The following is a 221165-nucleotide window of genomic DNA, read 5'->3' as shown; positions in this document are numbered from 1 at the left end:
CCAGATGCCCGCGCAAGCCGCGCGCCGACAGGCGCGACACGGCGGCCTGGATAGTGTCCAGCGGCGACAGCAGGTCACCCATCAGCACGACCTGGGCATGGCGGGGCAGCTCCACCGCCGTCGGCGGCAGGCCGGTCCCTTCATGGAAATAGATCTGCCCGGTCAGCCAGTCGGCCAGACGCGGCAGGATGGACCGGGCCGCGGAGGGCGGCACGTCGCTGCCGGCCAGTTGCACCCGCTCACCCCCGCGCAGCAGCAAGGCGGACAGGGCCAGGGCCAGCAGGTCGGCGCGATCACGCTTGGTGGAAAGCTCGCGCACGGAACGCCAGTTCATCGACGGGCTGTCGTCGCGCCAGATCCAGACGGTCTGCGCCGCCTCCCACTCATTCTCGCGCACGAAGACGTGGGCCGACTTGCCCGTCTGGCGCCAGTCGATGCGGTTATGCGCGTCGCCCTGCTGATAGCGGCGGAACTGCCAGAAGGTCTCGCCCGTGCCCACGCGGCGCCGGCCATGCGCACCCTGCGCCACCGTGGCCGCAATACGCTCCGCCGCGACCAGCAGCGGCGGCAGGCGGCTGGCCAGATCGTCGGCCCGGTGCTGGGCGCGGATGGAGGCGGGCTGGTGACGGGCATCCATGCCGGGTTACGCCAGCGGGGCGCAAAGCTGGTCGATAAGGGCATCCAGCGTGATGCCATCGGCGCGTGCCGCGAAATTCAGCGCCATGCGGTGGCGCAGCACCGGCTTGGCCAGGGCCACGACATCATCCAGCGACGGGGTCAGGCGCCCATCCAGCAGGGCCCGGGCGCGGGCGGCCAGCATCAGGGCCTGGGATGCGCGGGGACCGGGCCCCCAGGCCACATGCCGGCGCACAGCGTCCAGCGGGCTGCTGTCGGGTCGGGCGTTGCGCACCAGATCCAGGATGCCATCCACGACACTGTCGCCCACCGGCACGCGGCGGACCAGGGCCTGGGCGGCGATCAGATCCTGCGGTGTCAGCACGGGTGCCACCCCGCCGGCATCGGCACCGGTGGTGGCGATCATCATGCGGCGTTCGGCGTCGCGGTCGGGATAATCCACATCCACCTGCAACAAAAACCGGTCCAGCTGCGCCTCGGGCAGCGGATAGGTGCCTTCCTGTTCCAGCGGGTTCTGCGTGGCCAGCACATGGAAGGGGCGGGGCAGCGGATGGTAATGGCCGGCCACCGACACGCGGCCTTCCTGCATGGCCTGCAACAGCGCCGACTGGGTGCGCGGGCTGGCGCGGTTGATCTCGTCAGCCATCAGCAGCTGGGCGAAGACCGGGCCGGGGATGAAGCGGAAGGCGCGGCGTCCATCGTCACGTTCCTCCAGCACCTCAGAGCCCAGGATGTCGGCGGGCATCAGGTCGGGCGTACATTGCACCCGGCGGTCATCCAGGCCCATGACGGTGCCCAGCGTTTCCACCAGCCGCGTCTTGGCCAGGCCCGGCACGCCGATCAGCAGCAGATGGCCCCCCGCCAGCAGCGTGACCAGCGACAGGTCGATGACCTCCTGCTGGCCGAAGATGACGCGGCCGATGGCCTGGCGCGCGGCGGTCAGCTTGGCCCCCAGCGCCTCCACATCGCGCAGCAGGGCGTGGGTATCGGTGCCGCGCCCGACCTCCAGTGAGTTCATCACCATCATCTTCCCTTCAAACCTCGCCACCCTCTTAAGATAGGTCGGCACGCTCTGGGTACCAGAAGCTTGTCATCACGACTATGTTATCAGTGCGACGGCAACGCCGCGCCCACGCAAAAGGGATGGTCCGTTCCACCATGACGGAAAGCAAGCACATTAGGGATGCCAATGCACCGCCCCCCGATGGGGCCACCAGCGCCGATGCCGCGCTGAAGGCCCTGGGTGGCGGGCCCGCCCGCGCCCCCAACGCAGAGGATGAGGCCTATCCCATCGACATCCGCGCCGACGGCACCTGGTTCTATCACGGCAGCCCCATCGGCCGGCTGCCGCTGGTCAAGCTGTTCGCCACGGTGCTGAAGCGCGACGCAGCCGGCGATTACTGGCTGATCACCCCGGCGGAGCGCGGGCGGATCAGCGTGGAGGATGCGCCCTTCGTGGCCGTGGGCCTGGCGGTGGACGGCAGCGGCCCGGACCAGCGCCTGCGCTTCACCACCAATCTGGAGGCTGAGGTGACGGCCGGTCCCGACCATCCGATCCGTGTCGTCACCGACCCCGCCACAGGGGAGCCGCGCCCCTATATCCGCGTCAAGGGTGCGGCGGATGCGCCGTTGGAAGCGCGGATAAACCGTGCCATCTTCTATGATCTTGTCGAACGGGCCGATACCGGTGAAGCCGGCGAGATCGGGGTGTGGAGCCAGGGGATGTTCTTCCCCCTGGGCAAAGTCAGCGAGGACTGAAAGCAAGGTGTTCCAGGCAGAGGCGATGGCGGCCAGTCCCGCCATGGAGGCGATCCGGACCCTGTTCCAGCGGCTGGAACGGCCATCGGGCCGACGCGGCGACCTGGATGGCAATCCGGGACTGCCGATGGTGTCCGTCCCCCTGCGCGACGCCGCCGTGCTGGTGCCCCTGATCGACCGCCCGGAAGGGCCCACCATCCTGTTCACCCAGCGCACGGCGCATCTGGCCGCCCATGCCGGCCAAATCAGCTTTCCCGGCGGCGGGGTGGAAGCCCATGACAGCGACGCCGTCGCCACCGCGCTGCGCGAGACGGAGGAGGAGATTGGGCTGGCCCGTGCGCATGTCGAGGTGCTGGGCCATCTGGACACCTACATCACCCGCACCGGCTTCAGCGTCGTGCCCATTGTCGCCCGCGTGGCCCCGCCCTTCACGCTGGTGCCCGACCCGAACGAGGTGGATGCGGTGTTCGAGGTGCCGCTGTCCTTCATCCTGGACCCGGCCAGCCGGGTACGGGAGAGCCGGGAATATGCCGGTGCGCTTCGCCATTTCTGGGCCTTCCCGTTCGGGGAGCGCTATATCTGGGGCGCAACGGCGGGGATGCTGATCAATCTGTGCGACGTGCTGGGGGCGTTGGATTGAAGATTGCGGCGCTGCTGACAGCCTTGGCCCTGTCCCTGCCCGTGGCGGCGCAGGAGATCATCCTGGTCCGGCATGCGGAGAAGGGCATGGAACCCGCCGGCGACGCGGCCCTGTCCGCCACCGGGGCTGTCCGCGCCAAGGCCCTGGCCGACCTGCTGGCCCCAGCCCCGCCGGTGATGATCCTGACCAGCCCCGCCCGGCGCACGAATGAGACGGCGGCGCCCATCGCGGAGTTGGCCGGCGTGCCGGCGGAAGCCGTACCCATCCCGCCTGGAGACCTGCCGGCCCATGTGCGGGCGACGGCGGCGAAGCTGGCTTTGCTGCAGCCGGGACAGGTGGCGCTGGTGGTCGGCCATAGCAATACCGTGCCGGCCGTCATCAAGGCAATGGGCGGCCCCCCACTGCCCGACCTGCCGGAATGCGCCTATGATCGGCTGCATCGCTGGGACGTGGCGGAGAAATCACTGAGAATTGAGCGGTATGGCGTGGAGAGCCTGTGCCCGTTGGTCGATTAGAGTCTGTCAGGTTCAGATAGAACCGCTCCCCTCGTCATCCCGGCGAAAGCCGGGACCCAGGGGCCCCAGGATCAAACCTCTACGCGGCTTAGATCAAAGCTGCCGATAGGTCGGGCGCTCGGCCCCTGGGTCCCGGCTTTCGCCGGGATGACGAAGGAAGGGGTGGCGCAGGAAGCCTCTAAAAACAAAGACGCCCGCCGCCGGTTTCCCGGGGCGGGCTTTCACGACAAAGAGGCTTACTCAGCCGTCGTCGTGACTTTCGGCTTGGGCAGGTCCAGCTTGATATGCAGTTCCTTCAGCCGGTCCGGTGTGGTGGCGTTGGGGGCCTGCATCAGCAGATCCTCGGCGCGCTGGTTCAGCGGGAAGACGATGACCTCGCGGATGTTCGGCTCGTCGGCCAGCAGCATGACCATGCGGTCAATACCGGGGGCCGAGCCGCCGTGCGGCGGGGCGCCCAGCTTGAAGGCCGACAGCATGCCGCCGAACTTGGCTTCCAGAACCTCCGGCGGATATCCCGCGATCTCGAACGCCTTGTACATGATTTCCGGCTTGTGGTTCCGGATGGCGCCGGACGACAGTTCCACGCCGTTGCAGACGATGTCGTACTGATAGGCGTTGATGGTCAGCGGGTCCTGGTTCAAGAGCGCGTCCAGGCCACCCTGCGGCATGGAGAACGGGTTGTGCGAGAAGTCGACCTTCTTGCGCTCCTCGTCATATTCGAACATCGGGAAATCGACGATCCAGCAGAACTTGTAAGTGTCCTTCTCAATCAGGCCCAGTTCCTCACCGATACGCGTGCGGGCCAGGCCCGCCAGCTTGGCGGCGGGGCCGGCCTGGTCGCAGACGAAGAACACCGCGTCGCCGTCCTGCAGACCCACCACCTCGCGCAGGGCGGCCTGGGCGGCTTCCGGCACGAACTTGGCGATGGGGCCCTTGCCGCCGGCGGCCTCGAACAGGATATAGCCCAGGCCGGGCGCGCCCAGGCCGCGGGCCCAGTCGTTCAGCTTGTCGAAGAAGCTGCGCGGCTTGTCGGCAACCGACGGCGCGCGGATGGCGCGGACCACACCACCCTTGTCGATCACGCCTTTGAACGCCTTGAACTCCACATCGTCGCGCTTGAACACGGACGTGACGTCGGTGATCACCAGCGGGTTGCGCAGGTCCGGCTTGTCGTTGCCATATTTCAGCATCGATTCAGCATAGGGGATGCGCACGAACGGGTAGGAGGACACGCTGCGCTTGGTGCCCGTGAAGCCGCTGAATTCCTCGAAGATGCCGTGGATGACGGGTTCGATGGCGGCGAACACATCCTCCTGCGTCACGAAGCTCATCTCGAAATCGAGCTGGTAGAACTCGCCCGGGCTGCGGTCGGCGCGGCTATCCTCATCGCGGAAGCAGGGCGCGATCTGGAAATAGCGGTCGAAGCCAGAGACCATCAGCAACTGCTTGAACTGCTGCGGCGCCTGCGGCAGGGCGTAGAACTTGCCGGGATGGTTGCGGCTCGGCACCAGGAAGTCGCGGGCCCCTTCCGGGCTGCTGGCCGTCAGGATCGGGGTCTGGAATTCCACGAAGCCCTGTTCGATCATGCGGCGGCGGGCCGAGGCGATGACATGGCTGCGCAGCAGAATGTTCTTCTGCATCTTCTCCCGGCGCAGGTCCAGGAAGCGGTAACGCAGGCGCAGTTCCTCGCCAGCATCCTGCTCGCTGTTGACCTGCAGCGGCAGCGGGTCGGCCGACGACTGCACCGACAGGTCGCGCACCTTCACCTCGACATGGCCCGTGGGCAGCTTGTCGTTGACGGTCTCGGCCGTGCGGTTGATGACCTCACCGGTGATGGTCACCACCGATTCCAGGCGCAGCCCGTCCAGCGCCTGGAAATGCGGGGACGAGGTATCGACCACGCATTGGGTGATGCCGAAATGGTCGCGCAGGTCGACGAACAACAGCTGCCCATGGTCGCGCTTGCGGTTGATCCAGCCGGACAGGCGGACGGTCTGGCCGGCATGGTCCGGACGGAGTTGGCCACAATTATGCGTGCGATAGGCGTGCATGGCGGATCGACCCTAAGATGGCGAATGGACGGTGCGGAAGGGCAACAGAAAGGGGACGCCGGCAACGAGGCTGCCGACATGGATGCGCACACCACACCGGACGGGCCTTGCTTGTCAAGCGACGCAAAGCGATGTGCTGCTACCCGGTCTCCCGCCACCGCGCGATGATGGCGGCAATCGACCCGTCTTGCCGCAGAGCGGTCAACGCCGCGTTCAACCGAGCGGCCTTGTCCGACCGGTTGAAGGGCAGGCCGATAAAATGCGGCGATATGGCCAGCGGCGTCTGGAGCAACCGGATCTGACCGGCCACGCCGACATGGCGCGCTTTCCATTCCAGGGCGAAACGGTCCCCCACCACCATATCGACGCGCCCCGCTACCAGCTTCAGCAGGGAAAGCTCGTCATTGCGCGCCGGATCGCGGGTAAAATGGGTCGCCCGGTCGAAATCGGCGCCATAGGAATTTCGCAGCGCCGTGCCGATGGTCAGGCCCGTCAGGTCGTCCAGACTGCTGTAGGTAAGGGTGCTGCCGGTACGTACCGCAAAGGCGATCTCACCGTCACGGAATGATCCGACCAGATGATAGTCACGCCGGCGTTCGGGCGTCGATACAAGGCCGAACAGCAGATCGCACCGTGCCTGCTCAAGCCCCGCAAGCGCCCGCGACCATGCCATCTGCTCGATAACAAAGGGGGCTCCCGTCCGTTGCAGAAGGGCGCGGACGATGTCCACATCCATGCCCATGGCACCCTGGACAGGGTCCGCCCAGCAATAGGGCGGAAAATCATCGGTGCAGAAAACCCGCCAAGGCGGTTCCGCGGCGTGAGCAGCGCCAATAGCAGCCAAGCCGGCGGCCCAGCCGAGAACGTCACGTCGGCTGAAAACCGTCGTGGGATGCGCGCGTCTGTCGCCTGATCCCAGCCTGTTCACGATGACCGCCTTACGCTGCGCAGCCGTGAACGGCATAATATACCGTGGGCTCGGTTATGGGTACCTATCCGCATGCCGGCTTGCCGGATATCGGTATTCGACAGCGGCGGCGCGCTCATGTATCAAGTTGCGCCATGAGCCTGATCACCACCACCGAAGCCCTCGCGTCCTTCATCGACCGTATCCGTGGCGCCGATTACGTCACCGTCGATACGGAATTCATGCGGGAAAAGACCTATTGGCCGGAACTCTGCCTGGTGCAGGTGGCCGGCCCTGACGAGGCGGCGGCCATCGACCCGCTGGCACCCGGCATCGACCTGTCGTCGCTGTACGATCTGCTGGCCGACCCGAAGGTGCTGAAGGTCTTCCACGCGGCCCGCCAGGACCTGGAAATCTTCGTCAACCTGACGGGCAAGGTGCCGGCGCCGCTGTTCGACACACAGGTGGCCGCCATGGTCTGCGGCTTCGGCGATTCGGTCGGGTACGAGACGCTGATCACCAAGCTGACCCCGGCCCGCATCGACAAGTCCAGCCGCTTCACCGACTGGTCGCACCGGCCGCTGACCGACCGGCAGCTGCATTATGCGCTGTCGGACGTCACCCATCTGCGCCCGGCATACGAGAAGATCCGCGCCAAGCTGACCCGCACGGGGCGGGAGGCTTGGCTGGAAGACGAGATGGCCATCCTGACCGATCCAGCCACATACCGGACGGAGCCGGAAGACGCCTGGAAGCGCCTGAAGGTCCGCACGGAGAAGCCGCGCTTCCTGGCCATCCTGAAAGAGGTCGCCGCCTGGCGTGAGCGCGAAGCGCAGCGCAAGAACCTGCCGCGCAACCGCGTCCTGCGGGACGAGGCGTTGATGGAGATCGCTGCGCACGCCCCCACCAATGTTGATGATCTGGGCCGCACCCGCGGCCTGGGCGCCGGCATGGCGCAGGGCCGCTATGGCTCCGAAATCCTGGCCGCCATCAGTACGGCCCTGGCCATCCCCGACAGCGCCCTGCCACGCGCCGAACCGCGCGTGGAACCGGCCCCCGGCATCGCCCCCATCGTGGAGCTGCTGCGCGTGCTGCTGAAGATGGTCTGCGACGATAATGACGTGGCCAGCCGTCTGGTCGCCAACGCCGCCGACCTGGAAGCCATCGCCGGCGACGACAAAGCCAATGTCGAGGCGCTGCGGGGCTGGCGCCGCGAGCTGTTCGGCGAGGCCGCCCTGCGCCTGAAGCAGGGCAAGCTGGCCCTGGCCATCGCCGGCAAGAAGGTGAAGATCGTCGATCTGGGGTGATGAGGGGTGCCGTAGGTCGGGGTAAGGCGCAGCCGAACCCCGACATTTGACGGGCGCGTCGCTCAGAACGCCGCGTAGACCTTGTCCAGGTCGGCGTCGCTGAAGCTGTAGGTGGCGTTGCAGAACTCGCATGTCACGGCAACGGCACCGTCCACGCGCATTTCATCCAGCCCGTCGCGCTCCAGGCTGCGCAGCACGTCACTGACCCGCTCGCGCGAGCAGCGGCAGCCGGGGCGCAGTTCCTTGCGCTCGAACACCATCGGCACTTCCTCGTTGAACAGGCGATAGATCAGCGCGTTCACCGACAGGGCCGGGTCCAGCATCTCATGCGCCGTCACCGTTTCCAGCAGGGCGCCGGCACGGTTCCAGTCCTCTTCGCGCACACCGGCCTGATGCTCGGTGAACGATCCGGCATTCTCCGGCGGCAGGGCCTGGAGCATGATGGCCCCGCCCACCCACTTGCCATCCGCATCCTTGGATACGAAGCTCTTGATGCTGGCTGCCAGCTGTTCGCTCTGCCGGAAATAATGGCGCACGGCATCGGTCAGCGTGGCACCGCGCAGTTCCACGATGCCCTGGTAACGTTCCGTATGCTCGCCCTGATCGACCGTGAAGGCGAGATAGCCGGCACCCAGCAGCGATCCCAGATCGGCCTGGAATCCCTTATGCGACTTCTGTTTGGCCAGACGCTCTTCATCGACGCGGGCATAGCCGCGCAAATCACCGACCGAGGTGATGTCGGCCACCGTATAGGCGACAGGGCCGTCGCCCTTGGTCTGCAAAGTGAAGATGCCGTCATATTTCAACGACGAGGCCAGTGTGGCCGCCATCAGGATGGTGTCCGCCAGCAGCGGCGCCAGCTCGTCGGGGTAATTATGGCGGGTGATGATCTCATCCAAGGCCGGGCCCAGCCGGATCAGCCGCCCGCGGAAGGAGCTGCTGTCCAGCTGGAACGGCTGGCAGATATCGAATTCGGCCGTGACTTTATCGGTATCGTGGCGGGGATGGCCCGCCACGGGGGGAACGGATTTCATCGGTTCAGGCACCAGGTCAGAATGCCCTTCTGGGCGTGCATGCGGTTTTCCGCCTCGTCCCACACCGCCGACTGGGGTCCGTCGATGACGCTGGACGTCACCTCCTCCTCTCGGTGTGCGGGCAGGCAGTGCATGAATATGGCGTCTTTTTTCGCCAGACCCATGATCCTGTCGTTTACCTGATAGGACTTCAGCAGATTGTGGCGGCGATGCGCGTCCTTGTTATGCATCGACACCCAGGTGTCGGTGACCAGGGCATCGGCACCCGCCGCCGCCTCTTCCACGTCGCGATGGACGGTGACGCGGCCCTTGTTGGCCTTGATCCATTCCAGCGTCTGGTGAGAGGGCGACAGCTCCGGCGGGCAGGCGATGCGCAGCTCGAAATCGAACGCCACGGAAGCGTGGATGAAGCTTTCGCAGACATTGTTGGCGTCGCCGGTCCAGCAGAAGACGGCATCCTTGATGGGGCCCTTGCGTTCCTCGTACGTCAGGATGTCGGCCATGATCTGCACAGGGTGCGAGCTGTCGGTCAGGCCGTTGATGACGGGGACGGTCGCCGCCTCCGCCATCTCCTGCAACTTCGCCTCATGGTCGGTGCGCAGCATGATGATGTCGACATAGCGCGACAGGACGCGGGCCGTGTCGCCGATGGTCTCGCCATGGCCCAGCTGGATCTCCTTGCCGGTCAGGCAGATGACTTCGCCGCCCAGCTGGCGCATGCCCACCTCGAACGACACGCGGGTGCGCGTGCTGGGCTTTTCGAAGATCAGGGCCAGCGTCTTGCCCAGCAGCGGCTTTTCCGCTCCCTGACCGCGCTTCATCATCGCGGCGCGGCCCAGCATGTCGCGCAGTTCGGCGACGCTATGGTCATGGATATCCAGGAAATGGCGGGGTGTCTTGTTATTGTTGGTCATTGCGCCAGCTCCTGGCAGGTCTTGTCGATGATGGCGGCCGCTTCGGCGATTTCCGTATCGCCAATGGTCAGCGGCGGCAGGATGCGGATGACATTCTCGGCGGCAGGCACGGTCAGCAGGCCGTTGGCCCGCAGGCGGGTCACCACATCCCCATTCGGCTGCACGCATTTCAGGCCCAGCATCAGGCCCTTGCCGCGCACTTCCGACAGCACGGTCGGATGGCGGGCCACCAGATCGGCCAATGCGGCCTGCAGCTTCTCACCGGTCGCCGTCACCTGCTCCAGGAAGCCCGGTGCCGTGACGACGTCCAGCACGGCATTGGCAACGGCCATGGCCAGCGGGTTGCCGCCGAAGGTGGACCCGTGCGTGCCGGGCACCATGCCCTTGGCCGCCTTCTCGCTGACCAGGCAGGCACCGACGGGGAATCCGCCGCCGATGCCCTTGGCGATGGTCATCACGTCGGGTTCCACGCCGGCCCATTCATGAGCGAACAGCTTGCCGGTACGCCCGACACCCGTCTGGATCTCGTCGAACACCAGCAGCAGGCCGAACTCGTCCGCCGTCGCGCGCAGGGCCTTCAGATAATCGTCACTGCCGACCACGATACCGCCCTCGCCCAGAATCGGCTCCACGACGATGGCGGCTGTTTCCGGGGTGATCGCGGCACGCAGCTCGTTCATGTTGCCGAACGGCACCTGGTCGAACGCGTCCAGCAGGGGACCGAATCCGCCCACCATCTTTTCCGACCTGGCGGCGGCGATGGCGGTGGTGGAGCGGCCATGGAAGGCCCCGCCCACCACGATGAAGCGGGTCTTTTCCGGATGCCCGGTATCATGCTGGTACTTGCGCACCGTCTTGACCGCGCATTCGAACGCCTCCACGCCGGAATTGGTGAAGAACATCGTGTCGGCGAAGGTCAGGTCGCACAGCCGCCTGGCCAGCTGTTCCTGTCCGGCAACCCGGAAAAGGTTGGAGCAGTGCCAGAGCTTGCCCGCCTGCTCGGTCAGCTTTCCCACCAGATAGGGGTGTGCGTGACCCAGGGCGTTCACCGCGATGCCGGCGGTGAAATCAAGGAATCGTCGGCCGGTCGTATCCCAGATGTAAGCGCCTTCGCCCCGCTCGAACACGATGTCGATGCGGGAATAGGTGGGCATCACGGCAGGGATCACGGCTGCAACTCCATTGAGCCTTGGGTCCGTTACGTATCGGGCCGGATGCCCGAACGCTGGAACCGGCGACTATTGGGTGGCAAGCCCCCCCTGTCAACGCACCCCCATGCATCCCTAACGTGACATAGGCAAGAAGCGTTGCGGATTTAACCCTTTCAGCTTATGAATGAAACCGAAATGACGGGCCGTTTTCCTGGCCGTCAATCCCAAGTAATGCCGACCGTCCCCCGGTCCACCCTGGCGGAGTTGTTCAACCGATGCCCAACGATATCCTGGACCCTCGCAGTTTCCAGCGTCCCGGCCTGCATGGCATTGCCGAAGCGGCGGTTGAAAGCGGGCCCGTCACCGGGGGCATCACCACGATTTCGGCCGAGGCGCGCATAGAGGGGGCGAAAATCTCCCATTGCCACACGCTGCATGTGGCCGGTCGCCTGGTCGATGTGACCTTGAACGAGATCAAGATCCTGGAGATCGCCGAGGGCGGGCATTTCGAGGGCGTGGCCAAGGTGGAGCAGATGCGCGTCAATGGCCGCGCCACCGGCAACCTGGAAGTGACGGGCATCCTGTCGGTGGGTGAGACGGGGCAAGTGGACGGCACCATCCGCTATGGCCGCATCAACATCGCCGACGGCGGCAGCGTCACGGGTACGCTCCAGACCGGCAAGGCGCCGTAAGGGCTGTTTCCAAACTGACGTTGAGCGGGTTCGTCTGCGTTCCGCACAAAAAACCTGCTTTCCCCGCTTTCGCGGGGGCGGCACAAATCCAGCACAGTCGCCCCTAAAACCTCATCCCCGCTTCACCGCGAATTCCGGCCATTCCCTGGCCACGATCTCCCCATCCGTCGCCCAGACATGGCAGGTGTTCAGCATGGGCGGACGCAAGCGGGGCGGCGGGGTTTCACCCTTTTCCACCATCGCCTTGCGCGTCTTCCTGTCCATATCCTCCAGATAGGGGGCGATGGTCTGGAAGGCCGTGGTCGCTATGGGCCCCAGCAGTTCCACCAGATGGGTGCAGCCCTCCACCCCGCCCAGCCGCTCCTTCACCGCCGCCGTCCAGCCGCTGACGATGGACAGGCCGACCAGACGCTGGAAATTCTCGGTGATCGACGGGCACAGACGATAGGGTGCGGCATCGGTGACGGCCGCCACAGCCTGCACTTTCAGCCGGTTATCCAAGGTCAGACGTATCCACATCTCATGGATGGGCTCACCGACCGGCACCGTGCGCCCGTCGCGGTCAAACGGGTAGGACTTGGTGTCCTTGATATGACCTTCGATATCCCACAGCCCGTCGGCCCGGCGATAGCCGTTGCAGGTCACAGCACGGGTATGGATCGGCTGCCGGTCGGCATCCGGGGGCGGAAGGGGCATGGCCGGGGGCTCCATGGCTTGGATAATAGGTCGCATCTTGACGCCCCGTCCGGCATCGGGTCAAGGTTTCCGGCTTACGTTTTCGTAAGCCCTGGTAACGCAGGGCATGGAAGGGCTGCCGCAACGGCCCTTCGCGGCCGACCCGATCCGCGTTAAACCTGCCGCCATATTCCATGAAGGAGCTTCAGAGCCATGCGTCCCACCGACCGCGTTTTCGTCGCCCTGGACATGCAGGACATTGCGGGCGCCAAGGATATGGCAGCCCGCGTGGCCGGCCTGGTGGGGGGCGTGAAGCTGGGTCTGGAATTCTTCATGGCCCAGGGCCCGGCTGGCATCCGCGACGTTGTGGCGGCTGGCGACCTGCCGCTGTTCTTGGACCTGAAGCTGCATGACATTCCCAACACGGTGGCGGGTGCGGTACGTTCCGTCGCCCCGCTGGCGCCGACATTCCTGACCATCCATGCCGGCGGCGGTCCCGCCATGATCCGCGCGGCGGCCGACGCCGCCAAGGAAGAGGCCGAGCGGTTGGGCGTGGCCCGCATGCGCATCCTGGCCGTCACCGTCCTGACCAGCCTGTCCGACGAAGATCTGACAGCCGTGGGCCAGGCCGTACCCGCCGCGACCCAGGTCCGCCGCCTGGCCGGGGTGGCCCAGGCCAATGGGGCCGACGGCGTGGTCTGCTCGCCCGCCGAGGTGGCGTTGCTGCGCCGGGACCTGCCGGCCGATTTCACCTTGATGGTGCCCGGCATCCGCCCGAGCTGGGCCGCCGCCAATGACCAGAAGCGGGTGATGGGCCCGGCCGCCGCCGTGGCCGCCGGTGCCGACCATCTGGTGATCGGCCGCCCCATCACCGCCGATACCGACCCCGCCGCCGCCGCCCGGCGCATCGCCGAGGAACTGGGCGCATGAGCGGCGTGAAGGCCAAGATCTGCGGCATCAGCACGCCGGAAGCCATGCAGGCGGCCCTGGATGGCGGGGCGCGCTATGTCGGATTGGTGTTCTTTCCCAAATCACCGCGCAATGTCTCCATCGCCACGGCGGCGGAACTGTCGCGCATGGTGGGTACGGGTACACGCGTCATCGGCCTGTTCGTGGACCCGGCCGATGAGTTGCTGGATGATGTGCTGGGCCAGGTGCCGCTGGACCTGATCCAGTTGCATGGAAGCGAGACGCCGGAACGCGTGGCCGCCATCAAATCCCGCTTCAGCCTGCCCGTCATGAAGGCCGTGAAGGTGGCCGACGCCGCCGACCTGGACGCCGCCAAGACCTATGAGGGCGCGGCCGACATCCTGCTGTTCGACGCCAAGCCACCCAAGGGGGCGGTTTTGCCCGGCGGCAATGGTGTGGCCTTCGACTGGTCGCTGCTGGCCGGCCGCACTTGGGCCCGGCCCTGGATGCTGTCGGGCGGGCTGGACCCGGCCAATGTCGCCGACGCCATCCGGGCCACCGGCGCCGACGCGGTGGATGTGTCATCAGGCGTGGAAGAGGCGCCGGGCATCAAGAACCCGGAGCGGATCAAGGCGTTCCTGTCAGCGGTGGCCGCATCGTAGGTCGGATCGAGCAAAGCGAGCCCCGACAAGCGACGGTGCCAGTAAATGTCGGGGCTCGCCTTTGGCTCGACCCGACCTTGCTACGGCGGAAAATCAGATGGGGAGCAATCGATGACCGGTCTCGCCTTCACCCCGCCGCCGGGCGGCACCCCGGCCCTGTTCGGCCCGCCCGGCCTGTGGCTGCGCGCGCGGCGGGTGGAGGATGCGGAAGCCATGTGCGCCATGGCCTCGCTGCCCAAGTTCCGCCACGGCACCCTGCGCCCGCCCTTCCCCAGTGTGGAGGGGACGCGCGCCTGGCTGGAAAAGGGCGGGTCGGACGATCTGCACATCGTAGCGGTGCTGGAAGATCGGCTGGTCGGGTCAGCCAGCCTGATGCGCCAGGCCGGACGGCGACGGCATGTGGCGGATGTCGCCATCGGCGTTCATGATGAGGCGCAGGGCAAGGGCGTGGGCAAGTCGCTGATCCACGCCCTGGTCGATGCCGCCGACCGCTGGCTGGACCTGCACCGGCTGGAACTGACAGTGTTCGCCGATAATGACGGCGCCATCGGCCTGTACCGGCAGTTCGGCTTCGTTGAGGAAGGGCGCCTGCGCGACTATGCCTTCCGCGACGGCACCTATGTGGACGCGCTGTGCATGGGACGCATCCGGTCGCTTGGCACATAAAAAAACCCGCCGGAAATCCGGCGGGTTTTTCATTCTATGACCGCGTGGGCTGACGATTACTCGTCCTCGCCCTCTTCGGCATCGGCTTCGATCTGGTCGGCCAGATCGCGCAGCATGTCGGCCACATCCTCGTGGCTGGTCTCTTCCACGGCCTGGTTGACGGCGGCTTCGATCATGGCGATGGCCACATAGCCGGACAGGGCGCCGCCTTCCTTCATGGCCGCTTCAAGATGCTTCTCGGCCAGGTCGAGGGCCTTCTCGAAAAGCTGCTCGGCGGCGCTGGTGTTGGGCTCGGACATGGGTAGGCTCCCTTCCGGGTGTCAAAGTGTTTGGTGCCCACCTTCTAGCATCCTTTTTCGCGGACTTCTTGCCAAAATCGCACGCCCCGCCTATGCCGGAGTCAGGGTTGATCCCGCCTTGGGAAGCCCCCATGCGATCATTTGTTTTAATATCGAAATAAAACCGTCTCCAAGACACCGTTCCGGAACCGTACCAATGCCCCCCCGCAAGCCGCCCCCCCGCCGTCCCGCCCAGCGCCCCGATCCCGAACCGCCGACCCACGGACCCGTGGAGGTGGTGATCACCCGCGTGGGTGGGCGCGGCGACGGTCTGGCGGAATGGCAGGGCCACCGTCTCTATGTACCGCAGACGCTGGTCGGCGACCGGCTGATGGTCAAGTTCGGTGCCCATCGCGGCGATGGATGGGAGGGGGTGCCCGTCACCCTGCTGGCGGAAGGCAAGGGCCGGGCCGAACCGCCCTGCCCGCATTTCGGCACCTGCGGCGGCTGCGTGGCCCAGCATATGGACGAGGCCACCTATGATGCGTGGAAGCTGGAGGCGCTGACCACTGTCCTGTCGCGCTGCGGGTTGCTGGGCGAGGACGTGACGCTGCATCCCGTGGCCCGCACCCCGGCCGGCAGCCGCCGGCGCGCCGTGCTGTGCGCCGCGCGCCGGGGCAAACGGGTCTGGCTGGGCTTCAACGAGGCGCATTCCCACCGGCTGGTCGATCTGTCGGCCTGCACCGTGCTGGCCCCGCCGCTGGTGGCCTTGATCGCCCCGCTGCGTGAGGCGCTGGCCCCGCTGCTGGCCGATGGGCAGTCGATCGATGTGGCGCTGACCCTGCTGGATGACGGGGTGGATATGGTGCTGGAGGGGCTGAACCCGCCCGACCTGCGCGCCCTGGAGCATCTGGCGGATTTCGCGACGGCACAGGATCTGGCCCGCCTGTCCTGGCGGGCGCGCGACGGGCAGCCGGCCAACCCCATCGCCATGCGCCGCACCGGCATGCTGGGCTTCGGTCTGGTCAATGTCTCCCCCGCCCCCGGCGCCTTTCTGCAGGCCAGCCGGGAGGGCGAATCGGCCCTGGTCGCCGCCACCTTGGCCGGCGTGGGCGCGGCCGAAACCGTCGCCGACCTGTTCGCCGGCAGCGGTACCTTCAGCTTCCCGCTGTCCGCGAAGGCCAAGGTGCATGCGGTGGAAGGCGATCCGACCGCCTTCGCCAGCTTGGTGGGCGGGGCGCGACAGACGGTGGGCAAGGTGACGGCGGAAAGGCGCGACCTGTTCCGCGATCCGCTGCCCCCCTACGACCTGAACCGCTTCCAGGCCGTGGTCTTCGATCCGCCGCGCGCCGGCGCCCAGGCCCAGGCCGCCCAGATTGCCGACAGCGCCGTGCCCACCGTGGTGGGCGTGTCCTGCAACCCGGTCAGCTTCGCCCGCGACGCGGAACTGCTGGTCAAGGGGGGCTATCGCCTGACCGACATCTGGCCGGTGGACCAGTTCCTCTGGTCCGCGCATATCGAACTGGTGGGCTGGTTCCGGCGCTGATGGCCAACAGCCACAGCCCGGTCCCGTCATCTGGGCCGGGCTGTGGCGTCAGGCGGAGGCAAGTCGGGGGACCTTACGCCGCCTTGTGGCTGCCACCCTGGGTGCCCAGGGTGAAGATGCGGTCAGTGGACAGAACGGTCGTCGGATCGACCTCCGCCATGGTTTTCAGACGCGCATAGATCGGTGTGAAATCCACCGACGTGGCGTCCATCAGCTGTTGATAGCTGTCCAGCACGAAATAGGTCTGCTGGTAATCGTCGATCCGGTACTTGGTGCGCATCACCCGTTCCAGGTCGAAACCGACGCGGTGGGGGGACGGGCTGTCGATGCAGAACTGCGTCTCCCCGCGCGAGGACAACATGCCGGCCCCATAGGCCCGCAAACCGTCCTTCGTGTTGATCAGCCCGAATTCCACCATATACCAGTAAAGCCGGGTCAGCTGTTCCTGGGCATTTAGCGCAATGGCTTTGACCCCGCCGATGCCATAGGCCTGCATATAATCGGCGAAGACCGGATGGGCCAGCAGCGGCACATGGCCGAAGAAATCATGGAACACGTCCGGTTCCACCAGATAATCCATCTCGTCGGGCTTGCGGATCCAGTTGGTCACCGGAAAGCGGCGAGCGGCCAGATGTTCGAAGAATTCCCGCTCCGGGATCAGACCCGGCACAGCCACCAGCACCCAGCCCGTGGCCTTGTCCAGCATCTCGCTGGCCCGGCGGAAATCCGGGATGGCGTCGCGCACGTCCAGCTGCTTCAGCCCCTGGATGAATTCCGGTGCGGCATAGCGGTCCAGCAAGGCCGACTGCCGGTCATAAAGCGTGCGCCACATGGCATGGTCGGCATCCGTATACCGGTCCCAACCCTGGTCGATCGTGAAGTCCTGGTTGACGGTGCTGTAGTCACCGCGCAGGGCGGTGTCGGTCTTGCCGCTGTCGGTGACACGGGATGCAAAGTCGCCGGTGACGGCGTTCTGGCTGTTCATGGCTTCCTCCCCAAACGATGTGGGAACTGTTGAAACCATGATAGCGCTGGGGCGGGGGCATTTCCTTGCGGATATGCCCCGGTAGTGGGGTAAGTGCGCAATTCATTGTACATAGTGGCGGATGGTTACGCCATTTCCTGCTTCGATCATGTCGGTTTCGGCAATGGCAGTGCTGTGGAATGCTTCACCACATCCAGCACGAAGCTGGACCGCACCTCCTTCACCCCCTTGATGGCCAGCAGCTTGCGCATGGACAGGTCGGCAAAACTGTCCAGATCCTCCACCACCACCTGCAGCAGGTAATCCATGGTGCCGGTCATCACGAAGCAGGACACCACCTCCGGCAGCAGCAGGATGCCGCGGCGGAAATCGGCGTCACCCTCGGCATTCTGGTCGATCTTCACCTCCACGAAGGCGACGACGCCCATGCCCAGCTTACGCCGGTCCAGGATGGCGGCATAGAACTGGATATAGCCTTCCTCCTCCAGATCGCGGACCCGGCGCAGGCAGGGGCTTGGCGACAAGCCCACCTGGTCGGCCAGATCGACATTGGACAGGCGGCCATTGCGCTGCAATGCAGCAAGTATGCGGATATCTGCCGCGTCCAAACCCCTGCCGCTCATCTTCTGCCCCCAAATCCTGGACTAACGCAATTTCTCACCAGAGACTGCCAGAATCCGGACACAGTTCGCAAGGACATGCCCTGGCCGCCGGCGTTATCCTGCCAACAATTCCCCAACCGACAGATTTGCGTGAGGAGAGTGACATGGCGGACGGCAGCACGGCCCGGGTCGAGAATGGCCAGATCGTGGGCGACCTGTGGGACAACCCCATGGGCACCGACGGGTTCGAATTCGTCGAATACACGGCCGAGGATACGGCCGCCCTCGACACGCTGTTCACCATCCTGGGCTTCACCAAGGTGGCCCGCCACCGGTCGAAGAATGTCACCCTCTACCGCCAGGGCCAGATCAATTTCATCGTCAATGGCGAGGGCGACAGCCTGGCCCAGCAATTCGCCCGCGACCATGGGCCCAGCGCCTGCGCCATGGCTTTCCGGGTCAAGGACGCAGCCTTTGCCCACAAGCGCGCCCTGGAACTGGGCGCCAAGGATGTGAAGGGCGCCATCGGCCCGATGGAGCTGAACATCCCCGCGATTGAGGGGATCGGCGGCAGCCTGATCTATCTGGTGGACCGGTACACGTCCCCGGCCTCGATCTATGACATCGATTTCGTGCCGGTAGAGGGGGCCGACCAGAACCCCGTGGGCTGCGGCCTGGTGGAGGTCGACCACCTGACCCATAATGTCCATCGCGGCCGCATGGATCATTGGTACGATTTCTATGCCAAGCTGTTCGCCTTCCGCCAGATCCGCTATTTCGACATCGAGGGCAAGCTGACCGGCCTGAAGAGCCGGGCGCTGACCGCACCCTGCGGCAAGATCCGCATCCCGATCAATGAAAGTGCCGGCGTCGAAGGCCGCGTCGATCAGATCGAGGAATATCTGCGCGAATACAAGGGCGAAGGCATCCAGCACATCGCCCTTTCCACCACCGACATCATCGCGACCTATGATGCGCTGAAGGAAAACGGTGTGGTGTTCATGACCCCGCCGCCGGCAACCTATTACGACATGCTGGAAGGCCGCCTGCCCGGCCATGGCCAGCCGACCGAGGAACTGCGCAAGCGCGGTATCCTGCTGGACGGTGCGCCGGGTGGTGGTCTGCTGCTGCAGATCTTCACCAGCACCGTGATCGGCCCGATCTTCTTTGAGATCATCCAACGCAAGGGCGATGACGGTTTCGGCGAAGGCAATTTCCGCGCCCTGTTCGAAAGCATCGAACGCGACCAGGTGGAACGCGGCGTGCTGTCGGCCGATTGATCACCGGCAAAAACGGGTAAGGCGGGGGGGGGCGGATCGGGGTGACCTGATCCGCCCCTTTTCATTTTGGTTCGCATCCGCGCTACAGTGCCCGCCCTCATACCTATCCGTGGCGAAGGTTCCCCCATGTCCGATCAATTGCTCCTGTCCGGTGGTCTGGTGTTTGACGGGCTGTCGGCCCCGAAACCCGGCCTGGGCGTGCTGGTCAGTGACGGGCGCATCGCGTCAGTGGCGCCCGTGGCGGACTTCGCGGGCTATGGGGGCCTGCGCCATGATACGACCGGCGCCACCCTGATGCCGGGGCTGGTCGATGCGCATGTGCATCTGGCGCTGGAAGCCGTGGGCGATGTCGTCACCACCCTGCGCCAGCGGCCCATGGGTGACCTGACCCTGCGGTTGCTGGAGAATGCCCAGGCCACGCTGACCGGCGGGGTGACCGCCATCCGCGACCTGGGCGGGGTGGAATGGCTGGAAATCTCCGTCCGCGATGCCATCCGGGCCGGGCGGCATCAGGGCCCCGCCATGCGCTGTGCCGGCAAGGCCCTGACCATCACCGGCGGGCACGGGGCCTGGATCGGCATCGAATGCGACGGGCCGAACGACTGGCTGCGCGGGGTGCGCACCAACGTCAAGCATGGGGCCGACTGTATCAAGCTGATCGCCACGGGCGGCGTGCTGACGGGCGGGGTCGACCCGCTGGCCCCGCATCCGGCGGAAGCGGAACTGGCCGCCGCCGTCACCATGGCCCATGATTTCGGCCTGAAGATCACCGCCCATGCCCAAGGGGCCCGCGGCATCGCCCGCGCCGTATCGGCCGGCGTCGATTCGGTGGAACATGGGTTCGAACTGACCGACGACCAGATCGCCATCATGATCGACCGGGGCGTGCGGCTGGTGCCAACCCTGGCCGCCATGATGGCGCTGCTGGAGATGAAGGAAAGGCTGCCGGCCTTCGTGCGGGCCAAGGCCGAACGGTTCTCCACCATGCATTTCGACAGTTTCCGCCGCTTCGTGGCCGCCGGGGGCGTGGTGGCCATGGGCACGGATGCCGGCACACCCGGCAACCGCCACGGGGACAATGCCCAGGAACTGCGGCACATGGTGGCGCTGGGCATGAACCCGTTGGCGGCCCTGAAATCCGGAACATCGGTGGCTGCCGACCTGCTGGACTTCCCCGACCGGGGACGCATCGTCAAGGGGGCGGCCGCCGATCTGCTGCTGGTGCCCGGCGACGTGACGGTGGATATCAATGCTGCGGCCGATGCGTCGCGCCATTTGGCCCTGTGGAAGGATGGGGTGCCCGTGATGCTGTCGCGGACGCCGGTGCCCCAGGGTTTCGCACCGGCCTCGGCGGCCGGCTTCTGACGCAACGCGCCCCTGTGGCAAAACCGGTTTCCCGTCGCCTATGCCGCTTGCTAGGGTCGCCGCCTGTTTTCCGGCTTTGGTGATGGGGGATGGTGATGGTGACGGCGACGGGCGGGGCGGCTTTGACGATCATGCCGCCGACCCACCCCCTGACGGGCCGCGTCGTGCCGCCGGGTTCCAAGTCCATCACCAACCGCGCCCTGCTGCTGGCGGCATTGGCCCAGGGCACCAGCCGCCTGACCGGTGCGCTGAAAAGCGATGATACGCGGCACATGGCCAATGCCTTGCGCCAGATGGGCGTGACCATCGATGAACCCGACGCCACCAGCTTCATCGTCACCAGCAGCGGTCGGCTGACCGCCCCCGCCGGCCCGCTGTTCCTGGGCAATGCCGGCACCGCCACCCGCTTCCTGACCGCCGCCGTCGCCACCGTCGATGGCACCGTCGTGGTCGATGGCGATGAACATATGCGCAAGCGGCCCATCGCCCCGCTGGTCAAGGCCTTGACCGCGTTGGGCGTGGATCTGACGGCGCCGACCGGCTGCCCCCCCGTCACCGTGCGCGGCAAGGGTGCCCTGGCGGGGGGCCGGGTGGAGATCGATGCCGGCCTGTCCAGCCAGTATGTCAGCGCCATCCTGATGGCGGCGACCTGTTCCAGCGGCCCCATCGATGTCGCACTCACGGGATCGGAGATCGGGGCACGCGGTTATATCGACCTCACCGTCGCCGCCATGCGGGCCTTCGGCGCGACGGTGGAGCAGAAGGACGCGGCCACCTGGCGCGTGCTGCCCACCGGATACCGGGCGGCCGACTACGTCATCGAACCGGATGCGTCGGCAGCCACATATCTATGGGCGGCGGAGGTGCTGACGGGGGGGCGCATCGACCTGGGTGTGCCGGCCGATGCCTTCACCCAGCCCGACGCCTGCGCCCAGGCGGTGATCGCGCAATTCCCCGATATGCCCGCCGTGATCGACGGGTCGCAGATGCAGGATGCGGTGCCGACGCTGGCCGTGCTGGCCGCCTTCAACAACCATCCCGTCCGCTTCGTGGGGATCGCCAATCTGCGGGTCAAGGAATGCGACCGTACCCGTGCCTTGTCCACCGAACTGGCCAAGATCCGCCCTGGCCTGGCCTGGGAGGAAGGCGACGATCTGATCGTGGCCGCCGACCCGTCCCTGGCGGGACAGACCCTGCCCACCGACATCCACACCTATGCCGATCATCGCATCGCCATGTCGTTTGCGCTGGCCGGCCTGAAGATCAACGGCATCACAATCCTGGACCCAGCCTGCGTGGCCAAGACCTATCCCGGTTACTGGGATGCGCTGCGGTCGTTGGGCGTCGATCTGGTGGATCGCGGCTGACGCCCGCCCCTCTCCATGCCATGGTTGCTGTAACCATGGGGAGGGCCATCATGATCAAGCTCTACTGTTATCCGCGCACCCGGTCGCTGCGTGCCTTGTGGATGCTGGAGGAGACGGGGCTGGCTTACGAGCGGGCCGTGATCGACATCCGCAACGGGGAGCAGGATACGGATGCCTTCCGCGCCATCAACCCGATGGGCAAGGTGCCGGCCCTGGCCGATGGCGAGACCTTGATGGCCGAATCGGGCGCCATCTGCGCCTATCTGGCCGACAAGGTGCCGGAAAAGGCGCTGGCCCCGGCCCAGGATGACCCGCTGCGTGGCCGCTATCTGCAATGGCTGTTCTTTGCCGCCGGCTGCAACGAGCCAGCCATCGCCCAGCGTTTCCTGAACTTCCCCACAGAGCCGCGCGCCATCGGCTGGGGCGGCGCCGACAAGGTGTTCGCGGTGCTGGATCAGGCCCTGTCAACAGGTCCCTGGATCCTGGGCGAGAAGTTCAGCGCCGCCGACGTGATGATCGGGTCCGATCTGATCTTTGCGGTGGAGCGGTTCAAGGTGCAGCCGCCGACGCCGGCCTTCACTACCTATCTGGAACGCTGCCACGCCCGCCCCGCCTTGCAGCGGGCCATCGCTGTGGATGCCGGGGAAGGCTGAGCCCTATTCCTTAAACCGGGTCCAATCACTCACCGTGTTTACCGCGACATCGGCGGGCGCCCCCTGGTCACCGGCCGGTATCTCCGTGTCCAGTGCCTTCACGGCAAAGGGCAGTGCCCGCTCCGCCGCCACACGGCGCAGAAATACCCGCACCGCATCCGATACGGTTAGCCCCATGGCCGCCAATGCCGCCGTGGCCTGATCCTTCGTCTCCATATCAATGCGGACATGAAGCATGGTACTGGGCATGCGCATCCTCGTCACAGGAAGTGTGAGATACATTGTATCTCAATCGATATCATTTGGATACGGATTGCGTTCCCATGGTGGCGTGCCGTGGAAGGCATCGGCCAGAAAATCCACCATCATCCGCACCTTGGCACTGAGATGCCGGCGCGATGGATAGACGGCCAGCACATCGATATCGGGCAGAGCATATCCCGGCAGCAGCGACACCAGCCGCCCGGCGCGCAGATCATCACCGATCAAGAAAGTCGGTTGCCAGGTGATGACCGCACCGTCCAGGGCCGCCGCCCGCGCCGTGTCACCATTATTGGTCAGCATCACGCCATTGACCCGCACAGCATGTTCGCGACCATCGGCACCGGTCAGCCGCCACTCCTCCGCCATCGCGGCCTGGGTATAGATGACGCAGCGGTGCTGGGCGGTTCCGAGGTCTGCCGGACTTTGCGGATGCCCATGCCGGGCCAGATAGGTGGGCGAGGCGCAGACGATGTTGCGCGACACCGCCAGCCGACGGGCCACATGGCTTTGCGATCCGGCCCGCGAGATGCGGATGGCCAGATCGTAGCCTTCCTCCACGATGTCCACAACCCGGTCGATCAGCGATATGTCCAGTGTCACGTCGGGATACAGCGCCATGAAGCGGGGCCAGAGCGGGGCCATGTGGGTGATGCCGAAGCTGACTGGCACATTGATGCGCAGCCGCCCGCGCGGCTTTACCGCCGCTGCCCCGGCCAGCGCCTCCAGTTCCGCCACCTCGTCCAGGATGGCCCGGCCCCGGTCGAACAGGGCCTGTCCCGCCTCCGTCAGCGATATGCGCCGCGAGGTCCGGTTCAACAGCCGCGTACCCAGATATCCCTCCAACTCCGCCACATAGCGGGTGACATTGGCGGGCGAGGTGTTGAGCGCGGCGGCCGCCCTGGCAAAGCCGCCCTTTCCCACCACCGCCACGAAAACCTCGAACGCCCGCAGCCGGTCCATGGGGATGCCATTTCATTCAGGAAAACTGAATGATCAAACCATTTTAACGCCATCGATGAAAGTATTCATCGGGCGTAGGGTCCAATCATCAACGGCGCCGCTGCGGCGCCCATCCAACCCGGAGGACCCAACCATGAACCGCTTGCAGAACAAAGTCGCCATCATCACCGGCGCCAGCGCCGGTATCGGCCGCGCCACCGCCCGCCTGTTCGCCGCCGAGGGCGCGAAGCTGATCGTCGCCGCCCGCCGTCAGGCCGAGTTGGACAGCCTGGTCGCCGAAATCCAGGCCGCCGGCGGTGAGGCCGTGGCCTTGGCCGGCGACGTGCAGCAGGAGGCCTTTGCCAAGGCCCTGGTCGATCTGGCCATCAGTCGCTATGGCAAGCTGGACATCGCCTTCAACAATGCCGGCACGCTGGGCGCCATGGGCCCGACCGACAATATCGAGGCCGATGCCTGGAACCAGACCCTGGCCGTCAACCTGACCAGCGCCTTCCTGGGCGCCAAGTACCAGATCCCGGCCATGCAGGCCGGCGGATCGGTGATCTTCACCTCCACCTTCGTGGGCTATAGCGGGGCTTTCCCCGGCATGGCCGCCTATGCCGCCAGCAAGGCCGGCCTGATCGGCCTGACCCAGGCGCTGGCCACCGAATATGGGCCCCGGGGCGTGCGGGTGAACGCCGTGCTGCCGGGTGCGGTGGAGACGGAGATGTACCACACCGCCAACGACACGGCCGACAAGCAGGGCTTCATCAACAACATGCACGCCCTGAAGCGGGCCGGGCAGCCCGAGGAACTGGCCAAGGCCGTGCTGTTCCTGGCATCGGACGACAGCAGCTTCGTCACCGGCACCGCCAGCCTGGTCGATGGCGGCCTGTCCGCCGCCCGCGCCTGATCGGCATATCGCGCAAGAAGCCCGGCCGTGCTATCACGGCCGGGCCTTCTCCGTTCCAGAGCCTGTTCCATGCCCGAATTGCCCGAGGTGGAAACCGTCCGACGCGGCCTTGCCCTGAAGCTGGAAGGGCGGCGGCTGGCGCGGGTGGATCAGCACCGACCCGACCTGCGCTTTCCCCTGCCGAAGGATTTCGCCAGGCGGCTGACCGGGCGGCAAGTCCTGTCGCTGGACCGCCGGGCCAAATACATCCTGATCCACGTGGAAGGCGGCCTGGTCTGGATGATCCATCTGGGCATGTCGGGCAGCATGGTGGTGAAACCCGGCCCGGCCCCGGCCCCCACCGCGCATGACCATCTGGTCTTCCATACCGATGATGGCTGGGTCGTCACCTATAATGACACCCGCCGCTTCGGCTTCATGGATCTGTTCGATGAGGGGGGGATGCAGGACCATCCCATGCTGGCCGCATTGGGGCCGGAGCCGTTGGGCAACGGATTTCATGCCGACGGCCTGTCGGCCCGGCTGCGCGGGCGGGCTGCCCCCATCAAATCCATGCTGCTGGACCAGAAGGTGGTGGCGGGCCTGGGCAATATATATGTGTGCGAAGCCTTGTTCCGCGCCGGCATTGCCCCGACCCGCAGCGGCGATAGCGTGGCGGGGGCCGATGCCGAACGGCTGGTCCCCATCATCCGCAACGTGCTGAACGACGCCATCGCCGCCGGCGGTTCGACCCTGCGTGACTTCGTGCAGTCGGACGGGGAACTGGGTTATTTCCAGCATCGCTTCCAGGTCTATGGCCGGGAGGGAGAGGCTTGCGGACGCTGCGGCAGCGATCCGTTGACCACGGGCGGCATCCAGCGCATCACCCAGGCCGGCCGCTCCACCTTTTTCTGTCCACAGTGCCAGCACTGAATTGCGGTGTTCCGGTCACGCTCGTTTGGGCGTGAAACATGCATTGAAATGCGATATCGAGGGGGAATGATGCCGCACCTGTTCCGGGGACTGCGCGCCCCGCTCTCCGCCGTCCTGATTGCGCTGGCCGTCTCCATAGCGCCGGCCGCGACGCCGGCCGCCTTCGTACCGGGGACGGAGGACGTGCCGCTGGCCCCCGGCCTGGCGGCGGTGGCCGACGACGCGCTGGTCTTCGACAATCCCACCGGCCGCATCGTGCAGGCCGTGGCCACAGGCACCAGCGACGCCGATGCCGTGACCCGCTTCTATGCGGAGGCATTGCCGCAACTGGGTTGGGCACGGGGATCTGATGGGCGCTGGACACGGGCCGGGGAGGTATTGGACATCGCCATCGCGATGGACGCCGCCAGCCGCCGCCTCACCGTGCGCTTCCAGCTGTCACCGCGCGATCCGAACTGACGCAACCCAGACCGAACAAGGGATGGGGTATCCAAATCAAGCCATACCCCATATACATATCATTACTGCCTGTCCTCTTGGGACCCATGGTCCGACGACTCGGGCAGGACTCTGGCGGACCCCACCGGGAGATTGCCAGACAAGCAAGTTTCGTATGGGCGCCTTGCCCGCACCCGCTTGACGGGGCGATGGGGTGCTTGTATAAGCGCCGCTTCCTACGGCACATCCATGTCCCGCGTAAAGGTTTCCTATGGCCAATCACAAGTCCGCTGAGAAGCGCATCCGTCAGACCGCCACCCGGACTGAGGTCAATCGCGCCCGCGTCAGCCGCATCCGTACCTTCCTGAAGAAGGTCGAGAACGCTATCTCTTCCGGCAACAAGACCGCCGCTGGCGAGGCTTTCAAGGAAGCCCAGCCGGAGCTGATGCGCGGCGTGAGCAAGGGCGTGCTGCACGCCAACACCGTTTCGCGCAAGCTGTCGCGCCTGTCGAGCCGCATCAAGGCTCTGGCCTGATCCCTGGCTTGCCGTAAGGAACCCGCGCGGTGCGTCTCGCCCGCGCGGTTTTCTTTGCCGCCATGGGATCCAGGGTCGCCGAGGCCTGTCGTCCGCCGGTTTTGACATAAGCCGCGAACGATTTTTGCTTTTTTCGGCGTTCCCTTTTCGGTCCCGTTGCGACTCTTCCGCAGCCCCTCTAGCATCCCTCATCCGCCGTTCGGCGTGACAAATGGAAGTGATGCCGACGGGTGTAGTCGCACTTGGATTGCAATCCAAGTTGGCGTGCGGATAATGGATGCCAAGAAGCATCCCAGTTCCGGCCCCCGCCGGTTGGCTGCCATTTCTTAAAATGAGACCTGTACGAAGGGGGTATCCCGCAAGGGAACGTCCACTGTTAAGGTTTTGTGTTCCCGCAACCATTCCCATTACCCACTATAGGGGTGAACTGAAAGGGGAATGGGCGGGTCGGGTGCCGGGTGGGGACGGTGCCAATGGCGACATTGGCCCATGACATGGGGAGGGGGCTGTCTGATCGGTTGACACCGGTGGGATGGTTGGTGGCCGTGGATCGGACGGATCCGCGGATGGGGTGGCGTTGCCACCGGTCACGGTTGAATCATGTTGCGGAAGACGCGCCACCGCACATGCGGGGCGTAGTGCTGCGAAGTTGGGCCTTGGGGCGGGGAGCAACGGACGAATGTCGGTGCAGGGTTCGCTGGATCAGCAGTGGGCGCGCGTGCGGGGCCGCTTGAAGGACGAGGTAGGGGAGACCGCCTATCGCTCCTGGCTGAAGCCGCTGACCGTCGGCACGCTGGATGGCGGGCAGCTGCGCATCCTGGTGCCCACGCGCTTCATGCGCGACTGGATTCGCACCCATTATGCCGACCGTATCCGCGCCCTGTTCTCCGGTGAGAATCCCGGCGTGCAGTCGGTGGAGATCGTGGTGGCCAGCGCCGCCAAGCCGGAACTTTCGTCCGCCACGACCAATGGCACGCCCAGTGCGCCGGCCGTCCTGACGGCGACCCGCGCACCGGAACCCGTGACCGAGCTGGTGATCGAGCCCACCCCGACCCTGACGGTGGTGGAGGACCGCACCGACGAGATGTCGGCCCCGCTGGACCCGCGCTTCACGTTCGAGAATTTCGTGGTGGGCAAGCCCAACGAGTTGGCCTTCGCCGCCGCCCGCCGCGTGGCCGATGCGCAGGCCGTGCCCTTCAACCCGCTGTTCCTTTATGGCGGCGTCGGCCTGGGCAAGACCCACCTGATGCATTCCATTGCCTGGGCCATCCGCAAGAAGGACCCGGCGCGCCGGGTGATCTATCTCTCGGCTGAAAAATTCATGTACCAGTTCATCCGGGCGCTGCGCTTCAAGGACACGATGGCCTTCAAGGAACAGTTCCGGTCGGTCGACGTGCTGATGATCGACGATGTGCAGTTCATCTCCGGCAAGGACAGCACCCAGGAGGAATTCTTTCATACCTTCAATGCTCTGGTAGATCAGAACCGCCAGGTGATCATCAGCGCCGACAAGAGCCCGTCGGACCTGGAAGGCATGGAGGAGCGGCTGCGCTCGCGCCTGGGCTGGGGCCTGGTGGCCGATATCCATCCCACGACCTATGAGCTGCGCCTGGGCATCCTGGGCCAGAAGGCCGACCGCATCGGCGCCAAGGTGCCGCCCAAGGTCCTGGAATTCCTGGCCCACAAGATCACCAGCAATGTGCGTGAGCTGGAAGGGGCGCTGAACCGCATCGTCGCCCATGCCGAGCTGGTGGGCCGCGCCATCACCCTGGAATCGGCCCAGGACGTGCTGCACGACCTGCTGCGCGCCAGCAACCGGCGCGTGACGATCGAGGAGATCCAGAAGAAGGTCGCGGAGCATTTCAATATCCGGCTGGCCGACATGAGCAGCGCACGCCGCGCCCGCGCCGTGGCCCGCCCGCGTCAGGTGGCCATGTATCTGGCCAAGCAGCTGACCCAGCGGTCCTTGCCTGAGATCGGCCGCAAGTTCGGCGACCGCGACCACACTACCGTCATGCATGCCGTCCGCAAGGTGGACGAGCTGTGCGGCACCGACCCGGCCTTCGCCGAGGATGTCGAGCTGCTGCGCCGCATGCTGGAAGGGTGATGTCACCTCGTCGCCGCCTTGTGCCCCCTTGCCATCTCCCATCGGCAATGTTTCCCTCATGGAATCGCCAGTAGGGAATCGCCGGGAGTGCGCGTGATGCTGGGACGCCTGTCCCGTTGGATGGCGATCGTATGGCTGGCCCTGTTGCCGGCCCTTGCCGTTTCGGGTGCGGAGCCCGAGGTGGTGCGCGTCTCCGACTGGCGCGGACCGGGGGAGGAGGGGGAGCGGCCCGACTATTTCCACGACCTTTTCCGCCGCCTGATGGTGGAGACCGCACCCCGCTATGGCGCGGTGCGGGTGGAGACGGTGAATGACCGCTTCTCCCAAGGTCGCCTGCTCGCCGAACTGAAGGCAGGGCGCATCGACGTCACCTGGACCGGCACCAATATCGAGCGGGAGAAGCAGGGTCATCCCGTCCGCATTCCCATCGATATGGGCCTGATCGGCCAGCGCGTGCCCATTATCCGCGCCGCCGACGCCGCCGCCTTCGCGCAGGTGCGCAACGTGCAGGATCTCAAACGTTTCACCGCCTGCCAGGGCGCGCAATGGCCCGACGCCGACGTGCTGGCCGCCGCTGGCCTGCCGCAAGTGACCAACGTCTATTTCGACCAGCTTTACGCCATGCTGCGCGCCGGGCGCTGCGATTATTTCGCACGCGGGTTGGCGGAGGTGGCGGGGGAGCATGAGCTTTACGGCGGCACCGATCTGATGATCTTCGACAAGCTGGTCATCGCCTACCCAATGCCGGTCTATTTCTACGTGGCGCCGGGCCTGGACAATTTGGCGCGCCGGCTGGAGGAAGGGTTGCGCGCCATGCTGGCCAGCGGGGAATTGCGGCGCATGCTGTCCACCCACCCGTCCACGCGCGGCGCCTTCCCCCTGGAACGGTTCAACGACGCCACCATCATCCGCCTGCCCAATCCCAGCCTGCCGCCCGCCACGCCCCTGTCGGACCCGACCCTGTGGCTGAGTGTGGGCCGCACGGGCCAAGGCCCATCCTGATGGTGCTTGCGTCCGTCCGGACCCTGAACGATTATCGAACATCCGGAACCTGATCGCCCCCAGAACCCGCCTTGTCCCCCGTCCTGACCCCGCCAGTCGCGCGAAAGCGGCCCCCGGCCAGCGCCCCCGATCCGGGCGCGTCGCTGCTGGCTGCCGTCACGGCCTTCTCCGCCCAGCACCGGCGGCAAGAGGCGGCACTGGTGCAGCAGGTGGTCCGTGCCTGGTGGCAGGCGCTGGAGACCGGCCTGGACCTGACGCCCCCACCCGCCCAGCGCGGCCAAGCAGGCTTGGATGAAGGCGTGGCGGCATCGGCCCGCGACTATGGGGAAAGCCTGGCCCCCCTGCCCGTGGCAGAGGTGGCCGACCGTATCGGCGCCCTGCATGCCGGCCTGATGCCGGGGGAGGAGCGGGCGCGCCACGGCGTCTATTACACGCCCCCGGCCCTGGCCGCCCGGCTGGTCGATCTGGCCGAAGAGGGAAAGGTCGATTGGGCCACGGCGCGCGTGCTGGACCCCGCCGCCGGCTGCGGTGCTTTCCTGGTGCCGGTGGCCCTGCGCATGGCCAGGGCGATGAAGAGCGTGGAACCGGCGCTGGCCCTGCGCTCCATCGCCACCCGCCTGCGCGGGCTGGAACTGGACCCGATGGCCGCCTGGATATCGGGCGTGATGGTGGAGGCGGCATTGCTGCCCCTTATCCGCGCTGGCGGCCAGCGTCTGGCCCCTTGCCGGGCTGGCGATGCGCTGACCGCGCCGGCCGCCTCGGAATTCGACCTGGTGATCGGCAACCCGCCCTATGGCCGCCTGACCCTGGCCCCGGAGGTACGGGCCCGTTTTGCGCGCAGCCTGTATGGCCATGCCAATCTCTATGGCATGTTCATGGATCTGGCCGTGCGCTGGACCGTGCCGGGCGGGCTGATCGCCTTCCTCACCCCGTCCTCCTTCCTGGCCGGGGATTATTTCAAGCATCTGCGCCGCACCCTGTCGGACATGGCCCCGCCGGTGACGCTGGATTTCGTCGATGAACGCAAGGGCGTGTTCGACAATGTGCTGCAGGAGACGGTGCTGGCGACATACCGCCGGACCGGTGGACGCCGGAAGCGCCCGGAACGCGCCCTGGTCAACATGATCCGCGCAGGGGACGGCAATGGCGGGCTGACCATCGTCGGTTCCGGTTCCTTCACCTTGCCGGACGAACCGACGGCCCCCTGGATCCTGCCCCGCCATGCCAGCGAGACGGGGTTGGCCACCCGCCTGCGCACCCTCGACAGCCGGCTGGCCGACTGGGGCTACCGTGTCGCCACGGGGCCGCTGGTCTGGAACCGCTACAAGCCGCAGATCGCCGACAAGGCCGGCAAAGGGGCCGTGCCCCTGGTCTGGGCGGAGAGCGTGACGCCCGATGGACGCTTCGCCTATCGCTGCGAAAAGGTCAATCACAAGCCCTGGTTCCACCCGGCCACCAAGGGCGATGAATGGTTGTTGACCCGCCGTGCTTGCGTGCTGCTGCAGCGGACGACGGCCAAGGAACAGGCCCGCCGTCTGATCGCCGCCGAAATGCCGGAAAGCTTCCTGGCCAGGCATCCGCGCGGCGTGACGGTGGAAAACCACCTGAACATGCTGCTGCCGCTGGACGAGCGCACACCGCAGGTCCCCCCCGCCGTGCTCGCCGCCTTCCTGAACAGCCGGGCCGCCGACCGCGCCTTCCGCTGCATCTCCGGCTCTGTCGCCGTGTCGGCCTATGAGCTGGAGGCCATGCCCCTGCCCAACCCGGCGGCGCTGAAGGAACTGGGGGCGCTGGTCGCCGCCGGGGCCACGCGCGACCGTCTGGACGAGGCCGCCAACCGGCTGTACGGGATCGGCTGTTGACCGGCCTGCCCGCACTTCTGGACCGGGCGGAGGTGGCCCGCCGCCTGCGCCAGATCTTCCCGGAAGGCACGCCGGAAAGGGATAAATGCGTGCGAGACGCCGCCGCCGCGACGGTGGCCGCCTTTCTCTATATCGGTGCCGTGGAAGGGGCGGATATCTGGCTGAACCCCGTGCATGTGGTACGGCTGGGCGATACGCGCATGCTGTTCTCGTCCGACCCCGTGTCACGCGCCGATTATGCCAAGGCGCCCCGCGCGACAGGGGAGCGCTGGTACCAGGATAACAGCCGCGAGCAGGTGCGCGACGAGGTCATCCGCCAGGGCCTGATCCCCAATGGCGCCGTGCTTGAACGGCCGGGCGTGCCCACCACCTCGTCCAAGCCGCGCTACGCCCTGGCCGCCCCCTTCGCCGCCTTGTTCAACCCGGCACTGCAAGGGGAAGCGTTGGCGGTGGCGGCCAGGGCATGGGCCGACGCCACCCTGAACCCCATGGCCCTGGCCCGTATCGTCAGCCTGCGCGGGGCCGCCGACCGTGACGGGGCCGACGTGCTGGTGCGCTTTCCCAATGGGGAGACGCGGTTATTGGCCCCCGGCCCGTCCAGCCGCATCGCCCAAGCGGTGGTGGAGCTTTTCGCCCCCCGTTTCCTGACCGATCCCGTGGTCCTGTGGCTGTCGGAAAGTGCCGCCAAGGTGGCGGCAAGGGACGAGGGCTGGATCAAAAAACTCCGCCTGCGCATCACGCCGGACCGCACCCTGCCCGACATCATCCTGCTGGACCGGGGGAAGACTGCGGCCGACCTGATGCTGGTGTTCGTGGAAGTGGTGGCGACCGACGGCCCCGTCACCGAACAGCGGGCCCGCGCCTTCTTGGAGATCGCGGCAGAGGGCGGGTTCGATGCGTCGCGCGTCGCCTGCATCACCGCCTTCCTGGACCGCGACCGGGCGGAGGTGAAGAAGGCCCTGCCCTCATTGGCCTGGGGCGGCCATGTCTGGTTCGCCTCTGAACCCGACCGGCTGGTCCGCCTGCTGCCGCAAGCGGGGAAGCTGGCGGGGATGGTGTAGGTCAGGTCGAGGGCAAAGCCCGAGCCCTGACAGGGAAGGACCTTCAGCCATGCTGCCAGGGCTCGCCGGTGGCTCGACCTGACCTACGGTTGGAAGCCCGGTCGTTTGCGCCTATCTTGCCCCATCACCACCACCGGACCCAAGCCATGATGCTTTCCATCCCCCGCCTGATCGGCCATCGCGGTGCCGCCCGCCACGCGCCGGAGAACACGCTGGCCGGTATCCGGGAGGGGGCGCTGCAGGGTGCCTTATGGGTGGAGCTGGATGTGAAGCTGACGCGCGACGGCGTGCCCATCCTGATGCATGACGATGACCTGGACCGCACGACCAATGGCCACGGCCCTGCTGCGACGATGGATTTCGAGACGATCCGACGCCTGGATGCCGGATCCTGGTTCGGGGCGGAATTTCGGGGCGAGCGCGTGCCGACCCTGGCGGAAGCCATCCAGGCGGCGCAGTTGCTGGACATCAACCTGAACCTGGAGATCAAGCCCTGTCCGGGGCGGGACGAGCAGACGGCCGGCATCGCCCTGTCGCTCGCCCTGACCCTGTGGCCCGCCGGCCGGCCGCCGCCGCTGGTCTCCAGCTTCTCGGTCGAAGCGCTGGAGATGGCCAAGGTGGTGGCTCCGCACTGGCCGCGCGGATATCTGATGGATGAAGAACCGACGGACTGGGCCGCCATCGCCGACCGGCTGGAAGCCAGCACCATCAATGTCAATGCCCGCCGGCAGAGTGCAGACAGCATCAAGGCCTTGCGCACCAGCGGCCGGCCCGTCCTGGCCTATACAGTGAACGAGGCCGAACAGGCCCGCCAGCTGTTCCAATGGGGGGTGGCCGGTGTCTTCACCGACACGCCCAAGGGGCTCTATCAAGGGCTGACGGGCAAGGGCTGAAAAGAAAACGCCGCGGCTGGCGGCCGCGGCGTCTTGCTTCATCCAGGTCAAGCGGATCGGATCAGGCGTTGCCCTGGGCGTCGCCGATCTCGCCCTGCTGGGCCAGGACCTGGCGACGATACAGATCGACGAAATCCAGCGGCTGCAGCAGCAGCGGCGGGAAGCCGCCCTGGGCCGTGACATCGGCGATGATCTGGCGGGCGAACGGGAACAGCAGGCGCGGCCCCTCGATCAGCAGCACGGCGCGCTGGGTGTCAGCCGGCAGCGGCGGCAAGGTGAAGACACCGGCATAGACCAGCTCGGCGATGAAAGCCGTGGCCTCACCCACCGTGGCTTCGGCGCGCAGGCGGATCTGCACCTCGGCGACATTGTCGGCCAGGCCCTGGGCCTGGAGATCGACCTGCAGGTCGATCTTGGGCTGTTCGGTGACGCCGGTCAGGATGCGGGGCGCGTTCGGGTTTTCGAACGACAAATCCTTCACATACTGCATATTGACGACCAGCGGCGGCACCGGGCCTGCGGACTGGGCTTCGGCGGCGTCTTCGGCCTGGTTGATCGTCTCGTCGGACATCTGGAACTCCGGAAAAGGCATGAAGGGGTTTGGGGCGGGACCTAGCACGGATCGGCGCGGCCGGCAACGCCCCCTCGCGCCCCCTATTTCCGTCCCATGGTGAAGATCGGCTGGAACCCGCCCAGGATCAGGCGCCTTGCATCGAAGGGGATGCCTTCCGGCGCCACCTCCATCCGGGGGTCCAGATGCATCTTCGCCTCTGCCGCATCCAGGGTGGCCTTGTCGGGCCAGACCTGCCAGCAGAAGACGATCCTCTCCCCCTCCTTGGCGTCCACGGCGCGGCGGAAATCGGTGTGCTGGCCCGACGGCACATTATCCTCCCAGGCATCGACCGTTTCCAGGCAGCCATATTCCTTGAAGAAGGCCGCACTGCGTTCCGCCCAGCGCCGATACGCCTCCATCTTCCCCTCCGGCACGGGGATCACGAGCCCACAGACATACATGGAGCCCCCTTTCAAACGTTCTGCGGGCGCAGGATGCGCGCCATGGCCAGCCCCGCCAGGGCCCAGCCCGTCACGTCGAAGGCGGCATAATAAAGAAAGAAGCCCCAGGGCATCTGGTACCAGATCGGCTCGCTGAGCCGCCCGGCGAACGCGATCAGCAGCCCTGCCCCCACCACGAAGGCCCAGCGGTCACGAAAGCCCGGCAGCGGCCCGCCGGCCCGCAGATAGAGCCAGCCGATCAGCAGGGCGGAGATGAAGAAATGTACGAAGCCCATGCCCATAACGCCGGGGTCCATGAAAGCCACGCCACCATCACGGTAATGGATCATGGCCACCGGCCCCGCCGCGTAATCGGCGATGGTGCGGGCCGTGATCTCCGGCGTGCTGTCATCATAGGCTGGTGACATATAGGTGCCCGATGGCAGCCCAGACGCCTTGAGGGCGGCGACACCCGCCGCCGCCGTATCGGGCAGCGATTGCAGCGACTGTTTGGCCAGCGGTGACAGGCCGAACCAGAAGAAACCCCAGAAGAACAGGATGAAGGCGGCCGCCAGTGCCGCGAGCCCCAGGCGCTTGATCATGTGGATACCCCCTGTCTGGACGATATTTATGGTTAATGATTGTCCCGCCAGCCTAAGGCCGATCATGGGCGGCGTCCAAGGGGGTGCACGGCCGGCCATCCCATTGTCTCCATGCAATGGCATGGCTTGACAAGTGCCGGCCGGCGGGATTTAACGATCCCGCGTGGTGATTTGGTGACCGGATTGCAGGCCACGTCTTAAAGAAGCTGCTAAAAGGTCGAAGCCATGGAATGGACGCCGGAGAGGGCGCTGCCAGGGCCTCGATCGAACCGGTCGAGGCTTGTGAAGGACCATGGCGATGAGCGACCTGCCCGATGATCTGAATTCCGCCACCTTGCTGGTGCATGGCGGCACCCGCCGCTCCCAGTTCGAGGAGACGAGCGAGGCCATTTTCATGACCTCCGGCTTCGTCTATGGCAGTGCCGAGGCGGCAGAGGCCGCCTTTGCCAATGACGGCTCGCGCTTCGTCTATTCCCGCTTCCGCAACCCCACCGTCGCCATGTTCGAGGATCGGCTGGCACAGTATGAGGGCTTCCCCCGCTGCTTTGCCACGGCGTCCGGCATGGCCGCCGTGCATGCCGCCGTCTTCGGCCTGCTGAAGGCCGGCGACCGGCTGGTGGCCAGCCGCGCCCTGTTCGGCTCCTGCCTCTATATCGTCAGCGACCTGGCCCGGCGCTTCGGCATCGACAGCGTCATCATCGACGGCACGAAGCCGGAAGAGTGGGAAAAGGCCCTGTCGGTTCCCACCAATCTGGTCTTCCTGGAAACGCCCAGCAATCCCTGCCTGGAGGTGGTGGATCTGGAACATGTGGTACCTCTGGCCCACAAGGCCGGGGCCCGCGTCGTGGTCGATAATGTCTTTGCCACGCCCGTGCTGCAGAAGCCGAAGAAGTACGGCGTCGATATCGTCGTCTATTCGGCCACCAAGCATATTGACGGCCAGGGTCGCTGCCTGGGCGGTGCGGTGCTGTGCGATGACGAGGTGGCGGGCATCCTGGCCCCCTTCCTGCGCCATACCGGCCCGGCACTCAGCCCCTTCAATGCCTGGACCCTGCTGAAGGGTCTGGAGACGCTGGAACTGCGCGTCAAGGCGCAGTCGGCTTCGGCGCTGAAAGTCGCCACCTTCCTGGAAAGCCATCCGGCGGTGGAGCGCGTGCTTTATGCCGGGCTGGACAGCCATCCGCAGCGCGCCTTGCTGAAGAAGCAGATGAGCAGCGGCAGCAACCTGATCTGCTTCCACCTGAAACCGGTGAACGGCGATGCCAAGGCCGCCGCCTTCGCCACCCTGAACGGGCTGCGGATCGTCAAGATCTCCAACAATCTGGGCGATTCGAAGAGCCTGGCCACCCACCCCGCCACCACCACCCACCAGCGTCTGACGCCCGAAGAAAAGGCAACGTTGGGCATCGGTCCCGGCACCATCCGCCTGTCGGTGGGGCTGGAGGATGCCGACGACATCATCGCCGACCTGAAGCGCGGGCTGGACAGCCTCATATCGTAAAGTCCCGTTCACGCCGCTGCAGGCCGGCGACCGCCGGCCCGCCGCACGTGCGGCGTGAGCCAAGCCGCCGGATGGCGGCGCCCGGCGCCTGAGGGCGCATGAACAAGCGCGGAGTGGTTACCCCGCGCCGCCCCCATTTAAGCACCCGTGACCGCCAATCGACCCGTGTGGCGGGCCGCTTCATGTGGTAGGGATACCCGTCCGGCCGCCCATATCCAGGGGGCCGGGCCTGGTGCTTCGCGGATGGAACTGGTCAGGCCATGACGATGATGAGCGGCACCCCGGCCTTGTTGCCGGAGGTGGGACGGAGCCCGGATCCCGTGGCCGGCGCACGGCGCCTGCTGGCGCGGCTGCGCGACGTCATGGCCGGCAGCGGGTCAGCCCAGGACCGTCTCGACAAGATCGTCATGACCATCGCCCATGAAATGGCGGCGGACGTCTGCTCCTGCTACGTCATGCGCGCGGGCGAGGTGCTGGAACTGTTCGCCACCATCGGTCTGAACCAAGACGCCGTGCATAAGACCCGCATGCGGGTGGGCGAGGGCCTGATCGGCGATGTGGCCGCCCATTCACGGCCCATCGCGCTGGCCAACGCCCCCAGCCATCCCAACTTCGCCTATCGCCCGGAAACCGGCGAGGACCCGTTCAACGGCTTCCTGGCCGTGCCCATCCTGCGCGGGGGTCGCGTGCGCGGTGTGCTGGCCATCCAGCACAAAGACCGCCGCGACTATGACGAGCAGGAGGTGGAGACGCTGCAGACCATCGCCATGATCGTGGCGGAGCTGGTGGTCGTGGGCGAACTGGTCGACAGCCGCGAATTGTCGGTGGTCAACGATCTGGTGCTGCTGCCGTCGCGCGTGGAGGGCACCAGCCTGAACCGCGGCGTCGGCATGGGTGTCGCCGTGCTGCACCGGCCGCAATTGACCATCCGGCAGATGGTGGCCGATGATCCGGACACCGAACTGGCGCGGCTGAAGGAAGCCGTGACCAGCATGCATTCGGCCATCGACCAGATGCTGATCGCGGTGGGCGAAAGCGACAGCGAACATGCCGAGATCATGCAGACCTATCGCATGGTCGCCGCCGACCGTGGCTGGCTGAACCGCATCCGCGAGGCCATCCGGTCGGGCCTGACGGCAGAAGCCGCGGTTCAGCGTGTGCAGGACGATAATTCCACCCGCATGGCGCAGGTGGCCGATCCCTATATCCGCGACCGGCTGCTGGACCTTAACGACATCACCAACCGCCTGTTGCAGCATCTGGCCGGCAAGCCGGTGGCAACCACGGGCGGCACCCTGCCGGATGAATTCGTGCTGGTGGCCCGCAACCTGGGCCCGGCCGAGCTGCTGGATTATGACCGCCGTCGGCTGCGCGGGCTGGTGCTGGAGGAGGGCTCCGCCTATTCCCACGTCGCCATCGTGGCCCGCGCCCTGGACATCCCCGTCGTGGGTCAGGCGGCCGACATCCTGCGCCGGGTGGAACCGCTGGATTTCCTGATCGTCGATGGCGATAACGGCCAGATCTTCGTGCGCCCGGCCGACGATATCCAGGCCGTCTTCGTTGCCAGCCTGGCCGCCCGCCAGCGCCGGCAGGCCGAATATGCCAAGCTGCGCGACCTGCCCGCTATCACCCGCGACGGGCAGGAAGTGAAGCTGATGCTGAATTGCGGTCTGTTGATCGATCTGCCGCATCTGGCCAGTACCGGGGCAGACGGGGTCGGGCTGTACCGCACCGAAATCCCTTTCATGGTCCGCCCCTCATACCCCGACGTGGCAACCCAGCTGGACAATTACACCAAGGTTCTGGATGAGGCCGGCGACCTGCCGGTCAATTTCCGCACCCTGGATGTGGGCGGCGACAAGGCCCTGCCCTATTTCCCGGAACTGGGGGAAGAGAACCCGGCGCTTGGTTGGCGTGCCATCCGCATCGGGCTGGACCGTCCCTCCATGCTGCGCAAGCAGCTGCGCGCCATGCTGCTGGCGGGGGCCGGCCGCGACCTGCGCATCATGTTCCCCATGGTGGCGACCGTGGCGGAGTTCGTGCAGGCCCGCCGCATCCTGGATCTGGAGGTCAAGCGCCTGGGCACGAATGGCCAGCCGGGCCCGCGCGACCTGAAGGTCGGCGTGATGATGGAGGTGCCGGCCCTGCTGTTCCAGCTGGACGCCCTGCTGCCGCTGATCGATTTCATGTCGGTCGGATCGAACGACATGCTGCAATATCTGTTCGCCAGTGATCGCGGCAATCCCATGCTGAACAACCGCTACGACCTGTTGTCGCCGGCCCTGCTGCGTGTGCTGAAGATGCTGGTGGAGAAGTGCGGGGAGGCTGGCGTCACCCTGTCGCTGTGTGGGGAGATGGCCAGCAAACCGCTGGAGGCCATGGCCCTGCTGGGCGTGGGCATGCGCCACCTGTCCATGTCCGCCCCTGCCTTTTTCGAGGTGAAAGGCATGCTGCGTACCGTGCATGTCGGTGAGGTTGCCGCCTATATGAACCGGCTTTATCATCTGCCGGTACGCAGCCTGCGCCCCTATCTGCGCGCCTATGCCGCCGACCATGGCGTGCTTCTGGGGTAATCCCTTTCCCTGGCCGGGCAGGTTGCACGACCGGCGGACGGTTGCTAAGACAATGCCTTGCCGTGGAGACAAGGCCGACGGGGAACCATGGGCGATCAACGACAGCAAGACATGCGCGATCTGCGCCACGGCGCGGGTTCCACGATGGCACCGGAACCCGACGCGCATGCCGCCAGCCAGGCCGGCCCCCGCCATGTGGGCGAGGCGCTGAAGGCGCGGCGCGAGGCGCTGGGCTACACACTGCCCGACCTGGCGGCCAACCTGCGCATCCGCCTGAACTTCCTGGAAGCCATTGAGGATGGGCGCTGGGCCGATCTGCCTGGCCATGCCTATTCCACGGGCTTCCTGCGTTCCTATGCCCAGACGGTGGGGTTGGACCCCGGTGCCGTGCTGCTGCGCTTCAAGCAGGATGCGGCGGGGCATGAGCCGACGCCCGAGCTGTATTTCCCCGAGCCGGTGAATGAGAGCCGGGTGCCCGGCGGGGCCATACTGCTGATCGCGGCCTTGCTGGCGGTCGGCGTCTATGGCGGCTGGTACGTGCTGTCGGCATCCGACCGGTCGGTGGGCGATCTGGTGCCGGCATTGCCGGAACGGCTGTCCAAGCTGATCTATGGCGACGGCACCATCGTGGAGCCCCCGCCCGCGCCGACACAGGTGCTCAATCCCGGCCAGGTGGAAGCGCTGGTGGACGGATCATCCCCGTCGGCACCGGAGGTGGGATCGACCAGCACCACCCTGCCCGCCACGCCTGTCCCGGCACCGGCCGCGACCGGCGCGCCCCTGCCCGCCACCGACACCACGCCCGTGGCCCGGGGCCCGGCGACGGAGGAGGATAGCGAGGTGCCGCAGCTGCCCGATCTCGGGCAGGCCCCCGCCCCCGCTCCGGCCGCCGAACCCGCAACGCCGGACGTGGAACCGGTGGCCGCCGGGGAAGCACCGGTTGCCGCCGCCGGCCCCGCCGCCAACGCCCAGCCGGCGCCGGTTGACACAGTGGTGCCCACCGGCCGCGTCTTCGGCCAGACCGACGGCAAGGTGCGCGTCACCATCCGCGCCGTGGAGGATAGCTGGATCGAGGTGCGCGACGCCAAGGGCACGCTGTGGGCCTCCCGCGTGCTGCGCCGCGGCGACCTGTTCAAGGCCCCCGACGTGCCGGGCATGGTGCTGAACACCGGCAATGCCGGCGGTCTGGTGGTCAGCCTTGACGGCCGCGACCTTGCCCCGCTCGGTGCCAAGTCCCAGGTTATGCGCAGTGTGCCCCTGGCGCCGGAATCGCTGGCCGGACGCTGACCCTTCCCCCAAGGTCCTATCCGATCATGAGCAACCACGATCCCGCCGCCCATCGCCCCTGGCGCCAGATCCTGCGCCGCAAGTCCCGTCAGGTGCGGGTCGGGTCCGTGCTGGTGGGCGGTGATGCGCCCATCACCGTGCAGACCATGACCAACACGGTCACGGCCGATGCCAAGGCGACCATCGAGCAGATCCGGCGGATCGAGGAGGCCGGATGCGACATCGTCCGCGTCTCCTGCCCCGATGAGGAAAGCACCGCGGCGATGCCGGAGATCGTGCGGGCATCGACGATCCCCATCGTCGCGGACATCCATTTCCATTACCGCCGCGCCATTGAGGCGGCGAAGGCCGGGGTGGCCTGCCTGCGCATCAATCCCGGCAATATCGGATCGGCGGAACGTGTGCGCGAAGTGGTGCAGGCGGCCCGTGACCATGGCTGTTCCATGCGCATCGGCGTCAATGCCGGCAGCCTGGAGCGCGAGTTGCTGGAACGCTATGGCGAGCCCTGCCCAGACGCGTTGGTGGAAAGTGCCCTGACCCACGCCAAGATCCTGGAAGACCACGACTTCCGGGATTTCAAGATCTCAGTGAAGGCGTCCGACGTGTTCATGGCGGTGGCCGCCTATCAGGGGCTGGCGGAGGCCTGCGACTACCCGCTGCATATCGGCATCACCGAGGCCGGCGGATTGCGATCCGGCACCGTGAAATCCTCCATCGGCCTGGGCATGCTGCTCTGGTCGGGCATCGGCGACACGATCCGCGTGTCCCTGTCCGCCGATCCGGTGGAGGAGGTGAAGGTCGGGTACGAGATGCTGAAGAGCCTGGGCCTGCGCCGCCGGGGTGTCACCGTCATCTCCTGCCCATCCTGTGCCCGCCAGCAGTTCGACGTCATCAAGACGGTGGAGGTGCTGGAGGAGCGGCTGGCCCATATCACCACGCCGCTGACCGTCAGCGTCATCGGCTGCATTGTCAACGGGCCGGGCGAGGCCACCATGACCGATATCGGCTTCACCGGCGGCGGCAAGGGCACGCATCAGGTCTATCTGGGCGGCCTGCCGGCCCACCGGCTGAAGGACCAGGGCATCGTCGACCATCTGGTGAAACTGGTCGAGGCCAAGGCGGCGGAGATTGAGGCGGCGAAGGTTTGACCCGTCACGCCGCTTCCTGCTGCTTGGCCCACAGCGCGGCATAGGCCCCGCCCGTGGCCAGCAGGGCCGCGTGGCTGCCGCGTTCGGCGATGCGGCCGGCATCCAGCACGATGATCTCGTCGGCATCCACCACCGTGGACAGGCGGTGGGCGATGACCAGCGTGGTGCGCCCGCGCGCGGCATCGCCCAGCGCCGCCTGAATCTCCCGCTCCGTATGTGTGTCCAGCGCCGACGTCGCCTCGTCCAGGATCAGGATGGGCGGGTCCTTCAGCAGCGTGCGGGCGATGGCGACGCGCTGCTTCTCCCCGCCCGACAGTTTCAGGCCGCGCTCGCCCACCATCGTGTCCCAGCCATCGGGCAGGGCCTTGATGAAAGCCAGGATCTGGGCGGCATCGGCCACGCGCTCCAGGTCCGCCTGGTCCGCCCCCGGCCTGCCATAGGCGATGTTGTAGCGGATGGTGTCGTTGAACAGCACCGTGTCCTGCGGGACGATGCCGATGGCACCGCGCAAGGACTCCTGCGTCACCGACCGTACATCCTGCCCGTCGATCAGGATGCGGCCGGCCGTCGTGTCGTAGAAGCGATAGAGCAGACGCGACAGGGTGGACTTGCCCGCCCCCGTCGGCCCCACCACCGCCACGGTGTGCCCGGCCTGGATGGTGAAATCCAGGCTCTTCAGGATGGGCCGGCGGGCATCATAGGCGAATTCCACACCGTCGAACCGCACCTCCCCGCCGTGGGTGACCAGAACCGGCGCGCCGGGTGCGTCCTGCACCTCCCGGTTCACCGACAGCAGTTCGAACATCCGCTCCATCTCGTTCAAGGATTCCTTGATACCGCGATAGACGAAGCCGAAAATGTTCAGCGGCTGGTAAAGCTGGAGCAGATAGGTGTTCACCAGCACGAAATCGCCGATGGTGAGATGGCCCTGGATGATGCCATCGGCCGCCATCCACATGACGCTGACCACGCCGGCCGCGATGATGATCCCCTGCCCGACATTCAGCAGCGACAGCGACGATTGCGTGCGCACCGCCGCATCTTCATAGGCCCGCAGCGCCTTGTCATAGCGCCGCGCCTCGAACGCCTCGTTCCCGAAATATTTGACCGTCTCATAATTCAGCAGGCTGTCGATGGCCCGCGCGCTGGCGCGGGTGTCCGCATCCAGCATGTCGCGGCGGATGCGGGTGCGCCAGTTGGTGACGGCGATCGTGTACCAGATATAGCCGGCCACGGTGCCGAAGGTGACGACGGCGAAGCGGATATCGAACAGGTGCCAGAGGATGCCGGTGACCAGCAATATCTCCAGCAGGGTCGGCAGCACATTGAACAGCGAGGTGCCCAGCAGACTGTCGATGGCCTTGGTCCCGCGCTCCACCACCCGGCTGAGGCCCCCCGTCTGCCGTTCCAAATGGAAGCGCAGCGACAGTGCGTGCAGGTGCCGGAAGACGTTCAGGGCGGCCACGCGCATGGCCCGCTGGCTGACCCGTTCGAAGATGGCGTCGCGCAACTCCCCGAAGGCCAGCGACAGGACGCGGGCCATGCCATAGGCCAGGATGAAGCCGACCGGAATGGCAACGGCCGGGTTGGTCGCCACACCGCCGCCCGCGGTCAGCATATCGACCGCACCCTTGTACCAGACGGGAATGGAGACGTTGGCCGCCTTGGCCGCCGCCAGGAACAGCAGCGCCACCACCACCCGCACCTTGATCCCCGTCTCCCCCGCAGGCCAGAGATAGGGCAGCAACTGGCGCAGCACCTGCCCGTCGGACAGGCGCTGGGTCTTGGCAAGGGAAGGGTCCTGATTGCCGGAGGGGCGGTCGTGACGGCGCATGATGATCCGGGGTCGGGTCGCGGGGATGCGATGATATGGCGGGAGCCTGGACGAATGACAGCGCGGTACCTCGTCATGGCTGCCATCCGACCTTGAGCGCGCTTTATTCCGTCATCGCTTCTCCCGTATCCTGAATCCCCTTTCATGGAGGTCGCCCGCGCATGCCGCCCTTGCCCGACCGTGCCACCGCCTTCTGGACGCTCGCCCCCGGCCGGGGGGCCTTGTGTGAACAGGAATTGCCGGAGCCGCTGGCGGGCGATGTGCTGATCCGAACGCTGGTCAGCGGCATCAGCCGGGGCACCGAGTCGCTGGTATTCCGCGGCGGGGTGCCGGCAGAGCTGCAGCCCATCATGCGCTGTCCCTTCCAGGACGGGGATTTCCCCGGTCCGGTGAAGTATGGCTATGCCCTGGTCGGTATCGCCGAGTACGGGCCCGCCAATCTGGCCGGACGCCGCGTCTTCTCGCTGCATCCGCACCAGGACGTGGCGGTGGTGCCGGTGGAGGGGTGCCGGCCTGTGCCCGACAATGTCCCCACCGAACGCGCCGTGCTGGCTGCCAATATGGAAACGGCGCTGAACATCCTGTGGGATGGCGGGGCCGCACCCGGCCAGCGCATCGCCGTGGTAGGCGGTGGCATTGTCGGCGGGCTGGCAGCCTATCTGGCCGCCCGCATGCCGGGGGCGGAGGTCACCCTGGTCGATATCGATCCGGCCCGCGCCGACATGGCCCAGGCCTTCGGCGCCCGCTTCGCAACCCCCGATCAGGCCGATGGCGGTGATTGCGACCTGGTGGTCCATGCCAGCGCGACCGGCGAAGGCCTGTCGACAGCCCTGCAGCTGGCGGGGCAGGAAGCCACCGTGGTGGAGGCGTCCTGGTATGGCGACCGGCCTGTCACCCTGTCGCTGGGCGGAACCTTCCATCCGGGGCGGCTGCGCATCGTATCCTCGCAGGTCGGCAAAGTGTCGCCCGCCTTCCGTCCACGCTGGAGCCTGTCGCGCCGCCTGGACAAGGCCCTGTCGCTGCTGGCCGATCCGGTGCTGGACCTCGCCCTGGGGCCCCGCATCGATTTCGTGGACTTGGCCCAAGCCATGGCGGAACTTTCCAGCCTGCCCTTCGGTTGTCCCGTCGTCCGCTACCAGCGCTCCGTTCCCTGAAAGGACAGCCATGTACCTGTTGTCGGTGCGAGAGCACATCATGATCGCGCATAGTTTCGTGGGCGCCATTTTCGGGCCGGCCCAGGGGCTGCACGGCGCCACCTTCGTGGTGGATGCCGAATTCCGCCGCCGACAGCTGTCGCCGGAAGGGCTGGTGGTCGATATCGGGGCGGCGTCGGTACTGCTGAAGCAGGTGCTGGCCCCGCTGAATTACCAGAATCTGGACGAGCTGCCGGAATACAAGGGCCGCAACACCACCACCGAATTCCTGGCCGGTGACATCCATCGCAAGCTGGCCGCCAGCATCCGCGACGGAGCCTTGGGCGCCGACGGGCCGGCGCTGGACAGTTTGCGCATCACCCTGTCAGAAAGCCATGTCGCCTGGGGTGCCTATGACGCGCCGTTGAACGAGGCGGCCCGATGACGGGCCGAACGCTGCATATCATCTGTCCCGGCGATATCAACCAGTTGACCGGCGGCTATGGTTATCTGCGTCGGCTGGTATCGGGCCTGCGCGACCTGGGCGTGCCGATCAAATTGCACGAACTGCCGGGACCGCACCCGTTCGTGGATGAAGCGTCGCGTGCCGGCGCCGACGCCATCCTGGCCGGCATCCCCGACGCACAGCCCGTGCTGATCGATGGCCTGGCCCTGCCCGTGGCGGCGCATGCCGTCTGGGTAGACCGCTATCGCCTGCGCTTCGCGGCCCTGGTGCATCACCCGCTGCATCTGGAGAACGGGTTGACACCGGAACAGGCCGACACTCTGTTCCGCATCGAACGCGACGCCCTGTCCCATATGCGCCATGTCATCGTGCCCTCGTGCACCACGCAACAGGGCGTCATCGACTTGTCGGTACCGGCCGATCGCATCACCATCGCCAATCCCGGCACCGACCCGGCCGAACCGGCCACCGGCGGGGGGGATGGCATCCCCACCATCCTCTGCGTCGCCACCCTGACCCCGCGCAAGGGGCATCTGGTGCTGATCGAGGCGCTGGCCCGGGTACAGCACCTGCCCTGGCGCCTAGTGCTGGTGGGCAGCGACGCCCGCCATCCGGGACAGGCGGCGGCCATCATCGATACCGTGGCGACACAGGGGCTGGGCGACCGGGTGCGGATGACGGGGGAATTGTCGGGTGACGCGCTGGAAGCGCAATGGCGGGCCGCCGATCTGTTCACCCTGCCCAGCTTCCATGAAGGCTATGGCATGGTGGCGGCCGACGCGTTGAAGCGTGGGCTGCCCTGTATCGTCACCGACGCCGGTGGCCTGGCCGAGGTGGTGCCGCCGGACGCCGGCGCCGTCGTCCCGCCGGGGGACGTGGCAGCACTGGCGGCTGCCTTCGAGAAACTGCTGTCCGATCCGGCCGCCCTGGCGGCGGCACGCGCGGCGGCGGCGCGGGCGGGCGGGGAGTTGCCCAGCTGGCAACAGTCTGTGACGTTGATACGCTCGGCACTCTCCGGCATGCTGGTTTCCAGGGAAGATGATCGGACGTCGGCATGAATCTCGATTTCGAACCCGAATGGCTCCGCCTGCGCGAACCGCTGGACGAGGCGGCGCGCGCCGTGGGCCTGGCTTGGTCTTTCGGCCGGGTCCTGCCGCAGCATCCGATGATCATCGATCTGGGTGCCGGCACCGGCAGCAATGTCCGCCAGCTGGCCATGAAGCTGGGCCGCGGCGAGCAGGACTGGACCCTGATCGAGAAGGACCGCAAGCTTCTGGCCAAGGCGCCGGGAGAGATCGGCCGCTGGGCCGACCGCAATGGCTGGGAACACACCGAACAGCGCCGCGCCTATATGATCACCTGCGACGACATGGCCGTGCGGGTGGAGATGCGCAGCTTCGACCTAGCCCAGGACCCGGCAGACCTGGGCCTGAACCAGTATGACGGCGTCACCGCCAAGGCCCTGTTCGACCTGGTGTCGCAACCCTGGCTGGACCGGTTCGTCAAGGAACTGGCCAGCTGCGGCTTCCCGCCGCTGCTGGGCACGCTGACCGTGGATGGACGCGTGGAATTCTCCATCATGGACGAGGATGACGGGTTCGTGATCGGCCTGTTCCACACCCATATGGGCCGGGCCAAGGGGCTGGGCGGTGCCGCCCTGGGGCCGGCGGCGCCCAAGGCGCTGGTCACCGCCCTGGCGGATGCCGGCTACAAGGTGGAAACCGCCCTGGCCGACTGGAAGATCGGGCCCAAGCAGATTGCCGCCCATCTGGCCATGATCGCCGGCTATGAGAAGGCGGCAGCCGAACAGGACCCCGGCAGCACCCCCCGCATCCGCGCCTGGGCCGAACGCCGCCGCGCACTGGCCAGTGAGCAGGGCGCGCGGCTGGTGGTTGGGCATCAGGACGTGCTGGCGCGGCGGTGATCACCCCGCGACCAGCCCGTGCCGGGCATCACGCAGCACGCCCGTCAGCCGCTCCAGCCAGGGATCGTCCATCGCATCGGCCGCCGGCAATTGCCGGCGGCGCCGGGACAGCGCCAGACGGGCGGCGACCCCCTCTGCCAGCAGCCGGTCGCGTCGCGCCAGCCGTACCGCCCTGATCAGGACAGAATCCCCAGCCGTCAGGGCGGCAAGCCGCTGGCCACGCGGGGGACGCCCGTCATATCGGGCGTGCAGATCATCCAGAAGGGCACCTGCATCGGGCCCGGAAGGGGGATGGAAGGATGGCATGGGCGCGACTCCGGCGGGAAAAGGGCTTCCTCGCAGGATATATCGGCCGAAACTGCCATTTCAATGATTAAAATCCTAGGACCGGAAATCCAGGAAATCCGACTCCCGGCCTGTCCTGCGACTCGAGTCGCCATAGGCCCGCCTCGGATGAGATCACCACAAGCGCTTGGGGGTCGTCAGTTGGACAGCCGCTACTGGCTGGCCCATATGATGCGGGCGATCCAGGACACGTCGCTCATGGCTAGCGACCGGTCGGGATGGGCCCGGTTCAGCGAGGTCAGCTCCAGACGGTTGGCCGTCTGCCGCGCCAGTTGCTTGGCCATCACCTCGCCTTCACGCGTGCGGACCACGACGCGGTCCCCCCGGCGCAGCGATGCGGCGGGGGAAACGATGATGACATCGCCATCGCGATAGACCGGCTCCATGCTCTCGCCCGACACTTCCAGCGCATAGGCATGGTCATCGGCGACATGGGGGAATTCCAGCTCGTCCCAGCCATTGCCGGCGGGATATCCGGCATCATCGAAATAGCCGTCATTACCGGCTTGGGCATAGCCGATGACCGGCACGCGGCGCAGCGCCACGGCGGCCACGGCGACCGGTGCCTCACCCACCGCGTCGCCCGTCATGCCGACGAAATCGGTAAAGCTGCTGCCCGTCGCTTCCAGCACCTTGGCGATGCTTTCGGTCGACGGCCAACGCAGCTTGCCGTCCGGCGTCATGCGCTTGGACTTGTTGAAGGTGGTCGGGTCCAAACCGCCGCGCTTGGCCAAACCGGAGGCGGAGAGGCCATGTCGCTGCGCCAGCCGATCGATGGCCCGCCATATGTCTGCATGCTTGAGCATGGGAGTCTTATCCCAGAATCCTTCTGCCCTGTCCCTAGGATAATTTTCACTACGCACTTGACTTAGGAATTTAAACATGTCGTTTTAAGGGAAATTTACCCAAGCCGTGGCGCGCGGCCAGCAGAAGGACCCTGGAATGACCCTGCAGAGACCCATCCCCGGCCCGCGTCCGCGGGCCCTGCCGCCGATCCCGCCCATCAAGGCCACACCGTTCGACAGTGTGGAGGAGGCCTGGTTCTGGTTCGTCCCCGCGCATGAGGCCAAGCTGGCCGGTGCGCGGGTACGGGCCGGCCAGGGGTTGGTGGCCCGCCCGTGTGAGCCTGGCGACATCCTGCGCGCAGTGGACCGGCTCTATCGTCAGCGCCGGCTGCTGCGCGACCATCTGCTGGTGATGGCCCATTATGGCCGCCGCCAGATGGCGCCGGACCCCGACCGCCGGCGCGAGATGCGCGACCATGGGCTGTGGGCAGAGGCCTTGTCCGCCCTGGACCCGGCGCTGCGCGAAAAAGGCATCGTGAAATGAGGGGGCCGGCGCTGCTGGTCTTCTGCCACGAGACGGAGATCGCCTGGCTGCGCTGGCTGAAGCCCGGCTTCCGGCATGTCTTCCTGGCCCTGCCCGTGTCCGGCGGCTGGATCACGCTCGACCCGCTCTCCATCCGGCTGGAGGTGGAGTTCCATCCGCTGCCCGCCGATGCCGACCTGGCCGCCTGGTTCCGGGCGCGGGGACATCGCGTGCTGGTCACCGCCATCCATCCGCCCCTGCCCGCGCAATGGCCGTTCGCCCCCTTCACCTGCGTGACATTGGTCAAGCGGGTGCTGGGCATCCGGGCAGCCCATGTCCAGACCCCCTGGCAACTCTATCGCCATCTGGGCGGCGACCCGCCCATTCCGCAGAAGCAGAAGGAGTGCGCAACCTTGGCCCGCCTCGTCTCCTCCCCCAAACCCCGCGCGACGACGGCCCCCGCGGCCGCGGCACCGGCCGTCGTGGCGGCACCTGCCTCGGCCCCGGCCGCACCCGTCGTCACCGCCCCCGACCTGCCCACGGCGGGGGAGCAAAGCCTGCTGCGCCGCACCGCCGGCCGGGCCGGCACGGTCCTGACCGGATGGCGGGGGGTGCTGGCCCCCGGCACCCTGGCGCCCACCCGCAAAACACTGCTGGGGGAATAGAGCGATGCAGACCCCGACCCATTCCCCGACAACAGCCGATCCTCTGGCCGCGTCCCTGCTGGAGCGCCATGCCCGCGCCGCCGCCCGCCGTGCCGTCTGGGAACCGCTCTGGCGCGAATGCTATGAACATGCCCTGCCCCAGCATGCTGGTTTCGAGGCCGGTGCCATGCCGGGCGCGCGCCGCGGCGACCGGCTTTATGACGCCACGGCCGCCGATGCCGTGGACCAGCTGGCGGCGGCACTGCTGGCCCAACTGACCCCGCCCTGGTCGCGATGGATGGGGCTGACCCCCGGCCCGGCGCTGGAGCCGGACCTGGCCGACCGCCTGTCACCGCTGCTGCTGGCGGCAGCGGACACGTTCCATGCCCAGATCGACCGGTCCAACTTCGCGGTGGAGGCGCATCAGGCATTCCTGGATGTGGTCACCGGCGGCACCGGCTGCCTGCTGGTGGAGGAGGCGGCCCCCGGTGCCCCATCGGCCCTGCGCTTCACCGCCGTGCCCCTGTCGGATCTGGTGCTGGAAGAGGGGGAGGAGGGCCGTCTGGACCATCTCTACCGTCGCCAGCGCCTGACGCTGGGCGAACTGGCCGCCCGCGTGCCGGTGGACCATATCCCAGAGCCGGTGAAGTGCCTGGGCGGCGCCGATCCCGCCTACCGCTTCGCCATCATCGAATCGGTGATGCCCGAGGGGACGGCCTGGCGCTGGCGCGTGGTGCTGGAGGAGGAAGCCCCCACCTTGCTGGCCGACGGGCGTTTTGCCGACATGCCCTTCATCGCCTTTCGCTGGCTGAAGGCACCCGGCGAAACCTATGGTCGCAGCCCGGTGATGAAAGCCCTGCCCGACATCAAGACCGCCAACAAGGTGGTCGAACTGGTCCTGAAGAACGCCTCCATCGCCGTTACCGGCATCTGGCAGGCGGATGATGACGGGGTACTGAACCCCGGCACCGTCCGCCTGGTGCCCGGCACCATCATTCCCAAGGCCGTGGGGTCGGCGGGGTTGACGCCGCTGGCCAGCCCCGGACGGTTCGATGTCAGCCAGCTGGTGCTGGACGATCTGCGCCGGCGCATCCGCCACGCCCTGCTGGCCGACCGGCTGGCACCGGTGGACGGACCGCGCATGACGGCAACGGAGGTGCTGGAGCGCGGGGCGGAGATGGCGCGGCTGCTGGGCGCCACTTTCGGGCGGCTGCAATCGGAGCTGCTGGTGCCGCTGGTGCGGCGCTGCCTGTCCATCCTGCGCCGGCGCGGGCTGATCCCCGACATCGCTGCCGACGGAAGGCAGGTGCAGGTCCGCATCCTGTCGCCGCTGGCCCGCGCCCAGGCGCAGCGCGATGCGGAGACCACGCTGCGCTGGCTGGAAAGCGTGGCGGCCCTGGGCCCGGACGCGCTGTCCGTCGTCGATCTGCCGGCCTGCGCCCGGTTCCTGGCCGACGCGGCGGGTGTGCCGCCCACGCTGGTCCGCCCCCTGCCGCCGGCGGGCGGGACGGAGGGTGTGGATGGCTGATCCCGGCTGGCCCTGGGCCGACCCCGCCGCCGATCCGGTGCCCGAGGATCAGTTGGCCGCCGCCTGTGCCCGGCTGTTCGCCGGGGCCGACGGTGCCCTGCTGCTGTCGCACCTGACCCGCGTGACCCTGGCCACCACGCCCGGCCCCGACGTCACGGAGGCGCGGCTGCGTCATCTGGAGGGACAGCGTTCCCTGGTCCTCACCCTTCGCCACCTCGCCGCGCGCGGCGGCCTGTCCCCCCTTTGCCCCATCCTTTAACGGAGATCGCCATGGACGCGACCAATATCGAGACCCGCAACGCCACCATTGCCCCCCGCCCCGACCATGTGCCCGTGAAATTCTGGGACCCCGATGCCGGTGCCATCCGGATCGACGCGCTGCTGAAATCCTATCAGGAACTGGAGCGCAAGCTGTCCACCCCGCCCGACCCGGCAACGGAGAAGGCCAAGGCGCTGGCCCTGCTGGGCGTGCCGGCCAAGGCGGAGGATTACTGCATCCGCTGCGACCATGGCCTGTTCGAACCGGATGGGGAGATCAACAGCCGCCTGTTCGGCGCCGGCTACACGCCCGAACAGGCCCAGCTGCTCTATGACCTGGCGGCGGAGCGGCTGTTGCCGCTGTTGCAGGAGATGGCCGCCGGCTTCCAGGCGGAGGCGGAGCTGGGAAAGCTGGTCGGCCATTTCGGCGGAGAGGAGAAATGGCGCGACCTGTCGGGCCAGATCCTGGCCTGGGGCAGCCGCAACCTGCCGGCCCCGCTGCTGGATGCCCTGTCGGGCACGGCCGACGGGGTGCTGGCGTTGCACCGGCTGATGCAGGATGGTGGCGGGGAACCCCGGCCGCTGCGGCCAGGCGCGGCGGGCGATGCGGCCGGCCAGACGGCGGACCTGAACCGCATGATCGCCGACCCGCGCTATTGGCGCGACCGCGACCCGGCCTTCATCGCCAAGGTGACGGACGGGTTCCGCCGGGCCTATGGCGGATGACCTCCCTTATACCGTGCCCACACTGACATAGGAGGAGACGCCCCTGATATGCTCGTCCACCGAAAGCCGGTGGGAGAGCGGCGGGAAGGCGCGCTGGGTGCAGTCCAGGCGCGGGCAGATGCGGCAATTGACGCCGATGGGCGTGGCCGCATCCTGGTTCGACAGATCCAAGCCATCGGCATAGACCAGTTGCCCAGCATGGGCCAGATCGCTGCCGATGGCCACGGCGAACTGCCGTGCCGGCTGCTTCCAGCCGCCGCCCGGCTTCTCCACCGTGCGCACGATGGAGAAATAGGAGGTCCCGTCCGGCATGCGGGCCAGCTGGGTCTGGATCACGCCGGGCCGGCGGAAGGCGTCATGCACATGCCAGCGCGGACAGGCCCCGCCGAACCGGGCGAAATGAAAGCCCGACGCGGCGCTGAACCGCTTGGACATGTTGCCCGCCGGATCGACGCGGGCGAAGAAGAAGGGCACACCCTTGGCGCCGGGCCGCTGCAGGGAGGTCAGGCGGTGGCAGACCTGCTCATAACTGGCCACGAAGCGCCGGGACAGGATTTCGATATCGTAACGAACCTCCTTGGCGGCTGTCAGAAATCGGCCATAAGGCATCATGATTGCGGAAGCGAAATAATTGGCCAGACCCACGCGGGCCAGCCGCCGCGCCTCTTCATGGCTGAAATTGCCGCGTGCCACCGCGGCATCGATCAACTCCGCCTGGCAGATCAGCGCCGCCTGGCTGGCCAGCTGGAAGGTGCGGCCGGCCGGGTCGAGCATTTCGGAGATCAGCACGCGTCTTGAATGCCGGTCATAACGGCAGATGGCGCCGCCCATCACCTCCGTCGGCATCAGCCGCACGCGCACGCCATGCTTTTTCAGAAGATAGGCGGACAGGGTGCCGTACAGGTTGCCGCTATCCAGGTCGCCCTCAATCCACAGCGTCTCCGCAGCGATCTCCAGGTCGGGGAAATGGTTCTGCTCGGCTTGGAAGAATTCCGACACCTCCTCCTGCGGGAAGGCCTGGGCGCCCATGACCTGAAGCTTGTCGCGGTCCGCCACCTTCTCCGCCAAGGCGCCTAGATCCTCCCGCGCCTCGCGGAAGGCGCGATAGAGTGCCACCACCGCATGGCCCAGATTGGGGGCGGCGGCAGCCACCTCCTTCATGTCCTGGCCCTTGATGTCGCCAGTATCGAACAGGGGGTCGGCGAACACCTCCCGCAGGCTGGCCACCAGCCGCGTCTCGTCATCTTCGGCAAAGCTGGCCATGTCGATGCCGTAGACCGACGCGATCTTCAGCAGCAGCGGCACCGTCAGGGGGCGCTGGTTGGCCTCGATCAGGTTGAGATAGGAGGGGGAAATCCCGATCTCCTCCGCCATCTGCGCCTGGGTCATCTTCAGGTCGCGGCGCAGGCGGCGGACCTTGTGGCCCAGCATGGCCTTCTTCTCAGACATGGGTCAGCCTTCCTTGCGCGTGATCTTCGGCACCTCGTCGCGGTAACGGAAACGCAGGGCCGACCAGTCATCATCCAGCGCAATCTGGGTGACGGGTATCAGGCCTTGCCTGGTCAGCCGCTCCCATCCCGCATCGCGGGAAAGATCGCTTTTGATGGCCCCGCTTTTCTTGGGATGCGCCACCCAGAAAGCTCCGCCGCGTCTGTAAAGCGGCAGCAGGCGATCAGCCAGGGGTCCCAGGGCCGCGACATCCACCGCAAAACCCAGTAGCAGGTCGACCTCCCCGTCGGGCAGTTCGACCGGCAAACCGATCATTTCCTGAAGATCTTCAGGTGCATCCAGCATCCAGGCACGCTTGCCCGGCTTGAACCCCAACTTGTCGGCGACGCTCTTCATGGCAGGATCCTCCGCTGCGTCACCCCATCAAATTACAAAATTTACAACATGACAGCAATCGGCATTACAGATTGTGACAGCAATACTCTTTTACGAAATTCACCGTATTGATCATTTTATGTCGCGGCATCATGTTCATCTCAACGGCGCTGCACTGCACACCAACCCCGATAACGGGCCAAAGGTGGCAAAACAACAAGCGGCCCGCACGAGACATCAGAGAGCCCCACCAGGCCAGGAGTTGAGAGCATGTCCCCGTTGGACCAGACCCAGAGCATCGACCTCGCCGCCATCCACGCCAAGCGTTTTGACGGCATCAAGCGCGACTTCACGGCCGAGGATGTGCGCCGCCTGTCGGGCTCGGTGAAGATCGAGTACACGCTGGCCGAAATGGGTGCGCGGCGCCTGTGGGAACTGCTGCACACCCGTCCCTATGTCCACACGCTGGGCGCCTTCACGGGTAACCAGGCCCTGCAGCACGTCAAGGCCGGCCTGGAAGCCATCTATCTGTCGGGCTGGCAGGTCGCGGCCGACGCCAATCTGGCCGGCCAGATGTATCCCGACCAGTCGCTGTACCCCGCCAACTCCGTCCCGGCCGTCGTGAAGCGCATCAACAATGCCTTCCAGCGCGCCGACCAGATCCAGACGGCCGAGGGCAAGGGCGATACCTACTGGTTCGCGCCGATCATCGCCGATGCCGAGGCCGGCTTTGGCGGTCCGCTGAACGCGTTCGAGCTGATGAAGGGCATGATCGAGGCCGGTGCCGCCGCCGTGCATTTCGAGGACCAGCTGGCTTCGGAGAAGAAGTGCGGCCATCTGGGCGGCAAGGTGCTGATCCCGATCCAGCAGTTCATCCGCACCCTGAATGCCGGCCGCCTGGCCGCCGATGTCTGCGGCACCTCCACCCTGGTCGTGGCCCGCACGGACGCCGAGTCGGCGCAACTGATCACCAGCGATGTGGATGAGCGCGACCATCCCTTCATCGACCGCAACGACCGCACGCCGGAAGGCTTCTTCCGCATCAAGAAGGGGGTTGGCGTCGATTACTGCATCGCCCGCGCCCTGGAATATGCCCCCTATTCCGACCTGATGTGGTGGGAGACGTCGAAGCCGAACCTGGACGATGCCCGCCGCTTCGCCGAGGCCGTGCACAAGAAGTTCCCCGGCAAGATGCTGGCCTATAATTGCTCGCCCTCCTTCAACTGGAAGGCCAACCTGGACGACGCGACCATCGCCAAGTACCAGGCCGAGCTGGGGGCCATGGGCTACAAGTACCAGTTCGTGACGCTGGCGGGCTTCCACTCGCTCAATCTGGCCACGTTCGAGCTGGCCAAGGGCTACAAGGAGCGCGGCATGGCCGCTTACTCCGAGATGCAGCAGCGTGAGTTCGCCGCCGCCGACCAGGGCTTCACCGCCGTGAAGCACCAGCGCGAGGTGGGTACCGGTTACTTCGACGCGGTGGCCGTGGCCATCTCCGGCGGCACGTCGTCGACGACCGCTATGAAGGACAGCACCGAGACCGACCAGTTCCATTGATCGGTTCAGCGCTTCTGAGATCGATCTGCTTCTGTTCCTGAACAGGGGAGCAGGTCCGCCGGGAGAGGGGGCTGCATCCCTCACCCAGGCTCTTGGCCCCCCAGGCTGTAACCTTTCCGCCTCCCTCCGCGCTGGATGGGAGGGGGCGGCGGAAAGCCGGCGGACGGCGCGATGGATCGCCGACCCCGCCGGATCGTGACAGCCAGGGGCCCTTTCAGACCGGGGTCAACGGCAGCGCTCTTGCCCTTGACCCTTCCGGGGTCCGGTTCGCCGGACCCCGGGCTCGATCCCAGGATGATGACGGCACCGTTCGCCCCGCGACAGGGGGTGGGCGGTGCCGTCTTCGTCTCGGCACCCGGAGAAGCCCCGCCATGGATGGCTATGTCTGCCTGATCGCGCAACCGGTGGAACGGTTGGAAACGCCGGCTTCCTTGCCAAGGGCGGAAGGGGAATGGGTGGCGGTCAGTGCCGGCGATCATGTCATGCTGGTGCGGTTCACACGAACAGCAGCTGGTCCCCCGGTCGCACGCGGCCCAGCAGGCTGACCATGCCGGTGGTTTCCACCGCCAGGTCCGGCCGCAGGTCCGGCTCCCGGATGCCCAGCGCCCGCCAGCCCATCTCGCAGGCCAGGAAGGCCACGCCCAGTTCAGCGCAGCCGGTCAGCAATTCCACGAACGTGCCGACACCGCGATGGGCCAGGGTGGCGTCGCGTGCCTCCGGGCTGGTGCCATCGTCGGAGAAATCCAGCCGTTTCCAGCCCTCGCGGTCCAGCAGGGCCGGCAGGGCCCGGCCGGTGAAGAACAGGGTGACGGGCCTTCCTGTGGCCACGGCCGCAGCGGCCGTCACCAGGGCGTAATGCACACGGTCGAAGCCACCGGACTGGATCACCAGCGCCAAGCCCCATTTGCCGTCAGACATCGAACGCTCCCAGATCGTTTCAGAACGGATGGTGCGAAAGGTCGGTATAGGTCGGATTTGTGCCGCAGGTGGGGCAGTCGGGATCGCGGCGGATCTTTACGGTACGGAAACTGGTCTCCAGGGCGGAATACATCAGCAGCCGGCCGGACAGGCTGTCGCCAATGCAAAGCAATTCCTTCAACACCTCGACGGCCTGAAGGCTGCCCATCGATCCCGCCAAGGCACCCAGCACCCCGCCTTCGGAGCACGACGGGATCATGCCGGGCGGCGGCGGTTCGCGGAAGATGCAGCGATAGCAGGGGTGCGGGTCACCCAGATGCGCCTTGAAGGTCGACAATTGCCCGTCGAAGCGCAGCATGGCGGCACTGACCAGCGTCTTGCCCGCCAAATAGCAAGCATCATTCAACAGAAAGCGCGTGGCGAAATTGTCGGTGCCGTCGGCCACGACATCATAGTTCCCGACGATGTCCAGCACATTGGACCGGTTCAGGCGGGTCTTGTGGATATCGACCTTCACGTCCGGGTTGATGGCGGCGATTCGCGCGGCGGCACTGTCCACCTTGGGCACACCGATGCCGCCCGTATCGTGGATCACCTGGCGCTGCAGGTTGGACAGATCCACCACATCATTATCGACAATACCGATTCGCCCCACCCCGGCCGCCGCCAGATAGAGCAGCAGGGGAGCCCCCAACCCGCCGGCGCCGACGATCAGGGCGGAGGAGGAGAGCAGCTTGGACTGCCCCTCGCCGCCGACCTCGCGCAGCATGATGTGGCGGGCATAGCGGTCGATCTGGCTGTCGGTCAGGTCCAGCATGGGCGGTCCTCAGGCGGCGAACAGGTCGCGGACGAAAACATATAGGGGGTGGTCGGGCTGCGCCACCAATCGGATGGTCATACCCAGACAGACAATGACCAGCAGCGGGCGGACCAGTCTGGCACCAAACCGGATGGCGGCATGGCTGCCGGCCCAGGCGCCCACCACCTGCGCCAGGGCCATGATCAGCCCCGCCTTCCACACGATCTGTCCGCCCAGCGCGAACACGCCCAGACTGACAACATTGCTGGTGAAGTTCAAAAGCTTGGTGTTGGCCGTGGCCCGGCGCATGTTCATGCCCAGCAGCGCCACGCAGCCCAGCGCGAAAAAACTGCCCGTTCCCGGCCCGAAGAAGCCGTCATAGAAGCCGATGGCGAACCCCAATGTCAGGCTGAAGGCCGGCAACGACATCCGCGCCCGCACCTCCACATCGCCCACGCGCGGGCTGAGCAGGAAATAGAGCGCGATGGCGACCAGCAGCACGGGGATCACGGTGACCAGGAACTCCGTCCCCGTCACCTGCACCGCCAAGGTCCCCACCGCCGATCCGGCAAAGACGCAGGCCACGGCGAAGGCCATCTTCTTCAACTCGATCTGCCCCGCCCGCCAGAAGGTGACGGTGGCCATGGCCGTGCCGAAGCTGCCCTGCAGCTTGTTGGTGGCCAAGGCCGCGGCCGGCGGAATGCCGGTGGACAGCAATGCCGGAATGGTGATCAACCCGCCGCCACCCGCGATGGCATCGACGAAGCCGGCCAGCAGGGCGGCACAGGCCAGGAAGACCAGGATGTCGGTGGACAGCAGTTCGGGCAAGATGGGGCCTGTCACGGGAGGGGAACCGGTGACAGTGATAGGGGGTGATGCGGCCGGGGGGAAGGGGGCGCGTCAGGCCGCCTCTCCGGCCTGCACATGGATGCTGAGCCCGGCGGATGCTGCCATGGCCAGCAGTTCCTCAATGCTGAATTCATCGATCCGGCCCCGCTGAAAAGCGGCGAAGCGTTCAGACGGGACGCCCAAACGCCCCGCGGCCAGGGCGGGGGACCAGCCCTGCCGGGCCAGATGCGCCTGGATCACATCCATCAGTTCCGACCGCAGCTTCAAGCCGGCCCGGATGGCGGGATCATCCTCAATGGCGTCCCAGACGCTGCCAAAAGCCTGCTCGGTCATGCCAATCCCCTGATCAGGTCGCGATAGCGGCGGGTTGCGAGATCAATGTCGCTTTGGGCTGTCTTCTGGCTCTTCTTCTCAAAACAATGCAACACATGCACGCCATCGGCAAACTTCGCGACATAGATGACCCTGAAGGCGCCCGTCGGATCGTGCAGACGGATTTCCCTGGCACCGGTGCCGATGCCCGGCATCGGCTTCCAATCTGCCGGTTCCTGCCCGCGTTGCACCATATCCAGTTGCCGACCTGCCTCTCTGCGCGGGCCATCAGGAAAGCGCCGCAGGTCATCCAATGCGCTGCCATGAAACAATATACGCTTCATCGTGCCCCCCGCATACTGACTGTCCCGGGAGCGGGGAAAACCCCCATAGATTGAAAACATGAACGGAAAAACCATTCATGACAACAACCTCTCATCCCCGCCCCACCGATTACCCTCGCCCCCCGCTTCCGCGTTTGCTAAGAAGATTGTTCCACTCGATCGCGGGGGCTGAGGGGATGGCCGGGATGCCGGAACATGGGATGGATGGGCGGTGGGATGTTTCCCGCCCTGGCGCCTGATCCCCTCTGTTGGTGATCATGGTCCAGATACATGCAAGCTGTGTCGCCATCGACGGTCTGGCCCTGCTGCTGCGGGGCCCGTCGGGGGCGGGTAAGTCCGATCTGGCCTTGCGCCTTGTCGATGACGGGGCGCGGCTGGTGGCCGACGACCGTGTCGACCTGATGGCGGACGGCCGGGGCGGATTGTTGGCCCGTTGCCCGCAGGTCCTTTGCGGCCTGATGGAGGTGCGCGGCCTGGGTGTACTGCCCGTGCCCTTTGTGGAAAGCGCCCCCCTGGCCCTGATCGTCGATCTGGGGGAGGAGGTGGAACGCCTGCCCCATCCGGGGGTCGAGATCATTGCCGGTGTCGCCCTGCCCCGCATCATTTTGAACCCCTTCCACACCTCCACACCCCCCAAGCTGCGTCTGGCCATGGCCGCCCTGGCGCGCGGCTGGCCGCTGGTGCCGGGCGAGGATGCATGGGGCCGTATGGTTGCGACCGTCACCGGAGGGCGGGCATGAGCGCGCTTGATCCTGCCCTGGGGCCCGATGGCCGCCTGCCCGTCGTCGTCGCCACGGGCATGTCGGGCAGTGGCCTGTCCACGGCCATGAAAAGCCTGGAGGATCTGGGTTACGAGGCGGTGGACAATCTGCGCCTCTCGCTGTTGCAGCCTCTGGTCAGCCAGCCGCATGACCGACCGCTGGTCATCGGCATCGACAGCCGCACCCGCGATTTCAATGCCCAGATCCTGCTGGCGGAGATCGCACGGCTGCGTGAACGGCCGGATCTGCGCGTGCGGCTGCTGTTCATGGATGCCCATGCCGACGCCCTGCAGCGCCGCTATACGGAAACGCGCCGGCCGCATCCGCTGGCCGCCGACCGGCCGGTGCTGGATGGCATCGCCACAGAGCGCGTGCTGACGCAGCCGCTGCGCGACGCGGCGGACGAGGTGGTGGACACCACCAACTTCTCTGTCCATGACACGCGACGTCATCTGGCCGGCCTGTTCCGGCTGGAGGGTGGGCCCGGCCTCTCCATCTTCTGCACCAGCTTCGCCTATCGCCATGGCGTCCCGCGTGAGGCCGATCTGGTCTTCGATGTCCGGTTCCTGGACAATCCGCATTGGGACGCGCAGCTGCGGCCCATGACGGGCCTGGACCAAGCCGTGGCGGATTACATCACCCGCGACCCGGACTATACGGAATTCTTCGGCAACCTGACGCGGTTGCTGGAACCCTTGCTGCCCCGCTATGTGCGGGAGGGCAAGCATTACCTGACCATCGCCATCGGCTGTTCCGGCGGCCGCCATCGATCGGTCTTCATCACCCGCAATCTGGCCCTCTGGCTTCGGGAGCGGGGATACAAAGTGGGAGAGGCGCATCGCGACCTCGACCGCAAGGAGCAGGCCCCGCCCGTGCCCGAAGACCGGGCGGCCGCCGGCACGAACCTGAGGGAAAGCGCATGATCGGCTTGGTCCTTGTCACCCACGGCAATCTCGCCGTGGAGTTCATCGCCGCCATGGAACATGTGGTGGGTCCGCAGAGCCAGGTCTGCGCGGTCTGCATCGGGCCGGAAGACGACATGGAGCAGCGCCGCAACGACATCCTGGCCGATGTCGCCAAGTGCGACACGGGCGACGGGGTGGTGGTGCTGACCGACATGTTCGGCGGCACCCCGTCCAACCTGGCCATTTCCATCATGGATCGCGCCAAGGTGGAGGTGATCGCCGGCATGAACCTCCCCATGCTGATCAAGCTGGCGTCGGTGCGCAAGACCGGCGCCGACCTGAAGGCCGCCGTGGCGGCCGCACAGGAGGCGGGCCGCAAATATATCAACGTCGCCTCCGCCCTGCTGTCGGACGGCTGATCTTCTGCAACCCTTGTTCCCGGTCCCTTGAATGAGCGAAAGCATCCTGCCCCCCGGCGCCCTGGCGCGCACGGTCACCATCCGCAACAAGCGCGGCCTGCATGCCCGTGCGGCGGCGAAGTTCGTGCGGCTGGCCGGCGACTTCGATGCGCAGGTGGAGGTGGAGCGCGCTGACAATATCGTGTCGGGCGTATCGATCATGGGGCTGATGATGCTGGCGGCCAGCATCGACACCACCATCGACATCCGGGCCGGCGGCCCCCAGGCCCGCGAGGCGCTGGACGCGCTGACCGCCCTGGTCGATGACAAATTTGGCGAAGACTAAAAAATAAATCTGGGGAGTGCCCGCCATGACGCTGCGACAGCACCCGCCCCGCATTGGTGCGGGAGAAACGGCCACGGCCGAACGCATGCTGCGCGGCCTGGGCGTGTCGCCCGGCATTGCCATCGGCCCCGCCCATGTCATGGAGGCGGGCGCCATCCAGGTGCCGGAATATTCCGTGGCCGACAGCGCCGTGGATGAGGAGGTGGCGCGCTTCCATACGGCGGCGGACAAGGCGCGACGCCAGCTGGGCAAGCTGAAATCCAAGGCGGGCACCCTGCCGGCCGACGCCGCCGCCGACGTCGCCACGCTGCTGGAGGCGCACCAGGCCATGCTGTCGGGATCGCGCCTGATCCGCGGTGTGGAAAAGCGCATCCGGGCGGAGCGCCTGAACGCCGAATCGGCGGTGCAGCAAGAGATCGCGGTCCTGGCGCAGAGCTTCGCCGCCATGGACGATGCCTATCTTTCGGCCCGAGTCGATGATGTGCGGGAGGTGGGGCGCCGTCTGATCCGCAACCTGATGGAAACGCCCTATCAGGCCTTCTCCCGCCTGCCCGACGGCGCCATCATCCTGGCGGAGGAACTGTCGCCGGCCGACACGGCCCTGCTGGATCCGCGCCGCATCGGCGGTTTCGCCACCGTGCTGGGCGGGGCAGAGGGGCATACGGCCATTATGGCCCGGTCGCTGGGCCTGCCGGCCGTGCTGGGGTCCGCCGGGCTGCTGCAGGGGGTGGAGACGGGCGACATCGTCGTGGTCGATGGGCGCGCCGGCCGCGTGCTGATCAACCCGTCCGACGATGTGCTGGCCGATTACCGCCAGCGCCAGGCCCTGTGGCGGGCGGAGCGGGAGCAGCTGAAGGCCTTGGCCGGGCTGCCCGCCATCACCCGCGACGGCACCGACATCACGCTCTGCGCCAACCTGGAACTGCCGCGCGAGCTGGATGGTGCGCGCGACGCGGGGGCGGCCGGCGTCGGCCTGCTGCGGACCGAGTTCATGTATATGAACCGCGACGATCTGCCCGGGGAGGAGGAGCAGTATCAGGTGCTGCGCGACCTGGTCATTGCCATGGATGGCAAACCGGTCACCGCCCGCACCCTGGATGTAGGCGGGGAGAAGCTGGCCGGTGCGCTGGCCGACCGGTTCGCCACCCCGGCCAACCCCGCCCTGGGTCTGCGCGCCATCCGCCTGGGTCTGAAAGAACCCAAGCTGCTGGAGACGCAGTTGGCCGCCATGCTGCGGGCCGGCGCCCATGGGCCGTTGCGCATCCTGGTGCCGATGATCAGCAACCCGTCGGAAATGCGCAAGGTGCGCGAGCTGATGCGCGCCGTGGCCCGCCGCCTGCTGCGCCGCGGCCACGCCATCGCCGACCCGTTGCCGCCCCTGGGGGCGATGATCGAGATCCCCGGTGCGGCCCTGGCGGCCGATGCCCTGTCGGCCGTGTCCGACTTCTTTGCCATCGGCACCAACGACCTGATCCAATACACGCTGGCCATCGATCGCGGCGATGAACAGGTGGCCTATCTCTACGACCCGCTGCACCCGGCCGTGCTGCGGCTGGTGCAGTTCACGGTGGAGGCGGCGGGCCGGACCGGCATCCCCGTGTCGGTCTGCGGCGAGATGGCGGGCGACCCACGCTATGCCGCCGTGCTGCTGGGGCTGGGCGTGCGGGAATTGTCCATGGCACCCGGCAACCTGCCCCTGGTCAAGCGCCGCGTGCGCGGCATGGATCTGGTGGAGGCCAAGCGTCGGGCCGCCATGATCATGAGCCAGACCGATGGCGGCCGCATCGCCGCCCTGCTGGATGATTTCAACGAAGCGTTGGGGTAAAAGGGGGATATCCCATCCCTGGGAGGTACCCATGCTGCGCAATGCCCTGATCCTGTCCAGCCTGCTGCTGGCCGCCCCGCCCACCCTGGCCCTGGCGGCGGAGCCGGAAACGGTGCGCGAGGAACAGCGCCTGACCCTGGAGGGGCGGGAGGAGGTCTGGCAGCTGGTCTGGACGGGCCCCGTCCGTGACTTCTGCGAGGCGGTCAGCCCGGAAATGGCCATGACGGCGCCCTGCGCCCGCCTCACCGACCGGGAGACGGGCCGGCTGTCCGTGCGCCGGTTGCGCGATGGTCAGGAGATCGACCGTTTCGATCCCGGCCCCGCTTTCGAGATGGCCACGGCATCGCTGGCGGGCAGGTCGGTGCTGCCACGCCGTGCGGCGCCCGGCAATGAATATGAACGTTGGCTAGAGGATGAAGGGCGGTTCGTATCGGCAGAAGAGCAGCGCCCGCCATTGCCCCTGATGCGCTTTGCCGACTATGACCGCGATGGGCGGGCGGCTGAGTTCCTGTTGCAGACCGGTACCGAGCCGCAGGGCAAACCGCTCTATGCCGCCATCGGCCTTCCCGCCGGGAGTGACCTGCTAGGCTTCCTGCGATCCGCCGGCCGGCCGGACCGGACGTTGGTGATGGGTGCACGCGCCTGGATCACCCTGCGGGACCAGCGGGGACCGGCAATCGTGACGCGCCGGACCTGTGGTGAGCAGGGAGCGCGGACGAAATCGGATTATCTGGTGTCGGCGACCGATGGGCGCATCGATGTGACACTGCGTGACAGCGCCTGCCCCAACGGCCCGGTGATCGAGGAAACGGCGTGGTGAATCCTCACGATATTGGCGGGGTTATACCCTTGGGCAGCAAGAGCCAGTAGCGCCCGCTGCTTTTCATCAGACCCGCCCGCTGTTCCGCTTCCGGCCCATGGCCCCAGAACACGTCCCCGCGCACGGGGCCGCGGATGGCCCCGCCCGTATCCTGGGCCACCAGCAGACGGCGGATGCGGGTCTGGGCTTGCACCGGGTCTTCCGCGTCCAGCCACAAGGGCACGCCATAGGCAATGAAGGTGCGGTCCACGGCCAGCGACCGACCGGGCGTCAGCGCCACGCCCTGGGCACCCAGCGGCCCCTCCCCCTCCAGCCGGCGGAAGAACACGAAGGACGGGTTCACATTCATCACGTCGGCCGCCTTGGCCGGATTGGCCTCCAGCCAGGCGCGGATGGACTGCATCGACACGTCTTCCTTGGCCAGCGCGCCACGCGCCACCAGTTCGCGCCCGATGGCGAAATAGGGCTGGCCGTTCTGCCCGTCATAGCCGACACGCACCTGGGACCCGTCCGGCAGGGTGACGCGGCCCGACCCCTGGATCTGCAGGAAGAAGGCATCGACCGGATCATCGACATAGAGCAGTTCCAGGCCCTTGCCGTTCAACGCCCCGGCCTCGATCGCCTTGCGGTCGGCATAGGGCTTCAGTTGCCCGTCGACGACGCGGCCGGCGATACGCTCCCCCTTCAAATTGGGGCGGAATTCCCCCAACTCCACCATCACCAGATCGGCGGGCCGTTTATAGAGCGGGGTCTGGTACTTGCCCTGGCGTTTGAATGACCCGCGCAGCGCACTCTCGTAATAGCCAGTGAACAGGCCGTTCTCATTGCCATTGTCGCCAGCGGCCCAAGGCTGGAACAGGCTTTCGATGGCGCGGCGCAACGCGACATGGTCACCGGCCGGCAGCTTGGTAATCACCGCGCACGGCGCCGTCCAGTCGCCGATGCGGCCCAGCAGGCCGTCGGGACCCAGCGTCCGGTCCGCCGGCTGCCTGGCCAGCCGTTCGCAGGATTTCAGCAGTGCCGGCAGCGCATCCGCCTGCCGGTCCACACCCCATCCCGGCAGCTCGGCAAAGCTGGCGGGGCGCAGGGTCAGGCGGGCGACGGGCTTTTCCACTGCGGGAGCCGTGGCCAAGGGCGGCTTTGCCCCTTGCTGGGCGCAGCCGGCCAGCAGGCCGAGGGCGAGAAGGGCGGCGAGGCGGGCGATCTTGCTGCGGCGCATGGGGCGTTCCACATGTCGGACATGAAAAGGGCGCCCGGCAAGGGGCGCCCCAATGAAAAGGCCGGAGACAGGCGACATCAGCCGCTGCGCGTTTCGGACAGGTGCCAGTTGGGATCGCTGGCGCGGGTATTGCGGCTGAAGGTCCAGATATCCGTCACCTCCTCCGGCTTGCCCTCGTCGCCATCAATGACAGCGCCCTGGGCGTCGCGGGTGACATGGGTCTGGCGGGTGGTGAAGGTGACGGTGCAGTACGCGGTGCGGCCATCCATGCGGGCGGCCGACAGATCGACCGATTCGAAGCCATGGATACGGCTTTCCAGCGTCTCCCCCGCCGCCTGGCGCTCGCGGATGGCAGCAGCGAACCGGTCATAGACATCGTCGGCCAGCAGCGGGCGCAGCGTGGGCGTATCGCCCTCGGCAAAGGCCTTGACGATCATCTCGAACGCGGCCTTGGCACCTTGCAGGAACGTGCGCTCGTTGAAATTGGCATCGGCGGCGCGGATCAGGCGCAGACCGTCTTCCAGCGACACAGGCCCAGTGGCTTCCGGCAGGTCGGGCAGGTCCGCAGCGGGACCACGCGATGGCAACGGAATGACATTGTCGCTGTCGGGCCCCGACGCAGTCGGGCCGGTGGCGCCATTATTGTCGCGCTGCGCAAAGGGGTTGGGGCGTTCCTGCTCCTCCCCATGCTTGCGGCCCAGCACATTGCGAAGACGGTAGACGAAGAAGGCCGCCACCATCGCGAAAATCAGAATTTCCAGCCAGACGGAGCCGCCACCCATCGCATCACCCATATCTGCCCTTGGCACCCGGTCGGTTATCAACACATCTGATGCGGGGAACGATCCCTCGCCATCCGCCCGCCGGGGCGTTAAATTATGAAAGCCTGTCCGTTAGATAGGCTCTCGATCAGTAAAGAGCAAGGACAGCCATGCGTTTCCTTCTTCCATTGCTGCTGCTTCCCCTTCTGGAGATCGCCGGATTCGCCTGGGTCGGCGCGCAGATCGGGGCGTTGAACACCGTGCTGCTGGTGCTGCTGTCCGGCGTCGTCGGCGTGCTGCTGTTGCAGCGCACCGGCCTGGAAAGCGTACGCCGTGCCCAGGTCGGCCTGCGCACGGGCGAGACGGAGCCCATGCGCCAGATGTTCAACGGGCTATGCACCGCCTTTTCCGCCGTGCTGTTCCTGGTGCCCGGCTTCATCACCGACATCCTGGCCCTGATCCTTTTCCTGCCCCCGGTGCGCGCCGCCCTGCTGGCCCGCATGACCATCTTCATGCAGGTCAACGGCCAGACCGTCCGCTCCCGCCCCGGCCCCGCCGGTGCCAGGCCGGTGATCGACGTGGACTATGAGGATGTATCGAAGCCGGAGGCCGGTGACACGGCGGGCGACCTGCCGCCGCCCGACAGCAAGGGGCATTCTTAAAGTCTGTCAGGTTTAAGTAGAAGCACTACCTTACCCGCCTTCCCGGTGACAAGCCGGGACCCAGGGCCACAAGATCAATCCTCTACACCGCTTGGATCAAAGCTGCCGATAGGTCGGGCGTTTGGCTCCTGGGTCCCGGCCTTCGCCGGGAAGGCGAGGAAAAGATTCTATCCAAAGCTGACGGACGCAGAAAATCTGCCTCCCAACAATCATTGGGACGGGATCAGAAACCTGGATCGGGGTGCAGATGGTTCACATCGAACCCATGCGCCGCGACCAGCCGGTTGGCGACCTCCAGCCGGTGGCAATGGGTATGGTCGGCCTCGAAGCATAACAGGCAGGCCGGCGTTTCCAGGGACAGGGAACCGGCCAGCGCCAGTTCATATTGCGCCTCCGGCCTTGCCAGCCCTGCATCGACGATCGACCAGAACTCCCCCATCCGCCCCGCCCGGTTGGCCAGCCGTCCCTCCTTGGGCGTGCCCAGCTTCTTCAGGTGCAGATAGTCGATCCCCTCGGCCTCCAGGCTGGCGCGCAGCGGCGACTTGGAGAAGCCGGCCCGGCGTGACGATGGCAGCTCGCGCACATCCAGCAGCAACCGCACACCCGCCGCCTTCAGGGCCGCGATCACCGCCCCCTGGGAAGCGCCCTCATAGCCGATCGTATGCAGGATCATTGGCGGCTCCCTTACTCCGCATCCGCGAACCGGTACCCGATACCCGGCTCCGTCAGCACGAAGACCGGGGCGTTGGGATCATCCTCGATCTTCTGGCGCAACTGGCGGATATAGACGCGCAGATACTGCACCTCCTCCACCTTGGCCGGGCCCCAGACCTCTTTCAGGATCTGGGCATGGGTCAGGATGCGGCCGGCATGCTGGGCCAGCAGGCGCAGCAGGTCGAATTCCGTGGGCGACAGATGCAGGCGCTTGCCCGCCTTCTGCACATGCCGGTTGACCATGTCGATCTCCAGCCCGCCCAGCGCCAGCAGGGGCCGGCCGCCCACCTGCTGGATGGCGTGGCGCTGGGCCGTGCGGATACGGGCCATCAATTCGCCGGCGCTGAACGGCTTGGTGACGTAATCATCCGCCCCCAGATCCAGCGCCAGGATCTTGTCCTGTTCACGGTCGCGGCTCGACAGCACGATCAGCGGCACCGGCCGTTCCCGCTTCAAGGTCGGGATCAGGTCCAGCCCGTCCAGGTCCGGCAGGCCCAGATCCAGCAGGATCAATTCCGGCATCGCCTGCCGCACCACGGACAGCGCCTCGGACGCGGACGTCGCCTCCACCATCTCCCACCCTTCCGGGGTGATGATGGATTTCAGCAGGCGGCGGATCGCCACCTCATCCTCCACGACCAGCAGGCGGTGGGGCCGCGTCATGGCTGTTCGCTCCCGATCAATCCATCGCCGCGCGGGTCGATGGCCAAGGTCAGCTCGAAGCAGGCGCCGGCCTTGCCGTCGGGCCGGTCATGCACCAATAAGGTACCCCCCATGGCTTCCACGAAACCGCGGGCGATGGCAAGGCCCAGCCCGGTGCCGGCGGTGCGATGGTCCCGCGCCTCCACCCGGAAGAACTTGTCGAAGACCTGGGCGCGGGTATCCTCAGGAATGCCCGGCCCCTCATCCTCCACCCGCAGCTTCACATGGGCGGCATCGCTGAGCGCCTGGACGCGCACGGCGCTGCCGCGCGGGGCGTATTTGCCGGCATTGTCCAGCAGGTTGAACAAGGCCTGTTCCAGCAGCAGATGATCGCCCCGCACCAGCGGCAGGTCGCCCGGCATGCGGATATCGACCATATGGCCCGACAGGATGGGCCCGGCCCGCTTCACCGCGCCCGACACCACATCGGCCAGATCGATCGGCTCCCGCTTCAGATCCAGGGCACCCGCCTCCAGCCGCGTCATGTCCAGCAGGTTGCGCACGAAACGGCCCATACGTTCGGCCTCCCCATGCAGGGTTTCCAGCATCTCCGCCGTCTCGGCCGGATCCTGCCGGCCGATGCCGGATTTCAGGCTGGTCACCGTGCCAATGATGGCGGCAAGCGGCGTGCGCAGATCGTGGGACAGCGAGGTCAGCATGGCGGAGCGCAGCCTCTCCGTCTCGCTCTCCAGCTTGGCCTGATCGATGGCGCGGACCAGCTTCACCCGCTCGATGGCCACCGACGCCTGGTCCAGCAGCGCGTCCAGCAGCCGGCGGTCGTCGGGCGTCAGCAGGGCGCCGTTGCCGGCATCGTCATTGCCGATCCCCGCCACGGCCACAGTGGCGCGCTCGGTGCGCAACGGCAGATACAGGCGTTGGGTGCCCGGCAGTGTGGCGGCCCCGCGGCCCGCCGGCTTGCCACTCTCGAACGCCCAGACGGCGGCGGCATGATCAGCGGGGGAGAACTGATCGTCGGGCGGATATGCCGATGCGGGATAGAGGCTGGCGGCATTATCGTCTTGCGCCGGCAGCAGCAGGACCACGCGCAGTTTCAGCATCAAGGCGATCTGGTGGCTGGCCGCCCACAGCAGATCGTCCATGTCGCCGATGCCGGCCAGCTTGCGTGCAAACGCCGACAGCTGCGCCGTGGTCCGCGCGCGCGCCTGGGCGATGGAGGCCTGTTCGCGCACCCGCGCCGTCAGCCGGCTGGTCAGCAAGGCGGCCGCCATGAAGAAGACCAGGGCCCAGATGTTGGACGGGTCGCGGATGGTGAAGGTGTAGAGCGGCGGCAGGAAGAAGAAGTTGTAGGCCGCCACGGCCAGAATGGAGGTGAACAGCGAGGCCACGAAGCCATGCAGCACGGCACTGCCCAGCACCGCCATCAGGAAGACCAGGCTGATATTCTGCACGCCCAGCCCTTCATCCAACAGGATGCCGGCCCCCAGCGCCAGTCCCGTGAACAGGGTCCCGGCCAGATAGGCCTTGTAATCGGCCGGCCGTCGTGGCGGCCTTGTCGTCACGCGCCGGGCGGCGTTGCTGTCGGGATCGGCCTGTTCGCCGGCGATGACATGCACGGAAATGCCTGTGGCCCGGCGCAGCAGATCATGCACAACCGACCCGTTCAGCATCTCGAACCAGCGGGAGCGCTGCGACTTGCCGATGATGATCTGGGTGATGTTATTGGCATGCGCGAAGCTGATCAGGGCGTCGGTCACGGTCCGGCCCGGCAGGGTCAGCGCCTCGCCCCCCAGCTGTTCAGCCAGCCGCAGCGCGTCGGCCACCCGGTCACGGTCGGCCTCGTCCAGGCGCTGGTGACGGGCGGTTTCCACATAGACCGCCGTGAACGGCGCCTTCAGCCGGTCGGCCGTCCGCTTGGCATGGCGGACCAGCCCCAGCGTCGATGGATCGTCGGAGATGCAGACCAGCAGCCGATCTCCCGCCGCCCAGGGCCCGGCGATGGCATGGCTGCGCATATAGGTGACCATCTGGTCATCCACCCGCTGCGCCGTCCGCCGCAACGCCAGCTCGCGCAGCGCCGTCAGGTTGCCGGGGGAGAAATAATGTTTCAGCGCCCGCTGCGCCTGGTCACGGACATAGACCTTGCCCTCTCCCAGCCGCTTGATCAGATCGGCCGGGGTCACATCGATGATTTCCACCTCGTCCGCGCTGTCGATCACCTGATCTGGCACCGTCTCGCGCACCCGGATGCGGGTAATGCGGGCCACCACATCGTTCAGGCTTTCCACATGCTGGACGTTCAACGTCGTCAATACGTCGATCCCGGCCTCGCGCAGTTCCTCCACATCCGAATGGCGCTTGGCATGACGGCTGCCGGGGGCGTTGGTATGGGCCAGTTCATCGACCAGCACCACCTTGGGTCGCCGGGCGATCAGCCCGTCCAGGTTCATCTCCGCCAGTTCCCGGCCGCGATAGGAGGTTGCCTTGCGGGGAAAGACCTCCAGCCCCGCCAGCATGGCCTCGGTCTCCGCCCGCCCATGGGTTTCGACCACACCGACCACGACATCCACCCCCTCATCCTTCAGGGCGTGGGCGGTGCGCAGCATCTCATAGGTTTTGCCCACGCCGGGGGCAGCGCCTAAGAAGATCTTCAGCTTGCCGCGCCGTTCGGCCGACGCCGCCTGCAACAGGGCATCGGGGGAGGGGCGGGCCGGATCGGCGGACATGGACGCTTATGCCTGCTTGGCGTCGATGATGGACCGGCGCACGGCGCGGGTGCGGGTGAACAGCTCATGCAGCTTGTCGCCCTCCCCCCAGCGGATGGCGCGCTGCAGGGCTGTCAGATCCTCCGTAAAGCGCTGGATCACCTCCAGCACCGCCTCCCGGTTGTTCAGGAAGATGTCGCGCCACATGGTGGGGTCGGATGCCGCGATGCGGGTGAAATCGCGAAAGCCGGTGGCGCTGAACCGGATCACTTCGGACTGGAGATGCTCCTCCAGGTCGGTGGCCGTGCCCACGATCGTATAGGCGATCAGGTGGGGCAGATGGCTGGTGATGGCCAGCACCCGGTCATGATGGCCGGGCTCCATGATCTCGATCATCGACCCGCAGCCCGTCCAGAAGGCTGTCAGCTTGTCCAACGCCGCCTGATTGGTGCCGGGGACTGGCGTCAGGATGCACCAGCGTCCCTTGAACAAGGCGGCAAAGCCGCTGTCGGGACCGGAATGTTCGGTGCCGGCCAGCGGATGGCCGGGGATGAAATGCACCCCGTCCGGCACGAACGGCGCGATATCGCGCAGCACCGATTGCTTTACCGATCCGACATCGGTCAGGATGGTGCCTTGCGTCAGATGCGGGCCGATCACGGCGCCCAGGTCGGCGAAGGCGCCGATGGGCGTGGCCAGCACCACCAGATCGCATTGCGACACCAGCGCCGGGTCGGTCCCAGCCTCTGCCGCCAGGCCCAGTTCCAGCACCCGGTCGCACACCGCCTGCGACCGGTCCACGCAGACCACCCCATGGGCCAGCCCCGGATATTCCGCCACGCAGCGCGCGATCGAGGAACCGATCAGGCCGAAGCCGACGATGGCAACCTTGTTGAACAGCGGCGCGGTCATGGGAAAGGGTCCTGAAAGGAAAAGACCGGGGTTCACTATCATGTGAACCCCGGTCCCGTGTAGAGCGGATTAGGCGGAACCGTAATCCGTGGCCGCGACGCTTACATCTTGTAGGTCAGGCGCGCATAGCCGAACTGGCCCGGCGCGTCATAGGTGGTGGGGTCGAAATTGTTCAGGCCGCAGCTGAAGCAGGCCGGCGGGTCCTTGTCGAACAGGTTGTTGACGCCCAGGGTCAGACCGACCTTGTTCTCGAACATCGACGGGAACCAGCTGAACTGCACATCGGTGTAAAGCCGCGCGTTCAGCTTGTTGTCGGCCTGGCTCTCTTCCACGCTCTTCACATAGCGGTTGGTCAGCGAGGCGGAGAAATCGTCCTTGGCCCAATCCAGGATGGCCGTGGCCTTATATTTGGGGAAGGCCTGGTCCGGGCTGCCCTTCTCCGTGCCTTCGCGGTCGATCTTCGTGCTGCCATCGGTGGCGGGCACGGTCTCCGTATAGTTCAGCAGGAAGGTCTGGTTCAGCGACAGGCGGAAGGTGCCGATGTCGGACGCCGGACCCTGCCAGTTGATGGTGAAATCGATGCCGTCGGTATCGATGGCGCCGATATTCTGCAACAGGCCGCTGATCTGGTTGATGGCGCCCGACGCGGTGCGGGTGATGGAAGCGCAGGAGAAGGCGTCGTTATTCTGCTCGCATCGGCCCAGGATGGTGTCCGCACCGATGGGCTGGATCGCATTCTTCAGCGAGATGTCATAGTAATTCACTTCGAAATCCAGCCGGTCGGCCCAGTCCATTTCCCAGGACGGGCTGAACACCCCGCCGAACACCCAGCTTTCCGAGGTTTCGGGCTGCAGATCGTCATTGCCGCCGGTGATCACCGAGAGCTGCGGGTTGGCCTGGACATAAGAACCATTGGCCGGGACGCCATGCGCGATGCAATTGGCGCGGATGGCGGCCGAGGCGGCGGTGCCGCCCGACAGGCCCAGCATGTCGGAGCAGGGGTCCACCAGTTCCTGGTCGAAGCGCGACGGCGTGCCGAACAACTCGCCGATGCCCGGCGCGCGGAAACCCTGGCCCCACGACCCGCGCAGCAGCACGTCTTCCGTCACGCGCCAGTTCAGGCGGCCGCTATAGGTCGTCTCGCTGCCGAAGGTGGAATAGTCGGAATAGCGCACGGCGGCCGAGGCCTCCAGCAGCTTGGCCACGGGCAGGTCCGCCAGCAACGGCACCTTCACCTCGCCATAGGCCTCGTTCACATCAAAGCTGCCCTTGGATGGCAGGGCCGGAATGTCGGAACCCAGGCCGGCAGCCACCACGGCATCCGGCTGGAATTCGCCACGCTGGTCACGATATTCGTAACCCAGTGCCACACCCACCGGGCCGGCCGGCATGTCGAACAGGTCGCCCGACAGGTTGACCGACGTGTCGGCCAGACGCTGCTTGCTGCTGTCCTGCTGGGTGAACAGCACATAATCCATCTGCGCCTGGCTGATGGTGCCGGCGCCGCCGAAGATGTTGAAGGGCACACAGCCGTTCGTGCATTGGGAAACGGGGCCCAGGGCCTGCTGCAAGCGCTGTGCATTCACATTGCCGGTGAATTTCTGCGTGGCGCTGTTGCGGGAGAAGATGGCGTTGACGTCCCAGTACCATTTCTTGTCGCCCAGCATCAGCGACCCGTCCAGCGTTCCGGACACGTACCAGGTGTTCACCTCCTGCTCGTAATGGCGGGGGCCCGCCTCCACGAAGCGGCGGCCGATGAAGGTGTAATTGGCCGGGCCATTGGCACCGCCGGACGACAGGGTCACGCCGAACGGGTTATAGGGGTTGGTGGCGTCGATGCTGATCCGGTCCAGCAGATTGCCATTGCCGGCATCCGGCCCCACGAACAGCGGGATGGGGGCGGCCTGATTGGCGGACTTGCGGTTGTTATAGACGCCCTTCAGGCGGAAATTGATGTCGGGCGTGATCTCCTGCGTCACCGTGAAGAAGGTGCCGATGCGCTCCGACGGGGCCTGGATGTAATTGTAGGGCTGGAAATTGAAACGGTCGGGCGTGGTGAAGTCACGGAAACTGCCGGCTGTCGGGTTCAGCGGATCGAAGACCGGGCGGCCCGCCGTCACCGGATTCTTCAGGGTCAGGTTCATGCCCTCCCCGGTCAGCGGGTTATTGACCAGGAAGCGGCCGTTGGGCGTGCCCGACGAACAGGAGCTGTCGCATTCCGTGACGCCCGGCGTGGGGAATTGCGAGATGGCGCGGTCGCCCGACATCACGCTTTCCTGCTTCACATAGGTCAGGTCGGCCACGATGCTGGTGCCGCCGGACGAGGCTCCCCAGGACAGGTCATATTCCTGCGTGACGCCATCGCCCTCGTCGAACGCCCCGACCTGGGCGGTACCGGCAAAACCGTCCTGCTTCTTCTTGGTGATGATGTTGACCACGCCAGCAATGGCGTCGGAGCCATAGATGGAGGAGGCACCCTCCTGCAACACCTCGATCCGGTCGATGATGCCCTTGGGGATGGTGTTCAGGTCGGTGGAGGACGGTATGCCCGACGCCGACGCGCCATTGACCCAGCGCAGCCCATCGACCAGCACCAGCGTGCGGCGCGAGCCCAGATAGCGCAGATCGACCTCGGCCGCACCGGCACCCACGCCGCCGCCATCGGGCGGGTTGCCGAAATTGCCGCTATTGTTGAACTTGCTGTTCAGGCCGCCGCCGGAGATGGGCAGGCGCTGCAGGATCTCCGCCGTGCTGGACAAGCCGGTACGGGCCATGGCCTCGCTGTCGACCTGCACGATGGGCTGGCTTTGCGTCAGCGGGCTCTGCCGGATACGCGAACCTGTGACGACAATTTCGTCCAGCGTATCCTGGGCAGACGCCGGCAGCACCGGGATCGTGGCGGCCACCAAAAGGGCAAGCGAAGCCGTCCTGCAAAGCAGGTTGTGTTTGGATTGCATGTATGTCCCCTGTCCGAGAAAGGTTTGTTTTTAAACGCGGTTTTTTTCCGCGCGGAACAGGGTTAACAGATTGTGAACCATGGAAGGAAGCCCCCCGATTGCAACGGAATCGTATCGTTGGTCACTGTTTCTTTTCTGCATCTAAACCCTTTGTACCAGCGATTGCCGCCACCGGTGTCAGGGCGCATACTTGGAACCACCCAATAGGGAGGGGGAAATCATGTATAGCGACGAAGAACTCGATGCCGCAGTGACGGCTGGAGTCTTGACCGATCAGAATGTCGACGGCTTGCGGCGCTTCGTGGCCGCACGGCGCGGCCAGATGGAGGCGACGGAGCATGAGCGCTTCCGCCTGCTGACCGGGTTCAACGACATATTCGTCGCCGTCTGCTGCGTCCTGATCCTGGCCGCCGCCGCCTATCTGGGCAGCCGCGTGCATGAGGCGCTGGGGGGTGCAGCCGTGGCGGTCGTCAGCTGGGGCTTGGCCGAATATTTCACGCGCCGGCTGCGTCTGTCGCTGTCCAGCATCGTGCTGCTGATCGGCTTTGCCGGCGGCACGCTGGGCGCCGGATTGATGGCCATGGTCGATCTGCTGGATTTGGAGAATGCCCGCGATCCGGCCGATGTCGCCGGTGCGGTCGCCGTGGCCACGCTGCTGGCCGGGGCCGGCGCCTATGCCCATTGGCGCCGCTTCATGGTGCCCATCACCGTGGCGGCCGGCTCCGCCATCGGCCTGGCCGCCCTATTCGCGCTGCTGCTGGTGGCTGTGCCGTCGCTGAAGGACAGCATCACCGTGCTGGTGCTGGTGGGCGGGCTGGCCATGTTCGCCATCGCCATGCGCTGGGACAGCCAGGACCGGGAGCGCAACACCCGCCACTCCGACGTGGCCTTCTGGCTGCACCTGGCGGCCTCGCCCATGATCATCCACCCCGTCTTTTCCTGGGTCGGCGTCAATGGCGCCGTCCAAATGGTCAGCCCCGGCCTGGCGTTGGCCGCCTGCATCGGCACCTACCTGGCCATTGCCCTGGTGTCGCTGGCCATCGACCGGCGCGCCATGCTGATCTCGGCCCTGGTCTATGTGCTCTATGCCATGGGTCATCTCTTCTCCATGGCCGGCACGGCCAGGGAGATGAACCTGGCACTGGCCGCCCTGGTCATCGGGTCCGGCCTGCTGCTGCTGTCGGCCCGTTGGGAAGCGACCCGCCGCCTGCTGGTCCCGCACCTGCCGGGCAGCATGCGGGAGATGCTGCCCGTCGCGCGGTAAAAAACCGGACCTGTCTGCGCTGGAAGGGGTGTGACACCACCCCTTCCATGCGTAACTTCCTTGCCTCCTCCTTCGCCCGCTATGCTACCCACGGCCCCTTGATCGTAGACGCAGCAGCGCCCGGGTCCGGGGTCCCATCCCCCGCCAGGGCAGAGGATTGAAGTGATGAGCAAGCGACGCGACGGCGGCCACGCCACCAAGGGCCCCAGCCAGCGCCAGTTGCGTGTGGGCGAGGAAATCCGCCACACCCTGGCCGACATCTTCCGCCGCGGGGAATTTCGCGACCCGGAACTGATGGACCTGAACGTCACCGTGTCGGAAGTGCGCATCAGCCCCGACCTGAAGAACGCCACGGCCTTCGTGATGCCGCTGGGCGGGTCCAAGCCGGAACTTGTGGCAGCCTTGAACCGTGCCTCGGCCTTCCTGCGCAGCCATGTCGCGCATGAGATGCGCCTGCCCTATGCCCCGCGCCTGTCGTTCCAGCTGGATACCAGTTTCGACTATGCGGAGAAGATCGACCGCATCCTGCATGACCCGCATGTCGCCCGCGACATGAGCGGGACCCGCAAGCCCGGCTATGCCGACGCACCCGATGATGAGGAAGAGGGCGGGGACGAGAACCATGGCGCGTAAGCGCAAGGGCGTTCCCCGTCACGGCTGGCTGGTGCTGGACAAGCCCGGCACCATGACCAGCACCCAGGCCATGGCGAAGGTGCGCTGGATGATGAATGCGGAAAAGGCTGGCCATGGCGGCACGCTGGACCCCATCGCCACCGGCATCCTGCCCATCGCCTTTGGTGAAGCGACGAAGACCGTCCAATATGCCATGGACGGGCACAAGACCTATCGTTTCGTGATGAAATTCGGGGAGACGACGGACACCGACGACCGTGCCGGCCAGGTCATCGCCACCAGCCCGGTACGCCCCACGGACGAGCAGATCGAAAAGGCCCTGGAAGGTTTCCAGGGTCTGATCAGCCAGGTGCCGCCGCAATATTCCGCCATCAAGGTGGATGGCGAGCGTGCCTATGACCTGGCGCGTGAAGGCGAAGCGGTGGAACTGGCCGCCCGCATGGTGCGTATCGACGGGTTCCACCTGACCGGCCGGCCCGACCTGGACCATGCCGAGTTCGAGGTGGAATGCGGCAAGGGCACCTATATGCGCTCGCTCGCCCGTGATCTGGCGCTGGCCGTGGGCAGTGTCGGCCATATCACGGTGCTGCGCCGGCTGTCGGTGGGGCCGTTCAGTCTGGCCAATGCCGTGACCCTGGAACAGTTGGAACGTATCGTGGCCGAGGGCGAACCCGACAGCCTGCTGATGCCCGTAGCCGCCCCCCTGGACCGGCTGCCGGCCATTGAGCTTAGCCAAGCGGAGGCAGACCGGCTGCGCCATGGCCAGGGTGTATCGCTGCTGCGCCAGGGCGACCTGGCACGGCTGGAGGCGCTGCGCGATGCCGGTGGCGAGGATGCAACGGCGCTGGCCGTCTCCGACGGCCGTCCGGTGGCACTGGTCAGGCTGGAGGCCGGGGAAATAAGGCCGGCGCGGGTGTTGAACCTGTAGCGCCTATCTGGCCAAGCCCTTCGCCGCCAGCGCAACCAAGTACATCTCCCACAGCGCGTCGCGTTCCCGCCCCAGTCGGTGCAGCAGGGTCCAGCTGTAGATGCCGCTGTCATGCCCGTCATCGAAGGTCAAGCGCACGGCGTAATTGCCCACCGGATCGACCTGGGTGATGGCCACATGGCGCTTGCCCGCCACCAGTTGCTTCTGCGCCGGGGTGTGGCCCTGCACCTCCGCCGACGGGCTTTCCACCCGCAGGAACTCCGCCGGCAGGTCGAACCGGCTGCCATCGTCGAAACTGACGCACAGCACCCGCTCCGCCCGGTTCAGGCGGAGTTCCGTGGGCCAGTGCCGGGTGCCACCGGCTTCGCTGACGAACCGTTCCTCAAACGCCCCGGGGGCCATCTCAGGCCGCATCGTCCAGGCGCCGCGCCTCGTCCACCAGCATGATGGGAATGCCGTCGCGGATCGGATAGGCCAGCTTCGCCTGGTCGGAGATCAGTTCCTGGGCCTCGGCATCATAGCGCAGCGGCGCCTTGGTCAGCGGGCAGACCAGGATTTCCAGCAGGCGCGGATCGACGCGGGCGTGGGATGCGGTATCGGTCATCGCGGGCTTCCTTTTTGAGTCAAGTCTCAAGCGTCAACTATCAATGGCGAGCGGAACCACCACCGCCATCGCCATCCTCATGCACGGCCATCTCCACCAGCGCCAGCAGCAGGCGGGCGCGGCTGTTCACGTCCGGGCTTTCCAGCAGGGCCTGCTTCTCCGGCGCGTCGAAGGGGCAGATCATGGACAGGGAGGTGACCAACCGGTCCAGCGGCGCCTGGGACACCGACTCCCAGTTGGCGCTGATGCCTTGCTGCTTGAAATAGGTCCGCAAGACGCCATCCAGCTGCGAGCGGTCCAGGTCGCACGGCCCATCCGCGTCCAGGTCCGCCGCGAACGGCGACCAGTCGGTGATGGCACGGCGATAACCGCGCGTGGTCGGCACCTCGCCTGTGATACGGAAGCGGCTGATCCCCGTCAGGGTGATCAGAAAGCGGCCATCGTCGGTCTCGTTGAAGCTGGTGATGCGGCCGGCGCAGCCAACCTCATATAGCGGCGGGTGGTTGCCCGCCCCGCCATCGCGCGGCTGCACCATGCCGACCAGCCGGTTGGTGGCCAGCGCATCCTGCACCATGTTCAGATAGCGCGGTTCGAAGATGTTCAGCGGCAGCTTGCCCTTGGGCAGCAGCAGCACCCCCGTCAGAGGAAAGACGGGGATGGTCTCCGGCAACTGGTCATGCGGCAGGTCGAACGGATTCTGGCTCATGAGAACAGCAGCGAGGACAGCTTGCGGCGGGCCTGGATGACCAGCTTGTCGGTGGGGCCCATCGCCTCGAAGATCTTCAGCAACTGGGCACGGGCGGCCTTGTCATTCCAATCCCGGTCGCGCTTGACGATCTCCAGCAGCGCTTCCACCGCCTGCTCATTGCGGCCGGCGGCGAACAGGGCCAGGGCATAATCGTAGCGCGCCTGATGGTCGGCCGGGTCGGCATCCACAGCGGCCTTCAGCGCATCCAGCGGACCGGCATTGGCCGCCTGTTCCGCCAGTTCGATCTGCGACTTCACGGCGGCCAGATCGGGCGACTTGGCGATGGCGGCCGGGGCGTCGGCGATCATGCCCTTGGCGGCATCGGCCTCGCCCACGGCCAGCAGGCAGCGGATGACACCGGCATAGGCGGCGGCGTTCTCCGGCTCCTCCGCCAGCACCTCCTGGTAGATGGCGGCGGCTTCCTGGGCGTTGCCCCCTTCCAGCAGCGCCTTGGCCTCGCCCAGAATGGCGGCGATGTCGATGGCGCCCGGCGCGCCCGACAGCTTCACCAGCCGTTCGATGAAGGTCTTGATCTGGCTTTCCGGCAGGGCGCCCTGGAACCCGTCAACGGGGCGGCCCTGGAAGAAGGCATAGACGGTCGGGATCGATTGCACGCGCAGCTGGCCGGCCACGGCCGGGTGCTTGTCGGTGTCGATCTTCACCAGCTTGACGGCACCCTTGGCCGCGGTGACCGCCTTTTCCAGCAGGGGGCCCAGCGTCTTGCAGGGGCCGCACCAGGTGGCCCAGAAATCGACGATGACCGGCACCGTCTGCGATGCCTCGATGACGTCGGCCATGAAGCCGGCATCGCTGCCATCCTTGATCAGGTCAGCGGCGGCGGGCTTGGGCGCAGGATTGGGCGTGGGGGAAAACATCGGAGCTTGTTCCTGGATCGGGTGATCGTTCATGGCCCCCATCGGTGCGGGAGCGGTCATGGGCTTATATAGAGCGGCGGCACGCCCGCGGCAAACCTCCCGATTGGGTGCCATGCATGGACAGGAGGCCCCATTCCGGGAAAAGCGGCAAGGGGGCCAAAAAAAGTCCTTGCATGGCAAAGTTTGATGGCTATATTCCGCGCTCACCGCCGGGGACGACCCGGACGGAGTTCGGAAATGGGCGGGCGTAGCTCAGGGGTAGAGCACAACCTTGCCAAGGTTGGGGTCGAGGGTTCGAATCCCTTCGCCCGCTCCAGTTCCGAAATACCCACTGCCGCAAGGCAGGCCTGTCTGGTGATGCGGGCGTAGCTCAGGGGTAGAGCACAACCTTGCCAAGGTTGGGGTCGAGGGTTCGAATCCCTTCGCCCGCTCCAGACAAAATAGAATGCATGCATCGAAATAGCCGCCCTCCGGGGCGGCTTTTCGCATTTCCGGTCAAGCCCCATCGATCATGGCTGCCACGGACCGCATGGGCAGAATCAGGCGCATCGACTCCGGCAGAGGGATAAAGCCGTGAGCCGCGTAGAAGGCGGCAGCCGTACTGTCCAACGCATCAACAACGATCATGCTGGATCCCACGGTGGCCGCGCTCATAAAGGCGCGCTCAACGGCATCCAGCAACAAGACAGAACCCAGTCCCCTTCTTCTATGATCCAATGATATGGCCAGACGCCCGATCAAGGTTGCACTGACCAACGGATAGCGTGGCAAATGGCGGCGTGCGGCATCCGGCACATCCCCAGGCGCCAGCGCCGTGGCACAAAGCGTGTAGAATCCGACGACACGCTCAGGCACCGATATATCCGTCATCACGAAGACGGCATTCGCCTTGCGCCGCACATCCTGGCCCGCCTGTTCATGCAGGTACCGGTCCAGCACCTCCTGTCCACACCGGAAGGCCAGCCGATCATGGATCGACGCCAGGGACTGGATACACAGATCGGGGGCCAAGGCCATTAAGGCACAACCCGCTGCCGATGCTTCTTGAAAGCCCGACGCAGCCGGTCATTGACCGGGGGTGGGTTGACCAGCACGTCGAAGAACACTTCCCGGTCAGCATCGGAAAGGTTCAGCATCTCATGCACCGCAATGGCGCGGCGTGCGGCGTCCGTCAAGGCTGACAGACAGAAATCTGTCACCTTACGCCGCTCCAGCCGCGCCGCTCGCTCGATAAGCTCCTTGGTGGCTTCATCAACGCGGAAGCCCAACCTTTCCGCCTTCTGCTGCGGACGGATCGCTGTCTTCTGGTCCATAACGACTCCGCGGATTGCTGGAAACCCCACCCAGGTTTGTACATCCATTTGACACACATGGCAATCCTGAAGCCCACACCTCGCTTCAACACCCCAGCCCCACATGCAAAAACCCCCGCCGGGCGTACCCGGCGGGGGTTTTCTGAAACCATCGCGGCACCAAGACACCGCATAAGAAAGGATCATCCCTGACGGGAGATCACTTCATCTTGGATTCCTTGAAGGCGACGTGCTTGCGAGCCACCGGATCATACTTGTTGAATTCCAGCTTCTCGGTCGTCTTGCGGGGGTTCTTCTTCTTCACATAGAAGTAGCCCGTGTCGGCGGTGCTCACCAACTTGATCAGCACGGTGTTCTGCTTAGCCATGATACCCTACCTGCGTCTGACTTGCGGCCACCGCAAGGACGCGCGGCCGATCCATAAAAAACGTTTCCGCCGGGAACGGACCCCCGGACGGCACAGCGGCGGAATCTACGCATCCGCCCCCGTCTGTCAAGGATAAAGACCCTATCTCTCCGCAACGTTGATGTGCCGGGATGCAAGGGCTTGGCGGTAAAGGCCCACATCTTCCAGCAGCGCGCGGGCGAGCGACAGGGTGGTGGCTGTCGCCGCCACGCTGTCGGCGGGTTTGGACGGGCAGGACGCCCGCAGTTGGGCCATCGCCTCGGCATCGTCCGGGGCGGCCAGCCGGTGGCGGGATAGAATCGCCTGTTCGCCGCGATCACCACGCCCCGCCTCGACCAGCAGCGACTGGACATTGGCGCCGGGCAGCGAGGTGCAGAGGCTGGGCAGCACCCCCTGCCCGTCGAAACTATAGCCGCTGGGCGCGTAGATCCGGCTCCAGGTGATGAACAGTTCCCCGCCATTGGGCAACTGCGTCACATGCTGCACGCTGCCCTTGCCATAGCTGGAGGAGCCGACGACCAGCGCCCGGCCGGCATCCTGCAGGGCCGCCGCCACGATCTCCCCGCTGGACGCGGTCTGCCCGTCGATCATCACGACCAGCGGCAGGTCCGGGAACATGGTGGTGGGCTTCTGCGCCTCGAACCACTGGATGGAGCTGGGGTTGCGGCCGCGGGTGGTGATGATGCGGCCCTGCGGCACGAACAGGTTCACCACCCCCACCGCCTGCACCATCACCCCGCCGGGATTGCCGCGCAGATCCATGATGACGCCGCGCAGCGGACCCTTGTCCAGGTAACGCTGGATGGCTTGGCGAACATTGTCCTGGGTGGCGTTGTTGAACCGTTCGATTCGCACCGTGGCGACGCCGTCGGTCAGGTTCGCCTGCACCGTATTGGGCACCAGATGGCGGCGGCGGACGGTGACGGTGCGCGGGCGCTGTTCGCTGCTGCCCACCTTCATCTCCACCCAGCTGCCTTCCGGCCCCTGGATCAGGGATGAGAGCCGCTCATAGGGCAGGCCGATGGCGCGCACGCCCGCCACTTCGAAGATGCGGTCGCCGACGCGCACGCCGGCGCTGGCCGCCGGCCCGTCGGCCACCATGTCGGAGATTTCAAAGAAACCGTCATTGGACCGGATGCCCACGCCGATCCCGTCATAGCCTTCGCGCTGTGTCCGCTCGCCCTGGGCACGGTTGGGCTCGGCATAGCGGGAATAGGGGTCCAGGTCGACCATCATGCCGTCGAACATGTCGCGCCACACCGCCTCCCGCTGCTTGGCGGCGATGGCGGGCGACGCGGCGGCGATGGCGCGCAGCATCTCCGCCGTGGCATTGGCCCAACGTTCGGGGATCGTGTCGGTTGGCAGGGTGATGCGCGACAGTTCCACCCCGTCACGCGTCAACAGCAGATGGCCCTGCACCTGCGCGATACCCAGGGTCCGGTCGGCCGAGGCCACGCGGCGCAATCCATCGCCCAGCAGGTCGGCCATGATGGGCGGTTTCAGCGCATTGTCGATAATGGGGCGGAAGGCGACGGAGAACAGCTGTTCGGCTGTCAGACTGGATATCGCGGGCAGGACCTGCTGTTCGGCCCGGACGGCGGCGGCACCGCCCAGAAGGCTGAAGACAACCAGCAACGGCCCGAACCGTGATGCCATGCGCGTTTCCCCCGTCGGGCGTCGTCTCGATGGCGACGCTTCCTCTGATGACAGAGTGCCGCAGGCGGATGGGCGCGTAAAGCCCATGTACCGACCAAAAGGCTAGGACAAATCCATCCCAAAGACATGAATCCCTGTGGCAACAGCACCGGGATTTCGATCTGCCATGGCATAGGCGCATTTGACAGGCAGGCTGGAATGACGTGAATAAACCTAAACTTGGTAGGCGTTGGTGCCATGTCCCCCAAATACTGGTTCGTTCCTCTGTTGGCCGTGCCCTTGATGGCATTGGCGGCGCTTGGCCGCGCCCCGGCCAATACGGAAAGTGCCGTGCGCTATCTGCGCATCGCGGCCGATCCGTCGGGGGAACGCGGTTTCGATGTCGGGGCGGCGCTGGCCTCCATGCTGTCGCGGCCGCCGGGCATGCCGGCCTGCGCCGACGACCGGGCCTGCGGCGTGCCGGGACTGGTGGCCGTGACCCAGAGCCTGCCCGACCGTCGCGACATTGTGGAAGCGGTGGCGTCCGGCGCAGTGGAAACCGGGCTGGCACCCGCCGACCGCATCTATGCCGCCCGCTGCCTGCCGGCGCCCGGCGCCAAGCCGGCGGAGCTGACCATTCTGGGCGAGATCTATAGCGAGGCGCTGCATGTGCTGGTGCGGGGCGATAATGGGCCCGCAGATATCGGCCAGTTGAAGGGCAAGCGTGTGGCCATCGGTGCCGCCGGGTCGGACGAACGCCGGCTGGCCGAGCGCATCCTGTCCGCCTATGGCCTGCGCCGGCAGCAGGTGCGGACAGTGGAGATCGGGGGCGAGCAGGCGGCCCTGGCGCTGGCCGATGGCCGTATCGATGCCCTGTTCCGCATCGCCGCCACCCCGGACCCGGTGGCCGCCATGGCCGTGGCGGCGGGTGCCAAGCTGCTGCCCGTGACGGGTGAGGCGGCGGGTCGCCTGTCGGGCCTGCACCCGTTCGGGGCACCCGGCCAGATCGCCGCCGGCACCTATGGCGCCGACCAGGCCGATGTGGCCACCATGATGCAGCCCGTGGCCTGGATCGCCGGCCGCAGCCTGGACCCCGCGCTGGCCGCCAAGCTGACGGCCGCCCTGGCCAGCCGGGCGAATCGCGACGCCCTGCATCGTCAGGACCCGGACATGGTATTGCTGCGCCCTGCGGCATTTCGCATGTCGGCCCCCCTGCACCCGGCGGCCGGAACACGCTATGGTGTGGATCCCATCGCCATGGCCTGCCCAGGCCAGAAGCCCCGCTGAGCGTTCCCCCATGTTCCTGCCGCAGGAGATCATTCGCCACAAACGCGATGGGCATGCCCTGTCGGCGGCGGAGATCGGCCATTTCATCGCCGGCCTGACCGACGGGTCGGTGACGGAGGGCCAGGCCGCCGCCTTCGCCATGGCCGTCTATTTCCAGGGCATGGACAGCGCGGAACGCGTGGCCCTGCTGCAAGCCATGGTGGAGTCGGGCACCATCCTGGACTGGTCGCGCGAAGGGCTGGGCGGCCCGGTGCTGGACAAGCATTCCACCGGCGGGGTGGGCGACAAGGTCAGCCTGCTGCTGGCCCCGATCATCGCATCCTGCGGCGGCTATGTGCCCATGATCTCCGGCCGGGGGCTGGGCCATACCGGCGGCACGCTGGACAAGATGGAATCCATCCCCGGCTATGACGGACAGCCGGACCTGCACCGGTTGAAGACCATGGTGCGCCGCGTCGGCTGCGCCATCGTCGGCGCCACGGCGGAGATCGCGCCGGCCGACCGCCGCCTCTACGCCATCCGCGACGTGACGGCGACCGTGGAAAGCGTCGATCTGATCACGGCCTCGATCCTGTCCAAGAAGCTGGCGGCCGGTTTGAACGCCCTGGTGTTGGATGTGAAGTTCGGCTCCGGCGCCTTCATGGAAAGCCAGGACAGCGCCCGCAACCTGGCCGACACGCTGGTGCGCACGGCCGTGGGCGCCGGCCTGCCCGCCCGCGCTCTCCTGACCGATATGGGCCAGGTGCTGGGCCGCAGCGCCGGCAATGCCCTGGAATTGCGCGAATGCCTGTCCATCCTGGCCGGCGGGGCGGCAGAACCGCGGCTCTGGCGGGTGACGAAGGCGCTTTGCGTGGAACTGCTGGTCCTGGCCGGACTGGCCGTGGATGCCGCCGGTGCGGGGGCGCTGGTCGATCAGGCGATATCCACGGGGGCCGCCGCCGACCGCTTCGCCCGCATGGTGGCCGTGCTGGGCGGGCCGCCCGACCTGATCGAACGGCCCGACCGGCATCTGGCCACCGCGCCCGTCATTCTTCCCGTCTTCCCCGACCGGCCGGGATTTGTCACAGGCCAGGATGTGCGGGCCCTGGGACTGGCCGTGGTGGCGCTGGGCGGCGGGCGCACCCGGCCGCAGGACGGCATCGATCCGCGTGTGGGCCTGGACCGGGTGGCCCCCATCGGCGCCGCGGTCGGACCCGACAACCCGCTCTGCCTTGTGCATGCGGCGGACAGGGCTGCGGCGGATGCGGTGGCGTCGGCGATCCGGAACGCTTATGTGATAGGGCAAACCGCCGCGGCGGCCGCCGACCCGGTGGCCGGAACGATCGGCGGGCCTTGAGGACCGCATCAGACCGGAGTGCCCATGATCAAGATCGTCCGCGCCAAGTTCCACGGTATTCGCGTCACCGGTGCCGACCTGAACTATCACGGTTCCATCACCCTGGACCCGGAGCAGTGCGCGTTGGCCGGCATCTACCCGCTGGAATTCGTGGAGATATGGAACAAGAGCAGCGGTGCCCGCATCTCCACCTATGTGATCTTCGGGGAACCGGGGTCCAAGGCCTGCGTCCTGAACGGTGCCGCCGCCCGCACCTGCCAGAAGGGGGACGAGGTGATCATCGCCGCATCGGCCAGCATCACCCCGGACCAGCTTTATGCGATCAAGCCGAAGGTCCTGACCTTCCACCCTGACAATTCGGTAGACCGTGTGCTCGAATATGACGTGTTCAAGGGACCGGAACGCGATTTCGACTTCCGCACCCTGGACATCACCGACGGCCGTGACGCGGCGGTGGAACTGTCGGTGCCGATCCGGAATTGATGCGGTTGGGCGGCGGCGATTGCCGCCCCCTTTATGACCCAAAACAAAAAACCGCCCGTGGTTTCCTACGGGCGGTTTTCGATCACATTCCTGGCGGAACATCCACCGCGGCTGAAATCAGCCGACGATCTCCGTACCGGCGAAGAAATAGGCGATCTCGATCTTGGCATTGTCCAGGCTGTCAGAGCCATGGACGGAATTGGCCTCGATGCTCTCGGCGAAATCCTTGCGGATCGTGCCGGCGGCGGCGTTGGCCGGGTTGGTGGCGCCCATGATCTCGCGGTTGCGGGCCACGGCGTTCTCACCTTCCAGAACCTGCACGACCACCGGGCCGGAGATCATGAAGGACACCAGCTCGCCGAAGAACGGACGCTCACGGTGGACGTCATAGAACTGCTCGGCCTGCTGCTTGGACAGCCAGACGCGCTTCTGGGCAACGATGCGCAGGCCGGCTTCTTCGAAGCGGGCGTTGATCTTGCCGGTCAGGTTGCGGCGGGTCGCGTCGGGCTTGACGATCGACAGCGTCCGTTCGACAGCCATGGGTATCTCCATAAGACATAAGGCTTGAAACTGCGGGGGCTTATACAGGGGGCCCCGCCTTGCCGCAACGCCGAATCCGGCGGGCCATGTATGCGTCCCGCTTCTGCGTTTGGCTGCTTTATGCTATGGGGCGGGCATCATGCTGCAGATCACCGACCTTACCTATCGCATCGCTGGCCGCCTGTTGCTGGACCAAGCCTCCGTCACCCTGCCCGCCGGCCATCGCGTGGCGCTGGTGGGACGCAACGGCACGGGCAAATCCACCCTGCTGCGCCTGATCGCGGGCGAAGTGCAGGCCGATGCCGGGTCCATCACCCTGCCCACCGGCCTGAAGATGGGCTGGGTGAAACAGGAAGCGCCGGGCAGCGAGACGACGCTGATCGATGCGGTGCTGGCCGCCGATACCGAACGCACCGCCCTGCTGGCCGAGGCGGAGACGGCGACCGATCCCCTGCGCATCGCCGAAATCCACCATCGCCTGTCCGATATCCAGGCCCATTCGGCCGAAGCCCGCGCCGCCCGCATCCTGTCGGGCCTGGGTTTCGACGCCGAGGCGCAGCGGCGGCCATGCAGCGACTTCTCCGGCGGCTGGCGCATGCGCGTGGCGCTGGCCGGCGTGCTGTTCGCCGAACCCGACCTGCTGCTGCTGGACGAGCCGACCAACCATCTGGACCTGGAAGCCACGCTGTGGCTGGAAGAGTACCTGCGCAATTATCCGCACACGATGCTGATCGTGTCGCATGATCGCGGCCTGCTGAACCGCGTGCCGACCAGCATCGTGCATCTGGATCAGTTGAAGCTGACCGCCTATGGCGGCAATTACGACCAGTTCGTGCAGATCCGCACCATGCGGATGGAGCACGCCAAGTCGCAGGCCGCCAAGCAGGACGCCCAGCGCGCCCACCTTCAAGCCTTCGTGGACCGGTTCCGCGCCAAGGCCAGCAAGGCCACCCAGGCGCAGTCGAAACTCAAAGCGATCGAACGGCTGGGACCGCGCATCCAGGTCATCGACGACACGCCCGTCAATTTCAACTTCCCCTCCCCCGACGAGCTGGCCCCGCCCCTGATCCGGCTGGATGATGTCTCCGTCGGCTATGGCGACCGGGTGGTGCTGAAGCGGCTGGGCCTGCGCATCGATGCCGATGACCGCATCGCGCTGCTGGGCGCCAACGGCAATGGCAAGTCCACCCTGGTCAAGCTGCTGGCCGGGCGCCTGGGTACCATGGCGGGGGAGATGTTCCGCTCAAGCAAGCTGCGCGTCGGGTACTTCGCGCAGCATCAGGCCGATGAGCTGAACCTGGGCTGGACGGCGCTGCAGCAGATGCAGGCGGTGATGCCGGCCGGCACGCTGGAAGGACAGGCGCGGTCGCATCTGGGCCGGTTCGGCTTCAACCAGCCCAAGGCGGATACCAAGATCTCGTCCCTGTCGGGGGGCGAGAAGGCCAAGCTGCTGCTGGCCATGATGACGCGGGATGCGCCGCATATCCTGATGCTGGACGAACCGACCAACCATCTGGATATCGACAGCCGCGAGGCGCTGGTCGAGGCACTGAACGAATATGAGGGCGCGGTCATCGTCATCAGCCACGATCCGCATCTGGTGGAACTGACCGCCGACCGCCTGTGGCTGGTGAATGACGGGACGTGCAAGCCGTTCGAGGGCGACCTGGAAGATTACAAGCGCCTGCTGCTGGAGAAAAGCCGGGCAGAGCGGGCGGCCGCCGCCGGCGTGGGCGGCGGGGCCGGGGCCGAAAAGTCGGGCGGGCGCGAGGCGCGCAAGGATGAACGCCGGGCGGCGGCCGAGCTGCGCCAGCAACTGGCCCCCCTGCGCCGGCAGATCGAGGCCATTGAAAAGAAGATGGCCCAGTTCACCAAGCGCAAGACGGAGATCGAGACCAAGCTGGCCGATCCCAAGCTGTATGAGGGCCCGTCGGAGAAGGTGACCAAGCTGCAGATCGAATTGGGCACCGTTGCCAACGATCTGGACGCGACGGAACTGGAATGGCTGGACCTGTCCGAACAGATGGAAACGGCGCTGGCGGCCGGCGCCGTGTAAGCCCACATACGATGGGGTGCGGCGACGCATCCCAGGCTTGTCACGGAGCCGTCGTTGCATTGCGGTAAACGGCGTGCCATGTCTGAAGCCGGCATCACGGCCAGGTTGAGAGAATGATCCACAGCCACGCCACCCTTCGCACCCACAAGGAAGCCAGCGCTGCCTGGCTATTCTTCAAGCGCTGGCTGGCCAACCCGCTCAGTATGGCGTCCATCACGCCGTCGGCCCCGTCCCTGTCGCGCCTGATGGCCGAACAGATCACCCGCGAACCCGACGAGGTGGTGGTGGAATTCGGTGCCGGCACCGGTGCCGTCACCCGCGCCATCCTGGAGGCGGGCGTGCCGGCCGACAAGCTCTATACGGTGGAGCGCGACCCGGAACTGGCCGCCTATCTGCGCCGGCACCTTCCCGGCATCCATGTGCTGGAGGGCGATGTGGCGGATATCAACGCCATGCTGCCGGAAGAGGTGCGGGGCAAGGTGGGCACCGTGCTGGTCTGCCTGCCCATGATCCTGATCCCGGTGGAGGATCAGCGCGATATCGTCGATGCCATTTTCGACATCATGCCGCCGGGCCGCGCCTTCTACGCCTATACCTACTCCGCCCGCTCCCCGCTGCGGCGCAAGGCGCTAGGCCTGAAGGGAAGGCGCGTCGGCTTCACCATCGCCAACATCCCGCCGGCCAGTGTCTGGCGGTTCGTGCGTGAAGGGGCGTAAGGGCAGAGGCAAAGTCCGGGCGGCGAGGTCTGGGCTGTGACAGTTCCATCAAAATCCAGCGTCACCCCGGCGAAAGCCGGGGCCCAGCGCAGAGCGGCGTCTGCCGCGACAAGACTCATATCGGCGCTGATCGCGCCTGACACTGGGCCCCGGCTTTCGCCGGGGTGACGGTAGAGAAAGCTAACCCGACAGTGCCCAAGAGTTCCGCACAGATAATGCGTCTGTAGGCGGAAAGCGGAGTGAAGGTGGAGGGAGATCGCACATTCAACAGCCATCTCCCCACACAATCACGCTTTGGCCAGCGCCAACGACACCGACGTCCCCGACAGATCCACCGACACCGCACCCTCGGGCAGCGTCGCCGGATTGACCGTCAGCGACAAGGCCAGCGTCTCGCGCTTGATCGTCTCGGCATGCGTGGTCAGGGCGTCGGCAATGGCGTCCGGCACCTGGGCCGTGATGGTGATGCGGTCCGTGACCTGGAAGCCCGAATCCTTGCGCGTGGACTGTACCGCGCGCACGAAGTCGCGGGCCCAACCTTCGGCCTCCAGCTCTGCATCCACGGTCACGTCTAGCACGACGACACCCTTGCCGCCGGCGAAGCGGGCGGCATGGGTGCCTTCCTTGGCCTGGACGCGGATGTCAAAATCACCCGCTTCCAGCACGACGCCGGCCAGTTCGACGGTGCCATCGCCCTTGTCGGTCCAGTTGCCGGTCTTGCTGGCGGCCATGACCTCCTTCATCTTCGGCCCCACCTTGGGACCGACGATGGCGGCATTCACGGCCAACTGGCGCGTGCCGACGAGCGAGATGTCGGACGACACCACCACCTGCTTCACATTGACCTCATCCGCGACCAGGGCGCCCAGCACCGTATCGAACTGGCCCTTCAGCCGGTCGGCGTCGGGATGGACGATGGTCAGGGTGCGCAGCGGCAAGCGGATACGCAGTTTCTTGGCTTCACGCAGCGACATGGTGGCGGCACAGATTTCCCGGACAAGGTCGATCTGGCTGGTCAGTTCATGGTCGGACGGCAGGGACGACACGTCGGGCCAGTCGGCCAGATGCACCGATGCCTCACCCGTCAGCGCCGTATAAATCCGCTCCGTCACATGCGGCAGCAGGGGGGCCAGCGCCTTCACCGCCGTCACCAGACAGGTGTACAGCGTATCATAGGCGTCACGCTTGTCCTGGCCATCGCCCTCCCCCGCCTCGCGCCAGAAGCGGGAGCGGGAGCGGCGGATGAACCAGTTGTTCAGCGCGTCGTAATAGCCGGTGATGATCGCATAGGCGCCGGGCAGGTCGTAGGCATCCATCCGCCCTTCGATGCCTTCCACCAGTTCCCGCGTCTTGGCCAGGATATAGCGGTCCAGCAGGCCCTTCTGGTCGGCGCGGATCGTCCCCTTCACCTGATCGATATTGGCGTAGAGCGTGAAGAAGCTGTAGGCGTTCCATAGCGGCAGCACGCCCTGACGCAGGGCCTGGGCGATGCCGCGCGCATCCTTGGGCATGGCCAGATCGCCGCCCACCATCAGGGGGCTGGATACCAGATACCAGCGCAGGGCGTCGGCACCCTGGTTGTTCAGCACTTCCACCGGGTCGGGATAGTTGCGCAGACGCTTGGACAGCTTCTGCTTATCCTCGTCCAGCACGACGCCGTGGCAGATGACGTTCTTGAACGGCGCGCAGTCGAACAGGGCCGTGGACAGCACCATCAGCGTGTAGAACCAGCCACGCGTCTGCGCCACATATTCGACGATGAAATCGGCGGGGAAGGCGGCTTCGAACCGTTCCTTGTTCTCAAACGGGTAATGCTGCTGGGCGAACGGCATGGAGCCCGATTCGAACCAGCAATCCAGCACATCCTCCACCCGGCGCATCATCGACTGGCCGGTCGGATCGTCGGGGTTGGGGCGGACCAGATGGTCGATGGCGGGGCGGTGCAGGTCGGTGACCTTCACCCCGAAATCGCGTTCCAGTTCCGCGATGGAGCCATAGACGTCGATGCGCGGATAGCGCGGGTCATCGCTGCGCCAGACCGGGATGGGCGAACCCCAGAAGCGGTTGCGGGAGATGTTCCAGTCACGGGCATTGGCCAGCCAGTTGCCGAAGGACCCATCCTTCACATGGCCAGGGATCCAGTTGATCTGCTGCTGGTTCAGCTCGACCATCCGGTCCTTGAACTTGGAGACCTCGACATACCAGCTATTGACCGCCTTATAGATCAGCGGCTCGTCCGTGCGCCAGCAATGCGGGTAATTATGCAGGTACGTCTCGTGCCGCAGCACGACACCGCGCGCCTTCAGGTCCTGGATGATCGGCTTGTTGGCCTCGATCACATTCAGGCCGACATAGTCGGACACTTCCGCCGTAAAATTACCGGCCACATCCACCGGCACCTTCACGGGCAGGCCATGGGCCTTGCAGACGGCCAAGTCGTCTTCACCGAAGCCGGGCGCCATATGCACGATGCCCACACCGTCGCCCGTGGTGACGAAGTCCGCCACCAGGATCTGGTGCGCCTTCTCCAGCCCTTTGAAATAGGGGAAGATCGGCTCATAGGTGCGGCCGCGCAGGTCTTCGGCCGACAACGTGCTTTCCTGCTCGTACCCGTCCAGTTCCTTGGCGTATTTGCCAATCGCGTTGGTAGCCAGGATCAGCCGGTCATCGCCCTTGCGCATGACCGCGTACTCGATCTCCGGACCGATGGCGAGTGCCAGGTTGGACGGCAGGGTCCAGGGTGTGGTCGTCCAGGCCAGGATGTCCAGCGCGCCAGCATCGCCATCACGGGCATCCAGGCGGAAGCGCACGGTCAGGGCCGGGTCCTGGCGCTCGCGGTAGGAATTGTCCAGGCGGGTCTCGAAGTTCGACAGCGGCGATTCTACGGCCCAGCTGTAGGGCACGACGCGGTAGCCCTCATACACCAGCCCCTTGTCCCAGAGCTGCTTGAAGGCCCACATCACGCTTTCCATGAACGTAATGTCCATGGTCTTGTAATCGTTCTGGAAATCGACCCAGCGGCCCTGGCGCGTGACGTAATATTCCCATTCCTGGGTAAAGCGCAGCACCGAGACCTGGCAGTGGGCGTTGAACTTGTCGATGCCGTATTTCAGGATGTCGTGACGCCCGGAAACGCCCAGCTCCTTCTCCGACTGCAGCTCCGCCGGCAGGCCGTGGCAGTCCCAGCCGAAACGGCGTTCGACCTTGCGGCCCTTCATGGTCTGGTACCGCGGCACCAAATCCTTCACGAAGCCCGTGACCAGATGACCATAATGCGGCAGGCCGTTGGCGAACGGCGGGCCGTCATAGAAGACGAACTCGTTATGCTTGCCGTCCTTTTCCAGCGGGCGGAAATCCACCGAGCGCTGGAAAACCGCGTTCTCCTTCCAAATCCGCTGCACCTCTTCCTCGATCCGGGGGAAATCCGGGTTGGGTTCGGCGGCGGGATAGGGCTGGAAGGGCGCAGTGGACGCGGTCATGGGACACCATCTCGTTGGCAATGCCCGACGGGGCGCGGATCACTATCCGCGCCTGTGGGAAACTCTCATGTAGCGGTCGGGAAAGGCCCTGTCCAGGATGGCCGGGTGCAAGGCACGCCTGCAGAGGGTCCACCTCAGAGGTCGGGCAACTGCATCGGCAGGTCGGCGCGGCAATCGCCCGCCGCCACCGCATCGCGCAAGCCATCGGACAGGATGGAGAGCACCAGATCGCGGCCGGGCAGGCGCGCCAGTTCCCCCGCCTCATCCAACTTCAGCCCACGGCGTACGGCCTGAGACCGGAAGGCGGCGGCGATGGGTTCCTGGCCGGAATGGCTGGTGCCGCACTGGACCAGGGCCAGACGCGGCGCGTCTGTGCCCTGGCGCATCAGCGCAAAGAAGGCGAACAGGTAGCGTTCGTCGGCCTCCCCCAGCCCTGCCGTCAGAGTGCGGGCCAGATCCTTGGCCCGGCGGGTACCGTGCAGCAGCCGTTCCAGCCCCGCCTGGGTGACGCGGCCCTGGGCCAGGAACAGGGCGCGGGCCTCCCCTCCCGGCACCTGGATCATGCTAAGCGGCACGCAGGGTACGGGCACGAAAGCAATGGACCCGACCCGGCCGCCGGGCGCGTTGACCACATAACGCATGCCGATACGCAGCGGTTCCTCCACCACGGTCAGCGTGTCGCCGGTGCCGGTGGGCAGGTCGCGAGGCACCGTGCCGGCCGGCAGTTCCACCCCCGTGGGCAGCACGGGCACCCGCGATGTCAGGACGGGCTTGCACCCGGCCAGGAGCAGAGGGGCCAGCATCAGCAATACCAGACTGTATCGCGCAGTCTGGTTGGCGCGCGGAGCGTCCGCGGGCCCGTGCCCGCGTAGCCACGCCGCCGGATGGCGGCGCCCGGCGATTGAGGGAAAAGCCAAAAAACCCCTCATCGCGTCTTCCAGGTGCGGTTGGGCCCCGTGTCGATATGGGTATGACCGGTTGACGGGTAATAGGCGGCCCCGCCGCGCTGCATGGTCTTGGCAATCTCGCCCAGTGCCGCACCGGGCAGCAGCGGCACCTTGAAATCCATGGCGCGGCCCTGCAGGTGATAGCTTTCGCGCGCCGCGTTGGCATTGTCGCGCACCAGATCGGCATTGGTGCCGGGTGACCGGAACCCGTCCGTCACCTCCACCACCGTGGTCGGCGGCAGACCAGTGCGCTGCAACAAGTCGAACATGAAATCCATCAGCAGCGGATCGATGCGCCCCACCTGCCCCGTCCGCCGGTCGCGCAGCAGCAGGTCGATCTGCTGCATGGCGCGGGGATCATAGGCGCCATTGTAGAAATAGATGACGTCCACCTGTTCCTTGCTTCTGGGATGCGACAGCACGATGCGCCGTACGTCGGGCAGGGGCGGCAGGTCGGGCGGCGGCCCCTCCTCCCCCTCCGGCGGGCGGGTGGAGCAGGCGGCCAGCGGCACCAGCGACAGGGCGGACAGCAGCAGGCGACGACGCGACAATGGGCTCATGCCGGCACCGGCTCCCCCGCCAGACGGTAGCCGCCATCGGTCCGCACCAACAGCGACTGGTCGGCCCCCAGCTTGCGACGCAGGCGGTAGATATGGGTTTCCAGCGTATGGGTATCGATCCCGGCGCCATAGCCCCAGACGGCACCCAGCAGATCTTCACGCGGGGCCGTGCCCCCCTGACGGCAGAGATGATTCAGGATCTGCGTTTCCTTTTCCGTCAGGCGGATGTGCCCGCCATCCGTCGCCTCCAGCCGCTTGGCGGCGGGCAGGAACCGGTAGGGGCCGATGACCAGCACCTCACCCCCCGCCGCCGACTGCGCATCGGCCTGACGCAGCAGGGCGCGCAACCTGGCCAGCAGGGTGGCCAGGCGGATGGGCTTGGTCAAATGATCATCGCCGCCCACGGGCATACCCAGACCGGGCGGCAGCAGCAGGATCAGCGGGCCCGACAGGCCGCCCGTGCGCAGCGCCGCGATCAGCCCGTCGCCGGCCAGCCCGGCATCCAGCAGCGCGGCATCCGCACCATGCTGGGCCAGCAGCGCCAGCGCCCCCTCTGCGCTGGTCGCGCAATGCGCACGGAACCCGTCCTGCTGCGCCAGCTGTTCGGCCAGCACGCGGCACAGGGTTTCGTCAGGATCGATCAGCAGAATGCGCTTGCGGGTCCTGTCCATCGCGCGCCCGGTCACTCGCCGGGACCGGGGCCCAGCGGCTCACGGCCGCGCGTGGCCTGGGGCATCAGTTCCACGATGGTCAGGCCCAGGCGGCCATCCACCACCACCAGTTCGCCCCGCGCCACCATGCGGTCATTGACATAGACATCGACGGGATCGCCCACCACGCGTTCCAGGTCGACAATGTCGCCCGGCCCCATGCGCAGCAGCTGGCTGATACGCAGTCGCCTGCGGCCCAGGCGGACCGACACCTGCACCGGCACGGACAGGATGGAGGAACGGTCGATATCGTCGCCGGACATCGGGTCGGGCATAGGGGTCGGTTCTTTCCACCAGCCGTGGGAAACATCAGTGCCGCGACTATAGGGATTTCCGCGCCGCAGGAAAAGAGTCCGCCACCCTCACGGCCTTGAAAGACCGGCGATGGCGGCGTCCAGCCCCTCGGGCCAGAGCGCCAGATTGCCGGATTTCGGCGTGACGGCGATATTGACCCCGCCCACGCGCCAAGCCCCGTCCATCTGCACCAGCAGTGGCCCGCCGCTAGTCCCCCGGCTGGCGGAGCAATCGTGGAAGACCAGGGTGCCGCCAGCCCCCTCCACCCGCACCTGGGTTTTCACCGTACAATCGCGATCAGCCATCAGCAGATGCACGCGGTCCTGGCTGAAGCCGGCCAGCGCCACCTTGTCACCCGGCTGCCCCCCGCGCCCGGCCGGCGCCAGCACCGGCACCCCGGCAGGACCCGACAGGCGCAGCAGGGCCCAGTCATGGCGCAGGCTGTCGCCGGGCCGCGTACCGTCATAGGCGGACGGCACATGCAGCGCCTCGACTGTCAGGTGGGTCTTGTAATCGCCGCGCTCATAGCCCAGCAAGACATGCAGCGACCCCGGCTCCAGCAGGCGGCGGGTGCGGGGATTGTAAAGGCAATGGGCAGCCGTCAGCACCAGCCTGGGGCTGATCACCGTGCCGGTGCATTTGCCGCCGATATTGGTCTGCACCCGCGCCACGCTGTTCCAGGGGGCAGCGGTGATATCCACCACCTGGCGGCTGTCATCCACAGCCACGCCGGGGGCACGCATATCCTGGCCCGCCACGGGTGCGGCAAGGGCCGACAGGACAAGCAGCAGACGGGCCTGCAGACGATGCATGGGGGATCAGAAGGGGCTGTTGTCGCCACCGCCCGGATCACCGCCCGTCAGAAAGGTCCAGAGGGCGAAATAGAAGACCCCGGCGAAGGGCAGCCCGACCAGCATGCCCAACAGCATATAAACCACATACATGACGCACCTTCGGATAAAGCGGCTGCGCGGGTAAGGATGGGGCCGCCCGTCCGACGGCACGGACCCCATCCACTGCTACGCCCGTCCGTATCCCCTGTCATCGGACAAAAGGACGCGGGGGATCAGATGTCATCAGCCGATCCAGTCCATCGTCGGGTTCGACACTTGCGCCAGCCGTCCGTCCGCCGCCCCGATATGCAGGAAATGCAGCAAGGGGTTCAGGCCGCTGGTCGTGACATCGTCATTGGTCGCCAGGTACGCACGGGTGTTGAAGAAGGCCGACGGGTCGCGCCCCTCCTTCCAGCCATGGTTGCTGTAATGCGACCAGGCCGTGGTTTCCCCCCGCGCCACGGCGCCAGCCACATCGCGGTTGTTCGCCAGATAATAATCGGCATCGAACAGGGCGTTGGGATCACGCCCCTCCCGCTCTCCATAGAGCCGGAAATGGTCCCAGCCGCTGGCCAGCGTGCCGGCCCGCACGGCACTGGCCACGTCCGTGTTGTTGGCCAGATACAGGGCCTCATCAAAGCCGTTACGCGCCGTGCCGGGGGCGGGGCGGCTGTTCAGCAGCACGTCCAGCCCGAACACCACGACCTCCACCCCCTTCAGGATATCGACGCCGTCGATGCCCATATTGGTGACGGTGATGGTGCCGTCGGGGTCGCGGACGATGGCATGGTCACCACCGACCGCCCCCAGGCGGCCGTCATAGCGAACCACATCCAGCCCGTCATTGCCGAAGATGCGGTCGTCACCGGCACCGCCCACGAAGACATCATTGCCCGGCCCGCCGGCCAGATCGTCATTGCCGGCGCCGCCGATCAGCGTGTCATTGCCGGCACCGCCCGTCAGCAGATCATTGCCGTCCCCGCCCTCCAGGCTGTCATCGCCGCCATTGCCCAGCAGCGTGTCATGGCCGGCCAGTCCCTTCAGCACATTGTCCAGGCTGTTGCCGGCGATGGTATTGTCCAGCCGGTTGCCGATGCCCACCAGCGGGCCTTCGAAAACCGGATTGGGGATATGGCCGCGATAGGCATAGGCCAGGCTCATATCCTCCACGAAATCGGGCAGGACATAATCGATATGGGCCACGACCACATCGTAGCCGCCATTCGCCTCCTCACGGACAAATGTGCCGTAGTGGGCGACATCATAGATGTCGTCGCCGGCCCCGCCGGCCAGCGTGTCACGCGGCGACTGGGACAGGATTGTATCGTCATTGGGCGTTCCCGCCCGCAAGGTGCCAGACATGTTCTTTCGATCCACAAAGGATGGTTGCCGCCCCTGCCCGTCATATTTCCCACCGATCATGGCTTCGATAAGGCCGGCATTTGGCCGGACCATGAATTCATGTCAGCAATAATTGAAATATTCGACAGCTTGGTCAATACAACCAAGTAAACGCCCCTGCGTGATTTATAGGTCACCTTTGTCGATTGCTCAAATGCCGCATCCGGCCGACAATGTGGGGCCACTTATGCGGATGGGGCTGTTTTATATTTCATTCCTGCAACGAACGGCCGGAAAGTGGTGTCTTCCAACCTGCACCGGCGCCTCGACCGGGTGCGAAAGCGGCATGTGGCGCCGTCCTTGCCCCAGGCAATGGACCGGCCGGCCAGACAGCCCAGGCCGATGCCCCGCGTCAGTCCGCGTGTTCGTTTGGACGCAACAGCGGTAAAAGGGGCTGTACAGCCTGCAGCGCCATCTGCCGCTTAAGGGGCTGGTCAGTCTCGTCGCGCGATGAAAGGCCAGGCTTTCCCGCCACCCATTCCGGCAACAATTTACCCTGCGCCTTGAAATGGACTGTGTGGACAAATGTCACGCCGTCATCGCCGTACGCGACCGGGTTGATCCTCCTCAGTCCCTGCCGGTGCCTTGCGATCACTTTGAAGCACCCGTCGACATAGCTCGCCTGGTTACCGAACATCACCACCAGCCTGAGACGTGGAGGCGACAGGGCGATGAATTGCCCGACGCAGTTCGAGACCACATCCCCGACGGTGCCATCGTCAAGGCAGGAGGCCATGATATCGGCACCCGACATAACCCATTCGCCTCTCCGCCGATCAAACTTCGACACCGAGCAGCGGACCAGCGATCCAAAGGCTAAATCCCCGTCTTCGTCGGCAATGATCTCATCGATATGTCGCCCCTCCGGCATCAGGCTCAGAGTAGCGAGAATTTGAGATACACCCTTGCGGCCACCCCGGAATGCGACCTCGTCGTGGGGGCGGTTCAGGATGTCGCTGTTCTGGTTTCCCCCTTTGCTGAAACCCAGCACCAGAATGCGCGGGTTGCGTCCTCCCCAGGACATCGGGTTATTTTCCAAACGCCATCCGCCCCGCTCCAGGCGGGTGGCTCCCCAGCAGGCGTCGGTGCCAAAGCACGCTGAACATGTGATCCGACCGTGTCGGGGAAGTAGACCAATATTCCGCGCCGAAGCCGACTGTTCAATCATCGGCGCCTCTATGGAAGCCATATCGGACGGCGGGACCGGCATTTTCGGCAGTGGCGCACCGTCCGGCGTAATGCCATCGATCATGATCACATCGGCGGGAATGAGATTAACCTTCCCGCTTTCCGTGCCCCGCATCCGGCACGAGAAGCCCCTCGCTATATATCGGATCAATTCGGTTTCGCTATCGACCGCGACCTGATTCGCGGCATGATGCTTCGTCTTGCCCAGGGTCGGATCCGCAACTCGGAACAACCCGTCCCCATACCGATACGGGGTGAACAACTCGCCAGTCTCTGGATGAATACGTCTTATGCGCATCAACATCTCCAACCGCCATAACCCGTGGGGTTGGTATGAGGACATCAAAAAAGATTGGCGATTCAATAGGATTTTGCATGCCATCGCGGATGGTTCGGGACCAATCATCCCAATGATCCCCCATCGTCGGGCATTTGCGCGAAACAAAAAGGCCCCGCTGTTTCCAGCGGAGCCTTTGTGATTTGGTGGAGCCAAGCGGGATCGAACCGCTGACCTCTACAATGCCATTGTAGCGCTCTCCCAGCTGAGCTATGGCCCCGAAACTATTGGCACCGCCTGGGTCGTCGGCGCCGTGCGCGGGTTTATCTAGAAACTCACGCACAGATGCAAGCGGAAAATACGGGCCGGTGGCGGATTCTTGAACGTCATCCGCCGAAGGGCCGGCCCGTCGGTCCAATCAGACCTCTTCCTCGCCCTCGACATCGACGACTTCACCCAGTTCGTCACCGTCATCCAGCTCGTCGGCATCTTCCAGCAGGACGTCCTCGTCTGCTTCCAGGTCGTCTTCGACCTCGTCTGCTTCCAGCACGTCGGCAACATCTGCCTCATCATCGGTGACGTCGTCCGCGACCTCCACCTCTTCCTCGACCTCGGCGTCCAGCGCCTCCTCGTCGTCACGCTTGGCAACAGCCTTCTTGGTGTCTTCGACCGGCAGCGGACGGGCACGGCGCGACTTCAGCAACGCCTCGGGATCGAAGATGGTGCCGCACGACGGGCAGGTCGGCGGATTCTTCTGCATGTCGTAGTAACGCCCACCGCAATTCGGGCAGATGCGCTTAATACCCCACTCGGGTTTGGCCACGGCAATACCTCCGTCACATTTACGCGCGCCGGGAAATGCGCCGCGGTTCGGGCCGCATCTGCCATGGCTGGCGGCCCCTGTCAAACGGAAGTGTGACAGCTTGTGCGTGTTGCCGCCATGCTGGGTTTCCGGGGCACGCTTCCCGACCCCCCGCTTCCATGCTATCCCGGCATCAGTACCCCCCTTGCCAAGGCCCGCCGATGCCCGCAATCGACCTGTCTTCCCTGGCCCTGATCCTGGGCGCCATGGCGCGTGGCACAACAGGCGTCACCGGCACGGATGATACGGGACTGGACGGGCTGGCGGCGGCATTAGGTGCCTTGGGCGCGGATGTGACAAAGGCCGGCCCCGGCGGATGGGTGGTGCGGGGCACCGGCGTCGGGGGATGGCGGGAACCGGACCGGGTCCTGGACCTGTCCCGCCGGCCGGGGGCCGTGCCGCTGCTGGCGGGTGCACTGGCCGCCTGCCCGTTCACGGCTGTATTGGCAGGCGACTCGGGCAATGGCCTGTCCACGCTGCGCATACCGCTTGAACGGCTGGGTGCGGGGTTCGCACTGCGACGGCTGGATCGGCTGCCGGGCAGCGTGACGGGGACGTCATGGCCGTTGCCGGCCCGCCATGAAGGATTGGGGCCGGTCGATGGCATGGCACTGCTGCTGGCCGGGCTGAACAGCCCCGGCCGCACGGGCGTGACGGATATGCGCGATCTGGCGGCCGGGATCGGTCTGCTGCGCCGCTTTGGGGCCGTGGTCGATCAGATGGACGGGACAGCCTGGATCACCGGCCACCCCGACCTGACGGGCGTGGACCCGCTGGTCATCTGATCACAGCATCACCGCACCGCCGCAGGGGCTGATGCACTGGCCGATCATGTGGTGGGCATCATCGGAGGCCAGGAACAGATAGGCTGGCGTGACATCGTCCACCGTGCCCAGGCGCTGGCTGGGCAGAGCGCGGCGCAGCGCGTCCACCCCGGCCTGGGCCACGCTGGTGCTGGCCTTGGGATCGATGGCACCCGGCGCCACGCAATTGGCCGTGACGTTGCGCGGGCCGATATCATGGACCAGGCTGCGGGTGAAGCCCAGCAGGGCGCCGGCGGCGGCGCCATAGAGCGTATAGCCCGGCGCCCCATGATAGGCCACGTCCGACACGGTGGTGACGATGCGCCCGTAATTCTGCGCGAACATCAGCGGCAGCACCATGCGCGTCACCATGAAGGCGGACCGCACATTGGCCGCCATCACCAGGTCGAACTGTTCCGCCGTGGTGTCGACGAAGGAGATGGCAGGCCGAAGCCCGGCATTGTTGACCAGCACATCGACCCGGCCCAGCCCCGTGACCGCACTTTCCACCAGCCCATAGGCCCCGTCGGCATGGGTGACATCGGTGCGCAGCGCCAGGACCCGGCGACCCAGCCGCTCCAGCTCGCGCGCCAGTTCACCCACATCGGTGCTCTGGCTCTCCTCCTCGTAATGCAGGACAAGGTCGGCGCCTTCGCGGGCGAACGCCAGGGCGACGGCCCGGCCGATGCTGTTCCCCGCCCCCGTGATCAGGGCGACACGATCCTTGAGGCGCGCCATCTCGTTCTTCCCCATTGCTGGCTGTGACATGGGCGCATCCTGACCAGCATTGGGGGTTCACGTCAACCTGTACGGGCGGCAGTGGGTCCGGCCTACAATATCTTGCCGAAACAAGCCGATTCCGGCCGGCCCTGATAGGGTCCGTAATTCGCCGCCAGCCGGTATCCATGGCGGCGGTAGAAGGCGACTGCCCGGTCATTGGCCCAGCGCGTTTCCAACAGCAGCCTCTCATAGCCCAGCATGCGCGCGCCCTGCTCCAGGAAGGCCAGCACGGCTGCCCCCACCCCGACACTGCCGGGCACGGCATACATGCGCTTGATCTCCCCCACCGTGCCATCGAACGGGCGGACGGCACCGCAGCCCGCAGCAATCCCGTCCAATCGGGCCAGCGCGAACAGCGACCGGTCGGCAACGTCCGCCCAACCGGCCAGCCCGCCGCGCCCGTCACTGCCGAAGCGACCCGCCAGATCGGCGGACAGGGCGTCGATCAGGGTCCGGGCCTCAGGTTCATCAGGCGACGCCGCCACCACCGACAGGCCCCCCGGCCGCCCGGCCAGCTGGCGGTACATGACATGGGTGGCGTGGCTGGTGCCGTCGCCATTCAACGCATAGTCGGGGATGATGCCGCCGCTTTGCCAGCCCAGCCGGCCGTACAGCCGCTCCGCATCGTCGCCCTGGCGGGTGTCCAGCACTAGCAGGCGCCGGCCCTGCCCCCGCGCCACCTCCTCCGCCCGCTTCAGCAGCGACGCGGCGATGCCCTGGCGGCGCGCCTCGGGATGCACAAGCATCTTGGCGATCTCCGCCCGGTGGGTGCCGTTTACCTGTGGCGCCAGGGCCAGGGTGACGGTGCCAACGACACGCGCGGCCATGGTGGCCAGCAGGATGATCTTCTCTCCTGCCTGCACCGCCGCCTCCTGCCCCCGCCAGAAATCGACCGCAGCCTCCTCCGCCAGCGGCGGGATAAAGCCGACGGCGGCCCCGTTCATGACGCAGGCCCGCAGCAGCCGGGCGAGTTCGGGTATCGCGGCCGTGAAACTCTGCCCGGCCGCCGTCTCGATATCATAGTGCATGAAGGCCCCTCAGGGTCGGGTGATGGCGATGATGTAACGGGCGGGCCCCGCGCCCAGACTGTGGAAGCGCGAGGCGCCATAAAGCCGGAAGCGTAGGACATCGCCCGGTTCCAGCACATGTGCCGCCCCATCCAGCCGATATTCCAGCCGGCCGTCCAGCAGCCAGATATGCTGCTCCAGTCCGGGCACCGGCGGGGCGTCGTAATCGATGATGGTACCGGGCGGCAGGGTGCCATGGATCATCTCCGTCTCCAGCCCGGCGGCGGGCGGGGAGAGGGAGCGGCGCACGAATCCCGTGGCGGGGTCGGTCCAGACCGGTTGGTCCGCGGCGCGGATCAGCAAGGCCGGTTCCGCCTCCACTTCCGCCAGCAGGCGGGACATGGGGCGGCCATGGGCAGCGCAGAGCCGGCCCAGAAGACTGGCCGTGGGGCTGGTTTCGCCCCGTTCCAGGCGGGAAAGCGTGGCCTTGGGAATGCTGCTGCGCGTAGCCAGCTCATCCAAGGACCAGCCGGCCTCACGCCGTAACTGCGTCAGGCGGGCCGCCAGACGTGTGTCAATATCATGTTCCATAAATGGGATAAAATCCCATTTATGGAACATCGTCAAGGGGTGACTTTACTCACCCCGCAGCATGCGCCGGATGGCCTCGGCCAGCAGCTGGTAGGGGTCCTCCCCCTTGGCCTTGGCGACCTGCTGCACCTGCTCCTTGAAGCCGCGATCCTTGGCCTGTCGGCGCATTCGTTCAATCTCGCCTTGCCGGATGCGACCGTCCAGTTCCCCCTCCGGTGGGGCGGGGGCGGGGGCGGGTGGCTTGGGCGGGGGACGGCGGGCGATCAAGGCATGCCTCAATCTCCGACGAAGGTGTTGCCCACGCCGGTGTTGCGGATGTTGGCCTTGCCTTCATGCTTGGCGATATGGACATTGCCGGCACCCGACGCCACCACCAGCGGGTCATGGGCCAGACCGTTGAATTCGAACGTGCCGGCGCCGGTGACATTGACCTGCAGCGGCCGCGCCTCGCCCGATCCGATGCTGACATTGCCGGCACCGGGGAAATCCACCTTGATCGGGCCGTCGGCCCGGCCGATATCCACCTCTGCATGGCCGGGGATGGACAGGCTCACCCCTTCCTCCACCCGACCCAGCGAGATGTTGGCGTGGCCCTTGATTTCAAGCTGCGCGCTTTGCGCCCGTTCCACGGACAATTCACCCGAACCGTCGACATTGAAGCGCAGGTCGCCTTCCACGCGCTCCACCGAAACCGACCCCGATTCCTTGATATCGACGGACAGCGCGCCCACACGTTCGGCCGACACATCGCCGCGCAGCAGTTGCACCGACAGCTTGCCGTCGGAGCGGCCACCGATGGACAGGTCCCCGGCCAGCCCGGCCACGGTCAGGTCGCCCTCCGCGGGCATGGTCAGGCGAATCTCGGCATGGCCCACATGCGGGTCGCCATTGCCGCGCAGCGTCAGTACCCCGTCCTTGACACCGACATCCAGGTTGCGCGCCCCCTGGTCCACCTCCACCCGTACCTTGTCGGCGCGCGACGATCGTTCGATGGTGATGTCACCGCCGATATTGACCAGTTGCACGCCCCTGGGCGCATCGAAGCTCTGCATCAGGCTGCCGTCGCTGGCACTGGCACTGTCGGCGGCGCCCATGGCGGCACCCGACGCGGCCGCCACACCCATTTCGGCGACGCGCAGGGCGCCCTCGGCGATGGCGGGCACATCCTTGCCCTCCGCCCGCAGGCGCTCGCGTGCTTCGGCCAGTTCACGACGTGCATCGGCCAGTCCGGCCTGGGCATCGCGCAGGGCCTGCATCCGCGTGGAGTCGATATCCACGTCCCGCATGGCGTCGCGCACCGTGCGCTCGACCATGGCCGGGTCGATATCGACATTGACGCGCACATCGGGGGCGCGGGGCGGGCGCGGCGGGGTGGGGGCTTCTGGCGGCTCGGGCGGTTCCGGGGGCTCCGGCGCGTCGAAACCGACACTCATGCGATGATCGTCACGGCCATCGCCGCCGGTGATCAGGCCCCAGCCGATGACGCTCAGGGCCACGATGATGGCGGCGATACCGCCGGCCGGCACGCCCGGCGTCACCCGCGGGCGGCTGGACAGGCTCGAAGGCGGGTTGGGGGAAAGCGCGCCATCCATGGGTCGGTTCCTGTATGTCATCGGTTCCGTGATCTCGCCTTGGATATTGCGGCAGCCCTACACCCCCTGTCCGCCGCATTTGCAGGGGGCTTACAAAAATCCGGCCTTGGTAACGGGCAGATGCGCGCCCGTTACATAAGCTTAACTCTTCATGCGCCATCCCGTCGAATAAAGCCGGACGGCCAGCACCAGCAGCGCCAGAATGCCGATGCCCAGGAACAGGGCCGATACCGCCGGTGCCTGCGCCGCATTACCCAGCATGCCGTGCCGGAACCCCTCCATGGCGTGGTAGAGCGGGTTCAGCTTCACGATGGCGGCAAACGTGGCCGGCATGGCGTCCACCGGCGCGAACAGGCCCGACAGGAAGGAGAGCGGGGTGAACAGGAAGGTGAAATAGGCCGAGATATGGTCCCACTTGGTGCTGGCCAGCCCGCACAGGAAGCCGCACAGCGCCATGAACAGGGCGGCGGCCAGCACGAAGCCGATGGCGGTCAGCGGATGGGCCACGGGCAGCGGCCAGAAGAACAGCGACGCGATCCACACGGCCAGCCCGCTGATCACGCCGGCCGTCACCCCGGCCAGCAGATAGGCGGGCACCGCCTCGCGCGCGCCGACGGGGGCCATCAGCTCATCGATGATATGGCCTTCGATCTTGCTGTAGAGCAGGTAGAATCCGCCGCTTTCCGCCGCCCGCAGCAGCACCGACAGCATGATCAGGCCGGGAACGAGATAGGACAGGACCGCGTCGCCCTGCGCCGTGCCCCGCTCCGGCCCCAGGCCGAACAGGAAGCAGAAGAAATAGATGATGGCCATCAGGGCCGGCGCCACGATGAAGGCCACCGCCATCTTCATCATCCGCCGCAATTCCCGCCGGCACAGGGCCAGGAAGGCGACCCAGTGGAAGGTCGGCACCTGCCGGCTGAAACCGGCATTGAAGGCGCCGGCCGGGCGGCTTGTCTGTTCCATGCTGCTCATGCCGGTCACTCTCCTGCGGATCCGGACGGCGGCGACTGCCGCCGCGCCGCGCATGCGGCGTAAGCCAAGTCGCCGGATGGCGACGCCGGCGACTGAGGTCCGCTGATCGGTATGATCAGCGGAAAGGCGTTAAGCCTTCAGCTTGTAACCCTTGGCGATCATCCGCCAGGCGACGAAGCCCAGCACCAGATTGGTGCCCAGCATCACCAGGATACCGGTGCCCAGCGTCCCGTCCGTCTGGCCGATGAAGCCGTAGCGGAAGCCGTCGATGAAATAGAAGAACGGGTTCAGATGCGCGATGAAGCGGAAGGCCGGCGGCACGCTTTCGATGGAATAGAAGGTGCCCGACAGGAAGGACAAGGGCGTGACGATGAAATTGGTCACCACCGCCATATGGTCAAACTTGTCGGCCCAGATGCCGCCGATCAGGCCCAGCAACGCCAGCAGCGATGCCGCCGCCACCCCATGGAACAGCACGAAGCCGATGGAATGGATCGACAGCGGCACGAACAGGGTGATGGCCAGCGCCGTGACCAGCCCCACCATGGCACCGCGCACCACCCCGCCCACGATATAGGCACTGGTCAGTTCCAGCGCGGAGATGGGTGGCATCAGCACATCGACGATATTGCCCTGGACCTTGGCCACCAGGACCGAGGAGGAGGAATTGGCGAACGCGTTCTGGGCGATGGCCATCATGATCAGGCCGGGCGCCAGGAACAGCATGAAGGGCACGTCGCCCACCATGCGCACCACCCCGCCCAACGCCAGGGCGAAGACGGCGTAGAACAGCAAGGTGGTGACGACCGGGGCCGCCACCGTCTGCACCCAGACCTTCAAGAACCGGTGCACTTCCTTGCGGATCAGGGTGGAAAGCCCGATCCAGTTGACGGCGCCGATGGCGCGGGGCATGGGGGTGATCGGTTGCGACATGTTTCTCTGGATGCCTGTCCGGGGGGACGATGGGAAGGACCAGACACTATCTTGCTGGCCGGATACGGGCAATGCTGCCCTATCAGTTGAGGGATCGACAGTGACGGACGACACGGGGGCCCGCACCGCTGGGCGCAAGGTGAAACGGGTGAGCGCGGCCTATCTGGACCGCGCCGCCCTGCATTACCTGGAACGGTTCGCCAGTTCCTCAGCCAATCTGCGCAAACTGCTGCTGCGCCGCGTCGATGCGTCCGCCCGCGCCCACGGCACCGACCCGGCGGAGGGGCGGGAATGGGTCGAGGCCCTGATCGAGCGCTATCTGCGCCAGGGCATCCTGAATGACGGGCTGTATGCGGAGATGAAGGCCGGCGGCTTGCAGCGCCGCGGCGGGTCCACCCGCATGATCCGGCAGAAGCTGATGGCCAAGGGGCTGGACGACGGACAGGTGGAAAACGCCCTGGCCGGCCTGGAAGGGGCGGCGGAGGGAGAGGCCGAGATGAAGGCCGCCCTCGCCTATGCCCGTCGGCGCCGGCTGGGCGGGTTCCGCCCCGACCGTGGACTGCCGGAGGAGGAGATGCGGGGCCGCCGCGACAAGGACATCGCGGCGATGGCGCGGGCCGGGTTCGACCTGGAGACGGCCCGCCGCATCATCGATGCCGACGATCCATCGGCCTTGTGAGATCGGCGGGGCGCGTGCCCCGCCGGGTGATCCCTATTCGCTCTGCAGCTGCTGGCGCGCGGTTTCCAGCAGGCTGTCCAGCTCCTTTTCGATCCGATGCTCGGACATATCGACGCCCTTGGCCTGGAAATCGGCCAGCAGCTGGCGGACGATGTCCTTATGGCCCGGCTCCTCGAAATCGACGGCAACGATCTGCTTGGCATAGGCAGTGGCGTCTTCGCCGGTGAGCCCCAGCAGTTCCGCGGCCCACAGGCCGGCCAGACGGGCACGGCGGGCATAGATGCGGAACAATAGTTCCTGGTCGTGCTTGAACTTGTTTTCGAATGCCTGTTCGCGTTCGTCGAACGTCGTCATTTGCAATCCTCATGCAGGCGGGTCGAACCGGTAGCCGGGGAAACCTATATATACGTCCGATGTGACACAAGCCACCTCCGGACGCGCCCTTCCCTTCTATAAGGATGGGGCGTCCCCATCGATTTTTGAAGGTCCCGCCCGCCCATGTGCACCGTCGTCATCCTGCGTCGCCCCGGCCATGACTGGCCGCTCCTGCTCGCCGGCAATCGGGACGAGATGGCAGGCCGCCCCTGGAAGCCGCCCGGCCGCCACTGGCCCGACCGGCCGGAAGTGCTGGCGGGCCTGGATGAAAGTGCCGGCGGATCCTGGCTGGGCATCAACGATCATGGCGTCGTCGCCACGGTGCTGAACCGGGAGGGCACGCTGGGCCAACTGGCCGGCAAAAGGTCGCGGGGCGAACTGGTGCTGGACGCGCTGGACCATGCCGATGCGGAAAGTGCGGCCGAGGCCCTGGGGCATCTGGACGGCCGGGCCTACCGGCCCTTCAATCTGGTGGTGGCCGATAATCGCGACGCCTTCTGGCTGTCACTGCCGGCCGACGGTGCGCGGGTGCGGGTCGCGCCGATCCCGCCGGGCCTGTCGATGATGGCGGCAAGCGACCTGGACGATTCGGCCCATCCCCGCATCCGCTTCTTCAAGCCGCTGTTCCAGGCGGCAGCGGTGCCGGACCCGGAGACCGGCGACTGGAGCGGCTGGACGGAGTTGCTGGGCTGCCGCATCTGGGACGGGGATGCCGGCCCGCGCGGGGCCATGTGCATCGTCACGCCCAGCGGCTTCGGCACGGGCAGTTCCGCCCTGGTGGCGCTGCCGTCGATGCAGCGCGCCGGCACCCCGCCCCGCCTGCTGTTCGCGCCGGGCCGGCCGGATCAGGTTAGGTTCGAACCGATCGCCCTCTGATACAAGCCACCCAGCACTGACCCGCCCGCATCGCTGGTTTCATTGTGCCGGACGGTGTAGCTTGCTATAGCAAGGGCCCGGACCCGCTGGCCAGCCGCCATGCGGGTCCGTATCCCTTTGGCTGGAACGATTGCTGGACACCAGACCCATGACGCGACGCCGGCGCATCTACGAAGGCAAGGCCAAGATCCTGTATGAAGGCCCTGAGCCTGGCACCCTGGTCCAGTATTTCAAGGACGATGCCACCGCGTTCAACGCCCAGAAGAAGGGCACGATCACGGGCAAGGGCGTCCTGAACAACCGCATCAGCGAATATCTGATGACGAAGCTGGGCGAGATTGGCATCCCCAACCACTTCGTCCGCCGCCTGAACATGCGCGAGCAGCTGGTGCGTGAAGTGGAGATCATCCCCATCGAGGTGGTGGTCCGCAACATCGCTGCCGGCAGCTTGACCAAGCGCTTCGGCATTCCCGAAGGCACGCCGCTGCCCCGCTCCATCGTCGAATATTACTTCAAGAACGACGAGCTGGGCGATCCGATGGTATCGGAGGAGCATATCACGGCGTTCGGCTGGGCCGCCCCGCAGGACCTGGATGACATGCTGTCGCTGGCCCTGCGCATCAACGACTATCTGAATGGTCTGTTCCTGGGCATCGGGCTGAAGCTGGTGGACTTCAAGGTGGAGTTCGGCCGGCTTTGGGAAAATGAAGAGATGCGCATCATCCTGGCGGACGAGATCAGCCCGGACAATTGCCGCCTCTGGGATGCCAAGACCAACGAGAAGCTGGACAAGGACCGTTTCCGCCAGGACCTGGGCAATGTCGCCGAGGCCTATCAGGAAGTGGCCCGCCGCCTGGGCATCCTGCCCGAGGCCGGCCCCGGCGACCATACCGCCCCCAAGCTGGTGCAGTAACGGTCGCTCAATATCGTGACGTCAAACGCCGGAACCGTCCCATACGGTTCCGGCGTTTTTCGTTTCCAATCCCCGTCCGTCCTGGCAAGGCTTCCCTGCGGGTTTCGCCATCGCCAAGCCGGGCCGATTTTGCTATCCCACCGCCATCGCTTTCCCGACCAGAAGACACGGGGTGTTCCCATGAAGGCCAAAGTCATCGTCACCCTGAAGAACGGCGTGCTGGACCCACAGGGCAAGGCCATCGGCCATGCGCTGACCAATCTGGGCTTCGACGGCGTCGGCGAGGTCCGCCAGGGCAAGCTGATCGAGCTGGAAGTGGCGGAGACCGATCCTGCCAAGGCCAAGACCCAGATCGAGGAAATGTGCCGCAAGCTGCTGGCCAATACCGTCATTGAGAATTACTCGATCGAACTGGTGGCCTGATCAGGCGACCGTACGGGGGCGGTACAGCCCCCGCATTCGGTTGAGATATTTGCGGTCAACAGGTACAGACTGGGCGCATTGACGGTTCAGACGAACCTCTTTTGGGGAAAGTGACCCGATGCGTGAAATCCGCCTGTCCCGCCTGCTTGCCGCCGCCCTGGTCCTGACGACCCCGGTGGCCCTGCCTGTTCCCGCCCTGGCCGCCGGCCAGGACGATGTGTTGAAATGCCTGGGCATCCTCGATAATGGCGCGCGACTGGCCTGCTATGACCGCACGGTGCCGGGCCTGCGCTATGCCGCCCCGCCGCCGGCGCCCCCGGCCCCGGCCGCCCCCGTGCCGCCCATCAGCAAGGAACAGGCCTTTGGGGCCGAGCGCATCCAGGACAAGCAGCACCCCGTCGTCGCGGCCAAGCCGGAGGAGGCGGAGAGCATCACGTCCAAGCTGACCGCGGTCAGCCAGCAATCCGCTGATCGCCATTCCTTCACGTTGGACAATGGCCAGGTCTGGACCCAGGTCGTGGCCCGTTCCGTCGTCAATGCCAAGGCCGGCAAGGTGGTGCGCGTCGAGAAGGGGGCGATGGGCAGCTTCAACATGACCATCGACGGCGTTGCCGGCATCATCAAGGTCCGCCGGGTGAAGTAGAGCGTCCCCTTACAACGGTTGGAGCGGCGCTATGCCGGCGCCACCGAGCGCAGGAAGGCCAACGGCATGGACTGCACGCGGGTGGGCGGCAGGGTCACGGTGACCAGTGTACCCACCTCCAGCCGGCTTTCCAGCCGCGCGTCGCCGCCATGCAGGCGGGCCAGGGCCAGGACCAGCGGCAAGCCCAGGCCCACACCGCCGGCATTGCGTGAATGGCTGCCCTCGATCTGGCGGAACGGTTCCATGGCGGTGGCCATGTCCTCCTCCCGCATGCCGATGCCGGTATCGCGGACATAGAGCGACAGGGCACCATCCTCTTCCACCCGCGCGCCGCAGATGACCTTGCCGCCATCCGGCGTGAATTTGACGGCGTTGGACAGCAGGTTGTTCAGGATCTGCTTCAGCGCCACCTCATCGGCGCGCACCGGCGGCAGTTCCGCCTCCATTTCCGTTTCCAGCAGCACGCCGCCCTTGTCGGCGCGTTCCGCCACCAGGCGCATGCTGGACCGGATCAGGCGCGGCACATCCACCAGCTTCTCCGACAGTTCCTTCTTGCCCGCCTGAATGCGCGACAGGTCCAGGATGTCGTTGATCAGGGTCAGCAGCATCTGGCCGCTGTCATGGATGTCATGGGCATATTCGCGATAGGCGGGCTGACCGATGGGACCCATGGCCTGTGTCGCGATGATCTCCGAAAAGCCGATGATGGCGTTGAGCGGCGTGCGCAGCTCATGCGTCATGTTGGCCAGGAATTCCGATTTGGCACGGTTGGCCATTTCCGCGGCACTCAGCGCCTGCTCCATGGCCAGCCGGTCGCGACGCCATTGCGAGATGTCGCGCACGCTGCCCTGGAAGGCCACGGCGCGCCCCTCGTCATTGCGGATGATGCGGGCGGAGATGGCGACCCAGAAATGGCTGCCGTCACGACGGCGCAGTTCCACCGGCATGCTGCCCACCTCCTCCTGCGCCAGCAGGGCCTGGGTGATGGCGTCGCGATTTTCCTGGTCGACATAGAAGCTGACGGTGGCGTCCTGTACCTCCGCCTTCAACTGAGCCTCGCTCTCGTACCCGATCATGGTCAGCAGCGCGGGATTGGCGGACAGGAAGCGGCCGGCAATGTCGGTGGTGAACATCCCCTCCATCGCCGTTTCATAGATCTCCCGGTACTTGCGCTCCGCCCGGGCCAGCCGGTCCAAAGCCGCTTGCTGGCGGGTCACCTGTGCCCGCAGGGCGGCATTGGTGGCGCGCAGGTCCCGCCTTTCGCTGAATGTCTCGACCTGATGCTGGCGGATGGCATGGATGATGACCCATAGCAGCAGCAGCAGGGCAATGCCGGCACAGGCCAGTGCCGCCGGCTGCCAGGGGTCGATGCCGGCGGGCAGGGTCGCCTCCGGCCGGGCGAAGGTCACGACAATGGCGATAATCCCGGCCAACGCCAAGGGCAGGGCCAGCCAGGGAGAGAACACCGATGCACGCGCCTGGGGGCGGTCCGGTGTATGGGGTGGCCGTTCTGCGCCGGTCTTGCCGTCCATCGCCTGCTCGCGGCCAAGAGGATGGATATTGTTAGCACTCCCAACCCCTGGTGTCATGACACACAAGCATAGTATGGCCTTCCTTGTGGGGGGATAATGAACCCATGTGCAACACACCCGCCAGGCAAGCATGACGCATACCGGTCCCCTTCCCACCGTCATCATCGGCGCCGGCCTGGCCGGGTTGGCGGCAGCGCTTTCGCTATCGGCGCGGGGGGTGTGCGTCGCCCTGTTCGATGCGGCTGCGCAACCGGGCGGTCGCCTGTCCACATACCGGGCCGGCCGCTGGCGTTTCGACCATGGCGGGCAGTTCCTGACTGTGCGCGATGCCGGGTTCCGCAGCGTCATGCAAGGGTTTCTGGCCGACGGTTTCGCCGCCCCTTGGCCGGGACGCGTCGTGCGCCTGTCCGCCGATGGCCGCATTGAACCGCATGCGGTGGAACGGTTCGTGGGCCTGCCGGGCATGGATGGCATCATCAGCGGGCTGATCGCCCGCCTGCCGACAGGGACCCGCCCGCGTTTCGCAACCAAAGTCACGGCCATCACCGGCACGCCCGGCCATTGGCATCTGACGCTGGCGGATGGAAGCCGGACCGGTCCCTTCGCGCGGGTGATCGCCGCCGTGCCGGCGCCGCTGGCGGCGGATCTGCTGGCACCGGTCGCCCCTGCCCTGTCGGCCCGTGCGGCGCAGGCGGTGATGGCGCCGTGCCGGGCGCTGATGCTGGGCTTCGAAACCGCAACGCCACCCCCCTGGGACGCCGCCTTCCTGGGCGGTGCGGGTGGGGAGGATCGCCCCCTGTCCTGGATCGCCCATGACGGGGGCAAGCCGGGCCGCGACGCGACGGCCACCTTCATCGCCCATGCCGCCCCCGCCTGGTCGCAGCGGCACCGGGATGATACGGACGCGGCGGTGATCGCCGCCCTGCTGCCGTCCTTCCGGGCCACCACGGGAATCACCACCGAACCGGTGCTGATTGCCCACCATCACTGGCCTCATGCCCTGCCCACGGCACCACTGACCGAGGGCTGTCTGTGGGATGGCGCCCTGGGCCTGGGGGCGTGTGGCGACTGGTGCCTGGACGCACGGGCGGAAGCCGCCTTCGTCAGCGGCACCCGGCTGGCCACCGCCATGGAGGCATGAACATGGAGACACCCACCCTTCCCGACGATTACGTTCCCAGCCCCTGTATCCGCCGTTGCGACCTGGATCGCCGGCGCCATCATTGCCTGGGCTGCAAACGGCTCTTGGAGGAGATCATGCGCTGGGGCGTGATGACCCCGGATGAACGCCGCGCCGTCTGGGCCCGGCTGGGAAGGCCGGTGCCCGGCACGGACTGAGCCTACGGGCAGAATCCACTGGGCAAAAAGCGCCGACCCACTGGCGATCCGCAAGGGGCATTGCGGAATGCAACGCCACCCTTATTCATAACCCCTTGTATTTATTGATCCCCACCCCGCTGGCCCGCACTTTGCTTCTCCCTCCCCGCCATCAGCAGTGGGGGATTTCATGGACGGCAGCGCGCATATCCGGTTCATCCAATCCGGCGACAATGAAGCCGAGGGCAGCTTCGCCCAGCTTTACCGTCAGGCCCATGGCAAGGCCGGCCTGTCGCGCCTGGGTGTGGGTGCCATCCTGGACTGGCTGACCCGGCGGGGTGGCGAGGCCCAGGGCATTGATACGCTGCTGGAGGATGGCGCGCCCCTGACGTCGGATAATCGCGACCGCGTGAAGGGCAATCTGTTCCTGTCCTTCCTGTTCCATGACCTGCGCGACAAGCTGCGGGGCCGGATGGAACTGGCCCGTGCCCATGGTGACGGCCCCTTCGCGCCGCTGCCCGCCGGCCTGTCGCAGGCGCAGAAGCTGAACTGGCTGCGCGCCCAGGCCTGTATCAGCCTGAACCTGGTGCTGGATGAATGGGCCGCCGATCTGGCCGGCAAGCCGGCACCCGCCTGCCCGTTTGCCCGCATGGCCCGCTTCGCCCAGGGCTTCTTCAAGGGTTCCGCGCTCTATGCGCGCGCCGACCATGACATGGTCTCCATCTCCAAGACCGGCAGCAACACCGCCCTGCATATGTGCTTCAGCCTGGTGGAGGCGTCGCTGCATCTGGGCCTGGACCTGCCGGTCAATCATTGGCGCGATGCCATGTGGCGCAGCCGCAAGGAACTGAAGACTCTGGCCGCCGGCAGCCTGGGGATGATCGTCACTTTCCTGCATGCCTCCAAGCTGGAGCCGGAGGGGGAGAGTGCCGTGAACCCGACCACGGGAGAGGCCTGCGCGTTCCGCATCGAACATGCGGCGGACGGCGTGCGCCTGCGCCTGGACGGCCGTTCCATCACGCCGTTCAGCACCGGCAATGACCGACTCTATACCGGCTGCCCGGCCTTCCATGTCACCGGCATGATCGAGATGTATCTGGACTGGGTGCTGGACCTGGCCATCCATCACGGCCTGCAGACGCCGGAACGCCCGCTCTATGACCGCCCCTGGCCGCCGCGCTGGGAGGGCGCACCGACGGCCGCCGACTGATCATCCCGTATCCGAAATGAAAAAGGGCCGCCCGATGATGGGCGGCCCTTCTCAATTATTACCTAACCGGAATGATCAGACATCCAGCAGGATGCGTTCCGGGTTCTCGATGCATTCCTTGACGCGGACCAGGAAGGTCACCGCCTCGCGGCCATCGATGATGCGGTGATCATAGGACAGCGCCAGATACATCATGGGACGGACCTCGACCTTGCCGTTCACAACGACGGCGCGGTCCATGGTCTTGTGCATGCCCAGAATGCCCGACTGCGGCGTGTTCAGGATCGGGGTCGACATCAGCGAGCCATAAACACCACCGTTGGAGATGGTGAAGGTGCCGCCCGACAGGTCTTCCATCGACAGCTTGCCGTCCCGCGCCTTCTTGCCCAGATCGCCGATGGTCTTTTCCACGCCGGCGAAGGACAGCTTGTCGGCGTCGCGGACCACCGGAACCACCAGACCCTGCGGCGTGCCGACGGCAACACCGATGTCATAATAGTTCTTGTAGACCAGATCGGTGCCGTCGATCTCCGCGTTGACGGCCGGCAGCTCCTTCAGGGCCACCAGGCAGGCCTTCACGAAGAAGGACATGAAGCCCAGCTTCACGCCGTGCTTCTTCTCGAAGCTGTCCTTCAGCTGGTTGCGCATGGCGATCACGTTCGTCATGTCCACCTCGTTGAAGGTGGTCAGCATGGCGGCCGTGTTCTGCGCTTCCTTCAGGCGCTCGGCGATGCGCTGGCGCAGGCGGGTCATGCGCACCCGCTCTTCCAGATCGGCCTTGGCGCGCGGACCAGACGGGGCCTTCGGGGCGGACGCCGGGGCGGCAACCGGGGCCGGGGCGGCCTTCGGTGCTTCGATGGCCTGGAGCACGTCACCCTTGGTCACGCGGCCATCCTTGCCGGTGCCGGCGATGGCGCCGGTATCGATGCCGTTATCCGCGGCGATCTTGGCCGCGGCCGGAAAGACCGGGGCGCCGGCAACCGGCGCCGCCGGGGCGGCAGCGGGGGCCGGAACAGCAACCGCGGGAGCCGGGGCGGCGGCGGCCGGCTTGGCAGCGGGGGCGCCCGCACCTTCGCCGATCACGCCCAGCAGGGCGCCGACGGCGACGTTCGCACCCTCGGCGGCCACGATCTCGGCCAGGGTGCCGGCGGCCTGGGCATTGACCTCCAGCGTCACCTTGTCGGTTTCCAGTTCCACCAGGGCGTCATCGACATTGATGGAGTCGCCGACCTTCTTCAGCCAGCGGGCTACCGTCGCTTCCGTGACCGATTCGCCCAGGGTGGGCACCTTGATTTCCGTCGCCATATTGTGTGGCCTTCGCGTTTGGATGGTCTTCAAGAAAGGGATGGGGGCCTGTGGATCAGACCGTCAGTGCCTCATCCAGAAGCTTCGCCTGCTCCTGGTTGTGGCGCTTCAGCATACCGGTGGCCGGGGCGGCCGATTCCGGACGGCCGGCATATTTGGGACGGGCTGCCTTGTGGGAGATGCTGGTCAGCACCTTTTCGATACGGCGGTCGACGAAGGTCCAGGCACCCTGGTTCTCCGACTCCTCCTGACACCAGACCACGTCGGCGTTCGGATACTTGGCCAGCTCTTCGGCCAGCACATCGGCCGGAAACGGATAGAGCTGTTCCAGGCGCAGGATGGCCACATCCTTGACGCCACGGTTCTCCCGCTCCTGGAACAGGTCGTAATAGACCTTGCCGGAGCAGATGACGACGCGGCGGATCTTGTCGTTGGTCACCAGATCCACACCCGTTTCATAGAGGACGCGGTGGAAGGTCTGGCCGTTGGAGAACATGTCCAGCGGCGACACGGCCAGCTTGTGACGCAGCAGCGACTTCGGCGACATGACGATCAGCGGCTTGCGGAAGTCGCGGCGCACCTGACGGCGCAGTGCGTGGAAATAATTGGCCGGCGTCGTGATGTTGCAGATCTGCCAATTATCCTCCGCGCAATTCTGCAGGAACCGCTCCGGACGGGCCGACGAATGTTCCGGACCCTGGCCTTCCATGCCGTGCGGCAGCAGCATGACCAGACCGGACATGCGCAACCACTTCGATTCGGCCGAGCTGATGAACTGGTCGATGATGACCTGGGCACCATTCACGAAATCGCCGAACTGCGCCTCCCAGATGGTCAGGGCATGCGGCTCCGTCAGCGAGAAACCGTACTCGAAGCCCAGCACGGCGGCTTCCGACAGCGGGCTGTCATGCACTTCAAAGCTTGCCTGTTTGCCGGGGCGGATCAGGTTCAGGGGAACCAGCTTCTCCTCGTTCACCTGATCAACCAGCACGCAATGGCGCTGGGAGAAGGTGCCGCGACCCACATCCTGACCCGACAGACGGATCGGCGTGCCTTCCACGGCCAGCGTGCCGAAGGCCAGCGCCTCGGCTGTGGCCCAGTCGATGCCCTGGCCCGACTCGATGGCCTCGGCCTTTGCCTTCAGCTGGCGGGCGACCTTGGAATTGACGTTGAAGCCGGCCGGCACGCGGGAGATGGCCAGGCCGACCTCCTTCAGCACGTCCGGGGCCACGGCGGTGACACCGCGACGGGCGTCCGGCGTGGCCGTGGACAGGCCCGACCACTTGCCTTCCAGCCAGTCGGCCTTGTTGGGCTTGTAGGACATGCCGGCCTGGAACTCGGCCTCCAGCGTCGCATTGAAATCGGCGACATAACCGTCGGCCTCCGCCGCCGTCAGCACGCCTTCCGCCACCAACTGCTGGGCATAAAGCGCGCGGGTGGTGGTCTGCTTGGCGATGGTCTTGTACATCAGCGGCTGGGTGAATGCCGGCTCGTCGCCTTCATTATGGCCCTGGCGGCGATAGCAGACCACGTCGACCACGACATCCTTCAGGAACTTCTGACGGAATTCGATGGCGATGCGGCTGACATGGATGACGGCTTCGGGATCGTCGCCGTTGACATGGAAGATCGGGGCCTGGATCGACTTGGCCACTTCCGTCGGGTACGGGCCGGAACGGCTGTACTGCGGCGCGGTGGTAAAGCCGATCTGGTTGTTGATGATGAAATGGATGATGCCGCCGGTGCGGTAACCCTTCAGCTCCGACAAAAGCAGCGTCTCGGGCACCAGGCCCTGGCCGGCAAACGCCGCGTCACCATGCAGCAGCACGCCCAGCACATTGGCTCGGCTCTCATCCGACGGCGGCACCTGGCCGGAAATCTGACACTGCTTGGCGCGCACGCGGCCGCAGACGACCGGGTTGACGACTTCCAGATGCGACGGGTTGGGCGACAGCGACAGGTGGATGGTGTTGCCGTCGAAGTCACGGTCAGACGAGGTACCCATATGGTACTTCACGTCGCCGGAGCCCTGCACATCCTCGGGGTTCGCGGGGTTGCCCTGGAACTCGCTGAAGATGGCCTTGAAGGGCTTGCCCAGGACATTGGCCAGCACGTTCAGGCGGCCGCGATGGGCCATGCCCAGCACAATCTCCTTCAGGCCCATCTGGCCGCCGCGCTTCATCACCTGCTCGATGGCCGGCACCAACACCTCGCCACCTTCCAGGCCGAAACGCTTGGTGCCCGTGTATTTCACCTGGCAGAAACGCTCGAACCCTTCCGCTGCCGTCAGGCGCTGCAGGATGGCCTTCTTGCCATTGACGGTGAAATCGGTCTGGTTGCGGATGCCCTCGATGCGCTCCTGGATCCAGGCTTTCTGCTCCGGGTCCTGGATATGCATGAACTCCACGCCGATCGAACCGCAATAGGTGCGCTGCACCGCGTCCACGATCTGGCGCAGGGTGGCGGTTTCCATCCCCAGCACATTGTTGATGAAGATCGGCCGGTCCAGGTCAGCGTCGGTGAAGCCGTGATGGCGGTAATCCAGCTCCGCATGCTCGGCCCGCTTGTCCAGGCCCAGCGGGTCCAGCTTGGCCAGCAGATGGCCGCGGACCCGGTAATTGCGGATCAGCATCAGGGCACGCAGGCTGTCCAGCTGGGCCTGACGGACCTGCTCGGGCGTGAAGCCCTGCACGATGGGAGCAGCGGCGGCCGGGGTCGGTGCGGCGGCCTTGTCGCCCTTGCCCGGCTTGGCCGGGGGCGGGGCGTCCGGATCGGCGGCCCCGATGACTTTCGCCGTGGCCTTGGCCCAGGACGCGCCATTCAGTTCGGCCAGGATGGCATGTCCATCATCGCCCAGTTCGGCGAAGAAGGACTGCCAGCTGGCATCGACCGATGTCGGGTCCTGACGGTAACGGGCGTAGAGTTCCGCGATGAAGGTGCCGTTGGCGCCGAAAAGGAAGGACAGGCGCTCGCTCGGGGCTTGATCGTAGGGGGCCATTTGGGGTTCCGGTCGGAAAGGCACGCGACGTTGGATCGCCGGGGCCGGGTGCAAAGGCTTGAGAATCCGCGACGGTTTTACGTCAGTGGAACGGTGTCATCAACATGCAGGTCTGCCGAGGCAGCCTTTTGCCGTGAGCACGGGTAGCATGGGTAGCCGGACAAAGGTCGATTGAAAACCGCGCGCCCGTGCTAAAGATAGTGACGACCGGTGCCAAATCCAGGGAAAGTCAGGGAAAAATCGCCGATGAGCCGTCAGCCCCGCGCCGAACTCGCCAAAGCCGTCCTGCACGAGGCGCGCAAACTGGTCGCCGATCACGGCTTGGCCGCGCTCACCGCCAGGACTTTGGCCCAGGCCGTGGGTTGCTCCGTCGGCACACTCTACAACCTGTATCCGAATCTCGACACGGTGCGCCTGCACCTGAATGCCGAATTGCTCGACCGGCTGCAGGTGGTTATGAAGGCGGCGGATGATGCCGTGCCGGGCGACGCGGCGGTGGAAACGCGGCTGCTGGCCCTGGCCAAGGCCTATCTCAGCTTCGCGCGGTCCAACCTGAACCTGTTCCAGACCCTGATCGACAACCGCCCGCCGGTCCTGACCGAACCGCTGCCCGACTGGCTGCTGGAGCGCATCGTGCGCCTGCGTCGGGGGATCGAGATGGCGGTGGCCCCGCTGATCCCGAACGCCAGCCCCGACCGGCTGGAACGGGCGGCCGCCACCACCTGGGCCGCCGTCAACGGCCTGGTGGAAGGCATCGTGTCGGGCAACCTGGCTCCGGTCAGCAGCGCCGATCCGGAAGTGATGATGGCCGAATTGGTGGAAACGCTATCGGCGGGGCTGCGGGTGCGGGGATAGCGCTTGTCAGAAACTTCGCTATTGGCGAAGATGACAGGGATGAAGCTGATCTAGTCCATCCATGCCACGGTCGCAATGCGTGCGCTGCCAGCGCGCGACCGCGATGCGTTGATGGCGAAATTGGAGCAGTTCGCCCAGAATCCCTATGATCGCTTCCCCTGGGCGAAGGCGTTCGGCAGCAATACAGGGCGCATCCGTCATGGCGATTGGCGGGCGGTCTATGAAATCGACAAGGGGATACTGACCGTCATGATCATCCAGGTCGGGCACCGCAGGGAGATTTACCGATGAACGCCTTTACGTTCAGGCCAATCCGGGAAGATGCCGACACGGTCACGCTGAGTCGGGCTGATTTCGAGGCCTTGACTGAAATGCTGGAGGATGCAGCCGATATTGAGGCGCTGTTGCAGGCCAAGGCCGCCATCGACCGTGGCGAGGATGAGTTGATCCCGCTGGAACTGACAAAGGCTATCCTGGCAGGCACCCATCCTGTATCGGCCTTCCGTAGCTATCGGGGCCTCAGCCAGCAGGCCTTGGCCAAGGAAGCCGGCATTTCTGCATCCTACCTGTCCGAGATCGAGAGTGGCCGTAAGCCAGGTAGCCTGGACGCGATGGTGAAACTCGCCAAGGCATTGCGCGTGCCCTTGGAAGCCCTGCTGCCGCCCAAGCACGCCGAATGATGCACCGGTGCCTTGCCTACCTGCTGGCTGTCTTCCTGACCCTACCCGCCTATGCGGCGGGACCGCGCGAGGTTGATGCCAAGCCGGCATCCCTTCTGGAAAGCCGGCTATGCGGGGCGCTGACCGTTGCCATCGATGCCGTACCCGGCAAGGGACCCGCCTTCCTGCGCAGCTTCGACCATCCGTCCGGTGCCGGGGCACCGGCGGAGGATGCGCTGAAGAACGCCGCCTTCACCTATGACAATGCGCTGGCCACCATCGCCCTGGTCGCCTGCCGCCGCCCCACCAAGGCAAAGCGCATCGGCGACGCGCTGTTGTCGGCGGTCGACAGTGACCGGGCGGGGCCGCAGGGCCGGTTGCGCACCACCTATCGCGCCGGGCCGCAACAGGAATTCCCCATCCCGCCCAATGGCTGGTGGAACCAGAAAGCCCAACGCTGGGAAGAGGATGCCTATCAGGTCGGCACCGCCACCGGCAATGTCGCCTGGGCGGGTCTGGCCCTGCTGACCCTGGCCGAGGCGTTGGGAGAGCCGAAATACCGGGATGGGGCGGCAAAGCTGGGCGCCTGGGTTCTGGCGCGGACGGCTGATGCCAAGGGGCCGGGCGGCTTCACCGGCGGGGTGCATGGCGACGGGGTGGAAACCCGGCCGCTGGGCTGGAAATCAACCGAGCACAATACCGACCTTGTCGCCCTGTTCGACTGGCTGGAACGGTCAGGCGCCGAGGGCGGCGACTGGGCGGGGGGCAAGGCGACAGCGCGGGCCTTCCTGGATGCCATGTGGCAGAAGGGCGGCGGTCATTTCCCCACAGGCACCCTGCCGGACGGGGTCAGCGTCAATGACGGCAATTCCGGCCTGGACGCCCAGCTCTGGCCCCTGCTGCTGCCGGGTACGGCGGTGGAATGGCAACGGGCCCTGGATCATGCCGACAAGGTGCATGGCGTGGCCGGCGGCTATGATTTCAATGGCGACCGCGACGGGGTCTGGGTGGAGGGCACCGCCCAGGCGGCCCTGTCCTGGTTTGCCGCCGGCGACGCCAAGCGCGCCGATGCCCTGTTGACCAGCTTGGTCGGCGATATCAGTCCCGGCGGGTATCTGTGGGCCACGCGCGGGGAGAAACTGTCCACCGGATTCGCCATCGGGCCCGACAGCAGGGATGCCGACTTTTTCTATTTCCGCCAGCCGCATCTGGGTGCCACGTCCTGGGCTGTGCTGGCGGCCAGACACTGGAACCCGTTCAAGGGGCAGGTCATCGCCGCCCCTTGATGCGACAGGCCCGCTTCTGGGATGCTGCCGCCTCCGGCAATCCTCACGAGAAGAAGAAGCGACATGCGCCTGACCCTGCCTGCCACCGCCGCCCTGCTGGCCCTGTCCCTTCCCGCCGCCGCCGAAGAGGCACCCACGCGCGCCACGCCGGCCGAGGTGCTGGCGGCATCACCGGCATCCGACTGGCGCACACCGGTACCCGAAAACACGCTGTATATGGAACTGCCGGGCGGGCGGGTGGTGATCGAGCTGGCACCCGGTTTCGCGCCCGTACATGTGGAGAATATGCGCAAACTGGCGCGGGAGAACTGGTACGCGGGCACCTTCATTGTCCGCGTGCAGGATAATTACGTGACCCAGTGGGGCATGCCCGACGAAACACCCAAGCCAATGAAGACGGCATTGGACAAGCTGGCACCCGAATTCACCGTCAAGGGCGGGGCCAAAAGCCTGCCCTTTGCCAGCCTGCCCGACCCGGACGCCTATGCGCCGGAGGTTGGCATCTCCGACATCTTCCCCGCCGCCCGCGATCCGAAGTCTGGCGAGGCCTGGATGACCCATTGCTATGGCATTGTCGGGGTCGGGCGCGGGATGCCCCTGGACAGCGGCAGCGGGGCCGAGCTGTACACCGTCATCGGCCATTCCCCGCGCCCGCTGGACCGGGTCATCACCCTGGTGGGCCGCGTCTTGAAGGGCATGGAACTGCTGACCGCATTGCCGCGCGGCACCGGCACGCTGGGCTTCTATGAGAAGGCGGAGCAACGGGTGCCGATCACCACCATCCGCCTGGCCGCCGACATGCCGGACGCCGAGCGGGAGAAGATCGAGGTCCTGTCCGGGCAGAGCGAGACCTACACCAGATGGCGCGACGCGCGGCGCTTCCGCCAGGATGATTTCTTCATCCGCGCGTCGGGCCATGTCGATGTCTGCAACGCCATGCCGCCGGTGCGGGCACAAAAAGGGTAAGGTTTCACAGCTGCTTCGGCACCGCCAGGCCGCGGTCGCGCGCGGCCCTGGTGAAGCTGTCCCAGGCGCGATCGGCCACGCCCTCGGCCCAGGCCTGGCCCAGCAACATGCTCTGGCCCATGATGGTGGGCGACAGCGCCACCAGCTTGCGCCCCGCCGGCGAGCGGTAGAAGGCGATCATCTGGTCCAGTTCGGCCGCCGTGAAATGCGCCGCATAAAGGCCGGTAATGCCGCGCGACAATTCCGGCAAGGCGGCCCGCGCCTTGGGCAGGAAATGGTCGCGGACCAGGATGGTCACCTCCGCCTCCCGGCCCGGATTTTCATGCGCGATCAGTTCCTCCGCCTGACGCGTTACGGCCAGCAGCGCCTGGTCGGCCAGGGCCTGACTGCCCGACAGTTCCATCAGGACCCGTGCCTTCTCCAGCCGCGGTGCATCATCCGCCCGCGCGGGAACAGCAATCAAAAGCAGGACAAGCAGGGGTAGAAGGAGGAATCGCACGGGGTGCAGCCTGCGGCAGGGGCGGATCGTCATGGGATACGTCACCGACGGGCGGCAATCAATGCAGGGTGCCGCCCGTCGCGGCGGCCGGCGCCGTGCCGCGGCCATTGGCCTGATACTTGTCCATGGCGCGGGTCATCATGTCGGCGATCAGGTCCTTGGGCAGCGGCGTTGCCCCACCCGGCGGCCAGGCGGCGGGCTGTTCCGCCTGAACGGTCGTGGCAGCGGCTGCAGGGGTCGGCGCCGGCGCCGAAGTGGCGGTAGCGGCCTGAGGCTGCGGCTGGGCCGTGCGGGTGGTCATGGTGGATGGGGCGGCGACATTGGCGCCCGGCATGTTGGCGCCGGCGGCCCGCGCCATCTGGTTGGCGCGTGATGCGACGACGGGCTTGATCTGCATGGACCCGCTGGAAATGGCGGCGGCGCGATAATCGGCCAAGCCCCGGCCCATATTGGGGCTCTTGGCACGCTGCTGGTCCTGCTCCATGGCGGCCAGCAGGTTGTCGCCGGCACCGGACGCGCCGGGGGCCGGCAGGCTCGCCACCACGGCGGCGGAGCCCATGCCGCGCGCGGCGGTCAGGGCGGCGGACGCACCGGGCGTGGTTTCCAGGTCCTTCAGCTGACGCGCCGTGGCGATGCCGCCGGCGGCGGGCGCATGGGCGCTGATGGAGGTGGCGGTGACAGCGGCGGGCGCGGGAGCGGCAGGGGCGGCAACTGTTGCAGCCGAGGCAGGTGCGGTGGGCAAAGCTTGCCCACCACCATTCATCAGCCGCTCCAGCAGCGCCGCCTGACCGGCAGACAGGTCGATCGGCCCGCTGGACGGCGGCAGCGGAGCCGCAATGGCGGGCTCCGCCGGCGGGGCGGGGGTGGCGTCGGCGGTGCGCAGGCGTGGCGCGGTGACGGTGAAGGGATCATCTTCCGCCGGCGCCTCGGCCGGTGCGTCCTTGTCCAGGCCCAGGGTGCTGGTCACATGGCCCAGCGCATCCTTGCCCGTCTCCTGCTCCAGCACAGCGTCGGCGCTGGCCAGGGCAATGCCGACGGGGCCGAAGAACAGGGCGGCACCGGCAATCTTGGCCGGGGTGCGGATCGTGTCGCCGGTGATGGCCTGGTAGATCTTGTTGACGCCGGGGATGTGCTGCAACGGGTTGACCACGTCCAGCACGTCCCAGAAGGACATGCCCTCGCCCTTGTCGGCCTGCTCCGCCTTTTCAGGCTTGGCCGTCTCCGCCGCCGGCTGGCGCTCCAGCGCTGCGCTCTGCAGGTGCTGGGTCCTGGTGCGGATCTGGTCCATATGGATGGCGCTGGGGGGCATGACGTTCCTCCGGGTTCGGGAACGTCAATGCAGGGAGCGTGCCAAGTGCGGCAGGGAGATTCCTGCCGGGTACCCTAAAACAGGTGGCCCGATTTCTCCGCCTTGGTGCGCAGATAGGCCTCGTTATGGCCGTTGGCGGGGAAGATGTGGGGGACGCGTTCCACCACTTCCACGCCCCAGCGGGAGAGCTGATCCATCTTGTCGGGATTGTTGGTCAGCAGCCGCACCTGGGCAAAGCCCAGCTGGCGCAGCATGCCGGCCGCCGGCAGATAGACGCGCTCATCCGCGTCGAAGCCCAGGACATTATTGGCATCCACCGTGTCCAGCCCGCCGTCCTGCAGGCGATAGGCGCGCAGCTTGTTCATCAGGCCGATGCCGCGCCCTTCCTGCGCCAGGTACAGGACGATGCCCTGCCCGGCCTGGGCGATCTCCTGAATGGCGCCGCGCAGCTGTGGGCCGCAATCGCACCGCAAACTGCCCAGCAGGTCGCCGGTGAAACATTCCGAATGCAGCCGCGCCAGCACCGGCTGGCCCGGCACCGGGTCGCCGATGACGATGGCCAGATGTTCGGGCCCGCCATCGGTGGGGCGGAAGGCGATGATGCGGGTACGTTCCGCATCCTCCAGCGGCACGGCGGCCTCCGCCACGCGGGCCAGGCTCTGCGCCGACCGGCGGCGATAATCGACGATGTCGGACGCGCGGACCGCCAGCAGATCGTGGCGGCGGGCAAAACCCGCACCATCCACCGGCCCGCGCCCGCCGGGCAGCGGTGCCACGATGGCGGCGGGCAGCAGCCGTGCGATCTTGGCCAGGATGGTGGCTGCCCCTTCCGCCGCGCCGTCGATGGCAGTGGCCCCCACCACATGGCCGGTGCGGGCCGGGCGGGTGGGGTCGGTCAGGTCGCGCACCAGATCGGCGGTCAGGCCGGCGGGTGGGGCCACGCGCACGGGACCGTCGATGGGCACGTCCAGGCCCAGGGCCCGGCCACGCTGGCCGGTGATCACCAGGGACGGGGCGGCCCCGGACAGCTGGGCCAGATGGTTCAGGGCCTGGGTCGTCACCGCTTCCGCCGCCAGCACCAGCAGGGCGCGGCCATCATCGGCGGTGACCACCACCACCTCCCCCCGCCGCAGGTCGGACAGGGCGCGATCGACCGCGCGCTGGGCCGCATGGTCCGGCGGGGTGGCGTGATCGGCGGAGGCGTATTCCAGAACCATGCTATCCATTTTTCGTTCCACCGGCGTCGCTGCGGTGGCTCAGGAGCCAAACCGTATCGGCGCTGAAAGAGAAAAGCAAAAGCCCAAGGGCTGCGCCCACCGCAAAGCCGGTCAGCGGCGGGCCCGCCAGCGGCGTGACCGCCAGTGCCAGCACCCCCACCTGTGCCATGCAGATGACGCGCCGCCGCTGGCTATGGGGCAGCGGCCGGCTGAGAATGGGCCAGACCCACCCCGCCAGCACGAAGGCCGGCCGCAACAGCCCCGACAGCAGCACCCAAGCCCCTACCTCCCCCGACAACCAGAGCAGCAGGCAGAGATAGAGGATGGCCAGCGTGTCCATCTCCATGTCGAACCGGGCACCGTAAGGGCTGGACAGCCCCTGCTGGCGCGCCAGCCAACCATCGACCCCGTCCAGCAGCAGCGCCGTGACGGCGATCACCGCCACCACCCATGCCGGGCCTGTGCCTAACACATGGACAAAGGGCAGGGTTCCCCCCACCAGGGCCAGCAGGCCCGACCGCAGGAGGGTGACGCGGTTGGCATGGCCCCAGCCGGGTCCCGCATGCGTCCCCAGACGGGTCAGGGCGAACCACAGCACGGGCAGGAAGGCCGCCAACACCACCACCGGATAGGGGGCAGGCAGCCCCATCCCCTGCCCCACCGCCCAGGCACTGGCCAGCAGCAGCGGTATGGCGGCACCGAGATGCGCCAGCACCGACCGGCGCAGCGAAGGGTGGGGCCCGATGGTTTGGGTCATGTCCATGGAAATAAGGTTGGTGCGACCCGCCGCAAGGCCAAGGGGAAAAAATCGGCGGGATCGTGATGCTGGCTCATGACGGCCGACCAAGCTATGGTGCCGCGCGAAACCCACCCTGCCAGGAACGGGCCATGACCGGCGATTTCCCCAATCTCTTCGTCCTCGACCATCCGCTGATCCAGCACAAGCTGTCCTGCATGCGGGACAAGGACCGGTCGACCATGGGCTTCCGGCAGCTGCTGCGCGAAATCGCGCTGCTGATGGGGTATGAGCTGACACGCGATCTGCCACTGACCACGCAGCGCATCGAAACCCCGCTCTGCCCCATGGACGCGCCGGTGATCGAGGGCAAGAAGCTGGCCGTGGTGCCGATCCTGCGCGCCGGCCTGGTGATGGCCGACGGGTTGCTGGAACTGGTACCGGCAGCGCGCGAGGGGCATATCGGCCTCTATCGCGACCATGAGACCAAGCGGCCGGTGGAATATCTGGTGAAGCTGCCCGACCCTACGGGCCGCATCTTCATCCTGGTCGATCCGATGCTGGCCACCGGCCATTCGGCCGTGCATGCCGTGGACGTGCTGAACCGCCACGGCGTGGCCGACAGCAATATCCGCTTCATGGCCCTGGTATCGGCGCCGGAGGGCGTGCGCACCTTCCACGCCGCCCATCCGGACGTGCCGGTCTATACGGCGGCGCTGGACAGCCACCTGAACGAGAACGCCTATATCGTCCCCGGCCTGGGCGATGCCGGGGACCGTCTGTTCGGGACGAAATAAGGGTTCAGGCCTCCACCCGCAGGTCCGATATCGCCAGCACCTGGCGCAGTTGCTCCACCCCACCCACGTCGCGGATGGTGATGGTGACGGCCTTCCTGGCCCAATCGATCTCGATCAGGCCGAAATTCTGCGCCCGGTAGGCTTCGCCCACGCGCCGGGCATTGGGCGGCAGGACGGGCCAGACCTCCGTCAGGCCGGAAGAGGTGAAGTCCCACAGCGGATAGGGCACGTTCCAGTCCAGCTTTGAGATTTCCGCGTAGTGGGTGTCGCCGGAGATGCAGAACAGGCCGTTGGCCCGCTTCTCGCGGATCGCCTCGATCAGGCGCTGATGGTCATGGGTGAAGTTGATCCAGGCTTCCCAGCCGGGGAAGTCGGAGACCACCTGCAGGCTGGATGCCAGGATCCGCAGATCGGCGGGCCGGGCCAGCTGTGCCTCCAGCCATTGCCATTGCGAGGCGCCCAGCTGCGTGGCGGCATCCTCCGGCAAGCGGGCATAGGGGCCGGGGACGGTCTGCCCGGCCTCGTGCCGGGCGCGGGCCCAATGTTCGTAATCCTTGCCGCCCATATCGATGGTGGCCAGGGACGTGCGGTTCCAGCGCAGGTCGGGCAGGATCACCTGCAGGCGCCTGCCCTTGGGCCCGAATTCATATGCCGTATAGATGCCGTCGGGCCGGGTGCGGCGGGGGCTGTCGGCCGCTTCCCCGAAAAAGTCGCAGAACAGCGTGCGGCTATGCTCCTTCATCGGATAGTCGGCACCGGCATCATTCTCCCCAAAATCATGATCGTCCCAGGTGGCGACGATGGGGATGGCGTCACGCACCCGCTGAAATCCCGGCTTGGCCGCCAGCATGGCGTATTTGGCCTTCATGTCATCGACATTGCGGGTGTCGAGATAGACGTTGTCGCCCAGCAGGATCAGCAGGTCGGGCTTCGCCCCCAGGATAGCATCCCAGATGGGCTGGTCCTTGGTCTGATGCGCACAGGACCCAAACGCGATGCGGGTGGGCGTGGCATCGGCGGGCAGACGGCGCAGGCTTTGCGCCTGGGCAGCCTGGGCCACCAGGGGAGAGGCGGCGAGGCCGGTCAGCAGCAGGCGGCGGTCGAGGAGGGTGCGGGTCATAGGGGGCGATCCTGTAGTCCGTTTCAGATGGAAGCCCTCTCCGCCTTCCCGGTGACAAGCCGGGACCCAGGATCACAAGCCCGACGTTTCAACGGCTTTGATCCAAGCAGCGTAGAGGTTTGGTCCCGTGGCCCCTGGGTCCCGGCTTGTCACCGGGAAGGCGGGTAAAGGTTGATTCCCTGGAACGAAAAGACGGGGCGGACCGAAGCCCGCCCCGCATCAAGGGAAATTCAGGGAAGATAAGATGAAGACCGCTGGGCATGGCCCCGCGGGTACTGCCGTCGCCTTAGAACTGCTTCTTCAGCGACACGAAGAACTGGCGCGGCGCGCCGGCCAGCAGCGTCTGCGCGGCACCGGTCGGGTCGCTGTTGACGAAGCCGTTGGACCCGATGGTCGAGACATATTTCTTGTCGAACAGGTTGGTGACGTTGGCCTGCAGCTCCGTACCTTCCAGCCAGTCGCTGCCCTCGAACCGGTAGCCGAGGCTGGCTTCCACCAGCGTATAGGCATCGACGGAACCGTCATTCAGATAGGTGTAGTAGCGCTTGGACGTGTAGTTGGCGCCCAGCGTGGCAAACAGATTGCCGTCATCATAGCTGACCTCGCCTTTCAGCAGATGCTTGGGCGAGTTGACGACGGTCTTGTCCTTGGTGGCGACCACGTTGGTGCCGTCCAGGACGTTATCGTCGTAGGAGCTGTCATTGTAGGTGTAGGAGCCGAACAGCGACACAGCGTCCATCAGCTTGAAGGTGCCGGCCGCCTCGATACCACGGGTGCTGACGCCGCCGACATTCTGGAGCGACGGCGGCAGGCCCTGGATGCCCGACCCGACCGTGACGGTCAGCAGGCGGTCGTCGAACTGCACGTCATAGGCCGCGACCGAGCCCTGGAACCGGTCGACGCGGAAGCGCCAGCCCAGTTCGAAGGTGCGGGAATTTTCCGGCTCCAGATTGTCCTTGATGGCGTCGAAGGCGACCTTGGTGGTGCTGAACGGACCGCCGGTGCCCGACGATTCGAAGGCGCGCATATTCTCGGCGAAGGAGGCGAACACCTGGTGCTCGTCATTGATTTCATAGACCAGGCCGGCCTGGGGCAGGAAATTGTCCTTGGCCTTGATCTTGCCGTTCTTGACGGGGCCGGTGACGGTGGCGCCCTCATTTTCGATATTGACCGACTTGAAGCCGGCATTGACCGTCAGCTGGTCAGTGATCTTCCAACTATCCGACAGGTTGAACTGCGTGGTCTTGGTGTTGAAGTCGTATTCCCACTGCGTGGCCATGGCCCCGGTCTGGAACTGGGTGGAGGACCGGCCCGGCGAGGCGCGGTTCAGGCCGTAGAAGCGGCGGGCCTGGTTGAAATCATTATCCTCGAACCAGAAACCGCCGCTGACCGTGTGGTCGCCCACTTCCGCCGTCAACTGGCCGATGCCGCCGACCCGTTCGATGCTGTATTCGGTGGTGCGGATCGACTGCGAGGCGCCGCCCGGCGTCGGGGTATAGGGCGTGAACCACAGGCCCTGGCCGTCATTCTGGTGGCCATAGCCGGTGACATCCAGCTTCAGGCTGTCGGTCAGCGGATAGGTGAAATTGACGGCGCCGATCGTGTCCTTGCGCAGGCCGGCCGCGTCGTAATAGGCGTCATCCACGGTCTGGATCGGGCCGGGGAAGGGACCGGTGGCCAGCCCGTTATAGATGTCGGACACGCGCAAGGCCGTGGCCCAGTCCTTAGCGAAATTGTCCCAGTCGTAGCCCAGCCGGTCGATCATCTGCAAAGACAGGTCCTGGTAATCATTCTCGCGGCGGTCGGACCAGTTCAGCCAAGCGCTGATCTCACCCTCCCCGACCGTCTGCACGACCTTGAAGTTGGCCTGATCCTGCTTCTGGATGCCGTCGCCTTTCCACTTCTCAGCGTTCTGGCGGGTATAGCTGACATAGGCGCTGGTGCCGGTGCTCAGCTCACCCGTCTCCAGGCGCACGAAGCCGCGGCCCGTGCTCTCGCTGCCAAACATGCCCGCGACATAGGCGCCGGCTTCCTTCGACGGGCGGTGGGAGGTGAACTGCACTGTGCCGCCCAGGTTGCTGGTGGAAGCCGTGGAGAGCGAGCCCGCCCCCTGCGCCACCGTCACTTCGCCGACATTCTCCGAGCTGATGGCGCGGGAAATGTGCAGGCCGTTATGATTGCCGTACGACATGTCGCCCAGCGGCACGCCGTCCAGGGTGAAGCCCAGCTGGTTCTGGTTGAAGCCGCGGATGGTGACGCGGGCCGACCATTCGTAATTGCCGAACGGATCAGCCGACTGGAAGCTGACGCCGGGCAGGTTCTCGATGGCCTTCAGCGGGCTGGTGCCTGGCGCTTCCAGCGCGATGGCGGCGGCGGTCACGCCCTGGACCTGACGGGCCTCGCCCCGGCCATAGACGATGATCTCTTCCAGCAGCACGGGCTCGGCCGACGCATCGGCCACCTGGGTGGTCTGCGCCAGGGCGGGGGAGATGGCGAACAGGGTGGCAAGCGCCGTCCCCAGGATCAGCTGACGATGATTCATTATTTGGCATCCCTTCGGTCGCCGGCATGGTTGCTGCGGCGCACAACGGGGCGATACCATTGTTATATTTCAGTGATTTGACGGGTTTCCGGCGGAAACATGATGGTTGTGTTTCGCGGTTGCATTACCATCCCTCACTACCTGAGCCTTCCGTAACGGAAGGTAAGCGGGCAACGCACACCGGCTTGTCGCAACTGTCTCCGCCGCAATGCGCGATTGCCGGCCAGCATCACTGCGGCTAGAAAGGCCTTCATTCCTGGGTTTTGTTGAGGGCGGAGAGTTCCATGCAGCCGATGTGGCGTGTCGCGTTCGAAGTGCCGGAGGCGCTGGTGCCTGTGTTCGCCGATATGGTGGAACCGCATGTGGACGCCGTCTCCACCTTCGAGCTGCAGGAGGGCGGCCAGTGGCTGATCGAATGCACCTCCTATAACGAGCCGGACACCAGCCGCATCGGGCTGAAGCTGGCCGTGCTGGCCGCCGCCCATGGCATTGCCGAGCCGGAGCTGACCAAGGAGCCGCTGGCCCCCATCGACTGGGTGACCAAGACCTATCTGTCCTTCCCGCCGATCGAGGCCGGGCGCTTCTTCATCCATGGCAGCCACCACAAGAAGCCGGTGCCCAAGGGCAAGATGGGTTTGCAGATCGAGGCGGCCATGGCCTTCGGGTCGGGGGAGCATGCCACGACCCAGGGCTGCCTGCGCGCCATCTCCGATTTCGCCCAGCGCGGGCGCGGCAGCTTCCGCAATGCCCTCGACATGGGCTGCGGCTCCGGCATCCTGGCCTTCGCCATCGCCAAGCTGGCGCACAAGCCGGTGATCGGCGTGGATATCGACAAGCTGTCAATCGAGATCGCCACGGAAAATGCCCGGCTGAACCGTGTGCACAAGCTGGTCAAGCTCTACGCCGCCAACGGCTATGCCGCCGAGGCCGTGCGCAAACACGGCAAGTTCGACATGATCGTGGCCAACATCCTGGCACGTCCCCTGGCCAAGATGTCGCCGGCGCTGGACAAGTATCTGGTGCCGGGCGGCATCTGCATCCTGTCGGGCCTTCTGCACCGCCAGGAACCGCTGGTCATCAACGCCCACCGCGCGCAGGGCCTGCGCCTGGTCAAGCGCTACCGCCTGGGCGACTGGTCCACCCTGGTGATGAAGAAGGGCTGAGGCTTTTGACGGGCGGCACGATCCTGCTCTATGTCGTGGCCGCCTGCGCGGAGATCGCCGGCTGTTTCGCCTTCTGGGCCTGGATGCGTGACGGACGGTCGGCCCTGTGGCTGGCCCCCGGCATGGCCAGCCTAGCCCTGTTCGCCTGGGTGCTGACGCGGGTGCCGGTGGATGCGGCGGGCCGGGCCTATGCGGCCTATGGCGGCGTGTATATTGCCGCCTCCCTGGCCTGGCTGTGGCTGGTGGAGGGGCAGAGGCCCGACCGCTGGGATATCACCGGGGCGGGGTTATGTCTGGTCGGGGCGGCGACGATCCTGTGGGCGCCGCGGGGGGCGTGAAGGAATAGGCCGTAGGTCAGGTCGAGGGCGGCAGCCCGAGCCCTGACAAACGACAGCCGGAATAATGTCAGGGCTCGCCTATGGCTCGACCTGACCTACGCGTGATCGGTTCACAACCACCCACGCTTCCTGAAATACCAGAGCGGCCCCAGGGCCGCGAGCACCATCAGCAGCAGGGCCAGCGGATAGCCCCAGGTCCAGTCCAGCTCCGGCATATGTTCGAAATTCATGCCATAGATGCTGGCCACCAGTGTCGGCGGTAGGAAGGCGACCGACGCGACGGAAAAGATCTTGATGATGTTGGTCTGCTGGATATTGATCACGCCCAGCGTCGCATCCAGCAGGAAATTGGTCTGCATGGCCTGGAAGGCGGCATGTTCGACCAGGGAATGCACGTCGCGGCCGATGGTCTTCAGCCGCGCCTTCTGGTCCTTGCCCATGCGCGGACCGGCGACAATGGTGGCAAACGCCACCAGCCGTTCCAGGCCCGCCAGGCTGTCGCGCACCTTCTGCGTCAGGTCGCCCGCCCTGCCCACGGCGTTGATCACGGCGCGCATCGACACGGTGGTGGGTGGGCGGCGGCGCACATGCTGCCGGTCCACCACCTGTTTGCGCTGGACCACGCCGCCATCACGCCCGACCAGCGGTTCCACCGTCCGATCCTCGTGATCGGCGAAGATGCGGTGCGACAGCCGGTCCAGATCCGCTGTCACCCGCTCCAGCACGTCGGCCGCCCGGTCCACCACCGCCTCCAGCAGGCCCAGGAACGCCTCCAGCGGATTGCACACCAGTTCCGCCTGCCGCGTCGCGCGGGCCGCGAAGATGGCGAACCACAGGGGTTCGGTATGCCGGATGGTGACCAGCATGTCGGCCGCCAGCGCGAAGGTCAGCAGGCCGCGTTCCAGCGGCCCGCCGGCCGCGCGCACGATGACCGGCGTGGTCATGAACGCCACCTCGCCCTCGGTATAGAGGCGCGACGAGGTTTCGATCTCGTTGATATCCTCCTGCGTCGGCAAATCCACCGACAGCAGGGTGGAAACGGTCAGCCGTTCCGTCTCGTCCGGATAGAGCAGGTCCAGCCAGACCGTGCCCGGGGGAACCGCTTCCCCCGGGGCCAGGGCCTGGGCATGCAGCCCGGCCGTATCGCGGACATAGGCGGTGATCACAGGCCGATCCCGCCCGGAACCGCCACGCCGGCCGACCGGCAGGCGGCGGTGACGGTGTTGGCCAGCAGGCAGGCGATGGTCATTGGTCCCACCCCGCCCGGCACCGGTGTGATGGCGCCGGCCACCGACGCGGCTTCCGCATAGGCGACGTCGCCCACGATGCGGGTCTTGCCAGCCGCCGCCGCTTCCGGGTCGCGGGCGGGCACACGGTTGATGCCGACATCGATGACGATGGCCCCTTCCTTGATCCAGTCGCCGCGTACCATCTCCGGCCGTCCCACGGCGGCGACCAGGATGTCGGCCTCCCGACACATCGACGCCAGGTCGCGGGTGCGGGAATGGGCCATGGTGACGGTGCAATCGGCCTGGAGCAGAAGCTGCGCCATGGGCTTGCCCACGATGTTGGAGCGGCCGACGACGACGGCGTGCAGGCCGCGCAAATCCTTCACCGTGTCCTTCAGCAGCAGCATGCAGCCCAGCGGCGTGCAGGGCACCAGCGACGGCAGCCCCACGGCCAGCCGGCCAGCATTGACGACATGGAACCCGTCCACATCCTTGGCCGGGTCGATGGCGGACAGCACGGATTGGGCGTCGATATGGGCAGGCAAAGGCAGCTGCACCAGGATGCCGTGGATCGACGGGTCCCTGTTCAGCCGGTCGACCAGACGCAGCAATTCATCCTGACTGACCGATGCGTCCAGCCGATGGGTGACGGAATGCATCCCCGCCTCGCGGGTCTGCTCGCCCTTGTTGCGGACATAGATGGAACTGGCCGGATCCTCGCCCACCAGCACCACGGCCAAGCCGGGGACCAGGGCATGCGTCGTGCGCAGCTGTTCCACGGCGGCGCCGATGCGGGCCCGCAAGCCGGCGGCGAAGCCCTTGCCATCGATGATGCGTGCCTCGGCCATGTCCGGTCTCCCCGTCTCTTTCAAAGATACTGCTACAGCCCGCCCAGCCAATCCGTCAGCCGGGGCATCAGGGCCTCTGTGTCGCCGGCAACGAATAATATCTTTGACCGGTCGGTGCCACCCGCGACGACGCCGATGCTGCTTTTCGGAATTCGCCACGCTTTGGCCAGCAGCTCGATGATGGCGGCATTGGCCTTGCCATCCTCCGGCACCGCCGTCACCACGATCTTCACCTGGGCGCGGCCGTCCGCCCCCTCCGCGATACCTTGTACCGCGTTGCGGCTGGCACGCGGCGTGGCGCGCACGAACAGCCGCACACCGCCCTGGGCCGGTTCCAGCGGCGGCTTGGCCATCAGCTCAGCAGGCCGTAATTCAGGATCAGGCGCTGGATGAAGATGATGACCAGGATCAGCACGATGGGCGACAGGTCCACGCCGCCCAGATTGGGCAGCACGTTGCGGATGGGCCGCAAGGCGGGTTCCGTCAGCCGGTACAGCACGTCGGAGATGGTATAGACGACGCGGTTGCGGGTATTGACGACGTTGAAGGCGATCAGCCAGGACAGGATGGCCGAGATGATCAGCACCCAGACATAGAGATCCAGCGCCACATAGATGATTTCGGCGATGGTGCGCAGCAGCGGATCCATGATCGTCCTATCGATGGCCGGGGCGGCGGCACCGCCCCCTCTTGGGTTCCCTGGAACGTAATGTCGCCGCCCCGCCCTGTCCACCCCCACCACCGAAACGGCATGGGTGCATGCAGGCAAAGTGGAACAGGGCTGCGACGGCATGCTTGACAGGCGGGGGTCGGATCAGCATTATCCGCGCCACTTTGGAGGCCCGCCTTTCTGGCGGGTTCGATGGTACGGGGCCGTAGCTCAGCTGGGAGAGCGACGCGTTCGCAATGCGTAGGTCGGGAGTTCGATCCTCCTCGGCTCCACCATTCCTCCTCCTTCCGATCGATATGTGACGTTCGGGTTCGGCAGATGCAGCGCTGTTCCGGCATGGCCAACCTGATATCCTCTTCATCGCGTGCGATGGTGGGAGGAAGCCGTCATGCCCACTGAGATCCGGCATATCATCTTCACGAACGAGGAAGTGATCCGCGCGGTGGTGGATTACCATCGCCGTGCTGGCAATCCCCTGCCGTCGGGCAGCATCATCCGGCTGGAAGTGCAGACGGAGCCGCAGGTGCGCTGCGCCCTGCATGTCGGCCTGGATGACGGCACGCGGCAGGTCTCCTGGATCGACAATCCCACGCTGGCCGCCTGCCTGATCTTCTATTGCATCAATCAGCGCATCCCCTTGCCCACCAAGTCGGCCAAGCAGTTGCATATGATGAATGACAAGATCACGCTGGTCGTGCACAAGAACGCACAGACTGACCGGGGTGGTGCGCGGGTCGCCTGATCGCAACCGGTTCCGATTTATTGCATTGCGGTGAATATGGACAGGGCGCCGGGACGGGCGCACCATGGACATCCTTGTTCAACATTTGGTCAGCGCCCCATGCAATCCGGCTCTGCCAACCCGTCGCAACCGCTCCCCCTTGGCGAGGAAAATCCGCCAGCCTTGCTGCAGCCGCTGCTGCCCTGGTGGCGTGCGCTGCCGCGCGAGGGGCTGCTGCCCTTGTGGACGGGGGAACTGGTCTTCGATCTGAAGCCCTGGCTGGGCCATCTGCTGATGGCCCGGTTCCCGCGCAACGGGGCGGAAGCGCGTTATACGCTCTATGGCTCGGGACTGGTGGAATTCACCGGCCGCGACCTGACGGGACGGGGCCTGCGCGATGCCACCAAATCCGCCGGCTTCCGGGTGACGGCCGAAAGCTATGTGACCACGCGCCAAAGCGGTCGGCCGCACTGGAGCCGGATTCGCGTGGACCTGCCGGGCGGGGACAAGGTGCGCTATGACCGGCTGCTGCTTCCCTTTGCCTGCGCCGACGGCGATGCGCGCGTCATGGGTGCCATCCGCTTTGACCGTCGCCTGCCCCGCTTCTGGGACGCCGACGACATGCGCCTGACCATCGAACAGGAAGCGCTGCTGGCGTGAAGGCTTGTCTGATTTGAATTGAAGTGTGTTCTTCTATGCCTTCCCGGCGAAGGCCGGGACCCAGGGGCCAAGTGCCCGACCTTTCGGCAGCTTTGATCCAGGCAGCGTAGAGGTTTGATCCTGCGGCCCCTGGGTCCCGGCTTGTCACCGGGAAGGCGGGAGAGGGTTCCATTTGAATCGGAAAAAACCCCCATAAAACAAAGATGGCGGACCGCCCCAACCAGGAGGCGACCCGCCATGTCTTTGACAGCCTCTCGGCTTCAGCCGGATGGGCACAAGCCATGTTCAACCGCACGGGGGCGGCGGCTTCGCCGCGATAAATCCGGCCGATTGTCCGGCCGCCCGTCATCCGGGCTGGTCGGTTATGGCGGGGATTGGTCCTGACTGCCCCCGTCATGAGATGAATGCTGCGCCCATCCTGGCCGGCCGGCAACGCCCAATGGCGTATGGTGCGGGGCGGTAAAATCCCGCTCACCGCATGGCTATCAACCAGGCTTGGCAAAAGGCGGGATTATCGCTACTGCATGCCAGCCCTTGTCCTGGGAAAGGGTTCGGGTGCTTGACTATCGTGCCGCGGCGGATCACTTAATCGGTACCAAATTGGTCCTGTATTGAGAAAGGTTCGCAACACGCCATGCTGCGGCTCAGCAAGATGACGGATTATGCCGTGGTCGTCCTGACCACGCTGGCGCATGCCGACGGCGCGCTGCACACGGCGAATTCGCTGGCCGACCGCACGGGCCTGCCCATGCCGACGGTGCAGAAGCTGCTGAAGCTGCTGACCCGTGGCGACCTTCTGCAATCGCACCGCGGCTCCCTGGGCGGCTACAGCCTCAGCCGAGAGCCCACCCGCATCAATGTCGTCCATATCATCGAAGCCATCGAGGGGCCGATCGCCCTGACCGACTGCGTCGATGGCGGGTTGGGCGGCTGCGGCGTGCAGAGCCTGTGCTCACGCAAGACCCATTGGGAAAAGGTGAACGGTGCGGTGCGCCGGGCGCTGGAGGATGTGACGCTGTCCGACATGGCAGCACCCAACCTGTTCGATTTCGAGCCGAAGCCCGCGCCCAGCGCGGCCTTGGCCGGTTGAACGGATAGGGCCGACAGGGTAAGGAGAGCGACGGATATGGCCGCCACCGAACAGACGATCGAACAGGTCAAGAGCCTGGCCGAGGGCAAGTACAAGTACGGCTTCTTCACCGACATCGAGTCGGAAACGGCGCCCAAGGGCCTGTCGGAGGACATTGTCCGTTTCATCTCCGCCAAGAAGGGCGAGCCGGAATGGCTGCTGGAATGGCGCCTCAAGGCCTATCGCCACTGGCTGACCATGGACGAGCCGGACTGGGCCAAGCTGCACTATCCGCCGATCGACTATCAGGACAGCTATTACTATTCGGCGCCTAAGACGACCGCCGGCCCGAAATCGCTGGACGAGGTCGATCCCGAACTGCTGAAGACCTATGCCAAGCTGGGCATCCCGCTGAAGGAACAGGCCATCCTGGCCGGTGTCGAAGGGGCGGGCGACAGCCCGTCCATCGCGGTCGATGCCGTGTTCGACAGCGTGTCGGTGGCCACCACCTTCAAGAAGAAGCTGGAGGAGAAGGGGATCATCTTCTGCTCCATCTCCGAGGCGGTGAAGACCCATCCCGATCTGGTGCGCCAGTATCTGGGCACGGTCGTGCCCTATTCCGACAATTATTTCGCGACGCTGAATTGTGCGGTCTTCACCGACGGGTCCTTCGTCTATATCCCCAAGGGCGTGCGCTGCCCCATGGAACTGTCCACCTATTTCCGCATCAATGCGAAGAATACCGGGCAGTTTGAGCGCACCCTGATCATCGCCGACGAAGGCTCCTATGTCTCGTACCTGGAGGGCTGCACCGCCCCGCAGCGCGACGAGAACCAGTTGCATGCCGCCGTGGTCGAACTGGTGGCGCTGGATGACGCCACCATCAAATATTCCACCGTTCAGAACTGGTATCCCGGCGATGAGAATGGCAAGGGCGGCATCTATAATTTCGTGACCAAGCGCGCCGCCTGCCGTGGCCGCAATTCCAAGGTCAGCTGGACGCAGGTGGAAACCGGGTCGGCCATCACCTGGAAATACCCGAGTTGCATCCTCCAGGGCGACAATTCGGTGGGCGAGTTCTATTCCGTCGCCATCACCAACAACATGCAGCAGGCCGATACCGGCACCAAGATGATCCATATCGGGAAGAACACCCGGTCCACCATCATCTCCAAGGGCATCTCCGCCGGCCGCGCCCAGAACACCTATCGCGGTCTGGTCCGCATCCTGCCCAAAGCGCAGAACGCCCGCAACTTCACCCAGTGCGACAGCCTGCTGATCGGCGACAAATGCGGAGCGCACACCGTGCCCTATATCGAAAGCCGCAACCGCACGGCGCGGATCGAGCATGAGGCGACGACGGCCAAGATCAGCGAAGACCAGCTGTTCTATTGCCGCCAGCGCGGATTGAAGGAAGAAGACGCGGTCGGCCTGATCGTGAACGGCTTCTGCAAGGAAGTGCTGAAGGAACTGCCCATGGAATTCGCCGTGGAAGCGCAGAAGCTGGTGGCGATCAGTTTGGAGGGGAGTGTGGGGTGATGGTGGAGACGATTACCCTTTATCGTCCTGTTGGACTGGCAGAGCGTGATCTGATTGCAGCAGCGGATTTCCGCGCCTTCCCACCGCGCCTACCGGAACAGCCGATCTTCTACCCGGTTCTGAATCAGGACTATGCCGAGCAGATCGCGCGCGAATGGAACACGCAGGAATCGACGGGTGTCGGCTCCGTCACCCGTTTCCAGGTGCGAAAGGATTTCCTTTCCGCCTACAGGGTTGAAACGGTGGGCGCGCGCTGGCACCAGGAATACTGGATACCCGCTGAAGAACTGCCAGCATTCAATGACGCCATCATCGGCACCATCGAGATTATCGCGGAATTCCGCGCGCCAAACGGCATTGCTTGAGGAACAGTTCCATGTCCCTGATCGAAATCAAGAACCTGCATGCCACGGTCGATGGCAAGGCGATCCTGAAGGGGATCGATCTGACCATCAATCCGGGTGAGGTGCATGCCATCATGGGCCCGAACGGGTCGGGCAAGAGCACGCTGTCCTATGTGCTGGCCGGCCGCGAGGGCTACGAGATCACCGAAGGCAGCGTGACCTTCGATGGCCAGGACCTGCTGTCCATGGAGATCGAGGAGCGGGCGGCGGCCGGCCTGTTCCTGGCCTTCCAGTATCCGGTGGAAATCCCCGGCGTCAGCAACACAACCTTCCTGAAGGAAGCGCTGAACGCCGTGCGCAAGACGCGCGGCGAGACGCCGCTGGACGCCATGCAGTTCCTGAAGCTGATCCGGGCCAAGGCCAAGGATCTGTCCATGACTGACGAGATGATCAAGCGCGCGGTCAACGTGGGATTCTCCGGCGGCGAGAAGAAGCGCAACGAGGCTTTGCAGATGGCCGTGCTTCAGCCGAAACTGGCGATCCTGGACGAGACCGACAGCGGCCTGGACATTGATGCGCTGAAGATCGTGGCCGAGGGCGTGAACAAGCTGCGCAGCCCCGAGCGCGGCCTGCTGGTCATCACTCATTACCAGCGCCTGCTGGACTATATCGTGCCCGACGTGGTGCATGTGCTGGCCCATGGCCGCATCCAGAAGACCGGCGGCAAGGAACTGGCGCTGGAGCTGGAAGCCAATGGCTATGCCCAGTTCGGCGTGACCGAGGCGGCCTGAGCCATGCTTGCCCCGGACGTCCGCATCAGCGTCGAATATGACGTGCCGGTCACGGGACCGGACGCAGAGATCGTGTTGGGCGGGTTGATGGCCTATAACGCCGCCGCCTTGCCGCCAGCCCAGGGACGGTTTGTGGCGGTGGCGGGCGATACGGTGACGGGCGCCCTGCAGGCGGGCCTGTCGCTGACCCAATGGGGACGCGACGCCTATTGTTTCTGGGGCGTCTGGACCGTTCCCGGCATTGATCCCGGTCCCGCCATCGCGACGGTGCTGGCAAGGACGGAGGCGGAACTGGCCCGCCGGGATGGCGACCGGTTGATCATGGTGGTGCGCGCGCATGACGATACGGCCCCCTATCTGGCCGCCGGCTACGGCGTGCGACAGGTGATCGGGCCGCATATCCGGGGCGGGGTCTTCACCGTGCTGGAAAAGCGGATCGGGAAGGGCGAAGCTTTGGTGCCGGCCGGCTTTGCGCTGGCCGTGCATGAACCCGCCCCTAAGCATCTGGCCCAGGAAATCTGGCGCATCACCGATGCCCGCCGGCAGGCGGCGCTGGGCGCGCCCGTGACACTGGTGGCGGCCTACGTCCGCGATATCGTGACCAATGCCCCCCGCGGGGCCGCCCTTTGCTATGCCGTGGACAGCGACTTCATGGTCGACATGGTCTGGCTGGATGACAGTCTGCGCGGCACCGGCACCGGTTTCTCCATGCTGGCCGCCGCCTTGGATGAGGGGCGCAAACTGGGCTGCACACGGGCAGCGGTGGAGACGATGGATTGCCAGGCGCCAAAATTCTACCCGCTGCATGGGTTCCGCCGTTTCGGCTATGCCGAATATGACGTGCCGGGCCTGAACATGAACTTCTACGACATGAAGCTTTGAATGATGCGCGACGAACAGAACCAGACGGCCAAGAATTTCGTGGAACAGGTGGTGGCCTTGGCCCCTGCCCTGGCCGGTGCGCGTGGTGAGGGGCTGGCGCGTTTCACCAAGGCCGGCCTGCCCACGACGCGGGTCGAGGCGTGGAAATTCACCAACCTGCGCGGGCTGGACAAGCTGACCCTGGGTCCGGCCCCCGATGCCGCCGGTGTGACGGTGGATGCCATCCCCACCGCCCTGGACGCGCCGGGCCCGCGTCTGGTCTTCGTGGCCGGGCAGTTACGTGCCGACCTGTCGCGCGTGGGTGACCTGCCCGATGGCGTGGTGCTGGAGGCGCTGGCCCGTGATGCGTCCCTGTCGGCGGGCGACGGTCCGTTGCGCGCCCTGAACGCCGCCCTGCCATCCGACGGCGCCATCCTGCGCGTCGGGGCGGGGGTGAAGCTGGCCAGCCCGGTCGAACTGGTGTTCATCGCCGCCACGACCGACGGCAAGGCGGCACTGTGGAACCCGCGCATCCAGGTGGAGATCGCCGATGGCGCCGAGGCCACGATCGTAGAGCATCATGTGGGCGCCGCCGCCGGCATCTATATTAGCAATATCGCCGCCGATGTGACGGTCGGGGCCGGCGCGCGCCTGCATCATTACAAATTGCAGGCCGAGGGGCTGGACGCCTGGCACTTGGCCAACATCTCCACCCATCTGGGCACGGGCGCCACCTATGACACGTTCGTCCTGAACCTGGGCGCCCGCCTGTCCCGGCATGAGGCGCGCCAAGTGCTGGACGGTACGGGGATCGCGGCGCGGGTGTCCGGCGCCTATGCGATCAGCGGCAATCAGGTCAGCGACATCACCACCCTGATCGACCATGCCAAGCCCAACTGCACCAGCCGTGAGGTGGTGAAGGGGGTGATCGACGGGTCGGCCCGCGCCGTGTTCCAGGGCAAGATCATCGTGCGCCCCGATGCGCAGAAGACCGACGGCTATCAGCTGAACCGCGCCCTGCTGCTGTCCGATGGGGCCGAGATCAATTCCAAGCCGGAACTGGAAATCTATGCCGACGATGTGAAGTGCAGCCATGGCGCCACGGCCGGCGAGCTGGACGAGGACCAGATGTTCTATCTGCGCGCCCGCGGCATCCCGCGCGACGCGGCCCGCGTGCTGCTGATCGGCGCGTTTCTGGACGAGGCGCTGGACGAGATCATCGACGAGACGGTGCGGGCCCATTTCCGGGCGCGGGCCGAGGCCTGGATGGGAGCGCGCTGAACCGATGCCCGACAGCCTGTCCCGCCGCCCTGCCCTGACGCTGTACCGCCGCCACCCGGCGGACGGGGACGTCATGGCCTGGCTGCATGAACGGGCGATGGCGGCCGAACGTGCCGCCCTGGGCATGGACCGCCGGCCCCTGGGCCTGTTCATCCGCGACAGCGCCGGATTGATCCAGGCGGGCGCGGTCGTCTGGCTCTATGGCGTTGACGCCTACATGCATGTGCTGTGGGTGGATGCCCCCTGGCGGGGCCGGGGGCTGGGGGCAGCATTGCTGCGCGCGGCGGAGAACGCGGCGGTCGCGGCGGGAGCCAACCGGCTTTACCTGTCGACCATGGGGTTCCAGGGTCCGGATTATTACCCCCGCTATGGCTTTGTCAGCCAGGGCGTGTTCGCCGATTTCACCTGGGGTCATGACCGGCATTATTTCAGCAAGACGCCGCTTTCCACGGCCCCCGCCTTGCCCCTGCCGGCCGGTCTGTATCTGCACCGGGCGGAATCGCCCGATCCGGCGGATGTGCAGGCCGTGGAAAACGGCCTGGACGCCCATTGGTACCTGACCATCCCCGACCCCTATACCGAAATGACGGTGGAGGCGGTCGATGCGGGCGGGGTGCGCGTGGCGGCGGGTCTGGCCGTGCTGGACGGCGCCTATCTCACCCTGGTCGATCTGGCTGTCGTGCCGTTGTGGCGGGGGCGCGGGGCGGGGCGGCAGGTGCTGGCCGAACTGGAACGGCGGGGGGCCGAGGCCGGGTGCCGCTGGGCCACCGTGATGCCCATCGATTACCAAAGTCCGGATTTCTTTCTCCACCACGGCTATGCCCGCCGCATGCGGGTGGATAACTACCTTCTGGGCCGGGGCCGTGACTGGTTGCGCCGCGCCATCGGGGATGATCATGAGTGAAGCGCTGCACAAGCTGGGCAATGCCCCCTACGACGTGACCCGCATCCGCCAGGATTTCCCGATCCTGACGCGGCTGGTGCATGAAAAGAAGGGCCGCGCCGGCAAGCCCCTGGTCTATCTGGATAATGGTGCCAGCGCACAGAAGCCGCGCCAGGTGATCGACGCCATGTCGCATCTGCTGGAACATGACTACGCCAATGTGCATCGCGGCGTGCATTTCCTGTCGCAGCGGTCGACCGACCTGTATGAGGCGGTGCGCGACAAGGTCGCCACGTTCCTGAACGCGCCCAGCCGCGAAAACATCGTCTTCACCCGCAACGCGACGGAGGCGTTCAACCTGCTGGCCCATAGCTGGGCGGGCAAGTTCCTGAAGGCGGGCGATGCGGTGGTCATCTCCTGGATGGAACATCACGCCAATATCGTGCCCTGGCAACTGCTGCGCGACCGGATCGGCATTACGATCAAGGTGGTGCCCGTGCTGGATGATGGCAGCCTGGACATGGATGCCTATGAGGCCATGCTGACGCCCGACGTCAAGCTGGTCTCCATCACCCATGCCAGCAATGTGCTGGGCACGGTGAACCCGGCGGCCCGCATATCCCGTCTGGCCCATGCCAAGGGCATGACGGTGATCTTCGATGGCAGCCAGGCCGCCGTGCACCAGCCCGTGGACGTGCAGGCCATCGACGCCGATTTCTACGTCTTCACGGGGCACAAGCTGTATGGCCCCACCGGCATCGGCGTGCTGTATGGCCGCAAGGAGCTTCTCGACGCCATGCCGCCCTGGCAGGGCGGCGGCGACATGATCAGCACGGTCAGTTTCGAGAAGACCACCTATCGCGAGGCGCCGTACCGGTTCGAGGCCGGAACGCCGGCCATCGTGGAAGGGATCGGGCTGGGGGCTGCCATCGACTATGTGACGGCGCTGGGCATGGACGCCATCCAGGCGCATGAACAGCGCCTGCTGGCCTATGCCACCCACCGCCTGTCGGAGGTCGACGGGCTGCGCATCATCGGTACCGCCCCGGATAAGGCCGCCATCATCAGCTTCACCATGGACGGCATCCATCCCCACGATATCGGCACCTTGCTGGATCGCGGCGGGGTGGCCGTGCGGGTCGGCCGGCACTGCGCCGAACCGCTGATGGACCGGTTCGGGGTGGGGGCGACGGCGCGGGCCAGTTTCGGCCTCTATAATACCGAGGCTGAGGTGGATGCGCTGGTCGACGCAGTCCAGGCCTGCAAAGCCTTTTTCGGATAAGGGCGGATATCCATATGTTTGATGATCTGCGCGACCTTTACCAGGAAGTCATCCTGGACCATGGCAAGCACCCGCGGAATTTCGGCAAGCCCGCCGCCTTCAACCGCACGGCACGCGGCGACAATCCCATGTGCGGGGACAAGATCGCTATCTATCTGACCGTCGCGGATGACGGCACCCTCCAGGACCTGCATTTCGACGGGCGTGGCTGCGCCATCAGCCAAGCCAGCGCCAGCCTGATGACGGAGATCCTGCGCGGCAAGTCGATGAAGGAGGCCGAGGCCCTGTTCGGCTATTTCCACGACATGTGCACCAAGGACGAGGATGAACAGGGCGACCATGGCCCCCTGGACGAGGATGCCACGGACAAGCTGGCCGTCCTGTCGGGCGTGCGCGAATTCCCCATGCGGGTGAAATGCGCCACGCTGGCCTGGCACACGATGAATGCCGCGCTGCATGGCGAGGCAACGACTTCCACTGAAAACGCGTCCTTCTGAGCGGACATCGATCATGAGCCACAGCCACCGCCCCATCGCCCCCGACGTTTCCATGGGCAGCCCCGTGGACATTCCGGCGGATGAGAAGCTGCCCGCCGACGCCCCGCTCCATGACCGGGTGGTGGAGGCGCTGCGCACCGTCTATGATCCGGAAATCCCGGTGAATATCTATGAGCTGGGGCTGATCTACCGCTGCGACGTGGATGGTGACGGCGATGTCGAGATCGACATGACCCTGACGGCGCCGGCCTGCCCCGTAGCCGGTGAGATGCCGGGCCAGGTGCAGCAGGTGGTGGCCGCCGTCGACGGTGTCGCCAGCGTGCATGTCGAACTGATCTGGGAACCCGGCTGGGATCCCAGCCGGATGAGCGACGATGCCCGCATCGCGCTGAACATGTTTTGAACGAAGGAGCCCTACCATGGCCCGTCCCCTGCCCAAGGCCCTGACCCTGACAGACGCCGCCGCCGACCGGGTCCGCGAACTGATGTCCCGGTCGGAAAAGCCGATCATCGGCCTGCGCGTCGGCGTGAAGACCCGTGGCTGTTCGGGCATGTCCTATTTCGTGGAATATGCCGAGGAAAAGAAGAAGTTCGAGGAGGTGGTGGAGGACAAGGGTGTCACGATCCTGATCGACCCCGCCGCCACCATGTTCCTGATCGGCAGCGAAATGGACTATGCCGACGACAAGTTCCAGTCCGGCTTCACCTTCAAGAACCCCAACGAGAAGGCGCGCTGCGGCTGTGGGGAGAGTTTCTCGGTTTGATTGGGAGTATCCCCCCGATAAACCGCCTCCCCGGCGAAAGCCGGGGCCCAGGGGCCGCAAGCCCGACCGCTCAGCAGCGTTGCTCAGCACTGCCGATACCTTATTTCCTGTGACCCCTGGGCCCCGGCTTTCGCCGGGGAGGCGCGTATGGGGTTTGATCGAAGTACGGCCCATGCTCCCCACCACCCTCTCCGCCGCCGCCGTCACCGTCCTGACCACCGCCGACGCGCATGAAAAGGCCCGTCTCTCCCGCACCTTCGCCGCCGCCTGGCGCGAGGGGGCCATCACCGACCTGGGGCGCGCCACCCCGCCGGCCCGACCCGCACGGCCCGCAAAGCCGGAACTGTGCCACCCCAAAGACATGCCCAAGCGCGGCAAGGGACAGTCCCTGGCCAACCGCATCGCGCTGCTGCACGCCATCGCCCATATCGAGCTGAACGCCATCGATCTGGCCTGGGACATCCTGGCCCGGTTCCACCAATTGCCCGACGGCACGCCCCTGCCCATCGCCTTTCACACCGACTGGCTGCGCGTGGCAGATGAAGAGGCGCTGCATTTCACCCTGGTGGCCGACCGTCTGGCCAGCCTGGGCGCTGCCTATGGTGACCACCCGGCCCATGACGGCCTGTGGCAGGCGTCCGAAGCCACGGCCCACGACTTGGCCGCCCGGCTGGCGGTCGTGCCCATGGTGCTGGAGGCGCGCGGCCTGGATGTCACCCCCGCCATCATCGCCAGCCTGACCAGGGCCGGCGATCAGGAGAGCGTGGCCGTGCTGGAGATCATCCTGCGCGACGAGGTCGGCCATGTCGCCACGGGCCGCCGCTGGTTCCAGGTGGCGGCACAGGCCATGGGGCAGGAGGCCGGCCCCTGGTGGCAGCACCTGGTCCGCACCCATTTCAAGGGCGAGCTGAAACGCCCCTTCAACGGAATGTCGCGCGATCTGGCCGGCCTGCCATCCGATTGGTACGAGCCGCTGGCCGGGAATTGATCCCTTCTACATCTTTTGAACTATGTTCACGCGTCGCAATCTGTGACATGTTGCACCGCAGGGTGGCTGAATGGGGGCGATGTACATGCGGTTGATGCTGGAGGCAGGGCTTTTGCTGCTGTTCGCCGTGCTGTTCCTGCTGATGGCGGCGCTGGCCGTGAAGGCGCAGCAGCCGGACGCGCAGCCGCAGGGTGCCAAGGCCCAGCAGCAGCCGGCCATGGAGGATGAGATCATCGTCCGCGGCCGCCGCAACGAGCCCGATTTTCAGGAGGAATGGGAGCATCACCGCAAGGAGTTCGACCGGCTGAGCAAGATCTACGGCGATCCCTTCACCCCCAACCGCCGCAGCGACCGCATGACCGACACCCCCAATCCCGACAAGGGCAAGAGCGTGATGCGCAGCCCCAGCAGCGACACGGTCCAGGGCCGTCCCAGCCGGGATTAAATCCCCCTTCCCGTTACAGCTTGTTTACAATGGACTTCTTGGCCCAAGGTCGGGAACGGGTAGGATGCTGGCCAGCGATCCAACCGTTCCAGAACCGGAGCCAACATGCCCGTCCTGACCCGCCGCACCGCCCTGTCCGGGCTGTTCGCCCTGTCCGCCACCGCCATGGCGCTGGACGGCATCATGCCCCGCCTGGCCCTGGCCGGCCAGGACAGCCCGGCCGACAAGGCGCTGAACGATTATCTGGAAAAATGCTGGCAGGATGATCTGGCGCGCAGCCCGGAACAGCGCACGCGCATGGGGCTGCCCGGCCCCCATGACAGCTGGACCCTGCCGGATGAGGCGTTCCAGCAGCTGAGCCTGTCGATCACCGCCAAACAGCTGAAGGGTCTGTCAGCCTTTGATCTGGGCGCCTTGTCGCCCACGGCGCGCGTCTCCCACAAGCTGTTCGAGGGCCAGTTGCGCCGCAGCCTGCAGGGTTATCGCTGGCGCCGCCACGGTTATACGGTCAGCCATTTGCAGGGTTCCCATACCGACGTGCCCTCCTTCCTGATCGGCTATCACGCCATCACCAATGAGGGCGATGCGCGCGATTATGTGAAGCGGCTGGAGGGTGTGGCCGCCGTCATCGACGTGGCGGCGGAGAATATGCGCCGCGATGCCAAGGCCGGCGTGCTGCCCCCGGCCTTCAGCTTCGACCGCATCATCGAGGCCGCCCACAACGTCATCTCCGGCGCCCCGTTCGACAAGGGCGCCAAGCAAGACAGCCCGCTGCTGGCCGACCTGAAGGAGAAGGTGGGCAAGCTCACCATTCCCGATGCCCGGAAGAAGACCCTGATCGCGGCCGGGACCCGTGCCCTGACCGGCGGGGTGAAACCCGCCTATGAGCGGTTCATCGCCACCGTCACCGACCTAGCCACCACCCAGAAGAACAGCAACGGCGTCTGGTCCCTGCCCGACGGGGCCGATTTCTACAAGGCCCAGATCAAGCTGCATACCGGCCTGGACATGTCGGCCGACGACATCCACGCCCTGGGCTTGGCAGAGACGGCCCGCCTGCATGGCGAGCTGCGCGAGGCCATGGCGAAGCTAGGCTTCCAGGGCAGCGTCCAGGATTTCTTTAATTTCGTGCGTACCGACCCGTCGGTGCGCTTCCCCGACAGTGCCGAGGGTCGCAAGGAATATCTGGCCACCGCCACCGCCTATATCGACGACATGGCCGCCCGCCTGCCGGAGATGTTCGGCACCCTGCCCAAGGCCAAAATGGTGGTGAAGCCGGTGGAAGCCTATCGCGAGAACGCCACGCCCAGCGCCTTCTACGAACCCTCATCGCCTGACGGCACGCGGCCCGGCGTGTTCTATGCCAACCTGTCCGACATGTCGGTGCAGACCCGCCACGATCTGGAGGCTTTGTGCCATCATGAGGGCCTGCCCGGCCATCATATGCAGATCGCCATCGCGCAGGAGGTGCAGGGCCTGCCCACCTTCCGCAAATATGCCTGGGACACCGCCTATGGCGAAGGCTGGGCCATGTATACCGAACGCATGGCCAAGGATTACGGCTTCTACAAGCAGCCCTTGTCGGAGGCCGGGCGCATCGTGTCCGAACTGTTCCGCGCCGGCCGGCTGGTACTGGATACCGGCATCCACCACAAGCGCTGGACGCGTGAACAGGCCGTCGCCTGGATGAACGAGAACACGGCCAATCCGCTGTCGGACAACAGGACGGAGATCGACCGCTATTTCGTCTGGCCGGGCCAGGCGCTGGGCTACAAGATCGGCATGAACAAGATCCTGGACCTACGGGAAAAGGCCAAGGCCGAACTGGGGCCGAAATTCGACATCCGTGGCTTCCACGACGCGGTGCTGACCAACGGCCCCGTCACCCTGCCCATCCTGGAAGAAGTGGTTCAGGACTGGATCGACACGCGCAAGGCGGCGGCGTGAGCAAGAAGGGGGAGCAACCACCCTCTCACCAGTCCACCGGCTCGTAGGCCAGCACAGCGTCGAATTCGGCATTGGCGGGGTCGATATCGGCATTGATCGGGTCGGCCTTGCCCAGCACCTTCAGCACGAAGCGGCTGGCCACCAGCCATTTGCGCCGGTCGCCCCATTTCAGCTCCGCCACCGCTTCCTCGCACAGCAAGGAAGCCGCCAGCGTATCGGCCATCAGGCCCAGCAGGCGGCGGCCATGGCGCGATCCCTGCTCAGGTTGGCGGCGCAGGAAGGACAGGGCGGCGCGGCATTCCTCTATCGCCCCTTCCAGCACGGCCGACACATCCGCCGCCGACGCTTCCCGCGACGTGGGCGGCAGGTCGGACAGGATGGTGCCCACCCGGCCCAGGAATATCTGGTCGCCCGGCCGCTTGCCCGTGACCATGCGCAGCAATTCCAGGGCCTGGATATTGGCCGGTCCCTCCCACACCGACACGACCAGACAGTCGCGATAGAAGCGGCTGGTCGCCATCTCGTCGGTATAGCCGTTGCCGCCCACCATCTCCACCGCCTGACGGCAGGCCGTCACCGCCTGTTCGGCCGTGCGGTACTTGGCAAGCGCCGTGGCCAGCCGCAGCCAGTCCCCGCCCATGTCGGGATCAGCCAGATGCGCATCGAAGGACAGGACCGACTCGAAGGAGAGCGCCGTGGCCGCCTCCTGCTCCATCATCATGTCCAGCAACTGGTCCTGCACCATCGGGTATTGGCGGATGGGCTTGCCGAAGGCCACCCGGTGCGTGGCCCAGCCGGCACTTTCCAGGAAGGCCCGGCGGATCAGCCCGGCCGATCCCACGGCATTATGGATGCGGCTGTACTCCAGCGCCGCCATCATCATCTTCAACCCGTCCGGTGGGGCGGCCAGTTCCACAGCCCAGCAGCCATTCAGGTCCAGTTCCGCCGTGGCCAACCCCTTGGTCCCCGCCTTTTCCTTCAACCGTCGGGCCCGCTGATGGTTGGGCGTGCCATCCTCCAGATGCGAGGGCACGAGGTAACAACCCAGGCCCCGTCCACCCGCTTCCGCGCCATCGGGCCGGGCCGTGGCCATGGCCAGGCCGGCGCCGGCATTGCTGGTGAACCATTTGATCCCATGCAGCCGGTGGCCGTCATTGCGCCGCTCCGCCCGCGTCGTCGTGGCCCCCACATCCGACCCGCCATGCAGTTCCGTCGCCCAAGTGCCGCCCGACAGGGCCAGCCCATCCATGCGGATCATCTCGGGCAGATAGCGGCCGCGCACATCCGCAGGTGCAAGCGTGTCCAGCACATGCGCCACCGCGCCCGTCATGGTGACGGGGCAATGGATGGAGATATCGGCCTGCGACAGCATGTAACCCATGGCAAAGCAGGCGGCATGGCTGGGTGCCCCCGTCGGCCCCTTGCCCTCCGGCAGATAGGCCAGCCCCACCGCACCCCGCCTGTAGGCCTCGGCATGGCAGGCCAGATAGTCGGGGTTGAAGACGACGCGGCCCGTGCGGTTACCATCGATATCATAGGGGTCCAGGCGCGGCGGTGCGAAGCGGTCGGTATATTCCGCCTGCCGGTCCAACGCGTCACCGGCCCAGGCACCGAATTCCGACAACCGGCCCTCATGTGCCTCCAGCACATGCGGGGCGCGACGTTCCAGCAGGCGGATCAGGTTGGTGTCGGTGTCGAAAAAATTGCTGCCGCGCGCCGTGCGCGGATAATCGGCGGCCTCACTCATGCCCGGCTCCTCCCCTGGATTTAGGGGAGAGGATGACCCAAACGCAAAGGCGGGGGAAGGGCCGCCACCAGCCGACGCGCGCCTGCCATGTGAGGCAGGGCAAGCGATGGTCCTTGTTATGGGGCGGATAAGCGCCCATCTTGGACGGGTCGACTTTGCTACTGGGCTATCTTCCGGCTACCGCTGGTTCTTCCCCGTCGTGACTTTGATGCCCGTGCCGCACTCTCGCGCCGGGCAGCTCCGAACGGGAACTATCCCAGGAGGCTTCCATGTCTATCGGTACCGTCAAGTGGTTCAACAGCACCAAGGGTTTTGGCTTCATCCAGCCCGAGGACGGCTCGTCGGACGTTTTCGTCCACATCTCCGCCGTTGAGCGCGCTGGCCTGTCCACCCTGAACGAAGGCCAGAAGGTCAGCTTCGACCCCGTGCGCGATCCGCGCAAGGGCAAGACGGCGGCTGAAAACCTGCGCGTGGCGTAAATCCACGACCAGGACGGCTTTGAAGGGGCGGCGGCATGGGTACATGCCGCCGCCCTTTCTGTTTCAGGGGAAAAACATGACCAAAGAAGAATTCATCGAATTCGACGGTATCATCGCAGAGGCCCTGCCTGACGGGCGTTTCCGTGTGAAGCTGGAAAACGGGCATGAGATTATCGCCTACACCGCTGGCCGCATGCGCAAAAGCCGCATCCGTTCGCTGGCCGGCGACCGTGTCACGATCGAAATGACGCCCTATGATCTCAGCAAGGGCCGCATCACGTATCGCCACAAGGACGAGCGCAGCGCCCCCACCAACGGCGCCCCGCGCCGCCCGGCCCCGCCGCGCCGGCGGTAAGCGAGCCGCAAAAAAAGGGGGAGCGGACCAGCACCAGCCGGTCCGCTCCCCTTCGTCGTTTGGGCAGCGTGATTACGAAACCACGGCCGCGGCCACCTCGAATTCCGCTTCCGTCTTCGACTTGATCTCCGCCAGCGTGACGCCGGGGGCCAGTTCGATCAGGGTCAGCGGGCCGGTGCCATGCTTGTCCACCTGGAACACGCCCAGGTCGGTGACCACCAGGTCCACGACGCGTGTGCCGGTCAGCGGCAGGGTGCAGGCGTTGAGCAGTTTCGGTTCAATCGCGCCCGTCTTCTTGTCGACGGCGCAATGTTCCATCACCACCACGACCTTCTTGACGCCGGCCACCAGGTCCATGGCGCCGCCCATGCCCTTGACCATCTTGCCGGGGATCATCCAGTTGGCCAGATCGCCATTGGCGGCCACCTGCATGGCGCCCAGCACCGACAGGTCGATATGCCCGCCACGGATCATGGCGAAGCTGTCGGCACTGCTGAAATAGCTGCTATAGGGCAGCTCGGTGATGGTCTGCTTGCCGGCATTGATCAGATCGGCATCCTCTTCCCCCTCGAACGGGAAGGGGCCCATGCCCAGCATGCCGTTTTCCGACTGGAGCGTGACATGCATCCCTTCGGGGATGAAGTTCGCCACCAGTGTCGGGATGCCGATGCCCAGGTTGACATAGAAGCCGTCGCGCAGTTCACGCGCTGCGCGGGCGGCCATTTCCTCACGGGTCCAAGCCATGGTCCGTCTCTCCCTTGCCCTTAGTCGCGCTTGCGGGTGGTGCGCTGTTCGATGCGCTTCTCATGCGTGCCTTCGATCAGGCGCTGCACGAAAATGCCCGGCGTATGGACATGATCGGGATCGATCATGCCGACATTGACCAGCTGTTCGACCTCCGCCACCGTGATGCGGCCGGCCATGGCCATCATCGGGTTGAAGTTCCGCGCGGTCTTGCGATAGATCAGGTTGCCTTCGGTGTCGCCCTTCCAGGCCTTCACGATGGCCAGGTCGGCACGCAAGCCCCGCTCCATGACGAAAGTCTCGCCGTCGAACTCGCGCAGTTCCTTGCCTTCCGCCACCAGCGTGCCGACGCCGGTCTTGGTGAAGAAGGCCGGAATGCCCGCCCCGCCGGCGCGGATGCGCTCGGCCAGCGTGCCCTGGGGGTTGAATTCCAGTTGCAGCTCACCGGACAGGAACTGCTGCGCGAACAGCTTGTTCTCACCCACATATGACGAAACCATCTTAGCGATCTGCTTGGTTTCCAATAGCTGGCCCAGGCCGAAGCCATCGACGCCGGCATTGTTGGAAATGACCGTCAGGCCCTTCACGCCGGACAGCTTGATCGCCGCGATCAGGTTCTCAGGAATGCCGCAAAGACCGAACCCGCCGGCCATCACGGTCATGTCGTCGCGCAGCAGCCCAGCCAGGGCCGATACGGCATCGCTATAGACTTTCTTGCTCATGGGTGCGCCCGCGGCCTCCTCCATTATGGGCTTTTCCCCAGTGGTGTACGGCGGTGCAGCATGGGTGTCAATGCGCCATGACCGTCAAATATGAAAGTCGATTCAATTTTCATATTTGAAATATGTAGTAAGCGGACGGGCACTACCTTGTTTCCAATGTTACGCCTGTGGCGCGGCTGGGGCCAGGACGGCAAGATCACTTCCGGATGGGATGGTGGGCCGGGGCGGCCCGGCAGATCGAAGGTGTTTTCAAATCATGCATATGCGTTTCAATCCGGGCCGGCTGCTGCGCCCGATCCTGGCCCTCATCCTGCTGCTGGCCGCCGCCATTGACACGCCCGCCCAGGACAAGGCGCGCGGGGCCTATCTGGTGGGTATCCTGGGCTGCGGTGACTGCCACACGGCCGGCATGATGCAGGGCAAGCCCGACATGACCCGGCCTCTGGGCGGCAGCGATATCGGCTGGCAGGTGCCGGGCATGGGCGTCTTCGTCGGGTCCAACCTGACCCCGGACCGGGAGACGGGCCTGGGCACCTGGTCGGATGCGGAAATCGTCACCGCACTGCGCACCGGCGTGCGTCCCGACGGGCGGCAGCTTGCGCCCGTCATGCCCTATATGGGCTATAAGAACATGAATGACGCGGACGCCGCCGCCATCGTGGCCTATCTGCGCAGCCTGAAGCCCGTGTCGACCAAGGTCCCCGGCCCCTTCGGCCCGGCGGAGAAGCCGACATTGCCCTATTTCGCTCTGATCATGCCGGGCAAATGACGGGAGGAGAACGCCCATGAGGATCGCACATGTGGCGCTCTGGACCGCCGACCTGGAAACCGCCACCCAGTTCTGGGCCACGCATTTCGGGGCGGAAGTGGGGGAGCGCTATGAAAGCCGGCGCCGGCCGGGTTTCGTCTCCCGCTTCGTCCGGTTGAAGGAAGGGGCCGTCATCGAACTGATGAACGCGCCCTGGCTGTCGGGTGAGGGCGAACAGGGCTGGGAGCGCTATGGCTGGGCCCATATTGCCCTGTCGCTGGGGTCAGAGGCCGCCGTGAACGACCTCGCCGCGCGTCTGTCGGCGCTGGGCCTGCTGGAGGGCGGCCCCCGCTGGACCGGCGATGGCTATTACGAGGCGGTGGTGAAGGACGCGGATGGAAACCTGATTGAGATTACGGTGTAGAGACAAGTTTTACTTGAACCCGTTGGTTTATCAGTCACACTCACAGCTATGGGTAGCAAGATATGGACCTAAACCAATGAAGACGGGGCGGACATTACATCTTCTCTTTGCCACCTTCGTCCTGCTCCAAGGCGTTTTGTTCAGGCCCGCCTCTCATGCGCAGGACTTGCGTGACTACCAGAAAAGCTTCGCCCTCAATTCTTTGGTGTCTGAGGTCAATGATCGGGTCCGAAATGGGTGGAATGGTCGTCAACTGGCTGAACTCCAACAAGACTTGGCGAAGCTGGAGGCGGTCCGAAGCGAGGTCGATCAGCACAAGTTCCCGCCGTGGAAGGCCAGTGCCAAGCTGACCTTGGCTGGGCTTTATATCCAGCTGGCGCGGATATCCCAGAGCTCCTGCATGGCCTATCTCAATCAGGCGGCCTTTGTCGTGAAGGATGTCAACGATATCGGAGCGCAGATCGAGCTGAATCGTGCGATCAAACTGGACACCCACTATACAAAGGCCAATTGGAGCGTAACCGCCTATCTTTGCGACTCCACCGCCGCCAAGGCCGCGACCTTTGCACGTTCGTCCTATGATGAGATGTTGGCAATGCCGTCACTGTCGGAATGGCCGGGGCGGCGCGGCCTGATTCAATTAGAAATTGCCGTGCTGATGCATCTGCAGGCGCCCTGGATCAGGGGAGTTATCCTCAACAGTCCAAAAGACCCAGCGCCGCCCGCGCCCAATCGGCAGGAGGAGCGGGCCCGCCTGGACGGAATCCTGAAGCAGATAGCGTTGGCGGAACCTGACATGTCCAGGCCGGGTGCGGCAGCAGATGATGCCTGCACCTTGAAGCGCGAACGGGGGAACATCATTGTCTGGGCAGTAACCGGCAGCCCTCTGGCCGATGATCCAGAGGTGACTGGGCCCATGCTGGAAAAGGCCCTGGCCGATCTTCGGGACAGTAGGGCTTGCTCAAGGAACAGGTCATCAATCCGAACTCCCTACGTACCGTCCGCGATAGCGGATGCACTGGTGTTTCGTGCGATGAAGACCGGTTCCGTTGCGGATGCCACCGAGGCGCTGAATATTCTGCTGGGCGTTGAGGAACGGGTAATCGCTGGTGAGCAGGAACTGATTGCTGATCAGCGCAGCAAACCAGCCCACCTTGCCTCTAACCTCGCCGAAGCCGTGATGATCGTCGCACGGGCATCAACGGATGTGACGACGTTAGCGCGAATGGAGGAGATACACCGCCGACAAATGCCTCGATTGCTTGGGTGCCGGGATGATCTCACACCTTGCTCCCGAAGCCAGTTGGCGCAGGCGGAACTGCTGTACCGGCTGGGTGTCGCGACCAAGAATCCAGATAAACTGCGGGAGGCGATCACCAGCGCAGAGAAGCTGATGCCTGACCACGGCCGCCCGCGCAGTTCGGTGACCGCCATGGAAGTTGCGACCCTGATCAACGACGCCTCCAAGGCTCTCGCCAAGGTCGGTGGTCCCCGCATACGCCAAGCGGAAATTGACAACCGGCTTGGTGCGGCAAGACGGTGGGATGAGCAAAGCGACGACCAGGAGAATGGACTGGACCTCGAACGCAGGCTGAGCGCCTGCATAAGTGCCGGTCAAAGTAAGGAGCGTAGTGCATGTGTAAACGACTATGCAGCTCTTGCGCGAAAGCATGCTGAAGCCACCCTCGCCGACCATCTGGCCCGCCAGGACGGGAAGGTCATGGAACTCTTCCTGTATATGGCTTGGGCTGAAATGGATGCCGGTATGAAAGCACGTGAGCCCGCATATCTGGAGGCAGGACGTACGCGTCTGACATTATTGAAAGCTGCACTGCCGCAGTTCAAACCAAAGACCGGCTCCAGCGAAGTGAAGTTCGAGGAAAATATGAAGAAAACAGACGAATTGCTCGACACCTGGATTCTCATGATTTCCGGGCAGGAAGCTGCGTTAAGAACGAAATCAAACGAGCCGGCCAAATAGCAGCCTTGCCGGGCCGACACTTCACGGCTGCCGCCGCCTGGGATAGAAGTTGGGCCTTCCCGACATCCTCCGTTCCCGCCCGGTGGCCATCATGACCGACCTGGTCCTTTCCACTTTCATCGCCTTTTTCGTCACCATTGATCCCATCGGCCTGGGCCCCATGTTCGCGGGCCTGACGGCGGGCATGGATGCGCGCCATCGCCGCCGCACGGCCGTGAAGGGCGTGGTGATCGGTACGGGCCTGCTGTTCGGCTTCGCCTTCATCGGTGAATTGCTGCTGACCTCGCTGGGCATCGGTGTCGGGGCCTTCCGCATCGCCGGCGGCATCCTGCTGCTGCTGGTCGCCATCGACATGGTGTTCGCCCGCGAAAGCGGCCTGCGCACGGCCACGGCGGAGGAAAAGGAGGAGGCGACCCACAAGGCCGACATCTCCGTCTTTCCCCTGGCCATCCCGCTGATCGCCGGGCCGGGAGCCATGACCTCGGTCGTGCTGCTGATGGGCCGTGCCGATGGCGACCTGGTGATGCAGGCCATCGTGCTGGCCGTGCTGTCGGGCGTGCTGCTGGCCACGCTGGTCTGTCTGGTCTTCGCGGGCGAGGTGTCGAAGCTGCTGGGCGTCACCGGCATCAATGTCATCAACCGCGTGCTGGGCATCCTGCTGACCGCGTTGGCCTGCCAGTTCATCATCGACGGCGTCATCGAGAGCGGCATTCTGGGCCGGTGACCATCGCCACCGTTCCCCTATTGTTCTCAGACTTGATCTCCGGCATCCTGCCCGTCAGTTTCCATCCGCCGCAGGACCCGCCATGACCGAGATCACGCAGAATCAGGCGCTTGCCTTCCGGCTGGAGCGCCAGCATCTGACGATCCCTGTCGCCGATGCCCTGACGGCGGCCCGCACCCTGGTGGGCGCCCAGGCGCAGGTGCATTCCGCCGCCATCCTGCAGTTGCGGGCGCGCAGCGACAGCGGCGCTGGGGAAGCCGATATCGACCGGGCGCTCTATCAGGAGCGCAGCCTGGTCAAGCTCTGGGCCCAGCGGTCGACCCTGCATCTGATGCCGGCCGATGACCTGCCCCTGGTCATGGCCATCCGGCGCCAGCAGGTGGGCGCCTATCACAATTGGTACGCCAAGGAAGGGTTGAGCCAGGAACAGGTGGAGATCCTGGTCGCCGCCGTGGTGGCGGCCCTGGACCAGGGCGCGCACAGTCGCATGGATTTGTCGCGCCGGCTGGTGCCCACCCTGGGCGAATGGGCGCGGCCGATGCTGGAACATAGCTGGGGCGGCATCATCAAGCTGGCCTGCGCCCAGGGCCATGTCTGCCACGGCCCGGCGGAGAAGGAGGACGGGGAGGGTGCCCGCGAGGCGCTGTTCGTCAGTCTGGCGCAATGGCTGGGCCGGCCCCCGCCCGTGCTGGACAGCCGGGCCGCCATGGCCGATCTGGCCCGCCGGTACCTGTCCGTCTATGGCCCCGCCACGCCGCGGGATTTCAATAAGTTCATCGGCGGCTATGCCGGTCCGGCCCATCAGGGCTTTGCCGATCTGGGCGATGACGTCACCCCGGTAAAGCTGGCGGGCAAGCCCGCCTATATCCTGGCCCGTGACCTGGACGCGGTGAAGGACGCGGCCCCGGCGCCGGGGCAGATCACCGTCCTGGGCCTGTTCGATCCTTACCTGCTGGCCCATGGCGACACCAGCCAGTATCTGGACGACCGGTTCCGTTCCGCCGTCTATCGCGTGGCCGGCTGGATCAGCCCCGTCATCCTGCGCCAGGGCAGGGTCGTGGCCACCTGGACCCACCGCCGCGTAGCCGGCCCCAAGGGTAAGGGCGCCTGGGAGGTGCAGGTCAGCCCGCTGGAACGGGTGTTCAGGAAGGAACTGCCCGCCATCACCCGCGGCCTGCGCCGCCTGTCGGGCGGGCTGCCGGTGACAGTGTCCGGGATTTGACCATCATTCCCGCACGCCCCAAAGCATGTAATTCACGTCCAGATCTTTGGGCGCCAGGCTGAACCGGTCGGACAAGGGGTTATAGGTCACGCCCGACAGTTCCCGCACGCTCACGCCGGCCCGGCGCAGCGCAGCCGTCAGTTCCGATGGCTTCAGGAAGCGCTTCCAGTCATGCGTGCCGCGCGGCAGCCAGCGCAGCACATATTCCGCCGCCACGATGCCAAACAGAAAGCTCTTGGTGGTGCGGTTCAAGGTGGCCATGAAGACCAGCCCGCCGGGCCGGGCCAGCGCCGACACGGCCGCCACGAACAGATCGACATCGGCGACATGCTCCACGATCTCCATGGCCAGTACCACGTCGAACCGTTCGCCAGCCGCCGCCAGATCCTCCGCCGTGGCGGCGCGGTAATCCACATCCAGGCCGGTCTGCGCCGCGTGCGCCGCCGCCGTCTTGACATTCTTTTCCGCCGCGTCGATGCCGGTGACGCTGGCACCCAGCCGGGCCAGCGGTTCTGCCAGCAACCCGCCGCCGCAGCCGACATCGATGATGCGCAGCCCCTCCAGCGGCCGGGGTGCCAGCGGATCACGGCCATGCGCCTTGCAGATCGCATCGCGCAGCCAGGCCAGGCGCACGGGGTTGAACTTGTGCAGCGGCCGGAACTTGCCGGCCGGATCCCACCATTCGGCGGCGATGCGGCTGAACCGTTCGATCTCTGCCGGATCGACGGTGGTGCGTGCTGTGGCGGTCATGGCGATCCCTCCCGGTCATGGGCATTCCTGGCATAGCAAAGCCGGCGGCCCCTGTCGCGGGGGCAATCGGTGGCATGTTGACGCCCCGCCCGCCGGGTCGCACTGTCATGTCCCAAGAGCAAAGGGGCGGGGAGTGACGGCGCGGTGAAGGAGAAGGAACTGCGGATCGCCCTGGTCTGCTATGGCGGGGTCAGTCTGGCCGTCTATATGCACGGCGTGACCAAGGAATTGTGGAAGCTGGTGCGGGCCAGCCAGGCCCTGCATGCCGGCCGCAACGGCCAGCAGACCAGCTTCCGGGCTGCGATGGCGGGCGATCCCCGTCCCTTCGATACCGAGTCGGTCTATTTCGATCTGCTGCGCGACCTGCTGCCCGACCTGTCGCTGCGCGTGCTGATCGATGTGGTGGCCGGGGCCAGCGCCGGCGGCATCAATGGCGTGCTGCTGGCCCGGGCGCTCGCCCATGATCTGGACCTGGAACCCCTGACAGTGTTGTGGCTGGAGAATGCCGACGTCACCCGCCTGCTGACCGCCGGCAGCCGGGCCGGCAAATGGAGCAAATGGTTCATGCGCCCCCTGCTCTGGGCCGTGAACCAGCGCCTGCAGCGGCTGGCCCCGGATGAGGAGGTGCGGGAGAAGCTGTCGCTGTTCGTCCGGTCCCGCTGGTTCCGCCCACCCTTCGACGGCAACCGGCTGATGGGCTTCCTGCTGGATGCGGCCCATGCCATGGGCGACAGCGCCAGACGCCCGCTGGCCAGCCTGCTGCCGCGCGGCCTGCCCCTGTCGTTGCATGTGACCGTCACCGATTTCCACGGCTACACGACCCGCATCCCCGCCCATGACCCGCCGGAGATTCTGGAGCGGGAGCATCGCCACCGTTTCACCTTCCTCTATCGCCGGGGCGGCGAGGGGGAGGTGGACAGCGATTTCAAGGATGGCGATGTGCCCGGCCTGATCTTCGCGGCCCGCGCGTCGGCCAGCTATCCCGGTGCCTTCCCGCCCGCCCAGATAAGGCAGATGGACCGGCTGCTGAATGAACGCGGGGAGGGTTGGGACGGCAGGGCGCATTTCTTCCAGCGCAATTTCGCCGAATATCGCCGCCAGGGGGCCGATCCGGAGCAGGCCAGCTTCATCGACGGATCGGTCCTGAACAACAAGCCGTTCGCCGCCGCCCTGTCGGCCATCGCCGGCCGGCCCGCCTATCGCGAGGTGGACCGCCGCATCGTCTATATCGACCCCAAACCGGCCCGCCTGACCGGCGGTGCCCGGCCGGAAACGCCGGGTTTCTTCCGCACCATCCGCGGCGCCTTGTCCGACATTCCGCGCAACGAGCCGGTGCGCGACGAGTTGCTGGCCATCGCCGGCCGCAATGCCAGGATCGAGCGGCTGCGCGGACTGCTGGATGCCGCGCGACCCCGCGTGACCGAACAGGTGCAGCGCGTACTGGGCGGCCCCCTGCCACCCGCCCCCACGATTGAAGAAATCCGCCACTGGCGCGACCGGGCCAGCGCGGAGGCCGCCTCGCAGGCCGGGTTCGCGTACGAGGCCTATCTGCGCCTGAAGATCGAAGGGGCGCTGGAACATCTGGCGGGCCTGCTGTGCCCGTGCCTGGGGCGCAGCGATGCCGGGGCACGGGTAGCCCTGCTGAAGGCCTTGAATGGCTGGGCGCGGGCGCGCGGCGTGCTGCCCGACCGGCTGGAGGACGGGGAGGACGGGAAAAGACCGGCCTGGGTGCGGTTCCTGCGCGATTTCGACATCGCCTTCCGCTCCCGTCGCCTGCGTTTCCTGATCCGCGAACTGAATGCCATCTACCCGCTGGTGGGCGAGGGCGAACATGCCGACACCAATGCCCGCGACCTGGACGAGATGAAGGCCAGCCTGTACAGCGCGCTGGAGCGCCTGCCCGGCGGCACCGGCCTGACAGATGATGGGTTGGGCATGTTCAATGCCGGCGAACGCAGTGCTCTGGGCAACCTGATGCGCGCCGACGGGCCGGTGCCGTCACCCCAGACGCTGGACCGGGCGCTGGCGCAGCTGGCCGGCGTCTGGAAGCTGGAGGAGCAGTCGGCGGAGATCGACGAGATCTTCGCGCTGATGGGCCTGAATTATCTGGGGCCTGCGGCGCGACGGCAGATATTCGAAGCCTATCTGGGCTTCTCCTTCTGGGACGTGCTGACCTTCTCCACCTCGGGCTGGGTGGAACTGGACGAATTCCACGCCATCCGCGTCGATCGCATCGCCCCACCCGATGCCCGCCTGCTGCGCCGGGCCGGCGCACCGGCCGACCTGCGCAGTGCCCGCATGAACGCGTTCGGCGGCTTTTTCAGCCGCCATGACCGCGAACATGATTATCTGCTGGGACGGCTGCATGCGGCGGAACGGGTCATCGACCTGGTGATCGATGCCGGCGGCATGGAAATGTCCGACGCCCGTGCCAATGGCGTGAAACTGCGCGCCTTCCACGCCATCCTGGTGGCGGAGGAAAAGCGCCTGGGTGCCGGCAACAGTGCGTTGGAACAGGTGCGCGCCTGGGTGGAAGCGTGCGGGTGATGCCAGGCAAAGGGGCTCCACGCTGATTTTCCCCGTCTTGGCGGTTGATGTCTGCGTACAGCAAAACCCCCGCAACTTTTTCAGGTTGCAGGGTTTTTATGGATGCGTGTCAAGGGCCCGCTATTGCACCAGGGTGCGTCACCACGCTTTGCGCTGCTTCCGCGCCTGGAACAGCAAAAAGCCCCGCAACCTGTTGAGGTTACGGGGCTTTTTTGGATGCGGGGGCAGGATTTTACCGATGGTACGACAACTTATCATTGAATATTTGAAATAATAATTCATCCTTATCATCGTTAGCTTATGCCCGATTTTGGGGCCGGAAGCGGACCGGCGGATTTTCGCGTTCGCAAAGGAGTATCGGACATTACCGCCTACCCGGCGGTTCCCTTCGGATACAACTGCACACCTTGTGGTAACAAGGTGTCGTTGCTCACCGGTAGCATCCACCGGCGAGCCAGTGCAGCAGCCGGACGACCTCCCAGCGCTAGACCCAGATGGCGGACAACCTGGTCCAGCCGAGATCACGTCCCATGGGCGCACACTAATGGCACCTGAATTTGGCGGAACGGCGCCAGATTGACGAGATGTTCCAGACATTGATCCCAGGTCGCCGTGGCATTTCTGGTTCTGCCGGCCCTTCCCCTGCTTTCGGTCAGGTTTATGTCGCCTGCTGCATGCAGACCGTGCGTGTAGGAGATCGCGCGCGTCATGGCGCTGTAATAATTCTACTGTAACAGCCTGCGATGACGCATGTGACCGAACGGGTTTGCCGCAATGGAACTGGCAGAACAGTTGCCCAAGCGCGAGGCGCTGTATGGGTTCATTCTTCGCCGGGTCCGCGATCCGTTCGTGGCGGATGATCTTGTGCAGGAAACCCTGACGCGGATGATCGCCTACATGCAATCGAACAAGGTGGCGGACAGTCTGGCGTTCAGCCTGCGGATCGCTGCCAACCTGATTAGCGACCATTACCGCCGGCGCGGGATCGATCAGGCGGAGGCGCTGGAGCCGGAGATCGCCTGTCACCGCCCCAGTGCCGAACAGTCGGCCATGGCGCGTCAGCGGGCCGATGCCTTTGCCCGGGCGCTGGGGCGGATGCCCCCCTTGCGGCGGGAGGTGTTCATCCGCCGGCGCCTGAAGGGGCAAAGCCACCGCGAGATCGCCCAGGCCCTGGATCTCAGCGTTGCCGCCGTTGAAAAGCATGTGGTGCGCGCCCTGGAATGGCTGCATAGCGAGCTCGGCCGGGAGGGGGTGCGATGAGTGGCGGACCCCATCCCCCCGCCAACAGCGATGTGGCCAAGGGCGGTGCCTATTGGGCCCTGCGTCAGGAGGAAGGGCCCGCCCTGTCCCCGGCGGAGCAGGCTGAACTGTCCGCGTGGCTGGCCGCCGACCCGGCCAACCGTGCCGACCTGCAGGCCATGCGCGATGTTCTGACCGACACGGCCCTGACGGCGGCGATGACACGCTTCGTCACGGCTGATGTGGTGCCGGTGCAGCCGACGCGTCGGGCCTGGATGGCGGGCGGCATTGCCGCGGCGCTGTCCCTGACCATCGGCGCGCCCCTGCTGCTGTCCCGCCCGCGGGAGGAAGGGACGGTATCGATGGCGCGTGTGACGGTGCCGCCGGGTGCGGCCCGCACCATCGAGCTTGCCGATGGCAGCCGGGTGATTGCCAATGGCCGCACCGACCTTCTGACCGCCACCGACACCCCGTCCCGGCAACTGACGCTAACCCGTGGCGAGGCCTTCATCCGGGTTGCGGCGATGGCGGAACCCGCGCCCTTTGCTATTGATTGCGGGGCGGCGCGCATCCAGACACTGGCCGGCGCCCTGAACCTGGATGTGGCCGACGGGCTGACGGAGATTTCGCTTTATGAAGGGGCGGCCCTGGTGACCGTGGGGGACCGCGCGGTCCGCCTGCGTCCCGGTGAACGGGCCGGGGTGGAGGGTACCCGCGTCACCGGTCCCGTTTCCTTCGACCCGCAGGCGGGTGATTTCCGCACGGGCTGGCTGGTCACACAGGGTTTGTCACTGTCGCAACTGACGGAACGGCTGAACCGCACGGCACCGGTTCCGGTACGCATCGCCGATCCCGCCATCGGCGGTCGCCGTGTCGCGGGGCGGTTCAAGCTGACGGAGCCGGACAGGCTGCTATCCTCGCTTGGCAAGCTGCATGGCTTCACGGTGCGACAACGCGACGGAGCGCTGGAGCTGGTGACTGCGTAGCCACGCTGCGCCGGCAAAACAGGAACATGCCCCGCTGTCACGTAACCGCCTTTAAACATTCACGAAACTGTCCTGTCCGGTTTTGGGGGGCGCCCCCGTCTTCCTACCGATCCCGCGCCGCATGCCGGCGCCGGCGTTCCTTGGGGGAAGAGACGTGAAGACCATCCGAATTGCCCTGCTGGCCGGTGTGGCCCTGGCCACCCTGTCGCCTGCCCTGTCGGCCGCCATGGCCCAGCAATCAGCCGCGACCCGCAGCACCAGCCTGTCAATCCCCGCCGGTGATCTGGCCGGCGCCCTGGATCAGTTCTCCCGCCAGACGGGCCTGCAGGTCATGGCCGACCCCGCCCTTCTGTCAGGCAAGCGCACAAAGGGCGTGTCGGGTGCGCTGGCGGTGCCGGCGGGCCTGCGTCAGCTCCTGGCCGGCACCGGCCTGGATTTCCAGATGGACGGGGAAACGGTGCTGTTGCTGCGGCAGACCGCCGGCGCGATCCCAACCGCAGCCCCCCTACCTGCGGGCGCGCAGAGTACCGCCGCCGCGTCGCCGGTGCTGGAGGAAGTGATCGTCACGGGCTTCAAGGGCTCCATCACCCGCGCACTGGACATCAAGCGCGAGGCGGACAGCATCGTGGATGCCATTTCGGCGGAAGATATCGGCAAGTTCCCCAGCCAGAACATTGCCGAGGCGCTGCAGCGCGTGCCCGGCATCTCCATCGTGCGCGACCGGGGCGAAGGGCTGTTCGTGCGGGTACGCGGCCTGGGTGCCAATTTCCAGACGACGACCCTGAACGGGCGCAGCGCCGCCGTGAACGAAAATGTACGTGACAGCGGTCAGAGCGGGCGGCAGTTCCGCTTCGACACGCTGCCATCCGAGCTGGTGTCCCGCGTTGATGTGATCAAAAGCCCGACAGCGGCCCTGGATGAAGGCGCCATTGGCGGCATTGTCGATGTCCGCACCTTTCGTCCGCTGGACCTGAAGGATACCGAGCACGCCTTCTCCGCCACCCTGTCCTATCCCGAACTGGCGGATAAGCTGGATACGCGCTTTTCCGGCCTGACCAGTTGGCGCAATGAGGAGCGGACCTTCGGTGTGCTGCTGGCCGCCGTCTATGACCAGCGCTCCATGCGCCAGGACCGGGCCATGAATGGCGGCTGGTCCTATCTGCCCGCCGGGATCGACACCAATGGCGACCGGGTGGCCGATAGCGGCCCCATCTACCGTTCCGCCAGTACCCGCCCCACACTGGAGCAGGAAGAACGTGAACGGATCGGCCTGTCGGGTGCGTTGCAGTGGTTTCCCACGCCGGACATCGACATCAATCTGGACCTCGCCTATACCGATCTCGATATCAAGTATGATGAACTGACCTATTCGGCGGACTTCAACTGGGCGCAGTTGGTCCCGAATACCGCCGTGATCCGCGACGGTGTACTGGTGGCCGGCACGGTGGGTGCTTCCAGCCAGATCGGGCGCGAACAGTCGGAATTGGCGCATGAGAACCTGCAGGCCGGCCTGAACGGGACCTTCCGCTTCGGTGATGGCTGGACGCTGACGGCGGACACCGCCTATTCCCGCGCCTATAGCGATACGCCCACGCCCATCCGCCGTTCGCGCGTGCTGGGTCCCGTCGGCAATGTCGCCTTTGAATATTTCCCCGCCGGCGACCAAGTGCATAATCTGCGCTTCCTGACCGCCGACCTGAACAGCCCCGCCACCCTGCCGGGTCGCCGCCTGGAATGGCGCGTCAATGACAGCCTGGACACCGAAAAGGCCGCCCAGATCGATCTGGAGAGGGAGCTGGAATGGGGGCCGGTATCGGCGGTGAAGGCCGGGGTGAAGTATCGCGACCGCCTGCGCGATTATGATCGCCGCGACCTGACCATCACGCGCGACCGCAATGGCCGATCCATCACCGGCACCTTCTATGGCCCCGAATATTACGAGACGGATTTTCTGGTCGATGATTTCCTGGGTCAGACGGGCGCCACCCTGCCGCGTGAATGGGTTGTCCCCAGCGGCGACAAGTTCTTTGAACTGATGGACCCGGCCCTGATCAATCAGCCGCTGGCCCGCGCCGACCTGCGCAATTCCTACCGCATCACCGAAAAGATCAAGTCCGCCTATGTCATGGCCGATCTGGACAGCGAGGTGGCGGGCCTGCCGGTGCGCGGCAATGCCGGCGTGCGGGTGGCAGGCACCAAACAGGTCTCCGCCGGCCATGCCGATGATGGCCGGAAGGCGGACCCGGTGCGGTTTGAAAAGGACTATGCCGACATCCTGCCCTCGGCCAATCTGGCTGTGGACCTGACCGATGATCTGGTGAGCCGGGTATCGGTGGCCAAGGTCATCACCCGCCCGTCGCTGGCCGATCTGGCCCCGCGCCTGACCCTGAATTCGTCGGACAGGATTTTCACGGCGGTGGGCGGTAATCCCAACCTGGAACCGTTCGAGGCCTGGCAATATGACGCCACGCTGGAATGGTATTTCGCGCCCAGCAGCGCCCTGATCGGCGGCCTGTTCTACAAGGATATTGGCACCTTCATGACCACCCGCAAATCCACGCTGGTGGTGGACGGCGTGGATTATGAACTGTCGGCCCGTGTCAATGGCGGTGATGCCAGCATCAAGGGCGTTGAAATCGCCTATCAGCAGACCTTCGACATGTTGCCGGAACCGTTCGACGGGCTGGGCATACTGGCCAACTATACGTTCACCGATACCGAGGCCACCTATTTCGATGGCACCCGGACCATCAAGGATGATCTTGAAAATGTGGCCCGCCACAGTTTCAACCTGACCGGCTTTTATGAAAAGGGGCCGATTGGTATCCGCCTGTCCTATAGCTGGCGCGGCGACGTGCTGGCCCAGGTCGGCACCAACGGGCTGGAAAACGCGAATGACAAGGCGTTTGGTTCCCTGGACGGCAATGTCACCTGGCAGATCAACGACAACCTGACTCTGGTGGCCGAGGCGATGAACATCACCGACGAAGCGCAGTGGCAATTCGTGGCCGACGATCTGTTCTCCCGCTACGACTATTATGGCCGGACCTTCTCGCTGGGTCTGCGGGCCAAGTTCTGATCCATCATTCCCAACCGTCACGCCCCCGTTCCGGAGCTTGCATCCCATGCTGTCCCGTCGCCAATGGCTGAAGAACGCCACTGCCGCTTCCCTTGGTTTTGCCGGCCTGGCCGCCTTTGCGGCACGCGGCGGGACAGCGCCGCTTTCCCTGCCCCTGGAACAGGACCCGGTGGGCCTGCTGGATCTGCCGCGGGGATTCTCATATCGCATCATCTCCCGCACAGGCGATGAGATGACCGACGGCTTCCTGACGCCGGGCGCACCGGACGGCATGGCCGCCTTTCCCATCCCCGGTGACCCGGACCGCTGTCGGCTGGTGCGCAATCATGAACTGAACCCCACCGTCACCGACCGGGGCGCCTTCGGCCCGGATCATGCTCTGGCCCGCCGCCTGTCCGCCGATCTGATCTATGACCATGCACCGGACGGGCGCCCGCTGCTGGGCGGGACCAGCAGCTTCACCTATAATCTGCGTACAGGGCGTATCGAACAATCCAACCTGTCATTGGCGGGCACCACCCAGAACTGCGCCGGCGGGGCCACCCCTTGGGGAAGCTGGCTGACCTGTGAGGAGCGGGCGGACAGGGCCGGCCCCCTGACCGGCAAGGATCACGGCTTTGTGTTCGAGGTGCCGGCGGCGGCCACATCGCCCGTCACGCCGGTGCCCATCAAGGCCATGGGCCGCTTCATGCACGAAGCCGCCGCCGTCGATCCTGCCACCGGCATCGTCTATCTGACCCAGGACGAACCGCGCTGCCTGTTCTACCGCTACCTGCCCGATGCACGGGGCGAACTGGCAAAGGGCGGGCGGTTACAGGCCCTTGCCCTCCGGGGTCACCGGATGGCCGACCTGCGCAACTGGCCCGTGGACAGCGAACCCGGATGGGGTGCAGGCACGGTAAAGCCGGGGCAGCGCATGAAAGTCGACTGGATCGACCTGGACCGCGTCGAGGTGCCCGATGGCGACCTGAACCAACGCGGGGCCGCCAACGGGGCTGCGCTGTTCAGCCGGGGCGAAGGCATCATCTTTGGCCGCTCGCCCGAAGGACGGCCCGAGATCTACTTCACCACAACCGATGCCGGTGCGGCCCAGGTGGGTCAGGTCTGGCGCTACCACCCTTCGCCTAGTGAAGGGCAGGCCAGCGAACAGGGCAGCACCGGCGAGCTGGAGCTGTTCTATGAAAGCCCCGGTGAACAGGCGATGGAAGCCGGCGACAACCTGACCGTGGCGCCTTGGGGGGGGCTGATCCTGTGCGAGGACCGGCCCGTCGGGAACAGGGGCGTGCGCAACCATATCCAGATCCTGAGCCGGCGCGGCGATCTGGTCCCGTTTGCCACCAACATGCACAAGGATAATGGGGAGTTTACGGGTATCTGCTTCGCCCCCGATGCCTCCACCTTGTTTGTGAATATCCAGCGCCCTGGCCTGACCCTGGCCATCAACGGGCCGTGGCAGGATATCCGGCGAACATTGCCCGCATAGAAAAAGGGGCCGGCACGCAAAGTGCGACACGCCCCCAGGAGGACGCCAATATGCCTCGCATGTCGATCCCCGAAGAACGAGCACAGCGGACACTTGGATCCGTTGCAGCCGCCGGCGAAATCGGCGCTGCCATTGTCCATCAGGCGGGCCATGGTGAGATCACCGCCCCCGGACCCCCACCCCTGGCGGATCGTACAGGTGGGCCCACAGGTTCCTCCCGCGCGCGACGCCGCGTCAGCCTCGTGGGGGCACGCCGCCCCGCGCGCGGGGCCCTCCTATGGACTACCTGCACGACCGCCAAACACAAACCAAAGCTGGGTCAACTTTTCGACGCCTATACAGAGCCAAACTTCAATGCTGATTGACATGTCGGTCGACACGCGCGCGCCGAAGACCAGACAGCGCTGTCCTTTTATGTGTCTGCTCACTGAAAATCCGGCTTCCGACGCTCTGCGAAGGCCGCCAACCCAACGGCGCGTTCCGAGGTCGCAGCTTGTTCGGCGATCTGTTCACATTCTGCATCAAGCTGCATTTTCAAACCGGTATTGGCACCCGTCAGAAGCAATCGCTTGGACCTTCCGAGCGCCCCCGTTGCGCCATCGGCCAGTTCGTCTGCCAATGCCGACACTTCATGCGCGAGACTCCCGCTGGCGACAACCCGCGTTATGAGGCCTATGGAAGCAGCATCCTGCGCCGGGACCCGGCGATTTGTTAGGGTCAGTTCCTGGGTGCGGCGAAGTCCGATCAGCTTTGGCAGCAGCCATGTCGCCCCGCCATCGGGCGTCAACCCGATCCGCGAATAGGCCATGGTGAAATGGGCCTCGGGTTCGGCAAGCGCGATATCGCCAACGGCCGCCAGTCCGATGCCCGCCCCCGCCGCCGGCCCCTGGATGGCGGTGATCACCGGCTTCTTCATCATGGCAAGACCGGCAATCGCCGGATGCAGATAGGACAGGATTTCCCGAAGCAGTGCGGGCAGCGCGTCGCCGGCCGCATGCAGGGCCTTGACATCACCGCCGGCACAGAACATCCGACCATTGGCACGGACAACTACGCAGCGGACCGCGGCATCCCGCTCCACGGATTTCACCGCAGCCAGCAGACCCCGCGCCAGCGGCACATTGAAGGCATTGCCGACATCCGGACGGTTGAGCGTGATAAAGGCCACCGCACCCCGGCACTCCAGTTGGACTGGATTGGCGTCATCATCCGGCATTTCACACTCCAACCGGCAGGTCATTGAAAGGGATATCGCGATCGACACGAATGTCCGGCGGCAGACCGAGCACGCGTTCGGCGATGATATTCTTCAATATCTCATCAGTACCGCCCGCGATCCGCATGGCGGCACCCCAGAAGAAATTGCGCTGGAAACCACCGGCGGGCGCCGTCATATCGTCATCCGCGACGATGCCATGGGCATCCAACAGGTCCAGCGCCTCTGTCGCCAGATCCTGCATCTGGCGAGCGGAAACGATCTTGCCGATGGCGGCTTCCGGCCCTGGCGTACCGCCACGGCTCAGCGCCGTCTGGCTGCGCAGCCTCGTCAGCCGCAGCCCTTCGGCGGCCACATACCAATCGGCCAGCACCCGACGGAAGCCGCCATCGCGCAGGGCCGAACCATGGCCCTCCACGCTGGGTAACCGGCTGGCCAGCGCCATCAAGGCCGCCCAGTTCGGGCCCGCTCCCCCACCAACCGACAGGCGCTCATTCATCAAGGTCACCAGGGCGACATCCCAGCCCCTGCCAACCTCTCCCACCCGCTGGGCATCCTTCACCCGCACATCGACGAAATAAACCTCGTTGAAGCCCCGGCCCCCGTCCGCCTGATGCAGGGGGCGTATCTCGATCCCCGGCGACTTCATGTCGACCCAGAACATCGTCAGCCCCTTGTGCTTGGGAACATGGCTGTCGGTGCGGGTCAGCAGCAGGCCGAAATCGGCGAAATGGGCACCCGATGTCCAGACCTTCTGACCATTGATGATCCAGTCCCCCGTCCCGTCCGCAACCGGAACTGCGCGCGTCCGGCTGGCCGCCATGTCGGAACCCGCCGATGGTTCGGAGAAGAGTTGGCACCAGATCTCCTCTCCCTTTATCGCGGGGCGCACGAACCGCTGTTTATCTGCTTCGTTGCCGGCGGTCATGATCGTGGGCAGGCACATGCCAAGACCCACACCAAATATGGCCGAGCCCAGGCCGAGCTTCATCTCCTCCTCGCCAAAGATGATGCTCTGCATCAATGTCCCCCCGGGGCCGCCCCATTGCGCGGGCCAATGGATGCAGGCATAGCCGGCATCGGCCTTGCGGACCTGCCAGTCCTTGTCCGCAGCAATCGACCGGACGTTCTCTTGCCCGTGTAAGACGATGATGCGCGATATCGGGGCATTGGCCGCAAGCCATTCACGGACCTGGGCGCGGTATGCGGCCTCTTCCGGACTGTCGTGAAAGTCCATCCCTCTTCCCCCGGTCAGGCGACGGCGCGCAGTTCAAGCGCGCAAACCAGCCGTTCGCGCCAGAAGGGCGGCCCGCCCAGCGCCAGCGCCAGTTGGCGGGCACGGCGCAGGTACAGGTGACAGTCCGCCTCCCAGGTGAACCCGGTCCCGCCATGGATGTGCAGGTTCTCCCTGGCCGCGAAATCATAGGCCTGACTGGCGGCGATCCTGGCTGCCGCTGCGGCTTGGGGCAGTTCCGTGGCACCGGAATTCAACGCCCAGGCTCCATAGTAGGCGTTGGAACGGGCCAGTTCGTTCCTGATGTAGATATCCGCCAGCTTGTGCTTGATCGCCTGATAACTGCCGATCACCCGCCCGAAGGCATGGCGCTCCTGGGCATACTCCGTCGCAGCCTCCAGGCAGCGATCCGCCCCGCCGACCTGCTCGAACGCGAACAGCACGGCCGCCCGGTCAAGAATAACGGAAAGCGTCGCCGCCCCCGCACCTTCCGCGCCCAGCCGTTCACACGGCACATTGTCAAACGTGAGCTGTGCGGCGCTGCGGGTGGGGTCCAGCGTCCGTACCCATGTCCGCGCCACGCCATCATCCGCCAGATCGACGATGAAAAGGCCTGGTCCCGCCGCATCCTGCGCCGCCACGATCGCATGGGTCGCGATATCGCCACCGGTTACGGGGACCTTGGTGCCGGTCAGCCTGCCGGCGGAGACACGAGTTCCCTTGGACGCTGAACCCTGCACCCCCGGATGCCCGGCGGCAGCAAGGCAGCCCATCACACGGCCGGCGGCAATACCGGGCAACAGCGCGTCCCGCTGTGCATCGCTGCCGAAGGTCAGGATGGCTTCGGCAAAGATATAAACTGTGGAGGCGAAGGGGATGGGGGCGACAACACGGCCCAATTCCTCGGCAATCGCGCAAAGTTCGATATGGCCGAAGCCGGCGCCGCCCCATCTTTCCGGAATGGCCGTACCGGTCCACCCCATCGCAACAACCGCTGTCCAAAGGTCAAGATCAAAGGACCGGCTGTCATCATCAAGAACCCCACGCGTCACCGCCACCGGACAGCACGCCTGAAGAAACCGGCGTGCCTCCCGCTTCAGGTATTTCTGGTCATCTGAAAAGTCGAAATTCATGCCCGATCTCCCGCCGCGATCCCCTGTCGGACATCAATGCTGCCTGATTTCGAACTCCTGCCCTGCCTCCAGCCATGCCTCGCGCTCGGCCTTCAGCGCCGTCCGCCGGACCTTGCCAGCGTCATCCCGCAAGGGCGTCGCGCTCAACTCATAGCTTGCCGGCCATTTATATTTAGCCAGTCTCTCCTCGACATGGGCGTCAACGGCCGCAAGGTCGAACTGCCTTCCTTCGCGCAACTGGATGATGGCATGGACGCGTTGGCCCAGATCATCGTCGGGCAGCCCGATCACAGCCGAGGATGCGATGAGGGGATGTTCGTCCAGCGCCGCTTCGATTTCGGCCGGATAGACATTGGCCCCGCCACGGATGATCAGGTCCGACCGGCGATCCGCCAGGAACAGGTAACCATCCGCATCGATATGGCCAAGGTCGCCGATCCAGAACCCGCCGGACGCGTCCCGGCTCTGTTCCGCGCCGATATAGCGGAACCGGGCCGCTCCCGCCGCAGGGAAATGAACCTCGCCCACTTCACCGATATCCGCCTCACTGCCATCTTCGCGCAGGATGCGGACCGTCCCGGGCGCCACCTTGCCCACCGAACCCGGTTTGCGCAGCCAGTCCCGCCCGCCGATGGCGGTGCCGCTGCCTTCGGTGCCGCCATAGGCCTCAAAAATCCGATCCGGACCCAGCCAGTCGATCCAGGCGCGCTTGACCCAGGGCGGGCATGGCGCCGACATGTGCCAGACGCTTTTCAGCGAGGACATGTCATAGGATGCGCGAACATTGTCCGGCAACGCACAGATGCGCTGCATCATCGTCGGCACCATGGCGACGAAACCGGCCTTGTGGACCTGCACCAGACGCAGGAACTCCTCGGGATTGAAACGGGTCATGCCGACGACATGCGCACCTGCCAGCAGGGCCAGAGAGGTGAACAGGAACGGCATATTGTGGTAGAGCGGGCCGGGGTTGAGTACCACCGTGTCCTCGGTCATACCGAGCGGCGCATAGAGTGGAGCGGCAATGTTGATGAAGGCCGGCATCGTATCGACGACGATCTTCGGACGCCCGCTGGAACCGCCACTGGCGATGGCCTTCCAACTGTCAGCGCCGACGTCGGGCACAGGCGCATCGCTGAAAGCTTCCAAGGCACAGCCGGCTGGTATCCTGGGACCGGCATAGGTGAAATTGGCGTCACCGATGACGGCGGCGGGGGATGCCAACGCAATCATCTCGCCAGCTTCACGGTCGGGCAGCTTGGATGGCATCAGGCACGGGGTCGCACCGGCTTTCCAGACACCGGCCACCGCCTCATGGAACTCCGCACCGTTGGGCAGCATGACAACCACCCGATCATTGTGCCGGACACCCAGCGATGCCAGCAGCCGGGCCCGCCGGTTCGAGCGCCGATCAAGTTCCTGCCAGGTCAGCGAACCGTCGGGATAGGTAACGGCGGGCGCCTCCCCCCTCCGCTTGGCGTGGTCCTGGATTATCGACGACATGGACTTGAAGGACATGTTTTCCATTTCCGTTCCGATGGTCGGGTACGCTGGTAAGAGCCGGCTGAATGGCGTCCTTATCCAGGCAGCGCATCGAGCAGCGCCCGGGTGCGGACCTTAATGGGCTCTTCCATGATGCGATCGGTGTGGATGTACAGCTTGTTCTGTTCCACCGCGGTCAAGACCATCCGACCGACCTCGTCAATACCGGTCCCCTGCTGCAGCGCCTGGTTCAGCAGTTCCCGCCGCTCCGCACGCCGTGCTTCCTGGGCCTCCGACAAGGGCTCCGCCCCCTTGGGCGCGCCTTCCTGCGAGCGATGGATCACATTGGTCGCAACGGGGCCGGGGCACAGAACGCTGACACCAATTCCTGCCGGCGCCAGTTCCAGATTGAGCGATTCAGACATTCCCACCACGGCAAACTTGGCCGTGCAGTAAAGGACGCCCGACCCGGTCGCCACCAGACCCGCACCGGAAGAGGTGTTCACAATGTGACCACCCTGGCCATTCAGCAGCATCCTGGGCACGAACGTCTGGATGCCGTTGATGACACCATGAAGGTTGATGCCGATGGCGAAATCCCACAGGGCATAGGTCAGTTTCCCCGGTGTTTCCGCCACAATGACACCGGCATTGTTGAACAGCAGGGACACAGGGCCAAGTGCTGTTTCGGCCGCGTCCGCCGTGGCAGCATAGGCATCGCGGTCGCGGACATCCAACCGATAGGTCTCGACCTGGGTGATCTCCTGCAACTCCGCCTTGGCACGGGCAAGACCCTCACTATCCAGATCTGCCAGGGCCAACTTGGCCCCAGCGCGTGCGAAGGTCCGGGCGATGCCAAGGCCGATGCCATTGGCGCCACCTGTGATGAAGGCCGTGCGCCCCCGTATGTCAGTCATCCGATCTCTCCTGACGTCATATCCCAACCTGGCCGGTGGTGCCTCCCGGCCGGGACCATTGTTGCGTAACCGGTCAGGCAGCCGGGGCGGGCATGGCATCCAGCAGGGCTTTGGTCCGGGCCTTGATGGGTGCTTCCATCACACGGTCGGTATGGACGTAGAGGCTGTTCTCGCGCACGGCCTTGAGCACCATCTCGCCGACGTCATCGATGCCGACACCCTGCTTCAGGGCCTCCGTCATGATGGCGATCCGTTCCGCGCTCGCCCGTTTCTGCTCCTCCGTCAGGGTCAGACCCGCCTTGGGCGATGTGCCGGCCGATCGCTGGATGATCCCCGTGGCCACAGGACCGGGGCACAGCACCGTGACGCCGATACCGGCAGCCCCCAGTTCGGCATTGAGCGCCTCTGACATGCCCACCACCCCGAACTTGGCCGTGCTGTACAGCACCCCGGAACTAGTCGCCGCCAGCCCGGCGCCAGATGCGGTATTCACGATGTGGCCGCCCAGACCCCGCGCAACCATTCCCGGCAGAAATGTCTGGATGCCATTGATGACGCCATGGAGATTGATCCCGATCCCCCAATCCCAGAGATCGTAGGTCAGCTTCGCCACCGGCGCGCCACCCGCGACCCCGGCATTGTTGAACAGCAGCGATACCGGTCCGAGCGACTGCTCGACCTCTGCCGCAACAGCGGCGTAGGCGGCGCGGTCACGCACATCAAGCCGGAAGGTCTCCACTGAGGTGATCTGCTCCAGTTCCGCCTTGGCGCGGGCCAGGGCATCGGCATCCAGGTCGACCAGGGCCAGCTTGGCCCCGGCCCGCGCCAAGCTGCGCGCAATTCCCAACCCGATACCGTTGCCGCCGCCGGTGATAAAGGCGGTCCGCCCCTGTACGTCGGTCATTCAGTGTCTCCCTAGCCTTCATGTCTTCTCGCCGCCTGAACAGAACGACCATGGGCGCGGGGCTGTACCCTCTGCACCCATGTCCCTGCAGGCAATTGGCCTGGATGAATTCGCTCCAACGCTAGGGTACGACCCCATGAACACCAAATGCAAAGGGGAGCCGGGCAATGCCCTGGGGGAATAGCTGCGGCCGCTTAGTCGGTCCTCAACCTGCCCCACCCCCTATAATCTTCACATTGGCCCAAGGCGGAATGCCGGCGGCTTCACCTGTGCCATGCATCCAGATCGCATAATCGCGGGGGCAAAACGTCGCTTCCCCGCGCTTGCGCCTCATGAAGCCACAGGCCTTCAGATCAACCGACAGAGAGATTGTAATGAACATCAATGGAGTTGGCGCCATCGTCACCGGCGGCGCATCGGGACTGGGCGGCGCCACAGCGGCGCTTCTGGCCAAGGCCGGCGCGAAAGTCACCATCTTCGACCTCAATGCCGAACTTGGCGCGGCCCACGCCCGGCAGATCGGTGGTCATTTCATCCCGGTCGATGTGACGGACGAAAATGCTGTGGAAGCCGCAATTCAGGAGGCGGAGGGCCTGAATGGCAGGGCTCGTATCCTCGTGAACTGCGCGGGTATCGGCCCCCCGGCAAAAATGATCGGGCGCGACGGCAAGGCGCTGCCCCTTGCCGCATTTTCAAAGATCATCAACATCAACCTGATCGGAAGTTTCAACGTACTGTCAAAATTTGCCGCCCGCATCCATGAAGCGGAAATGATCGGCCCGGAGGAACGGGGCGTTATCGTGAATACGGCCAGCGTCGCCGCCTTTGATGGCCAGATCGGCCAGGCCGCCTATGCAGCCTCCAAGGGTGGTGTTGTCGGCATGACCCTGCCGATCGCGCGGGAACTGGCGCGGTACGGTATCCGCGTGGTCACCGTCGCACCGGGCCTGTTCCTGACCCCGCTGCTGGCATCGCTGCCGCAAGAGGCACAGGAATCCCTGGGCAGGCAGGCACCATTCCCAAGCCGCCTGGGCCACCCCGATGAGTTTGCCCGCATGGTGGCAGCGATCATCGACAATCCGATGCTGAATGGCGAGACCATCCGCCTGGATGGCTGCATCCGCATGGCGCCGAAATAACGCTGCCCCTTGTCCGATCAGGAAACCAGCTCATGAGCCATCAATATGTCGATGTGAGCCGCAAAGGGCGGCTCACCATTGTCACCCTCAACCGGCCCGTGGCGCACAATGCGCTGAACCTCGACGCCCACCTGGAACTGGAGGCGGTTTTCGATGCCTTCGCCGCCGATGATGAGCAATGGGTTGCCATTATCACAGGGTCCGGCACCAAAGCATTCTGCGCCGGCCATGACTTGAAGCAGCAGGCGGCCGGTGGCGGGCTGCAACTGCCGCCGACGGGCTTCGCCGGCCTTACCTCCCGCTTCGATCTCACCAAACCGGTCATCGCCGCCGTGAATGGCGTCGCGATGGGGGGTGGGTTTGAAATCGCGCTGGCGTGCGACGTGATCGTGGCGGCGGCCCATGCCGTCTTCGCACTTCCCGAGCCCCGGGTCGGCCTTGCCCCGCTGGCGGGCGGCATACAACGACTGCCGCACAGCATCGGGCTTCATCGCGCCATGGGGCTGATGCTGACAGGTCGCCGGATCGGCGCTGCAGAGGGCGCAGCACTCGGTTTCGTGAACGAAGTGGCGGAAGCTGACGTTCTGGACACCGCCCGCCGCTGGGCCGGCGACATGCTGGCCTGCGGTCCCCTGTCCCTTCGGGCCATCAAGGAAGCTACCCTGCGCGGTCGTGACACAACCGTGGCGGAGGGCATTGCCGGACAATGGGAATACCCTGCCATGAAGGCAATGCTGAACTCGCGGGACTATGTCGAAGGCCCCGCCGCCTTTGCCGAGAAGCGGACACCAGAATGGAAAGGCCGCTGACCCTGTAAACGGGTTCGGGCAGCGATGACGGTTTCGTCATCGCTGCCCGAACGGAAATCAGGGTCGGAGAACCGGCCCCGCCGGATCAGAAGGAGTACCCGAACGACGCGCCGAAGACCCGCGGCTGGACATAGCGCACGGCTTCCAGCGACAGCGCATTCTGGCTCATGCTGATCTTGTATTTGGCATCGGTGAGGTTGCGCCCATAGACCGAGAAGGTCATGTTATCATCCACCGTCAAGGTCACAGAACCGTCGAGCGCCACATAGCCGGGCTGGCTGAGGCTGTTATCGAAGGTGAAGTAGACGCGGCTGCTGTAATAAGGCGACAGCGCCACCGTCAGCTCCTTGTTTGCATCCAAGGACGCATAATAGGTCAGCGTCGAACTGGCCGTGAATTCCGGTGCCCGCACCATGGTGGCACCACTGACATCCAGGCTGACATTGGCGTAGAGCAAGCCGCCCGCCGTCGCCGGAAGCCTCGGATTATCCACATAGCCCGGTGCGGATTTGAAATCGACATAGCGCGCATGGGTATAGGCCACGGCGGTGCGCAGATCGAAGGCCTCGCTGAGATGCGCCGTAACATCGGCCTCCACGCCATAGATGCGGGACTTCGGCACATTGAACAACTGGTTGAACACCGCGCCGTTCTGGCCGGAGATTGTCGCATTCACCTGCGTGTCTTTGTAATCATAATAGAAGGCAGCGGCGTTGAAGGAGATATCGCGCGTTGCTGACTTCAGGCCAATCTCGAACGCATCCACCTTCTCCGGCGAGACGCTGGGTCCGTTTGCCGACGTCGCATCGAACACGCCGCTTTTGAACCCCTTGCTGTAGGTCGTGTAGACCTTGGTTTCCTCGGTAAGCGCATAGCTGACGCCGACGCGCGGCGTCCATTGCCGGTCAGTCTGTTTCTGGATGCGGGTATAAGGGGACGGCGCCAGGACGCCCATGGCGCTGGAATTTCCACGATCCTCATCACTGTAGCGGATGCCGCCGATGATTGAGAAATCACCGATCCTGTAGGTGCCATCCGCATAGCCGGCAATGGAATTCAAACGGCCGGCGGAATTGGACAGCGGCGTGCCGGTGGACGTCAGGATAGGCACTTTGCTCCGGCTTCGGAAGTAGTAGACACCGGCGACATAGGTGAAGGGCTCGTTCTCGGCCGATGCAAAATTCACTTCCTGGGAGAAGGTCTTGGTCGCGACCTTCAGCGCGACATCCTGGTTCAGATAGCTGAGGTCGATCTCATTGCGCGCCGCAAGATCGTTACGAAGGAATGCCGTGAAGGACGACAGCGTGCCACCCCAGACATCAAGCCTGGCGCGGGCGCTATATTCGTCGGTTTCGGTCTTGATGTACTGCTCGGTATTGTTGGACGAATGGTAACGATCCTGAGCGATCGGCCCGCCCATGGCGGCGACAAGCCGGGCCGGTCGGATATTCTTGGTATCGCTGCCCGACGGATCGTCGAAATCCGCATGGGCCACCGTGAAGACGACCGACAGGTCATCCGTTGGTTCCACAAGCAGCTTGCCGCGCGCCGTGAAACTATCGCCCTGGTTGGTGATCTTGTCCGTCTTCAGGTCACGGACATAGCCGTTGGCGTAACGATAAGCCACGGAGCCGTTGACGGCGACCTTGTCATCCAGCGGAACATTGAGATAGGCGCTGGTGCGCACCTGATCGAAACGTTCGTAGGAGGCGTTGAAACGGCCCTCCACCGTCGAGCCGGGGTCGAGTGTACGCAGCAAGACAGCGCCGCCAGTGGCGTTGCGCCCAAACAGCGTCCCTTGCGGGCCCTTCAGCACCTCCACGCCGGCGATGCTGGCCAGATCGAAGATATTGCCCGACGGTGTGGGATAGTAGATCTCATCCACATAGACGGAAACGTTCTGCTCGCCGCCCGAGGCGGCAAGCGTCGAGCCGATACCGCGGATCGTCGGCGACAGACCATAGATATTGCGCTGCAGATATACGCCCGGTGCCGCCTTGGTCAGATTCTCCAACGAAGCGGGACCTATGCGCTCAAGATCCTCCGCCGTGGCGGTGGTAATCGAGATCGGAACATCCACCAGCCGCTGAGACCGGCGCTGCGCCGTCACCACGATATAGTCCAGGCTGATTTCCTGCAAACTGTCGCCGGCAACCGGCGACGCCGCTGGTGTCGTGGCGGGATTCTGTGCGTAGGCGCTGGCGGCAGCTGTAATCACCAACAGCGACGTGAGTGTTTTGACTATTCTCGCCTTCATCGTAACCGTCCTCCCCGGACTTTCATTGTTGTTACCGTCATGTCTGCACGGAGAGGCAAGTCAAATCCCCATCCCGGCAGGTCATACCCGAAAATCATGGCAACAGGGGAGCGCACACCTCTCCCCGACGCGAGCCCGGTCACCGGGCTGCGCTGATCACGCTTCGTATTCGTCGTTAATCAGGATCAGCGGCGATGCTGTCGCACCCGATCCTCAAAGTCGCCGTTTCAGCTCAAGCCGCCGGCGGCATGGCATCAAGCAGTGCCTTGCTCCGCTCCACGATCATCTCCATGGCAAGACGATCGGTGTGGACATAGAGCCGGTTTTCCCGGATCGCGTCCCGCACCATGTCGCCGACAGCGTCGGGTGAGGTGCCCTTCGCCAGATATTTCGATGTTTCCTCAATCCTTGCCTGCTGTGCAGCCGACAGTGGTCTCCTTGCCGTCACCGGCTGCGCGGCCTGTGTCCGCGTCACGATGTCGGTTGCAACCGGACCGGGGCAGAGGACTGTCACGCCGATACCCTGTGACGGAAGTTCAAGGGCCAGCGCCTCACTCATCCCCACGACGGCGAATTTGGCAGTGCAGTAAAGAACGCCTCCCGTCCGTGCCACCAGGCCCGCGCCCGACGCCGTATTGACGATGTGCCCACCGCCACCGCGGGCAGAGATACCGGGCAGGAAGGTCTGGATGCCGTTGATCACCCCGTCCAGGTTGATCCCCATGCCCCAGTCCCACAGGTCATAGCTCAACTTGTGCGCAGGCGCCCCGCCGGCGACACCGGCATTATTCACCAGGATCGAGACGGGCCCCAGTTGTGCTTCGGCAGCGGCGGCCACGCTTGCATAGGCCGTCCGGTCGCGGACATCCAGAACAGCCGTGAAGACCTCCGTAACCTCATCCAACTCGGCCTTCGCCCGGGCCAGTCCATCGGCGTCCAGGTCAACCAGCGCCAGTCTGGCCCCGGCACGGGCCAGGGACCGGGCGATTCCCAGGCCGATGCCATTGGCGCCACCGGTGATGAAAGCCGTACGATTTGCAATGTCGGTCATGTGAGTTCCAATCCGAAGGCTAGCTGGTGGCGGCTTGGCGCGCGGCCAGCAGTTTTTCGATATTGGCGCGCATGGCCGGCGGCATGCTGTCGAGATCAATGGGGAAACCATTGGCCAGCATGGCCTGCATGTGACCGATCTGATGCAGGTGGAAACCGAAATCCACCGACGCCTTGCGCCCCATCTGGTCCTGGGCGAAATTCATGGCCTGCTTGACAAGTTGCATGGTGAACGGATTGCGGGCGGCGATCGTCTCCGCCAGTTGCAGGGCACGTGCCGTCAACTGGTCGCGGGGTACGACATGGTTGACCATGCCCCGCTGTTTTGCCTCCTGCGCCGTCATCCATTCGCCCGTCATCAGCCATTCCTTGGCCTGACGGACGCTCATCTCGAAGGGATGTTGCCAGAATTCCACGCCGGCGATGCCCATCTCGGCGGCGGTCGCGTCACGGAAGCGGGCATCGTCTGAACAAACGATCAGGTCGCACATCCAGGTCAGAATGATGCCACCAGAGATCACGGAACCCTGAATCTCGGCAATAACCGGCTTCGGGGCATTGCGCCAGCGCTCCGTAATCTCCAGATAGATTTCACGCTCGCGGGCGTAATAGCCCTGCCACCCCTTGCCACCATAATCGCCCCACAGGCCCACGATCTGTTCCGGCGGTGGCATGCGTGCCTCGTCGCCGCTGATATCGTGGCCGGAATTCCAATGGTCGCCGGTCGCAGCCAGGATGATCACGTTGATCTTGTCGTCATGGCAGGCGCGCTTCAGCGCATCGTCCAGTTCATAGGTCATCGTGATACCCTGGGCATTGCGCCGGCCGGGCCGGTTCATCACGATACGCGCCACCTTCGGCGCGGGTTCTTCGTAAATCAGTTGCTGATAGTCGCGACCTCCTGAGGCCATATTCATTTCTCCCTGCTTTGCCGGCACCTACGCGCCTTCCAAGGCTGTCGTGGCGGGTTGTTTCGGAAGCTTTCCCTTTTCATGCACCAGCGTCCAATTCCAACGCACCGCCAGGCATGAGATGAAGTAATACCTCGTCGTGGAAACCGCTAAGCGGCAGGTCAGGGGGCACGCCGGCGCACTGTCAGGTCCGCCATGATCCTGGCATGGGCCTTCTTGTCGATCCGGTAGAGCAACACCAGCGCTATCCCGATGACCGACAGCACTCCCGCTCCCGGTCCATGGGCAATGGCCAGCCAAGCCGTCATGTGCGCCGGCAGTACCATACCGGGATCCTGTTCAACCAGATTGACCGGGAAATCGATCAGTTGCAGGACCGTGCCCGCGATCAGGACGCCGGCTCCCGTGGCCGTCTTGGTGGCAAATGACCAGCCCGCGAAATAGAGCCCCTGGCGGGGCGTGCCGAACAGGTGCTCATGCTCGTCCGCCGCGTCGGGAATGATCGATACGAAAGCGATCATGGTCAGCGCCATCATCGCACCGCCCGAGAACGCAAGGAAGCCCAGGAAGCCGATCAACGCCCCACCCGTCAATTGCATCAGGCCGAGTAGCTTCAGGGTCGCCGGTAATCCGTGACAGACCACCATGCCGGTCATACTGATCAGCAGCATTGTGCGTTTTTCCACCCGTTTTCCGAAAGGGCCCGCAAGGGGGGCGCCAAGGACCAGGCCGAGAACCGCCGCCATGCCCAATCCCTGGATATGTCCGGGGGTCAGTTGCCAGAAGAAGGTCACCACATGCAGGCCCAGCGCCTGATGCACCCCGTTCTCGATGTTGAACAGCAAACCCGCCACGAAAAGGATGCGGAAAGTGCGGTTGCGGGCAATCTCGCGCATTTCGCCCCATAGCCGACGATGGATCGGCCCGGTCGGCGTTTCAGGTCCGTGCGGCTGCTGCCGTACCGCCAGCCCCTGCCGGATGGCGATCAAGGCCCCGGTCAGCAGCAGCGCACTCAGCGTCAAGGTGAAGGGCATGTAGGCGTCGCGCTGCGACACCCCACCCGGCCCCGCCAGGAATACGCCATAACCCAGGAAGATCACGGCCACCGTTCCCAGGATGCCGATACCCCAGCGCCATGCGGCCACCGATGAACGTTCGCCATAATCATCGGTGAGTTGGGCCCCCAGCGCCTGATAAGGAACAGTGAATATCGACAGCGAGATGCGCAGCGACACCGAGAGCAGGGTCAACCAGAGGAACAGGGGCGTCTGTCCAAGCCCGACAGGAAGCGAGAAGATCAGGTTGAATGTCAGGATGATCGGGACCAGCGACAGGGCCATGAAGGGCACCCGCTGACCGAAGCGTGAACGCCAGGCATCCGAGAGGGAACCGATCAGCGGATTTGCGACGGCATCCACCACAATGCCGGCACCGATCGCCAGCCCGGCCAAAGCGCCCGGCAGGCCACAAACCGCCGTGGCATAGAACAGCACGAAGATGTTGAGCATGCTTTCGACGATCATCTCGACAAGCTGCCCTGCCCCATACCCGGTCTTGCGGCCCAGTGGCAGACGCGCCGGTCGCGGGGAAGATTTGTCTTCACCTGCTTCCAGCACGGCACCGATTGTCGCGGGCGGCAACGTTTCCCCCATATCCTGCATCCGCATTTTGTGAACCTTTTTCTTGTATGATGTTTTGACGCAGATGCCTGCATCAGCGCCCAGCGGAGCGCCGCTGTCCAACCGTCATCAAAGATGCCGATGGACGGCCGGGCCGTAACCGCCCCCTTGCATCACGATCTCTTCAAACCGACGGAACCTGGGCGCAATGTCCGGCTTATCGGGCCGGATCATCAAATTCATTCCCCAACGAAGCCATGCCCGTATGGAATATGTCCGCCAGAAAAGGATGGATGCGAAACGGGCTCCCGCTACACGCCATCCAACGCTTCGGATGAGGGCAGCCGCTCGCGGCAAGCCTTGATAAAGGCGCGCACCGCGGGCCGGGGACTCCAGCGAAGGCGCGTGGCGCAGCACAGCGCCGATGGCGGCAGCGTGAACGGCACCACCGCAAAGTGTTTCCTGAAAATGCTGGTCTGCGTATAATGGATCGACGCGACGCTGATGGCGTTGGTGTTGCGTATCAGCCGAGCCACGATCGGGAAATAATCGACGGTATGCAGCCGTTCCTGAACGTCGACACCGCAATCCTCATAGATCTGCCGCCAGATGAAATTGTAGGGCGAAGCGCCGGAGGGCGATATCAGATCATACTTGGCGATCTCCGCCTTCGTCACATCGGGGCAGTCCAGGATGGGATGCCCCCGCCTGGCAAAGAATGTCGTCTGCATCGGTGCCATCTGTTCGCACCGGAAGTCGGGCTGTTCCTTGAACGCAGCCTCGTATCCCAGCGCGACATCGATCGTGCCCACACGCAACTGCTGCACGATCCGGTCGTAATTTCCGCCGACAATATTGAGCCGGATGCTGGGATGCCGGGAAACCAGCGTCGACAAGGGCTCAACCAGCAGCCATTCGAGCGATGGGGGACACACCCCGATCCGGAGCAGGCCCGCATAATGATCCGACCCCACGGCGGCACCGCGCAGCAGATCATCCGTCTCTTCAAGAACGCGCGATGCCCGTTCAACAAAACTGCGCCCTTCCTCCGTCAGGATGACGCCGCGAGCCGTTCGATTGAAGATTGCGTAGCCCAGTTGCTGTTCAAGATCAGCCACACTTTTGGTAATGGCCGACTGGGTGACACCCACCCGTTCCGCTGCCGCGGTGAACGATCCATATCGCGCGGTAGAAACGACATATTGCAGGCGTCGGTCAGTCATGCACTCTTCCTACCTACGGATGACACCTGACTGCCCAGCGACAATGGAGACCTCCATGCAGAGCGCACTTCAAGTGGGTGGCAATTTCAAGATTATGATACCGCCGTCACCCTGTCGTCCCGCAATTTCGACCGGCGGGCCTTACCGGCATCATCGCGCAAGTTCTCGTCTGTGAACTCGAAAGTGCGTGGAATCTTGTATCGGACCAGCTTGTCCGACAAGAAGGCGCGCAATGCGTCTTCGTTGGTCCGGGTGCGCGCCTCGCCCCGCATCTGCACGATGGCATGGGCCCGCTGGCCCAGATCCGCGTCGGGCAGACCGATCACGATGGAGGACTGAACATCCGGATGCTGGTCAAGTGCTGCCTCGACCTCCGCCGGGAAGATGTTGGCACCGCCCGACACGATCATGTCGGTACGCCGGTCGGCAATATAGAGATAGCCATCCGCATCGACATAGCCGAGGTCACCATAGGTTTCCCAGTCACCTTTGGCCTTGGCCTGAGCGCCAATATATTCGTAGGTCGAATTTCGCCCCCGCACGGGCAGGAAATAGATCTCCCCGATTTCACCGGGGGCGCATTCATCGCCCTGCTCATTCAGGATGCGCATCTGTGATCCCGGTCCAGGCTTTCCGACCGATCCCTTGTGCGCGAGCCATTCCCGCCCGGTGATGGCCGTGCCGCCGATCAGTTCGGTACCGCCATAGACTTCGATGATCCTGTCCGGACCCAACCAGTCGATCCAGGCCTGTTTCAGCCATTGCGGGCAGACCGACGCCATATGGAACACCGTGCGAAGGCTAGACATGTCAAAGGCCAGGCGCTGTTCTTCCGGCAAGCGCCAGATACGGCTCATCATGGTCGGTACAAAATTGACCCAGTTGACACGGTAGCGCTCGATCAGTTGCAGCGCCAGCAGCGGGTCGAACTTGCCCATTTCCACGACATGCCCGCCGGAGAACAGGCAGTGGAAGACGCCGACGAAGGGGGCGTTATGGTAAAGCGGGCCCGGATTAAGCATCGTGTCGCCAAGACGCTGGCCGCCGGGAGGCTTGCCCGGATCATGAATGCCCGCTTGCCTGTCCACAATCAGCTTGGGCCGGCCGGTCGATCCGCCACTGGTATGAATCTTCCAGCGCGGGGCGATCTTCACCGGCAGCGGGCCGGCAGACAGATCATCCGCCGGATGCGAGCAGACGGGCAGGAAGTTCCACCCCTCAACCCTGGCACTTTCTTCGGCGATGATCAGGCGGGGCTGCCCCAGTTCCGCGATGGCCCGCAGCTCCGCCGCCGGCAGTTTGGAGGATACGATGCCAACGGTCGCGCCCAGTTTCCATACCGCGAAGGCGGTCTCATAGAATTCGGGGCTGTTCGGTACGGCCAGGGTCACCAGATCCCCCTCACCAACGCCCAGCGCCGCCAGGTGGCGCGCCTTGCGGTTCGATCTGGCGTCCAGTTCGGCATAGGTGATCGTCACGTCATGATAGGTGACGGCCGGACGCATCGGGTCCTTGCCGGCGTGATAGGCAAGCAGTTCCCCGATCGGCATGGGCGCGGTCTCGCCCTGTGCCATCTTCACCTGATCGTTCTGCACCTCGACGCTCCTCTCCTGGGGATGCACCGGCCTTGAAGCCCGCATCACGGTTCTGCCCGTCTTTCCCGCGACACTAACAGAGGGCAGCGCGCATCATGGTTGGACAAATGGGCGGGACCCATGAACGCCAGGAATAGTTCCGGCTTACACTCGGCTTTGCCGACCTGCCGGGAATAGGGACCCTCTGTGATATGCCCCCGGGGCATCCCTCCCGCCGGTTAAGAATTTCTTCTGCCGTGTTCGTCCCTCTACTACTGGCAGCGGAAGCCCGATGGCCATGAGAGCAAGGGATCAGATGAACGACTATACGACGATCAATGTCGTGCAGGATGGCGCCGTCGACTGGTTGACGCTCAATCGACCGGAACGTCTTAATGCGCTGAATGGCACCATGGTGCGGGAGCTCTGGGATTATTTCCAGAACGTCCAATCCGATTATACCCGCCGGATTGTGGTCCTGCGGGGCGCCGGGCGGGCATTCTGTGCCGGGCTGGACCTTCTCTGGTACAGCAGTTCGACCGAGGGCATGCCAAAGGGTGCCACCGAAGACGGACCTGCCCCCTCGCTCTCCGATATCATCCTGACGATGCGGTCCTGTCCGCAGATCATCATATCGCTGGTCCATGGTGCGGCCTGCGGCGGCGGTTTCAACTTCGCCCTTGCCTCTGATATCCGCATCGCGGGCCGCAGCGCCAAGATGAATGTGGCTTTCATCAAGCTTGGGCTTTCCGGCTGCGAACTGGGAACCAGCTATTTCCTGCCACGCATGGTAGGGACGGCCGTGGCCGCGGAACTCATGATGACGGGCCGCTTCATCCATGCCGATCGCGCGCTGGCCGTGGGGCTGGTTTCGGATGTCGTGGACGATGAACGACTGGAAGAGGCCGCGCGCACGCTGATCGGCGATCTGCTGGCCACTTCCCCCCTGGGCCTGCGCAAGACCAAGGAGGTCATGGGCCGTGCAGCCGGGATCGAGGACCTGACATCGGTTATCCGTTTGGAAGAACACACACAGCGCGCCTGCATGGAGGCCGGGTCTTTCGCACCAAAGATCGGTATCGCCGGTGGAACCAGGACCGCCGGTGCCAATGGAACGTGACGCGAAGGACCAGCCTGGAGCGACAAGTTGAAAGGGAGTGAGCGTCGATGACGAATGATTTCAGCGGGTTCCTGCCCGCCATCCCCATGATCAGGATCGATGACGACGGCAAGGCCTATATCGCGGGCAGCCATTGTCGCAACTGTGGTGAGACGGTGCCAGGAGAGCGGATGGCCTGTGCCTCCTGCGGCAAGCGCGAGATGCTGGAGCCCGTGCGGCTGGGCAGCAAGGGTACCCTCTACAATTACACGATCGTCCACCGCTCCTATCCCGGTGTGAAGGTGCCGTTCGTGTCGGCCATCATCGACCTGGAAGGCGGCGGTTCGCTGCGCGGCACCTTGGCAGAGGTGGCGCCCGATCCAGCGCAACTGCCCTGGAACATGCCTGTCGATGTCGTCTTCCGTGACACCGGCCAGACCAACCCGGAGGGCAAGCCGTTCGTGAGCTATGTATTCGTACCCGCCCAGGGAGAGGCAAGATGAGCGAAGACGTCTACATTATCGGGATCGACATGATCCCGTTCGGCCGCTATCCGCAGCGCACCGTGGCACGGTTGGGGGCGGAAGCCGCACTGCTTGCCCTTCAGGATTGCGGGCTTACCATCCAGGACATGCAGGCGCTTTATTGCGGCAACCAGATGCGGGCCTTCGGCATGGTCGGTCAGCAGATCCTGCACGAGATCGGAGAGACCGGGATTCCGGTGGTCAATACCGCCAATGCCTGTGCCAGCGGCGGCACGGCCTTCCGCGAAGGCTATATCGCGGTGAAGGGCGGCATTTATGACCTGGTCCTGGCCGTTGGTACGGAACAGTTGGGCAAGGGACTGCTGGGCGCCGCCGGCGGCGGCCGCACCGATGGCTTCATCGAAGAGGGGATTATTGGGTCGATGACGACGCCGGCCATGTTCTCTCAGGTCGGCATGGAGCATCAGCGCAAATATGGCACCACGTTCGAGCAGTTCGCCAAGATCGCGGTCAAGAACCATCACCATTCCACCTTCAATCCCAAGGCCATGAGCCGGCGGGAGACGCCGCTGGAAGAGGTGATGGCAGCGGAGATGATCTCCTATCCCAACACGAAGCTGATGTGCTCCATCAATGTTGATGGCGCGGCAGCGGCCATCATCGCCTCCGAAAGGAAGGTCCGGCAGTTGGGCCTGATGGGGCGAGCGATCCGCGTGCGGGCATCGGAGATGACCAGCAATCCCTATACCCCACGCCAGGACGCCATTGTCGATTTCAATCTGGTGACGCGCAACTGCGCCAATGCCGCCTATGAGCGTGCGGGCCTGGGGCCGCAGGATCTGCATCTGGTGGAGCTGCACGACTGCTTCGCCACGGCCGAGATGGTCCATTACGAAAATCTCGGCCTATGCGGCGAAGGCGAAGCCGGCCGCCTGATCGATACGGGTTTCACCGCCATCGGTGGCAAGATCCCTGTCAACCTGTCGGGCGGCCTTCTGTCCAAGGGGCACCCGCTGGGCGCCACCGGCATCGCCAACATCTATGAGATATCGCTGCATCTGCGCGGCGAGGCCGGTGCCCGTCAGGTTGAGAAGGCAAGCATCGGCCTGACCCATGTGGTCGGCGGGATGACCGGGCTGGGATCGTCCTGCGTCGTGCACATCCTGGAAAAGGCCTGATATCGCGACGTCATCGCCGGATCCGGCACGTTGCGACGCGAGGCCGGACCACAGGGGGCGATGCCTGACGGCGCGGTCGCTCAACGGCCCGCCGTCAGGCCTGCCGCAGGGGCATGCACTGCCCGGCCGACAGCAAGGATATGAGCGTGACAGGCAGTTCCCTTCAGCATTTCACCACCCCGGATGGACTGACGCTTGTCGGGGACCGCGTCGGTCCCTCGCATGCACCGACCGTCATTCTTCTGCATGGCGGTGGGCAGACGCGTCATTCCTGGACAAGGACGATGCATCGCCTGGTCAGCCATGGTTACGGCGTCATCAATTATGATGCCCGCGGACATGGGGACAGCGCCTGGTCGCCGGTGGCGAACTACACGATCCAGGCATTGGCAGCCGATCTGCGCACCGTCCGTGAGACCGTACAGGGCCCTGTCGCCCTTGTCGGTGCCTCGATGGGCGGCATGACCAGCTTCTATGCCATTGGCACCAGTGAACCACCCCTGGCCCAAGTCCTGGTCATGGTCGATATCGTCCTCAGCATCGCGCAGGAAGGCGGACAGCGCATCCGCCGCTTCATGCAGGGTCACGACCAGGGTTTCGCCGACCTGGAAGAAGCTCGTCTGGCCGTTGCCGCCTATAATCCGGATCGGCCGGCCCCGAAGGACACATCCGGCCTGCGCAAGAACCTGCGGCAGGGGGAGGATGGCCGGCTGTACTGGCACTGGGACCCGCGAATGCTGAAAATACCGGCCGGCAGCGAACCGCCTTCACGCATCGACGCACTGCTGTCGGTCAGCCATCGGGTCACCGTGCCGACGCTGGCGATCCGCGGGGGGCGCAGCGACATCGTCAATGACGAGGGCGTCGAAGAGATGCAGCGTCTGGTTCCGCAGACGGAAATCTATGAGGTCCCCGCCGCTGGCCACATGGTGGCCGGAGATCAGAACGACATGTTCAGCGCGGGCGTGCTCTCCTTTCTGCAGCGACATTTCCCGGCACGGCACGACGGATGCGGCGGAGGCCATGAATGGCAACCATGACCTATGACTACGTCGTTATCGGCGCAGGGTCGGCGGGCTGCGTGGTCGCCGCACGGCTGAGCGAGCGCCCGGAGAACAAGGTTCTGCTGCTTGAATCCGGCGGCACCGACAAGGATATCATGGTGAAGATGCCGCTGGTCTTCACCATGCTGCAATACCACCCGTCGCTTGATTGGGGTCTGTGGACCGACCCGGAGCCCTTTGCTGGTAACCGCAAGATCAAGGCGCCGCGGGGAAAGGTCCTGGGCGGCTCCTCATCCATCAATGGAATGATGTATTCGCGGGGCCACCCAAGCGACTACGACGAATGGGCGCAGATGGGGGCCGAAGGCTGGTCCCACGAAGAGGTGCTGCCCTATTTCAAGAAATCGGAGCGCAATTGGCGTGGTGAAGGGCCGAACCATGGCGGCAGCGGGCCGCTGAACGTGATCCCCTATACCAGTGACGAACCGATCACCAAGGCGATCCGCGACACGGCACAGGGCCTGAATTACCGCCTGCTGGACGATTTCGAGGCCGGCGACCCGGAAGGCTTCGCCCTTCCCGACAGCACGATCCGTCGCGGTCGGCGGGCCAGCACGTCGCAGGCCTTCCTTGCACCCATCCGGAACCGGCCGAACCTGACGGTCGTCACCGGTGCCCATGTCACCCGCATCCTGACAGAAAGGGGCCGCGCCACAGGCGTGGAATATGCCAAGGATGGTGGCAGGCAGACGGTCCATGCCGATGGCGAGATCGTTCTGTCCGGCGGCGCCTATGCCTCGCCGCAGATCCTGATGCTGTCGGGCATCGGCCCGGCGGATCATCTGCGTGGGCTCGGCATCAAGGTCGAGTTGGATCTGGCTGGCGTCGGACAGGACCTGCAGGAGCACCCGCTGGTGCCCATGGGCTTCGTCACCAAAAAGCCGCTTGCCTTCGGCCAAGCGCTGCGCGCCGACCGGCTGACGCTGTCCGTGCTCAACTGGCTGCTGACGGGACGGGGATTGCCGGCGACCGTGCCGTTGAGCAGCATCGCCTATCATAAGTCGCAGCCCGACCTGTCCCGGCCCGATCTGGAAACCGTGTTCATGGCGGCGAACATGATGGCCAAGGTCTGGTTCCCAGGCTTTCGCAAGAAACATCCAGACATGCTGACGACGCTGAATGTCGTGCTGCGACCGGGCAGCCGGGGGTTCGTCAAATTGCGCTCGGACGACCCGCTGGCCTTGCCGCGCATTCAGTTCAACCTGCTGCAGGATCCCGACGACCTGCGCCTGCTTCGCCATTCGCTGCGTTGGACCCGCGACTTTGTCCGGCAGGGGGCGCTGGCGGAATTTGTGGGCGCGGAAACCTTTCCCGGTGCCACCCTGGACCAGGATGCGGCCCTGGATGCCTATATCCGCAAGACGGTGGCCACGGCCCACCACCCCACCAGCACCTGCAAGATGGGCATCGGCGATGACGCTGTCGTCGACCCGCAGTTGCGGGTGCACGGTATCAGCGGCCTGCGGATCGCGGACGCTTCAATCATGCCCCGGCTGATCGGCGGTCACACCAATGCGCCGTCGGTGATGATCGGCGAAAAGGTCGCCGACATGATCTTGGCCAATTAGAGACGAGGAACCCAGCATGGCCCTTTCAATTGATGTGACGGAGAAAACCCGGGCCAGCCTGGCCCGTCCGTTCCAATTGCTGATCGATGGCCGTTGGACGGACCCGGATGGCGGTGAACGACTTGACGTCGTCAACCCCGCCGATGGCGGCGTCATCGCCAGCATCCCGGCCGGTAGTGCACGGGATATCGATCGGGCCGTTGCCGCCGCCCGGCGGGCGTTTGAAAGCGGCCCCTGGGCCGGCCTGCCCGCTGCTGAGCGCGCCCGCCTGCTCTGGCGCCTGGCCGACCTGATCGAGGCCCGCAAGGAGGAATTCGCGGAACTGGAAACGCTGGACAATGGCAAGCCGATCACCATGGCGAAATGGGTGGATGTCCCCGCCTCCGTCGCCGCCCTTCGCTATTGGTCGGGCTGGTGCGGGAAGATCACCGGGGAGACGCGATCCGTCGACATGCCGGGTGAATTCCTGGCCATGACGCTGCGGGAACCGGTCGGAGTCGTCGGCCTGATCACCCCCTGGAACTTCCCGCTGATGTCGGCGGTGTCAAAGCTGGGGCCGGCGCTGGCGGCCGGCTGCACCGTGGTCCTGAAACCGGCCGAGCAGACCTCCATGACCGCCCTTCGCCTGGGCGAAGCGATCCTAGAAGCGGGCTTTCCGCCCGGCGTGGTCAATATCGTGAGCGGCCTGGGCAGCGTCGCCGGCGCCGCGCTGGCCGAACATGACGGCGTCGACAAGATATCCTTCACCGGCTCCACCGCCGTTGGCAAGTCGCTGATCGGGGCTGCGCGCGGCAACCTGAAGCGCCTGACGCTGGAACTGGGGGGCAAGTCGCCGACAATCATCCTGCCCGACGCCGACCTGAAGAAAGCCATTGTCGGCACCGCCCAATCCATCTTCTTGAACAGCGGCCAGATCTGCGTGGCCGGCTCCCGCCTGTATGTCGCGCAGGAGAAATTCGATCAGGTGCTGGAAGGGCTGGTGAAGGTCGCGGCGAGCTTCAAACTGGGTCCCGGCCTTGATCCCACCACGACCCTGGGCCCCCTGGTCTCCGCCACGCAGCAGCAGCGGGTCATGGACTATATCGACAGCGCCCGCGCCGAAGGGGCCCGTGTGGTCACTGGCGGCAAGGTGGCAAGCGACCGCGGCTATTTCGTCGAACCGACGATCATCAGTGACGTGACCCCGGACATGCGCGTGGTGCGGGAAGAGATTTTCGGCCCCGTGCTGGTCGTAACCCCGGTTGCCGACCTGGATGAACTGGCCGCCCTGGCCAACGACACCGTCTATGGCCTGTCCGCCAGCATCTGGACGCGCGACATCTCCACTGCCTACAAGCTGGCGCGCAAGATCAAGGCCGGGACCATCAACATCAATACCGGGTCCGTGGCCGGCCCGAACCTGCCCTTCGGTGGCTTCAAGCAATCAGGCTGGGGCCGCGAGAACGGTAGCGACGGCATCAACAGCTTTACCGAGCTGAAAACGGTCATCACCGCGCTGTAACCACGCTTTACCACCCCCGCCCGTAACCGCCGGGGGATGCGCGCCCGTATGGAGGGGATATCCAGATGCAACCTGAACCAACCGCGACGGATGGCGGCGCCACTCTGCTGGGCCAGGGCCTGTTCTGGCAGGACATGCGGGTCGGTGCCACTTTCCGCACCTATACGCGCACGATCACTGAAACCGACCTTGTCACCTTCGTGACACTGACCGGCATGACCGACAGCGCCTTCCTGGACGCGACGCTGGTGGGGCCGATGGGCGGACGCCCGGTACCGGGCGTACTGACCCTGTCGATCATTGAAGGCTTCATCATCCAGTCGCTGATCCGGGGCACGGGTCTGGCCATGCTCGGCTACACGCTGGAACCGGTGGCCCCCGTGCATGTCGGCGACACCGTGCATGCCATCATCGAATTCACCGGCGCGCGCCCCACCTCGACCGGAAACCGCGCCATCGTGGATTCCACCATCACCATCATCAACCAGCGAACCGAACCGGTCATGCGCTACAGCTCACGCCGGCTGATCGCCGGACGGCCGGGGGCGGAATAACCTGATGCTGCCGCTTCAGAATATCAGGGTCATAGACCTTACGACCGTTGCCATGGGGCCGCTGGCCAGCCAGTGGCTGGGCGATTTCGGTGCCGACGTGATTAAGGTGGAGGCACCAGGCGGTGACAGCACCCGCCAGACCGGGCCGGCGATTGAACCGGGCATGGCCGCCCTGTTCCTCAGCACCAATCGCAACAAGCGCAGCGTAGAACTGGACCTGACCCGGCCGGAAGGGCGCGAAGCGCTGGCCCGGCTGATCGATGGGGCCGACGTCTTCATGCATAATATCCGGCCGCAGAAGCTGGCGAAGCTGGGGCTTGAGCCGGAAAGGCTGATGGTGCGGAACCCACGGCTGATCTATGCGGGACTGCTGGGCTTTGGCGAGGCGGGACCCTATGGCGGACGGCCCGCCTATGACGACATCATCCAGGGCCTGTCGGGCTGTGCCGACCTGATGCGGCGACAATCGGGCGAGCCGCGCTATTTTCCGACCATCACCGCCGACAAGACCACAGGCCTGATCGCGGCGATGGCCATCCTGGCAGCGCTGACCGGGCGCGCGACCAGCGGTCGCGGCACGGTGGTGGAAGTGCCGATGTTCGAGTGCATGGCGGGTTTCAATCTGGTTGAGCACCTCTATGGCCGGCAGTTTGAACCGCCTCGGGGTGACACCGGCTATCCGCGCGTGCTGTCACCTCACCGACACCCCTATCGCACGCGCGACGGCTTCATCTGCATGCTGCCCTACACCGATGCCCATTGGCGGGCCTTCTTCACAGAGGCCGGTGCCGCCCAGCATGCCGATGACCCGCGCTTCGCCACCATGGCGGCGCGCACGGCACACATTGATGCACTCTATGAACTGGTCGCCGATCTGGTGGCGAAGCATGACAACGACCATTGGCTCGCCGCCTGTGAACGGATCGGCGTTCCCGCCTCCCCTGTCCTTTCGCTGGACGACGTGATCAGCGACCCGCACCTCAAGGCGGTAGGCTTCTTCTCGACCCTGCATGATCCTGCTTTGGGCACAGTGCGCCTGCCGGGTGTACCGGTGCTGTTCAACGGAGAACGGCCCCCTGTCCGCCTGCCGCCCCGTCTGGGGCAGCATAATCATGAAATCCTGGGCGCCGACGACCCCAAACCGATCTGACAGCACGCAAGAAAGCGGAAGCATCCATGCTGGACACAACCACACGAACCATCTTCAGCGAAGAACATGCCATCTTCCGCGATAGCGTGCGCAAGCTGTTCGATCGCGTGCTGCTCCCCTTTCTGGACGATCATGAACGCGATGGCATCGTCGGGCGGGATTTCTGGCGACAATGTGGTGAGGCTGGCCTGCTTTGCCTGACCGTCGATTCGGCCTATGGCGGGCTCGGCCTGGACTTCACCTATAACGCCATCGTGCAGGAGGAACTGTCCTATGCCGGGTCGCATGCCGGGCTGATCATCCAGAACGACATTACCGCCGACTATATCCAGGCCTATGGATCGGAAGCGCAGAAGCAGCGCTATCTGCCCCGGATGGTTAGCGGCAATTGTATCACCGCCATCGCCATGACGGAGCCTTCGGCCGGTTCGGACCTGAAGGCCATTCGCACGAATGCCAGGCGCGACGGCACCGATTTCGTCATCAACGGGTCCAAGATCTACATTACCAATGGCTGCAACGCGGATCTGGTGATCCTGGCCGCCAAGACCGACACGGCGCGCGGTGCCGGCGGTCTGTCGCTGTTCCTGGTGGAGACGGATACGCCTGGCTTCACGCGCGGCCGCAAGCTGGACAAGATCGGACAGCGCTCCGGCGACACAGCCGAGCTGTTCTTCTCGGATATGCGCGTGCCCGCCGACAGCCTGTTGGGCGCGGAGAACGCCGCCTTCGGCTATCTGCTGACGCAACTGGCACAGGAGCGGCTGTCGGTGGCGGTTGCGGCCCAGGCGGCGGCGCAGCGCGCCTTCGACGAGGCGCTTGCCTTTACCAAGGGGCGGCAGGCGTTCGGACAGCGTATCTTCGATTTCCAGAACACCCGCTTCGTGCTGGCAGGGCTGAAAGCCGAACTCCAGGTCGGCTGGGCGCATCTGGACTGGGCCATCGCCCGGCATGTGGCCGGAGAGTTGGATGCTGCCGCCGCGTCGGCTGCCAAGCTCTGGCATACGGAGCTGCAGGGTCGCGTCGTCGATGCCGCCCTGCAACTGCATGGCGGCGCCGGTTACATGAACGAATACATGATCGCCCGGCTTTACCGCGACGCCCGGGTGACCCGGATCTATGGCGGCACCAGCGAGATCATGAAGGAAGTCATCGGCCGGAGCCTGTGAGCGTCCGCGCCGCCCTCCAAAAAACAGCATGGGAGTTCGACCGATGCCCGAAGCCTATATCGTGGAGGCCGTCCGCACGCCGGGCGGCAAGCGCAAGGGTACCTTGGCCGGACTACATCCGGCCGATCTGGGCGCCACCGTTCTGAATGCCCTTGTCGACCGGACCGACATCGACCCCGCCGCGGTGGAGGATGTGATTGTCGGCTGCGTGACGCAGGCAGGCGAACAGGCCTTCGCCTTCGGCCGCAACATGGTGATGGCATCGCGCCTGCCAGACAGCGTGCCGGCGGTGACGATCGACCGGCAATGCGGCAGTTCCCAGCAGGCCCTGCATTTCGCCGCCCAGGCCGTGATGTCCGGCACTCAGGATATCGTCATCGCAGCCGGTGCCGAAAGCATGACACGGGTGCCGATGCTGTCCAACATGACCCTGCATACCCAGGCGGGTTTGGGCAAAGGCCCGTGGAGCCCGGCGATCCGGAACCGTTACGGTGTTTCCAGCTTCAGCCAGTTCCATGGCGCGCAGGCCATGGCCGACAAGTACGGCTTCAGCCGCGAAGAGATGGACGCCTTCGCACTGGAGAGCCATCGCCGCGCCGCCAGCGCCATCGGGGCCGGCGCCTTCTCCCACGAGATCATCCCCGTTGCCACCGAAACCGGGCTTTTTATACAGGATGAAGGGGTGCGCTTCGACGCCTCGATGGAGGTGATGGCCACCGTGAAGCCCATTACCGAGGGGGGAACCATCACCGCTGCCAATGCCAGCCAGATGACCGATGGTGCGTCAGCGATCCTGGTGGCGAGCGAGGCGGGGATGAAGCGTTTCGACCTGAGGCCGCTGGCGCGGATCCACAACCTCACCGTGACGGCGGGAGATCCCGTCATCATGCTTGAGGAACCGATCCCGGCAACCCGCAAGGCCCTGGCCCGCGCCCGCATGCACCTGGACGATATCGACCTGTTCGAGGTCAATGAAGCCTTCGCCTCAGTACCGCTGGCCTGGATGAAGGCACTTGGTGTCGATCACGCCCGGCTGAACGTGAATGGCGGCGCCATTGCCCTGGGCCATCCGTTGGGGGCGTCGGGGACCAAACTGATGACGACGCTTGTCCACGCACTGCATGCCCGCCGCAAGAAATGGGGTCTGCAGACAATGTGCGAAGGGGGCGGCATCGCCAACGTCACCATCATCGAGGCGCTGTGATCGCGCCAGTGTTGCCGCCCCGGATCCAATCGAAGGACCGCTCCATGACCTGCACCCCATCCTTTCCCATCCGGCGTCCACTTTCCATCGATCCGTCGCGCGTGGCGCGATTGGTCGAGATCATGGACCGCGATATCGACGCTCTCGCCTATGACGGCGTGGCGCTGAAGGTCTCCATCGGCGACGAACTGGTGATCGATATCCAGCGCGGTTATGCCGATCGGGCGACCGGTACGCCCGTCGATGCGACGACCGTCTTTGCCTCGATGTCGACCGGCAAGAATTTTCTGGCCACGCTATTCCTGCATTATGTCGAACGTGGCCTGCTCAACCTGATGGCCCCGGTGGCCGAATTGCTGCCGGCGTTCGGGCAACGGGGCAAAGGCCGGGTTACGCCTTTCCATATTCTGACGAATACCAGCGGCATCATGGCGCAATCCCCGCCTCTGCCGGTGGCGCAAGCAGTGTCGAACCGTGCGATCTTCGACTATGTCTGCAAGGAGCGGCTGGAATTTCAGCCCGGCGAGCGGATCAATTATTCCATGGTCGCCGGTCACGCTGTCCTGGCGGAGATGCTGCTGGAGGTCGACGGGCGCCGACGCGGCCTTGCCCAACTTATGCATGAGGAGCTTTTCCAACCTGTGGGCATGACCAGCACTGCACTAGGTGGACGCGCCGATCTGGCAGCACGGATGGCGCCGATCGTCGCCCGCTTCAAGGAGCCGGGTGCGTTCCAGCCGGAGCGCATCAATGCGATTAACATGCTCTACAAGACCGAAGGGGCGGAAATTCCCGCCGCCGGCTACCTTACCTGCTCCCCAGACCTGCACCGGTTTGCCACTATGCTGCGCCGCGGCGGCGAGATCGACGGCTTCCGGTTCCTGTCACCGGCCATGCTGGAATGGTGCACCCGCGACCATACCGGCTTGGCCTCCAACGGGCTGCTCGCCTACGCTGCGGAGACCCGCGATTGGACGCTCTACCCCAATGGCACGGGCATTGGCTTCATTCTGCGCGGCGACAAACCCACCCACGGCCCCTTCTCGACCTTGGCGTCACCCCGCTCCTTCGGTGGATGGGGGGCGGGATCAACCTGCTTCTGGGTCGACCCGAAGCGCGACGTCGCGTTCAGCCTGCTGATGGCCGGTGTGATGGCCGACGATCGGCATGTTGAAAAAGCGTCCAGCTTTGGAGACATGGTTCTTGCCGCCATGTACTGATACCATGTGTGGACGGCCCTGTTTGAACAAGGGGTATGTTTGAGATGTGGTGTCGGGTTTGAGCCCCTGAGAGCCGCAACACCCCATGTTCCAGCCCCTCGTTCATGAGCATCTGGCGGTGCTGGATCGCCGCTACCTACGCCCATTTTCACTCTCTGTTGTTACCTATATGTTACCTGCGGGGTAAGAGGTAGGTTGGCCCCAGAACGACGAAAGCCGTTGATCTCTTTTGGAGATCAACGGCTTAGCCATGGATGCGGGGGCTCGCCTCGACCGACGTTATAATAAGCTTACCACATTGATCTAACTGGATATTTTCTACACGCCATCTTCTCTGATAGCAAACTCCGTCGGATTGGGGGCCAGAAACGGACGAGCGGGTTTTTGCGTTCGCAATAGGATACCGGACGGCCCATCAGCCGGCGCTCCCGTTTGCGATTGACGACTTGACCCTGGCGCCGCAGATGATGGGTCATCTGCTGACTGCCATACCAGGGCGTCTCCAGGAACTTGGCATTGATCAAGTGCATCAGCGTCAGGCTCTCAGCACTCTCGCCCCGTACCGGCCCGGAATAATGCGACCGGCTGATCAACAACAGCGCGCATCGCCGGACCACCAAGAAGCCGGGATGTGACCGATCCACGATCTCACGCCTCCGACAAGGGCTCATCTACCGGAGATCTTGCGCAAATAGCTTGTCCCGGACTCGATCCGGGATCCCGCCCCACCACCATCTGGCCGATCTTGGCGCGCGGGCGGTCGATCTCGGCGGCATCAGCAGAATCCTTCTGGGTAACATGTCAGTGTGGGCCGCCCCCGCGCTCGACCAAACCAGCCTTGCCATCAGTCTGGTGGCGGCGCCGCCATTGGCGTAGCGTCGGTCGTGAGATGCCACACCGACGGCAAACGAGGCCCACATCTCCATATCACTGCAAAAGGGCAATGAAGGCGCCACCATCAAGACAAGACTGACGCCAACAATTCTACCTCTGGATCAACGAGCATGTCGGGATCAACCCTGGCCCCGGCGGCCACCAGCGCGCGGCCCTGCATGAAATCCTTCGGTGCGCCCAGGCAATCCAGCGCGATCAGCCGCCCCTGCCTCAGATAGGCGGCGGTCAGGGGAGTTGCCCCGGCCCGCCCCCGCACCACGACGCAGTCGTGACCGGCGCAAAGCCCCGCCGTCTGCATCTTCACCCCATACTGGTTCGACCAGAACCATGGCAGGGCGTTATAGGGCTGCGGCCGGCCCAGAATGACCTCCGCCGCTGTCTTGGCTTGGTCGATGGCGCTCTGCACCGATTCCAGGCGGATTTTGGCCTCCGCATGATTGTTGGGATGCAGGGCGCAATCACCGATGGCCATCACCTGCGAATCGGCCGTCCGGCAGAATGCGTCCACCCGTACCCCGTTGGGGCAATGCAGGCCGGCCTCGCGCAGTGGCTCAACATTGGGAATGATGCCGATGCCGACAATGACCAGATCCGCCCCGATGATATCACCGTCGGACAGGACGACGCCCGTGACCCGCCCGTCTCGGCCGGTCAGTTCCACCACACCCGTGGCCAGCCGCACCTCCACCCCATGGTGGTGATGCAGATCAAGAAAGAAGCCTGAAACAACGGGGGACGTCACGCGGGCCAGCAGCCGTTCCTGCATCTCCAGAATGGTGACGCCATGCCCCATGCCGCGCAGCACCGCCGCCGCTTCCAGCCCGATATAGCCGCCGCCGACAATGACTACCCGCTGTCCCGCTTGGGTGAGGTCAGCCTTGATCCGGTCGATATCCGCCACCGCACGCACATGATGCACCCGCCGCAGCCCCGCGCCCGGACAGGAGAGGCGACGGGGCCGTCCGCCCGCCGCCCAGACAAGGGTGCCATAGGCAACGGCGTCCCCGCCTTCCAGCATCACGACCCGCCCCACCCTGTCCACGGCGGTCACGGCCTGGCCCAGCCGCATCTCCACCCCGCGCTCCGCCCAGAATTCCGGCTTGCGAAGCAGCAGCCGCGCCGCCTCGCGCTTGCCGGCCAGATAATCCTTGGTTAAAGGCGGGCGCTCATAGGGCGGTATCGGCTCATCCCCGATCATCACGATCGGCCCCGCATATCCGCCCTGGCGCAGCGACTGCGCCAACTGCGCCGCCGCCTGCCCCGCCCCAGCCACCACGACCGGCCCCGTGCCATGCTCCATCATCCTTGCCCCCACGCGTCTATGACACTTATCTGGTGTTTACATTGCTTTGTAACAAAGCTATTATCTTAACCATATTCACGTGCTCCCCTGCCGGTCCTGGCCGGAACCGCAGTAACGGTCGCAAGAGCCGGCGGAACGGGTGGCAATGGCGACAGGTGGGGGCAAGAGATGCACGCGATCCCAGACATTCCCCTTCAATCCTCCACGCTGCTGGACACCTACGACCTGGACTGTGCGCAGGCCACGGTGGCCAAGGTGCTGAAAAAGCACGACATGCGCTGTCTGGACCGGACGCGGGACCACAAGACGCGCCTGAACTGCCTGAAGCTGGCGGATGTCTCGCTGGTCTATCTGCACTACGGGTCGAACATGGTGGTGGAACCGGGCCCCATGAACGATTTCCACCTGCTGCACATGAACCTGGAGGGGGAATGCGGCATCCAGTACCGAAACAAAGAGATCGTGGCGGCCAGCGGCCGCACCTTCCTCTGCTCCCCGTCCCGTCCCACGCGCTTCCGCTGGCGCCCCGACAGCCGGGTGCTGGCCGTCCGCATCGACAAGCAGGCCCTGAATCAGCATTTCCAGGCCATGACCGGCCTGCCGGTGCAGCGGGAGATTGAGTTCGAACCGGAACTGGATCACGGCACCCCCCAGGGCATGCGCTGGTTGTCGCTGTTGAACTTCATCGACCAGGACAGCCGGCAGCCGGATGGCCTCTGGTCCAGCCGGGCCGGAGCCGGGCAGCTGGCGGGCCTGCTGATGACCACCCTGCTGATGGGCCAGCCCGGTTCGCATCAGGATCTGGTGAACCGGCCGCTGTCGCCGGCGGCCCCGCGCTATGTGAAGCGGGCGGAGGAATTCATGCTGGCCAACATCCAGCAGCCGCTGACCCTGGCCGATCTGGCGGATCATGTCGGCGTCAGCCCCCGCTCGTTGACCAACGGCTTTCGTGAATTCCGGGGCGCCAGCCCCATGGCCTATTTCACCAATCTGCGCCTGGAGCGGGCGCATGAGGAGCTGACGGTGGCGCGGGCCACGACAACGGTAACTGATGTCGCCAACCGCATCGGTTTTCAGCATCTGTCGCATTTCGCCAGCCTTTATCGCCGCCGCTACGGGATCAAACCTTGCGAGACCCTGCGCCGTCATCGCAACTGACGGCTCAGAAATTGCTGCCCGCGGCGTCTTGCTGGGGCATCTGGTCCACGATCTCCGCCGACAGGCCGAACCCCTCCACCAGCAGTGTCGGCAGGTCGGCCTGATCCACGTCCGTGGCCATCAGGGTGCCCGCCGCGTCAACCTTGCACAGCTTGCCCCGGCCATAGGTCCACACCCCGTCATCGCGGTTCTTGCGGATATAAAGCGCGTTGTTGAAGATGCTGAACCGCTTCGTCGCCTCGTTGCGATAGGCGAAGAAGGCGCCGCTCAACCCCCGCAGCCAGATCACCACCGTCAGCGGATTGCGCGAATGGCCGGGCCGCCAGCCCACGCTGCCATCGCCGGGTGACCAGATGCCATGGGCGGGACTGTCCTGGGCCGTGGCCACGCCGTCGATCAGTTCCAGCGCCGCCTCCGCACCCAGCGACGGATCGGCGCGAAACAGCCGCCCGTCAATATGCACATCCACGGCCCCATGGGCCGGACTCATCGGGTCGGGCACTTCCGGCATGGTGCCGGCGATGCGCTCCGCCTCGAACCCGATCAACCGCAGCAGGCCGAACAGCGCCTCCGATGACGGCCAGCATCCACCCGATGTGCCATGGCGCAGGAAGCCTTCGAAGAAATCATTGGGGTCCTGGACTGGGAAGGCGCCCGTGCGTTCCTGCGCGATATGGATGCGCTTCTGGACATTGTCATAGCCGACACGGCGCGCCCATTCCTTCATGACCCGGTCCAGCGTTTCACGTGTCGGTTCCGGCCGGCCGCTGAAGCCGAACCGTTCCAGCACCCGTTCGAACACGCCTTCGCGCAGGTCGGTATGGTCGGTCGGGCCGTCGTAATTCACGGGGATCGATCCCGGGCGATAAGGGTTGGGCGACATCGTCTCTGCCATCATGTCCATCCTGTCGGGGGGGCGGGCCGCGCCAAAGGGGGAACGGCGACCAGGGCACTGTACGGGGCGGACAGGGGTGCGCTCTAACGCGTTCCGGCAGCACCGGACGGGATCAGGCAGCCATCTGTCCTCAAGCCAGAGACAGCCCCTTCAAGCCCGCCCTGCCCGGTGGCAAGTCAGGACATCCCCATCAGCCGGAGTGTCCGACCCATGCCACGCGTCACCTTCATCAACAGCGACGGGCAGATCCGAACCCTGGATGCTGGCGAGGGCGAAACCCTGATGGAGGCGGCGCGCGGGGCGGGGATTGAGGAAATCCTGGCCGAATGCGGCGGGGCCTGCGCCTGCGCCACCTGCCATGTCCATGTCGATCCGGCCTGGATGGGCGCGTTGACGCCAGCGGCGGGCGGCGAGGTGGAATTGCTGGATTATGTCACCGAACCCGGCCCCACGGCCCGCCTGTCCTGCCAGATCACGCTGACGGCGGCGCTGGATGGGCTGCTGGTCCGTCTGCCGCGTTCACAGCAATAGGCGGGCGGCCGCGAACAGCAGGTCCTCCCGCCAGGGTGCGGCGATCAGTTGCATCCCGGTGGGCAGCCCCCCCACTGTATCCACCGGCACCGTCAGTACCGGCAATCCGGCGAAGGAAATGGGCTGCGTGAACAAGCCCAACGCCGCCCGCATCGGCAGCACCGTATCGCCCAGCCGCATTTCCTGCTGATCGATGGGCGGTGCCAGACAGGGCACGGCGGGCGCCAGGATGATGTCGATATCGGCAAAGATGGAGGTCAGGCGGCGGGCATAGTGCCGACGCAGCCGCTGTGCCCGGTCCACCCATTCATAGGGAACGGCGAGTCCCGCCGCCAGCCGGGCGCGGCAGGCCGGGTCCATGCTGGCATAATCGTCGGTCAGTTCGGCGCGGTTGACGCACGCCCCCTGCGCCGCCGTCAGGACATAGGCGCCCGCCCGCGCCTCCGCCGCCAGCGGCAGATCGATCAGGCCCACGGCGTCCAATCGCCGCGCCGTGTCGGTCAGGGCCAGGGTCACCGCCGGCTCCAGGCACTGGTTGAAATAGCCGCCGGCCAGCGCGACGCGCGGCCGCCTTGGCCGGACGGTGGGCAAATCCGGGGCGGCGGCACTGGCCGGATCGGTGGCATCGAACCCGTCCAAAACGGCGAACACCCGCTCCAGCATGTCCAGGTCACGGGCCAGCAGGCCTGTATGGTCCAGATCATGCGATAGCGGCCAGCAGCCGGTACGGCTCAGCCGTCCATAAGTGGGCTTCAGGCCCCAGACACCGCACAGGGCCGCCGGGACCCGGATGGAGCCATTGGTGTCGCTGCCCAGCGCGAACGGCACCACGCCCGCCGCCACCAACGCCGCCGACCCGCCCGACGATCCGCCGCACAGCCGCGACGGGTCGTGCGGGTTCAGCGCGATGCCATAGCAGGCTGTGCTGGTGGCGAAGCCATAGGCCAGCGCGTCCATGTTGCTGGTGCCCAGCAGCACGGCGCCCGCCGCCCGCAGCCGTGCCACCAGGGTGGCATCGCGCACCGCCGCCCGCGTCCGGAATCGGGGTGGAGAGGCCGCGACCGTCGGTTCCCCCTCGATATCGAACAGATCCTTGGCGAAGTATGGCACGCCAGCCAACGGCCCCGTCCCCCCGGCATCCCGGGCGGCGCGGGCCGGCATCAGCCGGCCCACCCAACCCTTGCCTGACAGGATGCTGGCCTTGGCCGTCGACAAGGCGCTGGCCGTGGCCATCATGGCTGAAAGCGCGTGGCGGGCACGGCCTCCTCCGGCAGGCGGGCGGCCATCAGCAGGCGCGCGAACTCACCCAGGACCCGTACCGCGTTTTCGACGGCCGGGTCCTGCAATGCGGCCACGCGCGGCGCGTCCGCGATGGTTCGCACCAGCATGCCACCGCTTGCCAGCTCCAGCTTCATCGCCGTCTCCGCCGTTCAGTTGTTGAACAGATAGTCGAGCGAGATGCGCGTGAACGCCTCGGGATACTCCATCATGGCCCAGTGGCCGCAATGGGGCATGATGTATCCCGCGCTGTTCTCGATCAGCTCCAGCAGGCGATGGGCGCTGGACAGCGGCACGACCGCGTCCTGCTTGCCATGCAGGACAAGGGCCGGATGCTTCAGCCGGGCGATGAACGCGTCGGGCCGGTGCAGCCCGCCCTCCTGCTTGATCCAGCCCATGAACGCCGAGTAGCCGCGCCGCACCTCGGGATCAATGGAAAGCTGGTGGCGGTAATGGATCAGGTCTTCGGGCGGGTTGAAATCGGGATTGGCCAGCGACCCGATGATGCGGCGGATACCGTCCACCGTGAAATCATACTCGGTCAGGGCGCGCAACGGGGCCACGATGCCGGTCTTGATGCCGGCGCTGCCCATCAGGATGACCTTGTTCACCAGATCGGGCACCAGCTGTGCCGCGCCGATTGCCGTCAGCCCGCCCGTGGAATTGCCCACCAGATTGACCGGGCCGCTGCCCAGCGCCTTGATAAAATCGGCCAATTGCCGGTCGCGCGCATCCTGGGAATAGGTGAAATGGACGGGATCGGGCACGTCACTGCGCCCGAACCCGACCAGATCTATGGCGATGGCGCGGCACTGTCTGGCGAACAGCGGCAGACAGGCGCGCCAGTTGCCCCAGCCATCAGCCCCGGCCCCGCCGCCATGGATCAGGATGGTCGGCACGCCTTCGCCCATCTCGACATAATGGGTCAGGATACCGCCGGCATCCAGATAGCGGCTTTGCGGGCGCGCGGCCTCGATGCTGTTGCCGTCGGCGATGGCGACCGTCCGGCCAGGACGCGATGCGGGCGCGATGGTCATGCTGTCTTCCTCGGATGGATTGAAGGGGGGTGCGGGTGGCATTGCCGGACCCGTCGCCGCCACAAGAGCCACTGGCCGGGGACCCGCGCAATCGGCGGATGACGGGCCGGGACGGTTTGGTACCGGATTGCGCTAACCGCTGCCGGGGCGTGTCAAACTGGCGTGATCGCGTAATTCCCTTCCGGCAGCAAACGCGCAATCTTCCAGGGCGACGGAGGACACCGCAGCCCGCAACGACCGCCGCCAGCTCCAGTTCCAGACCATGCCCGCCAACCCGCCACCATCACGAAGCGGGCACGGGGCTTGGTGCGTCCGGCGGACGGGCAATGGCAATCAACACGATAGACCCGAACGGAACCATGAGGATGATCAACAAACCCACGCGAGATTTCGGCCGCCTTGCCTGGCACCGTTCCGGCCCCGCCCTGCTGGCCTCCGCCCTTGCCCTTGCAATGGCGGCTCCGGCGATGGCCCAGGATGGGGGGGATGGTGAGCTGCTGCTAGAGGAGATCGTCGTCACTGCCCGCAAGCGGGTGGAGAAGATGCAAGACACCCCGATCTCGATCGCCGCCTTCAGCGAAGCGGGGATCGAGGCGCGGCAGGTGCAGCAGATTGCCTCCATCGCGCAGTTCACCCCCAACCTGACCTTTGAAACGGCAGCCCCCATTTCCGGCAACAGCGCCGTGGCCGTGATGTTCATCCGCGGCATCGGCCAGGTTGAATCCATCCCGACGGTCGATCTGGGTGTCGGCCTGTATGTCGATGGCGTCTATCTGGCCCGGTCGGTGGGCGGTGTGGTCGATCTGCTGGATGTGGAACGGGTGGAGGTGCTGCGCGGTCCGCAGGGCACCCTGTTCGGCCGCAACACCATCGGCGGCGCTATCAGCATCACCACGGCCAAGCCCGACTATGAAGCCGGCGGCAGCGTCAGCCTGCTCTATGGCACCGACGACCATATTGTGGCCAAGGGCAGCGTCAATGTCCCCCTAGCCAACGACGTGGCGGCCAAGCTGTCGGCGGCGCGGGAGGTGCAGAATGGCTATGTGAAACATGACAGCGGCACCAGCACGGGCGACAAGGACCGGTCTACCGGCCGCCTGGCGCTGCGGGCGCAGCCGTCCGACACCCTGACCATTGATGCCGCCTTCGACGTGACGCGCGAACGGACCAATGGTGCTGCTTATGTCCTGTCCGACGCCAACGCCGCCGGCTTCTATCCGCAGGGGCCGGATGGCGTGCCCACGCCGTTCCCGGCCGACCAGAAGGCGGGCCTGTTCCCCTTCTTCCACAATGTCGTGCTGAATGGTGCCACCTGCGCCGGCGGCGTGCCGCCCGCCACCAACCCGCCGGCCCTGGCGCAATGTTTCGGCCAGCACTGGGTGTCGCCCGGACTGAACCGTGACTATGCGACCCGTAAACCCAATTCCGACCTGGATATCTGGGGCGGCTCGGTCAATGTCAGCTGGGATCTGGACGCCGTTGAACTGCGCTCCATCACCGCCTACCGCGACGTGGAAAGCGCCTACAATATTGACCAGGACCACACACCCGTCGATATCGCCTATGTCGATACGCTCAGCAATCAGTGGCAGTTCAGCGAGGAGCTGCAACTGTTGGGCAAGGCCTTCGATGACCGGCTGAACTACCTGTTCGGCGCCTTCTACTTCAAGGAGAAGGGCACCAGCCTGGAGCATGTCACCTTCCCCGTGGCGGATTTCCAGAGCGGCGGTTCCATCGACAATGACAGCATCGCCTTCTTCGCGCAGAGCACGGCGCAACTGGCCGAAAGGTTGAGCCTGACGGGCGGCATCCGCTTCACCCGCGACGCCAAGCGCTTCCTGCCCAACCAGTATGTGATCAGCACTCAGATCGGCATTCCCGCCGGCACGCCTCTGCTGCCGAATGTGGAGGTGGAGCGGGTGTTCAAGAAATGGACCCCCATGGTCAACCTCGCCTACCGCTGGGACGAGGAATTGATGACCTATGCGACCTATTCGGAAGGTTTCAAATCCGGCGGCTTCACCCAGCGCGTGTTCCCGCCCATCGCTCCGGCACCGGGCCAGGACCCGCGCGAGGTCATCCCCTCCTTCGCGCCGGAAATCGCCAAGGTGAAGGAGGTGGGCTTCAAATCCGATCTGGCCGGCAAGCGCCTGCGGCTGAACGGCGCCCTGTTCCACACCATCTACCGCGATGTGCAGGTGACGGTACAGAACGTCTCGGTGGCTCCCATCATCCTGAACGCCGCCAAGGCCCGTATCGCCGGGGGCGAGCTGGAATTGACAGCGGTGCCCGTGGAGGGGCTGCAGATCGAGGGCTCCATCGGCTACACCGACGCCGACTACAAGGAAACAGCCCCAGGCGCCCAGGTGACGGCGGACAGCAAGCTGATCAAGACCCCGGAATGGAGCCTGACCGGTGCCGTCTCCTACGCCTTCCAGACGGGCACGGACTGGACCGTGACCCCGCGCCTGGACTGGTCCTACCGCTCCGGTGTTCAAAACAACTCCATCAACTCGCCCCAGGCCTATCAGCCCGGCTACCACCTCGTTGATGCCGGCATCGCCGTCGATAACGAGGATGCCGGCTGGACGGTGCTGGCCCGGGTTCGCAACATCGGGGACAAACGCTTCATCTCCGGCGCCTTCAGCGACGATATCAGCCTCGGCCTGACCGAACTGGTTCTCGACCGTGGCCGCGAATGGTCGTTGTCCGTCCGCAAGCGCTTCTGACGCGGAGGAAGCCCATGAAGATCATCAAACTGTTGAGCTTTATCGAAGAAAGCTTCGTTGAGGCCGGCCAGGACGCCGACCGGCTGCTGCGCAAGGTGGTGGTGGCCGGCATCGTGGAAAATCCCTATGCCGGCCGGCCTTTCCAGCAGGACCTGTCCATCCTGATCGAGGGCAGCCACGCTGTCGGCCACGCCATCACGCGGCGCGGCGTTGAACTGATGGGGACGGAGAGGGTGGAAAGCTACGGCAAGGGGGCCATTGTCGGCCTGGCCGGGGAGCAGGAGCATGGCGTCGCCATGCTCACCACCATCTTCGGGGACATCATGCGTGATGCCGTGGGTGGTGGTGCGGCCTGGGTATCGTCTGCCACCAAGATCGGCGGGCCGGGCACCAGCATCGACATCCCCCTGGCCTACAAGGATGCGCTCTATGTCCGCTCCCACTACGACGCGATGAGCGTGACGCTGCATTCCGCCCCCCTGCCCAGCCAGATTGCCGTGATCTGCGGCTTTGCCAATCGCGGCCGGCTGAACCAGCGGGTGGGCGGTGTGAAGAAGGAAGAAGCCAAGGGTCTGGATGGGCTGAGATAGAGCTGTTTCCGGGTAACCGGAAGCAGCTCCGGCGGCGACTGCCGCCGCGCCGCACATGCGGCGTAGCCAAGCCGCCGGATGGCGGCGCCGGCGACTGAGGAACAAGTCTAAAGGAGACCGGGGCATGAAACTCGCCATCGTCAATATCGCCACCATCGTCAGTGGTGATTACCGCGACCCCTTCGTGGCTGGTGACACGATCCTGTGCGAGGACGGGCTGATCCGTTCCGTCAGCACGGCCGATGCCGCCGCCGTGGAAGCGGCGGATATCGTCATCGACGCGCGCGGCGGCACCGTCTGCCCCGGCTTCATTGACAGCCAGGTGCACAACACCTTCGGCGACTATACGCCCCGTCAGAAGACCGTGGGGTTCCTGGAAAGCTATGTCCATGGCGGCACCACCACCAGCATCAGCGCCAGCGAGGTGCATGTGCCGGGCCGTCCCCGCGACCCGGCGGGGGTCAAGGCCCTGGCCCTGGCGGCCCATAAATGCTTCGAGCATTACCGGCCGGGCGGCATGCGCGTGCATGCCGGTTCGGTGATCCTGGAACCGGGGCTGGTAGAGGCCGATTTCAAGGAGCTGCGCCGCGACGGCGTCTGGCTGGCCAAGGCCGGGTTCGGCAATTTCCCCAGCCCCTTCGACTATGCCCCCCTGATCGGCTGGGCGCGGGCGGCGGGGATGATCACCACCGTCCATACAGGCGGGGCCTCCATCCCCGGCTCCTCCCCCATTCGCGCCGCCCACCTCCTGGCCATGCGTCCACACGTCTCCTTCCACGTCAATGGCGGGCCGGTGGCCCTGCCCGATGCGGAATATGAACTGCTGACGCGGGAAAGCGACATCGCCCTGCAGGTCTGCACCGCCGGCAATCTGCGCACCACGATTGTGTGCGCGGAACTGGCGCGGCGGCACGATCAGTTCCACCGCTTCCTCATCGCCACCGACACCCCAACCGGCAGCGGCATCATGCCCCTGGGCATGATCTACACCATGATCAATCTGGCCTCGCTGACCGACATGCCGCCGGAATGGTTCATTGCAGCCTCCACAGGCAATGTCGCGGACATCTATCGCCTGAATTGCGGCCGCCTGCGGCCCGGGCGCGATGCCGATCTGGTGATCATGGATGCCCCCGTCGGCGCCACGACCGATACCGCCCTTGCCGCCATGAAGAATGGTGATCCGCCCGGTATCGGCGCCGTCGTCACCGCTGGCATCCCCCGCTTCGTGGGCCGCAGCCGCAACACCCCGGCGCCGACGCGCATGCCTCTGGTGGCCCGGTGCAGCCTGCCGCTGGACCTGTCGGGCGCCGGCCATTGACGCTCGCCTTGATAGCTTTGTTAGAAAGCCATCTTTAAAAAGGGAGAGATCCGCATGAACCCGCCGGATGACCCGCGTGCCCTGCGTACCCTTTTCGGCCGTTTCGCCAGCGGCGTGGTGGTCGTCACCTGCGGCGGCGGAACGGAGGTCCATGGCATGACGGCGAATTCCTTCGTCTCCGTCTCGCTCTCCCCGCCCCTGCTGCTGATCGGCATCAGGCGGGAAGCGCGGATGCATGAACGGATGCGGGCCGAGCCCCATTTCGGCATTTCGGTGCTGGCGGAGGATCAGGGCGACCTGTCCCGACATTTCGCGGGTCAGCCCGTGCCGGGCCTCACCCCGCGCTTCGTCGAACGGGCCGGCGTGCCCGTCCTGGCCGACAGTCTGGCCTGGATGGCCTGCACGCGCCATGACCAATGGACGACCGACACCCACACCTTGTTCATCGGCCGGCTGCTGGATGGCGGCCATGCCAGGGAAGGCCGCCCGCTGCTGTTCTATGGCGGCGGCTATCATGCCCTGCCCCGGCCTCCCCTCCCGCTTGAAGGATACGAAGCATGAAAGCGATCAAGGATGGCGACCGCCATATCAACAGCCTGCGCGACGGCCGCACGGTCCATCTGGACGGAACGGTGGTGGGCGATGTCACGCAGCATCCGGCCTTCCGCAATGCCGTGCGCTCCGCCGCCGCCCTCTATGACATGCAGGCCCTGCCGGAGAATGTGGAGCGGATGACCTTCACCTCCCCCACTTCCGGCGGGCGGGTGGGGCGGGCCTGGCAGATACCCCGCAACCACCGGGAAATGGTGGAACGGCGGCAGGCGCTGGTGGAATGGGCGCGGATGCATGGCGGCTTCATGGGCCGGTCGCCCGACCATGTCGCGTCGGCCCTGACCGGGCAATATATGGGGCTGGACCGGTTTCGCGCGGCCAACCCCCGTCTGGCCGCCAATTTCGCCGCCTATTACGAACAGGCGCGCGATGCCGACCATTACCTGTCCTACGTCATCATCAACCCGCAACTGGACCGCTCCAAGACGACCGGCGATCAGGCCTTCGACGATGTGATCATGCGGGTGGTGGACGAGGACAGCAGCGGCATCACTGTGCGCGGGGCCAAGATGATGGGAACCGGCACCATCATGTCAAACGAGCTGTTCGTGGCCAATCTGCAGCCCCTGCGCAAGGGGGAGGAAGACTACGCTGTCTCCTTCGCCATCCCCATGGACACGAACGGCCTGAAGATTCTCTCCCGCAAGTCCTATGAGGCGCATGCCGTCAGCGGTTTCGACAATCCGCTGGCCAGCCGTTTCGATGAGAATGATGCACTGATCTGGTTCGAGGATGTGCATGTGCCCTGGGACAGGGTGTTCGTCTACCGCGACACCGACATGGCGCGTGACCAGTTCCATGGCACGCCGGGTCACATCTTCCAGAATTACCAGGCGCAGATCCGCCTGATGGTGAAGCTGAAATTCCTGGTCGGCGTGGCGCGGCGGCTGACCGATACCTTAGGCACCACCTCCCTGCCACCGGTACAGTCGATCCTGGGCAAGCTGGCGTCCGATGCGGCGGCGGTGGAGGCCTTCGTGGCCGGCATAGAGGCGGGGGGCGAAGAGGCAGGCGGGGCCTGGCTGCCCAACCGCCACATGCTCTATGCCGCCCAGGTTTTCACCCAGGAACTCTATCCCCGCTTCATCGACATGATCCGGGAACTGGCGGGCGGATCGCTGATCATGCTGCCCTCCTCGGCGGCCGATTATGGCGACCCGGCCCTGGCCGCCACCATCGACCATATCCAGCAGTCAGTGGCCTGCACCCCGCGCCAGCGGGTGCGGTTTCTTAAACTGGCCTGGGACGCGCTGGGATCGGAATTCGCCAGCCGGCATCTGCAATATGAGATGTTCTATGCCGGCGCGCAGTTCGTGACGCGCGGTCACAGCTTCCGCACCTATGACTGGCAGGGGGCGGGAGCCTTGCTCGATAGCGTCATGGGCACAGGCGATACGGGTGAGGTGCCGGCGAAATGATCGCCGGCACTTGCACAATGAAGGGGCTGTGAACGATATAAGGCGAAAAAGGTGTAACGGCGGATGGATCAACGGACGGTGGAAAATGGTGGCCGGAAGGATGAAGGCCCGATGACTGCGGCAGCCACGGTGACGCGCGGCGAACTGCTGCTGGACGGGCGCGACGACGCGTTCCGGGCCTTCGTACATTCAGCATTGGCCTTCAGCAGCCGGTTGACGGCGGTGCGCGATGGGTTCGGGCGGCTGATCGGGCTGACCGGGCCGCAATACACGATCCTGGTCTCCATCGACCATCTGCAGGAACTGGGCGATGTCAATGTCAAGACTGTGGCCGAGCATCTAAGCCTGTCGGGCACTTTCGTCACGACCGAGGTCAATAAGCTGGTGACCAAGGGTTTGGTGCGCAAGCTGCGCGACACCAATGACAACCGCCGCGTCCTGCTGATGACCACACCGACTGGACGACAGCGGCTGGCGGAGCTGTCACGGGTGCAGCAGCCCGTCAATGACGTCCATTTCGGGTCTCTGACGGCGGCTGATTTCGCGGTCCTGCGCCGCCTGATGCCGATCATGGTGGCCGACACCGAGCGCGCCCTGGACCTGCTTGAACGACTGCAACGGGAGGGGCCACCGGGGGCGTAGCAACTACGCCCCCGGTCCTACAGCAAAGTCGGCAGTTCGATCCCATCCAGGCTGTTCAGCAGCACCGCCCGCTTCACCTTGATCCGCCATCCCTGGGCCGACGGCGTCAGCCAGTAATCCAGAGCGACGACATAATCCACCATCGGCCGCCCGGTGCGGTGCTCAAAGACATGGGCATTGGCCATCACCCGCCGGTCCTCGCCCATGGCCCAGGCCTCCACATTGCTGATCAGGTGCCGCATGCGCCGGTCGGGTTCCTGATTATGGGCGAAGCCGGTGCGCAGACGGGCAATGCGGTCTTCCAGCCGGCGGCGGTCGTCAAAAGCGATATTCACGGTACCGCGCGGGTCCGCCGCATCATCCATCGGCACCCAGTAGATACCGTCATCGGCGACCAGCGACAGCCAGCCGGTGAAATCCCGCCGGTCCAGCAGCCGCGCCTCATGATGGAGGAAAGCGGCGCATTCGGCGGTCAGACCGGCATCCGTGGCCGGCCCCAGCGCCGCCCCTTCCATCCGCCAGCGCAGCAGCGCGGCATAATCGATCCCGTTCTGTTGGCAGGCCACCACGGCTTGATCATTCGACGACAAGCTTCACCTCGTTTTCCATGATGTGGCGATAGGCCATCAGGTAATTGCGCATCGGCCCCTCGTCGGTGGGCCGCACCGGGGTGCCCTGCCCGTCCGCGACGCCCAGATGCAGGCCACGATCCATGAACACCCATTCCGATTCCGGCGCCTGCAACCCTTCCCAGCAGCGCTCGAACGATTCCATGTCGTCCACCTCGCCGAAATTAGGGAAATCCTCGGCGATACGCATGCGCAGCTCGTTCACCTCCGGCTCGGCACCGGCCAGTACCGTGGCGTACCAGGTCAGCTGCGTGCGATCATGGGCCAGTGGCTCCACCACCTGGATCTGGTTGCCGATGATCAGCAGGTTGGGGAAGATGTTCAGGTTGATGCCGGCACCGGGTGCCCCTTCCAGCGCCAGATGTGCGCCGTCCTGCCCAAGCCGCTCCACCAGCGCCCCCGCCAGATGTTCGCCGCCCGGCGTGGGCCGCGCCCGCTCCCACAGCGACGGGCCCATGCCCGGCCGCTGGTGCAGGACCCCGTGACCGAACGGGAAGGTGCGGCAATACATGGGGCTTTCGTCCGGGTTGCGGGCGAAATGTGACCCGCCCTTGCCCGTGCCGTTGCGGATGCGCGTCATCTCGAACAGCGACCGGTGGCCGAAGGCGGGGTGATAGCCGTCGGCGGCATTGTCCCAGGCCAGCTTCCAGTTGCCATGATAGGTGCCGCGATAGGCGCCTGACCGCACGATCAGATCCCGGCCCGGGGCCCGGTCGATGAACCGGTCCAGATACTCCGCCGCGCCGCCCAGATATTCCGTCAGCGACGGCATGTCGGGGTTCAGCGTGCCAAAGATGAAGCCACGATAAATCTCAACGCGCGGGATACGCCGCAGACCCCGACCCCGCTTGTCCGGCGGCGCACCATAGGCGTCGGCGAACGGAGCGGCCAGCAGATCGCCATTATTGCGGTAGGTCCAGCCATGATAGGCGCAGGTAAAGCGGCTGGCAGTCCCGCTGGCCGCCTGACAGACCGTCGCCGCCCGGTGCTCGCAGCGGTTATACAGCGCATGCACGATACCTTGGGCATCGCGGGTGACGATCAGCGGCCGCAACCCCATCCGCACCCGCTTGAAGCTGTTGGGCTCCGGCAGTTCCGAGGCATGGCAGAGATAGGTCCAGGTCCCCCCGAACAGCTTGCGCATCTCATCTTCGAAGAAGGAGGGGTCGGTATAGATGGACCGATGCACCCGATCCGCCTGGATCAACCTGTCCCAATCGCGCTCGCCGCTCATCGCCTGTTCCGCCCTTGGCCTTTGTCACGGGGGATACTGTATCGGCGGGTGGCGGCGGGCCGCTAACAGGTCCGGGAAGGGATGATCGTGATCCGGCAAAATTGCGGTTCCATATCCCGTTCCCACCCTTTGCCGCATCCGCGCCCGATCCTACAAACCTGGGGCGGATCACAAGCAAGGGAGGCAGGAATGGCCGTCACACAGCTGGGATATGTCGGTATCGGCACCACGCAGATGGAGGCCTGGCGCGAAACGGTCACGGGCGTCATCGGGGCGGAAATCCTGGACACGGCTCCGGGTGACGATGCGATGCGCCTGCGCATTGACAGCATGCATCACCGGCTTGCCATCCGCCCCTGCGACCATGACGACGTGCTCTATGCCGGCTGGCAGGTGGAAAGCGCGCGGGAGATGGACCGGTTGGTCGCCGGCCTGGCGGCGGCGGCGGCGGACCCGCAGGAAGGCAGCCCGTCGGACTGCGTCGACCGGCGGGTGGACCGGCTGGTGCGTTTCAAGGACCCGGAAGGCTATGCCAACGAGCTGTATCTGGGGCCGGCGCATGTCACCGACCCGCTGCGCCCCAGCCTGCCTGTTTCCGGCTTCACGGCGGGGGACCTGGGTTTGGGCCATATCGTGCGGCATTGTCGGCGCTATCGGGAGATGGTGGAATTCTATGTCGATATTCTGGGCTTCCGGATATCCGACCGCATCGTCTGGGCCGATATGGACGGCACCTTCCTGCGCTGCAATCCCCGTCATCACAGTCTGGCCCTCCTGAACGAATCTCTGGGCATGGGCAGTGGGGAGACGAACCATGTGATGCTGGAATATGCCAGCCTTGACGATGTCGGCCGCGCCTATGACCGGGTGCTGCGCCACGGTGATCCGGTGATCATGAGTCTGGGCCGGCACAGCAATGACGCCACGACATCCTTCTATTTCGTCTGCCCCTCCGGGATGGGCATCGAGCTGGGTTCGGGCGGTATTCTGGTGGATGACGCGAACTGGCAGGTGAAGACCTACAACACCACCCGCATCTGGGGCCATCTGCTGCCCCACGAACGAAGCTGGGTGGCCGGCGGCTGATCCTTCCCCCTTCAAGGAACCCCAATCCATGGCCTCTCCCACCTATGAAGATCTGGCACGGCGTCTGCGGACGCCTATGGGAGCGGCGCGGTGCCGCCGCTGCGCGACGGACTGGACCCGCTGAACGCCACCGGCGCCTACGCGGTGCAAACCATCAACACCCGGTTCTGGCAGGCGCAGGGGCGGCGCATCGTCGGCCGCAAGGCGGGCCTGACGGCCAGGGCCGTGCAGACACAGCTGGGCGTCGACCAGCCGGATTTCGGTGTGCTGTTCGACGACATGCGTATCCCCGATGGCGGCCGCCTGGACCCCGCCCGCACCTTGCAGCCCAAGGCCGAAGCGGAGGTGGCGCTGGTCCTGAGCAACGGCCTGACCGATCCCGATACGGGGCCGGAACAGGTGGCCGCTGCCGTCGCCTCCGCCCATGCCGCGATCGAGATCGTGGACAGCCGCACGCCGATTGGAAGATCAGCTTCCCCTGACCTGCTCCCTGGAAATGTGTCCGATGTGAAGTAGAGTCCTCCTGACCGAGGAGGGCTATGAGATGAAGAAGAGCCGTTTCAGCGAGGAGCAGATCATCGGGATCCTGCGGGAGCAGGAGGCCGGTCATAAGACGGCGGATATCTGCCGTCGGCACGGGATATCAGAGGCGACATTCTACGCCTGGAAATCGAAATATGGCGGGTTGGAGGTGTCTGAGGCCAAGCGCCTGAAGGGCTTGGAGGATGAGAACAGCCGTCTGAAGAAGCTTCTGGCCGAAGCGATGCTGGACAACGCCATGCTGCGGGAGGTAGCGGGAAAAAAGTGGTGAGGCCCGCCGCACAGCGCCGGACGGTCGCCCATCTGCGGGCGACGTTCGGGGTGAGTGAGCGGCGGGCCTGCTCTGTTCTGAAGGTGCATCGCCGGACGATCCGCTACCGGTCGCGTCGGGGGGATGACGGTGCCTTGCGGCAAAGGCTGCGGGAACTGGCATCGGAGCGGCGGCGGTTTGGCTACCGGCGTCTGGGCTGTCTGCTGGCCCGGGAGGGGATGGCGGTGAACCGTAAGCGTCAGCTTTTCCCCGCGTCTTTTTTGTTTTTGAGGCGTTTGGCGGCGGCGTTTCTGCGGTTTGCGATGCGGCTGAGGGCGTACTGCATCGGGATTTCGTCGATGGTGTTGGGATCATACTCGTCGAGCCATTCGGCGATTTCGGCATGATCGGGATGGTCTGTGTCGGCCAGGATGGCGAGCATGTCGTAGAACCCTGGGATGCCGCCGCAATCCTCTGGCGGCGCATTGCGTTCACCGCCGAGATAGCGGGGATATCCCAGGCCGAGATCGCCTTGACGGATGCGGGTGATGATCAGCCGGTGTTCCCAATTGTCCCCGAAATCATAGAGATAATCGATGCGGGTGCGGCGGGGTTTCAGGATATCGCGCAGGCGGACCTTGGTAGCGTCATAAAGGCGAGCGGTTCCCCAATCCTCGTCGGATGGCAGGCCATAGCGCCGGTCGTCCAGGGTGAATTCCCAGAGATGATAATCGAACCAGCCCATGGCGACCTGGACGATGTCGTGCAACACCTTCAACGTGACGGAGGTGGGCACCTCCAGTTCACGCCAGATCAGGGGATCGCTATCCTTCAACTCGATGCGCAGGGTGGCGATCTCGTGGAAGGATGTGGTACCGGGGGATGGGGCGGCCTGGCTCATGTCGGCGATTGTAGCGCCGGATCCTGCCAGTTCCAGGGGAGAAGTTCGTCCAGGCGGTTGATCGGATGGCCCCTGGCCATGCGGTCGATGGTATCGGCCAGCCAGGCCTCCGGGTTCAGCCCGTTGAGCCGGGCCGTCTCCAGCACGGTGTAAAGGTCGGCCGCCCGCTTGCCGCCGGCCTCGGAGCCCAGGAACAGAAAATTCTTCCGCGTCAGGGCGATGGTGCGCAGGCTGCGTTCGGCCGGATTGTTGTCGATGCCGATCCGGCCATCCCCGGTATAGAGCAGCAATGCCGTCCAGCGACCGAGCGCGTATTGGATGGCCTTGGCCAGGGCGGTCTTTGCCGACAGGCGGCCAGCTTGGTTTTCCAGCCACGCCTTCAGGTCGGCCAGCAGCGGCACGGCCAGGCGTTGGCGGGTATCTCGGCGCTCCTCGGCCTTCTGTCCGGTGATCTCCGCCTCGATGACATAGAGGGCGGCGATCCGCGCCAGCGCCTCGCCCGCGACCGGGGAGCCCGTCGCCTCGAACAATTCATGGAATTTGCGCCGCGCATGGGCCCAGCAGGCCGCATGCCGGATGGCGGGCTCCCCGTCCTGCAACCCGGACACGGGATCGGGCGGCGCGCGGGTCAAGGCAATATAGCCGCTGAACGCATCGGCCTGGATCACCCCCTTGTAATCGGCCAGATGTTCGCGCGGGCGTTCGCCCTTGCGGTCCGGGCTGAACCGGTACCAGGCCGCCGGCGCCCGGTCCCCGCACCAGGGTCGCTCATCCACCAGATAGGTCCAGAGCCGACCCGTCCGGGTACGCCCCTGTCCCGGTGCCAGCATCGCCACCGGCGTGTCGTCGGTATGGATGACCGGGCCACCCCGCACATAGGCCCCGATCCGCTCGGCCAGCGGCGCCACCCACCAGGCCGCGTGCCCAACCCAGTCGGCCAGGGTGGTGCGTTCGATCTCAATGCCCTCACGGGCCAGCATCGCCGATTGCCGATAAAGCGGCAGACCATCCAGATATTTGGCCACCACCACCTGGGCGATCAGCCCCGGACCCGGCCGCCCGCGCGTGATCGGCAGATCGGGCGACGGGGCCTGCACAATGGTGGAACAGGTCCGGCAGGACAGTTTCGGCCGCACATGCCGGATCACCTTCAGGCGGGCCGGGACCTTCTCCAGAATTTCGGTCACATCCTCGCCCAGGGGCGAGAAATGCCGCCCGCCGCAACCAGGACAGACATCGCCCGGTGCATGCACCACATCCTCACGCGGCAGATGCGGCGGCAAGGGCTGGCGCACCGGCTGTATCCGGGGCCGTTCCGGGCGGGGCTTGTCTGACCCGCTCTGTACCGGGGCCGCGGCCTCGCCTTCCTCCAGATCCTCCAGCAGCAGTTCCAGCTGCGTGATCCGACCGTCCAGCTTCTCCGACGAGGCGCCAAACCGCTGGCGCCGCAACGCGGCCAGTTCCAGCCGATACCGCTCGATCAGCAGCTTCGCACCCGTCAATTCCGCCCGCGCGGAGGCCAGTTCCGCCTCCCGCTCCGCCAATGCCGCCCGCAGCCGGGCAATCTCCTGGGCGCTGTCCTGTATCATCCGGGCAGTATACCAAAGCGCCGTTTGCCAGGCATTCCGCAGGGCCCCATCCGCCCTGAGTCAGATCGCCACGGTCCTCAGCACGCCGCCTCGGGCGACCAGCTGCGCAACGGGTTCCGCCAGTCGATCCCCTCCAGCAGCATCGATAACTGGGCCGGGGACAGCGATACCGTCCCGTCAACCGCCCGCGGCCAGACAAACCGGCCCTTCTCCAGCCGCTTGGCAAACAGACACAAACCCTGGCCATCCCACCAGAGAAGCTTCACCCGGTCGCCACTGCGCCCCCGGAACGCGTAGAGCGCACCGCCATGCGGATCCAGTCGCAGCATCGTCTGAACCTGCGCCGCCAAGCCATCCATCCCCTTGCACATGTCCGTCACACCGCACGCCAGATAGACCCGGACCGGGCCGGATGGCCCGATCATCGCTCCAGCACCGTCAGCACCCCACCCAGCAGCGACAGATCGACAGCACCGCGCAGCCGCACCACCACACCCGATGGCAGCACAAGCTCAATCATGCCATCGCCCCCGCTATCCGCTGTCGGCACAGCAGAGGACGGACAGGGTGGTGCCACGGGCGGCACCGATGCTGGCTGCGGCAAGGCAAGGGCATCCCGCTCGACAACCACCGGCGCGAACCCCGTCAACTCACCGCGGCGCAACTGGCCCCGCCACGTGTAGAATTGCCCGCTGCCAACGCCATGCCGCCGGCATACAGCCGACACCAGGGCCCCCGGCGCCATCGCTTCCGCCAGAATGCCCAGCTTCTCCTCAACGCTCCATCTGCGGATTCCGACGCAAGTCGGGCCAGCATTCCGACACGAAAGCGGCCATGATTCCGATTTGAAGCCGGTCCACCGTTCCGATTTGAAGTCGGGCCATTTTCCGACGTGAATTCGATCAGTTTGCTGGGTTGAGATTGCCCTTGTGTCAGCACCCCTGGCGCATCCTTGCCCTTTTGGATTGGAGGGTTTGGATGCCGGCGAAGAGGCTGACGATGCGGAAGATAAGAGAGCTGCTGCGGCTGAAGTCTGCCGGCGGCATGAGTGACCGGGCCTTGGCTCAGCGGATTGGCGTCGCGCGCAGCACGATGACGGACTATCTGGAGCGGTTGTCGGCGGCGGGACTGAGCTGGCCGTTGCCCGACGACGTTACCGACGCCGTCCTGGAGCAGCTTCTGTTCGTGCGGGCAGGTTTCAAGCCTGGCGCGCGGCGGCGCGTTGAGCCGGACTGGGCGCATCTGGCGGGGAGATGCGGCGGCCCGGCGTGACGCTGCTGATCCTGTGGGAGGAATACCGTGCGGCCGAGCCCTCCGGGTACGGCTATAGCCGGTTCTGCGAGCTTTACCGGGAATTCGAGCGCCGGCTGGCGCCGACGATGCGCCAGCATCATGTGGCCGGCGACAAGCTGTTCGTGGATTTCTCGGGTAAGCGGGTGCCGATCGCCGATCCTGTGACGGGCGAGGTCAAGGACGCGGAACTGTTCGTGGCGGTGCTGGGCGCCTCGAACTTCACCTATGCGGAGGCCTGCTGGACCCAGGCTTTGCCGGACTGGATCGGAGCGCATGTCCGGCTGTTGTCGTTCCTGGGCGGGGTACCTCGGCTGTTGGTCCCTGACAATCTGAAGTCCGGCGTCCACAAGGCGTCCTTCTATGATCCGGAGATCAACCGCACCTACGGTCGTCTGGCGGCGCATTACGGGTTCAGCGTGCTGCCGGCCCGGCCGTCGCGCCCGAAGGACAAGGCGAAGGTGGAGGCCGGGGTGCGGTTCGCCCAGACCTATATTCTGGGCCGGCTGCGCCACCGGACATTCTTCTCGCTGGCCGAGGCCAATGCCGCGATCGGCGAGATGCTGGATCGGATGAACGGCCATGTCATGCGCCGGATCGGTGTCAGCCGCCGGCACCTGTTCGAAACGGTGGAGCGGCCGGCGCTGACGCCCCTGCCGACCGAACCCTATGAATATGCCGAATGGAAGCTGGCCCGGGTCGGGGTCGATTACCATGTCGACATCGAGCATTTCTATTACTCGGTCCCCCATGTGCTGATCCGCCAGCAGGTGGATGTGCGGCTGACGGCGCGGACGGTGGAGATATTCCACGGCGGCCGGCGGGTTGCCGCCCATGCCCGCCGTTATGGCGGCCCCCGGCATGGGACCGATCCCGACCATATGCCGGCCCATCATCGCCATTATGCCGACTGGTCGGCCGAGCGGTTCCTGACCGAGGCCGGCCGGATCGGGCCGAACACGGCCGTGCTGTTCACCGCCATCCTGGCGCAACGGCGCCATCCCGAACAGGCCTTCCGCAATTGCCTGGGTATCCTGCGGCTTTATCGCGGGGCCGGAAGCGTGCGGGCCGAGGCGGTCTCCGCCAGGGCGCTGGAGATCGGCGCCCTGGCCTACCGGAGCATCGCCTCCATCCTCGACAACAATCTCGACCGTCCAGCGGCCAAGCCGGCTGACGACACAATGCCGCTGCTGCACAGCAATCTGCGCGGCCCCGGCTATTACCACTGAGGAGATTCCTGATGCTGTCCCATCCCACCATCGACCTGCTGCATGAGCTGGGCTTGCCCGGCATGGCGAAAGGGTTCAAGGCCCTGTCGGCCAATCCCGAGGCGGCCACCCTCGGCCATGCCGAATGGCTCGGCCTGCTGCTCGACCAGGAGATCACCGCCCGCAACCAGAAACGGTTCGAGGCAAGGGCCAGGCGGGCCAAGCTCCGTCATGATGCCTGCGTCGAAGATGTCGATTACCGTGCCGCCCGCGGCCTGGACCGCAGCCTGTTCCTGCATCTGGCAACCAGCAACTGGATCCGCGACCACCAGAACCTGATCATCACCGGGCCCGCCGGGGTCGGCAAGAGCTGGCTGGCCTGCGCCTTGGGCCGTACGCGTCCGGTGTGAGCCGCCTTGTGTTTGGTGGTCGGTAGCTGGGAGTCTTTGCGTAAGCGCGATAGCGCGGAC

221 protein-coding genes, 4 tRNA genes, 3 pseudogenes and 1 riboswitch (1 of these 229 running past the window's edge) are annotated in these 221165 nt (G+C 65.6%); of the genes and pseudogenes, 125 read left to right on the top strand and 103 right to left on the bottom strand.

The window, feature by feature from the left end:
- Both AC1Q7F_RS01140 and AC1Q7F_RS01135 read right to left on the bottom strand, forming a co-directional pair.
- Positions 1-637, bottom strand: partial view of a DUF58 domain-containing protein gene (locus AC1Q7F_RS01140; RefSeq protein ID WP_492502944.1) — the 5' portion only. It extends 260 nt beyond the left edge of the window; 637 of the gene's 897 nt are visible here — the first part of the coding sequence; its start codon is at positions 635-637; its stop codon lies off the left edge, out of view.
- 6 nt (positions 638-643) lie between these two features.
- Positions 644-1654, bottom strand: a complete 1011-nt coding sequence (locus tag AC1Q7F_RS01135; RefSeq protein ID WP_492502942.1) for an AAA family ATPase — start codon at positions 1652-1654, stop codon at positions 644-646.
- Between the two features lie 125 nt (positions 1655-1779).
- Between AC1Q7F_RS01135 and AC1Q7F_RS01130 the strand changes: the two genes are divergently transcribed.
- The 3 genes from AC1Q7F_RS01130 to AC1Q7F_RS01120 are packed head-to-tail and all read left to right on the top strand — an operon-like array spanning position 1780 to position 3549.
- A complete protein-coding gene (locus AC1Q7F_RS01130; RefSeq protein ID WP_492502940.1) occupies positions 1780-2394 on the top strand; it encodes a DUF1285 domain-containing protein in 615 nt (204 codons plus the stop codon).
- Positions 2395-2419: 25 nt separating this feature from the next.
- Positions 2420-3034, top strand: coding sequence for a CoA pyrophosphatase (locus AC1Q7F_RS01125; RefSeq protein WP_492502938.1), 615 nt, complete (start codon positions 2420-2422; stop codon positions 3032-3034).
- The gene (locus tag AC1Q7F_RS01120) at positions 3031-3549 is read left to right on the top strand and encodes a phosphoglycerate mutase family protein (protein ID WP_492502936.1); all 519 of its coding nucleotides are present in this window, start codon (positions 3031-3033) and stop codon (positions 3547-3549) included. Before AC1Q7F_RS01125 ends, AC1Q7F_RS01120 begins: the two co-directional genes overlap by 4 nt.
- A gap of 236 nt (positions 3550-3785) precedes the next feature.
- Here the strand turns inward: AC1Q7F_RS01120 and aspS are convergent, their stop codons facing one another.
- Together aspS and AC1Q7F_RS01110 are read right to left on the bottom strand one after the other, a co-directional pair.
- The gene (gene aspS, locus AC1Q7F_RS01115; RefSeq protein WP_492502934.1) at positions 3786-5600 is read right to left on the bottom strand and encodes an aspartate--tRNA ligase; all 1815 of its coding nucleotides are present in this window, start codon (positions 5598-5600) and stop codon (positions 3786-3788) included.
- A 139-nt stretch (positions 5601-5739) separates the two neighbouring features.
- Positions 5740-6564: a substrate-binding periplasmic protein gene (locus AC1Q7F_RS01110; protein WP_492502932.1), complete on the bottom strand. Its 825-nt coding sequence runs from the start codon at positions 6562-6564 to the stop codon at positions 5740-5742.
- A 98-nt stretch (positions 6565-6662) separates the two neighbouring features.
- On the opposite strand from AC1Q7F_RS01110, the gene rnd reads away from it, so the two are divergent.
- Positions 6663-7814: a ribonuclease D gene (rnd, locus tag AC1Q7F_RS01105; RefSeq protein ID WP_492502931.1), complete on the top strand. Its 1152-nt coding sequence runs from the start codon at positions 6663-6665 to the stop codon at positions 7812-7814.
- A 62-nt stretch (positions 7815-7876) separates the two neighbouring features.
- Here the strand turns inward: rnd and hslO are convergent, their stop codons facing one another.
- Genes hslO through AC1Q7F_RS01090 form a run of 3 tightly spaced genes read right to left on the bottom strand, consistent with a single transcriptional unit; the run spans position 7877 to position 10931 of the window.
- A complete protein-coding gene (hslO, locus tag AC1Q7F_RS01100) occupies positions 7877-8848 on the bottom strand; it encodes an Hsp33 family molecular chaperone HslO (protein ID WP_492502929.1) in 972 nt (323 codons plus the stop codon).
- Positions 8845-9762 carry an ornithine carbamoyltransferase gene (argF, locus tag AC1Q7F_RS01095; RefSeq protein ID WP_492502927.1) on the bottom strand — a complete coding sequence of 306 codons (918 nt, stop codon included), beginning with the start codon at positions 9760-9762 and terminating at the stop codon, positions 8845-8847. The genes hslO and argF overlap by 4 nt, the downstream gene beginning before the upstream one ends.
- Positions 9759-10931 (bottom strand): aspartate aminotransferase family protein, encoded by a 1173-nt coding sequence (locus AC1Q7F_RS01090; protein WP_492502925.1) that lies wholly within the window; start codon positions 10929-10931, stop codon positions 9759-9761. The genes argF and AC1Q7F_RS01090 overlap by 4 nt, the downstream gene beginning before the upstream one ends.
- Positions 10932-11188: 257 nt before the next feature.
- Here AC1Q7F_RS01090 and AC1Q7F_RS01085 point away from each other — a divergent pair, with 257 nt between their 5' ends.
- A complete protein-coding gene (locus tag AC1Q7F_RS01085; protein WP_492502923.1) occupies positions 11189-11605 on the top strand; it encodes a bactofilin family protein in 417 nt (138 codons plus the stop codon).
- A 111-nt stretch (positions 11606-11716) separates the two neighbouring features.
- On the opposite strand, the gene AC1Q7F_RS01080 is transcribed toward AC1Q7F_RS01085, so the two are convergent.
- A complete protein-coding gene (locus tag AC1Q7F_RS01080; protein WP_492502921.1) occupies positions 11717-12301 on the bottom strand; it encodes a DUF2889 domain-containing protein in 585 nt (194 codons plus the stop codon).
- Between the two features lie 192 nt (positions 12302-12493).
- Between AC1Q7F_RS01080 and pyrF the strand changes: the two genes are divergently transcribed.
- The 3 genes from pyrF (at position 12494) to AC1Q7F_RS01065 (ending at position 14517) form a co-directional block, all read left to right on the top strand.
- Positions 12494-13210 carry an orotidine-5'-phosphate decarboxylase gene (gene pyrF, locus AC1Q7F_RS01075; protein WP_492502920.1) on the top strand — a complete coding sequence of 239 codons (717 nt, stop codon included), beginning with the start codon at positions 12494-12496 and terminating at the stop codon, positions 13208-13210.
- Entirely contained in the window at positions 13207-13851 is a 645-nt protein-coding gene (locus tag AC1Q7F_RS01070) for a phosphoribosylanthranilate isomerase (protein WP_492502918.1), read from the top strand. Before pyrF ends, AC1Q7F_RS01070 begins: the two co-directional genes overlap by 4 nt.
- Positions 13852-13962: 111 nt before the next feature.
- Positions 13963-14517: a GNAT family N-acetyltransferase gene (locus AC1Q7F_RS01065; protein WP_492502916.1), complete on the top strand. Its 555-nt coding sequence runs from the start codon at positions 13963-13965 to the stop codon at positions 14515-14517.
- Between the two features lie 56 nt (positions 14518-14573).
- Here AC1Q7F_RS01065 and AC1Q7F_RS01060 read toward each other — a convergent pair whose 3' ends face one another.
- Positions 14574-14816: a hypothetical protein gene (locus AC1Q7F_RS01060; protein WP_492502914.1), complete on the bottom strand. Its 243-nt coding sequence runs from the start codon at positions 14814-14816 to the stop codon at positions 14574-14576.
- 196 nt (positions 14817-15012) lie between these two features.
- Between AC1Q7F_RS01060 and AC1Q7F_RS01055 the strand changes: the two genes are divergently transcribed.
- Positions 15013-16341 carry a class I SAM-dependent RNA methyltransferase gene (locus AC1Q7F_RS01055; protein ID WP_492502912.1) on the top strand — a complete coding sequence of 443 codons (1329 nt, stop codon included), beginning with the start codon at positions 15013-15015 and terminating at the stop codon, positions 16339-16341.
- Positions 16342-16414: 73 nt separating this feature from the next.
- On the opposite strand, the gene phhA is transcribed toward AC1Q7F_RS01055, so the two are convergent.
- Together phhA and AC1Q7F_RS01045 are read right to left on the bottom strand one after the other, a co-directional pair.
- Positions 16415-17326, bottom strand: a complete 912-nt coding sequence (phhA, locus tag AC1Q7F_RS01050; RefSeq protein WP_492502910.1) for a phenylalanine 4-monooxygenase — start codon at positions 17324-17326, stop codon at positions 16415-16417.
- Positions 17327-17472: 146 nt separating this feature from the next.
- Positions 17473-17949, bottom strand: coding sequence for an Lrp/AsnC family transcriptional regulator (locus tag AC1Q7F_RS01045; protein WP_492502908.1), 477 nt, complete (start codon positions 17947-17949; stop codon positions 17473-17475).
- 143 nt (positions 17950-18092) lie between these two features.
- Here AC1Q7F_RS01045 and hppD point away from each other — a divergent pair, with 143 nt between their 5' ends.
- The 4 genes from hppD (at position 18093) to AC1Q7F_RS01025 (ending at position 22593) form a co-directional block, all read left to right on the top strand.
- Positions 18093-19208, top strand: coding sequence for a 4-hydroxyphenylpyruvate dioxygenase (hppD, locus tag AC1Q7F_RS01040; protein ID WP_492502906.1), 1116 nt, complete (start codon positions 18093-18095; stop codon positions 19206-19208).
- Positions 19209-19334: 126 nt separating this feature from the next.
- Complete coding sequence (locus AC1Q7F_RS01035) at positions 19335-20573, top strand: metal-dependent hydrolase family protein (RefSeq protein ID WP_492502904.1); 1239 nt, start codon at positions 19335-19337, stop codon at positions 20571-20573.
- A gap of 95 nt (positions 20574-20668) precedes the next feature.
- The gene (aroA, locus tag AC1Q7F_RS01030) at positions 20669-21940 is read left to right on the top strand and encodes a 3-phosphoshikimate 1-carboxyvinyltransferase (protein ID WP_492502902.1); all 1272 of its coding nucleotides are present in this window, start codon (positions 20669-20671) and stop codon (positions 21938-21940) included.
- A 50-nt stretch (positions 21941-21990) separates the two neighbouring features.
- The gene (locus tag AC1Q7F_RS01025) at positions 21991-22593 is read left to right on the top strand and encodes a glutathione S-transferase family protein (RefSeq protein WP_492502900.1); all 603 of its coding nucleotides are present in this window, start codon (positions 21991-21993) and stop codon (positions 22591-22593) included.
- A gap of 3 nt (positions 22594-22596) precedes the next feature.
- Here AC1Q7F_RS01025 and AC1Q7F_RS01020 read toward each other — a convergent pair whose 3' ends face one another.
- Both AC1Q7F_RS01020 and AC1Q7F_RS01015 read right to left on the bottom strand, forming a co-directional pair.
- Positions 22597-22842 carry a type II toxin-antitoxin system RelB/DinJ family antitoxin gene (locus AC1Q7F_RS01020; RefSeq protein WP_492502898.1) on the bottom strand — a complete coding sequence of 82 codons (246 nt, stop codon included), beginning with the start codon at positions 22840-22842 and terminating at the stop codon, positions 22597-22599.
- Between the two features lie 39 nt (positions 22843-22881).
- The gene (locus AC1Q7F_RS01015) at positions 22882-23817 is read right to left on the bottom strand and encodes a LysR family transcriptional regulator (protein ID WP_492502896.1); all 936 of its coding nucleotides are present in this window, start codon (positions 23815-23817) and stop codon (positions 22882-22884) included.
- A gap of 133 nt (positions 23818-23950) precedes the next feature.
- Here AC1Q7F_RS01015 and AC1Q7F_RS01010 point away from each other — a divergent pair, with 133 nt between their 5' ends.
- The 9 genes from AC1Q7F_RS01010 (at position 23951) to ugpQ (ending at position 33519) form a co-directional block, all read left to right on the top strand.
- A complete protein-coding gene (locus tag AC1Q7F_RS01010) occupies positions 23951-24709 on the top strand; it encodes an SDR family oxidoreductase (protein WP_492502894.1) in 759 nt (252 codons plus the stop codon).
- A gap of 69 nt (positions 24710-24778) precedes the next feature.
- Positions 24779-25621: a bifunctional DNA-formamidopyrimidine glycosylase/DNA-(apurinic or apyrimidinic site) lyase gene (gene mutM, locus AC1Q7F_RS01005; RefSeq protein WP_492502892.1), complete on the top strand. Its 843-nt coding sequence runs from the start codon at positions 24779-24781 to the stop codon at positions 25619-25621.
- A gap of 69 nt (positions 25622-25690) precedes the next feature.
- A complete protein-coding gene (locus AC1Q7F_RS01000; RefSeq protein ID WP_492502890.1) occupies positions 25691-26080 on the top strand; it encodes a hypothetical protein in 390 nt (129 codons plus the stop codon).
- A gap of 250 nt (positions 26081-26330) precedes the next feature.
- Positions 26331-26594, top strand: coding sequence for a 30S ribosomal protein S20 (gene rpsT, locus AC1Q7F_RS00995; protein ID WP_492502888.1), 264 nt, complete (start codon positions 26331-26333; stop codon positions 26592-26594).
- Positions 26595-27273: 679 nt separating this feature from the next.
- The gene (dnaA, locus tag AC1Q7F_RS00990) at positions 27274-28701 is read left to right on the top strand and encodes a chromosomal replication initiator protein DnaA (RefSeq protein WP_492502887.1); all 1428 of its coding nucleotides are present in this window, start codon (positions 27274-27276) and stop codon (positions 28699-28701) included.
- 96 nt (positions 28702-28797) lie between these two features.
- Positions 28798-29703, top strand: coding sequence for a substrate-binding periplasmic protein (locus AC1Q7F_RS00985; RefSeq protein WP_492502885.1), 906 nt, complete (start codon positions 28798-28800; stop codon positions 29701-29703).
- Between the two features lie 71 nt (positions 29704-29774).
- A complete protein-coding gene (locus AC1Q7F_RS00980) occupies positions 29775-31565 on the top strand; it encodes an Eco57I restriction-modification methylase domain-containing protein (protein WP_492502883.1) in 1791 nt (596 codons plus the stop codon).
- Complete coding sequence (locus AC1Q7F_RS00975; protein WP_492502881.1) at positions 31562-32626, top strand: BsuBI/PstI family type II restriction endonuclease; 1065 nt, start codon at positions 31562-31564, stop codon at positions 32624-32626. Before AC1Q7F_RS00980 ends, AC1Q7F_RS00975 begins: the two co-directional genes overlap by 4 nt.
- Before the next feature lie 146 nt (positions 32627-32772).
- A complete protein-coding gene (gene ugpQ / locus AC1Q7F_RS00970) occupies positions 32773-33519 on the top strand; it encodes a glycerophosphodiester phosphodiesterase (protein WP_492502879.1) in 747 nt (248 codons plus the stop codon).
- A 61-nt stretch (positions 33520-33580) separates the two neighbouring features.
- On the opposite strand, the gene secB is transcribed toward ugpQ, so the two are convergent.
- The 3 genes from secB to AC1Q7F_RS00955 form a co-directional block, all read right to left on the bottom strand.
- Positions 33581-34090: a protein-export chaperone SecB gene (gene secB / locus AC1Q7F_RS00965; RefSeq protein WP_492502877.1), complete on the bottom strand. Its 510-nt coding sequence runs from the start codon at positions 34088-34090 to the stop codon at positions 33581-33583.
- Positions 34091-34173: 83 nt separating this feature from the next.
- Positions 34174-34533 (bottom strand): DUF1428 domain-containing protein, encoded by a 360-nt coding sequence (locus AC1Q7F_RS00960; RefSeq protein ID WP_492502875.1) that lies wholly within the window; start codon positions 34531-34533, stop codon positions 34174-34176.
- An 11-nt stretch (positions 34534-34544) separates the two neighbouring features.
- Positions 34545-35114: a hypothetical protein gene (locus tag AC1Q7F_RS00955; protein ID WP_492502873.1), complete on the bottom strand. Its 570-nt coding sequence runs from the start codon at positions 35112-35114 to the stop codon at positions 34545-34547.
- Between the two features lie 153 nt (positions 35115-35267).
- A riboswitch (SAM riboswitch) is annotated at positions 35268-35347 on the top strand.
- Positions 35348-35406: 59 nt separating this feature from the next.
- On the opposite strand from AC1Q7F_RS00955, the gene metZ reads away from it, so the two are divergent.
- The 4 genes from metZ (at position 35407) to ispG (ending at position 41623) form a co-directional block, all read left to right on the top strand.
- Positions 35407-36615, top strand: a complete 1209-nt coding sequence (metZ, locus tag AC1Q7F_RS00950) for an O-succinylhomoserine sulfhydrylase (RefSeq protein WP_492502871.1) — start codon at positions 35407-35409, stop codon at positions 36613-36615.
- A 269-nt stretch (positions 36616-36884) separates the two neighbouring features.
- Complete coding sequence (ptsP, locus tag AC1Q7F_RS00945) at positions 36885-39188, top strand: phosphoenolpyruvate--protein phosphotransferase (protein ID WP_492503884.1); 2304 nt, start codon at positions 36885-36887, stop codon at positions 39186-39188.
- Between the two features lie 111 nt (positions 39189-39299).
- A complete protein-coding gene (locus tag AC1Q7F_RS00940; RefSeq protein WP_492502869.1) occupies positions 39300-40475 on the top strand; it encodes a helix-turn-helix domain-containing protein in 1176 nt (391 codons plus the stop codon).
- Positions 40476-40501: 26 nt separating this feature from the next.
- Positions 40502-41623, top strand: coding sequence for a flavodoxin-dependent (E)-4-hydroxy-3-methylbut-2-enyl-diphosphate synthase (gene ispG / locus AC1Q7F_RS00935; protein ID WP_492502867.1), 1122 nt, complete (start codon positions 40502-40504; stop codon positions 41621-41623).
- Between the two features lie 4 nt (positions 41624-41627).
- Here the strand turns inward: ispG and AC1Q7F_RS00930 are convergent, their stop codons facing one another.
- Positions 41628-43457: an ABCB family ABC transporter ATP-binding protein/permease gene (locus tag AC1Q7F_RS00930; RefSeq protein WP_492502865.1), complete on the bottom strand. Its 1830-nt coding sequence runs from the start codon at positions 43455-43457 to the stop codon at positions 41628-41630.
- Positions 43458-43618: 161 nt separating this feature from the next.
- Here AC1Q7F_RS00930 and AC1Q7F_RS00925 point away from each other — a divergent pair, with 161 nt between their 5' ends.
- From AC1Q7F_RS00925 to AC1Q7F_RS00910, 4 genes are read left to right on the top strand one after another with little or no spacing between them, the layout of a single operon-like run.
- Positions 43619-44611: a zinc-dependent alcohol dehydrogenase gene (locus AC1Q7F_RS00925; RefSeq protein WP_492502863.1), complete on the top strand. Its 993-nt coding sequence runs from the start codon at positions 43619-43621 to the stop codon at positions 44609-44611.
- Positions 44612-44621: 10 nt separating this feature from the next.
- Positions 44622-45035: a 6-pyruvoyl trahydropterin synthase family protein gene (locus tag AC1Q7F_RS00920; RefSeq protein WP_492502861.1), complete on the top strand. Its 414-nt coding sequence runs from the start codon at positions 44622-44624 to the stop codon at positions 45033-45035.
- On the top strand, positions 45032-46114 hold the full coding sequence (locus AC1Q7F_RS00915; protein ID WP_492502859.1) for a glycosyltransferase family 4 protein: 1083 nt from the start codon (positions 45032-45034) through the stop codon (positions 46112-46114). Before AC1Q7F_RS00920 ends, AC1Q7F_RS00915 begins: the two co-directional genes overlap by 4 nt.
- Positions 46111-46980 carry a hypothetical protein gene (locus AC1Q7F_RS00910; RefSeq protein WP_492502857.1) on the top strand — a complete coding sequence of 290 codons (870 nt, stop codon included), beginning with the start codon at positions 46111-46113 and terminating at the stop codon, positions 46978-46980. The genes AC1Q7F_RS00915 and AC1Q7F_RS00910 overlap by 4 nt, the downstream gene beginning before the upstream one ends.
- Here the strand turns inward: AC1Q7F_RS00910 and AC1Q7F_RS00905 are convergent, their stop codons facing one another.
- On the bottom strand, positions 46981-47286 hold the full coding sequence (locus AC1Q7F_RS00905) for a hypothetical protein (RefSeq protein ID WP_492502855.1): 306 nt from the start codon (positions 47284-47286) through the stop codon (positions 46981-46983).
- Positions 47287-47477: 191 nt separating this feature from the next.
- Positions 47478-48131, bottom strand: coding sequence for a S24 family peptidase (locus AC1Q7F_RS00900; RefSeq protein ID WP_492502853.1), 654 nt, complete (start codon positions 48129-48131; stop codon positions 47478-47480).
- A 136-nt stretch (positions 48132-48267) separates the two neighbouring features.
- Between AC1Q7F_RS00900 and AC1Q7F_RS00895 the strand changes: the two genes are divergently transcribed.
- From AC1Q7F_RS00895 to AC1Q7F_RS00875, 5 genes are read left to right on the top strand one after another with little or no spacing between them, the layout of a single operon-like run.
- Positions 48268-48654 (top strand): hypothetical protein, encoded by a 387-nt coding sequence (locus tag AC1Q7F_RS00895; RefSeq protein ID WP_492502852.1) that lies wholly within the window; start codon positions 48268-48270, stop codon positions 48652-48654.
- Entirely contained in the window at positions 48651-49298 is a 648-nt protein-coding gene (locus tag AC1Q7F_RS00890) for a hypothetical protein (protein ID WP_492502851.1), read from the top strand. Before AC1Q7F_RS00895 ends, AC1Q7F_RS00890 begins: the two co-directional genes overlap by 4 nt.
- Positions 49299-49302: 4 nt before the next feature.
- Positions 49303-50805 carry a portal protein gene (locus AC1Q7F_RS00885; RefSeq protein ID WP_492502849.1) on the top strand — a complete coding sequence of 501 codons (1503 nt, stop codon included), beginning with the start codon at positions 49303-49305 and terminating at the stop codon, positions 50803-50805.
- Positions 50798-51064 carry a Bbp19 family protein gene (locus AC1Q7F_RS00880; protein WP_492502847.1) on the top strand — a complete coding sequence of 89 codons (267 nt, stop codon included), beginning with the start codon at positions 50798-50800 and terminating at the stop codon, positions 51062-51064. Before AC1Q7F_RS00885 ends, AC1Q7F_RS00880 begins: the two co-directional genes overlap by 8 nt.
- 11 nt (positions 51065-51075) lie before the next feature.
- Complete coding sequence (locus tag AC1Q7F_RS00875) at positions 51076-51789, top strand: capsid assembly protein (RefSeq protein ID WP_492502845.1); 714 nt, start codon at positions 51076-51078, stop codon at positions 51787-51789.
- Between the two features lie 6 nt (positions 51790-51795).
- On the opposite strand, the gene AC1Q7F_RS00870 is transcribed toward AC1Q7F_RS00875, so the two are convergent.
- Together AC1Q7F_RS00870 and AC1Q7F_RS00865 are read right to left on the bottom strand one after the other, a co-directional pair.
- On the bottom strand, positions 51796-53238 hold the full coding sequence (locus AC1Q7F_RS00870) for a helix-turn-helix domain-containing protein (RefSeq protein ID WP_492502843.1): 1443 nt from the start codon (positions 53236-53238) through the stop codon (positions 51796-51798).
- 3 nt (positions 53239-53241) lie between these two features.
- Positions 53242-53634 carry a hypothetical protein gene (locus AC1Q7F_RS00865; protein WP_492502842.1) on the bottom strand — a complete coding sequence of 131 codons (393 nt, stop codon included), beginning with the start codon at positions 53632-53634 and terminating at the stop codon, positions 53242-53244.
- A gap of 249 nt (positions 53635-53883) precedes the next feature.
- Between AC1Q7F_RS00865 and aceA the strand changes: the two genes are divergently transcribed.
- On the top strand, positions 53884-55170 hold the full coding sequence (gene aceA / locus AC1Q7F_RS00860; protein ID WP_292903727.1) for an isocitrate lyase: 1287 nt from the start codon (positions 53884-53886) through the stop codon (positions 55168-55170).
- A gap of 495 nt (positions 55171-55665) precedes the next feature.
- Here aceA and AC1Q7F_RS00855 read toward each other — a convergent pair whose 3' ends face one another.
- From AC1Q7F_RS00855 to AC1Q7F_RS00835, 5 genes are read right to left on the bottom strand one after another with little or no spacing between them, the layout of a single operon-like run.
- Entirely contained in the window at positions 55666-56088 is a 423-nt protein-coding gene (locus tag AC1Q7F_RS00855) for a hypothetical protein (protein ID WP_492502841.1), read from the bottom strand.
- Positions 56089-56107: 19 nt separating this feature from the next.
- Positions 56108-56902: a molybdopterin-synthase adenylyltransferase MoeB gene (gene moeB / locus AC1Q7F_RS00850; protein ID WP_492503883.1), complete on the bottom strand. Its 795-nt coding sequence runs from the start codon at positions 56900-56902 to the stop codon at positions 56108-56110.
- Positions 56903-56914: 12 nt separating this feature from the next.
- Entirely contained in the window at positions 56915-57730 is an 816-nt protein-coding gene (locus AC1Q7F_RS00845; RefSeq protein ID WP_492502839.1) for a TSUP family transporter, read from the bottom strand.
- Positions 57731-57787: 57 nt separating this feature from the next.
- Entirely contained in the window at positions 57788-58069 is a 282-nt protein-coding gene (locus AC1Q7F_RS00840; RefSeq protein ID WP_492502837.1) for a helix-turn-helix domain-containing protein, read from the bottom strand.
- Positions 58066-58392 carry a type II toxin-antitoxin system RelE/ParE family toxin gene (locus AC1Q7F_RS00835; RefSeq protein WP_492502835.1) on the bottom strand — a complete coding sequence of 109 codons (327 nt, stop codon included), beginning with the start codon at positions 58390-58392 and terminating at the stop codon, positions 58066-58068. The genes AC1Q7F_RS00840 and AC1Q7F_RS00835 overlap by 4 nt, the downstream gene beginning before the upstream one ends.
- 257 nt (positions 58393-58649) lie before the next feature.
- Here AC1Q7F_RS00835 and AC1Q7F_RS00830 point away from each other — a divergent pair, with 257 nt between their 5' ends.
- The 6 genes from AC1Q7F_RS00830 to AC1Q7F_RS00805 are packed head-to-tail and all read left to right on the top strand — an operon-like array spanning position 58650 to position 63447.
- A complete protein-coding gene (locus AC1Q7F_RS00830; RefSeq protein ID WP_492502833.1) occupies positions 58650-59132 on the top strand; it encodes an HPr kinase/phosphorylase in 483 nt (160 codons plus the stop codon).
- Positions 59129-60076 (top strand): RNase adapter RapZ, encoded by a 948-nt coding sequence (gene rapZ / locus AC1Q7F_RS00825; protein WP_492502831.1) that lies wholly within the window; start codon positions 59129-59131, stop codon positions 60074-60076. The genes AC1Q7F_RS00830 and rapZ overlap by 4 nt, the downstream gene beginning before the upstream one ends.
- The gene (locus tag AC1Q7F_RS00820; RefSeq protein ID WP_492502829.1) at positions 60073-60477 is read left to right on the top strand and encodes a PTS sugar transporter subunit IIA; all 405 of its coding nucleotides are present in this window, start codon (positions 60073-60075) and stop codon (positions 60475-60477) included. The genes rapZ and AC1Q7F_RS00820 overlap by 4 nt, the downstream gene beginning before the upstream one ends.
- Before the next feature lie 31 nt (positions 60478-60508).
- The gene (locus tag AC1Q7F_RS00815; RefSeq protein ID WP_492502827.1) at positions 60509-60802 is read left to right on the top strand and encodes an HPr family phosphocarrier protein; all 294 of its coding nucleotides are present in this window, start codon (positions 60509-60511) and stop codon (positions 60800-60802) included.
- A 25-nt stretch (positions 60803-60827) separates the two neighbouring features.
- Entirely contained in the window at positions 60828-62627 is a 1800-nt protein-coding gene (gene ptsP / locus AC1Q7F_RS00810) for a phosphoenolpyruvate--protein phosphotransferase (RefSeq protein WP_492502826.1), read from the top strand.
- Positions 62628-62658: 31 nt separating this feature from the next.
- On the top strand, positions 62659-63447 hold the full coding sequence (locus AC1Q7F_RS00805) for a hypothetical protein (protein WP_492502824.1): 789 nt from the start codon (positions 62659-62661) through the stop codon (positions 63445-63447).
- Positions 63448-63451: 4 nt separating this feature from the next.
- Here AC1Q7F_RS00805 and mltA read toward each other — a convergent pair whose 3' ends face one another.
- Together mltA and AC1Q7F_RS00795 are read right to left on the bottom strand one after the other, a co-directional pair.
- On the bottom strand, positions 63452-64666 hold the full coding sequence (gene mltA, locus AC1Q7F_RS00800; protein ID WP_492502823.1) for a murein transglycosylase A: 1215 nt from the start codon (positions 64664-64666) through the stop codon (positions 63452-63454).
- 77 nt (positions 64667-64743) lie between these two features.
- Positions 64744-65460 (bottom strand): Tim44/TimA family putative adaptor protein, encoded by a 717-nt coding sequence (locus AC1Q7F_RS00795; RefSeq protein WP_492502821.1) that lies wholly within the window; start codon positions 65458-65460, stop codon positions 64744-64746.
- A gap of 137 nt (positions 65461-65597) precedes the next feature.
- Here AC1Q7F_RS00795 and AC1Q7F_RS00790 point away from each other — a divergent pair, with 137 nt between their 5' ends.
- Positions 65598-66089, top strand: coding sequence for an FxsA family protein (locus AC1Q7F_RS00790; protein WP_492502819.1), 492 nt, complete (start codon positions 65598-65600; stop codon positions 66087-66089).
- A 223-nt stretch (positions 66090-66312) separates the two neighbouring features.
- Here the strand turns inward: AC1Q7F_RS00790 and AC1Q7F_RS00785 are convergent, their stop codons facing one another.
- The 5 genes from AC1Q7F_RS00785 to AC1Q7F_RS00765 form a co-directional block, all read right to left on the bottom strand.
- Positions 66313-66762: a DUF488 domain-containing protein gene (locus AC1Q7F_RS00785; protein WP_492502817.1), complete on the bottom strand. Its 450-nt coding sequence runs from the start codon at positions 66760-66762 to the stop codon at positions 66313-66315.
- Positions 66763-66773: 11 nt separating this feature from the next.
- Positions 66774-67466, bottom strand: coding sequence for a response regulator (locus tag AC1Q7F_RS00780; RefSeq protein ID WP_492502815.1), 693 nt, complete (start codon positions 67464-67466; stop codon positions 66774-66776).
- Positions 67463-70189, bottom strand: a complete 2727-nt coding sequence (locus AC1Q7F_RS00775) for a DUF4118 domain-containing protein (protein WP_492502813.1) — start codon at positions 70187-70189, stop codon at positions 67463-67465. The genes AC1Q7F_RS00780 and AC1Q7F_RS00775 overlap by 4 nt, the downstream gene beginning before the upstream one ends.
- 6 nt (positions 70190-70195) lie before the next feature.
- Positions 70196-71080 (bottom strand): prephenate/arogenate dehydrogenase family protein, encoded by an 885-nt coding sequence (locus tag AC1Q7F_RS00770; RefSeq protein ID WP_492502811.1) that lies wholly within the window; start codon positions 71078-71080, stop codon positions 70196-70198.
- Between the two features lie 101 nt (positions 71081-71181).
- Positions 71182-74037, bottom strand: coding sequence for a TonB-dependent receptor plug domain-containing protein (locus AC1Q7F_RS00765; protein ID WP_492502809.1), 2856 nt, complete (start codon positions 74035-74037; stop codon positions 71182-71184).
- 220 nt (positions 74038-74257) lie between these two features.
- On the opposite strand from AC1Q7F_RS00765, the gene AC1Q7F_RS00760 reads away from it, so the two are divergent.
- From AC1Q7F_RS00760 to truB, 3 genes are all read left to right on the top strand, one after another.
- On the top strand, positions 74258-75301 hold the full coding sequence (locus AC1Q7F_RS00760; protein ID WP_492502807.1) for a hypothetical protein: 1044 nt from the start codon (positions 74258-74260) through the stop codon (positions 75299-75301).
- A 165-nt stretch (positions 75302-75466) separates the two neighbouring features.
- Positions 75467-75934, top strand: a complete 468-nt coding sequence (rbfA, locus tag AC1Q7F_RS00755) for a 30S ribosome-binding factor RbfA (RefSeq protein ID WP_492502805.1) — start codon at positions 75467-75469, stop codon at positions 75932-75934.
- Positions 75924-76862: a tRNA pseudouridine(55) synthase TruB gene (gene truB, locus AC1Q7F_RS00750; RefSeq protein WP_492502803.1), complete on the top strand. Its 939-nt coding sequence runs from the start codon at positions 75924-75926 to the stop codon at positions 76860-76862. The genes rbfA and truB overlap by 11 nt, the downstream gene beginning before the upstream one ends.
- 3 nt (positions 76863-76865) lie before the next feature.
- Here the strand turns inward: truB and AC1Q7F_RS00745 are convergent, their stop codons facing one another.
- The 4 genes from AC1Q7F_RS00745 to AC1Q7F_RS00730 are packed head-to-tail and all read right to left on the bottom strand — an operon-like array spanning position 76866 to position 79089.
- Positions 76866-77276 (bottom strand): gamma-butyrobetaine hydroxylase family protein, encoded by a 411-nt coding sequence (locus tag AC1Q7F_RS00745; RefSeq protein ID WP_492502801.1) that lies wholly within the window; start codon positions 77274-77276, stop codon positions 76866-76868.
- Positions 77266-77466 carry a Trm112 family protein gene (locus tag AC1Q7F_RS00740; RefSeq protein ID WP_492502798.1) on the bottom strand — a complete coding sequence of 67 codons (201 nt, stop codon included), beginning with the start codon at positions 77464-77466 and terminating at the stop codon, positions 77266-77268. Before AC1Q7F_RS00740 ends, AC1Q7F_RS00745 begins: the two co-directional genes overlap by 11 nt.
- A gap of 40 nt (positions 77467-77506) precedes the next feature.
- The gene (locus AC1Q7F_RS00735; RefSeq protein WP_492502796.1) at positions 77507-78172 is read right to left on the bottom strand and encodes an LON peptidase substrate-binding domain-containing protein; all 666 of its coding nucleotides are present in this window, start codon (positions 78170-78172) and stop codon (positions 77507-77509) included.
- Positions 78169-79089, bottom strand: coding sequence for a tetratricopeptide repeat protein (locus tag AC1Q7F_RS00730; RefSeq protein ID WP_492502794.1), 921 nt, complete (start codon positions 79087-79089; stop codon positions 78169-78171). Before AC1Q7F_RS00730 ends, AC1Q7F_RS00735 begins: the two co-directional genes overlap by 4 nt.
- A gap of 241 nt (positions 79090-79330) precedes the next feature.
- Here AC1Q7F_RS00730 and AC1Q7F_RS00725 point away from each other — a divergent pair.
- Positions 79331-79405: transfer RNA gene (locus AC1Q7F_RS00725), tRNA-Gly, on the top strand.
- A 43-nt stretch (positions 79406-79448) separates the two neighbouring features.
- Positions 79449-79523: transfer RNA gene (locus tag AC1Q7F_RS00720), tRNA-Gly, on the top strand.
- Positions 79524-79584: 61 nt separating this feature from the next.
- Here the strand turns inward: AC1Q7F_RS00720 and AC1Q7F_RS00715 are convergent.
- The 4 genes from AC1Q7F_RS00715 to AC1Q7F_RS00700 all read right to left on the bottom strand — a co-directional run bounded on the left by AC1Q7F_RS00715 (position 79585) and on the right by AC1Q7F_RS00700 (position 82464).
- Positions 79585-80106 (bottom strand): GNAT family N-acetyltransferase, encoded by a 522-nt coding sequence (locus AC1Q7F_RS00715; RefSeq protein ID WP_492502792.1) that lies wholly within the window; start codon positions 80104-80106, stop codon positions 79585-79587.
- On the bottom strand, positions 80106-80402 hold the full coding sequence (locus AC1Q7F_RS00710) for a type II toxin-antitoxin system TacA family antitoxin (RefSeq protein ID WP_492502790.1): 297 nt from the start codon (positions 80400-80402) through the stop codon (positions 80106-80108). Before AC1Q7F_RS00710 ends, AC1Q7F_RS00715 begins: the two co-directional genes overlap by 1 nt.
- 199 nt (positions 80403-80601) lie before the next feature.
- The gene (rpmG, locus tag AC1Q7F_RS00705; RefSeq protein ID WP_029012212.1) at positions 80602-80769 is read right to left on the bottom strand and encodes a 50S ribosomal protein L33; all 168 of its coding nucleotides are present in this window, start codon (positions 80767-80769) and stop codon (positions 80602-80604) included.
- A 141-nt stretch (positions 80770-80910) separates the two neighbouring features.
- On the bottom strand, positions 80911-82464 hold the full coding sequence (locus AC1Q7F_RS00700) for a S41 family peptidase (RefSeq protein ID WP_492502787.1): 1554 nt from the start codon (positions 82462-82464) through the stop codon (positions 80911-80913).
- A gap of 237 nt (positions 82465-82701) precedes the next feature.
- Between AC1Q7F_RS00700 and AC1Q7F_RS00695 the strand changes: the two genes are divergently transcribed.
- Genes AC1Q7F_RS00695 through panD form a run of 3 tightly spaced genes read left to right on the top strand, consistent with a single transcriptional unit; the run spans position 82702 to position 85549 of the window.
- Positions 82702-83730 (top strand): TAXI family TRAP transporter solute-binding subunit, encoded by a 1029-nt coding sequence (locus tag AC1Q7F_RS00695; RefSeq protein WP_492502785.1) that lies wholly within the window; start codon positions 82702-82704, stop codon positions 83728-83730.
- A gap of 10 nt (positions 83731-83740) precedes the next feature.
- Positions 83741-85066, top strand: coding sequence for a thymidine phosphorylase (deoA, locus tag AC1Q7F_RS00690; protein WP_492502783.1), 1326 nt, complete (start codon positions 83741-83743; stop codon positions 85064-85066).
- Positions 85067-85090: 24 nt separating this feature from the next.
- Entirely contained in the window at positions 85091-85549 is a 459-nt protein-coding gene (panD, locus tag AC1Q7F_RS00685) for an aspartate 1-decarboxylase (RefSeq protein ID WP_492502782.1), read from the top strand.
- Between the two features lie 117 nt (positions 85550-85666).
- Here panD and ndk read toward each other — a convergent pair whose 3' ends face one another.
- Positions 85667-86089 (bottom strand): nucleoside-diphosphate kinase, encoded by a 423-nt coding sequence (gene ndk, locus AC1Q7F_RS00680; RefSeq protein WP_054166643.1) that lies wholly within the window; start codon positions 86087-86089, stop codon positions 85667-85669.
- Positions 86090-86228: 139 nt separating this feature from the next.
- On the opposite strand from ndk, the gene AC1Q7F_RS00675 reads away from it, so the two are divergent.
- Together AC1Q7F_RS00675 and AC1Q7F_RS00670 are read left to right on the top strand one after the other, a co-directional pair.
- Positions 86229-88145, top strand: a complete 1917-nt coding sequence (locus AC1Q7F_RS00675) for an ABC-F family ATP-binding cassette domain-containing protein (RefSeq protein WP_492502779.1) — start codon at positions 86229-86231, stop codon at positions 88143-88145.
- Positions 88146-88258: 113 nt separating this feature from the next.
- Complete coding sequence (locus tag AC1Q7F_RS00670; protein ID WP_492502777.1) at positions 88259-88861, top strand: class I SAM-dependent methyltransferase; 603 nt, start codon at positions 88259-88261, stop codon at positions 88859-88861.
- Positions 88862-89148: 287 nt separating this feature from the next.
- Here the strand turns inward: AC1Q7F_RS00670 and ileS are convergent, their stop codons facing one another.
- The 11 genes from ileS to AC1Q7F_RS00615 form a co-directional block, all read right to left on the bottom strand.
- On the bottom strand, positions 89149-92340 hold the full coding sequence (gene ileS, locus AC1Q7F_RS00665) for an isoleucine--tRNA ligase (RefSeq protein WP_492502775.1): 3192 nt from the start codon (positions 92338-92340) through the stop codon (positions 89149-89151).
- A gap of 134 nt (positions 92341-92474) precedes the next feature.
- Complete coding sequence (locus tag AC1Q7F_RS00660) at positions 92475-93143, bottom strand: hypothetical protein (RefSeq protein ID WP_492502773.1); 669 nt, start codon at positions 93141-93143, stop codon at positions 92475-92477.
- 122 nt (positions 93144-93265) lie between these two features.
- Entirely contained in the window at positions 93266-93847 is a 582-nt protein-coding gene (locus AC1Q7F_RS00655; RefSeq protein WP_492502771.1) for a YcbK family protein, read from the bottom strand.
- Positions 93844-94518, bottom strand: coding sequence for a response regulator transcription factor (locus AC1Q7F_RS00650; protein WP_492502769.1), 675 nt, complete (start codon positions 94516-94518; stop codon positions 93844-93846). The genes AC1Q7F_RS00655 and AC1Q7F_RS00650 overlap by 4 nt, the downstream gene beginning before the upstream one ends.
- An 11-nt stretch (positions 94519-94529) precedes the next feature.
- Positions 94530-94832 carry a flagellar motor switch protein FliN gene (gene fliN, locus AC1Q7F_RS00645; protein ID WP_292903158.1) on the bottom strand — a complete coding sequence of 101 codons (303 nt, stop codon included), beginning with the start codon at positions 94830-94832 and terminating at the stop codon, positions 94530-94532.
- An 87-nt stretch (positions 94833-94919) separates the two neighbouring features.
- Positions 94920-95663 (bottom strand): trypsin-like serine peptidase, encoded by a 744-nt coding sequence (locus AC1Q7F_RS00640; RefSeq protein ID WP_492502766.1) that lies wholly within the window; start codon positions 95661-95663, stop codon positions 94920-94922.
- Positions 95664-95669: 6 nt separating this feature from the next.
- A complete protein-coding gene (locus AC1Q7F_RS00635; protein WP_492502764.1) occupies positions 95670-95795 on the bottom strand; it encodes a hypothetical protein in 126 nt (41 codons plus the stop codon).
- 132 nt (positions 95796-95927) lie between these two features.
- Entirely contained in the window at positions 95928-97046 is a 1119-nt protein-coding gene (locus AC1Q7F_RS00630; protein WP_492502762.1) for a calcium-binding protein, read from the bottom strand.
- Positions 97047-97437: 391 nt separating this feature from the next.
- A complete protein-coding gene (locus AC1Q7F_RS00625; protein ID WP_492502760.1) occupies positions 97438-98571 on the bottom strand; it encodes a hypothetical protein in 1134 nt (377 codons plus the stop codon).
- Positions 98572-98754: 183 nt separating this feature from the next.
- Positions 98755-98830: transfer RNA gene (locus tag AC1Q7F_RS00620), tRNA-Ala, on the bottom strand.
- A 138-nt stretch (positions 98831-98968) separates the two neighbouring features.
- A complete protein-coding gene (locus AC1Q7F_RS00615; RefSeq protein WP_492502758.1) occupies positions 98969-99373 on the bottom strand; it encodes a TIGR02300 family protein in 405 nt (134 codons plus the stop codon).
- A 200-nt stretch (positions 99374-99573) separates the two neighbouring features.
- Between AC1Q7F_RS00615 and AC1Q7F_RS00610 the strand changes: the two genes are divergently transcribed.
- Positions 99574-100197, top strand: coding sequence for a hypothetical protein (locus tag AC1Q7F_RS00610; protein WP_492502756.1), 624 nt, complete (start codon positions 99574-99576; stop codon positions 100195-100197).
- Here AC1Q7F_RS00610 and AC1Q7F_RS00605 read toward each other — a convergent pair whose 3' ends face one another.
- The 7 genes from AC1Q7F_RS00605 to AC1Q7F_RS00575 form a co-directional block, all read right to left on the bottom strand.
- Positions 100198-100983 (bottom strand): SDR family NAD(P)-dependent oxidoreductase, encoded by a 786-nt coding sequence (locus AC1Q7F_RS00605; RefSeq protein ID WP_492502754.1) that lies wholly within the window; start codon positions 100981-100983, stop codon positions 100198-100200. It abuts the gene before it with no gap.
- A 62-nt stretch (positions 100984-101045) separates the two neighbouring features.
- The gene (locus tag AC1Q7F_RS00600; protein ID WP_492502753.1) at positions 101046-102023 is read right to left on the bottom strand and encodes a GNAT family N-acetyltransferase; all 978 of its coding nucleotides are present in this window, start codon (positions 102021-102023) and stop codon (positions 101046-101048) included.
- Positions 102024-102032: 9 nt separating this feature from the next.
- A complete protein-coding gene (locus AC1Q7F_RS00595) occupies positions 102033-102593 on the bottom strand; it encodes a helix-turn-helix domain-containing protein (RefSeq protein WP_492502752.1) in 561 nt (186 codons plus the stop codon).
- A 45-nt stretch (positions 102594-102638) separates the two neighbouring features.
- On the bottom strand, positions 102639-102860 hold the full coding sequence (locus AC1Q7F_RS00590) for a hypothetical protein (protein WP_492502750.1): 222 nt from the start codon (positions 102858-102860) through the stop codon (positions 102639-102641).
- An 8-nt stretch (positions 102861-102868) separates the two neighbouring features.
- A complete protein-coding gene (locus tag AC1Q7F_RS00585) occupies positions 102869-104185 on the bottom strand; it encodes a DUF4097 family beta strand repeat-containing protein (RefSeq protein ID WP_492502748.1) in 1317 nt (438 codons plus the stop codon).
- 141 nt (positions 104186-104326) lie between these two features.
- A complete protein-coding gene (locus AC1Q7F_RS00580) occupies positions 104327-105160 on the bottom strand; it encodes an ABC transporter permease (protein ID WP_492502746.1) in 834 nt (277 codons plus the stop codon).
- Positions 105161-105289: 129 nt separating this feature from the next.
- Complete coding sequence (locus AC1Q7F_RS00575) at positions 105290-106093, bottom strand: ABC transporter permease (RefSeq protein ID WP_492502744.1); 804 nt, start codon at positions 106091-106093, stop codon at positions 105290-105292.
- A 100-nt stretch (positions 106094-106193) separates the two neighbouring features.
- On the opposite strand from AC1Q7F_RS00575, the gene AC1Q7F_RS00570 reads away from it, so the two are divergent.
- Positions 106194-106772, top strand: a complete 579-nt coding sequence (locus AC1Q7F_RS00570) for a regulatory protein RecX (protein ID WP_492502742.1) — start codon at positions 106194-106196, stop codon at positions 106770-106772.
- A 33-nt stretch (positions 106773-106805) separates the two neighbouring features.
- Here AC1Q7F_RS00570 and AC1Q7F_RS00565 read toward each other — a convergent pair whose 3' ends face one another.
- Complete coding sequence (locus tag AC1Q7F_RS00565) at positions 106806-107126, bottom strand: DUF1476 domain-containing protein (protein WP_492502741.1); 321 nt, start codon at positions 107124-107126, stop codon at positions 106806-106808.
- A 144-nt stretch (positions 107127-107270) separates the two neighbouring features.
- On the opposite strand from AC1Q7F_RS00565, the gene AC1Q7F_RS00560 reads away from it, so the two are divergent.
- The 4 genes from AC1Q7F_RS00560 (at position 107271) to AC1Q7F_RS00545 (ending at position 110002) form a co-directional block, all read left to right on the top strand.
- Entirely contained in the window at positions 107271-108023 is a 753-nt protein-coding gene (locus AC1Q7F_RS00560; RefSeq protein ID WP_492502739.1) for an NRDE family protein, read from the top strand.
- A gap of 148 nt (positions 108024-108171) precedes the next feature.
- Entirely contained in the window at positions 108172-108936 is a 765-nt protein-coding gene (gene purC / locus AC1Q7F_RS00555) for a phosphoribosylaminoimidazolesuccinocarboxamide synthase (RefSeq protein WP_492502737.1), read from the top strand.
- Positions 108937-109116: 180 nt separating this feature from the next.
- The gene (gene purS, locus AC1Q7F_RS00550; RefSeq protein WP_492502735.1) at positions 109117-109359 is read left to right on the top strand and encodes a phosphoribosylformylglycinamidine synthase subunit PurS; all 243 of its coding nucleotides are present in this window, start codon (positions 109117-109119) and stop codon (positions 109357-109359) included.
- Positions 109360-109477: 118 nt separating this feature from the next.
- Entirely contained in the window at positions 109478-110002 is a 525-nt protein-coding gene (locus tag AC1Q7F_RS00545) for a hypothetical protein (RefSeq protein ID WP_492502733.1), read from the top strand.
- A gap of 29 nt (positions 110003-110031) precedes the next feature.
- Here the strand turns inward: AC1Q7F_RS00545 and AC1Q7F_RS00540 are convergent, their stop codons facing one another.
- Positions 110032-111534 carry a PAS domain-containing sensor histidine kinase gene (locus AC1Q7F_RS00540; RefSeq protein WP_492502732.1) on the bottom strand — a complete coding sequence of 501 codons (1503 nt, stop codon included), beginning with the start codon at positions 111532-111534 and terminating at the stop codon, positions 110032-110034.
- Between the two features lie 130 nt (positions 111535-111664).
- On the opposite strand from AC1Q7F_RS00540, the gene AC1Q7F_RS00535 reads away from it, so the two are divergent.
- The 3 genes from AC1Q7F_RS00535 to AC1Q7F_RS00525 all read left to right on the top strand — a co-directional run bounded on the left by AC1Q7F_RS00535 (position 111665) and on the right by AC1Q7F_RS00525 (position 114061).
- Entirely contained in the window at positions 111665-112675 is a 1011-nt protein-coding gene (locus tag AC1Q7F_RS00535; RefSeq protein WP_492502730.1) for an NAD(P)/FAD-dependent oxidoreductase, read from the top strand.
- A 2-nt stretch (positions 112676-112677) separates the two neighbouring features.
- Positions 112678-112872, top strand: a complete 195-nt coding sequence (locus tag AC1Q7F_RS00530) for a DUF1289 domain-containing protein (RefSeq protein WP_492502729.1) — start codon at positions 112678-112680, stop codon at positions 112870-112872.
- A 169-nt stretch (positions 112873-113041) separates the two neighbouring features.
- Positions 113042-114061: a hypothetical protein gene (locus tag AC1Q7F_RS00525; protein WP_492502727.1), complete on the top strand. Its 1020-nt coding sequence runs from the start codon at positions 113042-113044 to the stop codon at positions 114059-114061.
- Positions 114062-114136: 75 nt separating this feature from the next.
- On the opposite strand, the gene odhB is transcribed toward AC1Q7F_RS00525, so the two are convergent.
- Together odhB and AC1Q7F_RS00515 are read right to left on the bottom strand one after the other, a co-directional pair.
- Positions 114137-115366, bottom strand: coding sequence for a 2-oxoglutarate dehydrogenase complex dihydrolipoyllysine-residue succinyltransferase (odhB, locus tag AC1Q7F_RS00520; protein ID WP_492502725.1), 1230 nt, complete (start codon positions 115364-115366; stop codon positions 114137-114139).
- A 55-nt stretch (positions 115367-115421) separates the two neighbouring features.
- Positions 115422-118364, bottom strand: coding sequence for a 2-oxoglutarate dehydrogenase E1 component (locus AC1Q7F_RS00515; protein WP_492502723.1), 2943 nt, complete (start codon positions 118362-118364; stop codon positions 115422-115424).
- Positions 118365-118610: 246 nt separating this feature from the next.
- On the opposite strand from AC1Q7F_RS00515, the gene AC1Q7F_RS00510 reads away from it, so the two are divergent.
- The 5 genes from AC1Q7F_RS00510 (at position 118611) to AC1Q7F_RS00490 (ending at position 122130) form a co-directional block, all read left to right on the top strand.
- Positions 118611-119219, top strand: a complete 609-nt coding sequence (locus tag AC1Q7F_RS00510) for a TetR/AcrR family transcriptional regulator (RefSeq protein WP_492502721.1) — start codon at positions 118611-118613, stop codon at positions 119217-119219.
- Positions 119220-119294: 75 nt separating this feature from the next.
- Positions 119295-119510 (top strand): type II toxin-antitoxin system RelE family toxin, encoded by a 216-nt coding sequence (locus AC1Q7F_RS00505; RefSeq protein WP_492502719.1) that lies wholly within the window; start codon positions 119295-119297, stop codon positions 119508-119510.
- Positions 119507-119899 (top strand): helix-turn-helix domain-containing protein, encoded by a 393-nt coding sequence (locus tag AC1Q7F_RS00500; RefSeq protein WP_492502718.1) that lies wholly within the window; start codon positions 119507-119509, stop codon positions 119897-119899. Before AC1Q7F_RS00505 ends, AC1Q7F_RS00500 begins: the two co-directional genes overlap by 4 nt.
- Complete coding sequence (locus AC1Q7F_RS00495) at positions 119899-121164, top strand: hypothetical protein (RefSeq protein WP_492502716.1); 1266 nt, start codon at positions 119899-119901, stop codon at positions 121162-121164. The genes AC1Q7F_RS00500 and AC1Q7F_RS00495 overlap by 1 nt, the downstream gene beginning before the upstream one ends.
- Positions 121165-121227: 63 nt before the next feature.
- A complete protein-coding gene (locus AC1Q7F_RS00490; protein ID WP_492502714.1) occupies positions 121228-122130 on the top strand; it encodes a peptidylprolyl isomerase in 903 nt (300 codons plus the stop codon).
- Between the two features lie 4 nt (positions 122131-122134).
- On the opposite strand, the gene AC1Q7F_RS00485 is transcribed toward AC1Q7F_RS00490, so the two are convergent.
- The 4 genes from AC1Q7F_RS00485 to AC1Q7F_RS00470 all read right to left on the bottom strand — a co-directional run bounded on the left by AC1Q7F_RS00485 (position 122135) and on the right by AC1Q7F_RS00470 (position 125918).
- Positions 122135-122593, bottom strand: a complete 459-nt coding sequence (locus tag AC1Q7F_RS00485) for a DUF2059 domain-containing protein (RefSeq protein WP_492502712.1) — start codon at positions 122591-122593, stop codon at positions 122135-122137.
- Between the two features lie 94 nt (positions 122594-122687).
- Positions 122688-123938, bottom strand: coding sequence for a hypothetical protein (locus tag AC1Q7F_RS00480; protein WP_492502710.1), 1251 nt, complete (start codon positions 123936-123938; stop codon positions 122688-122690).
- A 74-nt stretch (positions 123939-124012) separates the two neighbouring features.
- Complete coding sequence (gene ribA, locus AC1Q7F_RS00475; protein WP_492503882.1) at positions 124013-125155, bottom strand: GTP cyclohydrolase II; 1143 nt, start codon at positions 125153-125155, stop codon at positions 124013-124015.
- 1 nt (position 125156) lies between these two features.
- Positions 125157-125918 (bottom strand): CDP-alcohol phosphatidyltransferase family protein, encoded by a 762-nt coding sequence (locus tag AC1Q7F_RS00470; protein ID WP_492502708.1) that lies wholly within the window; start codon positions 125916-125918, stop codon positions 125157-125159.
- A 125-nt stretch (positions 125919-126043) separates the two neighbouring features.
- Between AC1Q7F_RS00470 and upp the strand changes: the two genes are divergently transcribed.
- On the top strand, positions 126044-126688 hold the full coding sequence (upp, locus tag AC1Q7F_RS00465) for a uracil phosphoribosyltransferase (RefSeq protein WP_492502706.1): 645 nt from the start codon (positions 126044-126046) through the stop codon (positions 126686-126688).
- Positions 126689-126692: 4 nt separating this feature from the next.
- On the opposite strand, the gene AC1Q7F_RS00460 is transcribed toward upp, so the two are convergent.
- A complete protein-coding gene (locus AC1Q7F_RS00460) occupies positions 126693-127808 on the bottom strand; it encodes an alkaline phosphatase D family protein (RefSeq protein WP_492502704.1) in 1116 nt (371 codons plus the stop codon).
- Between the two features lie 286 nt (positions 127809-128094).
- Positions 128095-130350 (bottom strand): TonB-dependent receptor, encoded by a 2256-nt coding sequence (locus AC1Q7F_RS00455; RefSeq protein WP_492502702.1) that lies wholly within the window; start codon positions 130348-130350, stop codon positions 128095-128097.
- Between the two features lie 284 nt (positions 130351-130634).
- Here AC1Q7F_RS00455 and AC1Q7F_RS00450 point away from each other — a divergent pair, with 284 nt between their 5' ends.
- Positions 130635-131513 carry a 50S ribosomal protein L11 methyltransferase gene (locus AC1Q7F_RS00450; RefSeq protein WP_492502700.1) on the top strand — a complete coding sequence of 293 codons (879 nt, stop codon included), beginning with the start codon at positions 130635-130637 and terminating at the stop codon, positions 131511-131513.
- 5 nt (positions 131514-131518) lie between these two features.
- Positions 131519-131851, top strand: a complete 333-nt coding sequence (locus AC1Q7F_RS00445; RefSeq protein WP_492502698.1) for a YnfA family protein — start codon at positions 131519-131521, stop codon at positions 131849-131851.
- Between the two features lie 110 nt (positions 131852-131961).
- Here AC1Q7F_RS00445 and AC1Q7F_RS00440 read toward each other — a convergent pair whose 3' ends face one another.
- From AC1Q7F_RS00440 to AC1Q7F_RS00425, 4 genes are read right to left on the bottom strand one after another with little or no spacing between them, the layout of a single operon-like run.
- Positions 131962-133017 (bottom strand): magnesium transporter CorA family protein, encoded by a 1056-nt coding sequence (locus AC1Q7F_RS00440; RefSeq protein WP_492502696.1) that lies wholly within the window; start codon positions 133015-133017, stop codon positions 131962-131964.
- Complete coding sequence (gene folD, locus AC1Q7F_RS00435; protein ID WP_492502694.1) at positions 133014-133928, bottom strand: bifunctional methylenetetrahydrofolate dehydrogenase/methenyltetrahydrofolate cyclohydrolase FolD; 915 nt, start codon at positions 133926-133928, stop codon at positions 133014-133016. Before folD ends, AC1Q7F_RS00440 begins: the two co-directional genes overlap by 4 nt.
- Positions 133929-133960: 32 nt before the next feature.
- Entirely contained in the window at positions 133961-134281 is a 321-nt protein-coding gene (locus AC1Q7F_RS00430) for a DUF167 family protein (protein ID WP_492502692.1), read from the bottom strand.
- On the bottom strand, positions 134281-134577 hold the full coding sequence (locus tag AC1Q7F_RS00425; RefSeq protein ID WP_492502690.1) for a YggT family protein: 297 nt from the start codon (positions 134575-134577) through the stop codon (positions 134281-134283). The genes AC1Q7F_RS00430 and AC1Q7F_RS00425 overlap by 1 nt, the downstream gene beginning before the upstream one ends.
- A 220-nt stretch (positions 134578-134797) precedes the next feature.
- Between AC1Q7F_RS00425 and AC1Q7F_RS00420 the strand changes: the two genes are divergently transcribed.
- The 17 genes from AC1Q7F_RS00420 (at position 134798) to AC1Q7F_RS00340 (ending at position 148670) form a co-directional block, all read left to right on the top strand.
- A tRNA-Ala gene (locus AC1Q7F_RS00420) sits at positions 134798-134873 on the top strand.
- Positions 134874-134986: 113 nt separating this feature from the next.
- Positions 134987-135340: a hypothetical protein gene (locus AC1Q7F_RS00415; RefSeq protein ID WP_492502688.1), complete on the top strand. Its 354-nt coding sequence runs from the start codon at positions 134987-134989 to the stop codon at positions 135338-135340.
- A gap of 162 nt (positions 135341-135502) precedes the next feature.
- A complete protein-coding gene (locus AC1Q7F_RS00410; protein ID WP_492502686.1) occupies positions 135503-135979 on the top strand; it encodes a PAS domain-containing protein in 477 nt (158 codons plus the stop codon).
- 634 nt (positions 135980-136613) lie between these two features.
- Positions 136614-137069 (top strand): SUF system Fe-S cluster assembly regulator, encoded by a 456-nt coding sequence (locus tag AC1Q7F_RS00405; protein WP_492502684.1) that lies wholly within the window; start codon positions 136614-136616, stop codon positions 137067-137069.
- Positions 137070-137105: 36 nt separating this feature from the next.
- Positions 137106-138587: a Fe-S cluster assembly protein SufB gene (gene sufB, locus AC1Q7F_RS00400; protein ID WP_492502682.1), complete on the top strand. Its 1482-nt coding sequence runs from the start codon at positions 137106-137108 to the stop codon at positions 138585-138587.
- Positions 138587-138952 carry a hypothetical protein gene (locus AC1Q7F_RS00395; RefSeq protein ID WP_492502680.1) on the top strand — a complete coding sequence of 122 codons (366 nt, stop codon included), beginning with the start codon at positions 138587-138589 and terminating at the stop codon, positions 138950-138952. The genes sufB and AC1Q7F_RS00395 overlap by 1 nt, the downstream gene beginning before the upstream one ends.
- Before the next feature lie 11 nt (positions 138953-138963).
- Entirely contained in the window at positions 138964-139722 is a 759-nt protein-coding gene (sufC, locus tag AC1Q7F_RS00390) for a Fe-S cluster assembly ATPase SufC (protein ID WP_492502678.1), read from the top strand.
- A 3-nt stretch (positions 139723-139725) separates the two neighbouring features.
- Positions 139726-140604, top strand: coding sequence for a GNAT family N-acetyltransferase (locus tag AC1Q7F_RS00385; protein WP_492502676.1), 879 nt, complete (start codon positions 139726-139728; stop codon positions 140602-140604).
- Positions 140605-141864, top strand: coding sequence for a Fe-S cluster assembly protein SufD (gene sufD, locus AC1Q7F_RS00380; protein ID WP_492502674.1), 1260 nt, complete (start codon positions 140605-140607; stop codon positions 141862-141864). It abuts the gene before it with no gap.
- Between the two features lie 4 nt (positions 141865-141868).
- Positions 141869-142768 (top strand): GNAT family N-acetyltransferase, encoded by a 900-nt coding sequence (locus AC1Q7F_RS00375; RefSeq protein WP_492502672.1) that lies wholly within the window; start codon positions 141869-141871, stop codon positions 142766-142768.
- On the top strand, positions 142755-144029 hold the full coding sequence (locus AC1Q7F_RS00370) for a cysteine desulfurase (protein WP_492502670.1): 1275 nt from the start codon (positions 142755-142757) through the stop codon (positions 144027-144029). Before AC1Q7F_RS00375 ends, AC1Q7F_RS00370 begins: the two co-directional genes overlap by 14 nt.
- A 14-nt stretch (positions 144030-144043) precedes the next feature.
- Entirely contained in the window at positions 144044-144526 is a 483-nt protein-coding gene (gene sufU, locus AC1Q7F_RS00365) for a Fe-S cluster assembly sulfur transfer protein SufU (RefSeq protein WP_492502668.1), read from the top strand.
- Between the two features lie 13 nt (positions 144527-144539).
- Positions 144540-144929 carry an SUF system Fe-S cluster assembly protein gene (locus AC1Q7F_RS00360; protein WP_492502666.1) on the top strand — a complete coding sequence of 130 codons (390 nt, stop codon included), beginning with the start codon at positions 144540-144542 and terminating at the stop codon, positions 144927-144929.
- 16 nt (positions 144930-144945) lie between these two features.
- Entirely contained in the window at positions 144946-145290 is a 345-nt protein-coding gene (locus AC1Q7F_RS00355; protein ID WP_492502664.1) for a HesB/IscA family protein, read from the top strand.
- 172 nt (positions 145291-145462) lie between these two features.
- Complete coding sequence (locus tag AC1Q7F_RS00350) at positions 145463-146278, top strand: ferritin-like domain-containing protein (RefSeq protein WP_492502662.1); 816 nt, start codon at positions 145463-145465, stop codon at positions 146276-146278.
- 79 nt (positions 146279-146357) lie between these two features.
- Positions 146358-146723, top strand: a complete 366-nt coding sequence (locus tag AC1Q7F_RS00345) for a hypothetical protein (RefSeq protein ID WP_492502660.1) — start codon at positions 146358-146360, stop codon at positions 146721-146723.
- Positions 146724-146828: 105 nt separating this feature from the next.
- On the top strand, positions 146829-148670 hold the full coding sequence (locus AC1Q7F_RS00340; protein WP_492502658.1) for a DUF885 domain-containing protein: 1842 nt from the start codon (positions 146829-146831) through the stop codon (positions 148668-148670).
- A 25-nt stretch (positions 148671-148695) separates the two neighbouring features.
- On the opposite strand, the gene AC1Q7F_RS00335 is transcribed toward AC1Q7F_RS00340, so the two are convergent.
- On the bottom strand, positions 148696-150417 hold the full coding sequence (locus tag AC1Q7F_RS00335; RefSeq protein ID WP_492502656.1) for an acyl-CoA dehydrogenase family protein: 1722 nt from the start codon (positions 150415-150417) through the stop codon (positions 148696-148698).
- A gap of 269 nt (positions 150418-150686) precedes the next feature.
- On the opposite strand from AC1Q7F_RS00335, the gene AC1Q7F_RS00330 reads away from it, so the two are divergent.
- A complete protein-coding gene (locus AC1Q7F_RS00330; RefSeq protein ID WP_492502654.1) occupies positions 150687-150896 on the top strand; it encodes a cold-shock protein in 210 nt (69 codons plus the stop codon).
- Positions 150897-150972: 76 nt separating this feature from the next.
- Entirely contained in the window at positions 150973-151251 is a 279-nt protein-coding gene (gene infA / locus AC1Q7F_RS00325; RefSeq protein ID WP_492502652.1) for a translation initiation factor IF-1, read from the top strand.
- A 72-nt stretch (positions 151252-151323) separates the two neighbouring features.
- Here the strand turns inward: infA and AC1Q7F_RS00320 are convergent, their stop codons facing one another.
- Positions 151324-151995 carry a 3-oxoacid CoA-transferase subunit B gene (locus AC1Q7F_RS00320; RefSeq protein WP_492502650.1) on the bottom strand — a complete coding sequence of 224 codons (672 nt, stop codon included), beginning with the start codon at positions 151993-151995 and terminating at the stop codon, positions 151324-151326.
- A 20-nt stretch (positions 151996-152015) separates the two neighbouring features.
- Entirely contained in the window at positions 152016-152717 is a 702-nt protein-coding gene (locus AC1Q7F_RS00315) for a CoA transferase subunit A (RefSeq protein WP_492502648.1), read from the bottom strand.
- Between the two features lie 256 nt (positions 152718-152973).
- On the opposite strand from AC1Q7F_RS00315, the gene AC1Q7F_RS00310 reads away from it, so the two are divergent.
- The 5 genes from AC1Q7F_RS00310 to AC1Q7F_RS00290 all read left to right on the top strand — a co-directional run bounded on the left by AC1Q7F_RS00310 (position 152974) and on the right by AC1Q7F_RS00290 (position 157816).
- On the top strand, positions 152974-153486 hold the full coding sequence (locus AC1Q7F_RS00310; protein ID WP_492502646.1) for a c-type cytochrome: 513 nt from the start codon (positions 152974-152976) through the stop codon (positions 153484-153486).
- A 16-nt stretch (positions 153487-153502) separates the two neighbouring features.
- Entirely contained in the window at positions 153503-153889 is a 387-nt protein-coding gene (locus tag AC1Q7F_RS00305) for a VOC family protein (RefSeq protein ID WP_492502644.1), read from the top strand.
- A gap of 76 nt (positions 153890-153965) precedes the next feature.
- Positions 153966-155870 (top strand): hypothetical protein, encoded by a 1905-nt coding sequence (locus AC1Q7F_RS00300; RefSeq protein WP_492502642.1) that lies wholly within the window; start codon positions 153966-153968, stop codon positions 155868-155870.
- Between the two features lie 91 nt (positions 155871-155961).
- A complete protein-coding gene (locus AC1Q7F_RS00295; protein WP_492502640.1) occupies positions 155962-156594 on the top strand; it encodes a MarC family protein in 633 nt (210 codons plus the stop codon).
- Positions 156595-156676: 82 nt separating this feature from the next.
- On the top strand, positions 156677-157816 hold the full coding sequence (locus AC1Q7F_RS00290; RefSeq protein ID WP_492502638.1) for a winged helix DNA-binding domain-containing protein: 1140 nt from the start codon (positions 156677-156679) through the stop codon (positions 157814-157816).
- A gap of 3 nt (positions 157817-157819) precedes the next feature.
- Here the strand turns inward: AC1Q7F_RS00290 and ubiG are convergent, their stop codons facing one another.
- The gene (gene ubiG, locus AC1Q7F_RS00285) at positions 157820-158566 is read right to left on the bottom strand and encodes a bifunctional 2-polyprenyl-6-hydroxyphenol methylase/3-demethylubiquinol 3-O-methyltransferase UbiG (protein ID WP_492502636.1); all 747 of its coding nucleotides are present in this window, start codon (positions 158564-158566) and stop codon (positions 157820-157822) included.
- A gap of 144 nt (positions 158567-158710) precedes the next feature.
- Between ubiG and AC1Q7F_RS00280 the strand changes: the two genes are divergently transcribed.
- The 5 genes from AC1Q7F_RS00280 (at position 158711) to AC1Q7F_RS00260 (ending at position 167900) form a co-directional block, all read left to right on the top strand.
- Positions 158711-161113 carry a patatin-like protein gene (locus AC1Q7F_RS00280; RefSeq protein ID WP_492502634.1) on the top strand — a complete coding sequence of 801 codons (2403 nt, stop codon included), beginning with the start codon at positions 158711-158713 and terminating at the stop codon, positions 161111-161113.
- 774 nt (positions 161114-161887) lie between these two features.
- The gene (locus AC1Q7F_RS00275; RefSeq protein WP_054169981.1) at positions 161888-162373 is read left to right on the top strand and encodes an RNA polymerase sigma factor; all 486 of its coding nucleotides are present in this window, start codon (positions 161888-161890) and stop codon (positions 162371-162373) included.
- Complete coding sequence (locus tag AC1Q7F_RS00270; RefSeq protein WP_492502631.1) at positions 162370-163338, top strand: FecR family protein; 969 nt, start codon at positions 162370-162372, stop codon at positions 163336-163338. The genes AC1Q7F_RS00275 and AC1Q7F_RS00270 overlap by 4 nt, the downstream gene beginning before the upstream one ends.
- 154 nt (positions 163339-163492) lie before the next feature.
- Positions 163493-166417: a TonB-dependent receptor gene (locus AC1Q7F_RS00265; protein ID WP_492502629.1), complete on the top strand. Its 2925-nt coding sequence runs from the start codon at positions 163493-163495 to the stop codon at positions 166415-166417.
- Between the two features lie 46 nt (positions 166418-166463).
- Complete coding sequence (locus tag AC1Q7F_RS00260) at positions 166464-167900, top strand: alkaline phosphatase PhoX (RefSeq protein WP_492502627.1); 1437 nt, start codon at positions 166464-166466, stop codon at positions 167898-167900.
- A 424-nt stretch (positions 167901-168324) separates the two neighbouring features.
- Here AC1Q7F_RS00260 and AC1Q7F_RS00255 read toward each other — a convergent pair whose 3' ends face one another.
- The 6 genes from AC1Q7F_RS00255 to AC1Q7F_RS00230 form a co-directional block, all read right to left on the bottom strand.
- Positions 168325-169116, bottom strand: a complete 792-nt coding sequence (locus AC1Q7F_RS00255; RefSeq protein ID WP_492502625.1) for an enoyl-CoA hydratase/isomerase family protein — start codon at positions 169114-169116, stop codon at positions 168325-168327.
- Between the two features lies 1 nt (position 169117).
- Complete coding sequence (locus AC1Q7F_RS00250; protein WP_492502623.1) at positions 169118-170353, bottom strand: acyl-CoA dehydrogenase family protein; 1236 nt, start codon at positions 170351-170353, stop codon at positions 169118-169120.
- A gap of 14 nt (positions 170354-170367) precedes the next feature.
- The gene (locus tag AC1Q7F_RS00245; protein WP_492502621.1) at positions 170368-171483 is read right to left on the bottom strand and encodes an acyl-CoA dehydrogenase family protein; all 1116 of its coding nucleotides are present in this window, start codon (positions 171481-171483) and stop codon (positions 170368-170370) included.
- 33 nt (positions 171484-171516) lie between these two features.
- Positions 171517-173001, bottom strand: a complete 1485-nt coding sequence (locus tag AC1Q7F_RS00240) for an AMP-binding protein (protein WP_492502619.1) — start codon at positions 172999-173001, stop codon at positions 171517-171519.
- A gap of 59 nt (positions 173002-173060) precedes the next feature.
- The gene (locus tag AC1Q7F_RS00235) at positions 173061-173882 is read right to left on the bottom strand and encodes an SDR family oxidoreductase (RefSeq protein ID WP_492502617.1); all 822 of its coding nucleotides are present in this window, start codon (positions 173880-173882) and stop codon (positions 173061-173063) included.
- A gap of 73 nt (positions 173883-173955) precedes the next feature.
- Positions 173956-174786 (bottom strand): SDR family oxidoreductase, encoded by an 831-nt coding sequence (locus tag AC1Q7F_RS00230; RefSeq protein ID WP_492502615.1) that lies wholly within the window; start codon positions 174784-174786, stop codon positions 173956-173958.
- A 374-nt stretch (positions 174787-175160) separates the two neighbouring features.
- Here AC1Q7F_RS00230 and AC1Q7F_RS00225 point away from each other — a divergent pair, with 374 nt between their 5' ends.
- Together AC1Q7F_RS00225 and AC1Q7F_RS00220 are read left to right on the top strand one after the other, a co-directional pair.
- The gene (locus AC1Q7F_RS00225) at positions 175161-175925 is read left to right on the top strand and encodes an SDR family NAD(P)-dependent oxidoreductase (RefSeq protein ID WP_492502613.1); all 765 of its coding nucleotides are present in this window, start codon (positions 175161-175163) and stop codon (positions 175923-175925) included.
- 32 nt (positions 175926-175957) lie between these two features.
- A complete protein-coding gene (locus tag AC1Q7F_RS00220) occupies positions 175958-176734 on the top strand; it encodes an enoyl-CoA hydratase-related protein (RefSeq protein ID WP_492502611.1) in 777 nt (258 codons plus the stop codon).
- An 85-nt stretch (positions 176735-176819) separates the two neighbouring features.
- Here the strand turns inward: AC1Q7F_RS00220 and AC1Q7F_RS00215 are convergent, their stop codons facing one another.
- From AC1Q7F_RS00215 to AC1Q7F_RS00190, 6 genes are all read right to left on the bottom strand, one after another.
- Positions 176820-178991, bottom strand: a complete 2172-nt coding sequence (locus tag AC1Q7F_RS00215; protein ID WP_492502609.1) for a TonB-dependent receptor — start codon at positions 178989-178991, stop codon at positions 176820-176822.
- A 232-nt stretch (positions 178992-179223) separates the two neighbouring features.
- Positions 179224-180042 carry an SDR family oxidoreductase gene (locus tag AC1Q7F_RS00210; protein WP_492502607.1) on the bottom strand — a complete coding sequence of 273 codons (819 nt, stop codon included), beginning with the start codon at positions 180040-180042 and terminating at the stop codon, positions 179224-179226.
- Between the two features lie 19 nt (positions 180043-180061).
- Positions 180062-180952, bottom strand: coding sequence for an enoyl-CoA hydratase (locus tag AC1Q7F_RS00205; RefSeq protein WP_492502605.1), 891 nt, complete (start codon positions 180950-180952; stop codon positions 180062-180064).
- A gap of 161 nt (positions 180953-181113) precedes the next feature.
- The gene (locus tag AC1Q7F_RS00200) at positions 181114-182619 is read right to left on the bottom strand and encodes an MFS transporter (protein ID WP_492502603.1); all 1506 of its coding nucleotides are present in this window, start codon (positions 182617-182619) and stop codon (positions 181114-181116) included.
- A gap of 263 nt (positions 182620-182882) precedes the next feature.
- The gene (locus AC1Q7F_RS00195) at positions 182883-183794 is read right to left on the bottom strand and encodes a LysR family transcriptional regulator (protein ID WP_492502601.1); all 912 of its coding nucleotides are present in this window, start codon (positions 183792-183794) and stop codon (positions 182883-182885) included.
- Positions 183795-183886: 92 nt separating this feature from the next.
- Positions 183887-185389, bottom strand: a complete 1503-nt coding sequence (locus AC1Q7F_RS00190; RefSeq protein WP_492502599.1) for an AMP-binding protein — start codon at positions 185387-185389, stop codon at positions 183887-183889.
- A 295-nt stretch (positions 185390-185684) separates the two neighbouring features.
- Here AC1Q7F_RS00190 and AC1Q7F_RS00185 point away from each other — a divergent pair, with 295 nt between their 5' ends.
- The 11 genes from AC1Q7F_RS00185 to AC1Q7F_RS00135 all read left to right on the top strand — a co-directional run bounded on the left by AC1Q7F_RS00185 (position 185685) and on the right by AC1Q7F_RS00135 (position 197560).
- Positions 185685-186488: an enoyl-CoA hydratase/isomerase family protein gene (locus tag AC1Q7F_RS00185; RefSeq protein ID WP_492502597.1), complete on the top strand. Its 804-nt coding sequence runs from the start codon at positions 185685-185687 to the stop codon at positions 186486-186488.
- Positions 186489-186535: 47 nt separating this feature from the next.
- Positions 186536-186970: a Zn-ribbon domain-containing OB-fold protein gene (locus tag AC1Q7F_RS00180; RefSeq protein ID WP_492502595.1), complete on the top strand. Its 435-nt coding sequence runs from the start codon at positions 186536-186538 to the stop codon at positions 186968-186970.
- Complete coding sequence (locus AC1Q7F_RS00175; RefSeq protein ID WP_492502593.1) at positions 186967-188130, top strand: thiolase family protein; 1164 nt, start codon at positions 186967-186969, stop codon at positions 188128-188130. The genes AC1Q7F_RS00180 and AC1Q7F_RS00175 overlap by 4 nt, the downstream gene beginning before the upstream one ends.
- 146 nt (positions 188131-188276) lie before the next feature.
- On the top strand, positions 188277-189170 hold the full coding sequence (locus tag AC1Q7F_RS00170; RefSeq protein WP_492502591.1) for an alpha/beta fold hydrolase: 894 nt from the start codon (positions 188277-188279) through the stop codon (positions 189168-189170).
- A complete protein-coding gene (locus AC1Q7F_RS00165) occupies positions 189158-190762 on the top strand; it encodes a GMC family oxidoreductase (protein WP_492502589.1) in 1605 nt (534 codons plus the stop codon). The genes AC1Q7F_RS00170 and AC1Q7F_RS00165 overlap by 13 nt, the downstream gene beginning before the upstream one ends.
- A gap of 16 nt (positions 190763-190778) precedes the next feature.
- Positions 190779-192263 (top strand): aldehyde dehydrogenase family protein, encoded by a 1485-nt coding sequence (locus tag AC1Q7F_RS00160; protein WP_492502587.1) that lies wholly within the window; start codon positions 190779-190781, stop codon positions 192261-192263.
- A gap of 65 nt (positions 192264-192328) precedes the next feature.
- A complete protein-coding gene (locus AC1Q7F_RS00155) occupies positions 192329-192817 on the top strand; it encodes a MaoC family dehydratase (RefSeq protein WP_492502585.1) in 489 nt (162 codons plus the stop codon).
- Positions 192818-192821: 4 nt separating this feature from the next.
- Positions 192822-193967: a CaiB/BaiF CoA transferase family protein gene (locus AC1Q7F_RS00150; RefSeq protein ID WP_492502583.1), complete on the top strand. Its 1146-nt coding sequence runs from the start codon at positions 192822-192824 to the stop codon at positions 193965-193967.
- 26 nt (positions 193968-193993) lie between these two features.
- Positions 193994-195136, top strand: coding sequence for an acyl-CoA dehydrogenase family protein (locus AC1Q7F_RS00145; RefSeq protein WP_492502581.1), 1143 nt, complete (start codon positions 193994-193996; stop codon positions 195134-195136).
- 43 nt (positions 195137-195179) lie between these two features.
- Positions 195180-196340, top strand: a complete 1161-nt coding sequence (locus AC1Q7F_RS00140; RefSeq protein WP_492502579.1) for an acetyl-CoA C-acetyltransferase — start codon at positions 195180-195182, stop codon at positions 196338-196340.
- A 44-nt stretch (positions 196341-196384) separates the two neighbouring features.
- Positions 196385-197560, top strand: coding sequence for a serine hydrolase domain-containing protein (locus AC1Q7F_RS00135; protein WP_492502578.1), 1176 nt, complete (start codon positions 196385-196387; stop codon positions 197558-197560).
- 290 nt (positions 197561-197850) lie between these two features.
- Here the strand turns inward: AC1Q7F_RS00135 and AC1Q7F_RS00130 are convergent, their stop codons facing one another.
- From AC1Q7F_RS00130 to AC1Q7F_RS00120, 3 genes and pseudogenes are all read right to left on the bottom strand, one after another.
- The gene (locus AC1Q7F_RS00130; RefSeq protein ID WP_492503881.1) at positions 197851-198090 is read right to left on the bottom strand and encodes an IS3 family transposase; all 240 of its coding nucleotides are present in this window, start codon (positions 198088-198090) and stop codon (positions 197851-197853) included.
- Positions 198091-198367: 277 nt separating this feature from the next.
- Positions 198368-198478, bottom strand: a pseudogene (locus AC1Q7F_RS00125) (helix-turn-helix domain-containing protein); the annotation flags it as partial.
- 40 nt (positions 198479-198518) lie between these two features.
- Positions 198519-199757 carry an NAD(P)/FAD-dependent oxidoreductase gene (locus AC1Q7F_RS00120; RefSeq protein ID WP_492502576.1) on the bottom strand — a complete coding sequence of 413 codons (1239 nt, stop codon included), beginning with the start codon at positions 199755-199757 and terminating at the stop codon, positions 198519-198521.
- 168 nt (positions 199758-199925) lie between these two features.
- Between AC1Q7F_RS00120 and AC1Q7F_RS00115 the strand changes: the two genes are divergently transcribed.
- A complete protein-coding gene (locus AC1Q7F_RS00115) occupies positions 199926-200915 on the top strand; it encodes a cupin domain-containing protein (protein WP_492502574.1) in 990 nt (329 codons plus the stop codon).
- Between the two features lie 4 nt (positions 200916-200919).
- On the opposite strand, the gene AC1Q7F_RS00110 is transcribed toward AC1Q7F_RS00115, so the two are convergent.
- Positions 200920-201810, bottom strand: a complete 891-nt coding sequence (locus AC1Q7F_RS00110; protein ID WP_492502572.1) for an arylamine N-acetyltransferase family protein — start codon at positions 201808-201810, stop codon at positions 200920-200922.
- Positions 201811-202020: 210 nt separating this feature from the next.
- On the opposite strand from AC1Q7F_RS00110, the gene AC1Q7F_RS00105 reads away from it, so the two are divergent.
- The gene (locus AC1Q7F_RS00105) at positions 202021-202341 is read left to right on the top strand and encodes a 2Fe-2S iron-sulfur cluster-binding protein (RefSeq protein WP_492502570.1); all 321 of its coding nucleotides are present in this window, start codon (positions 202021-202023) and stop codon (positions 202339-202341) included.
- Here the strand turns inward: AC1Q7F_RS00105 and AC1Q7F_RS00100 are convergent.
- Genes AC1Q7F_RS00100 through AC1Q7F_RS00090 form a run of 3 tightly spaced genes read right to left on the bottom strand, consistent with a single transcriptional unit; the run spans position 202330 to position 204656 of the window.
- Entirely contained in the window at positions 202330-203577 is a 1248-nt protein-coding gene (locus AC1Q7F_RS00100; protein WP_492502568.1) for an AtzE family amidohydrolase, read from the bottom strand. The two genes, AC1Q7F_RS00105 and AC1Q7F_RS00100, sit on opposite strands and share 12 nt — an antisense overlap.
- On the bottom strand, positions 203574-203756 hold the full coding sequence (locus AC1Q7F_RS00095; RefSeq protein WP_492502566.1) for a hypothetical protein: 183 nt from the start codon (positions 203754-203756) through the stop codon (positions 203574-203576). Before AC1Q7F_RS00095 ends, AC1Q7F_RS00100 begins: the two co-directional genes overlap by 4 nt.
- Before the next feature lie 15 nt (positions 203757-203771).
- Positions 203772-204656, bottom strand: coding sequence for an alpha/beta fold hydrolase (locus AC1Q7F_RS00090; protein ID WP_492502564.1), 885 nt, complete (start codon positions 204654-204656; stop codon positions 203772-203774).
- A gap of 365 nt (positions 204657-205021) precedes the next feature.
- Between AC1Q7F_RS00090 and AC1Q7F_RS00085 the strand changes: the two genes are divergently transcribed.
- The 6 genes from AC1Q7F_RS00085 to AC1Q7F_RS00060 all read left to right on the top strand — a co-directional run bounded on the left by AC1Q7F_RS00085 (position 205022) and on the right by AC1Q7F_RS00060 (position 211968).
- Positions 205022-207385, top strand: coding sequence for a TonB-dependent receptor (locus tag AC1Q7F_RS00085; protein ID WP_492502562.1), 2364 nt, complete (start codon positions 205022-205024; stop codon positions 207383-207385).
- Between the two features lie 14 nt (positions 207386-207399).
- Positions 207400-207975: an amino acid synthesis family protein gene (locus tag AC1Q7F_RS00080; RefSeq protein WP_492502561.1), complete on the top strand. Its 576-nt coding sequence runs from the start codon at positions 207400-207402 to the stop codon at positions 207973-207975.
- Between the two features lie 124 nt (positions 207976-208099).
- On the top strand, positions 208100-209296 hold the full coding sequence (locus AC1Q7F_RS00075) for an amidohydrolase family protein (protein WP_492502559.1): 1197 nt from the start codon (positions 208100-208102) through the stop codon (positions 209294-209296).
- 54 nt (positions 209297-209350) lie between these two features.
- Positions 209351-209857, top strand: coding sequence for a flavin reductase family protein (locus AC1Q7F_RS00070; RefSeq protein WP_492502557.1), 507 nt, complete (start codon positions 209351-209353; stop codon positions 209855-209857).
- A complete protein-coding gene (locus tag AC1Q7F_RS00065; RefSeq protein ID WP_492502556.1) occupies positions 209854-211326 on the top strand; it encodes a 4-hydroxyphenylacetate 3-hydroxylase family protein in 1473 nt (490 codons plus the stop codon). The genes AC1Q7F_RS00070 and AC1Q7F_RS00065 overlap by 4 nt, the downstream gene beginning before the upstream one ends.
- 111 nt (positions 211327-211437) lie before the next feature.
- The gene (locus AC1Q7F_RS00060; RefSeq protein ID WP_492502554.1) at positions 211438-211968 is read left to right on the top strand and encodes a MarR family winged helix-turn-helix transcriptional regulator; all 531 of its coding nucleotides are present in this window, start codon (positions 211438-211440) and stop codon (positions 211966-211968) included.
- A gap of 17 nt (positions 211969-211985) precedes the next feature.
- On the opposite strand, the gene AC1Q7F_RS00055 is transcribed toward AC1Q7F_RS00060, so the two are convergent.
- Together AC1Q7F_RS00055 and AC1Q7F_RS00050 are read right to left on the bottom strand one after the other, a co-directional pair.
- The gene (locus AC1Q7F_RS00055) at positions 211986-212558 is read right to left on the bottom strand and encodes an aromatic-ring-hydroxylating dioxygenase subunit beta (RefSeq protein ID WP_492502552.1); all 573 of its coding nucleotides are present in this window, start codon (positions 212556-212558) and stop codon (positions 211986-211988) included.
- Positions 212545-213831 (bottom strand): aromatic ring-hydroxylating oxygenase subunit alpha, encoded by a 1287-nt coding sequence (locus AC1Q7F_RS00050; protein WP_492502550.1) that lies wholly within the window; start codon positions 213829-213831, stop codon positions 212545-212547. Before AC1Q7F_RS00050 ends, AC1Q7F_RS00055 begins: the two co-directional genes overlap by 14 nt.
- 189 nt (positions 213832-214020) lie before the next feature.
- Between AC1Q7F_RS00050 and AC1Q7F_RS00045 the strand changes: the two genes are divergently transcribed.
- From AC1Q7F_RS00045 to AC1Q7F_RS00035, 3 genes and pseudogenes are all read left to right on the top strand, one after another.
- Positions 214021-214917, top strand: coding sequence for a VOC family protein (locus tag AC1Q7F_RS00045; protein ID WP_492502549.1), 897 nt, complete (start codon positions 214021-214023; stop codon positions 214915-214917).
- A gap of 90 nt (positions 214918-215007) precedes the next feature.
- Positions 215008-215433, top strand: a complete 426-nt coding sequence (locus AC1Q7F_RS00040) for a 2-keto-4-pentenoate hydratase (RefSeq protein ID WP_492502547.1) — start codon at positions 215008-215010, stop codon at positions 215431-215433.
- 28 nt (positions 215434-215461) lie between these two features.
- Positions 215462-216003: pseudogene (locus AC1Q7F_RS00035) on the top strand (transposase); the annotation flags it as partial.
- On the opposite strand, the gene AC1Q7F_RS00030 reads toward AC1Q7F_RS00035, so the two are convergent.
- From AC1Q7F_RS00030 to tnpA, 4 genes are all read right to left on the bottom strand, one after another.
- Positions 215967-216608 carry a plasmid pRiA4b ORF-3 family protein gene (locus tag AC1Q7F_RS00030; protein ID WP_492502545.1) on the bottom strand — a complete coding sequence of 214 codons (642 nt, stop codon included), beginning with the start codon at positions 216606-216608 and terminating at the stop codon, positions 215967-215969. The pseudogene AC1Q7F_RS00035 and the gene AC1Q7F_RS00030 overlap by 37 nt on opposite strands.
- Positions 216605-218197 carry an IS66 family transposase gene (gene tnpC / locus AC1Q7F_RS00025; RefSeq protein ID WP_492502543.1) on the bottom strand — a complete coding sequence of 531 codons (1593 nt, stop codon included), beginning with the start codon at positions 218195-218197 and terminating at the stop codon, positions 216605-216607. Before tnpC ends, AC1Q7F_RS00030 begins: the two co-directional genes overlap by 4 nt.
- Before the next feature lie 77 nt (positions 218198-218274).
- Entirely contained in the window at positions 218275-218622 is a 348-nt protein-coding gene (tnpB, locus tag AC1Q7F_RS00020) for an IS66 family insertion sequence element accessory protein TnpB (protein WP_492502541.1), read from the bottom strand.
- A complete protein-coding gene (tnpA, locus tag AC1Q7F_RS00015; RefSeq protein ID WP_492503880.1) occupies positions 218619-218990 on the bottom strand; it encodes an IS66-like element accessory protein TnpA in 372 nt (123 codons plus the stop codon). Before tnpA ends, tnpB begins: the two co-directional genes overlap by 4 nt.
- 206 nt (positions 218991-219196) lie before the next feature.
- On the opposite strand from tnpA, the pseudogene istA reads away from it, so the two are divergent.
- Together istA and AC1Q7F_RS00005 are read left to right on the top strand one after the other, a co-directional pair.
- Positions 219197-220716, top strand: a pseudogene (istA, locus tag AC1Q7F_RS00010) (IS21 family transposase).
- 11 nt (positions 220717-220727) lie between these two features.
- A complete protein-coding gene (locus AC1Q7F_RS00005; protein WP_492502539.1) occupies positions 220728-221105 on the top strand; it encodes an ATP-binding protein in 378 nt (125 codons plus the stop codon).
- Positions 221106-221165 lie beyond the last annotated feature (60 nt).

The organism is Niveispirillum sp. GW835-FHT14G11, assembly GCF_058793615.1.
Note: the sequence above shows the minus strand (reverse complement) of the source record. Positions and strands in the feature narration are given on the sequence as shown.

What these genes read in the sequence shown, in the direction of transcription:
- AC1Q7F_RS00610 (WP_492502756.1), top strand. Translation starts at nt 99,574, where the DNA reads ATGCCCGCAATCGACCTGTCTTCCCTGGCCCTGATCCTGGGCGCCATG.
- AC1Q7F_RS00535 (WP_492502730.1), top strand. Translation starts at nt 111,665, where the DNA reads ATGACGCATACCGGTCCCCTTCCCACCGTCATCATCGGCGCCGGCCTG.
- AC1Q7F_RS00300 (WP_492502642.1), top strand. Translation starts at nt 153,966, where the DNA reads ATGAAGACGGGGCGGACATTACATCTTCTCTTTGCCACCTTCGTCCTG.
- AC1Q7F_RS01085 (WP_492502923.1), top strand. Translation starts at nt 11,189, where the DNA reads ATGCCCAACGATATCCTGGACCCTCGCAGTTTCCAGCGTCCCGGCCTG.
- ispG (WP_492502867.1), top strand. Translation starts at nt 40,502, where the DNA reads ATGAGCAACCACGATCCCGCCGCCCATCGCCCCTGGCGCCAGATCCTG.
- odhB (WP_492502725.1), bottom strand. Translation starts at nt 115,366, where the DNA reads ATGGCGACGGAAATCAAGGTGCCCACCCTGGGCGAATCGGTCACGGAA.
- AC1Q7F_RS00195 (WP_492502601.1), bottom strand. Translation starts at nt 183,794, where the DNA reads ATGACTGACCGACGCCTGCAATATGTCGTTTCTACCGCGCGATATGGA.
- folD (WP_492502694.1), bottom strand. Translation starts at nt 133,928, where the DNA reads ATGGCCGAGGCACGCATCATCGATGGCAAGGGCTTCGCCGCCGGCTTG.
- AC1Q7F_RS00260 (WP_492502627.1), top strand. Translation starts at nt 166,464, where the DNA reads ATGCTGTCCCGTCGCCAATGGCTGAAGAACGCCACTGCCGCTTCCCTT.
- tnpB (WP_492502541.1), bottom strand. Translation starts at nt 218,622, where the DNA reads ATGATCGGGCCATCCGGCCCGGTCCGGGTCTATCTGGCGTGCGGTGTG.
- AC1Q7F_RS00835 (WP_492502835.1), bottom strand. Translation starts at nt 58,392, where the DNA reads ATGAAGCGTATATTGTTTCATGGCAGCGCATTGGATGACCTGCGGCGC.
- AC1Q7F_RS01000 (WP_492502890.1), top strand. Translation starts at nt 25,691, where the DNA reads ATGCCGCACCTGTTCCGGGGACTGCGCGCCCCGCTCTCCGCCGTCCTG.
- AC1Q7F_RS00700 (WP_492502787.1), bottom strand. Translation starts at nt 82,464, where the DNA reads ATGGCATCACGGTTCGGGCCGTTGCTGGTTGTCTTCAGCCTTCTGGGC.
- AC1Q7F_RS00600 (WP_492502753.1), bottom strand. Translation starts at nt 102,023, where the DNA reads ATGCACTATGATATCGAGACGGCGGCCGGGCAGAGTTTCACGGCCGCG.
- AC1Q7F_RS00500 (WP_492502718.1), top strand. Translation starts at nt 119,507, where the DNA reads ATGAACGCCTTTACGTTCAGGCCAATCCGGGAAGATGCCGACACGGTC.
- AC1Q7F_RS00915 (WP_492502859.1), top strand. Translation starts at nt 45,032, where the DNA reads ATGACGGGCCGAACGCTGCATATCATCTGTCCCGGCGATATCAACCAG.
- AC1Q7F_RS00855 (WP_492502841.1), bottom strand. Translation starts at nt 56,088, where the DNA reads ATGTCTGACGGCAAATGGGGCTTGGCGCTGGTGATCCAGTCCGGTGGC.
- AC1Q7F_RS01025 (WP_492502900.1), top strand. Translation starts at nt 21,991, where the DNA reads ATGATCAAGCTCTACTGTTATCCGCGCACCCGGTCGCTGCGTGCCTTG.
- AC1Q7F_RS00840 (WP_492502837.1), bottom strand. Translation starts at nt 58,069, where the DNA reads ATGACCGAGCAGGCTTTTGGCAGCGTCTGGGACGCCATTGAGGATGAT.
- AC1Q7F_RS00695 (WP_492502785.1), top strand. Translation starts at nt 82,702, where the DNA reads ATGTCCCCCAAATACTGGTTCGTTCCTCTGTTGGCCGTGCCCTTGATG.
- argF (WP_492502927.1), bottom strand. Translation starts at nt 9,762, where the DNA reads ATGACCAACAATAACAAGACACCCCGCCATTTCCTGGATATCCATGAC.
- rnd (WP_492502931.1), top strand. Translation starts at nt 6,663, where the DNA reads ATGAGCCTGATCACCACCACCGAAGCCCTCGCGTCCTTCATCGACCGT.
- AC1Q7F_RS00780 (WP_492502815.1), bottom strand. Translation starts at nt 67,466, where the DNA reads ATGACGCGGCCCCACCGCCTGCTGGTCGTGGAGGATGAGGTGGCGATC.
- AC1Q7F_RS01130 (WP_492502940.1), top strand. Translation starts at nt 1,780, where the DNA reads ATGGTCCGTTCCACCATGACGGAAAGCAAGCACATTAGGGATGCCAAT.
- AC1Q7F_RS00135 (WP_492502578.1), top strand. Translation starts at nt 196,385, where the DNA reads ATGACCTGCACCCCATCCTTTCCCATCCGGCGTCCACTTTCCATCGAT.
- rpsT (WP_492502888.1), top strand. Translation starts at nt 26,331, where the DNA reads ATGGCCAATCACAAGTCCGCTGAGAAGCGCATCCGTCAGACCGCCACC.
- AC1Q7F_RS00865 (WP_492502842.1), bottom strand. Translation starts at nt 53,634, where the DNA reads ATGAAGAGCGTCGCCGACAAGTTGGGGTTCAAGCCGGGCAAGCGTGCC.
- infA (WP_492502652.1), top strand. Translation starts at nt 150,973, where the DNA reads ATGACCAAAGAAGAATTCATCGAATTCGACGGTATCATCGCAGAGGCC.
- AC1Q7F_RS00875 (WP_492502845.1), top strand. Translation starts at nt 51,076, where the DNA reads ATGGACGCGACCAATATCGAGACCCGCAACGCCACCATTGCCCCCCGC.
- AC1Q7F_RS00030 (WP_492502545.1), bottom strand. Translation starts at nt 216,608, where the DNA reads ATGAGCCAGGCCGCCCCATCCCCCGGTACCACATCCTTCCACGAGATC.
- AC1Q7F_RS00525 (WP_492502727.1), top strand. Translation starts at nt 113,042, where the DNA reads ATGGACGGCAGCGCGCATATCCGGTTCATCCAATCCGGCGACAATGAA.
- AC1Q7F_RS00315 (WP_492502648.1), bottom strand. Translation starts at nt 152,717, where the DNA reads ATGAGCAAGAAAGTCTATAGCGATGCCGTATCGGCCCTGGCTGGGCTG.
- AC1Q7F_RS00095 (WP_492502566.1), bottom strand. Translation starts at nt 203,756, where the DNA reads ATGAAGCTGGAGCTGGCAAGCGGTGGCATGCTGGTGCGAACCATCGCG.
- AC1Q7F_RS00430 (WP_492502692.1), bottom strand. Translation starts at nt 134,281, where the DNA reads ATGGCCAAGCCGCCGCTGGAACCGGCCCAGGGCGGTGTGCGGCTGTTC.
- AC1Q7F_RS00490 (WP_492502714.1), top strand. Translation starts at nt 121,228, where the DNA reads ATGCGCCTGACCCTGCCTGCCACCGCCGCCCTGCTGGCCCTGTCCCTT.
- AC1Q7F_RS00100 (WP_492502568.1), bottom strand. Translation starts at nt 203,577, where the DNA reads ATGATGGCCACGGCCAGCGCCTTGTCGACGGCCAAGGCCAGCATCCTG.
- ugpQ (WP_492502879.1), top strand. Translation starts at nt 32,773, where the DNA reads ATGATGCTTTCCATCCCCCGCCTGATCGGCCATCGCGGTGCCGCCCGC.
- AC1Q7F_RS00640 (WP_492502766.1), bottom strand. Translation starts at nt 95,663, where the DNA reads ATGCATCGTCTGCAGGCCCGTCTGCTGCTTGTCCTGTCGGCCCTTGCC.
- upp (WP_492502706.1), top strand. Translation starts at nt 126,044, where the DNA reads ATGACCGGCGATTTCCCCAATCTCTTCGTCCTCGACCATCCGCTGATC.
- AC1Q7F_RS00920 (WP_492502861.1), top strand. Translation starts at nt 44,622, where the DNA reads ATGTACCTGTTGTCGGTGCGAGAGCACATCATGATCGCGCATAGTTTC.
- AC1Q7F_RS00505 (WP_492502719.1), top strand. Translation starts at nt 119,295, where the DNA reads ATGCGTGCGCTGCCAGCGCGCGACCGCGATGCGTTGATGGCGAAATTG.
- AC1Q7F_RS00175 (WP_492502593.1), top strand. Translation starts at nt 186,967, where the DNA reads ATGAGCGAAGACGTCTACATTATCGGGATCGACATGATCCCGTTCGGC.
- AC1Q7F_RS00960 (WP_492502875.1), bottom strand. Translation starts at nt 34,533, where the DNA reads ATGTATGTCTGTGGGCTCGTGATCCCCGTGCCGGAGGGGAAGATGGAG.
- sufD (WP_492502674.1), top strand. Translation starts at nt 140,605, where the DNA reads ATGATGCGCGACGAACAGAACCAGACGGCCAAGAATTTCGTGGAACAG.
- AC1Q7F_RS00370 (WP_492502670.1), top strand. Translation starts at nt 142,755, where the DNA reads ATGATCATGAGTGAAGCGCTGCACAAGCTGGGCAATGCCCCCTACGAC.
- AC1Q7F_RS00760 (WP_492502807.1), top strand. Translation starts at nt 74,258, where the DNA reads ATGTATAGCGACGAAGAACTCGATGCCGCAGTGACGGCTGGAGTCTTG.
- AC1Q7F_RS00340 (WP_492502658.1), top strand. Translation starts at nt 146,829, where the DNA reads ATGCCCGTCCTGACCCGCCGCACCGCCCTGTCCGGGCTGTTCGCCCTG.
- AC1Q7F_RS00160 (WP_492502587.1), top strand. Translation starts at nt 190,779, where the DNA reads ATGGCCCTTTCAATTGATGTGACGGAGAAAACCCGGGCCAGCCTGGCC.
- AC1Q7F_RS00180 (WP_492502595.1), top strand. Translation starts at nt 186,536, where the DNA reads ATGACGAATGATTTCAGCGGGTTCCTGCCCGCCATCCCCATGATCAGG.
- AC1Q7F_RS00355 (WP_492502664.1), top strand. Translation starts at nt 144,946, where the DNA reads ATGGCCCGTCCCCTGCCCAAGGCCCTGACCCTGACAGACGCCGCCGCC.
- AC1Q7F_RS00005 (WP_492502539.1), top strand. Translation starts at nt 220,728, where the DNA reads ATGCTGTCCCATCCCACCATCGACCTGCTGCATGAGCTGGGCTTGCCC.
- ribA (WP_492503882.1), bottom strand. Translation starts at nt 125,155, where the DNA reads ATGGTTCTGGAATACGCCTCCGCCGATCACGCCACCCCGCCGGACCAT.
- AC1Q7F_RS00245 (WP_492502621.1), bottom strand. Translation starts at nt 171,483, where the DNA reads ATGAATTTCGACTTTTCAGATGACCAGAAATACCTGAAGCGGGAGGCA.
- AC1Q7F_RS01110 (WP_492502932.1), bottom strand. Translation starts at nt 6,564, where the DNA reads ATGCCGTTCACGGCTGCGCAGCGTAAGGCGGTCATCGTGAACAGGCTG.
- AC1Q7F_RS00895 (WP_492502852.1), top strand. Translation starts at nt 48,268, where the DNA reads ATGACCCTGCAGAGACCCATCCCCGGCCCGCGTCCGCGGGCCCTGCCG.
- AC1Q7F_RS01015 (WP_492502896.1), bottom strand. Translation starts at nt 23,817, where the DNA reads ATGGACCGGCTGCGGGCGTTCGAGGTTTTCGTGGCGGTGGTGGGAAAG.
- secB (WP_492502877.1), bottom strand. Translation starts at nt 34,090, where the DNA reads ATGTCCGACGAGACGATCAACCAGGCCGAAGACGCCGCCGAAGCCCAG.
- AC1Q7F_RS00090 (WP_492502564.1), bottom strand. Translation starts at nt 204,656, where the DNA reads ATGACCATCGCGCCCGCATCGCGTCCTGGCCGGACGGTCGCCATCGCC.
- AC1Q7F_RS00200 (WP_492502603.1), bottom strand. Translation starts at nt 182,619, where the DNA reads ATGCGGATGCAGGATATGGGGGAAACGTTGCCGCCCGCGACAATCGGT.
- AC1Q7F_RS00360 (WP_492502666.1), top strand. Translation starts at nt 144,540, where the DNA reads ATGAGCCACAGCCACCGCCCCATCGCCCCCGACGTTTCCATGGGCAGC.
- AC1Q7F_RS00070 (WP_492502557.1), top strand. Translation starts at nt 209,351, where the DNA reads ATGAACCCGCCGGATGACCCGCGTGCCCTGCGTACCCTTTTCGGCCGT.
- AC1Q7F_RS00115 (WP_492502574.1), top strand. Translation starts at nt 199,926, where the DNA reads ATGCACGCGATCCCAGACATTCCCCTTCAATCCTCCACGCTGCTGGAC.
- AC1Q7F_RS00240 (WP_492502619.1), bottom strand. Translation starts at nt 173,001, where the DNA reads ATGTCCTTCAAGTCCATGTCGTCGATAATCCAGGACCACGCCAAGCGG.
- aroA (WP_492502902.1), top strand. Translation starts at nt 20,669, where the DNA reads ATGGTGACGGCGACGGGCGGGGCGGCTTTGACGATCATGCCGCCGACC.
- AC1Q7F_RS00335 (WP_492502656.1), bottom strand. Translation starts at nt 150,417, where the DNA reads ATGAGTGAGGCCGCCGATTATCCGCGCACGGCGCGCGGCAGCAATTTT.
- AC1Q7F_RS00985 (WP_492502885.1), top strand. Translation starts at nt 28,798, where the DNA reads ATGCTGGGACGCCTGTCCCGTTGGATGGCGATCGTATGGCTGGCCCTG.
- AC1Q7F_RS00295 (WP_492502640.1), top strand. Translation starts at nt 155,962, where the DNA reads ATGACCGACCTGGTCCTTTCCACTTTCATCGCCTTTTTCGTCACCATT.
- AC1Q7F_RS00940 (WP_492502869.1), top strand. Translation starts at nt 39,300, where the DNA reads ATGCGCGATCTGCGCCACGGCGCGGGTTCCACGATGGCACCGGAACCC.
- AC1Q7F_RS01035 (WP_492502904.1), top strand. Translation starts at nt 19,335, where the DNA reads ATGTCCGATCAATTGCTCCTGTCCGGTGGTCTGGTGTTTGACGGGCTG.
- AC1Q7F_RS00545 (WP_492502733.1), top strand. Translation starts at nt 109,478, where the DNA reads ATGCGTGAAATCCGCCTGTCCCGCCTGCTTGCCGCCGCCCTGGTCCTG.
- AC1Q7F_RS01060 (WP_492502914.1), bottom strand. Translation starts at nt 14,816, where the DNA reads ATGTCCGAGCCCAACACCAGCGCCGCCGAGCAGCTTTTCGAGAAGGCC.
- AC1Q7F_RS00120 (WP_492502576.1), bottom strand. Translation starts at nt 199,757, where the DNA reads ATGATGGAGCATGGCACGGGGCCGGTCGTGGTGGCTGGGGCGGGGCAG.
- rpmG (WP_029012212.1), bottom strand. Translation starts at nt 80,769, where the DNA reads ATGGCTAAGCAGAACACCGTGCTGATCAAGTTGGTGAGCACCGCCGAC.
- AC1Q7F_RS01080 (WP_492502921.1), bottom strand. Translation starts at nt 12,301, where the DNA reads ATGCCCCTTCCGCCCCCGGATGCCGACCGGCAGCCGATCCATACCCGT.
- AC1Q7F_RS00065 (WP_492502556.1), top strand. Translation starts at nt 209,854, where the DNA reads ATGAAAGCGATCAAGGATGGCGACCGCCATATCAACAGCCTGCGCGAC.
- AC1Q7F_RS00425 (WP_492502690.1), bottom strand. Translation starts at nt 134,577, where the DNA reads ATGGATCCGCTGCTGCGCACCATCGCCGAAATCATCTATGTGGCGCTG.
- AC1Q7F_RS00805 (WP_492502824.1), top strand. Translation starts at nt 62,659, where the DNA reads ATGCTGCGCAATGCCCTGATCCTGTCCAGCCTGCTGCTGGCCGCCCCG.
- AC1Q7F_RS00735 (WP_492502796.1), bottom strand. Translation starts at nt 78,172, where the DNA reads ATGAGCCAGAATCCGTTCGACCTGCCGCATGACCAGTTGCCGGAGACC.
- AC1Q7F_RS00215 (WP_492502609.1), bottom strand. Translation starts at nt 178,991, where the DNA reads ATGAAGGCGAGAATAGTCAAAACACTCACGTCGCTGTTGGTGATTACA.
- truB (WP_492502803.1), top strand. Translation starts at nt 75,924, where the DNA reads ATGGCGCGTAAGCGCAAGGGCGTTCCCCGTCACGGCTGGCTGGTGCTG.
- rbfA (WP_492502805.1), top strand. Translation starts at nt 75,467, where the DNA reads ATGAGCAAGCGACGCGACGGCGGCCACGCCACCAAGGGCCCCAGCCAG.
- AC1Q7F_RS00605 (WP_492502754.1), bottom strand. Translation starts at nt 100,983, where the DNA reads ATGTCACAGCCAGCAATGGGGAAGAACGAGATGGCGCGCCTCAAGGAT.
- AC1Q7F_RS00150 (WP_492502583.1), top strand. Translation starts at nt 192,822, where the DNA reads ATGCTGCCGCTTCAGAATATCAGGGTCATAGACCTTACGACCGTTGCC.
- AC1Q7F_RS01070 (WP_492502918.1), top strand. Translation starts at nt 13,207, where the DNA reads ATGAGCGGCGTGAAGGCCAAGATCTGCGGCATCAGCACGCCGGAAGCC.
- dnaA (WP_492502887.1), top strand. Translation starts at nt 27,274, where the DNA reads ATGTCGGTGCAGGGTTCGCTGGATCAGCAGTGGGCGCGCGTGCGGGGC.
- AC1Q7F_RS00275 (WP_054169981.1), top strand. Translation starts at nt 161,888, where the DNA reads ATGGAACTGGCAGAACAGTTGCCCAAGCGCGAGGCGCTGTATGGGTTC.
- metZ (WP_492502871.1), top strand. Translation starts at nt 35,407, where the DNA reads ATGGCGATGAGCGACCTGCCCGATGATCTGAATTCCGCCACCTTGCTG.
- ptsP (WP_492502826.1), top strand. Translation starts at nt 60,828, where the DNA reads ATGACGCTGCGACAGCACCCGCCCCGCATTGGTGCGGGAGAAACGGCC.
- AC1Q7F_RS00495 (WP_492502716.1), top strand. Translation starts at nt 119,899, where the DNA reads ATGCACCGGTGCCTTGCCTACCTGCTGGCTGTCTTCCTGACCCTACCC.
- AC1Q7F_RS00775 (WP_492502813.1), bottom strand. Translation starts at nt 70,189, where the DNA reads ATGTCCGCCGATCCGGCCCGCCCCTCCCCCGATGCCCTGTTGCAGGCG.
- AC1Q7F_RS00660 (WP_492502773.1), bottom strand. Translation starts at nt 93,143, where the DNA reads ATGCTGGCCCCTCTGCTCCTGGCCGGGTGCAAGCCCGTCCTGACATCG.
- AC1Q7F_RS00415 (WP_492502688.1), top strand. Translation starts at nt 134,987, where the DNA reads ATGCCCACTGAGATCCGGCATATCATCTTCACGAACGAGGAAGTGATC.
- aspS (WP_492502934.1), bottom strand. Translation starts at nt 5,600, where the DNA reads ATGCACGCCTATCGCACGCATAATTGTGGCCAACTCCGTCCGGACCAT.
- AC1Q7F_RS00060 (WP_492502554.1), top strand. Translation starts at nt 211,438, where the DNA reads ATGACTGCGGCAGCCACGGTGACGCGCGGCGAACTGCTGCTGGACGGG.
- AC1Q7F_RS00745 (WP_492502801.1), bottom strand. Translation starts at nt 77,276, where the DNA reads ATGCGGCCTGAGATGGCCCCCGGGGCGTTTGAGGAACGGTTCGTCAGC.
- tnpC (WP_492502543.1), bottom strand. Translation starts at nt 218,197, where the DNA reads ATGATACAGGACAGCGCCCAGGAGATTGCCCGGCTGCGGGCGGCATTG.
- AC1Q7F_RS00220 (WP_492502611.1), top strand. Translation starts at nt 175,958, where the DNA reads ATGAGCCATCAATATGTCGATGTGAGCCGCAAAGGGCGGCTCACCATT.
- ptsP (WP_492503884.1), top strand. Translation starts at nt 36,885, where the DNA reads ATGAGCGGCACCCCGGCCTTGTTGCCGGAGGTGGGACGGAGCCCGGAT.
- AC1Q7F_RS00145 (WP_492502581.1), top strand. Translation starts at nt 193,994, where the DNA reads ATGCTGGACACAACCACACGAACCATCTTCAGCGAAGAACATGCCATC.
- AC1Q7F_RS00560 (WP_492502739.1), top strand. Translation starts at nt 107,271, where the DNA reads ATGTGCACCGTCGTCATCCTGCGTCGCCCCGGCCATGACTGGCCGCTC.
- ileS (WP_492502775.1), bottom strand. Translation starts at nt 92,340, where the DNA reads ATGACCGCGTCCACTGCGCCCTTCCAGCCCTATCCCGCCGCCGAACCC.
- AC1Q7F_RS00730 (WP_492502794.1), bottom strand. Translation starts at nt 79,089, where the DNA reads ATGTTTTCCCCCACGCCCAATCCTGCGCCCAAGCCCGCCGCCGCTGAC.
- AC1Q7F_RS00110 (WP_492502572.1), bottom strand. Translation starts at nt 201,810, where the DNA reads ATGGCAGAGACGATGTCGCCCAACCCTTATCGCCCGGGATCGATCCCC.
- AC1Q7F_RS00580 (WP_492502746.1), bottom strand. Translation starts at nt 105,160, where the DNA reads ATGAGCAGCATGGAACAGACAAGCCGCCCGGCCGGCGCCTTCAATGCC.
- AC1Q7F_RS00320 (WP_492502650.1), bottom strand. Translation starts at nt 151,995, where the DNA reads ATGGCTTGGACCCGTGAGGAAATGGCCGCCCGCGCAGCGCGTGAACTG.
- hslO (WP_492502929.1), bottom strand. Translation starts at nt 8,848, where the DNA reads ATGAAATCCGTTCCCCCCGTGGCGGGCCATCCCCGCCACGATACCGAT.
- AC1Q7F_RS00235 (WP_492502617.1), bottom strand. Translation starts at nt 173,882, where the DNA reads ATGACTGACATACGGGGGCGCACGGCCTTCATCACAGGTGGCGCCAAT.
- sufU (WP_492502668.1), top strand. Translation starts at nt 144,044, where the DNA reads ATGTTTGATGATCTGCGCGACCTTTACCAGGAAGTCATCCTGGACCAT.
- AC1Q7F_RS00870 (WP_492502843.1), bottom strand. Translation starts at nt 53,238, where the DNA reads ATGTCTGAGAAGAAGGCCATGCTGGGCCACAAGGTCCGCCGCCTGCGC.
- AC1Q7F_RS00925 (WP_492502863.1), top strand. Translation starts at nt 43,619, where the DNA reads ATGCCGCCCTTGCCCGACCGTGCCACCGCCTTCTGGACGCTCGCCCCC.
- AC1Q7F_RS00395 (WP_492502680.1), top strand. Translation starts at nt 138,587, where the DNA reads ATGGTGGAGACGATTACCCTTTATCGTCCTGTTGGACTGGCAGAGCGT.
- AC1Q7F_RS01055 (WP_492502912.1), top strand. Translation starts at nt 15,013, where the DNA reads ATGCCCCCCCGCAAGCCGCCCCCCCGCCGTCCCGCCCAGCGCCCCGAT.
- AC1Q7F_RS00595 (WP_492502752.1), bottom strand. Translation starts at nt 102,593, where the DNA reads ATGGAACATGATATTGACACACGTCTGGCGGCCCGCCTGACGCAGTTA.
- AC1Q7F_RS00450 (WP_492502700.1), top strand. Translation starts at nt 130,635, where the DNA reads ATGCAGCCGATGTGGCGTGTCGCGTTCGAAGTGCCGGAGGCGCTGGTG.
- AC1Q7F_RS00540 (WP_492502732.1), bottom strand. Translation starts at nt 111,534, where the DNA reads ATGGACGGCAAGACCGGCGCAGAACGGCCACCCCATACACCGGACCGC.
- AC1Q7F_RS00795 (WP_492502821.1), bottom strand. Translation starts at nt 65,460, where the DNA reads ATGGGTGATGCGATGGGTGGCGGCTCCGTCTGGCTGGAAATTCTGATT.
- AC1Q7F_RS00085 (WP_492502562.1), top strand. Translation starts at nt 205,022, where the DNA reads ATGATCAACAAACCCACGCGAGATTTCGGCCGCCTTGCCTGGCACCGT.
- AC1Q7F_RS00565 (WP_492502741.1), bottom strand. Translation starts at nt 107,126, where the DNA reads ATGACGACGTTCGACGAACGCGAACAGGCATTCGAAAACAAGTTCAAG.
- AC1Q7F_RS00510 (WP_492502721.1), top strand. Translation starts at nt 118,611, where the DNA reads ATGAGCCGTCAGCCCCGCGCCGAACTCGCCAAAGCCGTCCTGCACGAG.
- sufB (WP_492502682.1), top strand. Translation starts at nt 137,106, where the DNA reads ATGGCCGCCACCGAACAGACGATCGAACAGGTCAAGAGCCTGGCCGAG.
- fliN (WP_292903158.1), bottom strand. Translation starts at nt 94,832, where the DNA reads ATGCCCGACCCGATGTCCGGCGACGATATCGACCGTTCCTCCATCCTG.
- AC1Q7F_RS01125 (WP_492502938.1), top strand. Translation starts at nt 2,420, where the DNA reads ATGGCGGCCAGTCCCGCCATGGAGGCGATCCGGACCCTGTTCCAGCGG.
- AC1Q7F_RS00715 (WP_492502792.1), bottom strand. Translation starts at nt 80,106, where the DNA reads ATGGCCTTGGCCCCCGATCTGTGTATCCAGTCCCTGGCGTCGATCCAT.
- AC1Q7F_RS00205 (WP_492502605.1), bottom strand. Translation starts at nt 180,952, where the DNA reads ATGGCCTCAGGAGGTCGCGACTATCAGCAACTGATTTACGAAGAACCC.
- AC1Q7F_RS00515 (WP_492502723.1), bottom strand. Translation starts at nt 118,364, where the DNA reads ATGGCCCCCTACGATCAAGCCCCGAGCGAGCGCCTGTCCTTCCTTTTC.
- AC1Q7F_RS00790 (WP_492502819.1), top strand. Translation starts at nt 65,598, where the DNA reads ATGCGTTTCCTTCTTCCATTGCTGCTGCTTCCCCTTCTGGAGATCGCC.
- mutM (WP_492502892.1), top strand. Translation starts at nt 24,779, where the DNA reads ATGCCCGAATTGCCCGAGGTGGAAACCGTCCGACGCGGCCTTGCCCTG.
- ndk (WP_054166643.1), bottom strand. Translation starts at nt 86,089, where the DNA reads ATGGCTGTCGAACGGACGCTGTCGATCGTCAAGCCCGACGCGACCCGC.
- AC1Q7F_RS00310 (WP_492502646.1), top strand. Translation starts at nt 152,974, where the DNA reads ATGCATATGCGTTTCAATCCGGGCCGGCTGCTGCGCCCGATCCTGGCC.
- AC1Q7F_RS01135 (WP_492502942.1), bottom strand. Translation starts at nt 1,654, where the DNA reads ATGAACTCACTGGAGGTCGGGCGCGGCACCGATACCCACGCCCTGCTG.
- AC1Q7F_RS00880 (WP_492502847.1), top strand. Translation starts at nt 50,798, where the DNA reads ATGGCTGATCCCGGCTGGCCCTGGGCCGACCCCGCCGCCGATCCGGTG.
- AC1Q7F_RS00255 (WP_492502625.1), bottom strand. Translation starts at nt 169,116, where the DNA reads ATGCCGGATGATGACGCCAATCCAGTCCAACTGGAGTGCCGGGGTGCG.
- rapZ (WP_492502831.1), top strand. Translation starts at nt 59,129, where the DNA reads ATGAGCGCGCTTGATCCTGCCCTGGGGCCCGATGGCCGCCTGCCCGTC.
- AC1Q7F_RS00140 (WP_492502579.1), top strand. Translation starts at nt 195,180, where the DNA reads ATGCCCGAAGCCTATATCGTGGAGGCCGTCCGCACGCCGGGCGGCAAG.
- AC1Q7F_RS00930 (WP_492502865.1), bottom strand. Translation starts at nt 43,457, where the DNA reads ATGCGCCGTCACGACCGCCCCTCCGGCAATCAGGACCCTTCCCTTGCC.
- AC1Q7F_RS00155 (WP_492502585.1), top strand. Translation starts at nt 192,329, where the DNA reads ATGCAACCTGAACCAACCGCGACGGATGGCGGCGCCACTCTGCTGGGC.
- deoA (WP_492502783.1), top strand. Translation starts at nt 83,741, where the DNA reads ATGTTCCTGCCGCAGGAGATCATTCGCCACAAACGCGATGGGCATGCC.
- AC1Q7F_RS00655 (WP_492502771.1), bottom strand. Translation starts at nt 93,847, where the DNA reads ATGAGCCCATTGTCGCGTCGTCGCCTGCTGCTGTCCGCCCTGTCGCTG.
- AC1Q7F_RS01020 (WP_492502898.1), bottom strand. Translation starts at nt 22,842, where the DNA reads ATGCCCAGTACCATGCTTCATGTCCGCATTGATATGGAGACGAAGGAT.
- AC1Q7F_RS00710 (WP_492502790.1), bottom strand. Translation starts at nt 80,402, where the DNA reads ATGGACCAGAAGACAGCGATCCGTCCGCAGCAGAAGGCGGAAAGGTTG.
- mltA (WP_492502823.1), bottom strand. Translation starts at nt 64,666, where the DNA reads ATGCGCCGCAGCAAGATCGCCCGCCTCGCCGCCCTTCTCGCCCTCGGC.
- AC1Q7F_RS00575 (WP_492502744.1), bottom strand. Translation starts at nt 106,093, where the DNA reads ATGTCGCAACCGATCACCCCCATGCCCCGCGCCATCGGCGCCGTCAAC.
- AC1Q7F_RS00270 (WP_492502631.1), top strand. Translation starts at nt 162,370, where the DNA reads ATGAGTGGCGGACCCCATCCCCCCGCCAACAGCGATGTGGCCAAGGGC.
- AC1Q7F_RS00670 (WP_492502777.1), top strand. Translation starts at nt 88,259, where the DNA reads ATGATCCACAGCCACGCCACCCTTCGCACCCACAAGGAAGCCAGCGCT.
- AC1Q7F_RS00770 (WP_492502811.1), bottom strand. Translation starts at nt 71,080, where the DNA reads ATGACCGCGCCGCTGTTCAACAAGGTTGCCATCGTCGGCTTCGGCCTG.
- ubiG (WP_492502636.1), bottom strand. Translation starts at nt 158,566, where the DNA reads ATGACCGCCACAGCACGCACCACCGTCGATCCGGCAGAGATCGAACGG.
- AC1Q7F_RS00455 (WP_492502702.1), bottom strand. Translation starts at nt 130,350, where the DNA reads ATGAATCATCGTCAGCTGATCCTGGGGACGGCGCTTGCCACCCTGTTC.
- AC1Q7F_RS00460 (WP_492502704.1), bottom strand. Translation starts at nt 127,808, where the DNA reads ATGACCCGCACCCTCCTCGACCGCCGCCTGCTGCTGACCGGCCTCGCC.
- phhA (WP_492502910.1), bottom strand. Translation starts at nt 17,326, where the DNA reads ATGAACAGCCAGAACGCCGTCACCGGCGACTTTGCATCCCGTGTCACC.
- AC1Q7F_RS01065 (WP_492502916.1), top strand. Translation starts at nt 13,963, where the DNA reads ATGACCGGTCTCGCCTTCACCCCGCCGCCGGGCGGCACCCCGGCCCTG.
- AC1Q7F_RS00885 (WP_492502849.1), top strand. Translation starts at nt 49,303, where the DNA reads ATGCAGACCCCGACCCATTCCCCGACAACAGCCGATCCTCTGGCCGCG.
- AC1Q7F_RS00375 (WP_492502672.1), top strand. Translation starts at nt 141,869, where the DNA reads ATGCCCGACAGCCTGTCCCGCCGCCCTGCCCTGACGCTGTACCGCCGC.
- sufC (WP_492502678.1), top strand. Translation starts at nt 138,964, where the DNA reads ATGTCCCTGATCGAAATCAAGAACCTGCATGCCACGGTCGATGGCAAG.
- AC1Q7F_RS00080 (WP_492502561.1), top strand. Translation starts at nt 207,400, where the DNA reads ATGAAGATCATCAAACTGTTGAGCTTTATCGAAGAAAGCTTCGTTGAG.
- AC1Q7F_RS00045 (WP_492502549.1), top strand. Translation starts at nt 214,021, where the DNA reads ATGGCCGTCACACAGCTGGGATATGTCGGTATCGGCACCACGCAGATG.
- AC1Q7F_RS00905 (WP_492502855.1), bottom strand. Translation starts at nt 47,286, where the DNA reads ATGCCATCCTTCCATCCCCCTTCCGGGCCCGATGCAGGTGCCCTTCTG.
- AC1Q7F_RS00385 (WP_492502676.1), top strand. Translation starts at nt 139,726, where the DNA reads ATGCTTGCCCCGGACGTCCGCATCAGCGTCGAATATGACGTGCCGGTC.
- AC1Q7F_RS00405 (WP_492502684.1), top strand. Translation starts at nt 136,614, where the DNA reads ATGCTGCGGCTCAGCAAGATGACGGATTATGCCGTGGTCGTCCTGACC.
- AC1Q7F_RS00625 (WP_492502760.1), bottom strand. Translation starts at nt 98,571, where the DNA reads ATGCGCATAAGACGTATTCATCCAGAGACTGGCGAGTTGTTCACCCCG.
- AC1Q7F_RS00470 (WP_492502708.1), bottom strand. Translation starts at nt 125,918, where the DNA reads ATGGACATGACCCAAACCATCGGGCCCCACCCTTCGCTGCGCCGGTCG.
- AC1Q7F_RS00480 (WP_492502710.1), bottom strand. Translation starts at nt 123,938, where the DNA reads ATGCCCCCCAGCGCCATCCATATGGACCAGATCCGCACCAGGACCCAG.
- AC1Q7F_RS00250 (WP_492502623.1), bottom strand. Translation starts at nt 170,353, where the DNA reads ATGGACTTTCACGACAGTCCGGAAGAGGCCGCATACCGCGCCCAGGTC.
- AC1Q7F_RS00290 (WP_492502638.1), top strand. Translation starts at nt 156,677, where the DNA reads ATGACCGAGATCACGCAGAATCAGGCGCTTGCCTTCCGGCTGGAGCGC.
- AC1Q7F_RS01010 (WP_492502894.1), top strand. Translation starts at nt 23,951, where the DNA reads ATGAACCGCTTGCAGAACAAAGTCGCCATCATCACCGGCGCCAGCGCC.
- AC1Q7F_RS01045 (WP_492502908.1), bottom strand. Translation starts at nt 17,949, where the DNA reads ATGAGCGGCAGGGGTTTGGACGCGGCAGATATCCGCATACTTGCTGCA.
- AC1Q7F_RS00910 (WP_492502857.1), top strand. Translation starts at nt 46,111, where the DNA reads ATGAATCTCGATTTCGAACCCGAATGGCTCCGCCTGCGCGAACCGCTG.
- purS (WP_492502735.1), top strand. Translation starts at nt 109,117, where the DNA reads ATGAAGGCCAAAGTCATCGTCACCCTGAAGAACGGCGTGCTGGACCCA.
- AC1Q7F_RS00185 (WP_492502597.1), top strand. Translation starts at nt 185,685, where the DNA reads ATGAACGACTATACGACGATCAATGTCGTGCAGGATGGCGCCGTCGAC.
- AC1Q7F_RS00210 (WP_492502607.1), bottom strand. Translation starts at nt 180,042, where the DNA reads ATGACCGACATTGCAAATCGTACGGCTTTCATCACCGGTGGCGCCAAT.
- AC1Q7F_RS00165 (WP_492502589.1), top strand. Translation starts at nt 189,158, where the DNA reads ATGGCAACCATGACCTATGACTACGTCGTTATCGGCGCAGGGTCGGCG.
- AC1Q7F_RS00630 (WP_492502762.1), bottom strand. Translation starts at nt 97,046, where the DNA reads ATGTCTGGCACCTTGCGGGCGGGAACGCCCAATGACGATACAATCCTG.
- AC1Q7F_RS00675 (WP_492502779.1), top strand. Translation starts at nt 86,229, where the DNA reads ATGCTGCAGATCACCGACCTTACCTATCGCATCGCTGGCCGCCTGTTG.
- AC1Q7F_RS00900 (WP_492502853.1), bottom strand. Translation starts at nt 48,131, where the DNA reads ATGCTCAAGCATGCAGACATATGGCGGGCCATCGATCGGCTGGCGCAG.
- panD (WP_492502782.1), top strand. Translation starts at nt 85,091, where the DNA reads ATGATCAAGATCGTCCGCGCCAAGTTCCACGGTATTCGCGTCACCGGT.
- AC1Q7F_RS00225 (WP_492502613.1), top strand. Translation starts at nt 175,161, where the DNA reads ATGAACATCAATGGAGTTGGCGCCATCGTCACCGGCGGCGCATCGGGA.
- aceA (WP_292903727.1), top strand. Translation starts at nt 53,884, where the DNA reads ATGTCCCCGTTGGACCAGACCCAGAGCATCGACCTCGCCGCCATCCAC.
- AC1Q7F_RS00330 (WP_492502654.1), top strand. Translation starts at nt 150,687, where the DNA reads ATGTCTATCGGTACCGTCAAGTGGTTCAACAGCACCAAGGGTTTTGGC.
- AC1Q7F_RS00650 (WP_492502769.1), bottom strand. Translation starts at nt 94,518, where the DNA reads ATGGACAGGACCCGCAAGCGCATTCTGCTGATCGATCCTGACGAAACC.
- AC1Q7F_RS00230 (WP_492502615.1), bottom strand. Translation starts at nt 174,786, where the DNA reads ATGACCGACGTACAGGGGCGGACCGCCTTTATCACCGGCGGCGGCAAC.
- AC1Q7F_RS00955 (WP_492502873.1), bottom strand. Translation starts at nt 35,114, where the DNA reads ATGATCAAGCGCCTGGGGCTCGCGGCACTGGCGGCCGCCTTCATCCTG.
- AC1Q7F_RS00830 (WP_492502833.1), top strand. Translation starts at nt 58,650, where the DNA reads ATGGTCCAGATACATGCAAGCTGTGTCGCCATCGACGGTCTGGCCCTG.
- AC1Q7F_RS00815 (WP_492502827.1), top strand. Translation starts at nt 60,509, where the DNA reads ATGAGCGAAAGCATCCTGCCCCCCGGCGCCCTGGCGCGCACGGTCACC.
- pyrF (WP_492502920.1), top strand. Translation starts at nt 12,494, where the DNA reads ATGCGTCCCACCGACCGCGTTTTCGTCGCCCTGGACATGCAGGACATT.
- AC1Q7F_RS00105 (WP_492502570.1), top strand. Translation starts at nt 202,021, where the DNA reads ATGCCACGCGTCACCTTCATCAACAGCGACGGGCAGATCCGAACCCTG.
- AC1Q7F_RS00635 (WP_492502764.1), bottom strand. Translation starts at nt 95,795, where the DNA reads ATGTATGTGGTTTATATGCTGTTGGGCATGCTGGTCGGGCTGCCCTTC.
- AC1Q7F_RS00765 (WP_492502809.1), bottom strand. Translation starts at nt 74,037, where the DNA reads ATGCAATCCAAACACAACCTGCTTTGCAGGACGGCTTCGCTTGCCCTT.
- AC1Q7F_RS00050 (WP_492502550.1), bottom strand. Translation starts at nt 213,831, where the DNA reads ATGAGCGGCGAGCGCGATTGGGACAGGTTGATCCAGGCGGATCGGGTG.
- hppD (WP_492502906.1), top strand. Translation starts at nt 18,093, where the DNA reads ATGGCGGACGGCAGCACGGCCCGGGTCGAGAATGGCCAGATCGTGGGC.
- AC1Q7F_RS00345 (WP_492502660.1), top strand. Translation starts at nt 146,358, where the DNA reads ATGTACATGCGGTTGATGCTGGAGGCAGGGCTTTTGCTGCTGTTCGCC.
- AC1Q7F_RS00890 (WP_492502851.1), top strand. Translation starts at nt 48,651, where the DNA reads ATGAGGGGGCCGGCGCTGCTGGTCTTCTGCCACGAGACGGAGATCGCC.
- AC1Q7F_RS00820 (WP_492502829.1), top strand. Translation starts at nt 60,073, where the DNA reads ATGATCGGCTTGGTCCTTGTCACCCACGGCAATCTCGCCGTGGAGTTC.
- purC (WP_492502737.1), top strand. Translation starts at nt 108,172, where the DNA reads ATGACGCGACGCCGGCGCATCTACGAAGGCAAGGCCAAGATCCTGTAT.
- AC1Q7F_RS00350 (WP_492502662.1), top strand. Translation starts at nt 145,463, where the DNA reads ATGCTCCCCACCACCCTCTCCGCCGCCGCCGTCACCGTCCTGACCACC.
- AC1Q7F_RS00530 (WP_492502729.1), top strand. Translation starts at nt 112,678, where the DNA reads ATGGAGACACCCACCCTTCCCGACGATTACGTTCCCAGCCCCTGTATC.
- AC1Q7F_RS00740 (WP_492502798.1), bottom strand. Translation starts at nt 77,466, where the DNA reads ATGACCGATACCGCATCCCACGCCCGCGTCGATCCGCGCCTGCTGGAA.
- AC1Q7F_RS00075 (WP_492502559.1), top strand. Translation starts at nt 208,100, where the DNA reads ATGAAACTCGCCATCGTCAATATCGCCACCATCGTCAGTGGTGATTAC.
- AC1Q7F_RS00785 (WP_492502817.1), bottom strand. Translation starts at nt 66,762, where the DNA reads ATGATCCTGCATACGATCGGCTATGAGGGCGCTTCCCAGGGGGCGGTG.
- AC1Q7F_RS00585 (WP_492502748.1), bottom strand. Translation starts at nt 104,185, where the DNA reads ATGGATGGCGCGCTTTCCCCCAACCCGCCTTCGAGCCTGTCCAGCCGC.
- AC1Q7F_RS00305 (WP_492502644.1), top strand. Translation starts at nt 153,503, where the DNA reads ATGAGGATCGCACATGTGGCGCTCTGGACCGCCGACCTGGAAACCGCC.
- AC1Q7F_RS00130 (WP_492503881.1), bottom strand. Translation starts at nt 198,090, where the DNA reads ATGCACTTGATCAATGCCAAGTTCCTGGAGACGCCCTGGTATGGCAGT.